Annotated in this window: 176 protein-coding genes, 1 rRNA gene and 4 pseudogenes (1 of these 181 running past the window's edge); 106 read left to right on the top strand and 75 right to left on the bottom strand. The window is 50.8% G+C overall.

The features are described from left to right. From rrf to typA, 10 genes are all read left to right on the top strand, one after another. Window positions 1–107 (top strand): 5S ribosomal RNA (rrf, locus tag EHT87_RS28570); the annotation flags it as partial. Between the two features lie 551 nt (window positions 108–658). Continuing rightward, window positions 659–1,291, top strand: coding sequence for a TetR/AcrR family transcriptional regulator (locus EHT87_RS28565; RefSeq protein ID WP_124910185.1), 633 nt, complete (start codon window positions 659–661; stop codon window positions 1,289–1,291). Further along, window positions 1,266–2,663, top strand: a complete 1,398-nt coding sequence (locus EHT87_RS28560; RefSeq protein ID WP_185716374.1) for a TolC family protein — start codon at window positions 1,266–1,268, stop codon at window positions 2,661–2,663. The genes EHT87_RS28565 and EHT87_RS28560 overlap by 26 nt, the downstream gene beginning before the upstream one ends. Window positions 2,664–2,709: 46 nt before the next feature. Next, window positions 2,710–3,840, top strand: coding sequence for an efflux RND transporter periplasmic adaptor subunit (locus tag EHT87_RS28555; RefSeq protein ID WP_124910184.1), 1,131 nt, complete (start codon window positions 2,710–2,712; stop codon window positions 3,838–3,840). Between the two features lie 58 nt (window positions 3,841–3,898). Next, window positions 3,899–7,324 carry an efflux RND transporter permease subunit gene (locus EHT87_RS28550; RefSeq protein ID WP_124910183.1) on the top strand — a complete coding sequence of 1,142 codons (3,426 nt, stop codon included), beginning with the start codon at window positions 3,899–3,901 and terminating at the stop codon, window positions 7,322–7,324. A gap of 69 nt (window positions 7,325–7,393) precedes the next feature. Further along, window positions 7,394–8,671 carry a metallophosphoesterase gene (locus EHT87_RS28545; RefSeq protein ID WP_124910182.1) on the top strand — a complete coding sequence of 426 codons (1,278 nt, stop codon included), beginning with the start codon at window positions 7,394–7,396 and terminating at the stop codon, window positions 8,669–8,671. Between the two features lie 12 nt (window positions 8,672–8,683). Beyond that, a complete protein-coding gene (locus EHT87_RS28540) occupies window positions 8,684–9,532 on the top strand; it encodes a dienelactone hydrolase family protein (RefSeq protein WP_124910181.1) in 849 nt (282 codons plus the stop codon). A gap of 118 nt (window positions 9,533–9,650) precedes the next feature. Continuing rightward, the gene (locus tag EHT87_RS28535; RefSeq protein ID WP_124910180.1) at window positions 9,651–9,932 is read left to right on the top strand and encodes a hypothetical protein; all 282 of its coding nucleotides are present in this window, start codon (window positions 9,651–9,653) and stop codon (window positions 9,930–9,932) included. A gap of 150 nt (window positions 9,933–10,082) precedes the next feature. Then, window positions 10,083–10,292, top strand: a complete 210-nt coding sequence (locus EHT87_RS28530; protein WP_124910179.1) for a hypothetical protein — start codon at window positions 10,083–10,085, stop codon at window positions 10,290–10,292. 218 nt (window positions 10,293–10,510) lie between these two features. After that, entirely contained in the window at window positions 10,511–12,325 is a 1,815-nt protein-coding gene (gene typA / locus EHT87_RS28525; RefSeq protein ID WP_124910178.1) for a translational GTPase TypA, read from the top strand. A 58-nt stretch (window positions 12,326–12,383) separates the two neighbouring features. Here typA and EHT87_RS28520 read toward each other — a convergent pair whose 3' ends face one another. From EHT87_RS28520 to EHT87_RS28485, 8 genes are all read right to left on the bottom strand, one after another. After that, window positions 12,384–12,599: a helix-hairpin-helix domain-containing protein gene (locus EHT87_RS28520; RefSeq protein ID WP_124910177.1), complete on the bottom strand. Its 216-nt coding sequence runs from the start codon at window positions 12,597–12,599 to the stop codon at window positions 12,384–12,386. 110 nt (window positions 12,600–12,709) lie between these two features. Further along, window positions 12,710–13,684 (bottom strand): hypothetical protein, encoded by a 975-nt coding sequence (locus EHT87_RS28515; protein WP_124910176.1) that lies wholly within the window; start codon window positions 13,682–13,684, stop codon window positions 12,710–12,712. Between the two features lie 17 nt (window positions 13,685–13,701). Further along, window positions 13,702–14,292: a hypothetical protein gene (locus tag EHT87_RS28510; RefSeq protein ID WP_124910175.1), complete on the bottom strand. Its 591-nt coding sequence runs from the start codon at window positions 14,290–14,292 to the stop codon at window positions 13,702–13,704. An 11-nt stretch (window positions 14,293–14,303) separates the two neighbouring features. Next, the gene (locus EHT87_RS28505) at window positions 14,304–15,602 is read right to left on the bottom strand and encodes an LVIVD repeat-containing protein (RefSeq protein WP_124910174.1); all 1,299 of its coding nucleotides are present in this window, start codon (window positions 15,600–15,602) and stop codon (window positions 14,304–14,306) included. Between the two features lie 200 nt (window positions 15,603–15,802). Beyond that, window positions 15,803–16,246 (bottom strand): META domain-containing protein, encoded by a 444-nt coding sequence (locus tag EHT87_RS28500; protein ID WP_124910173.1) that lies wholly within the window; start codon window positions 16,244–16,246, stop codon window positions 15,803–15,805. Next, window positions 16,243–17,487, bottom strand: a complete 1,245-nt coding sequence (locus EHT87_RS28495) for a serpin family protein (protein WP_124910172.1) — start codon at window positions 17,485–17,487, stop codon at window positions 16,243–16,245. Before EHT87_RS28495 ends, EHT87_RS28500 begins: the two co-directional genes overlap by 4 nt. 128 nt (window positions 17,488–17,615) lie before the next feature. Next, window positions 17,616–19,325, bottom strand: a complete 1,710-nt coding sequence (locus EHT87_RS28490) for an anti-sigma factor (RefSeq protein WP_124910171.1) — start codon at window positions 19,323–19,325, stop codon at window positions 17,616–17,618. Further along, on the bottom strand, window positions 19,322–19,867 hold the full coding sequence (locus EHT87_RS28485; protein ID WP_124910170.1) for an RNA polymerase sigma factor: 546 nt from the start codon (window positions 19,865–19,867) through the stop codon (window positions 19,322–19,324). The genes EHT87_RS28490 and EHT87_RS28485 overlap by 4 nt, the downstream gene beginning before the upstream one ends. A 145-nt stretch (window positions 19,868–20,012) precedes the next feature. Here EHT87_RS28485 and EHT87_RS28480 point away from each other — a divergent pair, with 145 nt between their 5' ends. Continuing rightward, window positions 20,013–20,891: a sugar phosphate isomerase/epimerase family protein gene (locus EHT87_RS28480; protein WP_124910169.1), complete on the top strand. Its 879-nt coding sequence runs from the start codon at window positions 20,013–20,015 to the stop codon at window positions 20,889–20,891. A 111-nt stretch (window positions 20,892–21,002) separates the two neighbouring features. Further along, entirely contained in the window at window positions 21,003–23,936 is a 2,934-nt protein-coding gene (locus EHT87_RS28475; protein WP_124910168.1) for a PVC-type heme-binding CxxCH protein, read from the top strand. A gap of 95 nt (window positions 23,937–24,031) precedes the next feature. Here the strand turns inward: EHT87_RS28475 and EHT87_RS28470 are convergent, their stop codons facing one another. Beyond that, window positions 24,032–25,387: a UDP-N-acetylmuramate--L-alanine ligase gene (locus EHT87_RS28470; RefSeq protein WP_124910167.1), complete on the bottom strand. Its 1,356-nt coding sequence runs from the start codon at window positions 25,385–25,387 to the stop codon at window positions 24,032–24,034. Between the two features lie 330 nt (window positions 25,388–25,717). On the opposite strand from EHT87_RS28470, the gene EHT87_RS28465 reads away from it, so the two are divergent. Beyond that, the gene (locus EHT87_RS28465) at window positions 25,718–27,208 is read left to right on the top strand and encodes a type III PLP-dependent enzyme domain-containing protein (RefSeq protein WP_124910166.1); all 1,491 of its coding nucleotides are present in this window, start codon (window positions 25,718–25,720) and stop codon (window positions 27,206–27,208) included. 200 nt (window positions 27,209–27,408) lie between these two features. Here the strand turns inward: EHT87_RS28465 and EHT87_RS28460 are convergent, their stop codons facing one another. Next, window positions 27,409–27,930, bottom strand: a complete 522-nt coding sequence (locus EHT87_RS28460) for a D-glycero-alpha-D-manno-heptose-1,7-bisphosphate 7-phosphatase (protein ID WP_124910165.1) — start codon at window positions 27,928–27,930, stop codon at window positions 27,409–27,411. A gap of 187 nt (window positions 27,931–28,117) precedes the next feature. Here EHT87_RS28460 and EHT87_RS28455 point away from each other — a divergent pair, with 187 nt between their 5' ends. Beyond that, window positions 28,118–29,203, top strand: coding sequence for an OmpA family protein (locus EHT87_RS28455; RefSeq protein ID WP_185716373.1), 1,086 nt, complete (start codon window positions 28,118–28,120; stop codon window positions 29,201–29,203). A gap of 81 nt (window positions 29,204–29,284) precedes the next feature. On the opposite strand, the gene EHT87_RS28450 is transcribed toward EHT87_RS28455, so the two are convergent. Beyond that, window positions 29,285–31,951, bottom strand: coding sequence for a valine--tRNA ligase (locus EHT87_RS28450; protein WP_124910163.1), 2,667 nt, complete (start codon window positions 31,949–31,951; stop codon window positions 29,285–29,287). A gap of 202 nt (window positions 31,952–32,153) precedes the next feature. Between EHT87_RS28450 and EHT87_RS28445 the strand changes: the two genes are divergently transcribed. The 11 genes from EHT87_RS28445 (at window position 32,154) to EHT87_RS28390 (ending at window position 40,865) form a co-directional block, all read left to right on the top strand. After that, on the top strand, window positions 32,154–33,080 hold the full coding sequence (locus EHT87_RS28445) for a DUF72 domain-containing protein (protein WP_124910162.1): 927 nt from the start codon (window positions 32,154–32,156) through the stop codon (window positions 33,078–33,080). Window positions 33,081–33,249: 169 nt separating this feature from the next. Then, complete coding sequence (hisH, locus tag EHT87_RS28440) at window positions 33,250–33,849, top strand: imidazole glycerol phosphate synthase subunit HisH (RefSeq protein WP_124910161.1); 600 nt, start codon at window positions 33,250–33,252, stop codon at window positions 33,847–33,849. A 70-nt stretch (window positions 33,850–33,919) separates the two neighbouring features. Then, window positions 33,920–34,639, top strand: a complete 720-nt coding sequence (gene hisA, locus EHT87_RS28435; RefSeq protein WP_124910160.1) for a 1-(5-phosphoribosyl)-5-[(5-phosphoribosylamino)methylideneamino]imidazole-4-carboxamide isomerase — start codon at window positions 33,920–33,922, stop codon at window positions 34,637–34,639. 42 nt (window positions 34,640–34,681) lie between these two features. Continuing rightward, window positions 34,682–35,443: an imidazole glycerol phosphate synthase subunit HisF gene (gene hisF / locus EHT87_RS28430; protein ID WP_124910159.1), complete on the top strand. Its 762-nt coding sequence runs from the start codon at window positions 34,682–34,684 to the stop codon at window positions 35,441–35,443. Between the two features lie 3 nt (window positions 35,444–35,446). Continuing rightward, window positions 35,447–35,749, top strand: a complete 303-nt coding sequence (locus EHT87_RS28425; protein ID WP_124910158.1) for a DUF6922 domain-containing protein — start codon at window positions 35,447–35,449, stop codon at window positions 35,747–35,749. Then, complete coding sequence (locus EHT87_RS28420; protein WP_124910157.1) at window positions 35,704–36,318, top strand: nucleotidyl transferase AbiEii/AbiGii toxin family protein; 615 nt, start codon at window positions 35,704–35,706, stop codon at window positions 36,316–36,318. The genes EHT87_RS28425 and EHT87_RS28420 overlap by 46 nt, the downstream gene beginning before the upstream one ends. Window positions 36,319–36,325: 7 nt before the next feature. Next, on the top strand, window positions 36,326–36,925 hold the full coding sequence (gene hisIE / locus EHT87_RS28415) for a bifunctional phosphoribosyl-AMP cyclohydrolase/phosphoribosyl-ATP diphosphatase HisIE (protein ID WP_124910156.1): 600 nt from the start codon (window positions 36,326–36,328) through the stop codon (window positions 36,923–36,925). A gap of 97 nt (window positions 36,926–37,022) precedes the next feature. Then, window positions 37,023–37,358 carry a phage holin family protein gene (locus EHT87_RS28410; protein WP_124910155.1) on the top strand — a complete coding sequence of 112 codons (336 nt, stop codon included), beginning with the start codon at window positions 37,023–37,025 and terminating at the stop codon, window positions 37,356–37,358. Window positions 37,359–37,481: 123 nt separating this feature from the next. Further along, entirely contained in the window at window positions 37,482–38,261 is a 780-nt protein-coding gene (locus EHT87_RS28405) for a hypothetical protein (RefSeq protein ID WP_124910154.1), read from the top strand. 57 nt (window positions 38,262–38,318) lie between these two features. After that, entirely contained in the window at window positions 38,319–38,873 is a 555-nt protein-coding gene (locus EHT87_RS28400) for an LOG family protein (protein ID WP_124910153.1), read from the top strand. Window positions 38,874–39,338: 465 nt separating this feature from the next. Beyond that, entirely contained in the window at window positions 39,339–40,865 is a 1,527-nt protein-coding gene (locus EHT87_RS28390) for an OmpA family protein (RefSeq protein WP_229321434.1), read from the top strand. A gap of 102 nt (window positions 40,866–40,967) precedes the next feature. On the opposite strand, the gene EHT87_RS28385 is transcribed toward EHT87_RS28390, so the two are convergent. After that, a complete protein-coding gene (locus EHT87_RS28385; RefSeq protein WP_124910150.1) occupies window positions 40,968–41,579 on the bottom strand; it encodes a DinB family protein in 612 nt (203 codons plus the stop codon). A 210-nt stretch (window positions 41,580–41,789) separates the two neighbouring features. Next, a complete protein-coding gene (locus EHT87_RS28380; RefSeq protein WP_124910149.1) occupies window positions 41,790–42,536 on the bottom strand; it encodes a hypothetical protein in 747 nt (248 codons plus the stop codon). A gap of 303 nt (window positions 42,537–42,839) precedes the next feature. Here EHT87_RS28380 and EHT87_RS28375 point away from each other — a divergent pair, with 303 nt between their 5' ends. Together EHT87_RS28375 and EHT87_RS28370 are read left to right on the top strand one after the other, a co-directional pair. Further along, window positions 42,840–44,267 carry a serine hydrolase gene (locus EHT87_RS28375; protein ID WP_124910148.1) on the top strand — a complete coding sequence of 476 codons (1,428 nt, stop codon included), beginning with the start codon at window positions 42,840–42,842 and terminating at the stop codon, window positions 44,265–44,267. Next, window positions 44,264–45,103: a Rossmann-fold NAD(P)-binding domain-containing protein gene (locus EHT87_RS28370; protein ID WP_124910147.1), complete on the top strand. Its 840-nt coding sequence runs from the start codon at window positions 44,264–44,266 to the stop codon at window positions 45,101–45,103. The genes EHT87_RS28375 and EHT87_RS28370 overlap by 4 nt, the downstream gene beginning before the upstream one ends. A 31-nt stretch (window positions 45,104–45,134) precedes the next feature. On the opposite strand, the gene EHT87_RS28365 is transcribed toward EHT87_RS28370, so the two are convergent. Then, complete coding sequence (locus tag EHT87_RS28365) at window positions 45,135–47,477, bottom strand: TonB-dependent receptor (protein ID WP_229321423.1); 2,343 nt, start codon at window positions 47,475–47,477, stop codon at window positions 45,135–45,137. Window positions 47,478–47,870: 393 nt separating this feature from the next. Between EHT87_RS28365 and EHT87_RS28360 the strand changes: the two genes are divergently transcribed. From EHT87_RS28360 to EHT87_RS28350, 3 genes are all read left to right on the top strand, one after another. Next, a complete protein-coding gene (locus tag EHT87_RS28360; RefSeq protein ID WP_114407740.1) occupies window positions 47,871–48,383 on the top strand; it encodes an RNA polymerase sigma factor in 513 nt (170 codons plus the stop codon). A gap of 298 nt (window positions 48,384–48,681) precedes the next feature. Continuing rightward, a complete protein-coding gene (crtID, locus tag EHT87_RS28355; RefSeq protein WP_124910146.1) occupies window positions 48,682–50,154 on the top strand; it encodes a bifunctional phytoene desaturase/3,4-desaturase in 1,473 nt (490 codons plus the stop codon). Window positions 50,155–50,231: 77 nt separating this feature from the next. Then, entirely contained in the window at window positions 50,232–51,068 is an 837-nt protein-coding gene (locus tag EHT87_RS28350) for a phytoene/squalene synthase family protein (RefSeq protein WP_124910145.1), read from the top strand. Window positions 51,069–51,116: 48 nt separating this feature from the next. On the opposite strand, the gene EHT87_RS28345 is transcribed toward EHT87_RS28350, so the two are convergent. Further along, on the bottom strand, window positions 51,117–51,539 hold the full coding sequence (locus tag EHT87_RS28345; RefSeq protein WP_124910144.1) for a hypothetical protein: 423 nt from the start codon (window positions 51,537–51,539) through the stop codon (window positions 51,117–51,119). Between the two features lie 378 nt (window positions 51,540–51,917). Between EHT87_RS28345 and gatB the strand changes: the two genes are divergently transcribed. The 3 genes from gatB (at window position 51,918) to proC (ending at window position 55,499) form a co-directional block, all read left to right on the top strand. Further along, window positions 51,918–53,417 (top strand): Asp-tRNA(Asn)/Glu-tRNA(Gln) amidotransferase subunit GatB, encoded by a 1,500-nt coding sequence (gatB, locus tag EHT87_RS28340; protein ID WP_124910143.1) that lies wholly within the window; start codon window positions 51,918–51,920, stop codon window positions 53,415–53,417. 12 nt (window positions 53,418–53,429) lie between these two features. Next, window positions 53,430–54,578, top strand: a complete 1,149-nt coding sequence (locus EHT87_RS28335; RefSeq protein WP_124910142.1) for a TlpA disulfide reductase family protein — start codon at window positions 53,430–53,432, stop codon at window positions 54,576–54,578. Window positions 54,579–54,695: 117 nt separating this feature from the next. Further along, on the top strand, window positions 54,696–55,499 hold the full coding sequence (gene proC, locus EHT87_RS28330; protein WP_124910141.1) for a pyrroline-5-carboxylate reductase: 804 nt from the start codon (window positions 54,696–54,698) through the stop codon (window positions 55,497–55,499). Window positions 55,500–55,511: 12 nt separating this feature from the next. Here proC and purB read toward each other — a convergent pair whose 3' ends face one another. Next, window positions 55,512–56,852: an adenylosuccinate lyase gene (purB, locus tag EHT87_RS28325; protein ID WP_124910140.1), complete on the bottom strand. Its 1,341-nt coding sequence runs from the start codon at window positions 56,850–56,852 to the stop codon at window positions 55,512–55,514. Between the two features lie 151 nt (window positions 56,853–57,003). On the opposite strand from purB, the gene EHT87_RS28320 reads away from it, so the two are divergent. After that, window positions 57,004–57,729 (top strand): MIP/aquaporin family protein, encoded by a 726-nt coding sequence (locus tag EHT87_RS28320; protein WP_124910139.1) that lies wholly within the window; start codon window positions 57,004–57,006, stop codon window positions 57,727–57,729. A 121-nt stretch (window positions 57,730–57,850) separates the two neighbouring features. Here EHT87_RS28320 and bioA read toward each other — a convergent pair whose 3' ends face one another. From bioA to EHT87_RS28295, 5 genes are all read right to left on the bottom strand, one after another. Further along, the gene (bioA, locus tag EHT87_RS28315; RefSeq protein WP_124910214.1) at window positions 57,851–59,188 is read right to left on the bottom strand and encodes an adenosylmethionine--8-amino-7-oxononanoate transaminase; all 1,338 of its coding nucleotides are present in this window, start codon (window positions 59,186–59,188) and stop codon (window positions 57,851–57,853) included. Beyond that, a complete protein-coding gene (bioD, locus tag EHT87_RS28310) occupies window positions 59,169–59,819 on the bottom strand; it encodes a dethiobiotin synthase (protein WP_124910138.1) in 651 nt (216 codons plus the stop codon). The genes bioA and bioD overlap by 20 nt, the downstream gene beginning before the upstream one ends. Window positions 59,820–59,905: 86 nt before the next feature. Further along, the gene (locus tag EHT87_RS28305) at window positions 59,906–61,051 is read right to left on the bottom strand and encodes an aminotransferase class I/II-fold pyridoxal phosphate-dependent enzyme (RefSeq protein WP_124910137.1); all 1,146 of its coding nucleotides are present in this window, start codon (window positions 61,049–61,051) and stop codon (window positions 59,906–59,908) included. Window positions 61,052–61,295: 244 nt separating this feature from the next. Continuing rightward, window positions 61,296–62,051, bottom strand: a complete 756-nt coding sequence (locus EHT87_RS28300) for a glucosamine-6-phosphate deaminase (protein ID WP_124910136.1) — start codon at window positions 62,049–62,051, stop codon at window positions 61,296–61,298. Between the two features lie 55 nt (window positions 62,052–62,106). Continuing rightward, window positions 62,107–63,504, bottom strand: a complete 1,398-nt coding sequence (locus EHT87_RS28295) for a Gfo/Idh/MocA family protein (protein WP_124910135.1) — start codon at window positions 63,502–63,504, stop codon at window positions 62,107–62,109. Between the two features lie 111 nt (window positions 63,505–63,615). Here EHT87_RS28295 and EHT87_RS28290 point away from each other — a divergent pair, with 111 nt between their 5' ends. Further along, on the top strand, window positions 63,616–64,629 hold the full coding sequence (locus tag EHT87_RS28290) for a LacI family DNA-binding transcriptional regulator (RefSeq protein WP_124910134.1): 1,014 nt from the start codon (window positions 63,616–63,618) through the stop codon (window positions 64,627–64,629). Window positions 64,630–64,637: 8 nt separating this feature from the next. On the opposite strand, the gene EHT87_RS28285 is transcribed toward EHT87_RS28290, so the two are convergent. Both EHT87_RS28285 and murQ read right to left on the bottom strand, forming a co-directional pair. After that, window positions 64,638–65,657, bottom strand: coding sequence for a quinone oxidoreductase family protein (locus EHT87_RS28285; RefSeq protein WP_124910133.1), 1,020 nt, complete (start codon window positions 65,655–65,657; stop codon window positions 64,638–64,640). Further along, on the bottom strand, window positions 65,654–66,466 hold the full coding sequence (gene murQ / locus EHT87_RS28280) for an N-acetylmuramic acid 6-phosphate etherase (RefSeq protein ID WP_124910132.1): 813 nt from the start codon (window positions 66,464–66,466) through the stop codon (window positions 65,654–65,656). The genes EHT87_RS28285 and murQ overlap by 4 nt, the downstream gene beginning before the upstream one ends. A 166-nt stretch (window positions 66,467–66,632) precedes the next feature. Between murQ and ilvD the strand changes: the two genes are divergently transcribed. The 15 genes and pseudogenes from ilvD to EHT87_RS28205 all read left to right on the top strand — a co-directional run bounded on the left by ilvD (window position 66,633) and on the right by EHT87_RS28205 (window position 84,576). Next, window positions 66,633–68,339, top strand: coding sequence for a dihydroxy-acid dehydratase (ilvD, locus tag EHT87_RS28275; protein WP_124910131.1), 1,707 nt, complete (start codon window positions 66,633–66,635; stop codon window positions 68,337–68,339). Window positions 68,340–68,398: 59 nt separating this feature from the next. Next, entirely contained in the window at window positions 68,399–70,159 is a 1,761-nt protein-coding gene (gene ilvB, locus EHT87_RS28270; protein WP_124910130.1) for a biosynthetic-type acetolactate synthase large subunit, read from the top strand. A 109-nt stretch (window positions 70,160–70,268) separates the two neighbouring features. Next, window positions 70,269–70,802: an acetolactate synthase small subunit gene (gene ilvN / locus EHT87_RS28265; RefSeq protein ID WP_114407724.1), complete on the top strand. Its 534-nt coding sequence runs from the start codon at window positions 70,269–70,271 to the stop codon at window positions 70,800–70,802. Between the two features lie 122 nt (window positions 70,803–70,924). After that, a complete protein-coding gene (gene ilvC / locus EHT87_RS28260) occupies window positions 70,925–71,968 on the top strand; it encodes a ketol-acid reductoisomerase (protein ID WP_124910129.1) in 1,044 nt (347 codons plus the stop codon). A gap of 135 nt (window positions 71,969–72,103) precedes the next feature. Next, complete coding sequence (ilvA, locus tag EHT87_RS28255; protein WP_124910128.1) at window positions 72,104–73,372, top strand: threonine ammonia-lyase IlvA; 1,269 nt, start codon at window positions 72,104–72,106, stop codon at window positions 73,370–73,372. 12 nt (window positions 73,373–73,384) lie between these two features. Beyond that, the gene (locus EHT87_RS28250) at window positions 73,385–73,612 is read left to right on the top strand and encodes a nucleotidyltransferase family protein (RefSeq protein ID WP_124910127.1); all 228 of its coding nucleotides are present in this window, start codon (window positions 73,385–73,387) and stop codon (window positions 73,610–73,612) included. After that, window positions 73,561–73,740, top strand: coding sequence for a HepT-like ribonuclease domain-containing protein (locus EHT87_RS31900; RefSeq protein ID WP_124910126.1), 180 nt, complete (start codon window positions 73,561–73,563; stop codon window positions 73,738–73,740). The genes EHT87_RS28250 and EHT87_RS31900 overlap by 52 nt, the downstream gene beginning before the upstream one ends. Further along, window positions 73,737–75,140 carry a 3-isopropylmalate dehydratase large subunit gene (gene leuC / locus EHT87_RS28240; RefSeq protein ID WP_124910125.1) on the top strand — a complete coding sequence of 468 codons (1,404 nt, stop codon included), beginning with the start codon at window positions 73,737–73,739 and terminating at the stop codon, window positions 75,138–75,140. The genes EHT87_RS31900 and leuC overlap by 4 nt, the downstream gene beginning before the upstream one ends. A 4-nt stretch (window positions 75,141–75,144) precedes the next feature. After that, on the top strand, window positions 75,145–75,423 hold the full coding sequence (locus tag EHT87_RS28235) for a nucleotidyltransferase family protein (protein ID WP_185716370.1): 279 nt from the start codon (window positions 75,145–75,147) through the stop codon (window positions 75,421–75,423). A gap of 67 nt (window positions 75,424–75,490) precedes the next feature. After that, window positions 75,491–75,769 (top strand): annotated as a pseudogene (locus EHT87_RS31895) (HepT-like ribonuclease domain-containing protein); the annotation flags it as partial. After that, a complete protein-coding gene (gene leuD / locus EHT87_RS28225; protein WP_124910122.1) occupies window positions 75,747–76,346 on the top strand; it encodes a 3-isopropylmalate dehydratase small subunit in 600 nt (199 codons plus the stop codon). The pseudogene EHT87_RS31895 and the gene leuD, both read left to right, overlap by 23 nt. 91 nt (window positions 76,347–76,437) lie before the next feature. Beyond that, window positions 76,438–77,508: a 3-isopropylmalate dehydrogenase gene (gene leuB, locus EHT87_RS28220; RefSeq protein ID WP_124910121.1), complete on the top strand. Its 1,071-nt coding sequence runs from the start codon at window positions 76,438–76,440 to the stop codon at window positions 77,506–77,508. Window positions 77,509–77,548: 40 nt separating this feature from the next. Next, the gene (locus tag EHT87_RS28215) at window positions 77,549–78,688 is read left to right on the top strand and encodes a 2-isopropylmalate synthase (protein WP_124910120.1); all 1,140 of its coding nucleotides are present in this window, start codon (window positions 77,549–77,551) and stop codon (window positions 78,686–78,688) included. 163 nt (window positions 78,689–78,851) lie between these two features. Continuing rightward, a complete protein-coding gene (gene prmA, locus EHT87_RS28210) occupies window positions 78,852–79,694 on the top strand; it encodes a 50S ribosomal protein L11 methyltransferase (RefSeq protein WP_124910119.1) in 843 nt (280 codons plus the stop codon). An 88-nt stretch (window positions 79,695–79,782) separates the two neighbouring features. Then, on the top strand, window positions 79,783–84,576 hold the full coding sequence (locus EHT87_RS28205; RefSeq protein ID WP_124910118.1) for a hypothetical protein: 4,794 nt from the start codon (window positions 79,783–79,785) through the stop codon (window positions 84,574–84,576). Here the strand turns inward: EHT87_RS28205 and upp are convergent, their stop codons facing one another. After that, window positions 84,577–85,221: a uracil phosphoribosyltransferase gene (upp, locus tag EHT87_RS28200; RefSeq protein WP_124910117.1), complete on the bottom strand. Its 645-nt coding sequence runs from the start codon at window positions 85,219–85,221 to the stop codon at window positions 84,577–84,579. A 127-nt stretch (window positions 85,222–85,348) separates the two neighbouring features. Between upp and EHT87_RS28195 the strand changes: the two genes are divergently transcribed. The 3 genes from EHT87_RS28195 to EHT87_RS28185 all read left to right on the top strand — a co-directional run bounded on the left by EHT87_RS28195 (window position 85,349) and on the right by EHT87_RS28185 (window position 90,729). Beyond that, window positions 85,349–87,142, top strand: a complete 1,794-nt coding sequence (locus tag EHT87_RS28195) for a hypothetical protein (RefSeq protein ID WP_124910116.1) — start codon at window positions 85,349–85,351, stop codon at window positions 87,140–87,142. Between the two features lie 80 nt (window positions 87,143–87,222). Next, window positions 87,223–87,801 (top strand): D-sedoheptulose 7-phosphate isomerase, encoded by a 579-nt coding sequence (lpcA, locus tag EHT87_RS28190; protein ID WP_124910115.1) that lies wholly within the window; start codon window positions 87,223–87,225, stop codon window positions 87,799–87,801. Window positions 87,802–87,873: 72 nt separating this feature from the next. Beyond that, entirely contained in the window at window positions 87,874–90,729 is a 2,856-nt protein-coding gene (locus EHT87_RS28185; RefSeq protein WP_124910114.1) for an AsmA family protein, read from the top strand. A gap of 9 nt (window positions 90,730–90,738) precedes the next feature. Here EHT87_RS28185 and EHT87_RS28180 read toward each other — a convergent pair whose 3' ends face one another. Continuing rightward, window positions 90,739–91,797, bottom strand: coding sequence for a class I SAM-dependent methyltransferase (locus EHT87_RS28180; protein WP_124910113.1), 1,059 nt, complete (start codon window positions 91,795–91,797; stop codon window positions 90,739–90,741). A gap of 201 nt (window positions 91,798–91,998) precedes the next feature. Between EHT87_RS28180 and EHT87_RS28175 the strand changes: the two genes are divergently transcribed. Both EHT87_RS28175 and EHT87_RS28170 read left to right on the top strand, forming a co-directional pair. Next, window positions 91,999–92,511 (top strand): cupin domain-containing protein, encoded by a 513-nt coding sequence (locus tag EHT87_RS28175; protein ID WP_221622085.1) that lies wholly within the window; start codon window positions 91,999–92,001, stop codon window positions 92,509–92,511. 9 nt (window positions 92,512–92,520) lie between these two features. Continuing rightward, window positions 92,521–93,024, top strand: coding sequence for a cupin domain-containing protein (locus tag EHT87_RS28170; protein WP_124910111.1), 504 nt, complete (start codon window positions 92,521–92,523; stop codon window positions 93,022–93,024). Here the strand turns inward: EHT87_RS28170 and EHT87_RS28165 are convergent, their stop codons facing one another. The 3 genes from EHT87_RS28165 to EHT87_RS28155 form a co-directional block, all read right to left on the bottom strand. Next, complete coding sequence (locus EHT87_RS28165; protein ID WP_229321419.1) at window positions 93,025–94,086, bottom strand: hypothetical protein; 1,062 nt, start codon at window positions 94,084–94,086, stop codon at window positions 93,025–93,027. Further along, window positions 94,061–94,642, bottom strand: coding sequence for a hypothetical protein (locus tag EHT87_RS28160; protein ID WP_124910110.1), 582 nt, complete (start codon window positions 94,640–94,642; stop codon window positions 94,061–94,063). Before EHT87_RS28160 ends, EHT87_RS28165 begins: the two co-directional genes overlap by 26 nt. Window positions 94,643–94,733: 91 nt before the next feature. Continuing rightward, complete coding sequence (locus EHT87_RS28155) at window positions 94,734–95,306, bottom strand: RNA polymerase sigma factor (RefSeq protein WP_124910109.1); 573 nt, start codon at window positions 95,304–95,306, stop codon at window positions 94,734–94,736. Between the two features lie 213 nt (window positions 95,307–95,519). Here EHT87_RS28155 and EHT87_RS28150 point away from each other — a divergent pair, with 213 nt between their 5' ends. Genes EHT87_RS28150 through EHT87_RS28140 form a run of 3 tightly spaced genes read left to right on the top strand, consistent with a single transcriptional unit; the run spans window position 95,520 to window position 97,614 of the window. Next, complete coding sequence (locus tag EHT87_RS28150) at window positions 95,520–96,062, top strand: RNA polymerase sigma factor (RefSeq protein ID WP_124910108.1); 543 nt, start codon at window positions 95,520–95,522, stop codon at window positions 96,060–96,062. Next, a complete protein-coding gene (locus EHT87_RS28145) occupies window positions 96,059–96,778 on the top strand; it encodes a hypothetical protein (protein WP_124910107.1) in 720 nt (239 codons plus the stop codon). The genes EHT87_RS28150 and EHT87_RS28145 overlap by 4 nt, the downstream gene beginning before the upstream one ends. An 8-nt stretch (window positions 96,779–96,786) precedes the next feature. Next, window positions 96,787–97,614 carry a hypothetical protein gene (locus EHT87_RS28140; protein ID WP_124910106.1) on the top strand — a complete coding sequence of 276 codons (828 nt, stop codon included), beginning with the start codon at window positions 96,787–96,789 and terminating at the stop codon, window positions 97,612–97,614. Between the two features lie 28 nt (window positions 97,615–97,642). Here EHT87_RS28140 and EHT87_RS28135 read toward each other — a convergent pair whose 3' ends face one another. Together EHT87_RS28135 and rocD are read right to left on the bottom strand one after the other, a co-directional pair. Continuing rightward, window positions 97,643–99,118 carry an alpha/beta hydrolase gene (locus EHT87_RS28135; protein ID WP_185716369.1) on the bottom strand — a complete coding sequence of 492 codons (1,476 nt, stop codon included), beginning with the start codon at window positions 99,116–99,118 and terminating at the stop codon, window positions 97,643–97,645. A 99-nt stretch (window positions 99,119–99,217) separates the two neighbouring features. Further along, window positions 99,218–100,471, bottom strand: coding sequence for an ornithine--oxo-acid transaminase (gene rocD / locus EHT87_RS28130; RefSeq protein ID WP_124910104.1), 1,254 nt, complete (start codon window positions 100,469–100,471; stop codon window positions 99,218–99,220). A gap of 115 nt (window positions 100,472–100,586) precedes the next feature. Here rocD and EHT87_RS31465 point away from each other — a divergent pair, with 115 nt between their 5' ends. Next, entirely contained in the window at window positions 100,587–100,757 is a 171-nt protein-coding gene (locus EHT87_RS31465; RefSeq protein WP_185716368.1) for a C1orf53 family protein, read from the top strand. A gap of 145 nt (window positions 100,758–100,902) precedes the next feature. Continuing rightward, window positions 100,903–101,142, top strand: coding sequence for a 50S ribosomal protein L28 (rpmB, locus tag EHT87_RS28125; protein WP_124910103.1), 240 nt, complete (start codon window positions 100,903–100,905; stop codon window positions 101,140–101,142). A gap of 144 nt (window positions 101,143–101,286) precedes the next feature. Here rpmB and EHT87_RS28120 read toward each other — a convergent pair whose 3' ends face one another. Further along, window positions 101,287–102,540, bottom strand: a complete 1,254-nt coding sequence (locus EHT87_RS28120; RefSeq protein ID WP_124910102.1) for an aspartyl protease family protein — start codon at window positions 102,538–102,540, stop codon at window positions 101,287–101,289. 232 nt (window positions 102,541–102,772) lie between these two features. Here EHT87_RS28120 and tpiA point away from each other — a divergent pair, with 232 nt between their 5' ends. Further along, window positions 102,773–103,537, top strand: coding sequence for a triose-phosphate isomerase (tpiA, locus tag EHT87_RS28115; protein ID WP_124910101.1), 765 nt, complete (start codon window positions 102,773–102,775; stop codon window positions 103,535–103,537). Between the two features lie 76 nt (window positions 103,538–103,613). Here tpiA and EHT87_RS28110 read toward each other — a convergent pair whose 3' ends face one another. Beyond that, window positions 103,614–105,017 (bottom strand): DUF5723 family protein, encoded by a 1,404-nt coding sequence (locus EHT87_RS28110; protein ID WP_124910100.1) that lies wholly within the window; start codon window positions 105,015–105,017, stop codon window positions 103,614–103,616. 4 nt (window positions 105,018–105,021) lie between these two features. Continuing rightward, window positions 105,022–106,941, bottom strand: coding sequence for a RecQ family ATP-dependent DNA helicase (locus EHT87_RS28105; protein ID WP_124910099.1), 1,920 nt, complete (start codon window positions 106,939–106,941; stop codon window positions 105,022–105,024). A 164-nt stretch (window positions 106,942–107,105) separates the two neighbouring features. On the opposite strand from EHT87_RS28105, the gene msrB reads away from it, so the two are divergent. The 6 genes from msrB to EHT87_RS28075 all read left to right on the top strand — a co-directional run bounded on the left by msrB (window position 107,106) and on the right by EHT87_RS28075 (window position 112,892). Continuing rightward, window positions 107,106–107,501, top strand: a complete 396-nt coding sequence (msrB, locus tag EHT87_RS28100; protein ID WP_124910098.1) for a peptide-methionine (R)-S-oxide reductase MsrB — start codon at window positions 107,106–107,108, stop codon at window positions 107,499–107,501. 243 nt (window positions 107,502–107,744) lie between these two features. Next, window positions 107,745–109,025 carry a D-alanyl-D-alanine carboxypeptidase/D-alanyl-D-alanine-endopeptidase gene (locus EHT87_RS28095; RefSeq protein WP_124910097.1) on the top strand — a complete coding sequence of 427 codons (1,281 nt, stop codon included), beginning with the start codon at window positions 107,745–107,747 and terminating at the stop codon, window positions 109,023–109,025. A gap of 138 nt (window positions 109,026–109,163) precedes the next feature. After that, window positions 109,164–109,637, top strand: a complete 474-nt coding sequence (locus tag EHT87_RS28090) for a hypothetical protein (RefSeq protein ID WP_124910096.1) — start codon at window positions 109,164–109,166, stop codon at window positions 109,635–109,637. Window positions 109,638–109,981: 344 nt separating this feature from the next. Next, the gene (locus EHT87_RS28085; RefSeq protein WP_124910095.1) at window positions 109,982–111,727 is read left to right on the top strand and encodes a GMC oxidoreductase; all 1,746 of its coding nucleotides are present in this window, start codon (window positions 109,982–109,984) and stop codon (window positions 111,725–111,727) included. 60 nt (window positions 111,728–111,787) lie between these two features. After that, on the top strand, window positions 111,788–112,237 hold the full coding sequence (locus tag EHT87_RS28080) for a four helix bundle protein (protein WP_124910094.1): 450 nt from the start codon (window positions 111,788–111,790) through the stop codon (window positions 112,235–112,237). 28 nt (window positions 112,238–112,265) lie between these two features. Next, complete coding sequence (locus tag EHT87_RS28075; protein WP_124910093.1) at window positions 112,266–112,892, top strand: gluconate 2-dehydrogenase subunit 3 family protein; 627 nt, start codon at window positions 112,266–112,268, stop codon at window positions 112,890–112,892. Window positions 112,893–112,993: 101 nt separating this feature from the next. Here EHT87_RS28075 and EHT87_RS28070 read toward each other — a convergent pair whose 3' ends face one another. The 5 genes from EHT87_RS28070 to EHT87_RS28050 form a co-directional block, all read right to left on the bottom strand. Further along, on the bottom strand, window positions 112,994–113,455 hold the full coding sequence (locus EHT87_RS28070) for a DUF2846 domain-containing protein (RefSeq protein ID WP_124910092.1): 462 nt from the start codon (window positions 113,453–113,455) through the stop codon (window positions 112,994–112,996). A gap of 139 nt (window positions 113,456–113,594) precedes the next feature. Continuing rightward, window positions 113,595–114,701: a type I restriction endonuclease gene (locus EHT87_RS28065; RefSeq protein WP_124910091.1), complete on the bottom strand. Its 1,107-nt coding sequence runs from the start codon at window positions 114,699–114,701 to the stop codon at window positions 113,595–113,597. Window positions 114,702–114,854: 153 nt separating this feature from the next. Beyond that, on the bottom strand, window positions 114,855–115,244 hold the full coding sequence (locus tag EHT87_RS28060) for a hypothetical protein (protein ID WP_124910090.1): 390 nt from the start codon (window positions 115,242–115,244) through the stop codon (window positions 114,855–114,857). A gap of 126 nt (window positions 115,245–115,370) precedes the next feature. Further along, window positions 115,371–115,820 carry a DinB family protein gene (locus tag EHT87_RS28055; RefSeq protein ID WP_124910089.1) on the bottom strand — a complete coding sequence of 150 codons (450 nt, stop codon included), beginning with the start codon at window positions 115,818–115,820 and terminating at the stop codon, window positions 115,371–115,373. 177 nt (window positions 115,821–115,997) lie between these two features. Next, complete coding sequence (locus EHT87_RS28050; RefSeq protein ID WP_124910088.1) at window positions 115,998–117,329, bottom strand: APC family permease; 1,332 nt, start codon at window positions 117,327–117,329, stop codon at window positions 115,998–116,000. Between the two features lie 59 nt (window positions 117,330–117,388). On the opposite strand from EHT87_RS28050, the gene crcB reads away from it, so the two are divergent. Further along, window positions 117,389–117,763 (top strand): fluoride efflux transporter CrcB, encoded by a 375-nt coding sequence (gene crcB, locus EHT87_RS28045; protein ID WP_229321417.1) that lies wholly within the window; start codon window positions 117,389–117,391, stop codon window positions 117,761–117,763. 94 nt (window positions 117,764–117,857) lie between these two features. Then, on the top strand, window positions 117,858–119,330 hold the full coding sequence (locus EHT87_RS28040) for a M14 family metallopeptidase (RefSeq protein WP_229321415.1): 1,473 nt from the start codon (window positions 117,858–117,860) through the stop codon (window positions 119,328–119,330). A 25-nt stretch (window positions 119,331–119,355) separates the two neighbouring features. Here the strand turns inward: EHT87_RS28040 and EHT87_RS28035 are convergent, their stop codons facing one another. The 7 genes from EHT87_RS28035 to EHT87_RS28005 form a co-directional block, all read right to left on the bottom strand. Beyond that, window positions 119,356–120,495, bottom strand: a complete 1,140-nt coding sequence (locus EHT87_RS28035; protein WP_124910087.1) for an FAD-dependent oxidoreductase — start codon at window positions 120,493–120,495, stop codon at window positions 119,356–119,358. Window positions 120,496–120,526: 31 nt separating this feature from the next. Beyond that, a complete protein-coding gene (locus EHT87_RS28030) occupies window positions 120,527–121,279 on the bottom strand; it encodes a helix-turn-helix domain-containing protein (protein WP_124910086.1) in 753 nt (250 codons plus the stop codon). A gap of 50 nt (window positions 121,280–121,329) precedes the next feature. Further along, a complete protein-coding gene (locus EHT87_RS28025) occupies window positions 121,330–121,764 on the bottom strand; it encodes a nuclear transport factor 2 family protein (protein WP_124910085.1) in 435 nt (144 codons plus the stop codon). A 109-nt stretch (window positions 121,765–121,873) separates the two neighbouring features. Continuing rightward, window positions 121,874–122,254, bottom strand: coding sequence for a hypothetical protein (locus EHT87_RS28020; RefSeq protein WP_221622084.1), 381 nt, complete (start codon window positions 122,252–122,254; stop codon window positions 121,874–121,876). A 24-nt stretch (window positions 122,255–122,278) separates the two neighbouring features. Further along, window positions 122,279–123,148, bottom strand: coding sequence for an AraC family transcriptional regulator (locus EHT87_RS28015; RefSeq protein WP_124910083.1), 870 nt, complete (start codon window positions 123,146–123,148; stop codon window positions 122,279–122,281). Window positions 123,149–123,160: 12 nt separating this feature from the next. After that, entirely contained in the window at window positions 123,161–123,856 is a 696-nt protein-coding gene (locus EHT87_RS28010; protein WP_124910082.1) for an SIP domain-containing protein, read from the bottom strand. A 167-nt stretch (window positions 123,857–124,023) separates the two neighbouring features. Next, a complete protein-coding gene (locus tag EHT87_RS28005; protein WP_124910081.1) occupies window positions 124,024–124,845 on the bottom strand; it encodes an alpha/beta fold hydrolase in 822 nt (273 codons plus the stop codon). A 354-nt stretch (window positions 124,846–125,199) separates the two neighbouring features. Between EHT87_RS28005 and EHT87_RS28000 the strand changes: the two genes are divergently transcribed. Both EHT87_RS28000 and EHT87_RS27995 read left to right on the top strand, forming a co-directional pair. Then, window positions 125,200–125,541, top strand: coding sequence for a hypothetical protein (locus EHT87_RS28000; RefSeq protein WP_124910080.1), 342 nt, complete (start codon window positions 125,200–125,202; stop codon window positions 125,539–125,541). A 10-nt stretch (window positions 125,542–125,551) separates the two neighbouring features. Beyond that, window positions 125,552–125,758, top strand: a complete 207-nt coding sequence (locus EHT87_RS27995) for a helix-turn-helix transcriptional regulator (RefSeq protein ID WP_124910079.1) — start codon at window positions 125,552–125,554, stop codon at window positions 125,756–125,758. A gap of 52 nt (window positions 125,759–125,810) precedes the next feature. Here EHT87_RS27995 and EHT87_RS31460 read toward each other — a convergent pair whose 3' ends face one another. The 14 genes from EHT87_RS31460 to EHT87_RS27935 all read right to left on the bottom strand — a co-directional run bounded on the left by EHT87_RS31460 (window position 125,811) and on the right by EHT87_RS27935 (window position 134,415). Continuing rightward, window positions 125,811–125,948, bottom strand: a complete 138-nt coding sequence (locus tag EHT87_RS31460; RefSeq protein WP_185716367.1) for a hypothetical protein — start codon at window positions 125,946–125,948, stop codon at window positions 125,811–125,813. A gap of 50 nt (window positions 125,949–125,998) precedes the next feature. Next, complete coding sequence (locus EHT87_RS27990; RefSeq protein WP_124910078.1) at window positions 125,999–126,415, bottom strand: PH domain-containing protein; 417 nt, start codon at window positions 126,413–126,415, stop codon at window positions 125,999–126,001. Then, window positions 126,415–126,774, bottom strand: coding sequence for a TfoX/Sxy family protein (locus tag EHT87_RS27985; protein ID WP_124910077.1), 360 nt, complete (start codon window positions 126,772–126,774; stop codon window positions 126,415–126,417). Before EHT87_RS27985 ends, EHT87_RS27990 begins: the two co-directional genes overlap by 1 nt. Window positions 126,775–126,834: 60 nt before the next feature. Next, entirely contained in the window at window positions 126,835–127,131 is a 297-nt protein-coding gene (locus EHT87_RS31680; protein ID WP_229321413.1) for a helix-turn-helix domain-containing protein, read from the bottom strand. 99 nt (window positions 127,132–127,230) lie between these two features. Continuing rightward, a complete protein-coding gene (locus EHT87_RS31675) occupies window positions 127,231–127,635 on the bottom strand; it encodes a hypothetical protein (protein ID WP_374756045.1) in 405 nt (134 codons plus the stop codon). Between the two features lie 18 nt (window positions 127,636–127,653). Further along, window positions 127,654–128,616 carry an SDR family oxidoreductase gene (locus EHT87_RS27975; protein ID WP_124910076.1) on the bottom strand — a complete coding sequence of 321 codons (963 nt, stop codon included), beginning with the start codon at window positions 128,614–128,616 and terminating at the stop codon, window positions 127,654–127,656. Window positions 128,617–129,097: 481 nt separating this feature from the next. Then, complete coding sequence (locus EHT87_RS27970) at window positions 129,098–129,487, bottom strand: VOC family protein (protein ID WP_124910075.1); 390 nt, start codon at window positions 129,485–129,487, stop codon at window positions 129,098–129,100. Window positions 129,488–129,779: 292 nt separating this feature from the next. Continuing rightward, the gene (locus tag EHT87_RS27965) at window positions 129,780–130,676 is read right to left on the bottom strand and encodes an NmrA family NAD(P)-binding protein (protein ID WP_124910074.1); all 897 of its coding nucleotides are present in this window, start codon (window positions 130,674–130,676) and stop codon (window positions 129,780–129,782) included. 29 nt (window positions 130,677–130,705) lie between these two features. Beyond that, on the bottom strand, window positions 130,706–131,644 hold the full coding sequence (locus EHT87_RS27960; protein ID WP_124910073.1) for an alpha/beta fold hydrolase: 939 nt from the start codon (window positions 131,642–131,644) through the stop codon (window positions 130,706–130,708). A 73-nt stretch (window positions 131,645–131,717) separates the two neighbouring features. Next, a complete protein-coding gene (locus EHT87_RS27955) occupies window positions 131,718–132,281 on the bottom strand; it encodes a Crp/Fnr family transcriptional regulator (protein WP_124910072.1) in 564 nt (187 codons plus the stop codon). A gap of 42 nt (window positions 132,282–132,323) precedes the next feature. Further along, window positions 132,324–132,785 (bottom strand): SRPBCC family protein, encoded by a 462-nt coding sequence (locus tag EHT87_RS27950; RefSeq protein ID WP_124910071.1) that lies wholly within the window; start codon window positions 132,783–132,785, stop codon window positions 132,324–132,326. Between the two features lie 40 nt (window positions 132,786–132,825). Then, window positions 132,826–133,191, bottom strand: coding sequence for a DUF2200 domain-containing protein (locus EHT87_RS27945; protein WP_124910070.1), 366 nt, complete (start codon window positions 133,189–133,191; stop codon window positions 132,826–132,828). 37 nt (window positions 133,192–133,228) lie between these two features. Then, on the bottom strand, window positions 133,229–133,822 hold the full coding sequence (locus EHT87_RS27940; protein WP_124910069.1) for a dihydrofolate reductase family protein: 594 nt from the start codon (window positions 133,820–133,822) through the stop codon (window positions 133,229–133,231). 173 nt (window positions 133,823–133,995) lie between these two features. Next, entirely contained in the window at window positions 133,996–134,415 is a 420-nt protein-coding gene (locus EHT87_RS27935; RefSeq protein WP_124910068.1) for a DUF1801 domain-containing protein, read from the bottom strand. A gap of 322 nt (window positions 134,416–134,737) precedes the next feature. Here EHT87_RS27935 and EHT87_RS27930 point away from each other — a divergent pair, with 322 nt between their 5' ends. The 9 genes and pseudogenes from EHT87_RS27930 (at window position 134,738) to EHT87_RS27900 (ending at window position 145,942) form a co-directional block, all read left to right on the top strand. Further along, window positions 134,738–136,630 (top strand): heparinase II/III domain-containing protein, encoded by a 1,893-nt coding sequence (locus EHT87_RS27930; RefSeq protein ID WP_124910067.1) that lies wholly within the window; start codon window positions 134,738–134,740, stop codon window positions 136,628–136,630. Between the two features lie 383 nt (window positions 136,631–137,013). Continuing rightward, window positions 137,014–138,723, top strand: coding sequence for a hypothetical protein (locus tag EHT87_RS27925; protein ID WP_124910066.1), 1,710 nt, complete (start codon window positions 137,014–137,016; stop codon window positions 138,721–138,723). Window positions 138,724–138,781: 58 nt separating this feature from the next. Then, window positions 138,782–138,961: pseudogene (locus tag EHT87_RS31940) on the top strand (IS982 family transposase); the annotation flags it as partial. Between the two features lie 125 nt (window positions 138,962–139,086). Continuing rightward, window positions 139,087–139,209 (top strand): annotated as a pseudogene (locus tag EHT87_RS31825) (recombinase family protein); the annotation flags it as partial. Window positions 139,210–139,215: 6 nt separating this feature from the next. Beyond that, complete coding sequence (locus tag EHT87_RS27920; protein WP_310587583.1) at window positions 139,216–139,515, top strand: recombinase family protein; 300 nt, start codon at window positions 139,216–139,218, stop codon at window positions 139,513–139,515. A gap of 20 nt (window positions 139,516–139,535) precedes the next feature. After that, entirely contained in the window at window positions 139,536–140,405 is an 870-nt protein-coding gene (locus EHT87_RS27915; RefSeq protein ID WP_124910065.1) for a M23 family metallopeptidase, read from the top strand. A 422-nt stretch (window positions 140,406–140,827) separates the two neighbouring features. Continuing rightward, window positions 140,828–143,635: a TonB-dependent receptor gene (locus EHT87_RS27910; protein ID WP_124910064.1), complete on the top strand. Its 2,808-nt coding sequence runs from the start codon at window positions 140,828–140,830 to the stop codon at window positions 143,633–143,635. 56 nt (window positions 143,636–143,691) lie between these two features. Beyond that, complete coding sequence (locus EHT87_RS27905; protein WP_124910063.1) at window positions 143,692–145,041, top strand: beta-helix domain-containing protein; 1,350 nt, start codon at window positions 143,692–143,694, stop codon at window positions 145,039–145,041. Between the two features lie 430 nt (window positions 145,042–145,471). Continuing rightward, on the top strand, window positions 145,472–145,942 hold the full coding sequence (locus EHT87_RS27900; protein WP_229321409.1) for an RrF2 family transcriptional regulator: 471 nt from the start codon (window positions 145,472–145,474) through the stop codon (window positions 145,940–145,942). A gap of 179 nt (window positions 145,943–146,121) precedes the next feature. On the opposite strand, the gene EHT87_RS27895 is transcribed toward EHT87_RS27900, so the two are convergent. From EHT87_RS27895 to EHT87_RS27880, 4 genes are all read right to left on the bottom strand, one after another. Next, complete coding sequence (locus EHT87_RS27895; protein WP_124910062.1) at window positions 146,122–147,597, bottom strand: DUF4301 family protein; 1,476 nt, start codon at window positions 147,595–147,597, stop codon at window positions 146,122–146,124. Window positions 147,598–147,793: 196 nt separating this feature from the next. Then, window positions 147,794–148,213 carry an rRNA maturation RNase YbeY gene (gene ybeY, locus EHT87_RS27890; protein ID WP_124910061.1) on the bottom strand — a complete coding sequence of 140 codons (420 nt, stop codon included), beginning with the start codon at window positions 148,211–148,213 and terminating at the stop codon, window positions 147,794–147,796. Between the two features lie 121 nt (window positions 148,214–148,334). Next, window positions 148,335–149,492 (bottom strand): acyltransferase family protein, encoded by a 1,158-nt coding sequence (locus tag EHT87_RS27885; RefSeq protein ID WP_124910060.1) that lies wholly within the window; start codon window positions 149,490–149,492, stop codon window positions 148,335–148,337. A 345-nt stretch (window positions 149,493–149,837) separates the two neighbouring features. Next, window positions 149,838–152,111 carry an ATP-dependent helicase gene (locus tag EHT87_RS27880; protein ID WP_124910059.1) on the bottom strand — a complete coding sequence of 758 codons (2,274 nt, stop codon included), beginning with the start codon at window positions 152,109–152,111 and terminating at the stop codon, window positions 149,838–149,840. A gap of 200 nt (window positions 152,112–152,311) precedes the next feature. Between EHT87_RS27880 and EHT87_RS27875 the strand changes: the two genes are divergently transcribed. The 4 genes from EHT87_RS27875 (at window position 152,312) to EHT87_RS27860 (ending at window position 156,408) form a co-directional block, all read left to right on the top strand. Beyond that, window positions 152,312–154,300, top strand: a complete 1,989-nt coding sequence (locus EHT87_RS27875) for a tetratricopeptide repeat-containing sensor histidine kinase (RefSeq protein WP_124910058.1) — start codon at window positions 152,312–152,314, stop codon at window positions 154,298–154,300. A gap of 10 nt (window positions 154,301–154,310) precedes the next feature. Then, window positions 154,311–154,946: a response regulator transcription factor gene (locus EHT87_RS27870; RefSeq protein WP_124910057.1), complete on the top strand. Its 636-nt coding sequence runs from the start codon at window positions 154,311–154,313 to the stop codon at window positions 154,944–154,946. Between the two features lie 155 nt (window positions 154,947–155,101). Then, a complete protein-coding gene (locus EHT87_RS27865) occupies window positions 155,102–155,965 on the top strand; it encodes a DUF4190 domain-containing protein (protein WP_124910056.1) in 864 nt (287 codons plus the stop codon). A 53-nt stretch (window positions 155,966–156,018) separates the two neighbouring features. After that, window positions 156,019–156,408, top strand: coding sequence for a hypothetical protein (locus EHT87_RS27860; protein ID WP_124910055.1), 390 nt, complete (start codon window positions 156,019–156,021; stop codon window positions 156,406–156,408). Window positions 156,409–157,402: 994 nt separating this feature from the next. On the opposite strand, the gene EHT87_RS27855 is transcribed toward EHT87_RS27860, so the two are convergent. From EHT87_RS27855 to EHT87_RS27845, 3 genes are all read right to left on the bottom strand, one after another. Next, window positions 157,403–158,047 carry a redoxin domain-containing protein gene (locus EHT87_RS27855; RefSeq protein ID WP_124910054.1) on the bottom strand — a complete coding sequence of 215 codons (645 nt, stop codon included), beginning with the start codon at window positions 158,045–158,047 and terminating at the stop codon, window positions 157,403–157,405. A gap of 346 nt (window positions 158,048–158,393) precedes the next feature. Continuing rightward, window positions 158,394–159,668: an MFS transporter gene (locus EHT87_RS27850; protein WP_124910053.1), complete on the bottom strand. Its 1,275-nt coding sequence runs from the start codon at window positions 159,666–159,668 to the stop codon at window positions 158,394–158,396. 125 nt (window positions 159,669–159,793) lie between these two features. Beyond that, complete coding sequence (locus EHT87_RS27845) at window positions 159,794–161,023, bottom strand: peroxiredoxin family protein (RefSeq protein ID WP_124910052.1); 1,230 nt, start codon at window positions 161,021–161,023, stop codon at window positions 159,794–159,796. Window positions 161,024–161,223: 200 nt separating this feature from the next. Here EHT87_RS27845 and rsmH point away from each other — a divergent pair, with 200 nt between their 5' ends. From rsmH to EHT87_RS27775, 13 genes are all read left to right on the top strand, one after another. Continuing rightward, on the top strand, window positions 161,224–162,150 hold the full coding sequence (gene rsmH, locus EHT87_RS27840) for a 16S rRNA (cytosine(1402)-N(4))-methyltransferase RsmH (RefSeq protein ID WP_124910051.1): 927 nt from the start codon (window positions 161,224–161,226) through the stop codon (window positions 162,148–162,150). Between the two features lie 40 nt (window positions 162,151–162,190). Further along, a complete protein-coding gene (locus tag EHT87_RS27835; RefSeq protein ID WP_124910050.1) occupies window positions 162,191–162,592 on the top strand; it encodes an FtsL-like putative cell division protein in 402 nt (133 codons plus the stop codon). Beyond that, window positions 162,589–164,769: a PASTA domain-containing penicillin-binding protein gene (locus EHT87_RS27830; protein ID WP_124910049.1), complete on the top strand. Its 2,181-nt coding sequence runs from the start codon at window positions 162,589–162,591 to the stop codon at window positions 164,767–164,769. Before EHT87_RS27835 ends, EHT87_RS27830 begins: the two co-directional genes overlap by 4 nt. A 31-nt stretch (window positions 164,770–164,800) precedes the next feature. Then, complete coding sequence (locus EHT87_RS27825) at window positions 164,801–166,255, top strand: UDP-N-acetylmuramoyl-L-alanyl-D-glutamate--2,6-diaminopimelate ligase (protein WP_124910048.1); 1,455 nt, start codon at window positions 164,801–164,803, stop codon at window positions 166,253–166,255. A gap of 96 nt (window positions 166,256–166,351) precedes the next feature. Further along, window positions 166,352–167,569 (top strand): phospho-N-acetylmuramoyl-pentapeptide-transferase, encoded by a 1,218-nt coding sequence (gene mraY / locus EHT87_RS27820; RefSeq protein ID WP_124910047.1) that lies wholly within the window; start codon window positions 166,352–166,354, stop codon window positions 167,567–167,569. Window positions 167,570–167,609: 40 nt separating this feature from the next. Beyond that, window positions 167,610–168,038, top strand: a complete 429-nt coding sequence (locus EHT87_RS27815) for a hypothetical protein (RefSeq protein WP_124910046.1) — start codon at window positions 167,610–167,612, stop codon at window positions 168,036–168,038. 126 nt (window positions 168,039–168,164) lie between these two features. Continuing rightward, window positions 168,165–168,614: a 50S ribosomal protein L13 gene (gene rplM, locus EHT87_RS27810; protein ID WP_124910045.1), complete on the top strand. Its 450-nt coding sequence runs from the start codon at window positions 168,165–168,167 to the stop codon at window positions 168,612–168,614. Between the two features lie 87 nt (window positions 168,615–168,701). Continuing rightward, window positions 168,702–169,088 carry a 30S ribosomal protein S9 gene (rpsI, locus tag EHT87_RS27805; RefSeq protein WP_114407663.1) on the top strand — a complete coding sequence of 129 codons (387 nt, stop codon included), beginning with the start codon at window positions 168,702–168,704 and terminating at the stop codon, window positions 169,086–169,088. A gap of 168 nt (window positions 169,089–169,256) precedes the next feature. After that, window positions 169,257–170,099 (top strand): 30S ribosomal protein S2, encoded by an 843-nt coding sequence (gene rpsB / locus EHT87_RS27800; protein ID WP_124910044.1) that lies wholly within the window; start codon window positions 169,257–169,259, stop codon window positions 170,097–170,099. Window positions 170,100–170,264: 165 nt separating this feature from the next. Beyond that, the gene (gene tsf, locus EHT87_RS27795) at window positions 170,265–171,098 is read left to right on the top strand and encodes a translation elongation factor Ts (RefSeq protein ID WP_124910043.1); all 834 of its coding nucleotides are present in this window, start codon (window positions 170,265–170,267) and stop codon (window positions 171,096–171,098) included. A gap of 207 nt (window positions 171,099–171,305) precedes the next feature. Further along, window positions 171,306–171,917 (top strand): RNA polymerase sigma factor, encoded by a 612-nt coding sequence (locus tag EHT87_RS27790; protein ID WP_124910042.1) that lies wholly within the window; start codon window positions 171,306–171,308, stop codon window positions 171,915–171,917. A gap of 223 nt (window positions 171,918–172,140) precedes the next feature. Further along, window positions 172,141–172,968, top strand: coding sequence for a mechanosensitive ion channel family protein (locus EHT87_RS27780; RefSeq protein ID WP_124910040.1), 828 nt, complete (start codon window positions 172,141–172,143; stop codon window positions 172,966–172,968). A gap of 27 nt (window positions 172,969–172,995) precedes the next feature. Beyond that, window positions 172,996–173,895 (top strand): DUF3078 domain-containing protein, encoded by a 900-nt coding sequence (locus EHT87_RS27775; protein ID WP_124910039.1) that lies wholly within the window; start codon window positions 172,996–172,998, stop codon window positions 173,893–173,895. 21 nt (window positions 173,896–173,916) lie between these two features. Here the strand turns inward: EHT87_RS27775 and EHT87_RS27770 are convergent, their stop codons facing one another. Both EHT87_RS27770 and EHT87_RS27765 read right to left on the bottom strand, forming a co-directional pair. Beyond that, window positions 173,917–175,788 (bottom strand): histidine kinase dimerization/phosphoacceptor domain -containing protein, encoded by a 1,872-nt coding sequence (locus tag EHT87_RS27770; protein ID WP_124910038.1) that lies wholly within the window; start codon window positions 175,786–175,788, stop codon window positions 173,917–173,919. Between the two features lie 42 nt (window positions 175,789–175,830). Continuing rightward, on the bottom strand, window positions 175,831–176,613 hold the full coding sequence (locus EHT87_RS27765) for a response regulator (RefSeq protein ID WP_124910037.1): 783 nt from the start codon (window positions 176,611–176,613) through the stop codon (window positions 175,831–175,833). A gap of 209 nt (window positions 176,614–176,822) precedes the next feature. Between EHT87_RS27765 and EHT87_RS27760 the strand changes: the two genes are divergently transcribed. Continuing rightward, window positions 176,823–177,200, top strand: a complete 378-nt coding sequence (locus EHT87_RS27760; RefSeq protein ID WP_124910036.1) for a LytR/AlgR family response regulator transcription factor — start codon at window positions 176,823–176,825, stop codon at window positions 177,198–177,200. Window positions 177,201–177,280: 80 nt separating this feature from the next. Further along, the gene (locus tag EHT87_RS27755) at window positions 177,281–177,637 is read left to right on the top strand and encodes a LytTR family DNA-binding domain-containing protein (protein WP_124910035.1); all 357 of its coding nucleotides are present in this window, start codon (window positions 177,281–177,283) and stop codon (window positions 177,635–177,637) included. Between the two features lie 88 nt (window positions 177,638–177,725). Here the strand turns inward: EHT87_RS27755 and EHT87_RS27750 are convergent, their stop codons facing one another. Beyond that, a complete protein-coding gene (locus EHT87_RS27750) occupies window positions 177,726–178,664 on the bottom strand; it encodes a DUF8428 domain-containing protein (RefSeq protein ID WP_124910034.1) in 939 nt (312 codons plus the stop codon). 284 nt (window positions 178,665–178,948) lie between these two features. Between EHT87_RS27750 and EHT87_RS27745 the strand changes: the two genes are divergently transcribed. Both EHT87_RS27745 and EHT87_RS27740 read left to right on the top strand, forming a co-directional pair. Then, window positions 178,949–179,803 (top strand): Fpg/Nei family DNA glycosylase, encoded by an 855-nt coding sequence (locus tag EHT87_RS27745; protein WP_124910033.1) that lies wholly within the window; start codon window positions 178,949–178,951, stop codon window positions 179,801–179,803. A 116-nt stretch (window positions 179,804–179,919) separates the two neighbouring features. After that, the gene (locus EHT87_RS27740) at window positions 179,920–181,110 is read left to right on the top strand and encodes an acyltransferase family protein (RefSeq protein WP_374756044.1); all 1,191 of its coding nucleotides are present in this window, start codon (window positions 179,920–179,922) and stop codon (window positions 181,108–181,110) included. A gap of 62 nt (window positions 181,111–181,172) precedes the next feature. Here the strand turns inward: EHT87_RS27740 and EHT87_RS27735 are convergent, their stop codons facing one another. Genes EHT87_RS27735 through EHT87_RS27725 form a run of 3 tightly spaced genes read right to left on the bottom strand, consistent with a single transcriptional unit; the run spans window position 181,173 to window position 186,999 of the window. Beyond that, complete coding sequence (locus tag EHT87_RS27735; protein ID WP_124910032.1) at window positions 181,173–181,907, bottom strand: DUF3823 domain-containing protein; 735 nt, start codon at window positions 181,905–181,907, stop codon at window positions 181,173–181,175. Window positions 181,908–181,919: 12 nt separating this feature from the next. After that, window positions 181,920–183,710 carry a RagB/SusD family nutrient uptake outer membrane protein gene (locus tag EHT87_RS27730; protein WP_124910031.1) on the bottom strand — a complete coding sequence of 597 codons (1,791 nt, stop codon included), beginning with the start codon at window positions 183,708–183,710 and terminating at the stop codon, window positions 181,920–181,922. 13 nt (window positions 183,711–183,723) lie between these two features. Beyond that, window positions 183,724–186,999, bottom strand: coding sequence for a SusC/RagA family TonB-linked outer membrane protein (locus EHT87_RS27725; RefSeq protein ID WP_124910030.1), 3,276 nt, complete (start codon window positions 186,997–186,999; stop codon window positions 183,724–183,726). A 290-nt stretch (window positions 187,000–187,289) separates the two neighbouring features. On the opposite strand from EHT87_RS27725, the gene EHT87_RS27720 reads away from it, so the two are divergent. The 4 genes from EHT87_RS27720 (at window position 187,290) to EHT87_RS27705 (ending at window position 196,266) form a co-directional block, all read left to right on the top strand. Then, entirely contained in the window at window positions 187,290–189,896 is a 2,607-nt protein-coding gene (locus EHT87_RS27720) for a Kelch repeat-containing protein (protein WP_124910029.1), read from the top strand. 295 nt (window positions 189,897–190,191) lie between these two features. Further along, on the top strand, window positions 190,192–192,672 hold the full coding sequence (locus tag EHT87_RS27715; RefSeq protein ID WP_124910028.1) for a glycoside hydrolase family 95 protein: 2,481 nt from the start codon (window positions 190,192–190,194) through the stop codon (window positions 192,670–192,672). A gap of 27 nt (window positions 192,673–192,699) precedes the next feature. Further along, window positions 192,700–194,928 carry a DUF7133 domain-containing protein gene (locus EHT87_RS27710; protein ID WP_124910027.1) on the top strand — a complete coding sequence of 743 codons (2,229 nt, stop codon included), beginning with the start codon at window positions 192,700–192,702 and terminating at the stop codon, window positions 194,926–194,928. A gap of 39 nt (window positions 194,929–194,967) precedes the next feature. Then, complete coding sequence (locus EHT87_RS27705; RefSeq protein ID WP_124910026.1) at window positions 194,968–196,266, top strand: glycoside hydrolase family 99 protein; 1,299 nt, start codon at window positions 194,968–194,970, stop codon at window positions 196,264–196,266. A gap of 6 nt (window positions 196,267–196,272) precedes the next feature. On the opposite strand, the gene EHT87_RS27700 is transcribed toward EHT87_RS27705, so the two are convergent. The 3 genes and pseudogenes from EHT87_RS27700 to EHT87_RS27690 form a co-directional block, all read right to left on the bottom strand. Beyond that, window positions 196,273–196,968 carry a class I SAM-dependent methyltransferase gene (locus EHT87_RS27700; protein WP_124910025.1) on the bottom strand — a complete coding sequence of 232 codons (696 nt, stop codon included), beginning with the start codon at window positions 196,966–196,968 and terminating at the stop codon, window positions 196,273–196,275. A gap of 308 nt (window positions 196,969–197,276) precedes the next feature. Continuing rightward, window positions 197,277–197,792 carry a hypothetical protein gene (locus EHT87_RS27695; protein ID WP_124910024.1) on the bottom strand — a complete coding sequence of 172 codons (516 nt, stop codon included), beginning with the start codon at window positions 197,790–197,792 and terminating at the stop codon, window positions 197,277–197,279. Between the two features lie 5 nt (window positions 197,793–197,797). Further along, window positions 197,798–199,054: pseudogene (locus tag EHT87_RS27690) on the bottom strand (TCR/Tet family MFS transporter); the annotation flags it as partial. A 70-nt stretch (window positions 199,055–199,124) separates the two neighbouring features. On the opposite strand from EHT87_RS27690, the gene EHT87_RS27685 reads away from it, so the two are divergent. Then, window positions 199,125–199,457 carry the 5' end (the start) of an aldose 1-epimerase family protein gene (locus tag EHT87_RS27685; RefSeq protein ID WP_124910022.1) on the top strand. It continues 534 nt past the right edge of the window, so only the first 333 of its 867 coding nucleotides appear in the window; it begins with the start codon at window positions 199,125–199,127; its stop codon lies beyond the right edge, outside the window.

Genomic DNA, 199,457 nt, shown 5'->3' with positions numbered 1-199,457 from the left:
TGGCAAGGGTGCGGGGGAACACCTCTTCCCATACCGAACAGAGCCGTTAAGCCCCGTTACGCCGATGGTACTGCCGTCACTGGTGGGAGAGTAGGTTGCCGCCACCACAGATTTAATAAGGGTCCTGCCTTCACAAGAGGCAGGACCTTTTTTTTATGGGACGAGTAGCACAGACAAGCCTTACAAGGTGGCGACCGTCTTAGGATTTACCGGGATGTGTGGTTTTCCTCAACCTGACGAGTGGCCGACTGCTGATTGAGTTTTGGTCTGCGGGTTGATAGTGAATTGGCTTCTATTGATCCGTTGGACTAGAATAGTATAGTAGCTACCATTTTTGTTTTACTACCTTACTGGCTTCCCTGATTAATTTCAACTACCATTTTTAGACGGCTCTTAAGAAGCTAATTTACTGTAGCCGAAGGCCATCTTTAGTTAGTTTCTTATATCTTCTACAGAGAAGCTGAAATTTACCTTTCATCTTCAAAAAATAGATGGTTCATCCCTGAAATCAGCCGCTTCACGCCTTAATAGTTGATAAAAATCTCATTTGAATCAACCTTTGTAGCACATATCCCCACCATATACTTATTGAAAACTCAGGAAACTATGAACTTAAAAATAGTTTCCTGAGTTTATGACTTAAAATAGTCATAAATCATTGGAGCTCAAAGAACGAATTCTTTTAAAAGCTGAAGCTTTATTTTGGAAATTTGGTACACGAAGTATTACAATGGATGATATCTCCCGTGATATCGGTATTTCCAAGAAGACACTCTATCAGCATTTTACCGATAAAGATGACATTGTTTATCAGGTCATGTTGTATCGCCTGGATAAGAATCGGGAAAATGTGAGTTGCAAAATGGCAACTGCTCATAATCCTATCGAAGAAATATTGCTTGCATCAGAGATTATGCGGGAACATTTGGCCGAGATGAATCCGACATTATGGTTCGATGTTCAACGGCATTATCCCAGAGCTTGGGAGGTTTGTACGGAATTTAAGGAGAAATTTGTACTCGAATCAATCCGGGCAAATCTGAAAAAAGGTATTGAGCAGGCGTTGTATAGACCCGAGATTGACGTGGAGATCATGGCGCGATTGCGAGTTGAATTGATACGAATGGCTTTTGATACAGAGGTGTTTCCACGAGGATTAACGGCTATGGTAGAGGTTCAAATCCAGCTACTTCATCATTTTGTTCGCGGTATACTCACTGAAAAAGGATTACTTATCTACAACCAATATGTTAAAGAACACCAGAATGACCCCGCTTCTACGACATTGTAAGCCAATCTATAGTTTAGTATTGACAATTGGTCTGGTTGGCTCGGGGATGGCTCAGGCTCCGCGCGAGTTTTCGTTGAATGACGCTATCAGTTTTGCTACCCAACAGAATATTAACATCAAGAATACGCAATTAGACGCATTGAGTGCCGAAGCGCGTATCAAGGAGCTTAAAGGATTAGCTTTACCACAAGTTAACGTTGGCGGTACGGTTACTTACAATGCTATTATTCAGAAATTTATCTTTCCCGCTGGTGGTTTTGGCGCTCCGGCGGACTCAACCGGTGGTGGCAGTGGTGATAAAGATGCGGTTACTGCCATTCCATTTGGGGTAAAACTTCAGGGGAATGTTTCGGCCAATGTGAATCAGTTGCTGTTCGATGCGTCTTATAAAATTGGTTTGAAGGCCGCTTCGACGTACCGAGAACTGGCGCAGAAAAACATCACCGCATCGAAAATTAACGTAGCGGAACAGGTTGCCAAAGCGTATTACGGCGTCCTGGTCAGCGAGGAGCGTATTAAACTGCTGGATTTGAATGTGTCCCGGGTCGATACACTTTTGCGCGAGACGAGGGCCATGAATGCTCAGGGATTTGTCGAAAAAATCGACGTTGATCGGTTGGAAGTACAATTGAATAATTTGAAAACAGAACGGCAAAATGTTAAAAACCTGGTCGATCTGAGCTATTATTTATTGAAGTTCCAGATGGGATTGCCGATCAATACACCGATTCGCTTGACGGATCGAATTGAGTCCTATGGCCAGAAAGATTTGGATCGGGCAGCGGTTTTGGATTCCGTATTCGATTATAACCAGCGGATTGAGTTTTCGACGTTACAAACGCAGGTGACACTGGCCGACCTGGATCTGCAAAACATTGGGAAACAGTATTATCCGCGATTAACGGCGGCTGCAACCTACGGCCATAACAACGGTCGGAATAATTTTATGGACTTTTGGACGACGCAGTGGTTCAACTCGGCAGCTATTTCGCTCAATCTAAATATTCCGGTTTTTGACGGTTTTCAGAAACGCTACGCGGCACAACAACGAAAAATAACGGTCGACAAAGCCCGGCAAAGCGGAGAGTTACTGAAAAATTCCATTGATCTGCAAATTAGACAGTCTACAGTGATGTTGTCCAACAACTTGCAAACCCTTCAAAATCAGAAACGAAATATGGATCTGGCCCAGGAGATTGTGCGGGTTACGCGAATCAAATACAAAGAAGGAGTTGGTTCTAATATCGAAGTATTAAACGCTGAAACGTCGTTTCGGGAGTCGCAAACCAATTACTTCGCATCCTTGCTCGATTACATGATCACGAAAGTCGATCTGGATAAGGCATTGGGGAAATTATACACCGGTCAATAATCATTCGTCACATTCACGCTGTTCAAAGCATTTATTGATAATCAAAATGAAAACATATTACATAATCGGATTGGCAACCTCCCTACTTTTTGCCTGCTCGTCAGAAAAGAAGTCTGATTTGGCTTCTAAAAAGCAGGAACTCGCCGATTTAAAAACCCAGCAAACCGAATTAACCACTAAAATCAAGACGCTGGAATCGGAAGTGGCCAAACTGGATCCCACTCAGGCCGAGCAGGTTAAGGTGAAAGAAGTGGTGGTTGCACCATTGACAGCATCAACTTTCAAGCATTTTGTGGAGTTGCAGGGCACCATCGATGCCAAGAATAATGTGCAGGTGACTCCTAAATCCGGTGGTGCGATTACGGCGGTTTACGTGAAGGAAGGCGATGCAGTAAAAGCCGGTTCCGTTTTAGCCAAAATCGACGATCAGATTCTGCGCGAATCGGTTGAAGAAGTGCGCAATCAATTGAACTTAGCCAACACGGTTTATGAGAAACAGGCTAGCCTCTGGAAACAGCAGATTGGTACCGAGATTCAGTACCTGCAAGCGAAAAACAACAAGGAAGGATTGGAAAAACGGCTGGCTACACTAAACGTCCAACTTTCACAATCCAATGTGACGTCGCCAATTTCGGGTGTTGTTGATAAAGTCAACGTCAAAACCGGCGAAACGGCCATGCCGGGAATGGGCATTGTTCGGGTGGTGAACCTGTCGCAACTCAAAGTTGCCGCGAAAGTGGCCGATACGTATGCGGGTAGCGTTCGAAAAGGAGATGCCGTGGTCGTACGGTTTCCGGATATCGACAAAGAGCTGACGACACGCATCAGCTTCGTTTCAACAACGGTCGATCCATTGAGCCGGACGTTTACCATCGAAGCTCCCCTGCCGTCGGACAATAACCTGAAACCGAATATGCTGGCACAGATAAAAATTAACGATATCTCGAGAAATAAAGCCATTGTGATCGATCAGAACCTGGTTCAGAATACGGAAAACGGGCAACTGGTTTATGTGGCCGTCTCAGAAGGCAATAAAAAACTGGCCAAAGCCCGTCAGGTAAAAACCGGATTGAGCTACGGTGGAAAAGTCGAAATTATTACCGGACTAAACTCCGGCGACCAGCTTATTACCCAAGGCTATCAGGAGTTAGTTGATGGACAACCGATAAATTTCTAAAAACAGATCGAAATGCGGCCTACAGAAATCCACGTTTCGATCCCATCTAACCAAGGCCATGAAATTTGAACAATACAAAACCCTCGGTTTTACCAACTGGTGCGTAGAAAACCGGACGGCTATTTACATCTTCACGTTCATCATTACGATTGGCGGGTTATTTGTGTATAATAACCTGCCGAAAGAGCAGTTTCCAGACATTAAAGTGCCGCAGATTTATATCAATACCATTTACCTGGGAACGGCACCGGCCGACGTTGAAAACACTATTAACAAGCCGATCGAGAAGCAGTTAAAATCCATTTCGGGCGTTAAAAAAATCAAATCGAATGCGTTGCAGGACGTATCGGTTATTCTGGTAGAGTTCAACCCGGATGTTCAGGTTCCGGAAGCGTTACAACGGGTGCGTGATGCCATCGATAAAGCCAAGCAGGATTTGCCCCAGAAAATGGACGCGGGACCAACGGCGCAGGATGTGAACTTCTCGGAATTTCCGATCATGAACATCAACCTTGCCGGAAACTTTTCGCTCAAACGGCTGAAAGAATACGCGGAGGATTTACAGGATGCCATCGAAGCCATGCCGCAGATCAGCCGGGTGGATATTGTCGGTGCGTTAGAGCGTGAAATCCAGATTAATGTGGATTTGCCACGCATGCAATCGGCCGGTTTGGCATTTTTTGACATTCAGCAGGCCGTTCAGGGCGAAAACATCAACGTATCGGGTGGTGAATTAAATGTTGCGGGCGTACGCCGGACCTTGCGGGTAAAAGGCGAGTTCAGCGAGATGAAGCAACTGGAAAACCTTCAGATCCGGACGGCCACCGGGGCTACTGTTCGTTTGGGCGATGTTGCTCAGGTTCAGGATAGCTTTGAAGAACAACAGGATTTTGCCCGTCTGGATAACAAATCCGTCGTTACGCTGAACGTCATCAAGCGGTCGGGGGCCAACCTGATTGCCGCAGCTGACCAGATTGAGGAAACCATTAAAGAATACAAAGCAAACCGGTATCCGGCTGGCCTCGATATTCGGGTTACAGCCGACCAATCCGAACGCACCCGGGCCGATATTCACGATTTGATCAATACCGTCGTGCTGGGCTTCATCTTCGTGGTATTGGTATTGATGTTTTTCATGGGCGTTCGTGACGCTATTTTCGTTGGGTTGTCCGTACCGCTGTCGGCCCTCGTGGCTTTCGTCTGTATGCCCATCGTCGGACCTGTGGTTGGTACGTTGTTTACGTTGAATACCATCGTTTTATTCGGGTTTTTGCTGGGCCTGGGTCTGGTGGTCGATGATGCCATTGTGGTCATTGAAAACACGCACCGGCTCTTTAATGAGCACAAAGACTGGGATATTAAAAAGGCGGTGAAAGCGGCTGCCGGAGAAGTGTTTATTCCGGTATTTTCCGGAACATTAACCACCATTGCGCCTTTCTTCCCGCTGTTGTTCTGGCCCGGTATCGTCGGGGAATTTATGAAATTCCTGCCGTTGACGCTTATTCTGACCTTGTTTGCATCCTTGTTCGTAGCCTATGTGATGAACCCGGTTTTTGCCGTGACCTTCATGAAACGGCACGATGAGGATAACCATGAAGACAACCAGGGATTTGAAACGATTCGGCGACCTCTGTTAATTCTGGCGGTCCTGGCCGGCCTGGGTTACGTAATTGACCGGGGAATTGGCAACCTGTTTTTGTTTATACTGATTCTCTATGCATTCAACCATTATATCCTGACGCCCCGGATTATCGTGCCGTTTCAGGAAGGGTTACTGCCCCGGTTGAAAAACGGATACCGGAAGTTGATTTCGTGGATTTTAACGGGATGGCGTCCCATTTGGACCATCTTAGCGGTATTCATGCTGCTGGTCGGTACGTTTTTCCTGATGGGTATTTTCCCGCCGAAAGTAATCTTTTTCCCCAGTGGCGAACCCGACTACGTCTATGTCTACAATGTGATGCCCATCGGGACGGATTCGCGCGTAACGGATTCGGTGACGAAAATCATTGAAAAACGGGTGTTCAAGGTTCTGGAAGACAACAAAGCCACGGATATTGTAAACTCCGTAATTGCCAACGTTGGTAAAAATGCCGGTGACCCGTTCAATCCCGATCGCTCGGCAACTCCGCATAAATCGAAAGTAACCGTTGCTTTTGTAAAAGGCGAAGACCGGCATGGGTTGTCGACCCAGGAAATATTGAATAAAGTTCGGACCGCGATGCAGGGAATTCCGGGAACTGAAATTTCAGTTGAACGCGAAAATGCCGGGCCACCAACCGGCAAACCTATTGCCATTGAAATCGCCGGAGAGGAATTTGCTACGTTGCAAAAACTGGAAAAGCAGCTTCGCCAGCGAATTGTGGAGTCGGGTATTAAGGGAATTGACCAGCTGAAGTCCGATTTGATTACCAATAAACCGGAAATTGTGATCAATATTGATCGCGATAAAGCCGAGCGCGAAGGCATTTCGTCGTCGCAAATTGCGTTGGCAGTTCGGACGGCCCTGTTTGGTACCGAAGTGTCGAAATTTCGGGATGCCAAAGACGAATATCCCATTATGGTTCGTCTGAAGCAGGATGATCGCAGTCAGATTGAGCGGCTTTTAAGTCTGAACATTGTCTACCGCGACATGAATTCGGGCGGCCAGCTGCGCCAGGTTCCAATTCAGTCGGTGGCCAATATCAGTTATTCGACCACCTTCAGTCAGATCAACCGGATCAACCAGGAACGGGTTATTACGCTCAGTTCGGATGTAGTAGCGGGGTACAATGCCAACGAAATTGTTCAGCAAATCCAGCAACTCGTAAAAGATACCGAAGTGCCGAATGGCTACACGGTTCGGATGGGTGGTGAACAGGAGCAGCAACAGGAGTCGATGACCTTCCTGGTGTCGGCTTTCGGATTGGCGATGTTGCTGATTTATCTGATTCTGGCCACCCAGTTTAACTCCGCCGTGAAACCGCTGATTATTTTCTTCACCATTATTCTCTCACTCATTGGCGTACTGCTGGGCTTCATGGTAACGGGCAAAACGTTCTCGGTGGTCATGTCCGGCGTCGGGATTATCGCCCTGGCCGGGATTGTGGTGAAGAACGGTATTCTGCTGATCGAGTTTATCGAAGAGTTGCGGGGACGCGGTATTCCACTGCGTCAGGCCATTATCGATGCGGGTGGTATTCGGTTAACGCCGGTATTGCTGACGGCTTCAGCTGCCGTACTTGGTTTGATTCCGCTGGCAGTGGGGCTGACTGTCGACTTCGTCGGTTTGTTTCAGAACCTGGATCCCCACATTGTAATTGGTGGTGATAGTGCGGTTTTCTGGAACATCCTGGCCTGGACAATCATCTACGGACTAACGTTCTCGACGGTATTGACGCTGGTTATCGTGCCCTGTATGTACTGGGTCAACGAGCGGATCAGGGATAAATTTAAAGAAAGAATTGCGAAGAAGGAACGTGAGCCGGAATTGGTCAACGAATAAGAGCATGCTAACTGTAAACCAAAAACCCACAGTGTCTGTTAACGCTGTGGGTTTTCTTTTGATACCATTATGAACCGCATCGTCCTTTTTTTCCTTGTTTCTGCCGTCCTGCTGCTGATTGACTGGTACGTTTTTCAAGCCATTAAAACCGTCACCCGTTCGGCCAGTGAAAACACCCAGCGTATTGTCACGATTATCTATTGGAGTTTTACGGGTGTCACGATTGTCACGTATCTGACGATGCAGTTATTACCACCCGATGCGGTTGGCCGGGTGGCCCGCGGGTTTATCTGGACGGCCATTCTGATTCCGTATTTTTCAAAAATCTTTGCCGTTCTCTTCATTTTCGTGGATGATATCGGCCGTTTTGTGCGTTGGGTCGCTTCCCTGTTTTATAGCCCTGATATTCGGGCCAAAGTGGCCGACACCACGCAATCGACCATTCCTGCCACCGATCTGATTCCTCGTTCCGAGTTTTTGATGAAAACCGCCCTGATTGCAGGTGCTGTTCCTCTGGTTGCCTTCACCTACGGGATTGTTTCCGGAGCCCACGATTACCGCATCCGGCGCATCCGGTTGTCGCTTAAAAACCTGCCATCAAGTTTCGACGGGATGAAAATTGCCCAGCTTTCGGATATTCATTCCGGCAGTTTTTTCAACAAAACGGCGGTGAAAGGGGGCGTTGAAATGCTGCTGCGCGAAAAACCGGACGTGGTCTTTTTTACCGGTGACCTGGTTAATAATACCGCCGATGAGGTTGTGGATTACATGGACATTTTCAACAAGGTCAAAGCACCGATGGGCGTTTATTCAACGCTGGGCAACCACGATTACGGTGATTATGTGAACTGGTCGAGTCCGCAGGCAAAAATTAAAAATCTGGAAACGTTAAAAGCGGCCCATAAACAATTGGGCTGGAATCTGTTGATGGACGAAAACCGGATTTTAGAACAAAATGGCGACAAAATCGCTTTAATAGGTATCCAGAACTGGGGGTCAGGCCGATGGCCCAAATACGGTAATCTGGAGAAAGCCCGTCGGGGGACGGAAGACTACCCCGTTAAGCTGTTACTTTCCCACGATCCCAGCCATTGGGATGCGCAGGTACGACCCCAATTTCCGGATATTGACGTCATGTTTGCGGGACATACCCACGGAATGCAGTTCGGCGTCGAAATTGGAAATGTCCGCTGGAGTCCGGCGCAATATGTTTATAAACAGTGGGCGGGATTGTATCAGGAAGGTCAGCAATATCTCTATGTAAACCGCGGATACGGTTATTTAGGGTATCCGGGGCGGGTTGGAATCTTACCGGAAGTCACCATTTTTGAATTGAAAAAAGCGTAAATCACCTTACTTATGAAAAAAATCGTACTGTTTGTCTGCGGGCTGGTTGCCCCGCTGATTTCGTTTGCTCAGGCGCCATCGTGTTGCGACCAACCTGTAGCGCAGGTATCGAATGACATGGCCTTGCTGGCCAGTAACAAATCGTTTGTAATGTTACACGAAGAACCGCTGCCGTTTACGTACCAAAGCGTGGCTGGCGACATGGTTAAATTCAAAACGCCGGACGGTACAGAAGCCAACGGGTTTCTATTGAAAGCCAAAAACCCGTCCAACAAATGGTTGCTGGTGTATCAGGAATGGTGGGGTTTGAATGATTACATCAAACAGGAAGCCGAGAAGCTCTACAACGATTTGACCGATGTAAACGTCCTGGCGGTTGATATGTATGACGGCAAAGTGGCCACCACCCGCGAAGAAGCCTCAAAACTGGTTCAGGCACCCCGCGAACGGTTGGGAGCCATCATGCAGGGCGCCATTGCATATGCTGGTCCGCAGGCACAGATTGCCAGCGTGGGCTGGTGCTTCGGCGGAGGTATGTCGTTGCAATCGGCCATTTTGGGCGGTAAGCAAACGGTGGGTTGTGTGATGTATTACGGTCAGCCCGAAAAAAACATCGAGCGCCTGAAAACCCTGAATACCGACGTACTGGGCATTTTCGGCGCGAAAGATTCCGGTATTCCACCGGCAACGGTTGCCGAATTTGAGAAAAATATGAAAGAAGCGGGCAAACAAACGACCATCAAAATGTACGATGCGCCACACGCTTTTGCCAATCCGAGCAATCCCGGTTTTAACAAAGAAGCGACGGCCGATGCCTATCAGATCACGCTGGATTACCTGAAGAAACGGCTAAAGGCGTAAGCGCGCGTCTGGACACCGGATCGATAAATGAACAACTTTTTTAGTTTATGCGTTAAACCTATGGATACCAAACAAGTCTAATAGGCAATTTAGTAAGCAACTATAGACGGTTACGATCATGAAAACGCATAATCTGATTTCAATGCTGGTGATTGCGCTGCTGGGTCTTGTCTTGACCAGTTGTGCTCCCACAGTGGGTGTAAGAGCCGATTATGGATACGGTCCCAGTTACGGGTATGGATACAATCCCTACCGGTATGGCTACCGTCGCCCGGTTATCGTAACGCCCCCGCCACGGGTGTATTACAGGTCATATTCCCGGCGCCCTCACTACCGGAATAATTATCGGGCACCACAACACTATAGCTATCGTTCACAACGCAGTCGTGGACCGCGGTAAAAAGAAAAACCGGTACGAAAGTGCCGGTTTTTCTTTTTAGCTTCGCTACCAAGGTGATGGCAACAGCGGGTATAAAAGAGAAAAAAATCCGTTTTTTACGTACTTTTAGTAACTCTGTGCGTTTAACAGGTATACGGAGCCGATAAAGATATGAAAAAGCTAGTAGTGCTGAGTATAACGCTGTGTATGATGCTTCCGCTGGAAGCACCGGTTGAAGCCGCCGTCGTAAAATCAGCGTCGAGTGAACTAAAAAGTGAGTTAGCCTTTAAACGAAAGAAAGCACGCGGGTACCGGAAGAAAAAAGGGTTTATGTGGGGGCTTTTCCGGGGTAAAAATGCCTGTGGTTGTCCAAAACATTAATTCCCACGTATCGTAAATTGTACTTATAGCCGGGGCAACCCGGCTTTTTGTTTTTCAGTAGGTTAATAAATTGTAAAATACTACTATTCAGCTAAAAAATCCGTATCTTTGCACTTTAATTGAAAAGACAAAAGAGAAGAGGCCAAAGATAGTGATTCCCGGATTCTTTCTATAAGTATAATTTATCTTTTGTCTGTTCTGTTTTGTTCTAAAAAAGTATGCAATCGATTCGCAACATAGCTATTATAGCGCACGTTGACCACGGTAAGACTACGTTGGTTGACAAAATTATTCATGCTTCCAAGCTCTTCCGGGACAACCAGGAGTTTGGCGACCTGATATTAGACAACAACGATCTGGAACGGGAGCGGGGCATTACCATTGTCTCTAAAAACGTTTCAGTACGGTATAATGATGTTAAAATCAACATCATCGATACACCGGGTCACTCCGATTTTGGCGGTGAAGTAGAGCGTGTACTGAAAATGGCCGATGGCGTTTGCCTTCTGGTCGATGCGTTTGAAGGCGCCATGCCGCAGACGCGCTTTGTATTGGGAAAAGCCCTGCAATTGGGTTTGAAGCCGATCCTGGTTGTCAATAAAGTTGATAAAGAAAATTGCCGTCCGGAAGAGGTTCACGAAGAAGTGTTCGACCTCATGTTTAACCTCGGTGCTACGGAGGAACAATTGGATTTTCCGACGGTGTACGGTTCATCGAAACAAGGTTGGATGGGTCCGGACTGGAAAACACCAACTGACAACATTACCTACCTGCTGGATACCATCGTTGAGCACATTCAACCCGCTCCGGTTACGGAAGGAACTCCGCAGATGCAGATCACGTCCCTCGATTATTCGGCCTTTGTGGGTCGGATTGCCATCGGTCGGGTGGTGCGCGGAACGCTGAAAGAAGGCGCCAACATGGCCCTGGTGAAAGTCGGCGATGTGATCAAAAAAGTGAAAATTAAAGAACTGCAAACGTTCGAAGGCCTTGGCAAACAAAAGGTAACGGAAGTGCAGTGTGGTGATATTTGTGCCGTAACCGGACTGGAAGATTTCGAGATTGGCGATACACTGACCGATCTGGAAAATCCGGAAGCCATTGAGCGGATTGCCGTGGATGAGCCGACGATGAACATGTTGTTCACGATCAACAACTCACCGTTTTTTGGTAAAGAAGGCAAGTTTGTAACCTCGCGCCACTTGCGGGAGCGTTTATACAAGGAAATTGAAAAGAACCTCGCGTTACGGGTTGAAAATACCGATAGCGAAGACCGTTTCCTGGTCTACGGACGCGGGATTCTCCACTTGTCGGTATTGATCGAAACCATGCGTCGTGAAGGCTACGAATTGCAGGTTGGTCAACCCCGGGTGTTGTTCAAATACGACGATCACGGAAACCGCCTGGAACCGGTAGAAACACTGGTTGTCGACGTGCCGGCCGAAACCGCCGGAAAAGTGATTGAACTGGCCACGCAGCGGAAAGGTGAATTGCTGATCATGGAACCGAAAGGCGACTTGCAGCATTTGGAGTTCGAAATTCCGTCGCGCGGACTCATCGGTTTGCGGTCCAATGTCCTGACGGCTACGTTTGGTGAGGCCGTGATGACCCACCGTTTCAAGAGCTTTGAGCCGTATAAAGGAGCCATTCCCGAGCGGATCAACGGTTCGCTGATCTCGATGACGAGCGGAGCGGCTACGGCGTATTCAATTGATAAATTGCAGGATCGGGGTGTTTTCTTTATCGAACCGGGCGACGAAATCTACGCCGGCCAGGTAATTGGTGAACACAACCGGCAGAACGATATTGTGGTGAACGTACAAACCGCGAAGCAGTTGACGAACATGCGGGCTTCGGGCTCGGATACCAACGTTCGGATTGCTCCGAAAATTACGTTCTCACTGGAAGAGTCGATGGAATACATCCAGAAAGATGAATACCTGGAAGTAACGCCGAAATCGATGCGGATTCGCAAAATTTTCCTGGATGAAAACGAGCGGAAACGGAACCAGAGCAAATTTGAAATGGCCTAAAAAAAGCCCCGGCATAAACCGGGGCTTTTTTATTTAAAGAAGGTTGAAATCAGAAATTTCAGTTTTTGGCACATTGCGCGAATGAAAGGTTCCGGTTCGCCAGGGCGGTTTTCAGGATTTGCAATGCATTTTTTCCAATACCGTGCAGTGCCATACATTCACTTTCACTCAGTTGGGTCAATTGTTCAAGCGTCTTGATTCCGGCATTCGCTAAAGCACGCCGGGCCGGTTTTGCCAGTTGGTCAAAAGGGTGGATTGCGGTTTTCTCTTTCATCTTCGGGTCTGATAACACCCCCAAATTTACACTCCCAAACAGAATGAATGCGGTGTCAATGCGACAGGTTGCGGGCGATTTGCGTCAAACAGCCCGTTTTTGGCGCTTATCTACAGCCGCTTAGTCACTTGCAAACCAATAGCCGAGCCGGTTTCAACGGGAGGGCTATACACATTGACGGACACGGTTTTTGCTCGCTTCGATTTGTTGTAGGCACTCACATTCAAAATACTCAGCAACGTCGTGGCGGCACCGGCACCGATGTTTACCATCGAAAGGGATCGCTTTGCCTTGTTGCTGTAATCACCCCGATTACCGTAATAGTTTGTTGTTTGATCGTACGAAAACCGCTCGAGGTTAACAAGGCCGAGCGTTAGGGTGGCCAGCCCCGTCAGAGCTCCCCAGGTGCCGGTTCGTTTCGGGTTTATTCCGGGCCTATTCATCAATTGCGCCCCGATTAAAGCCACGTTGGTTCCGTTGAGTAAGGCCGACGAAATGGCGTAGGAGTTGGTGATCTTGTATTTATCCGGAATTTGTTGGGGCGTGGGCGGGGAATAAGTCGGCTGGATGAGCTGACATTCTTCCCGGCTAAGTCCGGATTGAGCAATCCAGTCCAGCAGCTTGGGGTCGTTCATCTCAAAAACGGTGGCGTACTGATACCGGGTATTGATTTTTTCGGCCGCTTTACGTCCGGCGGTTTGTTCTACCAGGTAACCGACCGCGCAAATGGTACCGTCTTTATCAATAAAACACGGTTTTCGTTCGTCCACATAGTCATAGTTTTTGGGAAAAGCGCCCCGCTGCCGGTATTCCCGCAACTTATCCAGCAAAAAGCGTCGCTTCTTTTGCTGATCGCTGCTCATCGCCCGGGTAGTGCGGTTTCGCAAGAGCGCTTCTACGTATTCGAGATGCGTACGGATCCGCAACTGATCGTCGGTTGTTGCATCCGGTTTGTACCCAAATTTTTTCACAAAACTTTCGTCCCCGATCAGCGGGTTCACGGTCATCGAAACGTACAGCTGATTGAATCGCAAGCCGGCAATGGCCAGCAAAGTCCCTACCGCAATTGAAATGAGAGGCTTCATACAAGAATAGAATAAATTTAGAAACTCAGTCCCAGACGCAGAGCAACCCGGTTATACACGCGGTTTTCAATTTTGTAGATTTCATTCCAGTTTAATGGCTTATCGGCCTCAGCTTCCTGTCGTTTGTAGCTGAGCGACAGGATAAAGTTGGCATTCTGGGGCCGCCCGATCCGGAAACCAATACCGGGCGCGATTACCCAGCCGCCCCGGGTTTCGTAGCCCGTGGGATCTTCGTTCAGCCAGGCAAAACCGTAGCCCGTATCGAGGCTGGTAAACACCCGTAGATTCTTTTTTCCCGGTTGGGCAAGGTCGTAACGCACACCGGCGCATACGGGCATGAGCAGCGCCGAATTGTACCAATCGACGCCGACCGTTGCTCCTACCGCCAGTTTAGGGCGAAGCTGAACACCGTTGAACGTCTGTGCGGTTACGTTCTGCCGCTTACTGACGTTTTCGGCCATAGCAGTGACGTTGTAACGGACTTGACCGAACAGGACGCCGAATTCGGTCATGTTCGTAAAGACGGGCTTAAAAGGGCTTTTTTGGGCGAAAACCGGAATGGTAAACAGCCAACACAGCCAGACGACTTTGCTAGGGATCGTTTTCATGGAAGAGGTCGTTAGCTGGCTGGATAGGGACGTTGAACGGGAATCTTGCTCAACAATTTCAGTTTCTTTGGATTGCTGTAATCGTATTGATAAAAACCGTCCTGACCGATGAGCAGCAACGATTTGTTGAGCGGAATGACGTCGTAGGCCTGGAAGCCTTCCAGATGCTCCAGCTGATCAATTTTCATGGCATCACTGGCGTCGAAAGTCTTCAAACCGTAAGCGCCCTCGCAAATGAACAGGTTTGGAAAGTCGATTCCCAGGCCGTGCGGATTTTTCATCGGGTAGCTTTTCAGCAAACGGGGACTGTAGAGATTCGAAACGTCGACCACATCCAATTGATTGGTGAAGCCCTGACAGGTGGTGCCGGAACGCAGCGTAACGTAGGCTTTATCTTCATGAACCACCACCGGATCGCAAACGCGGGCGTGGTCGAAGGTCGACATCCGCACCGGGTTTTCAGGATGGCTGTTGTCATAAATGTGCATGCCGGTCTGAGAACCGATAAACAATTTGTCTTTATACGGGAAAATTGTTTCGATTCCCCAACCCAGGCTGACCTTATTTCCTTTCTTCGGATCAGACGGCGTTTTGATGTCAAACAATTGCAAATCGGATTGGCTGACGGTATACAAATACTTGTCGTAAAGCGTAAAGCGGGCCATTGAGCCGCCGGTTCCATTCGTGCTGGGCGCGGGTGAACCGCTCAGGGCGGAGTTAAAATTTTGAACAATCCCACCCCGGCTATCAAAAACCATACAATTGATACAGCCGCCGTTGGTCATGCCGTTTTCACAATCGGTATTGACGGTTTGGGTGACATATTCCACCTTCTGATCATTGATTAGCTCCTGCTGAACGTTCAGGCTCCAGTAGCCGCCGTCGAACTGCCCATTCGGGAAAACATCTTTGACCCGGTTGACCTCGCGGATATTTTGCGGGTCGCTGATGTCGAACGCCACCAGATCCATAAAGCTATCGGCATACAGAATGTTATTGCGAATGGCCATATCACCGTTGCCCGGTATGCGCAGAAACGATACCATTTTGGGCGATGCCGGATTGCGATTATCGATTATGTGAATCCCTTCCTTGATTTCGTTGATCAATAAAAAACCGTCTTTCGTGTAGATTTTGCCGGGGTTGACGAGCGTCCGTGCCTGTTCGGTCTGAACGCCCTGGCGAACCTGGGCCAGCGTAAAGGTTCGGGGCGTGAATTGCCGGAACGTGCGGGTTTCTTTGCATTTGTCGGTGCAGCCGTTCAGGCCCACCAGCAGGATACCGAGGAGAACGTAAAAAAATCGTTTCATAGCAACAGGTTGTTTAGGGTATATACCGACAGACCCTGCTGACTCTGAAACAGTTGGAACTGATTAACAAAAAAATTGCCCGGCAGGCAGAGCCGCCGGGCAATCCGGTTTGCACAATGAATCAGAGGTCAAAATTTTAACTGGAGGAGACCGGCTGGTGTGGATTCTTACCGGCCTCACTCCGTATTTTTCAGGTTGTATTATTTCTCTTTTTCGAAAACCAACACGCCGGCATCAGTTCCTTCGGCCATCAATCGCAACCGGTTTTCAACTACTTCATAGCGTTTTACCGCCTGCAATTTTTTGAAATAAGCCGTCTCAAATTGCATGGCATCCGGCGGACCAGCCATTTTGGTGGCACCGATGGCACTCATCTGGACTTCGTTGGACGCCGATGAGCCCGTCAGCGTACCGAAATACTGATTGACTGACGAACGTCCGGCAATCTTGTAAGCCACCCGGTTGGTTACTTCACTACTCACCGAATCGGGCGTCAGCACCAGCGTCACCTCGAATTGAGAAGTTGGTTCGACGAGTTTATAGGGTCCGGTAATAACCAGCGGTTGAATCGTTGCTTTGCGTTTATCGTTACAGGACGCTGCGATCAGTAAAACCGCTCCAATGAAAGCGAGTACGGTTTTCATGGCAGCGTCGTTTCTGGATTCACAATTTTACCCATGAACAACACGGAACCCGTTCCTTTCTCCGTAATCAGAACTACGAACGGACGGTCACAGAAGAGCGAAGGTCCTGCTGACGTAAGCTCAACACCAATGCTGGTTACGGCCGCGGCTTCAGTGCCTTTCTCATCGACAGCCACGAACGTATTTTGCTTGACAAAACTCACTTTGAGCCCTCCATTCCGGCTAATTCCGGCGAAATCTGCTGCGTCTGAAAAAGCCGTCGGCATCCCCATTTTGCCCAGCACATCATTGAGATTGGCTTCGTATTCCATCGTGAACTTCGGTAAACCTACCGCCACTTTGCTTTCCTGCATGGCTTGCTGCAAATCGGCCCATTCGCTCGCATTCAATGTATTGATCACGGCATCAGCCGAAGAATTGGCGGTTGGTACTAAAACCGTCATCGAATACGTGCCATCGCCATACGGCAGTTCAAAGGCTCCGTAGGCAGGGCGAAAAGCGTGGCGAAGATTCGCCGTCATGGTCATCATCTTCACCGGCTTCTGCGAACCCGAAACCAGCGTAAACGGCAAATCCGTGGTGTTTTTCGTTTCAAATTGATACTTCCAGTCACCTTTGAAATACAAGGCATTGAGCAGAAACAGGACTTGTTCGGGCTTAATTTCTTCAATCACCTTCTTAATCTTCGCATTGGTATTATCGCTGGCCCACTGGTTGATTTTGTTGATAACCGGCGTTGGCTTACTAAAATCTTCGCCCGAAACTTGAGCATTGAACGTTTTTTTGGTCACATCGAGGTACGATGGTTCAACGGAAAATCCGTTGCGATACCACAGGGAATTAGCAAGCTTTGTTGTTACTTTCGGATCAGCGGTGGGTAACCCCTGCATTAAAAACTCATAGGTTTGGTTGGCATCGGCCAGCGAAACACCGTCCAGATGCATCGCCTTTTTCATTTCATCCGCCGTCTGACCACCCGCCCCGTTCAGCAACATACCCAGGGCCACATGCAGACTCAGGGGAGAAATAAAAATATTTTCATCCTTCTTTTGCTGCTCGTTAACTCGCTTCAGGAAGTCGAAAGAAAAATCATTGGTTTTTTGAGCAAATAGGCGCGCTTCCGGAGTCGATTTTAAACCGCCAGTCCCCGGATTTGGTGTACTATCAGTTTGGCAACCGGTTATCGTCAACAGAGAAACCGTTGCCATCAACAGGCTGGAAACAAAAGTCACTCGTTTCATCACAATCAGGTTTGGTTATACCATTCATCGTGAGCGCTCACATTACTATAGACCCGACTGGGAACGAATTGGTTGGAAAGGGATGAAAAAAAAGCGAAGAAATACCGGGATAGTCTGGTAATTACTACTTAAAAGTGATAATTCAACCCAAAACCAACGCCGACGGCCTGCGGATGAACCTGAAGTTGCGCATTCGATTGTGTACCATTTTGCAACGACTGCTGGTAGGAGCCCGTCAGCGAGCCGGACCAGTGGTGAGTCGGATGATAATTGATCCGTAAACCGGCGGTACCAGCCATCGACAGCGGACGGTATACCTGATCGCCCGGATTTACCTCAAGCGCGTCATTGATCGTATTCTTAAGAAACACATTGGCCATTAAACCGCCCAGCACGGAATAACTGATTTTATGATCGGGCAAAATATGGTACCCAATCTGAACCGGAACCTGCAAATACTGAAAGTCGTTGGAAACCAACTGATCGGAGGGCACCACCGCCAGATACGACGAATTTAACAGATTTGATTTGTCGACATACGCCGGAACAAAAGACTGTAAAGGATCCGCGGCCTGTTGAGGCAGTGAAGGGTTACTGCTCCGAATGGCGTTTACGAGCAAATTTTCGGTTTGGTTCGTGAAAACATTGGTCACCGAGGCATTGCCCCGGGCCTGCGATCGGCCATTGAGGTACTGAATCCCGGCTTCTACCGACCAGTGGCGGCTCATCTGAACGCCGGAACTAGCCTGCCAGGCCATCGAAATCTGCGCCTGGTTCTGAAGCGGAGAGACTTCCTGCCGACTGCCCTGCTGCACGGCGTTGTTCGAAATGTAGGCCTGTTTGAGGCTGGAATGGAGGGTTGTCATCGGATTGAACGACATCGGCGTGGCCGTTAAAGCCGCCCAGTATTCTTTCTTGGAACGTCCTTTTTCCTGCGGTTCAATGGCGGCTTCCGGAGCCCGATACCAGATGATCCGGCTGATCGGAGCCGGGTTCTTCGAAGCCGTCAATTTCGTTTTTATGTAAGAAGCTTCGTACGCCAGTCGCGTGTCGGCAACCTGACTCTCCGCTTCGTCGACCAGAGTGCCGGTCACGGGGGTGGCGGTTTTGGCAACGCGTTCGGCGGGTTGGATGGGCGTGATCGGTAGGCCCGTCGAATTGCTGTTTCCAGCCTGATCGGATTTCGGCGAACGATTGATCCGGCGGTTTTGAGCTATTCGAATAGCGTCGGGCTGACGGTCGGCCACCGCCCCTCCCGATGCTTTCCGGGTGGCGAATCGTTCCGATGAAGTGGTTTTACGTTTTCCCGTTAAAACCGACTTGTCTTTAATAAGTTGATCGATGGTACTGGCGGTTTCCGACCGTTCCAGTTCCGGCGCAGCTGGCGCGTCGGATGGATCTTTTCCGGCTGCTGCCCGGTGGCTGGCCGCCAAAGCTTCGTCGGTTTTGCCGACGGTTTCCGACTTTTGATTCCTGTTCAGCGGTGTTGGTAGCGAATTGGCCGGGCCACTGGATGATGACGATGCGCTTTCCTGTTTCGCCAGCTTGTCGGACGTCACCCTGGACGACCGAACGGCTTTTCCCGCTACCGGCCGATTGGTGTCCGTACGCTCGATGTATTGAGTTGCCCACCAACCAATTAAAAGGGTAATAATAGCCGCAGCCACACTGTATACCCAGGGTTTTGCCCGGGGCCAGAGCGGTATTATTGGCTCCGTCTCTTCCTCGTCCAGTCGACGTTCGATTCTGTCCCAAAGCCCATCCGATGGACTTTCGGCAGCATCTTCGAAGATACTTCGCCATTCTTCGTTTATTTTTTCTTCGTTTGAGAGACTCATTTCGGAATTGGACGCTCGTTCTGAATCTTTTGTTGCAGCAGCATGCGGGCACGCGAAAACTGCGATTTGGATGTACCTTCTGAAATATCGAGTAATTCCGCAATTTCCGGGTGCGTATACCCTTCAATGGCGTACAGGTTAAATACGGCCTGGCACCCCGGGGGGAGTTCCTGCACCATCTTCAGTAGTTGCTGGTAGTGCAGACCCGATAGGCTGTCTTCCGTCTGCGGTAGTGCGTTAGGAGCTACATCCTCCAACTCGGCCTGGTTTTGCCACGGCTTTTGTTTGCGAATGTGCTTTAGTGCGGTGTTGATCACAATGCGCTTGAGCCATGCTTCCAACGGGCACTCAAACCGAAAGGTATCAATATGCTGGAAGGCTTTCACGAAGGAATCCTGGAGTACATCTTCGGCATCGTCACGGTTTTTGGTATACCGCTGGCTGACCACAAAGAGCTTCCGGGCGAATAACTCATAAAGTTTTCGCTGAGCAGTTCGGTCCTTATGTCGACAGCCGTCAACTAACGCTCGTTCATCCAACATACTAATTCAACACTATTGACCCTATCGCCAGTCCGACGGTTGGAAAGGATCTAAAATAAATTTCGGGCTAACCCATTGGCAGCGAGTGAATATTACTTTTAGCCTGTACTTTTGAACAAAATCTATTCCCGGACTTCTGACCACTATGAACCGACGCACTGCCCTCTGGCAAACTTTAGGCTTCATCGGGCTAAGCAGCAGTGCTTCCCGAGCCGTATTGAATTCTAAAATTACTTTACAGAATCCAAACGACCAACGGTTCCAAATTGGAGCCTGCGATTGGTCGATCGGTCAATCCAGCAAAATCGAAGCTTTCGACGTCGCCAAAACCATCGGCCTCGACGGCATTCAGGTGAACATGGGTTCCGAAAAAAACGACATGCACCTGCGTCAGAAAGACCTGCAAAAATCCTGGCGCGAAGCCGCCAAACGAACCGGCGTAAAGGTCGGCGGTTTGGCCTTGGGCGAGCTCAACAGCATTCCCTATAAATCCGACCCGCGAGCCGAGCAGTGGGTGCAAGACAGTGTCGATGTCGCCAAAGCGCTTGGTGCCAAAAATGTTCTGCTGGCTTTCTTCAACAAGGGTGATTTGAAAAACGATCCCAAAGGTACCCAAGTAGTGATTGAGCGGTTAAAAGCCGTAGCGCCCAAAGCCGAAAAAGCAGGCATAGTTCTTGCCATCGAATCGTGGTTAAGTGCCGAAGAACACCTGGCTATCATCGATGCCGTCGCGTCGCCCGCCGTGAAAGTTTATTACGATGTTTGTAATTCCACGGTTATGGGATATGACATTTTAAAGGAAATCCGGTGGCTTGGGAAACAAAAACAGATCTGTGAATTCCATTTTAAAGAGAACAGCTTCCTGTTGGGACAGGGAAAAGTGAATTATCCGGAAGTTCGGAAGGCCATGGACGACATTCAATACCGTGGTTGGGTTCACATCGAAGGCGCTGTGCCAGAGGGAAAAAACATGTTGGAAAGTTACACTTATAATAATAAGTTTGTAAGAGGAATTCTGTCGTAGCACAAAGTTGTTACTGTTCCACGGATTTCTCTAATTGGCACTTATTATAATAAGTTATATTGTCGTTAAATGTTGTTTTTCAGGTAATTATTCCACGTGGAACACTTTAAAATGAAAGTAGCTATTCCTGTTAACCCCTGGCTGATAAGTGTGCCAGCCCTGTTAGGAAGCCTATTCTGGGGACTTACTCAACTGCCTCAACCGACCCAATCAATCAACCCCTTTCCGGATGCCACCGAACCCGCCCGGCGGGGAATGATGATCTCCGCTGACTCCAACGTCCTGTATCTGCCCGACGATCTGGAGGCTACGGTGTGGGCCGAAGCTCCCATGTTCTTTAATCCGACGAACATCGATGTCGACGCCCGTGGTCGGATCTGGGTGACGGAAGCCGTCAACTATCGCAACTTCAACAACAAGCCCGACACCCGGCTCGATCACCCCGAAGGGGAGCGGGTTATGATTCTGGAGGATACCAACGGCGACGGCAAGGCTGACCAATCGAAGGTATATGTTCAGGACAAAGATATGGTTTCGCCCTTGGGTATTGCGGTGATCGGCAACAAAACCATCGTCTCGGCCGCTCCCAATCTGATCATTTATACCGACGAAAACGGGGATGATAAGCCCGATAAAAAGGAAGTTTTTCTGACCGGTTTCGGCGGCCTCGACCACGACCATTCCCTGCATGCGCTGGTGGCCGGGCCGGATGGTCGCTGGTATTTCAATACCGGAAATGCCGGGCCGCACATCGTCACGGACAAGGCCGGCTGGACCCTCCGGGCTGGCAGCATCTATACCGGCGGAACACCCTACAACAAGATGAACAAAGGCAACATGGTCAGCGACGATGGACGTGTCTGGGTGGGCGGTTTAACCTTGCGGGTCAACCCGGACGGAACCGGTCTGAAAGTGATGGGTCATAATTTCCGGAACAACTACGAAACCGCCATCGACTCCTACGGCAATATGTGGCAGAATGATAACGACGATCAGGTCGTGGCCTGCCGAACCAGCTGGCTGATGGAAGGCGGCAACATGGGGTACTTTAGCCAGGACGGAACCCGGTATTGGCAGGGCGACCAACGGCCCGGTCAGGACATCCCGACGGCCCACTGGCACCAGGAAGATCCGGGCGTCATTCCGGTGGGTGACATCAGCGGAGCCGGTTCGCCAACGGGTATGGTTTTTTATGAAGGAGATCAACTCGGTGCCAACTACCGGGGAATGCTGCTCAGCGCCGAAGCAGGCCGGAACGTTATTTTTAGCTACAAACCCGAACCGCAGGGCGCGGGTTACCGGATGCCCCGAACCGATCTCATCAGTACGTTCCCGAAAGTTGACGAAAACTACAAATGGAATGATATCACCGACGACATCCGTAAATGGTTTCGCCCGAGCGACGTGGCCGTTGGGACGGATGGCGCCTTGTACATTGCCGACTGGTTCGACCCGGTGGTGGGTGGGCACCAGATGAAAGATAAGAAAGGCTACGGACGCATTTACCGCATTACGCCCAAAGGTAGAAAACTGACCGTGCCGGTGATCAATACCGACAAGACGAAAGGTCAGCTGCTGGCCCTGACCAACCCGGCGATCAACATTCGTCTGCTGGGTTTTGAGAAATTGAAAGCGCAGGGCGATAAAGTCGTAAAACCCGTCTCCAAATTGCTGACCGATGCGAATCCGTATCACCGGGCGCGGGCGGTTTGGCTGCTGGCTCAACTGGGTCCCAAAGGCCAGCAAAAAGTGGAGGAGTTGCTGAAATCGGATCAGGTTGATTTGCGGATTACGGCTTTTCGGGCGTTAAAACAAACCCGGCCCGATGTGGTTGCTCTGGCCCGGAAAGTGATCGATGATCCATCGCCGGCCGTTCGTCGCGAAGTTGCCATTGCCTTGCGCGATGTGCCGTTCGAGCAGTGTAAGGATCTGCTGGTGAAACTGGCGAATGGCTATGATGGAAACGACCGGTTTTACCTCGAAGCCGTCGGCATCGCAGCCGACAAAAAAGAAGAAGCGTTATATGCCGCCTTGAAACCCTCGATTCCGGCCAACCCCGTTCAGTGGGATCAGAAAACCGCCAACCTGATTTGGCGGCTCCATCCGGCCAGTACGGCGGAGTTGATGAAGCAGCGGGCTCTGGATCCAACGCTGACCGCTGATGCCCGCAAACAGGCTATTGTGGCCCTCGGATTCATGAAAGATCCCGCAGCGGCCAAAGCTATGGTGGAGTTAGCCAAACAGAATGACAAAACCATCGCCGATCAGGCCGACTATTGGGCCAACTTCCGCCGGTCGAACGATTGGGCCACCTTGCTGAACTGGGATGAAGTGATGCCGCCGAAACTATCGGAGCCGGAGCAAAAGGCATTGGCCATGCGGCAAAAACTCATGGAAGAATACACTAGCGCCGAAGACAAACTAAAACTGGCGAAGGAGATGGCGGTTAGTCCGGAAGGCGGGAAACTGCTGGTGGGGTTGGCAGCCGAGAAAAAATTGCCTGAAAGTCTGAAACCAGCCATTAGTGAAATTATTTTCACCAACCCCGATCAAAGTGTGCGAACGATGGCGGGTGACTATTTTACGCGGCCCGGCGGGTCGGCCACGTTTTCAATGAAAAAGATCACGGCTTTGTCCGGCAATGAAACCGCCGGGCTGGCGGTCTTTAAAGCGAACTGCACCACCTGTCACCGGCACGGAAAGGAGGGCAAAGACATTGGTCCGGAACTGACGCAGATTCACCAGAAGTTTGACCGCAACGGGTTACTGGATGCCATCCTGAATCCGAGTGCCGGGTTGGCCTTCGGGTATGAACCGTGGCTGGTTACCACCAAAAAAGGACAGACCTACTATGGATTTTTGATCAGCGACGGGCAGGAAGCCATCGTGGTGAAAGATGCCGCCGGGCAGAAACATACGATCCCGACGGCTCAGGTCGCATCCCGCAAACAGTATAGTACGAGCCTGATGCCCGACCCGGCTTCGTTGGGCCTATCGGAACAGCAACTTGCGGATTTAGTGGCGTATTTGCTGAAAGGAAAGTAGCACGTACCCACGGACTTTAGTCCGTGTGATTCTGGCGAAATAGAGAAGTTCTAGTTTATATCAGGATCACACGGACTAAAGTCCGTGGGTACGTACTACAATGTCTCCAAATTCAGTCCGCCGAACGTTCCCGAGCTCATGAGCAGGTAAACCGTGGGTTGACCATTCGCCAGACTTTTTAAATAACGCTCCAATTCCGACGAGTCCGTAAACACCTGCAAATCGGGCCGATCGAAAGCCGCCGAAATAGCTGCCGGGGCAATCGGGTCGAGGTGCTTAAGTTCCAGCGTGTGCGGGCTGTAGAAGATAACGGCCACGTCGGCCTGATCCAGCTTATCCCGGTATTGATTCAAAAACGCCTTGTTCAAACTGCTGAAGGTGTGCAGTTCGACACAGGCCACCAACCGCCGGTCGGGGAACTGCGCTTTTACGGCAGCCGTGGTGGCTTCCACTTTGGAGGGGGCGTGGGCGAAATCCCGGAAAATAACCGTCGAACCAGTGTCCGCTATTTTTTCCAGGCGCTTGCTGGCGCCTTTAAAACTCTGGATGGCTTCATAAAATCTTTCCTCGGTAATGGCCAGGTGATCGCAAACCGCCAGCGCTCCGCTGATGTTTTTCATATTGTGTTCACCAAAAACCAAAACCGGTACGTTGCCGTGTTGCTTCGTCACCAACACGGTTTTGCCGTTTTCGATCCGGTACGGATGCACATCGTAGGGCTGGCGGGTCACATCCTCGCGTTCTTTCAGGGCAATGACATCCAGCATATCGTCCGTATCATCGAAAACGATGGTTCCGGATTTTGACATGGCATCGGCCAGCAGTTCAAACTGGTGAACATATTCCTCATAGGTCGGATACAGATTGACGTGATCCCAGGCAATACCGCTGATGAGGACGATGTGGGGATGGTAATGCAAAAACTTCGGGCGGGGGTCAATCGGCGAGGTTCCATATTCGTCCCCTTCAATGACGATGATGGGCGCATCGTTGGTTAACTTCACCATCGTTTCGAATCCTTCGATCTGGGCACCAACGAGGTAATCAAAGTTGCGGCCATGATACTGCAGGACGTGCAGTATCATGGCCGTGATCGTAGTCTTGCCGTGACTGCCCGCGATGACGATGCGCTGTTTTTGCTGGCTTTGCTGATAAACGAATTCCGGATAGGAGTAAACCGGCACCTTCAATTCCTGCGCTTTTTTCAGTTCCGGATTGTCGGCCCGGGCGTGCATGCCCAGAATAACCGCATCCAGCCCGCTATGAATAGCATCGGGATTCCAGCCGGTTTGGGCGGGTAGCAAACCGTATTTTTCAAGCCGTGATCGGGAAGGTTCGTGAATTTCGTCGTCGGAGCCGGTGATGTGGTGTCCCTGTTGATGCAGCGCAATGGCCAGATTATGCATGACGCTGCCGCCGATGGAAATAAAATGAATAGTCAATGGCTTCATTCGGTCAAATTTGTGGCGCTAAAAATACAAGTTCTTTTGAATTGAAACGAAAAGTTGCCAAACACGCGGACAAAACCGCACGGTACTGACGGAAGCGTTACGACGGCGACGTAAAATTTAACCCGGTTTCCCGAATCAAAAAGTATGTTTTTTCGTTTCCATTACTGCGAGTAGACATCCACTCAGCAGCTTGACAATCAGGCGGCCGGTCTGCGTTACATTTTGTTTCTGTAAACAGATTCCCGCCCCGTTGCAAAGCTGCTCTTTTTATGTCATTTTCGCAGACTTTTTTCAAAACCAACAAAACTCTTTTATGCTTCTGCCGAAAGGATGAAAAGCTACAACGACCTGATCGAACAGACCTTTGAGTTTCCGACCCTGGAGTTCAAAGTTGAGAACAATCATTTGCTGTTCAACAACGTTCCTTTGATGGATATTATCAAGCAGTATGGAACACCACTTAAACTGACCTATTTACCCAAAATTACCGAGCACATTGAACACGCCCGCATGCTGTTCAAGAATGCCATTAAGCGGTATAATTACAAGGGGACGTATACCTACTGCTACTGCACGAAGTCATCGCATTTTCGGTTTGTGCTGGAAGAAGCCTTAAAGAATAAGATCCACTTAGAAACTTCATCGGCTTTTGATATTCCGATCATACGGGAATTGTATAAAGACGGGAAGGTCGACAAGAATACGTTTATTATCTGCAATGGCTACAAACGGCCGTTGTATACCCAATACATCAGTGAACTGCTCAACGACGGTTTCAACGTCGTTCCGGTTCTCGACAACCTCAAGGAAATTGAAGCCTACGAAGATGCGGTTACGGCTGAAACGGTTAATCTGGGCATCCGGATTGCCACCGATGAAGAACCGAACTTCGCCTTTTATACCTCCCGGCTTGGCATTCGCTACAGTGACATCAATGAACTCTACCGCTCGAAAATTCAGAACAGCGGAAAGTTCAAGCTGAAGATGCTGCACTTTTTTATCAATACCGGGATCAAAGACAGCGCCTATTACTGGAGTGAACTCAGCCGGTTTATGTACAAATACTGCGAACTGAGCAAAATCTGTCCGGATCTGGATTCCATCGACATTGGTGGTGGCATGCCGATTCAGACGTCGTTTCAGTTTACGTATGACTACCAGGCGATGGTCGATCAGATCGTGGAAAGCATCCAGTGGATCTGTAACAAGAGCAATGTTCCGGTGCCGCACATCTTCACGGAGTTCGGCAGTTATACGGTAGGAGAGAGTGGCGCCGTTATATACAAAGTAATCGATCAGAAATTGCAGAACGACAAGGAGCTGTGGTATATGATCGACGGTTCGTTCATTACGCAACTGCCGGATTCGTGGGGTTTGGGTCAGAAATACATCATGCTGTCGGTCAATAACTGGGACAATCCGTACCAGAAGGTCAATCTGGGCGGCCTGACCTGCGACTCGCACGATTTTTACAATACCGAGGCCCACAGTGCCGATTTGTACCTGCCCATTTTTGAACGGGATACGGAAGACCAGTACATCGGCTTTTTCCATACGGGTGCGTACCAGGAATCGCTGGGCGGCTACGGCGGTATTCAGCATTGCCTGATTCCGGCTCCGCAACACGTGATCGTCGACCGCGATGGGGAAGGCAATCTGACCACCCGGCTTTTTGCGCCGGAGCAGGAAAGTGACGTAATGCTCACGATTCTGGGCTATAAGCAGACCGCTACGCCCGTGACGCGTGAAATCGAAGCGGCTAAAGCTGCTGAAGAAGCCGAAGAACAGCCGGTTGAAGAATTAGAAAAACAGGAAAGTTAATATAGCACAGTTTTTGCCCTGTCCACAGCAGCCGCGCGGCTGCTGTGGACAGAATAATATAACGAACAATGAAAAAGATCAGCATCATTCTGGGTATGATTGCCCTGGTATCACTCGGTTCATGCGCACGCAGAGCGTGCCCGGCTTATGACAGCCAGTTGCAACCGAAACAACCGGTTTCCACCGTACAGCGGGCGTAATTAGAAGGTTGCGTTTACCACCATTTTTGACGCTTCCAGCAAATTGGGAGCTTGTTGATCGCCAACCGGTCGGTCTGGTAGTTCGGGCGTAATGTGCAAGGTATGAACGCCCACGCGCTTCCCGGCCTGAATGTCCCGTAGTGCGTCGCCAATCATCCACGATTGACTGACGTCGATATTGTATTTGGCAATGGCTTTTTCCAGCATCAGCGAGTCGGGTTTCCGCAGCAGCGACTGTGAATCGAAATCGGGATGGTGAGGGCAATAATAAATGTCGTCGATCAGGTGTCCGCACTGGTCCTGGAGGTATTGATGACATTGCATCACATCGTTCCGCGAATACAAGCCGCGGGCAATGCCGGCCTGATTGGTAACAACAATCAACAGGTAACCGGCGTCTTTCAAGAGTTTTAAGCCTTCGACTACGCCCTGCGGAATTATAAAGTCTTCAATCCGGTAGACATAGTCCGTCCGATCTTCATTCAAAACGCCGTCTCGATCTAGAAAAATGCACTTGCTCATTGTGTGGAAACGTATTATTTGGCGGAAATTATCCCAAATCCTCCAATTATTCTGTATAAATAGTATTTTAATTGAAATAACTAGAAATAAAAAGGTATTTTTTTAGTTTTTGTTAACAAAAACTAAAAAAAAGTGTGTTAAAAGAACCGGTTTTATAGGTTACAACGGGAGACAGGTGATGAACGACATGATGAAACGTTGGTTTTTAATTTTTTGGCTTGCCGGTCTGGGCTGGCAGGGGTCAGCTCTGGCGCAGAAAATGGTCCAGCGCGTTTATGACCCGCCCCAGCGTAACGTCAAAGGCGGTGGGCATGTTTCTAAGGTTGAGTATACGAACCACAAAATGGTTGTGTTTTTTGTGGCCGAAGACCGCGATTATGCGCAGAGAGCTACTATTTATGGACCAGGGCATCCGAATTGCTGGCGGTTGTATGATACCAAAAGCAACCAGGAGTTTGCCTTGTTGTATATAAAAAATATTAAAGCGGATGGAGAACTGGTAGAAAATATTCTGGATGAACCGCGTGGCGTTCGGCTACGGGATGTCAGAACCATTACCTGCGAAGCACATTTTGAGCGTCCCGGCAAAAATGTTCGTTCTGTCGATATGATCGAAGAAGACGTTGAACGATACGAAGGGCGACGGGACCCGACCAACCCGTTTGGTGGCGTGAGCTCGCAGTGGCCCTACAACGTGTATGATCTGCAGGTGGCCCTTTATCGCGACGACCTGCGGAATGCGGCACCGCCAGCTAAAAAAGCACCTGTCAAACCCAAACCAACGACTCCGCCCGTTCAAAAACCGGCACCGAAAACGGCTCCGCCCGTTGCGCAGGATTCGGTCGTTGCCCAGGCTCCCCCGAAAAAGGAAACGCCCAAACCGGCACCCGCCGAAAAAGTAGAAAACTTTGGTTCAAAAGTGGAAGCAGGAAGGACCTATCGCCTGAATAATCTTCTCTTCAAGCAGTCGGCGTATGAAATTGAACCCGAGTCGTATCCGGAACTGGATTCGCTGGTTGCCATCATGACGCGGAATCCGACGATGGAAATTGAACTGGCGGGCCATACCGACAATGTGGGCGATGCGAAACTGAACGTGGCGCTGTCGCAAAAGCGGGTCGATGCGGTCAAAAGTTACTTAATTAACAAAGGTATTGCGTCGTCGCGGATTCAAACTCAGGCGTATGGTGGCAGCAAACCGATTGCCGACAATTCGCGGGAGGAAACCAAACGGCTGAATCGGCGGGTCGAGGTGAAGATTTTGAAGCAATAGGAACACTGATTGAACGGATTTAGCGGATTTTCACGGATAAAAGATCAGTTCTAATCCGCCAAATCCGTTCAATCAGTGTTCCTATTCTTTAATCAAAGCCAGATTTTCCTCCAGCGTCTTAATTTTCGTTTCGGCATCGGCCAGTTTCTGCCGCTCGCGGTCGATGACTTCCGGTTTGGCATTGGCGACGAATTTCTCGTTCGAAAGCTTTTTCAAGACCGACTCCAGAAACCCTTTCGTATAGGCCAGCTCTTTTTCAATAGTCGCCCGTTCCTGCTCCACGTCGATTTCGCCCGCGATGTTGACAAAAAACTCGACGCTTCGGATCATGAACGACAACCCGTCGGCTTTTTCCGAAACGTAGCTGATGTCGGAGACCACCGCCAGTTTGCGGATCAGGCTTTCCAGCGGTTTAAACCGGTTTGTATCGTCCGTTTTGATGGCCAGCGGCAATTCCGTTTTGGGATTGATCTGCTTGCTGTTGCGAACATTCCGAACGGTGGAAATGATGTCGAAGAGCATTTCAAAATCAGCAATCAATGACTTGTCGACGTTTCCGGCTTTGGGATAATCCGAGACGCAAATGCTTGCGCCTTCGTTTCGTTCGCTGATTTCCTGCCAGATTTCCTCCGTAATGAACGGCATGAACGGATGCGCCAGTTTCATCAAACGCTCGAAGAAGTCAATCGTTGCGTCGTAGGTGACTTTGTCAATAGGCCGAACCTGGTCCTGCTGCTCATAACCCGGTTTGATCATTTCGAGGTATTGCGAACAGAAATCGTCCCAGATTAACTTATAAACCGTGTGCAAGGCATCCGACATGCGGTATTTGCTGAAATGATCTTCCAGCTCGGCCAGCGTCTGGTTCAATTTCGATTCAAACCACAAAACCGCTAACGGCGGCTCAACAACGCTCGTATCGTCGCTCACTTTCCAGCCTTTAACCAGCCGAAACGCATTCCAGATTTTGTTGCAGAAATTCCGGCCCTGCTCCACCAGCTTCTCGTCATACAGCAAATCGTTCCCCGCCGGCGAACTGAACAACATACCCGTCCGGACGCCGTCGGCACCAAATTGCTCGATCAGATCCAGCGGGTCGGGTGAGTTGCCGAGTGATTTCGACATTTTGCGGCCCTGCTTATCGCGGACAATTCCCGTTAGGTACACGTTCTTGAACGGCTCGCGACCCTGGTATTCGTACCCGGCAATGATCATGCGGGCGACCCAGAAAAACAGAATTTCGGGTGCCGTTACCAGATCGTTGGTTGGGTAATAATAGTCGACATCGCCCGGAGCCGCTTTCGGATCGTTGGCATCATACGAAGGCATAAAAACCGACATCGGCCAGAGCCACGACGAAAACCAGGTGTCCAGAACGTCCTCATCCTGCGTCAGATCCGTCTCACTCAAGGCGAACAACTGAAATTTATCGCGCGCAACCCGCAACGCATCCCGCTTGGTTTTGGCAACGATGATGGTGCCGTCTTTCATATAAAACGCCGGAATCCGGTGGCCCCACCACAATTGGCGGCTGATGCACCAGTCGTGGACGTTTTCCATCCAGGAACGGTACATGTTCTTGAACTTGGCCGGATGCAGCTGAATGGTGTCGTTCATCACGTTTTCCAAAGCGGGTTTCGACAGATCGCCCATTTTCAAAAACCACTGCAACGACAACTTCGGCTCGATCACGGCATTGGTTCGTTCCGAAAATCCGACATTCGATTTATAATCTTCCGCAACAACCAGATGACCGGTTTCTTCCAGTTGCCTGATGATCGCTTTCCGGGCGGCAAACCGGTCGACGCCGACAAATAGCTGCGCCTTTTCGTTCAGCGTGCCGTCTTCGTTCAGAATATCGATAACCGGCAGGTTGTGTTTCAGGCCCAGCGCGTAGTCATTCGGGTCGTGGGCGGGCGTCACTTTGAGGCAACCCGTACCAAAATCCATCGTCACGTACTCATCCGCAATGATGGGAATTTCCCGGTTGATCAACGGAATCAGGACTTTTTTCCCATGCAAATGGGTATAGCGCTCATCGGCCGGGTTGACGGCAATGGCCACATCGGCCATGATCGTTTCCGGCCGAACGGTCGCAATCGTCACGTACTCTTTTTCGCCCTCCGAACGGCCGTTCTGGATTTCATACCGGATGTAGCACAGTTTCTGCTGCACTTCTTTGGTAATGACTTCCTCGTCCGAAACCGCCGTCCGGCCCTGCGGGTCCCAGTTCACCATCCGGATGCCGCGGTAAATCTGGCCTTTGTTGTATAAATCGACGAACGTATCGATCACGGCATCATAAAGGGCCGGTTCCATCGTAAACCGTGTCCGGTCCCAATCGCAGGAAGCACCGAGCTTGCGGAGCTGTGAGAGAATAATCCCGCCGTATTTGTGGGTCCATTCCCAGGCATAGTCCAAAAACTTCTCCCGTCCAATCTCGCGTTTGTCGATTCCCCGTTCTTTCAGCATGGCCACGACTTTGGCTTCCGTAGCAATCGACGCGTGGTCGGTACCGGGTACCCAGCAAGCGTTTTTGCCTTCCATCCGCGCCTTGCGTACCAATATATCCTGAATCGTATTGTTCAGCATATGGCCCATATGCAACACACCGGTTACGTTTGGGGGCGGAATGACGATCGTATACGGTTCGCGTTCGTCGGGGGTGGAATGAAAAAAGCGGTTATCCAGCCAGTACTGATACCACTTTTCCTCGATGTCTTTCGGGTTATATGTTTTTGAAATCATAATCTGTGTTGCTCTGATAATCTCTGATTTACTCTGCTTAACTCTGCGAAATAACTTTTAAACTGTTACACAGGGCTTATCAGAGAACATCTGAGATAATCAGAGTTTAAATTCGGTACAAAATTAGTCAATTCGGAACGGGCGTAAAAACGAAATACCGGGTTTGGTAGTTTTACGTTCGCACGACCATCTTTTTATACGCATGGACTTTGGAAAACTGCCTTCTGTTGATCAGGTTGACTTCACGCTGCCGCCCGATTCGCCGTTCAACCAGACGGTTTGGGACAAAGCCGAGCCGACGGCTTCTCCGGAAGTGTACATTGGCGGACCGATCTGGTCGAATAAAAACTATGTAGGCCGGATTTATCCGTCGCAAACCAAAGAGCGGGATTTCCTGTATCACTACACGCGGCAGTTTAACACCATCGAACTCAACAGCACGCACTACCACAGTCCGACGCCGGGCATGATTGCGAAATGGAAAACCGAAGCCGCCGACTCGCCCATCCGCCCCCGGTTTGTGTATTGTCCCAAATTCCCGCAAGCCATCAGCCACGACCGGGCGCTGGTGGCCGCCGAATCGCTGACGGATGAGTTTGTCAATGCGGTTTTGAGTCTGGAAGAATTTCTGGGAACCACGTTTTTGCAATTGCCGCCGACGTTTGGGCCGGAAAAATGGCCGGTTCTGGAAACGTACCTGAAACACCTGCCCGACGATCTGGAAGTGGCCGTCGAATTTCGGCATCCCGACTGGTTTGCCAGACCCGCAGTCTGGCAGCGAACGCTCGAACGGCTGCATGCCCTCCACCGCGATGTGGTCATCACGGATGTGGCCGGTCGGCGCGATGTTGTCCACATGAGCCTGACCAGCCCGACGCTGGTGTTGCGGTTTGTGGCCAACGAAGGGCATCCAACCGATTATGAACGGGCCGATGCCTGGGTGGAACGACTCAACAGCTGGTTTGAAAAAGGACTGCGAAAAGCCTATCTGTTCATTCACGGCGGGGGCGAAAACGACACGGCGCCCGAACTCATTCGCTACTGGGTTCGCCAACTCAACGCCGTTTGCGGATTGAATTTGCAGGAACCAAACATCCGGCCGGAGATTGTGCAGGGAAGTTTGTTTTGAATTTATACGCAGTCGGTTTACCTTTGTGCCATGATTTCCGCAAAAACCAGTTGTAGCCATCATTATTCTGTCTGTTAACACGGCAGAACGGATGCGTTTTTGGGGTTGAACAAGAAACAACGAATTCCCGATACCAAACCCGGTTCTGTCCTGAGCCGGGTTTTTTGTTATGAAAACCGTCATCATCAAATACAACGCCGGAAACGTGCAGTCGGTCATGTACGCCCTCGAGCGCATCGGAGCCCCTTACCTGCTGACCGACGATGAGGCCGAAATCCGCTCGGCCGACAAGGTCATCTTCCCCGGCGTGGGCGAGGCCAGTACGGCCATGGCCTATCTGCGGCAGCGCGGTCTGGACAAAGTGATTCCGTCGCTGAAGCAGCCGGTTTTGGGAACCTGCGTGGGCATGCAACTGCTCTGCCGGTATTCCGAAGAGGGCGATACAACGTGCATGGGCGTGTTCGATGTCGATGTCCGGCGGTTTCCGGCAACACCCGGTTTGAAAGTGCCGCATACGGGCTGGAACAACCTGACCACGATGCAGGGACCGCTAACCGAAGGATTGACTGAAAATCCGTACGTCTATTTTGTCCACAGCTATTGCGCCGACGTTTGCCCGGAAACCAGTGCGGTTTGTGACTATGTCCGTCCGTTCAGTGCGATGTTACAAAAAGATAATTTTTTTGCCGCCCAGTTCCACGCCGAGATCAGCGGAAACGTTGGTCAGCGAATTCTGGAGAATTTTTTGAAAATAGATAAGAGAGTATAGACAAGAGAGGAGAGACCGTTGTCTCGCGCTTTTTTGTCTATACTCTCTTATCTCAGCTCTCTTGTCTGTTATGCACATTATACCCGCCATCGACCTCATTGAAGGCAAGGCCGTCCGGCTCACGCAGGGCGATTACAACCAGAAGAAGGAATACAACGCCCGACCGCTCGAAGTGGCGCAGCAATTTGAAGACGCCGGACTGACCCGCCTGCATCTGGTCGATCTGGATGGCGCGAAAGAAAAGCGAGTGGTCAACTGGAAAGTGCTGGAGCTAATTGCTTCCAAAACACGGCTTCACATCGACTTTGGCGGTGGTGTGCAGTCTGACGAGGATTTGCGGATGGTGTTCGAATGTGGCGCCAAACAGGTGACGGGCGGAAGTATTGCCGTTAAAAAACCGGACGTTTTCGAAAAATGGCTGTCGCAGTTTGGCCCGGAAACCATCATTCTGGGGGCCGATGCGAAAAATGAAAAAATTGCCGTCAGCGGTTGGGAAGAAGATACGCAGGTCTGGGTGTATGATTTTGTAGAAAAGTATGTGGAAAAAGGCGTTAACTACATCATCAGCACCGACGTGGCCAAAGACGGTTTGCTCGAAGGCCCCTCGTTCGACTTATACCGCAATTTGCAGGATCGCTTTCCGGAGTTGAACATCATCGCCAGCGGGGGCGTCAGCGGCATGCAGGACCTGGAAGTGCTGGCCGACATGAAGCTATTCGGCGTGATCGTCGGCAAAGCGATTTATGAAGGCCGGGTTACGTTGAAAGAGTTATCGATGTTTTTAAAATAAGTTGTTTCGCGGACGGGGCCGCCCGCGATATAACCCTCAGTTATGCTCACCAAACGCATCATTCCCTGCCTCGACATCAAAGACGGGCGGACGGTCAAAGGAACGAATTTTGTCAACCTGCGCGACGCGGGCGATCCGGTGGAACTGGGCGCCATCTACGCCCGCGAAGGAGCCGACGAACTGGTTTTTCTGGACATTACGGCTACGGTCGATGAACGCAAAACGCTGATCGAACTGGTTCGGAACGTGGCCCATACCGTCAATATCCCGTTTACGGTCGGGGGCGGTATTTCGTCGATCGCCGATGTTTCGGCTTTGCTGAATGCCGGGGCTGACAAGATTTCGATCAATTCGTCGGCGGTTCGCAATCCGGATCTGGTCGATGAACTGGCGCAGGAGTTTGGTAGTCAATGTATTGTAGTAGCGATTGACACCCGGTTTGTCGATGGTGAACACATTGTGCACACCCACGGCGGCCGGCGGCCCACGGAACTGCGAACGATTGTGTGGGCCAAAGAAATCGAAAACCGGGGCGCGGGCGAAATCCTGCTGACGTCGATGGACACCGACGGAACCAAAGCCGGTTTTGCCCTTGAACTAACGGCGCAGATTTCGGGTGCGGCCACTATTCCGGTGATTGCCTCGGGCGGAGCCGGATCGATGGACCATTTTGTGGATGTGTTTACGACCGGGAAAGCCGATGCCGGTTTGGCAGCCAGTATTTTTCACTTTAAAGAAATCGAAATACCGGCTTTGAAACGGTATCTGAGCCACCAGGGAATTCCGATGCGAACGACTCGTTAAGCAATGAAAACGAACCTTAAACCAAATCTCCGCCGAACGCTGTTCTGGGATGTCGATTACGACAAAATTAAATGGAACAAGAATTATCAATTTATTATTGAGCGCGTACTGGAGCGAGGTACATTTGACGAATGGAAGGAAATTAAACGCTATTATGGCATAGAAAAAATCAAGGAAGCGGCTTTGCAGGCGCGATGGTTAGACCAAACTACCTTATCATTTTGTAGTGCCTATTTTAAGACTCCTGTCAACCAGTTCCGATGCTATACACTGCGGTTATCGAACCCGGCACCCTGGGTATTTTAAAATACATCTCGTCTCACGATATATTTGAGTCATTCTGTTTGGTCGGAGGTACGGCATTGGCCTTGCAAATGGGTCATCGACTGTCAATTGATCTTGATTTTTTCTCACCGCAGCCTTTTGACAAGGAATTAGTTAAAACCGAATTGAGTGAGTATGGCGATTGGCTCACTTTCAGCGAAAATAAGATTGGACTTCGTGGCCAACTGAATAACGTAAAGGTTGACTTTGTAACCTACCGTTACCCTTTACTGGAACCGGCAACGTCTGAAGGTGGTATTCGGATGTTTTCAACAAAAGACATTGCCGCCATGAAGTTGTCGGCCATTACAAACCGTGGTGCTAAGAAAGACTTTTACGACATTTACTTTCTGATGCGTCAATATGGTCTTTCTCAGTTACTGGAATGGTATCAGCAAAAATATCAAACTAACAATCTATTTATGGTATTGAAAAGTCTGACGTATTTTGATGATGCTGAACTGACGGAAACACCGGTTCTTTTACAGAAAAAAACAGGCTGGATAACGGTTAAGAAAACGATTCTTGCGGCTGTAACAAATTATGTCTGATTCAAACATGAAAATTGACTTTTTGAAAAATACCGACGGCCTGGTTCCCGCCGTCATTCAGGACGCCGAAACCGGTAAAGTGCTGATGCTGGGCTACATGAATGAAGAAGCGTACGAAAAAACCCAGCGGGAAAATGTCGTGACGTTTTTTAGCCGCAGCAAGCAACGGCTTTGGACCAAGGGCGAGACGTCCAACCATTTCCTGCACGTCAAAGAGATGCTGGTCGATTGCGACGGCGACACGCTGCTCATCAAAGTGCAGCCCGCCGGACCAACCTGCCACACCGGTGCCGATACGTGTTTTGACGAAGTAAATCAAGGCAAAGGGTTATTCCTCAATTACTTACAGCGCATTATTCGGGACCGGAAGGAAAATCCGACGGAAAAGTCCTACACGTCGTCGCTCTTTAAAAAAGGCGTCAACAAAATCGCTCAGAAAGTGGGCGAGGAGGCCGTTGAACTGGTGATTGAAGCCAAAGATGACAACGACGACCTGTTTAAAGGCGAAGCCGCCGACTTGCTGTATCACTATTTAATCCTGTTGGAACAGAAAAATATCGACCTGGACGAAGTCATTGCGGTCCTGCAACAGCGGCATACAAAATAAGACGGCAAAACATTGGTTCAAAGTTTACGGTTTGAAGATTGGAGTTGCTTATTTTTTCATACAACTTTAGACGTCAAACTTTAATCTTAAACGTGCTATGGGTCTTATCATACGTATTCTGATCAGCGCAGTCGCTGTAATTGTTGCCAGTTATATCATTCCGGGTGTCGGGGTCGACGGTTTTGGCACGGCTTTGATCGTTGCCATCGTTCTGGGTTTACTGAACGCCTTTCTGAAACCCATCCTGGTTTTTCTGACCATTCCGATTACGATCATTACGCTGGGGCTTTTTTACCTGGTCATCAATGTATTGATGGTGTATCTGACGGATTACCTGGTCGGCGGTTTTCACGTCAGCGGGTTTATTGCCGCCTTGTTGTTCAGTATCCTGGTATCCGTCGTAACGTGGCTAATCGATTCAATTGTCAGCTAATCGCCATTTTCTTCCTTAAAAAAAGTCAGGCTATCCGGTCTGACTTTTTTATTGCCACGGGGTAGCTCATAACTTTTCTGAAGGAAGCCAGTTGTTAAGATGAATCGTTAGATTTGTAGCCATATGAAAAAACTCCTATCAATACTCCTTGTTATACAGGCCGTTAGTATCCATCACGTACATGCCCAGTGCGACCCGGCCACCCCACAACAAAATGCCGCTTACGAAAAAGTAGTGAAAGAACTACAGAACCAATTCCGAAATAACCCGCCTTCGGGTGACTGGAAGGTGTTCGACGAGCGGAGTTCGCTGGGTAAACTGGAGTTGAGCGATGAGTACGGCAAAATTTTCCGCATCTGTGGAGATCGGTACGACCTGACGTTCCAGCGGGCTTCGGCCGCCAGTCAGCAGAAAGCCCGGGCCGACAGCGCCAAAGCCATCGGTGATACGATTACGCAGCAGCAGCATTCCTTTGTGATGAGCACGGATTCGGTTTACCGGGAATCCGACCCGAACCGCACCAGCAATATGGCCCAGTCGACCGTCGATATCAACGTTGAAATGAATGCCGGAAATTACCGGGTCGAAGAACCCATCAGCAACCGGTTTGCGGCTTCCTACAAAACCATTCCCGTCAAGGGTGCACCGCTGGCACTCCAGATTATGCTGAAACCCAACGATGCCGGCGTGGCCTCCCGGCCCGAAACCGTTGTGTTGCTCGGTAACTGGAAAAATAATCTTCAGAAAAACCCCCGTGGGGATAAGTTGTACCACTATTCTTACAAAAAAGGGGGCACGATGATCGAAAACATGATCGTTACGATCAAAGCTCCGTTCGACGTTGCCAACGAAATTATAAAGAAAATCGACTGGCAAGCACTGAGCAATACGCTGACGAAATAGCCGCAACCGTGTGGAAGGGGCGCATGAAAAACCGGTTCACAATCGTATTTTTGTGGGATGAAAAGCATTGTAGTCTATTGCGGGTCGAGTCCCGGTACCAATCCCCTCTATAAAGAAGTCGCTGAGGAATTAGGCAAAAAATTTGCAGAAAGAGAAATCCGGCTCATTTACGGGGGCGGCAATTTCGGTCTGATGGGCGCCGTTGCTGATGCCGTGTTGACAAACGGAGGTCAGGTAACGGGCGTTATTCCCAACTTTCTGGCTGCGCTGGAAGTGGCTCACGAGACCTTGACCGAACTGCATTTTGTTGAAACGATGCACGAGCGGAAGTTCAAAATGGTGCAGTTTGCCAAAGGCGTTATTGCCCTGCCCGGCGGCTACGGTACGTTCGACGAGCTGTTTGAAATTCTGGCGTGGCGGCAGCTCCGGCTTTACGAAGGTCCGGTTGGTATTCTGAACGTCAACGGTTTTTACGATCTGCTGTTACAGCAACTGGACCGTATGGTGGCCGATGGTTTTTTGAAAGCCGAAAACAGGGAATTACTTATTGTATCAGAAACGATCGACGAGCTGTTAACAGCGATTGAAAAATACTGGGAGCAGGAAATTTAAATGTCGTAATCAGTCGGGTTTGAGAACTGGACAAACAGAAAGAAGGTGAAAACCGCAACAAACAACCAGCCGATTACCAGGCCGTTAACTAGATAGACGAATCCAAATACCAGGCCTGCCAGGCACAGCACAACGTTGATTAGCAGACGAAGCAATTCGCGTTGCGATGACGCGGCCTGAAAAAGCGTGTGCTTTTTTTTTCTTCTTTTAAAAGGGTCCATCTCAGTAATTATAACTAAAGGTATAAACTTGAAAATTATTTTTATAATAACTGGATTTATATTTTCTACTTTATAAATATTCTTAGCAAAAAGTGGGCCGGTTTAGTACTATGGCATTGGGTTTGACTTAGTTTTGGTAAACTAATCCTAGTGACTTCTTCGTTCTTATACATTAACTTCTACACCGTAGCCGATGAAATTTGGAGACCTTACGCTGATTGGGCTTTTGGGAATAAGTACGCCGATGGCCATTGCCCAGCAAAATACTCCGTCAAAAGTTGAAAGCCTGGGAAATCAGATCAATTCTGAATATAACGAAGTGAATCCGGTCATTTCGCCGGATGGACGAACCTTATTTTTTGCCCGGATCAGCCACCCGCAAAATACGCACGGCAACAAGGGCAGCCAGGATATCTGGTATTCGGAAATGGGTCAGGGAAATACCTGGGGACCGGCCCGGCGAATGGCTCCTCCGCTCAATAAAGATGAGTACAATTGCGCATACAGCATCACACCCGACGGAAATACGATGCTGATCAAAGGTGCCTACAACAACGGAAACTACGAAACACGCGGGTTTTCGATCAGTAAACGAACCGCCAATGGCTGGTCGGCTCCGCAAAAATTGAACATTCCCGGCTACGAACGAATCAGCAAAGGTCAATATGACTGCGGGTATCTGTCGGCCGATGGAAAAGTGCTGATCATGGCGTTTAGTGAAAAAAAGAACAGCAAGGAAGACGATATTTACGTCAGTTTCCGGCAGAAAGACGGTTCCTGGAGTAAACCGCTCAACCTCGGCCCGGAAGTCAATACGGACGGAACCGAAACTACGCCGTTTCTGGCCGCCGACGGCGCTACCTTGTATTTTTCCAGCGACCGGCCCGGCGGTTCGGGCAGCAATGATATTTATGTTTGCAAGCGCGTCGACAAAACCTGGAAACATTGGTCGAAACCGGTCAATCTGGGCCCCTCGATCAACACCGACGGCTATGATGCCTATTACTCCGTGGCGGCTTCGGGCGAATATGCCTACATGACGAGTTTCAAAAATACGTTGGGGAAAGGCGATATTGTTCGCATTAAACTGATCGATAAAGCGAATCCGAACGATACGACGGCCCCGCCGGAAACCCGGCCGGATCCGGTGGTATTGATCAGTGGGAAAGTGATCGATCAGAAAACCGGTAAACCCATCGAAGCCCGGGTGATTTACCAGACGTTGCCCGACGGTGCTGAAGCGGGCGAAGCCACCTCCGACCCGGTGACGGGTGAATACAAAATTGTATTGCCCTACGGAAAGCTGTACAGCATGCGGGCCGTTGCGCCCAATTTTATCGCCGAGGGGGGTAATATTGACCTCAAAGAAACCAAAGGCTTTCAGGAAATTAGTGGGAAAGAGCTGAAACTCATTCCGATTGAAGTCGGTCGCGCCGTGCGGCTCAACAATATTTTCTTCGACGTAGGCAAAGCCACCCTGCGTGATGAGTCGTTTCCGGAACTGGATCGCATGGTAACGACCTTCAACGAAAATCCGAAAATGGGGATTGAAGTCGGCGGACATACCGACAATACCGGTGGGAATGAATTAAACCTCAAACTGTCTCAGGATCGCGCGGATGCCGTTCGCGAATACTTCATCAGCAAAGGCATCGAACCCGACCGCGTGGCCAGCAAAGGCTACGGGGAGGCCAAACCGGTGGCCAGCAACGATACGGAAGAGGGACGGCAAACCAACCGGCGCGTCGAGTTCGTGATCAAGAAGAAATAAGCGGTTGTTTCGCGGAGTCGAGCGGAGAAAAGGGGAGGTACGCCGAGATTTTTTACTTTGCTTACCTCTCTTTTTCTCCGCTCGACTCCGCGAAACACCTTCTTAAATTTTGCCGTCTTTAGGATAGCCCGGATGCGCTTTCACCTTCCGGATTTGCCGCAAATGGCGGTCGACGTGGCCCCACTGATAGATGTAAACCTGATGCATGTTGCGGGGTGAATTTCCGGCAGCTGTAAACTCGAAATGGGCCCGCATGTCGGTTTTGGTCGTGTCGGCGAACGCAATTGCCTGGTTGCGAAGGCGTTTGAAAAAAGTCAGATTATCTTTTCCCCGGATAAAACCGGTCGGTTTTGCAATATCCGGCGCTTTATGCGGGCTGTCTTCCATAATAAAAGCATGGTAATAACTGTCCGGTCGGCTGGTCTGATTCAGATCGGGCTGGGGTTTGTTACGGGTTCCAATGCTGATCTCCCGCGCCCAGATGATTTCCCAAAGGGCCAGATGCTCAACAACTTCCGCAATCGACCAGCGTTCGGGTGTTTCGTGAAACTGCCATTGGGCCTCGGTCAGATTTTCGGTTTCGCGGATCAGTTCATCGCGGGTGCGTTTGAGGTTTTCTACGGTATACTTTTGGTCGGCTTCAGTCCAGAGTTTGCTTTGGGAAAAAGCCGGGATAACCGTCAGAAAAAAGAGAATGGTTGCAATTGATTTCATGGCGTGTAGATTTGATTTATGGCATCAAAACTACAGCACGCTGGAAAGGCGGTATTGTAAAAGTGCGACATTTTAAACGCTAACACCTCTTTTGCCTCGCCCGATAATCGGCCCGCTGCAAAGCCTTTTCCGCTTAAGATCGTGCACAAAAAAGCCCGACGAGTCGCCGGGCGGGGCCTTTCTGATTTATCTCTACGGCTATACGGCCGCCTAATCCAAACCCGGACGATGAAAATTCCGCGCTTCCGGAAAGGATTCTTCCATTTGCCGACGAATGCGACCGAGTAAGACCAACATATCCAGCACATCATCGGTTTTTTCGGGGTAATTCTCCAGTAGCGTATGCCAGGCCAGCAACGACTGGTCGACGCTAACCAGCACCAGCTTCGCTTTCCCGTTAAAATAAGCCCGAAGGTTGGCATCGTGGCTCGGACTGCGGTTGATCTGCAGGGCCGATATGACTTTTACCGGAATCAGCGTCCGGTACCATTTGATGATTTCCCAGGCATTTTTTAAGCTATTGAGCAGAACCACCGCTTCTTCCTGCGTTCGCAGGCCCAGATTGGTTTCAAAAACCTGCTGATGGCCAGCTTGTTCGAGCAGATCCTTTTCCTGTTTGAGCCATTCCGCCGTCTGGCGCAGGTAGTCGTCACACAAAGCGGGCAGGGAATTCGTTACTAACCGGTCGGAAGTCAGCGCAAGCGCCTTCGTTTCCTGTTCAATCGCCTGATGTTCGGGCAACAGCCGTTGCTGGCGGGCCTTGTCGACGTAAGATTTGGTCAGTTCAAGCGTCTCCATCAGCCGTTTTACCAGCGTTTCCGCATCCATATTTGGTTGCTTCAATCCGTCGGGGTATTGCACCGCAAAACTCTGACACCGTTTGGTGAACAGGCACCGTTCACACCATGAATCACAATAATTATAAATACCCGGTATTTGCTCCACGTCCTCACGCATGATTTATAGATAGTTACGTTGGTTTTATAAAGTTATAAAGAACGGCGATGTAATCTGTCATGACTTATTTGTTCGTGAATTTAATTTTCCTAAATTAAAAAACAAATAATTCTCATCATGTATAGATTATTATTTTGCCGATCATAGAATTATCAGATAATTGTTCTGTTAGTATTTATAAAATTTACACCAGTGAAATGGCACTTTACCCGTTCGTAGCCGCCCGCCAACGGATTAGTTCGAAACCTTGCACGCGCGTTCTCGTCTGGAAAAGCTATTTTTGACCCATCTAATCCATACTTCATGAAATCCCTTACCTGGCTGTTCCTGTTGGTCGCTCTATCGTCGGTGGCCCAAACCCCCGAAACCGCGCCCCTAGACTCATTGATGGCGCGCTCCAAACAATATTTCAATAACCAGCAACCCGACTCACTCTACGCGCTGATGGGCGAAACCGCGCACGGGCAGATGTCGGCGCTTCAGTTTTCGCAGGTTATCCAGGGCTTGAATGCCCAGTTAGGGCGCTGGCAATCGGCCGAACGCCGAACGGTTAGCGATGGCATTGCCCGTTATAAGGCCACGTTTGAAAAAGGAACGCTTGATTTTTACCTCAGTCGGGATAAAACAGGCAAAATTCATACCTTTCTTTTCAAGCCCTACGAAACCGCTGTCGCGGACAAAACGGCACCGGTATTGACCAGCAATTTGCTCCGGACCGGTGTGGATAAACAGGTCGATGCGGTGGCGCGGGCGTACATTAAAAAACAGAATACCGTTGGGTTAAGTATTGGCATTCTGCGCAACGATAGCCTGTATACATACGGGTATGGGGAAACGGCCAAAGGCAACGGACGGATTCCGGACGCTACTACTTTGTTTGAAATTGGCTCAATCAGCAAAACCTTCACCGCCACCTTGCTGGCTGATGCCGTTCAGCGCGGCCTGGTCAAGCTGGATGACCCTGTCAATCTCTATTTGCCCGACTCGATTCCTGCCTTGCAGAAAGACGGTATTCCGGTTACGCTCAAAACCTTGTCCAATCATACGTCCGGTTTGCCCCGGCTGCCGGCCAATTTGTTTATAACCGCAACGGACATGACCAATCCGTATAAACATTATGATCGGAAACTGCTCTATACGTACCTCAAAACCGCTACCTTGTCGCGTCAGCCGGGCAAGGAATACGAATACTCCAATCTGGCGGTCGGCTTGCTCGGAACCATTCTGGAAACGGTCAACAAAAAATCGTATGAAGAGTTGATTAAGGAACGGATTGCCAAACCGCTGGGAATGGCCCACACGGTGGTTACGCTGACGGAGAGCGACAAAAAAATGTTCGCGCAAGGCTACGATGCCAACACAAAACCAACGTCTTCGTGGGAATTTCAGTCGCTGGTGGGCGCGGGTGGAATCCGCTCTTCCGTCACTGATCTGGTGCGGTATGTAAAGGCGGAGCTGGGAAAAGGACCCAAAAAGCTGATCGACGCTATGAAGCAAACCCAGCAAATGACGTTTGAAAATGGCGCTACCACCATCGGGCTGGGCTGGCACTGGTCAGCGAAAAATCCCCGTCCGTGGTTCGGGCATCAGGGCGGTACTGGCGGCTTTGTAACTTACGTTGCGTTCAACCCATCGCGCCAAACGGCGGTTATCTTGTTGACCAACAGCCAAACCTCCATTGAAGAACTGACCACCGGATTTCTCAAACTTGCAGAAGAGAACACAAAATGAGCATCAAAACCATTAGTATTTTAGGGTGTGGCTGGCTGGGATTTCCGTTGGCAGAGAAACTTCTTGACGAAGGCCATGTGGTGAAAGGCAGCACAACCTCCAAAGAAAAACTTCCCGGTTTCTGGAAAAGAGGTATAAAGCCGTACGAATTGCGCTTTAGCCCCGAACCGGAAGGCGACGATTTAGCCGATTTTCTGGATACGGACGTGCTCATTATCGATATTCCGCCCAAAGCCGGCAAGCTGGGCGACCGTTTTCATCCCCAACAAATTCAGGCGGTGGTCGATGCGGTGCGAAAAAACCGTGTGCCGATACCCTACACGATTTATATAAGCTCAACATCGATTTATCCCGATTTAAACCGTGAAGTTGTTGAGGAAGATGTCGTAACGCCCGATCAATCGGCGGCTCCGGCTTTTATCGAAGCCGAACAAACCAGTCTGGCCCTGGGAAATGCGACGGTTTTGCGTTTCGGTGGTCTGCTGGGATATAACCGGATTCCGGGACAGTATGTGGCTGGTAAAAAGGAGCTGACTACGGGGTCCGTTCCGGTCAATTACATCCACCGCGACGATGGTATCGGCGTCATTCGGGCTTTTGTGGCCAATCCGCAGCCGGGGCAAACCTTCAACGTGGTGGCACCCGAACACCCAACCCGGGAAGCCGTTTACCGGAAAAACTGCGACGATTTCGGTTATGAAACGCCGACGTTTGCGGAACCGCCAGAACCGGCGGCTTTTAAAATCATAAGTCCGGCCAAATTGATAAAAACGATTGGGTATTCGTTTCAATATGCCGACCCATTGGCGTTTTATTACGCACCGCAAGGTGGATAATGAAGAGGTTGTCAGGCGATTCAAACCGATGCTAAAACTTCCATTTCAGCCGCACCGACAGGTTTCGGCCCGGATCATCGGCATAGTATCGAAACCGGTTGAGGTAATCGCGATAAACGGTATTGAACAGATTCGTTACCGTGAAACCGATATCAACCTGCTGGCTGGCGGAAACCGGCAGTGCAAAACCGGCCGTCAGATTCCAGAGCGAATAGGCGGGGGGCGGGGGTAGAAAATCGCTGTGGGCCGATTGCGGCCCGGAAGGAACGCGGTTTTGGCGGGCTACCCACAGGTTTCCGACGCCCGCAAAAACATCCCGTAATCGGCCCGATCTCCCGAAATCATAGCGCAGGCCATTTTCCCAGCGGTTGGGCGGGGTCATTACAATCGGCTGATCAAGAATCAGATCCTGCACGTAGAGTAGCGACAATTTGGAAGTTCCGCTCAATTTTGGCACCAAAACCGCCTGGATACTGGCGTCTAAACCCGCATAAAGCGCGTCGGTTTGTGTGTATTTAAAAGAAGGAAAAGCACCGCGAATCGTCAAAACCGGTTCGGCCTGCGGTTTTAGATAGATATAATTCCGGATCGTATTGTAGAAAAAACCGAATTCGGCCTGCATTTTCTTACCGGTATAATCTGTACTCAGATTGAGATTATAAGCCATTTCGGGCTGTAGTGTGCGGTCGCCGAGTTCGTAAGCCGCTGCGCCGTGGTGAACACCGTCGCTGAACAGTTCGCTCACGTTGGGCGCGCGCCAGGACGTTCCGGCGTTGAAGCGCGACAGCCACTTGTCGGAAATGGAATAGGTAGCGCCCACCGTGCCCGAAAAATTCCGGAAAATGAAAAGCGGTTTTTCCAACATCTTGTTCGCATACCGGAAAACCTGCATGGACCGGTAATCATACCGCAACCCGGCTTCGTATTCCCAGCGGTTAACTTTTAATTTTTCAATCCAGAAAAGCCCGGCGTTATAGGTCCGGAAGTTGGGGATCAGGGGTCGGCCATTCATGAGATTGAATTGGTACAAACCGCTGATACCCAGGCTTCCGGTCAATTTGTTGGCGATGGGTTTGTGCTCAAACACGAGGTCGTCGGTATAGGTTGTCAGCCGAAACCGGAGTTCGGGACGGTTGAGGGCGGCCAGTGAATCGTTTTTTGGGCGATGCAGATCATATTCCATCCGATCGTCGAATTGTCTGGCCAGGGTCAGGCTCAATTCTCCACCCGAAGCCGGTTTCCAGGCGGTCCGCCATTTTAATAAATCGTGCGTCAGTTGTTGATAAGGGCGTTGAATGGCGTAACTAAAACCGGATTTTATGAAAGGCTCGCCGTTTTCCAGCACGGCTTGCAGGTCGGTCAGACTCCCGATGTGGGAACCGGAGAAGATGCCAATTTTGGTGGAAAAGCGGCTGTAATACAGTTCGGAACGAAACCGGGTTGTCCGGTAGCCCATGGACGCCGAGAAATTCTGCTCGGCACTACCGGTGTTGTCCAGAAAGTAATTGGGCGTTCGAACGTTGCCGCCCCGCTTGAGCGTTCCCTGAAGTCGCCAGCCGAATCCTTTTCCAAAACCGCCTTCGGTTTGCAGCGAAGCGACACCCTGGCGCCCGTTGGTAAAACCGACCAGATTCAGTTCGCCGTGCACCGTTTTAGCCGTCGGCAGGGGCGCTGGTTCAACCAGAATTACTCCGCCAATCGCATCAGAACCATACCGAACCCCGGCGGCACCTTTAATGACGGTAATACGATTGGCCACAAAAGGATCAATTTCCGGTGCGTGTTCCGAACCCCACTGCTGGCCTTCCTGCCGGATGCCGTTGTTGAGAATCAGGACGCGGTTGCTGTGCATCCCGTGAATCACCGGTTTAACAATCGACGAGCCGGTTTGCAGCGTGGTTACGCCCGAAACGGTGCGCAATGCATCGCCCAATGATTGACCACGAGTCTGGTCAAGGGATTTGCCTTCCAGTTGCGAAACCGTCTGACTGCTCAAGGCCGCAGACCGCTGAGCGGTTACAGTAACGTCCTGAAGGTGAATGTCATCTTCCGTAAGCAGCACATTTTGTTCAGAAGTATGCACCAGAATCACGGGCTGAGCGATTTCCCGATACCCTACTATCCGACTAACCAGCGTGTATTGACCCTGGCACAACTGGTCGATCCGATAATGCCCGGTGTTATCCGTAACGGTGCCTTTCTGTAATTCCTTAATAAAAACGGCTGCGCCGGGAATGGGTTGACGGCTTTCCCGGTCAAGTACAACGCCCTTGATGAAGCAATCACAATGATCCTGTGCGAAAGTGGGGAGTAAAATGCACACCAGTCCCAAGGTCAGTATGCCGATGCTATAGATAGCGTAGTTTGCCTTCACATTCAATTAGTTACGTACTTTTTGTAAACAACAAAATTATATTATTTGCAACTAGGTTGCAACATTGTTGGGCTCTAATTTACCTACATTAGACTGACAGACAGCCAACATAAAATGAACAAAAGCCTTGTTTCTCTACTTTGTTTAACTATTTTTGGGAAAGATTAAACAAAGTGTGGTGTGCGATTCCACACACTGTGGTAGAATTTCCACAACTCGTTCTTTGACATCGTTTGGCATAGTGGTCCCGTTCGCTCGATTGATTAATTATAAACGGCTGTATTTCATTAAATTAAGGCGTTTTGGTAACATCGAATACAGAAATCTACAGGTTTGGTTGCATTCTTGTCTAATGGATATCAGACTTGGTTCAACAAAAACGACTTATAGATCATGACAGCACTTGAATTTACCTACAACATCGGCAAAGTTTCAAAGTCGCTGAAGCCATTTGCTCTGCGTTTAACGAAAGATGTTGAAGATGCAAATGACTTACTGCAGGACACTTTATTGAAGGCTTTTACGAACCGCGATAAATATACTGATGGTACGAACCTGAAAGCATGGTTGTATACCATTATGAAAAATACCTTTATTACGAATTACCAGAGAATGGTGCGGAAAAATACGTTCATCGATACGACGGACAATCTGCACTACATCAATTCGATGGAAAGCAGCACCGACAATACCGCTTATTCATCCTTTGCACAGGATGACATCAACCGGGCCGTAAATGCGCTGGATGATACCTATCGGACACCGTTTATGATGCACTTCCGGGGTTTTAAATACCACGAAATTGCTGCCCGTCTGGATATTCCCATTGGAACTGTTAAAAACCGCATCCACATCGCTCGTAAAGAGTTAAAAGATAAATTGAAAGTATACGCTTATCAGGCGTAAGCTAGAGTAAAAAGGATAGGCAGGAGAGAAAAGGCCATACAGAAGTTAGTAAAAGTCTTTGTTCTCTTGTCTACTTCCTTGATTCTCAAAATACATTTGATTGAGTAGTTTTTGGTTAAAAAAGAGGAAGGTTCCGAAAAGTTAGATGGTTTCCGTCTAACTTTTTTGGTTACGGCACAAGACGGATTTTTCAATCCGTCTTTTTTGTGTTTATTACCCGGCACTCTAACGTGACTTTCAGCATCCGGATTTTTAAAGAGCTACCTTCAGGGAGTTAGGAGCTGCTAAATTTTTACACATGTCTAAACGTGTCATTGTGATAGGAGCCGGCTTTGCCGGTTTGTCGGCCGCAACCAGTCTGGCCGACAAAGGGTTTGAAGTAACCATTCTGGAAAAAAACAGTCAGGCGGGTGGTCGTGCGCGTCTATTTCAGGAAGAAGGTTTTACATTCGATATGGGGCCCAGCTGGTATTGGATGCCCGACGTTTTTGAAACCTACTTCGGTCGTTTTGGAAAAAAACCGTCCGATTATTACAATCTCGTGCGGCTCGATCCGTCGTATGCAGTCATTTTTGGTGCTGACGATGCGGTTAACCTTCCCGCCGGAATTGAAAACCTGCAGGCGGTTTTTGAAGAAATGGAGCCGGGAGCCAGCCGTCGGTTACTCGATTTTCTGGAGCAGGCGGCTTATAAATACGATGTTGGCATTAACAATTTCGTCTGGAAACCAAGTCGGCGGGTGTCCGAATTCATGAGTTTGAAACTGCTCAAAGACGTGGTGCAACTGGATGTGTTTCAGTCTTTTTCCAGTCATGTCCGTAAGTATTTTTCAAACGAGCGGATTTTGCAGTTGATGGAGTTCCCGATTTTATTTCTCGGAGCAACGCCCGCCAACACGCCTGCGATGTACAGTTTGATGAACTATGCCGAAATTACGATGGGCACCTGGTATCCAATGGGCGGTATGCACGAAATCGTGAAAGCGATGGTGGCACTGGCGGAGGAGAAAGGAGTGAAGATTTTATTAAACCATCCGGTCAAACAAATTGATGTAACAAATGGTAATGCCAACAAAGTCGAAACCTACCAGGGGACTTTCGAGGCCGATGTGGTGGTGGCCGGGGCTGATTACCAGCATGTCGACAGCAAATTGCTGGCTCCCGAATACCGCAATTACGGCGAGTCATACTGGAACAGCCGGGTTTTAGCACCGTCGTCGTTGCTGTTTTACCTGGGAGTTGATAAGCGGGTGCCGCGTCTGCAGCATCATAACCTGTTTTTCGACGAAGATTTTGGGCAACATGCGCGTGAGATTTACGAAAAACCGCAGTGGCCTACGCGCCCGTTGTTTTATGTGTCGGCACCGTCGAAAACCGATCCGAGTGTAGCTCCGGCGGGCATGGAAAATCTGTTTATCCTGATTCCGGTAGCGCCGGATTTGAATGACCCGGAAGAAACGCGCGAGCGGTATTACAACATCGTGATGGATCGGCTGGAAGCCTATGTGGGTGAGGGCATTCGGGAGCATGTAATTTTTAAACGAAGTTACGCCCACAGCAATTTTATCGCCGATTACAATGCCTTCCGGGGCAACGCCTACGGGCTGGCCAACACGCTCCGGCAGACTGCGATTCTGAAGCCGGGCCTGAAGAACAAAAGGGTAAACAACTTGTTTTACACGGGCCAATTAACAGTGCCCGGCCCCGGCGTTCCACCCTCGTTGATTTCTGGACTCGTGGTAGCGGATGAAGTAACCAAGGAGTTTGGATAAGTGACTTGTCTTTAAATTTAACACTAATAGCTGTTCCTGCGTCTGTCTGAAGACGGTTCAGCCCAGCAACGACCCCTATGATCGAGTTATTCAATCGAACTGCGTTAGAGTGCAGCAAGCTGGTTACCGAGTATTACAGTACTTCCTTTACACTGGGTATCAAAACGTTAAGCCGCAAGTTTCACTTTCCGATTTATGCCGTTTACGGTTTTGTCCGGTATGCCGACGAGATTGTAGACACGTTTTACAACCATGATCAGAAGTATTTACTGGAAAAATTCAAGCGGGATACCTACGAAGCCATTGAGAGCGGTATTAGCCTGAACCCGATTTTACACTCATTTCAGGGGGTCGTCAAGGAATACGGTATTGAACGGAAAATGATCGATTCATTCCTGAAAAGCATGGAAATGGACCTGTATTGCAATCAATACAACGACAACAGCTATCAGGACTATATTTATGGCTCCGCAGAAGTAGTGGGATTGATGTGTCTGCGAGTCTTTTGCGAAGGCGATAAAGCTATGTATGAACGGTTGGAAGAGCCCGCCAGGAAACTGGGATCGGCCTTTCAGAAAGTGAATTTTTTGCGTGATCTCAAGAGTGATTACGTGGATCGGGGCCGCATTTATTTCCCCGGTGTCGATTTCAATGCCTTTACCAAAGACGCCAAGCGGCTTATCGAAGAAGACATTCAGCGCGATTTTGATGAAGCCTATATGGGCATTCTAAATCTTCCGCGCGGGGCCCGAATGGGCGTTTATCTGGCCTATACGTACTACCAAACCCTGTTTAACAAAATCAAACAGGTGCCGGCATCGCGGATTCAGGAGGAGCGGGTGCGGGTTCCGGATATGAAAAAGATCGCTTTGCTGGCGCAGACCTACGTGCGATTTCGGTGGAGCGGGCAATAAAAACGGCCCGATGCAGTACATCCGGCCGTTCTTGACGAATACTCAATTTTAATTCCGGGCCAGAATAACCCGCTTCGATTTCGTCTTGATATCAAATAATTGGGTTACCCGCTCATCGCCCGAGCGAACTTCAAACCCATACGTTCCATCCTGCAAAGTTGAAAGGTCAAACGTCGTAATTCGCAACGCATGATGCGAATAGGTCCTGGCATATAAAATTTGACGGTCTTTGGTGAGAATAAAAACACTGACCGCATCATGGAGCAGCAAAAACGGCCTGGTGACTTCAAGGCGAAACTTCAACGTACTCACTTCCCGAAATGATAATTCCAGCGCCGGGTTCTCTTTCGCCGTTTCGCGGATGGCTTCCGGTGTTTGAGCCCGCGCCGAATACCGGGTTAATCCGCCCGCAACGGCCAGCATCAGCAGGGCCCGTTTCAGATTCTGCGAATTGTAAATTTTCCTTTTCATGGTTGTATTAAGTTTTGATAAATGGACAGAATGCAATTTTTTAATTGGCAAATCTTCGTTGATTCACCTATAAAATATCGTTAATAAATTTATAACTTATTTGTATACAATGCGTTGCCGTACAGTAACGATCTCAAAAGTTGTTTTTATAATCACTGTTTGTATAAAAATCAGTCAATAAAAAGCGGTTTTTTACAAGTAGTCCCCTGAATAGTGAAATGAGATTTTAACCGTATCTTTGCGGTTTCTGGTTTATAGTTTACGGTTTTCAGTTTACGGTGGCTGACGCACGCTTACTAAGAATGCGTCAGCCACCATAAACCGTAAATGGAAAACTGTAAACGGGACTAGTATCTCAATCTTACTAAGGTTTAGCCTATGGTTTCAGAAACGGCCGAAAAGACGGTATCTGCCGGGGTACTGGCAAAATATGAGCTGGTAATTGGTCTGGAAGTTCACTGCCAGCTCCTGACGGCAACGAAAATCTTTGCCGCCGATTCCAACCACTTCGGCAGCGAACCCAATACCAACATTAGTGTCATCACGCTGGGGCATCCGGGTACGTTACCCAAACTCAACCGGAAAGCCGTCGAACTGGCGGTCAGAATGGGTCTGGCCTGTCGATCCGCGATTACGCAATACAACATTTTTGCCCGTAAAAATTATTTCTATCCCGATCTGCCGAAAGGATACCAGTTATCGCAGGATAAAACGCCGATTTGCGTCGGTGGTGAAGTGCCGGTGAAATTCAAAGATGCCAACGGACAAGTCGTCGAAAAAGCGGTTTTGCTGCATCACATTCACCTGGAGGAAGACGCCGGAAAATCGATTCACGACGGCGACTGGCACACCGTTCTGGATTATAACCGCGCCGGAACGCCCCTGATCGAGATGGTGACCGACCCGGTTATTCGCAGTGCCGAAGAAGCGGCCGCGTATCTGACCGAAGTCCGGCGGCTGGTGCGGTATCTCGACATTTGCGACGGCAACATGGAAGAAGGCTCGCTGCGCTGCGATGTCAACGTTTCGGTGCGCTTGTGGGGCGAAGAGGAATTTGGGACCAAAGTCGAAATCAAAAACATGAACTCGATCCGCAACGTCCAGCGGGCCATCGAATCGGAGCAACGGCGGCAGGTCGAGGCCATCGAAACCGGCGGAACCATCGTTCAGGAAACCCGCATGTTCGACGCCCATACCGGACTGACGCACGGCATGCGGATGAAGGAAACCATGAACGACTACCGGTATTTTCCGGACCCGGATCTGAGTCCGGTGGTGGTGTCGGACGAATGGCTGGCCGAGATCCGCGCCAACATGCCCGCCCTTCCGAAAGAGCGATATGAAAAACTCCTCAATCACTACGGTTTACCGGAATACGATGCGGCTTTGCTAGCCGATGTGAAAGAACTGGCGGATTATTTTGAAGCCGTTGGTCAATTGACGACCCATTATAAAGCGGTTTCCAACTGGATTATGGGGCCGGTGAAAGCCCAGCTGTCCGAAAAATCGCTGCGTGATGGTCAGTTTCCACTTTCGGTCGAAAAATTAGCGGAATTAATCAGCTTAGTGGATTCGGGCAAAGTGAGCTTCTCGACGGCCAGCCAGCGGATTTTTCCGGTGTTGATCGAACAGCCGGAAAAGTCACCGGAACAGGTGGCGCAGGAACAGAATTTACTGCAAAACAGCAATACCGATACGTTGCAGACGTTGGTAGATGAGGTGCTGGCGGCCTGGCCCGACAAAGTCAAAGAATATAAAAAGGGTAAGAAAGGGTTACTGGGCCTGTTTGTGGGTGAAGTAATGAAAAAATCGAAAGGCAGCGCCGACCCGAAACTGACCAATGAATTGCTTCAAAAATCATTGTCTTCTCCGTTATAACGTACAGGTAAGATGAAAAAAAATCGGATTGGATTTGTCGTTTTAGTGGGTTTAGCCTTGCCCCTGGCGGCTTTTGCTCAGAATGCCGGAAAAGAATTTACGGTAACAGGCACGGTGCAACATGCAAAGCCGGGCAGTAAAGCCTATTTGGAGACGAACGAGAAGGTTTCCAAACGACTCGATTCGACCCAGATCGACGCCAATGGAAGTTTTGCGCTGAAAGGCAACGAAATAAACGGCGGGAGTTTTTACAAACTCAACCTTGCCAATGAGCAGTTTGCGAGTTTGCTGGTAGAAGGAGGTGAAAATCTGGCCGTTACGGCGGATCTGAACGATAAAAACAAGCTTCGGATAAAAGGCTCCGTGAACATGGAGTATTATCCGAAAATTGTGGCAATCGATGCCATGATGCAGAAAAAAAGCAAAGAGTGGCAAAAACAAGCCGCCGAAGCTGCCCAGAAAAATGACCTTAAAAAAGGTGAAGCCATTGATCGGGAAGTGATGGCCACCAACAAGCAGGTCATCGACACGATCAAGGCGATGATTCCGCAGATGGGCACCTCGAGTGTGGCGATGATTGCGCTCAAATACCTGGATCCAAAAGAGCATTTTCCCTTGTATGAATCGCTGGCAGAGCAAATGCAGAAAGCCAAGTTGACCGGCAAACAGGCCCAGGCCTTCATCAACTTTGTGACGATGGCCAAGAGCGAAATGGCGGCTCAGGCTACACAGGTCGCGGTGGTCGAGGGGGCGCTGGCACCGGATGTGACGCTGGAAGATGCAAAGGGTCAGGTGATTAGCCTGTCTTCATTGCGTGGCAAATACGTCCTGATCGACTTCTGGGCGTCGTGGTGCAAACCGTGTCGGGAAGAAAACCCGAATGTGGTACGGATGTATAATAAGTACAAGGAAAAGGGGTTTGAAGTATTCAGTATTTCACTCGATGACAACAAGAATGCCTGGCTGAAAGCCATCGAAAACGACGGTATGATCTGGACGAACGTATTGGGCAAGAAAAACGGGAGTTCCGCCGTTGCCCAGCAATATTCGATTCAGGTAATTCCAACCACGTTTTTGCTGGATAAAGATGGAAAAATCATTGCCCGAAACCTCCGCGGCCCGGCTTTGGAGCAAAAACTGGAATCCATTCTGGATAAATAATTGACGGTTTTCGGTTTACAGTTTACGGTGGCTGACGCGTTATCCTTCATGCGCCAGCTAGAGCGCGTCAGCCACCGTAAACCGTAAACTGAAAACCGAAAACTCACCACCTCTTTTATGAAAATTGCGATCGTCGGTTGCGGCAATATGGGCATGGCCTTTGCCAAGTCTTTTTTGCAGTATGATTTGGTAAAAAAAGAAGATTTACTGCTCGTTGAAAAAAGTGCAGAACGTTCCGAAGCCTTAAAAGCCGAAAAAACCGGCGTCGTAGTCGACACCATCAGTGCCCGGATTTCGGAAGTGGATTTAATTATTTTGTCGGTTAAACCGCAGGATTTCAATAGTTTGCAGGAAGACCTGCGGGAAGCCATTCAACCGCAACAGGTTGTTTTATCGATCATGGCAGGCATTCCGATTGCAATCATTCAGGAAAAGCTGAACCACCGGCTGGTGATCCGCGCCATGCCCAACACGCCCGCTATGCTGGGGATGGGAATCACCGGTTTTACGGCCGCAAAAGAAATAGATCTGGGCAATCTGCGCAAAGTCGAAAACCTGATCAATGCCACAGGTCGATCCATTTTTTTGGAAGACGAAGCTCTGCTGGACGCCGTTACAGCCCTCAGTGGCAGCGGCCCGGCGTATTTTTACTACCTCGTGAAAGCCATGATTGAAGCCGGAAAACAAATGGGCTTCGATGATTCCGTCGCTTCGTTGCTGGTAAAACAAACGATGCTCGGTGCTTTCCATCTGATCAATACCGCCGATAAATCCCTGGACGAACTGATCAAAGCCGTTGCGTCCAAAGGTGGCACGACGGAAGCCGCGCTGAAACGGTTTGAAGAAGGCGGTTTGTCGGATACACTGATTGCGGGAATTAAAGCCGCCCAGGTTCGGGCCACGGAGCTGAGCAAATCCTGACCGCTGACGAGGTTAAATTCCCGTATACGTATACGGCGTAATGGCTCGTAATTCCGCCTTTACCGAATCTGAAACGTTCAATCCGTCGATAAACCGCGCCATGGTGTCGGCGGTAATTTTCTCATTCGTCCGGGTCAAATCCTTCAGGGCTTCATACGGTTTTGGATAGCCTTCGCGCCGAAGAATGGTTTGAATGCCTTCGGCTACCACGGCCCAGTTCTCTTCCAGGTCGGCGTGAATGGCGGCTTCGTTCAGTTGCAGTTTTCCCAGGCCTTTTAACAATGATTTCAACGCAATCAGCGAATGGGCAAACGGAACGCCCAGGTTGCGCAAAACCGTTGAATCGGTCAGATCGCGTTGCAGTCGTGAAATGGGCAATTTTGCCGACAGGTGCTCAAATACCGCATTGGCAATGCCCAGGTTGCCCTCCGAATTTTCAAAATCGATCGGATTCACCTTGTGTGGCATCGCCGACGACCCCACTTCGCCCGCCTTAATCTGCTGCTTGAAGTAATTCATCGAAATGTAGGCCCACATATCGCGGTTCAGATCGATCAGAATCGTATTCAGCCGTTTGAAGGCATCGAGCGTAGCCGCCAGCATGTCGTAATGCTCGATTTGTGTCGTATTCTGGCTCCGTTCCAGACCCAGTTTTTCCACAAAATCGTCGCCAAAGCTTTTCCAGTCGATGTCCGGGTAGGCCACACAATGCGCGTTGAAATTACCGGTTGCGCCCCCAAATTTGGCGGATACCGGAATGGACGAAAGCATAAAAAGCTGTTTTTCAATCCGTTCACAAAAAACCAGGAGTTCCTTGCCCAGACGCGTCGGAGAGGCTGGCTGGCCGTGGGTGCGGGCCAGCATCGGGATGGCTTTCCACTGCTCCGCCAACTCCTGCAACTTCATGAAAACTTCCCGGTATTGGGGCTCAATTTCGGTCTCCAACGCGTCGCTCAACAGCAAGGGCGTAGCGGTATTGTTGATATCCTGCGATGTAAGACCAAAGTGAATAAATTCCAGGTGGTCGGCGATGTTCAGATCCGCCAGTTTTTCCTTGATGAAATACTCCACCGCTTTGACGTCGTGGTTGGTTTCGCGCTCAATTTCTTTGATCCGCAGCGCATCCGCTTCCGAAAAATTCTCGTACAACGCCCGCAATTTTGGAAAAACCTGATGGTCGATGTCTTTCAACTGGGGCAGCGGTAGTTCGCAGAGCTCGATAAAGTATTCGATCTCAATCCGGATGCGGTAACGAATGAGTCCCCATTCCGAAAAATAAGGGGCCAGCGATTCAATTTGACGGCGGTAACGGCCATCAATGGGCGATACGGCGGTAAGCGCGGAAAGTTTCATAAGCTAAAAGAAACCGCAAAGTTAACCGAACCGTCCGAAACCACTCTTCAGAATAATTAAAATTCCTGTATATTGGCGGCTTTATGACAGAACGAATATTTTATTGACTTAATACGATTAGTCGCCTTACTCCTAAACCTTCCCTTTTTCTATGCAACTCTCTCCCTTTCTCGGCGAACTGGTTGGAACAATGGTATTGATTCTTTTGGGCGATGGCGTCGTCGCAAACGTCGTGTTGAAGCAGACCAAGGGCGAAGCATCCGGCTGGATTGTCATTACAACCGGCTGGGCCTTTGCCGTTACGATGGGCGTGTTCGTTGCCAAAGCGTTCGGCAGTATCGACGGCCACCTGAATCCGGCGGTAAGCGTAGCTTTTGCCGTGGCCACTGGCGATTACAGCAATCTGGCGACTTACATTCCGGCTCAGCTCATCGGTGCTTTCCTGGGAGCGGTGCTGGTTTGGCTGCATTATTTACCCCATTGGGCCGCTACGCCCGATCCGGGGGCCAAGCTGGCGGTTTTTTCCACGGGTCCGGCCATTCGCAATTCGGTCGGCAATGTCATCAGTGAAGCCATTGGCACGCTGGCCCTGATCGTCGGGATTGCCGGGATTTCGGCCAAGGCCCTCGGAACAATTGCCATTGGGTTGGGGCCGTATTTAGTCGGTGTACTGGTCTGGAGCATTGGTCTTTCGTTGGGTGGCACCACCGGCTATGCCATCAATCCCGCCCGCGATTTGGGTCCCCGGATCGCCCATGCGATCCTGCCGATTCCGGGAAAGGGCTCGTCGGATTGGGGCTATGCCTGGGTGCCCATCGTTGGCCCCCTAGTCGGTGCCATTCTGGGCGGTTTGCTGATCCGGTGGTACGCGCTGTAACCTGATTGCGATTGGAAAGCTAGCCGTTTTTACCCCGTAGGGGCTTGCGGGTTTTCGGGCTAGCTTTGCTAGGAACAGGTGGCCCCGCCGGGGCCGAATTGGCAGTCGGGAACGTAGTCTTTTACCGGTTGATGTGTTGCAGCAAGCGCTCAATGGCCGCATAAACCGTATCCAACTCTTCATCGGTGATGCAATACGGCGGTAGAATGTACAGGACATTCCCCAGCGGCCGCATCAACACGCCCTGGTCGAGCAGAAACTGGTAGGCGGTATCGCGAATGGTGTTGAAATACGAGCTGGTTTGGCTGTCCGCATCCAGATCAAATGCCAGAATGGTGCCTTGTTGGCGGACGTTTTTCACACCCGGTTTTTGGGTGAGGTGTTCCGCAAAAACCGCATGCCGCCGACTGATTCGCTGAATGGATTCCTGTGTTTTATCAGAAAGCAGCAGGTCGAGGCTGGCGAGGGCCGCCGTACAGGCCAGTGGATTGGCTGTAAACGAGTGGCCGTGGAAAAGCGTTTTGTGCTTGTCTTCGGATTTAAAAGCGTCATAAATCTTTTTGGTACAAGCCGTTACGCCCAGCGCCATTGTTCCGCCGGTCAGTCCTTTCGACAAGCTCATCAGGTCGGGTTGTTCGCTGAGGTGATGCGAGGCAAACAATTTTCCCGTTCGGCCAAAACCGGTCATCACTTCATCGGCAATAATCAGGGCGCCGTGGCTGCGGGCCATGCCGATGAGCTGATTCAGAATTTCCGGTTTATACATAACCATGCCACCGGCTCCCTGAATGAGCGGTTCGAAGATAAAAGCCGCTACATCGTCGCTCAGCAACGACTGCAATTGGTTGACCGCTTCCTGCTCGCGTCCCGGAACGGGCGTCGGAATATACTCGACATCGAACAAAAACGGCACGAACGGGCTCGTAAAGGCGCTTCGTCCGCTGACGGCCATCGCGCCGAATGTGTCGCCGTGGTAAGCGTCTTCGAGCGCAATGACTTTCCGGCGCGGTTGTCCGGTATTGTGCCAGTACTGAAACGCCATTTTAAGTGCCACTTCCACCGCCGTCGAACCGTTGTCCGAATAGAAAATCTTGTTCTGGTTAGTGGGTAAAACAGGCAACAGCCGCTCGGCCAGTTCGATGGCCGGTTTGTGGGTAAAACCGGCAAAAATGACGTGTTCGAGCGTTTGGAGTTGTTGGGCTACTTTCTCCGCAATGTACGGATGGCTGTGGCCGTGGGTATTGACCCACCACGACGAAACCGCATCGATGTATGTGGTGCCGTCTTCGGCATACAGCCGCGTTCCCTCGCCCCGAACAATCGGAATCGGCAGCGGAGCAGTTTGCATTTGCGTAAACGGATGCCAGATGACGGCCTGGTCGCGCTCGCCCAGACTCTTTAAACCGGTCAAATCTTCAAGACCTGACCGGTTTCTATTCTCATTCGTGTAGACCTCCATCGTATTCATTCAATTTTTTCTGCAAGTCAATCGCATGCCGACTGACAAACTCGTTGGTCACCTCGGTTCCCCACTCAATTCGTCCCAAGCAATTCAATCCCGTATAGTTCAGGATAAACGCTTCCGTAGCCGGTGTTTCGGGGCCGTTAAAGATAATTCCCCGTATCGGAATAGACCGGCTTTGCAAAGCTTCAACTGACAGCAGCGTATGGTTGATGCTGCCCAGGTAATGTTTGGAAACCAGCAAAACCGGTAGATCCAGTTGTTTCACCAGATCGATCATCAAGTCCTGGTTATTTAGCGGCACCATCAACCCGCCCGCCAGTTCAACGATGAGATGATTGGTCGTTTGGGGTAATGCAAAGGCGTTGAGCGAAATCTCAATACCGTCGATGGCCGCAGCCGCGTGGGGCGATAACGGTTCCCGCAGCCGATAGGTTTCCGGATGAAACCGGCTAACCGGATTCGAAATCAGCCGCCGGACGGTTTCCGTATCCGAATCTTCGAGCGCACCGGATTGCACGGGCTTCCAGTAATCGGCCTGTAAGGCTTCCACGATGATAGCCGACACCACAGTTTTGCCAATTTCGGTGCCGATACCGGCCATGATGAATTGCAACGGTTTACGCATAGTAACAGGTTTTTGGATAGGAACACGGATTTAACGGATGGAACGGATCAAAAACGGATCAAATCTGCGCTAATCCGTCCCATCCGTTAAATCCGTGTTCCATCAATATATTTTAACGTCTGCACCAACAAATCGATTTCCGGTTCCGAATTAAACGCATGCAAACAAATCCGCAGCCGTTCGCGCCCCACCGGCACCGTCGGGCTGACGATGGGCCGGATGTCAAAACCGGCTTTTTGCAGTTGCGTTGCCACAGCCCGGCACGCGTCATTACCCGGCACGATCAAGCCTACAATCGGGCTATCGGCCGAAGTCCATTCCGTTTGCGGCAACTGTTCCTGAATTTGCTGTTGAAAATACGTTCGTAGCGCGTGCAAACGCTCAATAAGTGGTCCGTTCTGCGGCAAAAACCGGTAAACACGCTGGATAGCCAGCAAACTGTGCGGAGGCAGAGCCGTCGAATACACAAAGGAACGGGCAAAATTAATCAGGAAATCGCGCAAAGCCGTCGACCCCACCACCGCTGCCCCGTGAACACCCAGTGCCTTTCCGAAGGTGTGAATCCGTGCAAAAACCCGCTTCTCCAAACCGAGCGCCTGAACCAATCCTGCGCCGTTTGGACCGAAAACGCCCGTTGCGTGGGCTTCATCGACGATTAACGCGGCTTCATACCGTTCGCAGAGGTCAGTCATTTCGGCTAAGGGCGCCAGATCGCCGTCCATCGAATACACCGACTCAACGGCCACGTAAACCGTTCCCGTAGCCCGTTTTAAGCGGTTTTCCAGGTCATCCAGGTCGTTGTGCCGGAATTTAAAGCGATTGGCGACGCTCAGCCGCGAACCGTCGATCATGCTGGCGTGAATCAATTCATCGGTCAGCAGGGTGTCGCCCCGTTGTGGCAAACTGGCCAGCAAGCCGATGTTGGCGTCGTAACCGGAATTAAAAATCAGCGCGGCTTCGGCGTTGTGAAAGACGGCGATTTCGGATTCCAGCTCTTCGGCCAGCGCGGAGTTCCCGGCCAGCAACCGCGAACCGGTGGCACCGTTCAGCAGCGTCGGATGGCTGGCGACGGCCTGGGCAATGGTGTCTCGCAAGACCGACGACCGCGCCAGACCGAGGTAATCGTTGGAGCAAAAATCAACTAAGTTTTCGGGCTTTTTCAAACGCCGGAGTAGCCCGGCTTCCCGGCGCTTTTCCAGCAATTCCAGCACGGCAGTATCCGCTTTTATCACCTTGTTTTCAGATTATTTGCAAAGGTAAGCAGGAAGCCGGTGACGAAAAACTATGTGGACAAATGGGATGAAATCAAGACTTATCCACACAGGAATGTGGATAAGTCGCTCTGTTTTAGCTTTTTTGTAGAAAAAGTGTATAAGGTAAAGTATGATGGCCTGACTATCAGAGACTTATGTTTGAGCGTACAAATGGCGGTTTTTCACCGCAAACTGAGTTTAACAGAGCCCGATCCGGTATGCATCAGCCCGCATTTTGCCCGGTTTCTATGGCCAGTAAACGGGCCGAATCTTCATCCAGATACACGTAACACGCCGGGTGTGATTGCAAAATACTGGCCGGAAAAAGATTGCTGACGGGTTGCTCCAGCGTGTCTTTGACGGCCCGGGCTTTTCGCTCATCCGGCACCGAGCAGATAATATGCCGCGATTTCATGATTTGCCGAACCGACATGCTAATGGCCTGGGTAGGAACGTCTTCCAGCGACGGAAACCAGCCTTCGTTGAATTGCTGGCGTCGGCAGGCGGCATCCAGATTGACGATCAGATACGGTTCTTCCGTTTCGAAATCAGCCGGGGGATCGTTGAACGCCAGATGCCCGTTTTCGCCAATACCGGCCAGGGCGACGTCGATGGGATGCAACCCGATGAGGTTACTCAACTGCCGGATTTCTGCCTGAGGATCAATCTCGCCGTTGATGAGATGAACGGCTTTCAAGGGCGAAACCTGATCCAGAAATCGTTCCTGCAAGTATTTTCGAAAACTGGCGGGGTGCGAAAGTGGCAAACCGATGTACTCATCCAAATGAAACATCACCACCCGGCTCCAGTCGATATCTTCCCGAATAAGCTGCTGTAGCGTGGCAAACTGGCTGGTTCCAGTGGCCAGAATGACGTTGGCCTGGCCCCGGTCGGCAATGGCTTCGCGGATGAGGGCTCCGGCTTTCCGGCCTGACTGCTCGCCCAGTTCCCCGGCGGTTTTTGAAATCTGAATGTTCATAAAAACGATTGAATGCGGTTTTCAGCGTAAAAATTTGAAAAATAGGGTTGGTCAACTAAAGACCTTTGATACCGGTTGTGCCGCCCGTGGTCAGGCTGATGTCGACCGGTTTGTTGGTTTTCCAGGAACCGCCGGTAAAATCCGGCACGTCGATGGAATTGGACCGATGGGCCACCGACCACTCACTGAGCGGACCAATGCTGCTCCAGAGCGCGGCATCATACACATCCTGGTCCAGCGGCAACCCGTTGCGCAGGCAGTCGATCAGCCGCCAGTCCATCAGAAAATCCATGCCACCGTGGCCGCCTACCTGCTTGGCCAGTTCGCCCACGCGTTTGACGATCTCCGGCTGGTATTTCTTTTCGAGTTCCTGATAAGCGGTTTCCGACAACCACTCGTGTCCCGTCGAAATCCGGCCCGGCAGCGGATATTTCTGGGCGGTGGCTTTTGTTCCGCTAACGAGGTGGATCCGGGAATACGGGCGCGGGGAACTGACGTCGTGCTGGAGCATGATCGTCCGGCCTTTTTTGGTCCGAATCGTAGTTGTGTTCATGTTGCCCCGGAACGATTTGCCCTGAAACTGCTTAAAATCAGTGTCCTGCGCGGCCAGTTCGTTGATCTTTTTGCTGATCATAAAATCCTGGCTGGACATGGCCACCAGATAATCCATCTGATCACCCCGGTTGATGTCGAGCACCTGGGCAATGGGCCCCAGACCGTGCGTCGGATACAGGTTGCCGTTGCGCTGGTTTTCCTTCAACCGCCAGAGGTCGTAGCGTTTGTTTTTATCAAAGAAGGAATCGAAAATGTCGTGGATGTAAGCGCCTTCCACATGGACCAGTTCGCCGAAAAAACCCTGGCGGGCCATGTTCAGCGTGAGGAGTTCGAAGAAATCGTAGCAGCAGTTCTCCAGCATCATGCAATGCCGTTTGGTCCGTTCGGATGTTTCCACCAGTTTCCAGCAATCGTCGACGGTGGTGGCAATGGGAATCTCGCAGGCGACGTGTTTGCCTTGTTCCATGGCATACAAAGCCATCGGCGTGTGCAGATTCCAGGGCGTGCAAATGTAAATCAGGTCGATGTCCTTCCGGTCGCAAAGGGTTTTCCAGCTATCGGCTTTTCCGCTGTAATAGGTCGGGCGGTGGGCGGTTTTCTCCAGCGACTTTCGGGCTTCCTCGACGCGCTCCGGCCGAATATCACAAACCGCCTGAACGACTACATTTTCCAGGTGAACAATCCGCTGAAGCGCTCCGGAGCCCCGGTTTCCGATTCCGATGTAACCAATCCGAACCGTATCGATTTTGGGCGCGCCAAAACCGCACATGTTGAAGGCCTGTTTCGGAGGACGAGGAGCCTGGGTGACAGACGGCAAACCGTAGCTGAACGGAGCCGTGGAGAGCCCGGCACCGGCCAGCCCGGTCAGTTTTAAAAAATCCCGGCGTTTCTTGTTCATGGGTATCAGGTTATCAGTGGAATCAGTCAGAAACCGAAGTAATTAGAAATCGCCCGTGGAATCAATTAATTTGCCAAATAAAGTAGCGAGAACGTTACCGAAAAGCAACCGATGCGACGCCACTACATTACGATTAAGGATATTGCCCGGGAATTGGATATTTCGGTTTCGACGGTTTCCCGCGCTTTGCGGGATGCGTACGATGTGAATCCGAAAACGCGGGAAAAAGTCCTGGCGAAAGCGATGGAACTGCATTACAAACCTAATTTCAACGCCATTGGGCTGGTGCAAAGCCAGACGCACCACATCGGCGTGTTGATGCCCGCGATCACCAATTATTATTTTTCGACGGTTTTTACCGGTATCGAGCAGGTCGCCAACGCCCACGGTTACAACCTGATTGTGTTTATTACCAACGATTCGGCCGAACGTGAGCAGGCTATTCTCAACGACCTTTCGCAGAGCAGTCTGGACGGTTTGCTGGTGTCGGTATCGTCCCGGGCCGACTCACAGGCCCATTTTGAAGAATTGATTCGAAACGGAATCCCGGTGGTGTTTTTTGACCGGGTTGCCGATGCGGTTTTGACTTCCAAAGTGATGCAGGACGATTACCACGGCGCTTTCGAAGCCACGCAGCACTTGATCGATCAGGGGTATCGGCGAATTGCGCACCTCGCCGGTCCCGCGGGACTGACATTTACTCAAAAACGCCGGAAAGGATACGAAGATGCGCTGGAAAACAGCGGTCTGTCGGTTCAATCCGACTGGATTATTCACTCTGGTTTTTCGCAGGAATGCGGTTTTGACGATGTGACTCAGTTATGGAAGCTGGCCGAGAAACCGGATGCCTTGTTTGCCGTCAACGACCGGAAAGCGATTGGGGCCATGCTGGCATTAAAAGAGCGGAACATTCGTATTGGAAAAGAAGTGGGCGTTATCGGATTCACCAACGATCCGATGGCGCAGATTATCTCTCCAACGCTGACGACCGTGGCCGAACCCGCTTTTGACATCGGAAAACTCAGTTGTGAATTGTTACTGAAACACATAAGCAGGAAAAACTTCGAAGCGCAGGACGTGATTTTACCGGCCCGACTGATCGTTCGGGAATCGACACGGCGTTGAATCTTTGCTCAGGAAACCTGCAAAACGAGCTTCCCGAACTGTTTTCCGGCTTCCATTTTCCGAAGCGCCTGTTCGGCATTTGCCAACAAAAATACCTCATCCAGAACGGGAACCAGTTGGTTTTCTTCTACAAACCGGGTCATATCGGCGAACTCGGGTTCGGTTCCCATCGTCGTGCCGTAAATGTTCAGTTGTTTGAAGAAGACTTTGGACGGGGCTACATCCATAATATTTCCCGTTGTTCCGCCGTAGAAAACAATGCGGCCACCCGGCGCGGCCACATCGACCAGTTTGGCGAATCCCGGCCCGGCGGCACTGTCGATGATGACGTCGAAATACCCGCCTTTGCCGCCCCCGGTTTTTGCCATCAGCGTTTTGGCCCACTCCGCATCGTGGTAAATAACCCCGCCGGTTGCGCCCAGATCCAGCGCCCGTTGCCGTTTTTCCTCCGAACCGGACGTTACCCAGACTTCAGCGCCGAGGGCCACGGCAAATTGCAGAGCCGTCAGGGCGACTCCTCCGCCAATTCCGGTGATCAAAACCCGCTCCGGTTGATTCGTTTGCAATCGGGCCCGGGTCATCAACGCCCGCCAGGCGGTCAAACCCGCTAACGGGAGGGCGGCAGCCTGTTCGAAGGTCAGATGAGCCGGTTTCCGGTGCAGGTAGCGGGCCTCGATTTTCAGGTACTCGGCGTAGGTGCCGTTGTCGGGCATACCCAGAATTCTGAAATCCGGCCCGTAAAAGTTGGGATTTGGTCCCCAGTTCAGCGCCGGATTGATGATCACTTCCTGCGATGACCAGGCCGGATCGACGCCGTCGCCGGTTTCAATGACAATACCGGCCCCGTCGGATCCGAGAATCGTCGGCAACTGCATTTTGGGATACAAACCGTGCTGAATAAACACATCCCGGTGGTTGATTCCGGCAGCTTTGATTTGCACAATCACCGCACCGGGCCCGGCGGTGGGTGTTTCAACGTCAACGTATTGGGCCGGTTGGTGAAGCGCGGTTTGGACGATGGCTTTCATAGGTCTAATGGTTGATCGGCATTCAAGATCGCATTTCGAACGCTGCCAAATTTTGCCAGCAATTCCTCGGCTTTTTCCCGCGTCACGCCGGTTTCACTCATCACCATATTGGCCGCCCGGATTTTCAGTTTGTGATTGGTGAGCTGCATATCAACCATTTTATTGCCTTTTACGCGGCCCAGTTGAATCATGACCGAGGTCGAGATCATGTTGAGAACCAATTTCTGCGCGGTTCCCGACTTCATGCGCGTGCTTCCCGTCACAAATTCCGGTCCGACCACCACTTCAACCGGGAATTCGGCGGCCTGGGCAACGGCCGATCCAGGATTGCAAACGACGCAACCCGTCAGAATACCGGCTTCGCGGGCCTGCTGCAAACCGCCGATGACGTAGGGTGTCCGGCCCGATGCGGCAATGCCGATGAGCGTGTCGAGATGATCGATGTGATAAGGGGCCAAATCCTTCCACGCCTGCTCGGAATCATCTTCCGCATTTTCGACGGCACTGCGAATGGCGCGGTCACCACCGGCAATCAGGCCAACCACCAGATCCGGCGAAACGCCGTAGGTGGGCGGGCATTCCGAGGCATCGACAATGCCCAGACGACCGCTGGTTCCGGCACCAATGTAGAACAACCGGCCGCCTTCTTTCATCCGTTTTACGACCTCCGTTACGAGTGCTTCAATTTGCGGAATGGCTTTCTCAACCGCCAGCGGAACGGTTTTATCTTCAGCATTGATGTGCGTCAGCAACTCCTGAACAGACATTTGCTCGAGGTGATCGTAGTGGGATGCGTTTTCGGTAATCATTGTATAGTTCTATTTTAAGTCTATCAAAAGTACAATCAATTCTATAGTATCTATGCATAGTGAAAAAAAATGCTAAAAAATCAGACAAAAAACCTTGCGTATTTCATTTCATTTTTTTTCCTTTGGATCGAATTACGCTTTCAGCGAATTTTCGCTAATTGAAATTATGACGACTACAACACCCGACAAAACACAGCTTAACCGGTACAGTGCTACACTGACACAGGAAGTCAGTAACCCAGCGGCTCAGGCCATGCTTTACGGCATCGGTTTGACGGAAGACGACATGAAGAAACCCCAGATCGGAATTGCCAGTGCCGGTTACGACGGCAATCCGTGCAACATCCATTTGAATGGACTGGCGGCTTATGTCAAAAAAGGGGTAAATGAAAGCGGTTTGGTCGGTTTAGTCTTCAATACGATTGGTGTTTCCGACGGCATGACCAACGGAAATGACGGCATGTCCTACTCGCTGCCTTCCCGGGATTTGATTGCCGATTCGATAGAAACGGTCGTTCACGCCCAATGGTATGACGGCGTCATTGCCGTGGTTGGTTGTGATAAAAACATGCCGGGTGCTTTGATGGCCGTTGGTCGGATCAACCGCCCCGCGATTCTGGTATACGGCGGTACGATTCGGTCCGGAAGCTACAAAGGCCAGAAGCTGGACATTGTGTCGGCGTTTGAAGCGTACGGCAAAAAAGTAGCGGGTAACATCAGCGACGAAGATTATAAAGGCGTCATCCAAAATTCGATCCCCGGCGCGGGCGCCTGCGGGGGCATGTATACGGCCAACACCATGGCGTCATCGATGGAAGCGCTGGGCATGAGTTTGCCCAACAGTTCAACGTATCCGGCCACGCACGAAGGCAAGCAGGAAGAATGCCGCCGAATTGGAGCCGCTATGATGAACCTGCTGGAAAAGAACATTACACCCCGCGACATCATGACCAAGCAGGCGTTTGAAAACGCCATGACGGTAGTGATGGCCCTTGGCGGTTCGACCAATGCGGTTTTACACTACATCGCGATTGCCAAATCCGTCGGCGTTTCGCTCACGTTGAAAGATATTCAGGACATCAGTGACCGGACGCCGTATCTGGGTGACCTGAAACCGAGTGGGAAATATTACATGGAAGATGTTTTAGCAATCGGCGGGGTTCCGGCGGTGATGAAATATCTGTATAACGCGGGTTATCTCCACGGTGACTGCCTGACGGTGACGGGAAAAACCATCGCCGAAAATCTGGCCGAAGTCCCCGATCTGAATTTCGAAACCCAGCAGATTATCCGCCCGTTCTCCAATCCGATCAAGAAAACCGGCCACATCCAGATTCTGTACGGCAACCTGGCTACACAGGGTGCGGTTGCTAAAATTACCGGTAAAGAAGGCGAGCGGTTTGAAGGCATCGCCAAAGTGTGTGATCGCGAAGAGCAATTGCTGGAGTTTATTCAGAAAAGAGAGATTGAAGAAGGCCACGTGGTGGTTATTCGTTACGAAGGCCCGAAAGGTGGCCCCGGAATGCCCGAAATGCTGAAACCAACGTCGGCCATCATGGGCCTGGGGCTGGGCGATAAAGTGGCCTTGATTACCGACGGGCGGTTTTCGGGGGGTACGCACGGTTTTGTGGTGGGCCACATCACACCCGAAGCGCAGGACGGCGGCAACATAGCCCTGGTTCATAATGGTGATAAAATCACGATCGACGCCGTCAATAATGTGCTTCACCTGCACGTTTCGGACGAGGAACTGGCTGAACGCCGGGCCAACTGGACCGTTCCGCCGATGGAAGCAGCCGCTTCACACGGTATTTTGCGGAAATATGTGAAATTGGTCAGCTCGGCGAGTGAAGGCTGTGTAACGGACGAATAAGGACGAATGGAAATCAACAAATAGTCGTGCTAACCGACGAAATATAAACAGACAATACGATGAATACGACGGTCATTGAATTAACGGCAGAAAAACCGCAACCGGCTGTTCCATCTGCTAAGTTGCTTAAACCCCTGACGGGTGCCGAAGCGCTCATGCAGGCTTTGGTGGAAGAGGGCGTAGAAACGATTTTTGGCTACCCCGGCGGGGCCATCATGCCGGTCTACGACGCTCTGTACGATTATCAGGACCGCCTGAACCACATTCTGGTGCGCCACGAACAGGGTGCAGCCCATGCCGCCGAAGGATACGCCCGCGTGACGGGCCGGGCCGGGGTTTGTCTGGTAACGTCGGGACCCGGCGCGACGAATCTGGTGACCGGTATTGCTGATGCCCTGATCGATTCGACCCCGATGGTTTGTCTGGTGGGTCAGGTTGCGGTGAAATTGTTAGGAACCGACGCGTTTCAGGAAACCGATGTGATTGGGATTACCATGCCGATTACGAAATGGAATTACCAGATTACGAGTGCCGACGAAATTCCGGAAATTGTTGCCAAAGCCTTTTATTTGGCGCAATCGGGCCGTCCGGGTCCGGTGGTGCTCGATATTACTAAAAATGCGCAGCAGGAGCTGATGACCAAATCTTTCCACTATCAAAAATGTGAGAAAGTGAGCAGCTACCGCCCGCGTCTGGTACCGAAACAGGAGCAGGTTGAAAAAGCCGCCGAACTGATCAACAAGGCCAGAAAACCGTATATCCTCGTTGGACATGGGGTGTTGATTTCCAAAGCCGAGAAAGAACTACTCGCTTTTGTTGAAAAAACCGGTATTCCGGTAGCAACAACGTTACTGGGTCAGTCGGCGCTTTCGGTCGATCATCCATTGTATACCGGCTGGTTGGGCATGCACGGAAATTACGGTTCCAATGTGATGACCAACCAGTGCGATCTGCTGATTGGCATCGGGATGCGATTCGATGATCGCGTAACGGGAAACGCCGACTTGTTTGCCCGTCAGGCCAAAGTGGTTCATATCGAGATTGATCCGGCTGAGATCGATAAAGTGATCAAGGCCGATGCGCCGGTGATTGGCGATGTGAAGGAGGTGCTGAACCGCCTGATGCCGCTGGTGAACGAAAACGATCATACCGCCTGGCGCAACGAGTTTCGGAAGTACGACGATATTGAAGATGAGAAGGTTACGAAGCCGGCCATTGCGCCGACGACCGAAAAAATAAAAATGGCAGAAGCCATTAATCTGCTGTCGAAAAAGACCCGTGGCGAAGCCGTAATGGTGGCCGATGTTGGTCAGCACCAGATGATGACGTCCGCTTACTACGAGTTTAAGAAACCGCACAGTCTGGTTACATCAGGCGGTTTGGGAACGATGGGTTTTGCACTTCCGGCGGCTTTTGGCGCTAAAGTGGGCGATCCAAGCCGCGAGGTAATTGCCATTATCGGGGACGGTTGTTTCCAGATGACACTTCAGGAACTGGGCACGATTGCGCAGAATAAGCTTCCGGTGAAAATCATCATCCTGAATAACAATTATTTAGGGATGGTGCGGCAGTGGCAGCAGTTGTTTTTCGAACGCCGGTATTCGTTTGTCGAATTGCAGAATCCGGATTTCATCACGATTGCCAAAGGATTTGGCATTACGGGCCATACGTGTGCTCAACGGGAAGATTTGTCGGCATCGCTCGACACGCTGCTGGCATCCGAAACGCCGTATTTGCTGGAAATCATTGTTGAACAGGAGGAAAATGTATTTCCGATGGTTCCCGCCGGTACGAGCGTTGCCGATATTCGGCTGGAGTAAGTACCCACGGACCGGCGGGCGCTCCCGTTTAGTCCGTGAATCGTGAAGTGTAAAAAATAAAAAACACAGACTCAACGGGAGCGCCCGCCGGTCCGTGGGTACGAAGAAAATGAACACATACACCATTTGCATATTCACCGAAAACACGATTGGTCTGCTCAACCGGATTACGATCATTTTTACCCGTCGGCGGATTAATATCGAAAGCCTGACGGTTTCGGAAACGGAACGGATGGGCGTTTCGCGCTTTACGATCGTTATCAAGCATGATTCGCGGGAAGCGGTTGAAAAACTGGTTCGCCAGATTCGGAAAATTATCGAAGTAATGGCGGTTTTTGGCTACTTGAACGACGAAATCGTGTCGAACGAAATCGCCCTTTTCAAAATCGCCACACCACTCGGGTCCAAACCACTCGACATCGAGTACATCAACAAAAACTTCAACGCCTGGGTGGTATACTGGCAGCTGGACTACGTCGTCATCGAGAAAACCGGTTCGGAAAAGCAGATTTTTGAGTTTTTCAGTTACATCAAGCCTCACGGTATTCTGGAGTTCGTGCGGTCGGGCCGGGTGGCCGTTGGAAAAACCGAAAAAGGGCTGGTCGAGTATCTGCCTGAATATGAGTGGGAATATTATTTGTAAGAAATGCGATATTTGTGCCCGGATTAATCTAATACGACCTGAAGTCGCAGGAGCAGTATCGGCATTCCACTCATTTCCATACATCAGTAATCAATTTTAATTCAAAATAAACCAGTCAAACAATGGCAAAAATTAACTTCGGCGGAGTTGAAGAAGAAGTCGTGACCCGCGAAGAATTTCCTCTTGAAAAAGCCAGAGAATTCCTCAAAGACGAAGTCATCGCCGTCATCGGTTACGGTGTGCAGGGTCCAGGTCAGTCGCTGAACATGCGCGACAATGGTTTCAATGTCATCGTTGGCCAACGCAAAGGCAAAACCTACGACAAAGCCGTTCGCGATGGATGGGTGCCGGGCGAAACCTTGTTTGAAATTGAAGAAGCCCTCGAAAAAGGGACCATTATCTGTTTCTTGCTGTCGGATGCCGCTCAGATCGAGTTGTGGCCGACCGTTAAAAAATACCTGACTGCCGGAAAAGCCCTGTATTTCTCGCACGGTTTCGGGGTTACCTACAAAGATCAAACCGGTATTGTTCCTCCTGAGGATGTCGATGTATTCCTGGTGGCACCGAAAGGCTCAGGAACGTCGCTGCGCCGGATGTTTGTCGAAGGCAAAGGCTTGAACTCGAGTTTTGCCATTTATCAGGATGCCAGTGGCAAAGCCCGCCAACGGGCCATTGCAATGGGTATCGGCGTGGGTTCCGGTTACCTGTTCGAAACGAATTTTTATAAAGAAGTAACATCGGACCTGACCGGCGAACGCGGTACGCTGATGGGTGCCATTCAGGGAATTTTTGCGGCTCAGTACGACGTATTGCGGGCCAACGGCCACTCACCTTCCGAAGCATTCAACGAAACGGTGGAAGAACTGACGCAGTCGCTGATGCCGCTCGTGGCCGAAAACGGCATGGACTGGATGTATGCCAACTGCTCGACCACCGCGCAACGCGGAGCCCTCGACTGGTGGAAACCATTCCGGGATGCCACCAAGCCGGTTTTTGAACAATTATACAACTCGGTAAAAGCCGGTGAGCAGGCGAATATCTCCATCACCCGTAACTCACAACCGGATTACCGCGAAAAACTGGAAGAAGAACTGAAAGAACTTCGCGAGTCGGAAATGTGGCGGGCCGGAACAGCCGTTCGCAGTTTGCGTCCGGAGCGTAATTAAGTTTGGGGCGGGATTTTCCGCGTGATTGAGGGAGTTTAGGAACCGGGTGCTAAAGTTTTCTGCAATTTGAGTAACTTTAAAGTCCTGATAACGGCTCCTAAACTCCCCAATCCTTAAACTGTAACCTATTTTAACGTGGTAGAAGCGGAGAAAAATATAACCTTTCCGGACGTAGACAACATCTATCTGGCGGCTGAGCGGTTGCGGAGTGTCGTATCCCATACGCCTTTGCAGGAAAATCTGAATCTGTCAGATAAATACGGTGCCACTATTTTTCTGAAACGTGAAGATTTGCAGGTGGTCCGATCCTATAAGATTCGGGGCGCCTACAACAAAATGGCCAGCCTGCCCGCCGAATCCCTGGCGAAGGGCGTGGTTTGTGCCAGTGCCGGCAACCACGCGCAGGGCGTAGCGTATGCGTGTCGAAAAATGGCCGTCAAAGGTATTATTTTCATGCCGACGACCACACCGAATCAAAAAGTAAAACAGGTCAAACTCTTTGGGAAAGAGTTTGTGGAAGTGGTTCTGATCGGCGATACGTTCGACGATGCCTACCATGCCGCCATGGACTACGTCGATACGCACGAGAGCATTTTTGTGCATCCCTTCGACGACTTGCAGGTGATGGAAGGGCAGGGAACCGTTGGTTTGGAGATTTTCAAGGATTCCAACTTCAAAATTGACTACCTGCTGATGGCCGTTGGCGGGGGCGGTTTGGCCGCCGGGGTTTCGACGGTATTTCGGCAACTGAGTCCCAAAACCAAGCTCATTGGCGTGGAACCCTTGGGGGCGCCTTCCATGAAAGCGTCGATGGATGAGGGCCATGTGGTTGCGTTGAACGAAATTGACAAGTTCGTCGACGGAGCCGCCGTTAAACGCGTCGGTGACATGACGTTTGAAATCTGTCGTCAGAATCTCGATCAGGTTATTCTGGTACCGGAAGGGAAAGTTTGTACCACGATTCTGCAACTGTATAACGAAGATGCGATTGTGGCCGAACCCGCCGGAGCTTTGACCATTGCTGCCCTGGATTTTCTGAGGAATGAGATCAAAGGCAAGAACGTCGTTTGTCTGGTTAGCGGAGGCAATAATGACATTACCCGTACGGAAGAAATTAAAGAACGATCACTGCTGTATGAAGGGCTGAAGCATTATTTCATCATCCGGTTTCCGCAGCGGGCGGGTGCCATGCGCGAGTTTCTGAGCGATGTGCTGGGCGAAACCGACGACATTACATTATTTGAATATTCCAAGAAAACCAATCGTGAACGCGGCCCGGCTCTGGTCGGTATCGAATTGAAGCACAAAGCGGATTTTGAGTCGCTGCTGCAACGCATGCGCGAAGCCAAAATCCAGTTTGAATACTTGAATGACAAGCCGGATTTGTTTGAGTTTTTGATTTGAAAACGCTTCAACATGAAAACCGCTGTCCAGTCTAAAGAGCAAGCGATGGAACGCATCGAGTCCCATCAATCGGCTTTAAAACAGTTTGGGGCCGCTCGTTTAGGCTTGTTTGGATCATTTGTCCGTAACCAGCAGAAAGACGATAGCGATATTGACTTCGTTGTTGAGTTTCAGGAAGGCAAAAAGACGTGGTGCGGTACACATACCGTGAATTCGATTGGTCCGGTTTTGCCAAGCTGAGAGATCGACTTATTCATCATTACTGGGGAATTGAGTATGAAATTATCTGGGACGCTATCCGTACTGAAATTCCAGAAAATAAAGTTTGGATAGATTTTATAATCGAGCAAGAAGAAAGTAACGTATGAGTCAGCCCACAACCCTGTTTGATAAAATCTGGGACGCCCACGTCGTCAAGGCGATGGACGATGGCCCGGATGCGGTTTTTATCGATCGCCATTTTATTCACGAAGTGACCAGTCCACAGGCTTTCGATGGGTTGCGGAAGCGCGGCATCGGGGTCTTCAATATTTCGCGGACCACGGCCACGGCGGACCACAACGTGCCGACGAAAGACCAGCATTTGCCGATTAAAGAAGCGCTTTCGCGCCATCAGGTGGAAACCCTGCGGAAAAATTGTACCGATTTTGGTATTGAACTATACGATCTGGGCCACCCGTTTCAGGGAATTGTCCACATTATCGGACCCGAATTAGGACTAACCCTGCCGGGAATGACCATCGTCTGTGGTGACAGCCACACCAGCACGCACGGCGCGTTGGGCAACGTTGCCTTCGGGATCGGAACCAGCGAAGTGGAGCAGGTTCTGGCCACGCAGTGCATTCTGCAATACAAACCCAAACGGATGCGGATCAACATCAACGGCCAATTGGGGAAAGGCGTTACGTCGAAAGACATCATTCTGTACGTCATTGCGCAAATATCCGCCAGTGGCGCCACCGGTTATTTCGTGGAATACGCGGGCGATACGATTCGCAGTTTGTCGATGGAAGCCCGGATGACGATCTGCAACATGAGCATCGAAATGGGTGCGCGCGGAGGACTGATTGCTCCCGACGAAACCACCTTCGAATACATTCGCGGCCGGCGGTTTGCGCCCCAGGGCGAAGCGTTTGACCGGGCTGTTGAACGCTGGCGGGAATTGAAAACCGACGAAGGAGCCGTATTTGATCTTGAACTGAACTACCGGGCTGAGGATATCGGGCCAATGATTACCTACGGAACCAACCCCGGAATGGGCATATCCGTGGATAGTCACGTACCGAATCTGAGCGAAATACCGCAAAGCGAGCTGGCTTCCTACACGAAGTCACTGGCGTATATGGGTCTGGAACCGGGCATGGAGTTGATCGGAAAACCGGTCGATTACGTGTTCATCGGATCTTGCACCAACGCGCGGATTGAAGATTTGCGGACGGTAGCTGAATTTGTAAAAGGCAAGACCAAAGCCGAAGGAGTGGAAGTCTGGATTGTGCCGGGTTCGGTGCAGGTGTCGAATCAGGCCAAAGCCGAGGGGCTGGATCAGGTATTTATCAGCGCCGGTTTTGAACTCCGCGAACCGGGCTGCTCGGCCTGTCTGGGCATGAACGAAGACAAGGTTCCGGCGGGAAAATACTGCATTTCGACCTCCAACCGTAACTTTGAAGGCCGTCAGGGACAGGGTGCGCGGACGTTCCTGGCCAGCCCGATTATGGCGGCAGCTGCGGCCGTGACCGGGAAAGTGACGGATGTGCGAGAATTGGTGTAAAACAATGCAAAGTCAAACGCTTTTTCAAACGATTCAGACGTATCTGCTGGGCAAAAATGTCCGCAAAGCATCCGTCTTTGGATCCTATGCTCGTGGCGAAGAGACCAGCGAAAGTGATGTAGATCTCCTGATTGAAGCTGAGGGAGTAACGTTGTTTGATATTTTGCGATTTGAAGAAGAGTTATCGAACCTGACGAAAAAGGCAATTGATATCGTGGAGTATAAGGCGATTAAACCTTCTATTCGCGATCAGCTATTGGCAAGAAAAGTCGATTTGATATGAATCGGGATGATACGGTTTACTTGCAGGACATTATTGAAAGTATTGATATTATTTTGATTATGTAAAGGAGGTAACCGAAGTCGATTTCAACCAAAGTACATTGATACAGGATGCTGTCTACCGGCGCTTTGAAATTATTGGAGAAGCAACTATTCGTTTATCGGATTCATTAAAGACTAAGTACCCGGAGGTCGAATGGAAACTGATGCGAGCCATGCGAAACAAACTGGCTCATGAATACTTTGGGATATCAGCCTCAACGGTTTACAATACCGTGAAAGCTTATTTGCCTAATCTGTTGGAAAAGCTAATAAAAATTCAGAATGAGCAAAGAAACCATGCATAAACTCGTCTCGACGGCGGCTCCGCTGCCGATTGAGAACATCGATACGGACCAGATCATCCCGGCGCGGTTCCTGAAAGCCACTACGCGTGAAGGATTCGGTGATAACCTGTTCCGGGACTGGCGTTACAATGCCGACAATACGCCCAAAGCCGACTTTGTTCTGAATAATCCGATCTACGCCGGGGCCAAAATCCTCGTTGCGGGTAAGAATTTCGGCATGGGGTCCAGCCGCGAGCACGCGGCCTGGGCCATTCATGATTACGGTTTTAACGTGGTGATCTCCAGCTTTTTCGCTGATATTTTTCGGAATAATTCGCTGAATAATTTCGTATTACCCGCTCAGGTTTCGGATGAATTTCTGGCAGAAATTTTCAAAGCCATCGAAGCTGACCCACAAACGCAGATTACCGTCGATCTGGTGAATCAGGAAATTGTGCTGGAAAACGGTTTGAAAGAATCGTTTGCCATCAACGCGTATAAAAAAGAGTGTTTGATGAACGGCTACGACGACATCGATTACCTGTTGAGTTTAAGTTCAGAAGTTAAAAAATTTGATCTGGCGCATGCTAATTTTTGATTGAGTGATTGCGTGATTGAGTGAATTAAAAAACATGATCTTCGATCTATTCACTCAATCACTAAACCGCTCATTCGCTCATTGAAAACGAATGAAGAAACACATTGTAGTTATCGCCGGTGATGGGATCGGCCAGGAAGTAACCACCGTTGGAAAACAGGTTCTGGATCGGATTGCGGAGAGATTCGGCCACGAATTTACGTATGACGAGGCTCTGATTGGACACGCGGCCATCGAAGCTACGGGCAATCCGCTTCCCGAAGAAACCATTACCAAGTCGAAGCAGTCGGATGCCATTTTGTTTGGCGCAGTTGGTCACCCGAAATACGACAACGATCCGTCGGCGAAAGTGCGGCCCGAACAGGGATTGCTCGGGATTCGGAAAGCCCTGGGATTGTATGCCAACCTGCGGCCCATCAAGTTGTTCGACGAACTGCTACAGGCATCAAGTATTAAACCGGAGTTTCTGCAAGGTGCTGACATTCTGTTCTTTCGGGAACTAACGGGCGATGTGTATTTTGGCGAAAAAGGACGGAGAGACGACGGAAATACCGCTTACGACCTCATGATTTACAGCCGCTACGAAGTGGAACGCATTGCCGTCAAGGCGTTTGATGCGGCCATGACCCGCCGGAAAAAACTCTGCTCGGTCGATAAAGCCAATGTGCTGGAATCGTCCCGGTTGTGGCGCGAAGTGGTGCAGGACGTGGCCAAACGGTATCCGGAAGTTGAAGTGGAACATCAGTTTATCGATACCGCTGCCATGTTGCTCATCAAAGATCCGCGCCGGTTCGACGTGGTCGTAACGGGCAACCTGTTCGGCGATATTCTGACGGACGAAGCCTCGCAGATTGCCGGTTCGATGGGCATGCTGGCGTCGGCTTCCATTGGCGACACCACGGGGCTGTACGAACCAATTCACGGTTCGGCGCACGACATTACGGGCAAAGGCGTTGCCAATCCGCTGGCGTCTGTGTTGTCGGTGGCTTTGATGCTCGAGATTTCGTTCGGCATGAAAGCCGAAGCCGAAGCCGTAGTCGATGCCATCGATCAGGTCTTGAAAGCCGGTTTTCGAACCCGCGACATTGCGAATGCCAACACCCCCGCCGACCTGATTTTAGGTACGGAAGCGATGGGAAAGCAAGTACTTTCCAAACTTTGATTACGCGAGAACACTCTATCCCAATTTACTCTTATTAACCATGAGCCAACGGATTTATATTTTCGACACCACCCTGCGCGACGGCGAGCAAGTGCCGGGTAGCCAATTATCTACCGAAGAAAAAATCGTGGTGGCGAAAGAACTGGAGCGTCTCGGCGTCGATATTATTGAAGCGGGATTTCCGGTTTCGAGCCCCGGCGATTTTCGGTCCATTGTTGAAATCTCGAAAGCGGTTTCTGAGCCGGTCATCTGCGCCCTTTCACGGGCGAAAAAAGAAGACATCGATGCCGCCGGTGAAGCCCTGAAATATGCCAAACGGAAGCGGATTCACACCGGTATTGGTTCGTCGGACATTCACATCCGCAACAAGTTCAACAGCACACGGGATCAGATTGTGGAGCAGGCCATTGCGGCCGTTAAACACGCCCGTACCTACGTGGAAGATGTGGAGTTTTACGCCGAAGACGCGGGTCGGGCCGACCTGGCGTTTCTGGCCCGGCTAACCGAAGCCGTCATTGGCGCGGGTGCCACGGTGGTGAATATTCCGGATACAACCGGTTATTGCCTGCCGGATGAGTATGGCCAGAAAATTAAATACATCTACGAACACGTTTCGAACGTCCATAAAGCGATTATTTCCATCCACTGCCACAACGACCTCGGCCTGGCAACGGCTAACACGCTGGCCGGTATCCAGCAGGGCGCGCGGCAGGTGGAAGTAACGATCAACGGCATTGGCGAACGCGCCGGAAACACCTCGCTGGAGGAAGTCGTGATGGCGTTGCAAGTGCATAAAGAACTGGGTTTTGAGACCAACATCAATGCCAAACGGTTGTTCCCGGTTAGCCAGCTGGTGTCGGAAATGATGAATATGCCGGTGCAGGCCAATAAAGCCATCGTGGGTCGTAATGCCTTTGCTCACTCGTCGGGTATTCATCAGGACGGTTTTCTGAAACACTCGGAAAACTATGAAATCATGAATCCGCACGATGTAGGCGTTCCCGAATCGTCGATCGTGCTGACGGCCCGCAGCGGTCGTCACGCACTGAAACACCGCCTTGAACTGCTGGGTTTCCGGTATGACAAACCGACCCTGGACACCATCTACACCCGTTTTCTCGACATGGCCGATGTTCGCAAAGAGGTGAATGACAAGGATTTGATGGAACTGGTTCGCTGATAATAGAACCCTGTTAGGTTTTGAAAACCTAACAGGGTTGCGGTTTTGCGTCGAAACAGAATAAGGGCGCGATGAATTAAAAAACAAACCTGTCAGGTCTCAAGACCTGACAGGTTTTACAGGGACAGGCAGGAAGCTTGTCCTTTTTTATTTTCTTTACTTTATGAACTACACTGAACTGCAACTAACGCTTCCGGCTGATTATACCGACATTTTCATGGCCGAACTCGGCGCATTAGGTTTTGAATCCTTTGTTGAAACGGACGAAGGGCTGAGTGCCTACATTTCTGAGTCGGATTTTGATGAAACTGCGGTCCAGTCGGTTATCGATAAATACGCCGATCAAACCGCAATAGCCTACCAGATCAATTCGTTAGAAAAAAAGAACTGGAACGAAGAGTGGGAACGGAATTACCAGCCCATCGAAGTTCAGGATCGGATTCGTGTTCGGGCGTCGTTTCACGAACCGGATGCCGGTTTTCAGTACGACATTGTTATCAATCCGAAAATGTCGTTTGGAACCGGTCACCACGAAACGACGGCCATGATGCTCGAACATCAACTGAGCGTCGACGCGGCCGGGAAAACCGTGCTGGATGTTGGTTCCGGAACCGGTATTCTGGCGATTCTGGCCGCTTTGCAGGGTGCCGAACGGGTGGTGGCATTCGACATTGAAGAATGGGCCATCGAAAACGCCCGCGAAAATGCCGAATTGAACGGCTGTTCGCAAATTGAAGTGTTTCAGGGCACGATTCATGAGGTTAACCCGACAGAACGGTTTGACATCGTGCTGGCCAACATCAACCGGAATGTGTTGCTGGACGATATACCGGTTTACGTCCGGCTGATGAAACCGGACAGCACATTACTGGTGAGCGGTTTTTACGAACAGGACGCGCTGGATATTGAGGAAAAAGGATTGGCCGAAGGGCTGATAAAAACCGGGCAGTTGTCCCGGAATAAGTGGGTTTCACTACGATTTATCAAAAGTACCCGCGGACTTTAGCCCGTGTTTTTAGGCTCATCATTATTGGCTTTAAAACCGATAGAACGAGCTAAACACGGACTAAAGTCCGCGGGTACATACGGGAATTATGAGACAGGTATATAGCATTTTATCGGCTTTTCTGCTGCTGGCAACGGTGGCGTCGGCGCAAACCGTCAAGCTGTCGGACAATCCCGAACAGTTTCTGACGGATTTGCAGAAACTAATGAACGCCGGGGGCGCATACACCCAAAAAGCTGAAAAAAATCTTGAAACGCTGTTCACCGAAAACAAGCTGTCGGCTCCGCAGAAAGAGCGCGTGATCGCCTTGAGCCGGAAAATGAATACCAAGCGCTATCAGGCCACTCAGCATTTTGCGCCTTTTTACGAAGCATTGTTCCAACTCATGGTGACCCAGCAGGTGAGTCCGGCCGAAGTGGATAATTACCTGGCGATTGCTGAAAAGTCGTTTGAAAAATACGATCCCAAAAGCTTGACGAAAGTGCTGGAAACCGTCCGGTTGTTTGCCGAAAAGCGGTATTTATACGTCAATAATTTTAATAAACTCTACGTCAACGGCGGTACGTTCACGCTGCGTTTAGCCGATCAAAATGGAACGGCAACGGCTTCTTCCGATACCGTTGCGTCCGTAAAAAAAACGCAAACCCCAAAACCGAGCGATTCCGATGGCTGGGATTTGCCGGTGGATTCAACCGGAAAAGTCATTCCGCTGATGTCGTCGACGGAACGGAAACCGATTCCCAGGCTGGATGGGCCGGTGCTGGAAATCAAGGGAGCGGATCTGGTTGTGACAACGGCGAATGATTCGGTCGCTCTCAGGAAAACCGACGGTGCGTTGCTGTTGAAAGACGGTATCTGGGTCGGAAAAGGCGGCTCGTTTTCGTGGGAGTCGGCGGGACAACCGGAAACGTTTGTGACGCTGGCCGATTATAGTTTTGTGGTCAGTAATCCCAAAATTACGGCCGATGACGTAACGCTGACCTACAAACCACTCGCCAAGCCGATCAAAGGAACGTTTGAGTTTGACAGCAAAAAGCGGCTAGCCCGGCAGGGGCCGACGTATCCCCGGTTTATGTCGTGGTCGAACGATGTGGTGCTGAATAATCTGGGCAATGGCATCACCTACAAAGGCGGTATTGCGCTGGCCGGAACGAAGTTATACGGTTCGGCTGCCAACGGCCAGCCGTCGCTATTGCAAGTGAGTTACAAGGGAAAACCGGCTTTTAAGGCCAGCAGCCGACGGTTTGAGTTTGCCGACTCGTTAATTTCGAGTCCACTGGTTTCGTTTACCGGTTACATCGACGCGGTCGATACGCTGTACCATCCCGGTATTGCCTTCCGATACGACCGCGAAACCGGTATTGCCCGTTTGAGCAAGGCTGAAAAATCCGGCTATTCGGATACTTATTTTAGCGATAGCTACCATAAATTCTACATTCAACCCGAAATCGTGCGCTGGGATTTGCCGCGGCAAAAGGTCGATTTCTACCAGGTTGGGGCCAAAAAAGAAGTGCCGGTGCGGTTTGAGTCGTTCGATTTTTTCTTTCCCGAGCGGTACGCCGGAATGTCCGCCGATTTCGGTTTTCACCCGCTGCAACTAGCTGCCAATTACCTTACGGTCAAGAAAACCCAGACGTTTTTTGCCGACGATCTGGCGGCTTATTCCAGGATCAGTCCGCCCATCATGCGCAACGTCCTGAATCGTATGATGGCCCTGGGTTACATCGATATGGACCCGAAATCGGAAGAAATGCGCCTGAGCCGGAAAGGTGTGCTGTACGTTTTGGCCAACGCCCACAAAAAGGACTATGACAACTTCCTGATTCGCTCGACGTATCCATCCAACGACAGCACGACCAACGCGACGATCAACCTGAACGATAAGTTTCTGACCATTCGGGGCGTCGAGAAATTCAGCATCAGTGATTCGCTGAAAATTACCGCCGTTCCAACGGATAAAACCCTGCGGATCGGAAAAAACCGGGCCTTCACGCTCACGGGGCAACTGAAATCGGGTAACATGCGGTATACGGGCCGTGAGCTGGGTTTCAATTACGACCAGTTTTCGATGAATATGACCAAGATCGACTCGATTACTTTTACCCCACAGGGAAAGAATCAGGAGATTGGCGGTGATATTCAATACGAAAAACCGGGTACGGTTTTCCTGGCCGATAAAGGCAATAAATCGGGTCGACAGAAAGATAAAAAAACGACTCAGCGGCTTCTCATGCCGGAAGGGATGACGGTTTATTTCAATCAGCCCAACCGCGGAAGTCTGGTTTACAACAAAAATGTCTATTTCAAAGTCCCGGCGGTGGACAACGACAGCCTGGGCAAAGGCGACATTGCCTTCGACGGAACCTTCTTTTCCGACGGTATTTTTCCTCCGATCAAAACCACGTTGAAGTCCATGCCCGACAACTCCCTGGGCTTTGAGCATACGGCGCCCGCGGCCGGTTATCCGATCTATGGTGGAAAAGGAAACCTGAAGTTTACCGGTAAACTGGTGATGGATCGCAAAGGGCTACGTGCCGAAGGGGTAATTTCTCACCTGAATGCCTCACTTCCCGCCAAAGATATTCTGATGACACCGGACTCGGTTTTGGCATCGGGTGAGACGGGACAGATTAAAGAAGGATTGGTTGGAAAAGCGTACTTCCCGGCAGTAGACCTTAAAAATTACGCCATGAAGTGGTTTCCCAAAGCCGATAGCATGACCATTTCCACCAAAGCCGATCATTTTAGCTTTTACAATAGTACGACCAATCTGAAGGGTGACTTAGTGGTTCGGTCGAGCGGTTTATTTGGGAAAGGGACCGTAAAACGGTCGGATTCGGAAGCACAATCTGAAAACATCAAGTTTAATAAAGAAGGATTTACGGCAGGAAATGCGCAGTTCCGGGTGGTGGCTGACAAGCAGGGAACCGCAACGAAACCGATGTTGCTGGGTACGAAAGTCGATGTGGATTTCAACCAGGTGAAGGGCGTAGTGACCATTGCCACGAATAATGCGACGGCGACTTCGTTCAGCGATACGCTCATGTCGAGTCTGGAGTTCCCGAATGCGGCCTATAAAACGTCCATCAGCAAAGCCCAGTGGAACATTGCGGCCAAAACCATTACGATGAAAGCCGCCAAAACGTCCACCTTTACCGCAACCGCCGAAGACCAGGAAGGGCTGACGTTCAATGGGGCGTCGGCGGTTTATGATGTGGATAAAGCCACGCTTAACGTCAGTGGGGTGCCGTATGTTACCTCCGCCGACGCCCGGATTTACCCGGAAAAAGGCTTGATTACCATCAAGCGGAATGGCGAAATGCTGCCACTCAAAAACGCCCGGCTGGAACTGGATACCACCAGTTTGTTTCACAAGTTGAAAGGCGGTACGATTCAGATTCAGTCACGGACGCGGTTCTCCGGGGACGCAGTTTACCAGTTTGCCGCGGCCAAAGGCGATACGGCCAACATTAAAATGGGAAGTTTCGAGCTGAAAGAAGCGGCTCCCGTGGCGCTCGCGTCGAATACCCGCAGTGTAGGCCGGAAGGGCAAGAACAGCAACGAACCCGCCAAAACGTATTATACCGTAGCGCGCGCCGATGTCGACGAGCGCGACAATGTGACGCTGGCACCCAAAGTGCAGTTTAAAGGCAGCATTACTATGATGGCACCCGAACAGGATCTGAAGCTGGAAGGGGCCATTAAAATTGCGCTGAAAAAGCGGCCCAAATTGGTGAGTGACTGGATTCCCATGAAGGAAAAGATTGGCGAGACCTTCAGCATCAAAGTGGACCAAACGCTAAAAAATGACGGAAATCAGCCGTTGACGGCCGGTTTGCATTTTCGGGGCGGAGGCAGTGCCGGCCTTTATCCGACGTTTTTATCGACGAAAGAAAACGATAAGGATGATGATCTGTACCGGGCGACGGGCGTGATGACGTACGATGAGAAGGATAAAGTCTTTCGGATTGTGAAGAAAGATGCTGCCGGGCTGGATGACGTCGACGGGGCGTTTACGTTTAACGATGCCACGGGTGTGATGAATTTTCAGGGGCCGGTCAACGTGATGAATACGGGTTCAAGCGGTTCCGCGCCGAACAACTTTGTCTTTGCCGCCGGAACGGGCCGGGCGCACGTCGACAGTTCGACCTTGAAGCTGAATGCGCTGGTGGGTTTTGCCTTGCCGATTCCGCAGCCGGTCAATGCCGCCATTGCCGACAAAATGGTAAAGGCGAATCTGGACGAAAAGAACGACGAACCAGCCGATGATGATCTTGACCGGCTAACCGCCAAACTAGCCGCCATTATCGGACAGAAGGCCACGGATGTCTACCGCACCAAAGCGCAGAATCAGCACGTTTCAATTACGCAGGCTGCCCCCAAATTTGTGGCGTCGCTGGTGCTTTCGGACGTCAATCTGCGCTGGTCGGAAAAATACAATGCGCTCTACAGCGTCGGCCCAATCGGCGTGTCGAACATCGATAATGTCGATATCAATGCCCAGATGGAAGGGTTTGTCGAAATCCGCAAAACCGACGGGGGCGACGAAGCGACGATTTATCTGGAAGCATCGCCGGACAGCTGGTTTTACTGGGATTATAAGTCGGGCGGGGGCGCAACCGCTCAACTGGCGTTGCTAACGTCGGATCAGGAACTGAACGACCGTATCATGGCGGGCGGGAAAAATGGCGGTAAGACTGCCGTATCGATTATCGCTGCGGATGTTTTCGAGAAGACGCAGTTCACGGACCGGTATCTGGATCAGTACAAAACCAAAGAAAAACCCAAGCCACAGCCCAAAACCGCCACATCGAAAGACGCTCCGAAGAAAGTGGTAGAAAAGAAAAAAGAAAAAGCCGACGACAAAAAGGAGGGATTCTGATCAGATTTTGCCGCCAAAAGCCAGATCGCCGGCATCGCCCAGACCGGGAACGATGTAGTAATGGGAATCCAGCCGCTCGTCGATGGCACCCAGCCACAGATGGCATTGCGGCATTTTGTCCTGAACATACCGGATTCCTTCGGGGCTGGCCAGCACGGCGGCAATGTGGGTTTTGGCGGGCGTTCCAAACCGCAGCAGAGCGTGATAAACCTTTTCCAGCGACCGACCGGTCGCCAGCATCGGGTCCATCAAAATAACGGTTTTTCCGCTGAGGTCGGGGCTGGAAATATAATCCATCGCCACTTCAAAATCTTCGCCGACCGGCAGATAACCACGATAGGCGCCGATAAATGCATTTTCGGCCCGATCAAAATAATTCAGAAATCCCTGGTGAAAGGGTAGACTTGCCCGGAGGATGGTGGCCAGAACCGGCGGTTTTTTAATGAGTGGGGTGGGAGATACCCCCAGCGGGGTCTGCACTTTTACAACCTGAAACGACATCGACTTGGATATTTCGTAGGCCATTAGCTCACCCAGCCGCTCCAGATTACGCCGAAAACGCATCTGATCTTTCTGAATGGTTACATCACGGAGTTCGGCAATAAACTGGTCGGCAATGGATGGATGGTCGGCGAAAACAAACATAGGGGCTTTTTCAGCGTAATTTAAAGGGAATGTGTCGGATAATCCAAACCCTTTCCCTAATTTGTGCGTCGAATTAAGATGATGTTTTTATGGCACCGTCCACACGGTGGCTAGTGTGAAGCTCCCTATGAGGACTATTTTTACAATCGGGATAGCTTTTGTTTTGCTGGCGTCGTGGTCGGCCCAGGCTCAAAGTCAAAAGATACCTTTAAATAGTGATTATTACCACCTGATCGATCGGCTGGAGATCAAGCAGGGCCAGTGGGCGAGCGGTTTTCACAGTTCGGTAAAACCGTATACCCGGCAGGCCGCTGTTCAATTAACGGATAGTATATTAGGTGATCCATTTGTTCGATTATCCCCCGTCGACCGCTTTACCATTCGCTATTTGCGTGATGATAGCTGGGAGTGGGTGCCGCCAACCTACCCCGATTCTTTATCCCTTCTGCAATTAAAAACGTCGGAATTACACGCTGGTCAGAAACGGCCGGGCGACAGTCAGCGCGCTTTGGGGACCTTTTACAAGAAGAAAAGTGACCTTTATAGCTACCAAAACGACGATTTCGATGTGCACGTTAGCCCGGTTGTTAATTTCAGTTACGGTGCTGAAACCAATTCCGGAACTGTAGGTGCGTCGTTCAACCCGTATGTTAATTCCCGGGGTCTGGAGATTCGGGGCAGCATTCGCAAACGCTTGAGTTTTTATACTTTTTTGTCTGACAATCAAGCCTTGTTTCCGCGATATATCTGGGAATACGGGGCGCAATATACCACGAATACAAGCGAAGGTTTCGCTCCATTTGAAGGGTTTGTTAAACGGACGTCAGCCCGAAATTCTACGTTTGGCGGGGCTGATTTCCTATCGGCCAGAGGCTACATTACCTTCAATGCATTAAAAATCATCAACATTCAGTTCGGCCACGACCGGAATTTCTTCGGGAATGGGTATCGTTCCCTGTTTTTATCCGACAACAGCTCCCCTTATTTATTTCTCAAAATTACCACCCGGTTTGGTCGTTTTCAATACACCAATCTGCTGGCTGAATTTCAGAACCTCCAGAAGCCGCCGGGGGCTTATGATGAACTGAATCCGCAGAAATACACCGCTATCCATCACCTGAGCGTTAACATTGGCAAGCATATTAACGTGGGTTTATTTGAAGCGGAAGTGTTTAGCCGCAGCCAGTTGGAATTGAATTATTTTAATCCCGTTATTTTCTACCGCTTCATTGAATCCTACCGGGGCAGCGCCGATAATGCCCTCGTCGGCCTTGATTTCAAAGCTAACTTTGCCCAACATTTTCTGGCCTATAGTCAGCTCATGTTCGATGAGTTCAAGATAAGTGAACTACGGGCCAAAAATGGCTCCTGGGTAAATAAATTTGCCGTTCAGGCGGGTCTGAAATACATCGATGCCTTCGGTATTGCCAATCTCGACTTGCAGGGCGAAATGAACCTGGCCCGGCCTTATACGTATTCGCACCGGTCCGGCCAGACCAATTATGTTCATTACAATCAACCGCTGGCCCATCCCCTGGGTGCCAATTTCATCGAAGGGCTGGCCATTGTGCGGTATCAGCCCCGGAATCGCTGGAATCTGATCGGGACGTTTGGACTGATGAGTTACGGGGTCGACCCGCCCAATCGCAATTATGGCGGTAATTTGTTGCAACCTTATGAAACCCGGGTTCAGTGGCCGGGAAAAGCCGACGGAACGGGCCATTTTATTGGTCAGGGCCGTAAAACGCTGGTTACATACGGCGACGTCAGGCTGTCGTTTATGTTAAAGCACAATGTATTTATTGATTTTCAACAGATTCTGCGCAAAAGTGACAGCCAGGCTGAGCGACTCAAATACAACACGTCATCCACTTCGTTTGCCCTGCGCTGGAATTTGCCCTACCGGACTTTAGTTCTTTAAATGTTAATTTGTTATTCGGGTGCCAGCGGTTCGTTTACTAACCGATTGCGTGCTACCCGGTAATTAACAAGTACGTGCTAATGCTTGACCAAACGATCCGTCAGGAACTGACCGAAGCCCGCTCGGTTCTCGATGCTTTTCTGAGCGACCCCAATCAGCTCTCCGCCATTGAACAGGCCGCCCGCCTGATGGCCAATGCCTTGCAAAGTGGGCATAAAATTATTTCCTGCGGCAACGGCGGGTCCCACTGCGATGCCATGCACTTTGCCGAAGAACTCTCCGGCCGTTACCGCGACGACCGCCGGGCGCTGGCGGCTATTTGCATCTCCGACACCAGCCACCTCTCCTGCGTGGGCAACGATTACGGCTATGACTTCGTCTTTTCGCGGTTTATTGAAGGGTTAGGCAACGAAGGCGACGTGTTGCTGGGAATCAGCACGAGCGGTAATTCGGCCAACATCATCCGCGCGGTGGAAGCGGCCCGGCAGCGGGGCCTGAAAGTGGTTTTGCTGACGGGCAAAGACGGCGGAAAACTGGCCGGAACCGCCGACGTTGAAATTCGCGTTCCGCATTTTGGCTATGCCGACCGCATCCAGGAAATCCACATTAAAGTCATCCATCTGTTCATTCTGCTCATCGAAAAGCTGGTGATTGGGTAACTCCGCTGTAGCGATTCTTCAAACTTTTTCGGCTTTTGTTTGTCGTATATAAATAAAAGACAAGCAATTAGCATGAAAAAAATCGGAATCATCATGGCATCGGTACTGGGCGTATTACTCCTGGTTGCCTGGATTGTGCCGATGTTTTTTCGGGATAAAATTGTAACCCGGCTTCAGCAGGAGCTGAATAACCGCGTAAATGCTCAGGTCAATTTTCGGCCCGAAAAAGTCAGCCTGTCGCTGATCCGCCACTTTCCTAATCTGACGCTGCAAACCGATTCGCTCAGCATTGTCAGCCATACGCCGTTCGCGGGCGACACGCTGCTCAGTACCCGCGCCTTTGAGGTAAAAGTCAATTTGCTGAGTGCGCTTTCGGGGGATCAGTTAAAACTGAGTGGTGTTTACCTCGATCAGCCGCGTGTGCTGGTCAAGATTTTGCGCGATGGCCGGGCCAATTACGACATCTACAAAGCCGTTGAAAGCGATGAACCCGAAAAAGCCGATACCAGCCAGAACGCCTTTACGCTCGACATCGACGAATGGGCGATCAAGGACGGGCTGATTCGGTACGAAGATCTGAGTTTGCCCATGAAGGTTCGGCTGGAAGCCGTCAACCATACCGGAAGTGGCAGCTTGTCGGCAGAGGTAGCCGATTTGGTGCTCAACACGAAGGCGGAGCGGATCACGCTCACCTACGACGGTATTGAATACCTGACCGATAAAAAACTCGACGCGGAGATGAAGCTTCGGGCCGAACTCGAAAAATCGGTGTATACGTTTGCCGATAACCGCATTCGTCTGAACGACTTGCCGATTGAGTTGAACGGCTCGATTGCCACGGGATCTTCGGCACCGTCGGACACGTCCATGCGTTTCGATTTGACATACCGTTCGCCCGAAAGCGATTTCAAAAATCTGCTGTCGCTCGTACCCGGTATCTATTCCGAGCGGTTTCGGGACATCGATGCCGACGGAACGGTGCGCTTCGATGGCAACGTGAAGGGCACTTACAATGGCAGTCAAATCCCGGCTTTTCTGCTGAACCTGGTGGTGAACGACGGACGGTTCAAGTACCCGGATCTGGCGTCGGCCGTTGAGCATATTGGGCTGGATCTGACGGTCACTAATTCTACAGATCAGCTGAAAAACACGGTTGTTAACCTGAAAAAACTGGCCGCCGACCTGGGCCGGAATCCCATTCGCGGGCGGGCGTTGGTGAAGGGGTTCTCCCATTCGATGGTCGATGCGGATCTCACCGCCAAACTGAATCTGGAGGAACTGACGCAGTTGTTCCCAATCGATAGCCTGACCTTGCGGGGGCTGGCGGACCTGAATCTGAAAGCCCGGGGTGTATATGACAAAGCCGCCAAAGCGTTCCCGATGGTCGATGCGATGATGCGTTTGCAGAACGGATCGGTGAAATCGATGAAACTTCCGGAGTCCATCGATGCTATCAATGCGCTGGCAAGTCTCACGAATCGGACCGGAAAACTGGCCGATACGCGCCTTGATCTGACCAATCTGCAACTAAAACTGGCCGGAGATCCTTTTCAGGCCAGGGGCTGGGTGCAGAATTTCGATGATTATACTTACGACATGACGGCCAAAGGGCGGTTGAATCTGACGGATTTAACCCGCATTTTTCCGATTGAGGGTACCCGACTGGCCGGTTTGATCGACGCCAATATCGAAACGAAAGGCCGGCTTTCCGACGCCCGCGCCAAGCAGTATGACAAACTCCCTACCCGCGGAACGATGGCCATTACCAACCTGAGCTACCAAGGGGAAAGTTTGCCGCAGGGGCTGACCTTGAATACCGCCCGGCTGAATCTGTCGCCCGGCAAGCTGAACGTTGACCAGGCGCAGGGTTTGCTGGGGACGAGTACGTTTACGGCCGACGGTTTTCTGAGCAACTACATTCCCTTTATCCTGGATGAGAACCAGCCCCTCGAAGGCACGCTCAATGTGCGGGCCAACCGCCTGAACATTAACGAATGGATGAGTGATGAGGCTGAAGCGGGTGCAAAACCGGCTAGTCCGTCCGTAATCGAATTGCCGAAAAATATCCGGTTTACGCTGAATGCCAACGTCGATCAGGCGGTTTATGACAAAATGCCGCTGAATACCATCAAAGGGCAGCTCGAAATGGCCGATGGCGTCCTGAAAATGAAACAGGTAACGTTCAATTCGCTGGGTGGACAGTTTGTAACCAACGGTACCTACGACCCGAAGGACCTGGCCAAACCGCGTTTTGCCTTTGATGTCCGGATTGCCAACGCCGACATTGCACAGGCGAACCGGCATCTGACGCTGGCAAAAGTGGTCTTTCCGCTGGCGCAATACATGATTGGTCGTTTTTCGAGTACGTTTGCCGTCAACGGGCGGCTGGAGCCGGATATGATGCCGGATTTAAACAGTTTAACCGGTAATGCCCTGGTCAAAATTGTGCAGGCTACCTTGAGAAATAACCCGATTGTGGAGCGGATTGTCGAAAAAACGAAGTTGGCCGATTTGCGGAATCCAAATTTCCGGGACATGCTGATGAAGGTAGAAGTGAAAAACGGGTTTGTGTCGATCAAGCCGTTTGACGTAAAGATCAAAGACAATATCGTGACGGTAGCGGGCTCGAACTCGCTGGAAGGCGACCTGAAATACGTTCTGAAACTGGATGTGCCGACCGGAAAAGCCGGAGTTCAGTTTGCCAAAGCTTTTTCATCCATGACGGGGCAATCGCTGGGGAATGTGGAGCGGGCTAAAATTGACTTCGCCCTGAACGGAAGTTATAAAAAACCGCAACTTCAGTTTCTGGCGGGTAGTGCGGTTGATCAAGTGAAAGATGCGGTGGTGAAACGGGCTAAAAATGATTTGAAAGAACAAGGGTTGAAGTTGTTTCAAAAGCTGATGAAGTCGCCCAAAGATTCGACCTAGAAGCCGGAATTACTTTTTAGCCACCACCATCGCCCGACCCGGAATGGAAAGATACGATTTCACTTTCGACAGCTTCAGGCCCGCGTCCGTTTGCCAGGACTGAATCTCGCTGATGGCATAATTCCCGGCGGTGCTGGTTAAGCCATAGAACAAATCCATGCTGTTGCCGACCAGATTTGTTCCGACGCCGTCCGATTTTCCATCCGTTTCGGGCCGGATGAATTCGTTGATGATGTAGACGCCACCGGGTTTCAGCGCCCGGGCTACTTTCCGGGCCACTTCGCGGTTTTGTTCGTTCGAGAAATGGTGCGCCAGACTGGAGAGCAGCACAATGTCGTATTGCGACTCGCCAAAATCATCCGTCAGCGCATTTCCTGCCTGGTGTCGGACGCGGTCGCCCATGCCTGCCCGCGCCAGCAGCGGAGCCGCCTGCTCGATGGCCGGCGGCAAATCAAGAATAATGGCCTGAAGGTCAGGCAATTTCTTGCACAAGGCCACCGAATGTTGCCCGTGTGAGCCGCCGATGTCGAGCATGCGTGTGGCGTTTTTGGGAATTGGCGCTTTCCGGCCAAACTCCTTTGCTTCGGTGCCGGTTGCCGCCAGCATCGCCTGCTGATAATAGGCCCATTGATCGGTGGTCAGGTGGTCGTGATACTGAATGCCCTCGCCGGTTTGCAGGTAATTTCCCAGTTGTTCAAACCAGGGCCAAACCACCCGATTATTGAACAGCATCATGCCAAAAACCGACTCATCATGATCTTTCAGCACCCATCGCTGGCTAATGCGGGTTAACGTATACCGACCATCGCGCTGTTTGAAATAGCCCAGAACCAGCAGTAAACCCATCAGCTCCCGCAACGCTTTTGGGTGTAGTCTGCACTCGGCCGCAATCTCATCCACCGTTTGTTTTCCTTTGTGAACCGCTTCAAAAACCCCTTTGTCGGCGGCTTCGAGCACGGCTTTACCAACGATCGGGAAAATTTGGGCGTGCAGGAGCGGCAACGGTACCATATTGATTTTGAGAGCAATCCATTCGAGCAGGTTTTCGGGCGTAACGGTTAGTCGCATGCGGGTTGATCCGGTTTATTCTTAATAATTTTCGACGTATATTCGTTCTTAGTTAAAACCGGATTTAGCCGGGATAAGGCTGAAATAAGCGGCATTTATTTTTAAGGAATGAGTAAGGTACAGGAATTTATTAACTCCGGAATACTGAATGAATATTGTCTTGGTCTGCTGCGTCCCGAAGAAATTCAGGAGGTAGAGCGTATGGCAGTTTTATATCCCGCTGTCCAACAGGCTATTGATCGAAAGTTCAAGACATTAAAAGGGAGTAGAAATAAAAAACCTGTTCCAACACAAAACCTAAAAAACCGCATTCTCGATACATTAAACCAGCTTGGCGAGCCACCGGCTTTCGATTTAGCGGATCTGCCGCGTATTACCGCCTATTCCGACAGTGAGCAGTGGCAGCGTACCGTTGCGTCAATTCAGCCGACCCGCGAGTTTCGGAATTTATATGTTCATCCGCTGCGGGAAAACGACGGTATTTCGCAATTTATGATTTGGGTGAAAGAAGACGTAAAACCCGAAGATCACCACGATGAACGCGAAAGCTTTTTGATTCTGGAAGGTGAATGCGAATGCCGGATTGGTGGCGAAACCATCCGGCTTTCGGCGGGCGATTACGTCGATATTCCGCTGGATGTGGAACACACGGTTCGGGTGTTGTCGCCGGAGCCGGTGAAAGCGATTGTGCAGCGGGTGAAGTTAACGGCTTAAGCGATTTTTATGAACCTTCCCGCTCAATACTGGATCGATACCTACCACATGCAGGCGCACCCCGAAGGCGGTTATTTTGCCGAAACGTACCGATCGGCCGAAAAAATACCGCATGCGGCACTGCCCGCGCGGTTTTCGGGCGAGCGCAGTTTCAGCACCGGTATTTTCTTTTTGCTGGAAAACCACCATTTTTCGGCGCTACACCGCATTCAGGCCGACGAGATGTGGCACTTTTACGCCGGTGGTCCCCTGAATGTTTACGTCATTCATCCGTCGGGCGAACTCGACATCATTCGGTTGGGGAATAATCCGGCGCAGGGCGAAGTGTTTCAGGCGGTTGTGCCGGCCGGGTGCTGGTTTGGGTCTAAACCCGCGCCGGAAACCGCTTATTCGCTGGTGGGTTGCACGGTGGCACCGGGATTTGATTTTGCCGATTTTGAATTGGCAAACTGTTCGGATTTAGTAAACGCCCATCCGCACCACCGGGATGTGATCGAGCTGCTCACTCATTAATTATTGAAATTTCACCTCGCCAAATGTCGAAACAATTCGCACTTTGGTGGCAGTGCCTTTTCCCACTTTCCCGCTATACTGTTTCGTCAGTTTAGGGCTCCGGTCTTTGTCGTCGTCGCCGGGTTGGGCGGTCATCATAATCCGGCCATCGTTCGGGTATTTGAAACCGCCGTAGCTGACCGTTACATCGAAATTGTAATCGTTGGTGTTAGCCATTGGCAAAACAACCGATGAATAACTGGCCTGAATATCAATGTTATCGACGGATTTGTTCAATTGGTCAATCTTGAAACCGCCCGAAAAATCCAGTTTGAGGTTACACGATTGCTTAATAGTACCAATTTTGGCACCCGAGTACCCGATTTTGCCGTCCAGCCGACTTACTTCGCCAATCCAGAGCCCGCCAAACTGATTATTCAGACTGATGTTGTTCGCTTTTTCCAGCTGAAGTTTTGAATATTGAATGTTCAGTTTACCGTTTCCCATTTCCTGAATATCGGCTTTTCCGAAGCGGACGTCCACATCGACCTGGTTGCCATTCAATTCGGTGGTCGAAAAATTTCCGTGTTGCTGGTTGATGGTTAAGGGCGCGCTAAAGGTCGGAATGGTGGTGTTGCCGAAGGAATTTTTGACATACAAGGCATTGGTTTTCGGCATAGAAACCTGATAATCGATCTGGACGAAATTCTTCTCACCGTCTTTATTCCGGGTCATAATCCAGTTTCCGCCAAAGCCGCTTTTATCGATAATGGTTTTTAGACTAATCTGGTCGCCACTGCGTTTTTCGCTGATTTCTACCGCATCCAGGTATTTCTGTACCCGATCTTCGGAGCTGGAACTCGCTTTGATCGTAATATCAACCCGGATTTCATCGCGGTTCCACACCTCAATATTAACGTTACCAAACTGATTTTCAATCATTAAATGGTCTTTGGACGTCACGTCGTAGACCTTCACAATCGTCTTTTTTCGTTCGCCCAGAATGTCGTTGTCGGCGATAACCAGGCCGACCGACAGGAAACCGACGAACAGAAGATTAAACAGGAAGCTTATTCGTTTCATTGTTTTGTTGCTTAATACGTTGGATGATCATCAATTGCTGATTGAGCAAATCGATCTGCATTTTCAGGTTTTGAACCATAGCCTGAATCATCATTTCCTGGTTGGGGGTTTTCGGCAATTCCTGTTTTAAACCCTGGTAGGTTTTTTCCAGCCGCTCAAAATCAGCCGCAAATTGCTGGTAGAGAGCCGGGTTGTTTTCTGCGACGGTTTTCAATTCGCCCCGTTTGTCTTCAATCAAACGGCTGTATTGCTGTACGGTTCGGGCGTAGGTTGGACTAAAAGCCACCATATCGGGTTGCTCCGTAACCCCGTATTGATGATTGAAATACCAGAAACCGCCCAGCCCCACAATCAGTGCGATGGACGCGGCAATCTGCCACACCATCCGGCGGGAGGTGTTCAGGGTAAATCCCTGCCATAGCGGACGTTGCCACAACGGACGTTCTTTGTGCCCGAGTCCTTTCTCCAAATCTTTCCACAAATCCGCTCTGGGCTCAAATACATCGAAATCTTCCCGGTTGTCCCGGACAAATCGTTCTAACTTGTCTTTCATCATAACTCAATGAGTGAATGAGTGAAAGAGTGAAAGAGTGAATAGTCTCAATTAGGTTCTTATTCAATCATTTTCTCTTTCCATCATCCAGCTTTTATTTCAACATTTCCAAAAGCCGCTTCTTGGCCCGCATGTACTGCGTTCGGGACGTGGTTTCGCTAATGCCCAACACGGCTCCGATTTCCTCATGATCATAGCCTTCGAACAAATACAGCGATAAAACCACCCGATACCCTTCCGGCAAATCCTGCATGACCCGGCGCACCCGGTCTACTTCCAGTTGAACACCTTCTTCGTCGAATGGTTCGGTGTCGGCCACATCCAGACCATCATCTTCCCCCAGACGCTGCGAGTCGAGATCGACCCATTGCAGACCGGCGCGGCTTTTCCGACTCCGCAGGTGATTAATAGCCCGATTGACGACGATCTGTTTCAGCCACGCTCCAAACGTTGATTGATTCCGGAACGAATGGAGGTTACTGAACGCATCCAGAAAGGCTTCCTGCAACACATCCTCAGCCTCGGCTACGTGGTTAAGGATACGCATACAGACGTTAAACATGGCTTTTGAATACTGCTTATACAATTCGTATTGAGCACGTCTTTCACCTTGTTTACACCTTTCTACGAGTTCGACATGTCGGTCTATATACAACTTTGTTTCCAAGCGGCCTGAGGAATCGGATGCGGCTGATTTTCTTCTCAATGACACGGCGCGTTACGTCAACGTTGCACAAAGTATTATTTTTTTTCTGTGACTTGTACTAAAAAGGGCCCCACGCCGTTCTGAAAAATTTCATATGAAGTAAAAAGTTTTTAATAGGCAGGCAACCTGACCAATCCATACCGCATTCTATCCACAAATCACATACCGAAACCCGTGACGCTTGAAGCCATTTTTTACGCCTGCCAACACGAAAACCGACAGGGTCAGAAGGCTTTATATGAGCGGTATGCCTCCGGAATGTACCGGTTGTGTGTCCGGTATCTGCGCGACCCGGCCGAAGCGGAGGATGTGGTGATGGAAGCATTTATGAATGTCTTTAACGGTATCGGGAAGCTGACGTTTCAGAACGAACGCGCCTTCGAAGCCTGGCTGAAACGGATTTTTATCAACCAGTCGCTGATGCATTTGCGGCAGCGAAAACTGTTCTGGATGACGCTCGATCCGGAGTCGCTGGAAATCAGCCATCCGGGTCAGGCCGACGATGAGCTGTCGGCCCGGGAATTGCTCGAGCGGTTGTTCGAATTACCCGATGGCTACCGGACGGTTTTTAATCTGTACGTTATCGAAGGGTATTCGCATCAGGAAATTGGAACCATGCTGGGCATTAGCGAAAGCACATCCAAATCACAGTTGCACAAAGCCCGCAAAGCGTTGCAGGAATTGTTAAAAAAAAGTGAAAACGGGGCAAAACCATGAGTGAAAACGAACTTGATGAGCTATACCGCGACGGTCTGCAACGGCTTTCCGACACCGATCTGCCCTGGGACAAAACGCCAACCTGGGAACGGCTCGACCAGGCGCTGGAGCACCGGAAACGTCTTCGGGGTATCGGGATCTGGTGGCAAATGGCCGCCGGTTTTTTCCTGGTAATCGGGATTGGCTGGCTGGTTTTCCGGACTACCAATCAGGCAGATCCGCATCCGAAAACGGCTTTTGGCCGAAAATTGCCGGCACCGATTTCGGTGAAAACTAACGCAAGGAAGGAAGAAGAAGCCAACGTAATGACCCGTCAAGTACCGAAAGTGCTCAAACCGCTGATTAAAAAACCGTATCATCAGTACGCTCGTGAGAAAAACCGGCGTTCTGATGCACAAAAGCCGGTTTTTGCGGAGGCAGTGGAAACGAATCCGATTCCAGAAAATCAAAAAGCGGATCGGCTTGTCGGATCGGTAAACGAGTTGCCGCTACGTTCGATACCGGTCACCGAATTTGCCCCGATTAGTCGGGTTATTAAAACCGTCGAAACAGATAAAACCATGACGGAACCGGCGGAAGACGGAATCCTGCCCCGAAAAAAACGCTTCCGGTTACCCATTGCCCTGGTTCCCAATCTGATCAGACCAGCGTCCTTATCAACACGACCCGTTTATTCATACGAAAAAGCCCCTGTTCAACTTCAGATTTCCTTATAACCACTGCTATGAAAACCAGACATTTCCTTTTGGCATTGGCCTTTGGTCTTTGCACGCAACTCTACGCCCAAACGCCGGCTATCCGCTCCGATACGGTTTTGATTCGCGACTTCAAAGAACTGAAAGTCGGTCCCAAAGTGTACGCCATCGGACCTAATTTGAGCAGCCTGACCGAGACCGAAAGGCAAAAGCTGTATGCGTATGTTCGGGAGAGCAATCGCCGGGATTACCTGACCAGTGGCCGTAACCCTCTGGCCTACAACTGGGAGCGCGGTTTGCAGGGGAACCTGGTTTTTTTTCGGGTCAACAACCTCGATTCATTACGGCGAATTAATTTTAACTATCCCATGCCGTTGACGGAATTTGTCGCCACCAACCGAACCTATAAAGTAGCCGCGCAACTGGCTTTTGAGTTTGGTGCGGGTCTGGTTCGAAATACGATTGCACCGACGGTGGACGCCAGTATCCGGTTTGGTTTTCGCAACAAGATGAACAATAACGTCGAGCGTCGGCTCTGGCTGGGCTACACCCCGTATTACTTCTTCGAAAAAGCCGACAAAGGCTTCACGATGAATGCCAACGGGTTTGCCTACGTTGCTTTTGGCGAAAATGTGCGGGAGGGCATCGGCACCCGGCCGGAAACCACCTCGTTCGGCCCGAGCAATTTCAAAGTAGGCGTGGGGTATCTGGTTCACCGCAAGGGCGATATTTTTACCGGTACAACCATGAAGCTGCTGATCTCCAGCGTGATCCATGAGCGCATGACGATTCAGCCGGAGATTATTTTTACCAATAATTTCAAACAGATTTTTCCGGGACTGACCATCCGGTTTTAAAGAAAAACCGCCGGAAACTAAACACGTGCTACGGAACTAAAACCGGGATCGAGCCGGTCGTTTGGCAGCCGTTCAGGGTGGCGATAAATTGGTACGTAAAACTCCCCGAGGGCAGCGATTGGGTAATGGTGACTTGATCCAGACCCGTTCCTGCATTGGGTAAGGGATTTCCGCCCGGCGTTCGACTCCAGTTGATGGCTGTTCCGGCTGGTGTCGTTTTGGCTACGACGGTCGATGTGTTGCAGTTACAACCCGTCAGTGACACGGAACCCGGCAGGAGGGTAAGCAGGGGTTTGGGGTTAACGGTAACCGCCACAACGGCGGTGCCGGAGCATTTCCCGGCGTCGCTGACAATGACGGTATAACTTCCACTGGCGGCCGTTGTCGCATTCGCAAGGGTTGGATTAGCCACTGTGCTGGTAAAATTGTTGGGCCCACTCCAACTGTAAACCGGGCTGGTTCCGCAGGTGACGGACGCGCTCAACGCGACGGTACTGCCTTCGCAAACGGTTTGACTGCTACTTGGTGAAATGTTTACGCAATTTGTGGTTGCGCAAGCAACATTTTGTTTTAGAAATAAACTTCCCTGCTGGTCCAACTGTGAAAGGACGGTAGCATTGGCATAAATGTCATTATGGCCTCCGCCCGCAACGGTATACAATTGATTGGGTACACCGACCGCAGTAGCCTGCGTGGCCAGAACGGAACTTCCGTCAACGGCTGTGATATTGATGACGAATGGAATCTGGGACGGTGATGTTAAAAAACCGCTGCCATAGGGAACGACAGCGTCCTGATCACCGTGAACCATAAACAAAGGCGGATCGCAGGCATCGATGTAATTTTTGGAGTTAATCGCTCCCGACAGGCTCCAGACGCCCTGAACCTCCGACGAATACGCGGTGGCAGAGTTGGCCGGATCGTCGGTGTTGCCGTTGATACCGCCGTTGGCCGCAAAAACCGGGGCCAGGTTGGCCGGTATTTCAGCGGCATCCACATAGCCCGCGTGCAAAGCCGTTATGGCCCCCGCCGAATAACCGCCAATGATGATGTAATTGGGCTCGATGCCGTAGGTATTGATCGTCGACGCATCTTTGCGGAAAAAGCGAACGGCGGCTTTCATATCCGAAACGGCTTTGACCACCTCATCCATGAAAACCAGTTCGTTCAGGTAGTTGAGCAAAAAGCCGTCGTATAACCGGTAATCGATCGTGGCGACAACGTAGCCTTTCTGGGCAAATTTGCGGGCGTAGCTATCCATATCCGTGCGTTGCCCACCCAAAAAAGAGCCACCGAAAGCCAGGATGACCAGCGGACGCCGGACCGATGCGTCGCCGACGGGTTGATAAATATCTGTCAACAGATTTTTGGTAACTCCGCCAACGGTTGTATTCTGCCCGTATTTCACGCCGGTTGTGACCGTTACTGACGAAAAAATAGCCGTAGAATACCGTTGAGCGTCGCAATCAGGAAGCTGCGCATAAGCGCCGGTTGCCAAACACATGACAGTACATAGAACTAGCAGACGGTGATACAGGTGGCTCATGGCGCTGACTTTAAATGAGTATGAATTAGGCAATTCAGTCAACGTTGAGCAACAGCATTATCGGCTAAACTCGAGAATGGTCTTTTCAATCAGGTCGCACGCTTCGTGCATTTGTTCTTCCGTAATGATCAGTGGCGGAGCAAACCGGATTTTGTCGCCGTGGGTTGGTTTACACAGCAAGCCCCGGTCTTTCAGCCGCAGGCAAATTTCCCAGGACGTTTTTTCGCCATAGTTCGGATGTTCACCAATGACAATGGCGTTCAGCAATCCTTTTCCGCGCACCAGCTTCACCATGTCGGTTTTATGAATCAGCGCATTCATGCGACTGCGGAATACGTCACCCATCACGGCGGCATTCCCGGCGAGGTTCTCATCCTCAACCACCCGAAGTGCTTCCATCGTCACGGCGCAGGCCAGCGGGTTTCCGCCGTAGGTTGAACCGTGTTCGCCCGGTTTGATGGTCAGCATCACCTCGTCATTGGCCAATACGGCCGAAACCGGCATCGTACCACCGGAGAGCGCTTTTCCCAGCACGAGCAAGTCCGGTTTTACGTCTTCATGGTCACAGGCCAGCCGTTTTCCGGTTCTTCCAATACCGGTTTGTACTTCGTCGGCAATGAACAGCACGTTGTATTTTGTGCACAGCGCCCGTACCCCTTTCAGGTAACCGTCATCCGGCACAACAACGCCCGCTTCGCCCTGAATTGGCTCCACCATAAATCCGGCGATGTTCGGATCTTTCTGAAAAATAGTCTCCAGGGCGTTCAGGTCGTTGTACGGAATCAGCAGATAGCCCGGTAACAGCGGACCATAATCATTCGTACTTTCCGGATCGGTAGACGATGAAATGGCCGCTAGCGTCCGCCCCCAGAAATTGCCGGTGGCATAAACCGTCTTCGCCTGATTCTGCGCAATGCCTTTGACTTTATAGGCCCATTTCCGGGTGAGTTTGAGCGCTGTTTCGCCCGCTTCAGCACCCGAATTCATCATTAAGACTTTATCATAGCCAAAATAGTCACACAGAAATTTTTCGCAAACGCCCAACTGGTCGGTCAGGAAAGCGCGTGAAGTCAGCGTCAGGCGTTGGGCTTGCTCAATAAAGGCATTGATGATGCGAGGATGACAATGCCCCTGACTGACGGCACTATAAGCAGATAGAAAATCGAAGTACTTACGCCCTTCCACATCCCAGAGAAAAATACCTTCACCGCGATTGAGCACCACCGGAACCGGTTTGTAATTATGAGCGCCGTATTTCCATTCTAAATCGATGGCTTGCTGCGTTGCTGTGCGGGGAGAGAGCGTTTCCATACGTACAAAGTTCAAGGAGAGTGGGTTAATTAAAGGCTAATGCGTAATTTTCGGGCGATGCCCAGTGGTGGTAAATTACTTCAAAAATACAATTCCTTGCTCAGTCAGACAAACAATGCTGCCAACGAACCTCAAAAAGCCCAAAATTGCGGGCCTCGACGATGAAGATTACTATTACAACGAACAGGGATACATCGTCTTTACAAAAGAATACCATTTGAAGCGGGGCTACTGTTGTAAAAATGGCTGTAAACACTGCCCCTACCAAAAAGAGTTAAAAAGTTAAGAATTAAGAGTGAAAAGTTGGCTGACGCGTGCTTGAATGCGTCAGCCAACTTTTCACTCTTAATTCTTAACTTTTAACTCCTTACGGTTGTATTTGAATAAATTATTTACCAATTTTGCAGGCTCATTCAGAAACAGGTATTGTCATGGCACGAGTTTGTCAAATTACAGGAAAGCGGACGCGGGTTGGTAATAACGTATCACACGCTAATAATAGAACCAAACGCAAGTTTTATCCCAACTTGCAGAAGAAACGCTTCTTCCTTGAGTCGCAGGGAGCATGGGTTACTTTGAGGGTTGCTACTTCAGCCATGCGGACGATCAATAAGAAAGGCCTTGAAGCCGTATTGAAAGACGCACACAGCCGGGGAACGCTGTCTGTTTAATGAATTACGGTATTTAACACGTTACCAGGCGGTTTTCCTGCGGGATTAAATTGCTCTTTTAGGTAAAAACGCAACCTGCAGGTAACGGAATGTAGAAGAGTCAATCTCTACATTCCGTTACTTGCAGGTTGCGTTTTTAATTTTTTAAATCATTCGCTTCAGCGCGAATTGGGCAAAAATGATATTACCGTTTCGTCGAACGAGAATAGTGATTTCTTTTCCTTCGCCTTTTTGCAGCATCTTGTAGATTTCGCTCACGTTCAGATCGCCAGCTGGCAGATTGTTGATAAACAGCACCTCATCGCCATCTTTTAAGCCAGAGCGGCTGGCGGGTGAGTCGTCGATCACTTTTTCAATGTAATAATTCCGGAAATTATCACCCCGTGCTTTCAGTTCGAGGCCACTCATGTCGTGTTCAAAGGACTGCTTCAGGATGCGTTTGATGGGTTTCAGAACCATGTATTTATCCTGATAATTGAACGTCACCTTGAACCGGCGCAGAATTTCACAGCCTAAATTTCCATTGCGCTCTGCGGCATATTCTGCGATTTTTAAGCCGAACGACGTACTGTCCGGAAAAGATGCCACGACATTGGCCATTTCAAAATTACCCAGTCGAATTTTTTCGATCCGACCCAGATTCCCGTTGATTACCCCACTTAAACCGCGTCCCAATTGGGCTCTTATCACCCTATCTGGCAAGTGAATATCATCACCATTGCTGCGGTTGATCAGTAGAGCGTGGCCCGCGCCGGTGTCAATCACCACCCGGATCGGCAAGGTTTTGCCGCCTTCGAGCAGTGCCATCACGTCCGTATACGGCTTCGTATCCTGAATCGCAATAGGATACCGTGAACCGTGCGACCGGCGATACCGGTAATTTTTGGGACTGTTCAGGACAAGTTCCTTCCGCTGAAAATCGATGGTTACAACAAAATTATTGAAAACTTCATAGCCAAAAATCCCGTGAATCGGAACCCCGACGTATTCTGATAGTTTGAGAATGTCATCATCGAGAACAACAATATTCTGGTGAGTGGCCTTCATCTGGCCCATCATCAGCATGTTGTCAATGGCTACCGATGCCATCAACTGACCGCCTTCCCCGGCTCCGGTTAGTTTTACTTTTCGGGTGAACCGCAACGGTTGCCGACGTACGGCGGCCGGATCGGTAATAATTACCGAACTGACGCCCGTATCAAGTATAAAATGGAGGGTGTCTGAATTGTTGATTTTGACCGGAACAATAATCAGATTGGAGTGGAGCTGGAATGGAATTCGGGTTTGTTTCCGGTTATTGGTGATAAAATAACCGTATCGTTCGCTCTGCTCGTCATTGCCCGCCGAAGCTCCCTGCCAGCAAAGCAATATTCCGAAGAAAACAACAAACAGCTTCATGGCCTTAATTGTGAATACGTAGGAAAGGTACAACTATTTTGTCTAATAACACAATTTCTGTTCAATCGTTACCGAACAATTTTTATACTTTTTATTTGAATGGCAAATGCTGCTGAAAAACCGCTAATTTCGTCCTGCGAGTGGCTGAACAAGAAACGATCGAATTAAGTTTGGATGCTGATCATTTCCTGTATTCCATTCGTAATCAGGGCTTAAAACCATACAATAACCAATGCGTAAGAAAATTGTTGCCGGTAACTGGAAAATGAACAAGACGCTTGATGAGGCTGTCGCGCTAGTGTCTGAAGTGGTCAATATGATTAGCGATGAGGTAACGGGCGATGTAGACGTCGTGTTGTGCCCGCCATCTATTTACCTAACCACACTCAAGCCTTATCTGGAAGGCCAGACGCGGGTAGCACTGGGCGCACAAAACTGTCATGAAAAGGCTTCCGGTGCTTATACGGGCGAGGTTTCGGCTCCGATGTTGAAGTCAATCGGCGTTCCTTATGTCATTCTGGGCCATAGCGAACGGCGGCAGTATTTCGGTGAAACCAATGCCCAACTGGCTGAAAAAGTTACTAGTGCACTCGCCAACGGCCTGACACCGATCTTCTGTTGTGGCGAATCGCTGGAGCAGCGCCAAACTGAAGTTCACCTTGATTTTGTTCGTACGCAGCTGACCGAAAGTCTGTTTCACCTTTCGCCGGAGCAATTTGCCAACATTGTCATCGCCTACGAACCCATCTGGGCCATCGGTACGGGCTTAACCGCAACCTCCGAGCAGGCGCAGGAAATGCACCATATTCTGCGTCAGCACCTGGCCAGCCACTACGGTCAGGAAGTGGCCGACAATACTTCAATCCTCTACGGCGGTAGCGCCAACGAGAAGAATGCCGCCGAGATTTTTGCCCGCCCCGACGTCGATGGTGGTCTCATTGGCGGTGCCTCCCTCAAATCCCGGGAATTCACCAACGTCGTAAAAGCAAGACAGTAAGGGGGAGGAGTTAAGAATTAAAAGTAGGCGGACGCAAGCTAAAAACGTGCGTCCGCCTACTTTTAACTCTTAATTTTTAATTCTTTTGTCGCCATTTCCAGACGGAGAGGCCAATCCAGGCGAGGGAACTGCGGTTGTCGCCTTTTTTGCTGAAAAGCCGTCCCATATCGCTGAAACCGAGGGTGATGGGCCCCAGACGGGTCGACATTCCGACGGCAACCCGGTTGTCGGGACCAAGGATGGAAATTGGCAAACCAAATTCGACATCTTCATCTTCGAAGCGGGGCGTAATAATCAGCATATTGGGCATCTGAACCCGCGCGGCAGAAGACAGATTGTTCATCAACAACCCATTGACATAAAAGGACGGCACCAGGCGCATATCCGCTTCCAGGTGGAGCATACGCGGCAAGGCCACTTTGCCGGGACTGTATTTTTGCGGGCTGTTATCAGATTTAACCGTCAGGTAATCCGTGGGGGCATCGCCAAATTTCTCCAGTTCTTCCTGCTGAAAAGTCAACTGGCCACTACCGGTCACAACCTGACCCGTCGGATACTTGATACTGCCGCCGTTCATTAAAGCCGCCGATAAGCGAAGCCAGTAGGCCGGACGCGGATCTTTCATGGGCGTATCCGAATTATACCCTCTTCCGGTGGTTCGACGACCGATTTCGTAGGTTGCGCCCAAATCATAACCCCAACCACTGCCGTAGGCACTGGAAAAGACCGAAGAAAGCCCGAAGTCTTTGCGGGGCGTCGTCTGGCCCAAGCGGTAATTCAAATTTGTAATGGCCAGCGTTTTATCGACATCGCCGTTGGTTTGGCGAATCGCGTAATTGCCCCGGGCGTCCAGGTAAGTCATTTGAGCCCCCACAATTCGCCGTACCGTGGCTCCCACATTCAACCGGTGCCAATGCCCGTCGAAAACCTGCAAACCGTATGTCAGGCCAATCTCACCGTAGCTGTTATGCGCCAGATTGAAGTCAAAACTGCCCGACGAAGGCTGTAAGTTTTTGTAAAAAAGCCGGTTACGATATGCTTCGGTCAAATTTTCGGGCAGCGATGAACCATAGAGATAACTTTTCAGCCGGGTGTGTAAGGCGAGGGTCTGGTTCCCGTCGACATTAAGTAAAACCGATGGCCCCAGAATTTCGGAATAAGAAGTGGTTCGTGGCGCATCGGTAATGGAACCCAGTGTTCGGAGTGGCAGGCTAAGGCCCTGACTGTAAGGAAGCTGTATGGATTGAAAAAAGCCTTTTGCAATGTATTTGGTGTATAAGGAATTGACGGAAGAGGTGCCGGTGAAGGCAATCACTTGAAATTTATACCGCGAACCGGCAATGGAGGAAGGATTCTGGAGCATTCGGTGAATGCCGCCGTAATTGCTGCTGACCAAACCCGGCTGGTATTGTGCCCAAACCGTAGGGCAATTCAAACCGACCAGAACGCTCAGGAATAGACGCGAAACGGATTTCTTCATAAAGTTATCGTTGATTCATTGTGTTCATCGTGTGCAGATTACCGGCGGAATCGATCCGCAATTGCTCGTCGGCCAGCATTTGCCGGATTACGCCGGCCAATTGTTCGGTATTCAGATTCAGACGGTCGGCCAGCAGGCGGGGAGCAAGACCCTGCCCGTCGGTTGCGTCGAGGTATTGAAAAATTCGTTGCCGGAGCTGGGCCGTATCCAGCGAGTTTTGATGCTGGCTTAAACAATGGTCGCAAATACCGCAGGCTTCACCGGGTTCTTCGCCAAAATACGCCTGCAGCAGCCGGGTCCGGCACTGCACCGGATTTTGAACGTAGTCGACCATTGCCCGCACTTTTGCCAAATCCCGCTGTTTCCGCTGCTCCAGTTCCAGCACATTGATGGGCAAATTCCGGGCGTCGAAACGCGGGGTCAGAAACGTCAGCTGCGGTTTGTCTTTTTGCTTTTCGTACACCAGAATCGACCGCTGCGACAGTTGTTCCAGGAAAGAAAGAACCTCGTTCTCCGGCATCCGGGTGGTTTTGGCAATCGAACTTTCCGAAATGCTGACGAAGTTGGTAAACAACTCACCGCCGTAAATTCGCAGCAACAGTTTCAGAAATGAATCATAATGCGGATTCATAACCTGAAACTCGTACAACGCCCGGTTGTCTACCGCAATCATTACTTTCGACGGGCTGAAATACGCTTCACTCAGTTCGATAAACCCTTCCAGTTGCAACTGTTTCAAGGCGTAATGCGTATCCGTTACCGGTAATTGAAACGACTGACAGAACGCCGTCAGATCGAAATCAATATCCGAAAATTCACCTCCGCCGATGGCCAGGTTGGCATAATTGGCCAGCGCCTGATACACCCTTTTGAGCATCTCGACCGGCTGGTATTGCTGGATCATTCGCTGTTCAATATCAGCCAGATCCTTCGGATTGTACAATAAAACCGCATAGGCCTTCTTCTCATCCCGCCCCGCCCGCCCGGCTTCCTGATAATAGGCTTCCAGGCTGTCGGGCACATCCAGGTGAACAACCGTCCGCACGTCGGGTTTGTCAATTCCCATCCCGAAGGCATTGGTGGCCACGATCACCCGCACCCGATTATGAACCCAGGCATCCTGTTTATCAGACCGTTGCCGGGCCGTCAAACCGGCGTGGTAATAATCGGCGCGAATACCCTGGTGGTGCAGCCACTCGGCCACGTCCTGCGTTTGTCGTCGGCTGCGTACGTAAACAATCGCCGAACCCGGCACACCCTGCAAGATTTTCAGCAGCCGGGCTTCTTTGTTTTCCTCGTAAAACGCGGAATAAGACAAATTCTTGCGGGCGAAGGTTTGCCGGAACACTTGCGGATGCCGCATTTGCAGCTTTCCGACAATGTCGGCCTGCACTTCGGGCGTAGCTGAAGCCGTCAGTGCCACCACCGAGACACCCGGCAAAAGCTCCCGAAAAGCCGCAATCTGAAGGTAAGGAGGCCGAAAATCGTATCCCCAGGCCGAAATGCAGTGCGCTTCGTCGACGGCCAGGAAATTAATTTTCATCTGCTTGACCCGTTCGATCAGAATTTCGGTTTGGAGTCGTTCGGGCGAGACATACAGAAACCGGACGTTGCCATAGATGCAGTTGTCGAGTGCCCGGTCGATTTCCCGCCAGTGCATCCCCGAATAAATCGCCACCGCCGAAATCCCGCGCTTACGCAACTGCTCGACCTGGTCTTTCATGAGGGCAATCAAAGGCGTAACGACGAGGCAAACGCCGTCGGTTGCCAGAGCCGGTAGCTGAAAACAAAGGGATTTTCCTCCGCCGGTTGGCAGCAAGACGAGCGTATCGCGCCGGTCGAGCACGGAGCGGATAATATCCTCCTGCAAAGGCCGGAACGACTCGTACCCCCAGAATTGTTTAAGAATTTGGTGGATGGTCATAACCGGCTGTAAAGATAAATCAATCCGAAATTAGTTTAGTAACCATGGGAATACGGCTTTTATCCGAATGCTGGACAGACCCGGGATTGAGCAGCTCAAAAATACAACGGTTCAACGTTGAAAGCTGTTGCGGTAATGACAAAATCCGTTAAAATTTATACTTCATGATCACAAAAGTCATCAAAACCGACCAGGAATGGCGTCAGTTGCTAACGCCGGAACAATACCGGGTTACGCGTCAAAAAGGGACCGAACGGGCTTTCACGGGCGAGTATTGCGAAAGCCACGACCCGGGCATTTACCAGTGCGTTTGCTGCGGCACCGATCTGTTTGAATCCAAACAAAAGTTCGATTCCGGAACGGGCTGGCCCAGTTTTACCGATCCAATCGATCCGGCATTGATTCATCTCGAAAACGATTATAGCTTCGGGATGACGCGCGTCGAAGTTGAATGTGCAGTTTGCGATGCGCACCTCGGCCACGTTTTCAACGACGGACCTCCGCCGTCGGGGCAGCGGTATTGTCTGAATTCGGTAGCGTTGAAGCTGAAACCCGCGTGATTTTTTTGGAAAACCGCCGGTTTTTAGTAGTCCGGGCAGTTTTTGACCCCGGAGGGGTTGCCTGTGAATAGAGAAAATGCGCTAAAGATTAAAAGCTCCGGCGGAGCGTCCTAAGCAATTCAAGGGCGCTCCGCCGGAGCTTTTGGTTACCTTATAAAATCCTTTCTATTAACATTTAGCCCCTCCGGGGCCATAATTCGGCCAGGTTCGCTATACTAAATCCAAAAAACCGTATTTTGGGGTATGAGAAGCCTTTTATATCCCCTTTGTGCTTTCCTGGTTCTGACGGGATGTGCCACCTACCGCCCAATTCTGCGCCAACTTCGTCAGAATCCCCAATTAACCGACCATTTTACCGGGTTTGCCTTGTATGATTGGAAACAGCAAAAACTGGTCGTGCAACACAATGCCAGCCAGTATTTTACACCCGCATCCAACACCAAGCTCGTCAGTTTCTACGCCGGACTGGTCACCCTGGGGGATTCCATACCGGCTTTGCGGTATAGCCTGCGCGCCGATTCGCTGATTTTCTGGGGAACCGGCGATCCGTTGTTGTTAAATCAGAATCTGCCCGACACGACGGTTTTGCGGTTTTTGCGAAACCGCCCCGAACGGCTGGTTTTTTCACCGGCCAATTACAGCGGACCGCGTTTTGGCCCCGGCTGGTCGTGGGATGATTTTAACGATGATTATTCGACGGAACTCGCCCCGCTGCCGCTCTACGGTAATTTTGTCCGCTTCCTCTCGCCCGATCGCGTGGCGCGTCTGGACGTCGAACCGCGTTTTTTCCGGGATAGCGTATCGGCGGTTTCGGTGCGGAAATTTTCGAGGGATGTCCAGCGCGACGAGGTTCGCAACCACTTCGATCGTCCCGCTGCCGTGCGCCCGTTTCACCAGGATATTCCCTTTCGCTGGTCTCCAGCACTGGCTGCCCGGTTACTGGCCGACACGCTGCACCGCGAGGTGTCTGTTGCCAACCTTCGCTTCGATCGTTCGGCCAAAACGCTCTATAGTCAACCCGCCGATTCGCTCTATAAACGAATGCTGCATGTGAGTGATAACATGTTGGCCGAACACCTGATGCTCCTATGCTCGTCGGTTCAGGACACGCTCAACAGTTCGCTGGGCATTGAAACCGTGCTGAAAAAGCACCTGGCGGACTTGCCCGACAAACCCAACTGGGTCGACGGGTCGGGCTTGTCGCGGTATAATCTGTTCACACCGCGTTCGTTGGTCAGTTTGCTCGGGAAAATTTACAAAATCGTACCGCAGGAACGGCTGTTTCGACTGCTGGCGGTTGGCGGGTCAACGGGAAGTATCCAGCGGTTATACACCACCGACCGGCCGTTTGTGTATGCCAAATCCGGCTCGATGACCGGGGTTTATAACCTGAGCGGTTATTTAATTACGAAAAAAGGCAAGTTGATGCTGTTCAGTATGATGCACAATAATTTCGCCGGATCGGTGGCCGACCTGCGGAATCGGACGGCGGCTTTTCTAACGGAAATTTACCAGCGGTATTGAATAAAGGTCCAGTTGTTGCTAAATTCCTGATTATCAAAACCCTAAAATTTCTCGAAAAAAACGGAAGTTTTCCGTTGAAAACCAGGGTTATACCGCTAATTTTGATGCTGTAAAGTGCCCCGCCGAATCACACATATCATGCAGGAAGAATTAAATCTTGATCAGTTGCGCCAGAAAATTACGACCGTATCCGGGGCAGAACTGATCAGATTACAAGCGTTTTTGGAAAGTGAGATCCAACGCCGAAAACAGATTCTCAGCCAGATTCCTGCCATTACGCTGGAGCAAATACCGCTGCGGGTGCAGACCCGAATGACGTTCTACTCCATTGTTCGGCGCCGGAAAATCTGCAACCTGGCCGAAGTGGGCCGAATTACCCTCATCGAGACGCTGGCTCTGCTGAAACCGGCCGATTTGCAAAGCTTCAAAAGTTTAAATCAACGCGCCTACAGCGAAGTGATGAATGAGCTTGCCAAACTGAAAATCCCGTACGAATCCATTGCCCTCTGGGATCTGAAAATGATTGATGAGAATCCGGTTCTTTCAATTCCTCAGCGGGCCGGTGGCCTCACCGAACCCGTTTCCAGCGTTGGACATATCCCTAAAGTTTAAGAAGGCATTTGAATGAAGGCCGGAGGCCTGTCCTGTTACTAGTCAAAAAAGGCATTTCATAGCCGGTAGCTCCGGAGGAGCGTTCTGATCGTGTTTTTAGAACGCTCCTCCGGAGCTACCGGCTATGAAATGCCTTTTGGGGCTAGTAACAGAACGCCCTTCCAGGGCCGGAAGTTAACGGAAACGACTGGTACGTTAGGACCAGGCAAAAAGGCGTTTAGACACGAAGGCGTAAGGCAATCGGGCCGCATCAGTAGTTGGTGCGGCCCGATTGCTTTTTAGGTATAGTTTTCTGATTATGCGGTATTTAGGCCGTAGCCCGGCTAGTTCCTAAACCTACTTAAATGGATCTTTTTCAAATCAAAAAAGCCCCGACGGTTTATGACGCCATCGTCGTTGGATCGGGTGCCGGGGGCGGCATGGCGGCATACATGCTGACCAAAGCCGGGGCCAAAGTGTTGCTCCTCGAAGCCGGTGGTTATTTCGACCCGGCCGATCCGAAGTACATGACGCAGCTTAAATGGCCGTATGAATCGCCCCGGCGCGGGGCCAGCACCACGCGGTCGGGCGGTGACTTCGATGCGGCCTGGGGTGGTTGGGAAATCGAGGGCGAACCGTACACGTCGAAACCCGGTGCCGATTTTTTCTGGTTCCGATCCCGGATGCTGGGAGGGCGCACCAACCACTGGGGCCGGATTTCGATGCGCTTCGGTCCCGACGATTTCCGGCGTGGCTCCCTCTCGGGCGTTGGCGACGACTGGCCCATCGGCTACGAAGACATGAAGCCGTTCTACGACCGGGTCGATAAACTGATCGGCGTATTTGGTTCGGTCGAAAACCTGCACAACGAGCCGGACGGCCATTTTCTGCCACCGCCCAAACCGCGGCTGCACGAGCTTATGCTCAAAAAAGCGGCTACCGGTATTGGCATTCCGGTGATTCCGTCGCGCTTATCGATTCTGACCCAGCCCATCAACAAGGAACGCGGGCAGTGTTTTTACTGCCGCCAGTGCAACCGGGGCTGCTCGGCCTACGCCGATTTTTCGTCGTCGTCGGTGCTGTGTATTCCGGCCATGAAAACCGGTAATCTGACGCTGCAAAACAACGCGATGGTGCGTGAAGTGCTGACCGATGCCAAAACCGGTCTGGCCACGGGCGTTTCCTACGTCGATACGATTAGTATGCAGGAAATGTCGGTGTACGGAAAAACGATTATTCTCGGGGCCAGCACCTGCGAATCGGCGCGGCTGCTGCTGAACTCCAAATCGTCGCGCTTTCCGAATGGACTCGCCAATTCGAGTGGCGTGGTCGGGAAGTACCTGAACGATTCGACGGGGGCGTCGCGGTCCGGATTCGTACCCGCGCTGATGGATCGCAAGCGGTATAATGAAGACGGCGTGGGCGGGATGCACGTCTTTACGCCCTGGTGGCTCGACAACAAAAAACTGGATTTCCCGCGCGGCTACCACATCGAATACGGGGGCGGCATGGGAATGCCGGGCTACGGTTTTGGGGGCGGTATTGAAGCACTGAACGGAAAAATTCCCGGTCGTGATGGGAAAATGAAGCCTGCGGGTGGTTACGGAGCCGGTTTGAAAGATGACATGCGCCGGTTTTATGGTGCCTACGTCAGCATGTCGGGCCGGGGTGAACCGATTCCGCTGGAGAGCAATTACTGCGAAATTGACCCGAATGCGGTCGATAAATACGGGATTCCGACGCTGCGGTTTCACTACAAATGGTCGGACGCCGAAATCAAGCAGGCGAAGCACATGCAGGATACCTTCGAGCAGATCATCGAAGCGATGGGCGGGATGCCGATGGGCAACAAACCGGGTAAAGAGCAGAACTACGGCTTGGCCGCTCCCGGCCGGATTATCCACGAAGTCGGTACGGTGCGGATGGGCAACGACCCCGCCAAGTCGGCGCTGAACAAGTTTCAGCAGGCCCACGACGTCAAAAATCTGTTCGTGGTCGATGCGGCTCCGTTCGTTACGCAGGGCGACAAAAACGTTACCTGGACCATCCTGGCCGCATCCATGCGCACGTCGGAATATTTGATCGATCAGGTAAAACGGAAGAATATTTAATTGGTATACGGTTTTCAGTTTTCGGTATACGGTTTTTCGGAGTGCTGTACTATTCACTAAATGGCTAAGATCAATCGATTTGAGGATTTAGAAGTCTGGAAGTTAGCTCGAAAGCTATCGCATGATGTGTTCAGGCTTACTCAGGAAGGCAGCTTTTCGAAAGATTTTGAATTGAAGAATCAGATTAATCGAGCGAGTGGTTCGATTATGGATAACATTGCCGAAGGCTTTGGTCGTGGAAATCGAGCGGAATTTATTTTGTTCCTTGGCTATTCGACCGGTTCCAGTACAGAAGTAAAATCACAATTGTATCGGGCTTTGGATCGAAAACATATTAGTCAGGAGCAATTCGATTTGTTTTATTCAACTACAGACCGCACCGGCAAAATGCTATTTGGTTTAATCCAGGCACTTAAGAAGTCACCCGTACGCGGTTTAAAATATAAAGCTGCAGAAGACGAAGTGTCTTATGACCTCAGAGAGGATGCTGATTTTAACACCGAACACTGAAAACCGACTACCGTAAACCTTTTAAAACATGAAACGCAGAGATACTCTTAAAGCCCTATCCCTGACATCGTTGGGCCTGGCGGTTAACCCCGTGGAGGCTGCAGTTCCCGAACCCAAACCCGCCGTTAAACTGTTGCCCGGGCGTCAGAAGTTCGAAGCCGAACGCGACCTGAAACTGCTCGCGGCAGAGCCGTTTTTTACCCCGGCGGAGTTGCAAACCGTTACCCTTTTGAGCGACATCATCATTCCGGCCGATGCCAAATCGGGGAGTGCGTCGCAGGCCGGTGTCCCGGCGTTTATCGAGTTCATGATGCGCGATCAGCCCCGGAACCAGACGCCGATGCGCGGTGGACTGCGCTGGCTGAATGCAAAATGCGTCAGCCGCTACGGGAATCCGTTTGCCAAATGCACCAAAGAGCAGCAAATCGACATGGTCGAGCAGATTGCGTATCCCGGCAAAAAAGTCCCGTCGGACATGACGCAGGGCGTCGCGTTCTTCACCTACCTGCGCAACTTCGTTCTGGGCGGTTTTTACACCAGCAAGATGGGCATCGAAGATCTGGGGTACGTGGGCAACACGCCCAACCAATGGGATGGCGTTCCGGAGGATGTTCTGAAACAGTACGGGTTGAGTTACGAAGAGCCGAAAAAATAAAGTATAGGAACGCTGATGAAACGGATTGGACGGATTGACACAGATTAAAAATCCGTTTTGATCCGTCCAATCCGTTTCATCAGTGTTCCCATCGGCATAGCCTATTCCGCAGAACTCAGCAAAGTCGGTTCGGTTTTCGACTTTTTGATCTCGTTTAGTTTGCTGGGATTGGGCACCACTTCCGTCAACGGTAATACGGCCTGAAGGGGAAATAATTTTGTTTTCAAGTCCGCTTGCAGGTAATAGGTTTTGCCGGCTTCAAGCGTCAACTCCAGGCGGGGACGCTTTTTAGGAACCAGCGTCAACCCGGCCAGTTTGGTGGTGAACGTAACGGGACCGATTGGCAACGATACCTGGCAATGGCGTTTGTTGCCAATTTTGCACAAGAGTTTGCCATTGGCGTATACCCCATATTTGCGGGCACTCGACATCAGTGCGCTGCTGCGGTAGACATAAACCGTGGCTGATTCTGAAGGAGTTGCCTCCGGATTCGATTGCGCAAATCCGTTGGTTAAACTCATTCCCAAAACCGCCAAAGCTGCTAGTAAAGTCCTGGTCTTCATACCGGTAAAGAGTTGGTTTGGGAAATGAACAAACAGGAAGCGGTTTTGTATAAATGGAGTCGGATAAATGAGTAAAAGGGCCTGAAGTACTACTTAACGTGAGACATTAAGCATATATTTTATACATACTACTCCACAATTATCCATTCCCGACTTTACTCCCTTCTGCTTTATTATCCATCAGCGCCAGTGACTTTTGTAAGTGTTCGGTGAAGTTATAAACATCATTCAGCGACTGAATTTCATGCTTAATTTCTTTCCTTGCTTCATCCAGAAAAGCAATATACTTCTTCTGACCGTTCATATACAGACGGCAAAGCGGTTTCCGATTGTTATCATCCAGTAGGATTGCAAAGTAAGTCTGAGCATCCCGGTGGTAGATGCGCTCTCCGTTAATAGTCGACCGGAGAATGGCCCGTACTATATAGAAGGCTTCCAGTTCTTCGGCGGTAGTAACGATGTTTGGATCTTTCTTCACTTCGGCGGCCACATCAACCGCTGATGCGACCACCACTGCCGACGCATCCTGTTGCTCTTCTTTGGTAAGGGCAGATTTTAGGCGGTCGGTGATCTGGTCGGTCACAATTTGCTGAAATCCTTTTTTTATTAAAGCCTTGAAGTAATCAAACCACTTGGCGTTAATCTGGCCCTGGTATACCTGTTTGGCCAGATACCGCACCAAGGCATCCGATGGATCAGACATTTCCTGAACAATGAGTGGCTTGAGCTCGCCCATGTATTTTAGCTCACTGGCCGTTGAAAGGATTGAATCGACATCGAAATACGACTTATGGAATTTCTTCAATTCTTCAAAGTGGACCTCCTTCATTTCCGTTAGATTGATTTCGAGAAATGGCTTCTGGTCCATCTTGTTTGGCTCCATCAGATCGGTATAAAACCGGTAAATTACGCCATTGGTCAGTATTCCAAACCTCGCTTTTGTTACGTGAAAATACCGGAGTAATTGGTTGTCGTGAAGGGTTAAACTCTGGTTATGGTGCTTGCATTCAATGAGGATAATTGGCTGGCCGTTTTTCAGAATGGCGTAATCAACCTTCTCACCTTTCTTGGTGCCGATGTCACTGATAAATTCGGGTGACACTTCATGCGGGTCAAAGACATCGTAACCTAACGTGTTGAGAAATGGGAGGATAAGAGCCGTTTTAGTTGCTTCCTCGGTCTGAATAGAGTCTTTGAGCCGGACGATACGGTCGCCCAATTGTTTGATCTGGTCTTTGAAGTCCATCAGGTAAAGTGGTTTTAGGATGTACAAACGTAAGACGTTATCAGACAAAAGCAAGTGAGTGATAAAAGTATTTGCGGGATTAAGTAAAAATACCAGGCCTCCGCCCTCAGTTTCAAGTTGAGGGCGGAGGCCTGGTCAGATGAACCCCAAAATCTATTTGTCAGTCAAAAACGCTCTCAGATCATCCCCCAATTTCTTAAACCGGGCGTAGGCTTTACTGGAGTTTCGTCTTTTATCGAATTTGATCAGCAGTTTACCGGGAGATGATTTGATGTAAAAAACCGTCTTGTCGTTCAGCGTCATCGTGGCATCAAGCTCGGCATTTTTAAAGGAAGCATCTCCGCGTTGTCTCAAATGGTCGTCGAGGTAGCTCTGAACCTTTCCGGTTTTAGCCGGATCGTAGGTCGCGGAGAATTCGTAAAACACGTCCGAGTCTTTGACGCTCACCGAAGTACGATCAAATTGGGGCTCGTTTCGAACGGTTGTAAAACTCACCAGGCTCACCCATAAACTGAATGCCAGAATAAAATACGATGCTTTCATTTTCGTGTTAATTAAGTTGAAATCCCTTGTCTACTTTGTATTGCAAGGTACATGGCTATACCATATAATTTTGCGAAATTTTACGTATGGTTGGAGAACCGGATAAAAGGAAATCCGAAAAACCGCTTATGATTTGGTATCCAGCAACCGGCGGTGGTAATTGATTTGCCCCAGATGATAGGCCAAGTGAGTCGTTAAATGAATGAGGAAGTATTCGGTCGTCGTTTTTTCTTCAAATACCAGCATCGGATAGTCTTCGGCAAGCTGTTCTTCGTTCACTCGATCGAGCGAACTCAAAACGATCGCCAGCGTCTCGTCAACTTGCCGGAGTAACTCACTCCGCGGGACATTCCGGCGCGAAAACTCAAGGTCGCGGTGGCGGATGTAGCCGGTATTGCCCAAAACCGCCCCGATATACGTATTCAGATTCCCCACGAGATGCAGGCACAGATTGCCCGCCGTGTTGGGGATTTCCTTGTCAAGAATCCATAGTTTCTCCTCGTTCTGATAAAGTTCGATTTCACGCCTTAAGCGTTTCAGGTCGCGGGCGAACAGGGCTTTTAGGGTTTGCAGCATAAAAAGCAGTCATTGAATCGGTAGACCGAAAACCACAGCCCAGCGTTTTAGCGGTTGGTTTATGAGGGAAACCGAGAGTAAAAAAACCGTTGAAACGGTTCCTGTTGCTATTATTCTCTCTCCGTATTCCCCGGATTAAAATCCGGGGCTATAGTATGTAATCGTTCCTATTGGAAATCAAGACCGGTTCAGCCGCTTCACCAACAAAAACAGCGGATAACTCAGCACAATGAATCCGACGGCATAGGCGCTGCTGTACAAGTCGCTGTAAATGACGCCCACCAGAAAAGCCAGCGACGCGACCAGCATCAGCCAGGTCGTAACCGGATAGCCCCAGGCCCGGACCGGGCGCGGTAATTCGGGGGCGGTTTTTCGCAGCCGAATTAGCGACGCAAAAGCCGCTGCGTAACACAGCACGAAAAAGAACGAGGCCACATCCGACAGTTTGCTGTAGGTGCCGGTGACAATCATCAGGATCGACATGGCGACGGTCAGAAACATGGCGGGGGCGGGGGTTCCGCCGGTATTGACGCGGGTGAAAAGCTTGGCAAACAGGCCGTCGCGGCTGATGGCGAACAAAACCCGCGGGTTGAACATGATCTGGGCGTTGATAATTCCCATAATCGAAATCATCAGCAGGAGGGTCACCACTTTCGCGCTGGCGGGCCCGAAAAGCACCTGCACGGCGTCGGCCGCCGGGAGTTTGGATTTCGCCAGTTGTTCGATGGGCAGCACATGAAACAGCGCCAGATTGACCAGCAAGTAAATTCCGATAATCAGCAAAACGCCGATCATCATCGAACGCGGCAGGTTTTTGTTGGGATTGATGTCTTCTTCGGTAAAATAAGCCGCCGTGTGCCAGCCGTCGTACGTATAAAAAACCGACTGCAAAGCCGCCAGAATACCCACTAGCAGCGAACCTTCGATGGGAATGGAGTTGTCGCCGGAAAATTGCAGCGGTTCGTCGGGGGTGTAGGCAAAACAAATGACCACAAAGGCCAGTAAACCAAGGGCTTTGATGAAACTCATGACTTCCTGCGCCCGGCTGGCGAGTCGGACGCCGATGAGGTGAAAAGCCGTAAAAGCCAGCAGAATCCCAATCGCCATGACCTTGATGTAGGCTGACAAACCCGGAACCAGCAGCGCAATATATTCGCCCATCACTGCCGCCCCGAAGGCCATGGCCGCAATACTGCCGAGCCAGCTACTGATCCCGATCAGAAACCCGACGTAATCGCCAAACGCCCGGCGCGCGAAGACGTACCACGCCCCGGCTTTCGGAATCATGGTACCCAGTTCGATCACCTGCAGCGAGCCAATCAGCGCGTAAACACCCACCAGCGCCCAGACCAGCAGGGCGAGCGACGGTTGCCCCAATTCCTGTGCAATGGTGCCCGGTCGGCGGAGAATACCGGTGCCGATGGTGCCACCAATGGTGACGGCAACACCGAAGCCGACGCCTAAAAGGCGAAGGAGTTGGGAAGGACGGTTCGTTTCGGGGGGTGTCATTCTACAATAATAGGCTTTTTCGCCAAAAACCGCCTATTTTACAGCTTGATTTGGCAGAAATGATGACGAATCCGTTTTGGCTGGTTTTTTTGGGAGGTGGTTTGGGCAGCATGACCCGCTACGCAGTCAGTCGCTACCTGCAGCCGGTATTTAAAACAGCCTACCCGGCTTCCACGCTGATTGTCAATCTGGTAGCGAGCCTGATTCTGGGCTTTCTGGTCGGCTGGCTAACGGCCCGGGTTTCCGGTCGGGAAACGTACCGGCTGTTGCTCGGTGTGGGTTTTTGTGGCGGTTTAAGCACGTTTTCGACCTTCAGTACGGATACCTTATTCTTGATGCAAACCGGTCGCTGGTGGGCTGCGGCATCGAATGTGGTGCTGAACGTGGTGTTGTGTCTGCTGGCGTCGATGGCGGGTTTGTACCTCGGGCGCTAATTTACCCCCAACCCCTAAAGGGGCTTCGGACGATGCTTTTTAAAGCCCCTTTAAGGGTTGGGGTAAAATTTAGAAAGATAACTCACTTCATACCATGCTGAAATCTTCTTCATCCTTTGCCATCTTTGCCTTTATTTTGTTTCTGATGACTACCGCATACGCTCAGGATTTGACCTTCTCAAAGCAATTATTCGATACGCACGACACCTACCGTGATAGCGCCCTGACGCACCGGCGGTTTAAACACGCCGATCTGCTGCCGTTGATCGACCGGCTGAAAACCGACAGCCGGTTTGAAATCACGAAAGTGGGGGAGTCGGTGGAGAAACGGCCAATTCAGATGATCAAAATCGGGACGGGGCCGCGTAAAGTGCTGCTGTGGTCGCAGATGCACGGTGACGAACCGTCGGCGACGATGGCGATTTTCGACATTTTCAATTTCCTCCGGGCCGATGGTGCTTTTGACGATTTCAAAAAGCAGGTACTGGCCGAAACGACGCTGTATTTTGTGCCGATGCTGAACCCCGATGGCGCGGAGCGGTATCAGCGCCGGAACGCTCTGGACATCGACCTGAACCGGGATGCCCTGCGGCTGCAATCGCCGGAATCCGTGATTCTGAAAGGATTACAACAGTCGCTGAAACCGCTGGTTGGGTTTAATCTCCACGACCAGAGCACCCGTTACAGCGTCGGCCATTCGCCCAAACAGGCTACCATTTCGTTTCTGGCCACGGCCTACGACGAAGCGCGGAACATCAATCCGGTGCGCGAACGCTCGATGCAGCTGATTGTGGGCATGAACCGGGTGTTGCAGCAATTTATTCCCGGCGGTGTCGGGCGGTATTCCGACGAGTTTGAACCCCGGGCGTTTGGCGATAACATCCAGAAGTGGGGAACGACGCTGATTCTGATCGAGTCGGGCGGATATCCAAATGATCCCGAAAAGCAATTCATCCGCAAACTGAATTACGTTGCTATTCTGACGGCTTTACAGGCCATTGCGACGGATTCCTACAAAGCCGAGTCCCGTTCGGAATACAACACGATCCCGGAAAACGAGCGGTATTTGTTCGATGTGCTGATCCGAAACGCGCAGCTAATGCGGGGCGGAAAACCGGTGACGGTCGATATTGGGATCAATCGCAACGAGGTCAATGTCGGCAATGCGGCCACCTTTGGCTACCGCAGTTCCATCGACGACTTCGGTGATCTGTCCACCTTTTTCGGCATCGAAGAAATCGACGCGACGGGTTTGACGGTTTCGCCGGGCCAAATTCACCCCGATACGCTGCGGTCTATGGCCGATCTGAAAAAATATAAACTCGATTCGCTGGTGCAGCAGGGCATCACGACCTTCCGGCTGGCAACACCGTCGCGGGCCACCACCCACTTGTCGCCGGTTCACCTGCTTCAGCCCACGACCACGGCTGTTCGGCCCATCCAGACCGGCCGGATTCCGACTTTCGTTTTGCGCCGGGGCAATCAGTTGCGGTATGTATTTGTGAACGGTTTCTGGGTAGATATCAGCAGCGGTTTGAATAAGCTGGGAACCGGGGTTGTGGAGTGATTTGCTGATTTTCTCCATTCGTCAGTTAGGCAAACAGGGCGAGCATATCGGCAAGGGCGTTGGGAGAATGCAGGGAAGCGGTTTGCTCCAGGGTTAGTTTGCCCACCTCCGCGAACCGGGCGCGCATCTGTTTTTCATACGCTGCGATGGCGGTTTGCAGGTCAGGAAAGGCGGTATTGGTCAGGCAAGCGCTTAATTCCAACGCATCCAGCATCGCCATATTGACGCCCGCGCCCGCATAGGGCGGCATCAGGTGTGCGGCATCGCCTAGCATCGTCAGGTTAGGCAACGCATCCCAATGCTGATCCAGGGGCATGCAATATTGCGGACGAACGATAAAAGGAACTTCAGCCTTTTCAATCAGTTCGAGCCAGATGTGGTCCCAGTCCGCAAACGCCTGCTGAAACCAGGTAAGCACCTGAGCCTTGTCGGTGAAGTCGATTCCGGCGTTTCGAAACCAGAATTCATCCGTTTTACAGCCGGTATAAAAAACCAGGCTTCCGTCACCTTTCGAGCTGACAATCAACGTTTTCTCATTACCCAGCGCAAATATTTTTCCACCGTTTAACAGCTTGTGAATGGTTGGGGTGGCGGTTTCAGAAGCCAGGACCGCTCCTTCAACAATGGTGATGCCCGAATAAAAGGGGGTGATGGGCGTTATGAGGGGACGTATTCTGGAGTTGGCCCCATCGGCGGCAATTACCAGATCTGCGAGCGCCGACGAGCCATTTTGAAATTCGAGTTTCCAGCCTGTACCCATCGGTGCCAGCGTTACTAACTGGCTGTTCCACACCACGGTATCGGGTTGCAGCGAGTCCAGCAGGATTTTCCGTAGCGGACCGCGGTCGATCTCCGGCCGGAACAGCTCATTGTCTTTATTGACGTCTTCGTCGAGAAGAATGGTTGCATTTTTATCGACAATCCGCATTTTGTCGGCTCCGGGACGGAAATTGGCTTTGAAGGCGTCCATCAAACCGGCTTGCCGGAGCGCTTCCAAACCGGCATCCTCGTGCAGATCGAGGGTTGCGCCCTGCACCCGGGCCTCTTTACTGAAATCCCGTTCGTATACGGTTACAGACGCCCCGGTTTGTTGGAGAAGCCGGGCCAGTGTCAGACCGCCGGGACCTCCGCCCACGATCGCGATCGTTTTGTCTTGAATAAGCATGGTTGAAAAAGTAGTTTGTGATGGGACAAAACTACTTTTTCGGCAAGGTTGAAAATTGTATAAATCGGTCGTCTTTGTTTTTGGTGAGCTCTTTGGGGGTAACGCCGGAGTATTTTTTTACGTCTTTGATGAAATGGGCCTGGTCGGCAAAATTTAGTTCAGGAAACAACTTGCCCTCTTTAATCTGGTCGAATGAAGCCCGGTAGCGCAGAATGTTACAATACGCTTTGAGGGAAATGCCAAACCACTGGTTAAAATAGCGATTGATCTGGCGGCTGCTCCACTGAACCGCTTCGGAGAGTTGCTGGACGGGCAGGGAGCCTTGTGAAGAATAGATCAGGTCAAACAGGTTGCGCTTCCGTTCATCGATCGGGTCTTTTCGCAAGCTCATTATTTTAGCGATCACTTTACTGCAAAACCGCTCGAAATCCATGAGGTCATCGGCGGTAATGCCCCAGAAGTTGGCCGGTAAATAGTCAATTTTATCCAATACGAGGGGCGTCTCAAGGAGGTATTCAACGGCGAGTAATTTAAAACTGACCGCACAGATGACCGCTTCAGGCGCCAGCGCGCTTTGGGAAGGTTCACTCCCCAACCCGGACAGCGTAACGTGGAACGGTTCGGTCGCTGAAAGGGAAAAGAAAATGTCAAACCGGCCATCCGGTAAAACCACTACCTCTTTTTCGTCCTGGGTTTGATTGGCAAGCATCCAGAAGCTTTCCACCAGATCGGCGAGTGCCGGCGTGGGCTTAACGAGCGTATACGCAAGGTCGGTTTCGGGCATTTTGCGGGATAGTAACCAGTTTATAGGGCTGATCGCAAGGTGAAAAATCGTTACGTCAGATCACGATTGCCGGTCGTAAACTTTACGTTGTACCTGAATTGATCGATTCGCCAGCCGGCTTCTTTTTGAGTCAGGTGAAGGTCATACGTCCCGACAAATTCCCGCGTGGGGCCGTTTACTGCCGATTTCTTGTAGTGCGTGGCCGTAGCGTAGGCAAAAACCGTTGCGCTTTTTCCCTGAATGTCAACCAGATAATTGCCCGCCAGGTGATTGACGGAATCGATGCCAGCAAAACCGGCTTTCCACATCTCGCAGATGGCTGTTGCGGTCATGTCCATTTTCGCCCCGCCCAGCGAAGACATATCAAACAAGACGGTTTCGGTAAACACCTCATTCTGAAGTTTGTCCCAGGCCTGGGAGTCGGTATACACAAATAACTTGTTGATTACTTCAACAAGTAAATCGCGGGTTGAAAAAGTTTCCATCGGTAGTGCGACATAATTGGTTCGTCCCGGATTCGGCCCATCCGTCTCCGCCAATTTAACCCGCCGGAAGAGCGAACAGTTTATCCTTTTCAGCTTAATTTTTGTCGGGCTACTTCCCCACTTTGTCGACCGGTCTAAACCGCAACGCACTCCAGGTGTTGTCGATGGCAATGGCGGTGACGGTCGTGATGCCAAATTCTTCGCCGGTTACCCGAAGGGTGTCCCGGTTGATGTCGGTTTTGATCTTTGAGGTGCCTTTCGGATAGGCAAACCACAAAACACTGTCGGATTCAATCGCATCCAAACCGGTTTTAAGGAAATCGAGGTACTCCGTGTTGTTCGTGACGAAAACCAGTGTGTTGGTGCTTTTGGCGGTTTTGTCAAAGCTGGTTTTAAAACCGAGCTGTTCAAACGCGGCCTTTAGGGCTGGCGGTGCATTCAGAACAACGCCGGTGCCCTTAAACTTGAATTTTTTGATGAGATCCTGCATGAGCTGTGTTTGCAAAGTAGAAGGTCACGATGATTGACTGGTTTTTCTAAAATTTGCCGGTGATGCGCCTACTGTCTTGCCAAACAGCCGGATAAAGTATTTGTAATCTTCATACCCCAGTTGAAAAGCAATTTCCTTCACGCTTTTACCGGTGTAAAATAAGAGTCGCTGGGCTTCCCGAAAAATTTCGTGCTGGATAAAATACGTAGCGGGGAATCCGGTTACGGATTTGACCGTATCGTTCAGATAACTAACGGTTATATTCATTTTTGAAGCGTAATCGGCCGGTTTTTTGAGCTGCAGAAAATGGTCCTTCACCAACTGGCTAAACGTTTTCGCAATCTCAACCCGACGTAACGAATAGGCCTGAATGCGTTCATCTTCCTGCGATTGATAAAGCGTTACGGTTTTGTAAAAAAAGGCATTGATCAACGTATGGATGAGCTGAGACTGAAATTGCGTCGGTTTTTTCTCCTCAACGGCTGCGTAAATCAATTGAAAAAGGGTGGTAAACCACTCTTTTTCGGAAAAATCTAAAGACAGTAAGGCGGCTTTTGCGAAGGATTGTTCAATCACCAGACGGGCATTCTGGTCGATAAACCGGGCATCGAAAGCGAGTCCCCACCCCGTCACCTTGTTGGCATAACCGAGCTGATGAACTTGTCCGGGGCAGGATACCAGGAGAGACGAAGGCGGAATTTCCAAATTCTGGAAATCAATCGTAAAATTCAGGTGCCCGGTTTCGATAAAAAAGCAGCAGTAATGGTCGTGGCGGTGTGGGAACGCAATTTCTGCCGATCGGTAGTCCAGCAGGGCAGGATCTGATAGTGAGAAAATTCCTACGCCGTACCTGCTTTCCTCCAATTGCAGGAGCTGGATCGTTTCTTTCGCCATTCTCTATTTTTATTATGACCAAAATCCGTACGAATAGATTTTTGCCTGCACGTCTGGTATCGCTTTCAATTTTCTCCGCAGGCTGGTCACCATTGGTATATTTCCCGCAATATAAATAGAAGTGTAATTCCTTAACTCTTTTGATCGATACCATTGCTCCAGCGCATCAAGGCTAACGCCATGCGGTTTTGGGATGAAGTCAAATTCGGGATTATTTTCTGTGAGTGGTGGCGGTATCTGGTACTGATCCTGCAAAAAAACCGCGACATCCATCGGGTAGGTTCGCCGGTCGGTTAATTGCTTCAAGGCTAAAAAATGCCCCAGAGCACTGCCGTCTCCCAGACACAACAGTTTGCCTTCCTGAGCGGGCAATTGGGCCGCGTGGGCCGCGCCAAACAGGATTTCGTCACCCGGTTTCAGTTGCTGAATCCATCGACTGCCGGCTCCCTGATGCCCGGCTTCGATGTACATCGTACACACTTTTTTGTCGGCATTCCACAAGGCCGGGGTATAATCCCGGAATTCAAGCTCACCGACCTTGCATTTCAACCGTTTGATGGTATTCCATTTTTCCAGCGGAATCGTGGGAACATGCACATCGACTTCGTACAGCGTGGCCGGCTGCCAGGCACGAACGGCCAGCACGCGTGACGGCGTTAGCATCTTTTCGAATAAACCCGCTACTGCTTTTTTCAGGATATTTGCCATTTGATTCGATTTCTTTTGGCAAAGGTATCGAAGCGGCAGAGGGCATTTGTCCTATAAATGGCGGGAATAGGTGGACAAATGGCTGGTGTTTTCTGCGGTCGATGTCCTGACCGACCCATGTGCAGGTTTAAAAAGTGGCCGGCGAAGACGCCGGCCAGAAGAGGATATTACGAATTAATAAACGCTAATAAATCGGCATTGATGGTGGCCGCTTCGGTCGTCGGCATGCCGTGCGGAAAACCGGGGTAGGAGATCAGCTTTCCATTCTTCAGTAATTTGACGGACCGGGCACCCGTTAGAGCAAAGGGAACGATCTGGTCATCTTCGCCGTGCAACACCAGCACCGGCAAATCGACACTTTTCAGGTCTTCGGTAAAATCGGTTTCCGAGAACGCCTTGATGCAATCACAATGCGCTTTGATGGAACCCATCATACCCTGCCGCCACCAGTTGTCCCGAATTCCCTGCGAAACCTTGGCGCCTTCCCGGTTGTAGCCATAAAAAGGAATCGTAAAATCCTGAAAGTATTGGGGTCGCTGGGTGGCCGTTCCGACCCGGATTTCATCGAATACCGACAGCGGAATACCGTCCGGATTCGTTTCGGATTGCACCATAACGGGCGCAACGGCACTGATCAATACCGCCTTTGCAACGCGGCCCTGCCCGTATTTCGCCACATACCGAATCACTTCACCGCCACCGGTCGAGTGACCGATGTGGATCGCATCTTTCAAGTCCAGAAACTCCGTCAGCTCCGCTACATCGGCTGCGTAGGTTTCCATGTCGTGTCCGATGTCGGTGTGCGACGATCGGCCGTGTCCCCGGCGATCGTGGGCAATGACCCGAAAACCCTGATTCAGAAAAAAGATCATCTGGCCATCCCAGTCATCGCCCGACAACGGCCAGCCGTGATGGAATACAATTGGTTGACCGGTGCCCCAGTCTTTGTAATAAATTTCGGTTCCGTCCTTTAGGGTGATCGTCGCCATTTTCTTACGTTTTGGTTAGTGTTGAATAAAGTTTCAGACAAGATACTTTTTCTGATGGTTTTTGCTGCCATAAAATCACTCTTTCTTATCAACACACAGCCGGAATGAGGGTGTCGGACGCGCCTGATACGCCGGAAAAGCATCTTTTCAAGAATGAATAGTCTGAAAGCTGGTGGCAGTTCCTGCTGAATTTTTGCCCGATGACCCTCCTCCCACGGTTTATGGATGAGTCTGAACCTTTCCTCGGCAAACCAAGGCCATCTGCAAACTATTTGGTTAAAAAAAGTACAGTTTACTTATCTTTTAGTCGCTTATAGATTACTTTTGGACAAGTATACTAAACTTTCTAAAGCCATGAATAGACTCGTTAAATACCTTGGCCTTTTGTTGATAGGAATCGGAATTATAACCGATCTGGTTGATCAGTCGGCGGGTTCCGAGATACCGCTGCTCGTTGGGTTGTTTATTTTGTTTATTAGCAGAGAGAAAAGAGAAGATGAACGGGCCATTCTCTTAAAATCTTCTTCAACTTCCATTGCGCTGATTATTGGCTATGGTTTCAAGTTGATCAGTTCGAATTTCTACGCGCATCAGCTGATTTCGTTTCAACTGACCGATATCAACTACTTTCTCATTCTCGTTTTTGCCCTGGCGCTCAGTATCTATTATTTACGATTGTACCTTTCCTGGAAATAACCGGTTGGAAATGAAAAATGCTTTAAAAGTAGAACGGGCAAAGCAGAATATTACGCAGGCAGAACTAGCCGATAAAGTAAGCGTTTCCAGACAAACGATCAATTCCATTGAAATTGGAAAGTTCGTCCCTTCCACTACCCTTGCTTTGAAACTCGCTTCCGTATTCAACACGACCGTTGAGGCTATTTTTATTCTGGAGGAAACAGATTGGACCTAGGGCTTTCCTCATTTTCTATCCTTAAAACTTGACCCCAAAAGGCAGTCCGGGCTCAAACAGGAAATACGTGGGCCATTTGCGTTGCAGCCTTTTTATACGTTCTGAAGATCGCCAGGTACATAATCGCTTTCTTTTCTTCGTCCAACAGCGGCATATACGTTGAAATGAAATCAAAAAGGTCGTTTTCCATAATCCGGTGGCGGGTTTCTTTTTCTGAGTCGGTGAAGAGCAGAATCCGGTCTAGTGATGGCGGTATTTTACCTCAATACTCGGATTCAGGCGGAGCAGGTCATGGATAAAACCCTGCTTGTCTTTGGGCGACAGGATAACGCTGTCATACCGATTATAAACGATTTCGAGTCGGTCTAACGACGTGGCCGGTGAGCTTAATGGGCTCCGGGTTTCCCGGATCTGGCGAATGGAACCAATGGCGATGGTGGACTGGTATAAAAAACCGGATTTTACTTCCAGCTTCCCGTCCTGGATGGTATACGAAGTGGTCAGAAACAGATGAACGATAAATGCAACCACGGCCAGCATTATGAAGATGCCGGGCCAGAGCCGGTTGAGAAGCATCAGGGTACTGACCGAGCCAAGAACCAACGCAAGTGGGATAACCAGCTCAAGCCCTATTTTGGATGGATAAATTTTTGTCATTACGTCATTTTGCTCTTTTTGGCCAGCGGGTTAAAGTCCAGACAAAGCTGGAGCCAGCGGTCCAGTTCTTTCGGGCTTTTGAAGCCGTTTTCCGTTACATAGACATAACCCTTCATGGATTTTCCCGAAAAGTCCATCGGAAGGCAGTCGTTTTGTTCGAGGGCGGTTTCGTACACATCCAGGCCGACGCGGCAGAGGAGCAGGTCTTCGTCGCGTTTCTGGTCGAAATGCGTGGCACAAAACATCTTCTCGTCTACCAGGAAGCACAAGCCGCTGAACATTTTTTTTTCGGTGAAATTAACCCCTTTGTCGACTAAGGTCTGGCGGATTCGGTGAGCGGTTTCTTCGGTATAGGCCATGATCAGATTCGTTTTTTTGGATAGATTCGCGGAGATACCCTTGCTTATGGCAGAACCGCATCACCTGTGTGCTGCTTGATTTCCAGCTACTTCCGTTGGTGTTTTACCAAATTGTTTTTTAACGACAAACGAAAAGTGCGACCAATCTTCAAACCCTACTTCCAGGTAAACATGGCCCGGTTTGATGTGCTGGTTCGCGAGTTGAAAGTGAGCTTCATCCAGCTGCTTCTTTTTGAGCCGGGTGGCTGGCGTGGTGCCGAATAGTTTCTGAAAATCCCGTTTGAAAGACGATAAACTTCGGCCCGTAAGATACGCAAAACGGTCCAGACTGATGTTGAAGCGGAAATTACGGTTCATGAATTCTTCCAGATTCAATTTTTGGGCGTGTTGAAGTTAAAAAAACGCCGGCAAGCTGCGGCTTGGCTTTCAATAAAATCAGCAGCAGTTCTTCCCTTTTTAAGTCAGCAAACGTTTCTTCGTCTGTAAATCTCCGGTGTAACAGGGTTCCAGCGAATGCACAAAGCTCTGTATGAATTTAGTCTCTTCTACGAACAAAAACGAGTTATCGTTGGAAAAAACCGGTACATCGACCGGATGACGCTCCTGAAATTTTTTCAGAAAGGGCTCGTCCAGTATAATGATTATCTTTTCAAAGAGGTCGTTTTCCTTATACTTCGTATACCGGACCAAATGATTTTTCCGGGCGATGCAGAAATCGCCCGGATTCATCGTATACGTATTTCGCCCGTCAAATGCCTTGATTGATCCTTTCAATAAATACAGAAAAAAATGATCTGATATGAATTGCTCAGGGGATATTTCAGGGCCTAAATGGCAGGATTGTAGGTTGTTAACTTTCAATTTTATAGCCTAAAAATATTAATTCTTTTGCAAGCTATCAGCACTTGCCAATAAGGCCGCTTCTTTGCTGCGCGGGTGCCAGCCCAATACGGTTCTGGCTTTTTGGTTGGCGATTTGGATGTAAAATTCTGCGGGCGTCGGTTGCATGTCGGCGATGTGTTCAGCCCATTGAGGCCGCTCTTTTTTAAATAGTTCGGCTACATCATAAAAGCTCATGACGCCATCGGAAGCCGCAATAAACCGCTCTCCGCCGGCGTCAGGATGCGTCATGGCCGTGATGTGTATAGCGGCCACATCCCGCACATCGACAACGCCCATGGTAAAATCCGGACTTTCCCGGATGGTGCCATTCAGGATTCCGGAAACCGCCATATCCAGCGAGGCCGAGGTGATTCCACCCAAAACCGGCCCGAAAATTCCGACCGGATTGATCACCGTCAGTTCCATATCACCGCCTTCGGTTCTGATATACTCCCAGGCCGCTTTTTCGGCCACGGTTTTCGACTTGATATACGGCGGAATCGGTGCGGTGGCATCCGTCCAGTCTTCTTCGGTAAAAATACGGTTTTTTCGATTGGCACTGTAGCCAACAGCCGCAAACGAAGAGGTCAGGACAACCCGTTTTACGCCCGCTTTTCTGGCGGCTTTCAGCACCCGCAGAGCACCATCGCGGGCCGGAATAAGAAGGTCATTTTCTTCTTTGGGATCCTGGGCCGGAAACGGTGACGCGACGTGCAGCACAAAGTCCGCACCCGCCACGGCCTCATTCCAGCCGGTGTCGCTGGTTAAATCGGCCTCAAAAAAAGCCAGTGCGCTAAAATCATCGATTCCGGCTTCTTTCAAAGCGGTGATCAGACTGTCTTTTTTCGACAGGGAGCGAAGCGTGGTATTTACTGTATACCCTTTTTGTAAAAGCTGTAGAATGGTATGGATACCCACAAATCCGGTGCCTCCGGTTACTACTACCGTTTGGTTAATCATTTTATTTTTGTCTTTGATGAAAAGCACAAAATTCCTGATTAAAGCAGTAGGCGACTTTGTTGTGACGTCCAATTTTGTTTTGTTGTGAAGGTCAACCGCCGGAGCGAAAAAAAAGGATTGCCTTGTCGTGGCAATCCTTTTTTCGTTGACAGCCGATGGCCGTCGGTGTAGTGGCACCACGCGGGCGCTGCGGCCTTTTAGCGCAGGTTTTCCGCTTTCGAAATCTATTCCTCATAATGCGTACTTCCCAGATACCCGGCGGCATCGGAGTAGGTGGCGTTGGCATCGGTTACGACCTCCTGTGGGTTGTTGATGCTGGTGCAGAATTCGTTGTGGCCATTTTTTTCAACCGGGTCTTTCGTTGCCGCTCTATTTTAGCGGCAACGATGGGTTGAACATTTTCAGAAACTAAACAGCTTTGTAGCCAACCGTACAAGTGGTTCGTTGCTTTTTGCTTCGGGTTGTGGTCAGGTTTTCAGCCTTACAGCGTGTAACCAATTTCCCAGATGTGCCCAAATGGGTCTTTCAGTTTCCCTATTCTCCAGTCGGTTTCGGTAGTCATGGGGCAAATTTCTGTCGCACCCAGCGTTAGGGCTTTCTCAAATAGTTCGTCAGCCTGTTTCGTCTGGAAAATCATTCTAACCGGGCTATTTGAACGTTGGTCGGGGCTTACATTGCCAAATTCTGGTTCTTCGTCGCCTACCCAAAATTCGGCACCCCCAATGGTTATTTTGGAAGTCAATTTGGCATCAGGCCGATCAAACCTTTCTGTCTCGACGGCTCCCCAAGCCGATACATAAAAGTCAACCGCGTTTTTTCCATTGTTGACCGTCAGGAAAGGCGTTACCGTGGCGATCCTGTTTTTCGTCATAATTGGCTCATTTATAAGTTAGTGTTAGCTTTTTAATGAACATCCGGTTTAGCTGGTGCGGATTGCGGTCGAACCACGCGCCCGGTTGTCACGGATGTTCTCTTCCGAACGGTTTGCACTCAGGTTGATGGTAGGACTCTAGCGCGGTGGTTGAAAAACATAAGCCCGGAAGCGAAAGTAATCATTAAAACCGGTTGGCCGAAACCGTTCAGCACCGGAAATTGGGAGGCCACCCGTGGAGACTTCGGGAAGGCCGTAGAGCCTGGCAATTGCCAGGCTCTACGGCCTTTTTTTAGTTGACAAAAGACTTAATATACGCTAAATCGGTTGTCCAGGTCAGGTTTTTATACCGTTCGTTAGCCAGTTGATGGTGTTGCGTCGAAAACATGGAGTACATGTATTGGCTTTGCTGCCATTTGGCATACAACTCATTTTCACCAGCCGGATGGTCGGCTCGTTGCTTTTTGATGTATTGAGCAAAGTCTTCGAGGCTGCCCAGTTGGTGGATTCTGAATTCCTGACCGGTTGCTTCTTTCACATCAGCCCATAAGTCATTGGGGCTGACCTGGAAACTGGCAATCTGTAAATCACGGGGTGCGGTATCTTCCAGAGCCACTTCGGCCGTAAAGGCAGCGGTATCATCCATGGTGGTGAAGTCCAGCTTCCAGTCTGCTTTGTCGCCCCAGTATCCAATGCTCTTGTCTTTTAGGTTTAAAACCGGCGTGTTGTATTTTAGAATGTCCGCAAAAGCACCATTGAAAACAGACGACGCCCGGATGGAAGTGCTGTCCAGGTAGGCTTTAAATTCTCTCCGTAAATCAAAATTGCGGTTTTCGCCCGGCACCAGATCATTGTAATCCGTGCAAAAGTCGGACGGGATAAATCGTGGAACACCGGCTTGCAGGGCACCATCCAGAATTCGCTTTTGTGTAGCCACGATTACATCGCCCAAACCCGCGAGCGCGGAAACCACGCAATGCATACCGGCGCAGGCCTTCGCAATTTCGTCGATGCTGTTTAAATCAACCTCCATAACCTTGACGCCCATTTTTGTCAGGTTTTCGATCTTTTCGGGATCGGTCGAGGCCCGGACGAGGGCACTTACATCGGCCCCTCTTTTTATCAGTTCCCGGCAGATTTTTCTTCCTAAATTCCCGGTGGCACCGGCTACTAAAATTGCTTTTTTCATGTCTTGATTTTTTATGAATGTTCTCTTGTTTAGGCTTCTAGAAAGCTGAAAACCGCGTCAAGCACCTGTTCCGGCTTCTCTTCAAACAGGTAATGCCCGCTCTCCGGAATCCCTATTACGGTTATGTCGGTTGCGACATACGGCAACCCCATTTTCATGTACTGGTAGCTAATGTAACTCCCAATTCCCAATACCGGCATGGCCAGGGGCTGATAGGTTTTTGCATGCTCAATATCCTGCGTAAAGGTTTGATACCAGGCATTAGACGCCCGGATGCTATCGGCTTCGTTGTAAGCAGACGCATACACGTCTCGTTCAAACGAAGTCATATTACGATCATCGATCATCACGTAGTGAAAAAGCCAATCCAGCAGGTACTGAAACCGCCCTTCCAGGAGCTTTTCCGGTAGTCCTTTTACCTGATTAAAGCCCATCCACCAGGCATACGGCATCGTGGCATCCATTTTCTCCGTAAACGTGCCGGCGGCTGGCATCAATGGCATTTGCAGCATACCTTCGCTGGGGTGCGAACCATCCAGAACCAGGAGCTTTTCGGTAAATTCGGGAAAATTAAAAGCAAAACTCATGGCCACCATGCCGCCAATGTCGTGGCCCATGAGGTGAACTTTCGTTAATCCGAGATGCCGTACCAGCCCCAGAATATCCGTTGCCATTGTTTTCTTGTCGTAGCCCGAAGCGGGTTTTTCCGAACTACCCATGCCCCTGATGTCAACAATAATCACCCGGTATAGCCGGGCAAGCTGCGTTGCCACCGGATGATACGAATACCAGGTTTGGGGCCAGCCGGGCAAGCAGATCAGCGGCATCCCGCTACCGCCCTCGACGTAATGCAGCCGTACTCCGTTGACGGTTGCATACTGATTGGAAAAGCCCGGAAAGTCTTTTATTAATTCATCATCCGAATAGGGATTCTGAGACACCGGTGTATTGTCTTTCGTTTGAGTCATTGCTTTATTTTTAGCGACTCAAAGGTAGGTGGCTGGTGAAGAGCAAAAACTACCAAGTGGTAGATAATGAAATTTACCGGATGTTTTTCCGGATCCGGCTTAAGGCATTGGGGGTAATGCCCAGAACCGCAGCCAGCTGCTTGATGGGGACTTTTTGTAAAAATTCGGGGTTAGTCATAATTTCCAGATACCGTTCTTCGGCCGACAGCGTCTGAAAATTCAGGATCTGATCGATCATTCGCACCGACATGGCTTCCCAGATTTTCCGGCCGAATTCTTCCCAAACGGGAACGTGGCCGTATAAAAAATCCATGTCCTTTTTGTCGATCACCACCAGTTTTGTGTCTTCAATGGCCTCAATCGTAAACCGGGACGGCTTTTGGGGATGGAGACTTGAAATCTCGGTAAAAAACTCATTTTTAAACGTTACCCACGTTGTATTTTCCTGGTCATTCCGGTCGTAAAAAAACCGGACGCCACCCGACACAATGAAAAAATACTGCCTGGCGATTTGCCCTTTCTTCAGGATCGTTTTCCCTTTGGCAATTTGACTTTCGGTGCACCGGGAAAGAACCAGTTGCAGATCAAAATCATCGATCCAGATAATGGTTTTTATAAAGGTTATAAATTCTTCCATTGTTCGGGTTACGGGTCACTTCATAAACGTCAACTGGCTTATTTACAGGGCCATTTGAGTTAATTCATTTTCAAGTCGGTCAAAGTTTTCTTCGTTTTTGTCAACCGCAAATGGTCTTACTTTCCGGCATTCGTCGGCGGTATTGAAGAGCATCTTAAAAACAAGTTTTGTCTGATCGTCTGATACGTCTTCAAAGGTGGCAACGACCTGGAACAGCGGTTTGGAAAAGCGTTTCCAGGCGATAAGCGACGGTTCGTCGATCGTGGTAAACTCACATTCATTCGCATAGTTTCCTTTATCGGGTCCGTGCATGGTAAAACGCCATTTTCCGCCAACCCGAAAGTCAAACTCATGGAACGTGTTGGTAAAACCGGCTGGTCCCCACCACTTTTTCAGGTGATTGGGGTCAGACCAGGCCCGGAAAAGAAGTTCTCTTTTTACAGGGAAGATTCTTGAACTGACAATCTCGCAGTCGGGGGGCGTTGTCCTGATTTCGGGTGTCATAGGAAGTGCTTTTTTGTTGGAAGTAGCGCTGCCGTTCGTTTTACACAACCCGCAAAATTTTCTCCATCTTACGGCCTTGTGCCAATTCGTCCACCAGCTTGTCTAAATACCGGACTTGTTGCGTTAACGGATTCTCGATTTCTTCCACCCGGTAGCCACAGATGGCGCCCGTAATACGGTGAGCAGCCGGGTTTAGCCTGGCATTTTGAAAGAAGGCTTCAAAAGTCACCTTTTCGGCAATGAGTTCTTGCAGTTTATCTTCGTCAAATCCTGTCAGCCAGGTAATTACGTGGTGCAATTCTTCTTTTGTCCGGCCTTTACGTTCGACTTTGGTGACATAATGCGGATACACCGAAGCGAAAGTTAGTTTTGCGATTCGCTCATCGTGTTCGGGCGTTGCTTTCATACCGTCTGGTTTCGTGTAAACGCAGTTTTTATTTTTCTTAAACGCCAACAGTACCGGTCTTAACGTCCCCGGCTCGCTTGTAATTGGCAATAAATACGCCACTTGACGTAACAACACTCTCTGTTAAGGTAAACGCTGCCGGAATCGGGCCGTTATCGAACAATTTTTTTCCTTCACCAAGCGTCAGGGGGTGAATCTGGAGCCAGAGTTCGTCCACCAAATCATGCTTCAGTAACAACTGAATAAGTTTACTGCTGCCCCAAACTTTCAGGTCAGAACCTTCTGAATTTTTGAGCTTTTCGATGTCGGCCAAACTTTCGAGGAATACCGAGTTTTGCCAATCGGAGGCTGTCAGGGTCGTGGACAGGACGTATTTTGTAACCTCGTTAATTCCGGGCCAAAAGTCGGCGTGCTTTGGCCAGTAGTCGGCCCAGATCTCGAAGGTTTTTCGCCCCAACAGCAGATCGGCCGGTTTCATCAGTTTTTCCATGACCTGACCAAGCACTTCGTCACCATAAGGGGCCGTCCAGCCGCCATAGTTGAAACCGCCGGATGGATCTTCCTCGGGGCTACCCGGTGCCTGCATGACACCATCTAAGGTAATCATGGATAAAACAATTATTTTTCTCATCGTAGGGCTGTTTTAATACGATACAAATTTCGCTAAAATGCACCGTGTTAATGCAGTGTGAATGCGACAAGCTTAGTGGCTGAATACGACAAGTAGAGATCGTGCTGCGAGACGGGGGCCGTTGTCGCTATCGCCTGATTTTTTCATCGGACGGTGTCCGCACCGACCGCAAATTATGGTTCCTGCTCAAGCCCATCGCGTATGGCCGCTTCCAGTATACCGATGTTTATATCGTTTAGCGTTTTGAACTTAATGCAATACCCGCTCACACTCGCCTTGCCGAGTTGTTTTCCATAGGTCTGGGCTAAGTAGTTCTTATCCTTGATACCAAGAATATAGACCGAGATTCCGGTGGTGTTTGCACTCATACCAATTTGATAAAACGCCCGGGTTGTTCCATCGGCATAGGTGATGGTGCGAAACCCATAGCCGACGTTGGGGTTAGAAACCGTTTTGTTTTCACTGTTTTTACCATCCAGAAACCACAACTGACAGGCTGGCATGAGTTGCAGCATGATGCGGTGCAACGCCCGCATGTCGCTGCGTTTGGGTTCAGGCTGGCTACTGATATAGTTTTCGATTTGCTGTTCCATGTTCGTATCAAATGACAAGGTCCTTACTTGGCGTTTTCTACTCTCTTTGGCTCCGGTTCTCCGTTGTCGCTCGCGTGCCGCGAGTAAGGAATAGAGAAATGGCTTCCAGCCCGAAGCGGGCTTATGGCGCACAGTTTACATCAGGGCGAGACGGGCCGGAGGCCCTTTGGATAGGAGTCACTCGCGGCACGCGAGCGACAACGGGGTGCTAATAAAGGACTAAGACAGGCCGTAAGCCAAAAATGCGTGGATAGAGGTGAGTAAATCGAGCCTGAAAAGCGCTTCGTTATTACCTAAACCCTTCTTCTATCGAAAGCCTGCCATGAGAACGCCAGGGATCCTCTTTCTCCTCTGGATTGGAATCTGCCAACTGTCCGCGTATGCACAACCGGATTCCATCCGGCCCGCGGTGATCCTTTCGGAACACCCCAGAATCTTGCTGCGGCAACGTGAGCTACCCGCCCTGCGGATGGCTGTTCAATCCGATTCCAGCCTACGGCTTGTTCATCAACATCTTTTAACCCAGTGTGATAGCCTGCTCCTGACGAAGCGGACCGCCGTGAGTTCCGTGCGGGTGGGGCGGGTACAATACAGCGACGTCCGGGAAGCGCTACGGCGACTTTTTGCCCTGGCCTATGGCTGGCGTTTGACCGGCCGGCAAGCCTATTTTGACCGGGCAAAACATGAATTCTGGATGGCGCTCATTCTATTTAGCTGGCATCGGGAACAGGTAGAACACCTGGCCGAACTTACCACGGCAGCCTCCCTCGCTTACGATTGGCTGTATGTTAATTTAACGCCCCGGGAACGGGAATTTGCCCAGAAAACCATTCTCAAAAAGGGTCTTGAAGCGGCTTTAGCTCCTCGTGACAGCAGCTGGAGTGTTCCCACCGATTATCAAAGACAAGTCATTAACACGGGCTTGGTTTTCGGGGCGTTGGCCATCTACGAGTCTCAACCCGAACTGGCTCGTTCGATCTTAAACCGTTCGATTCGCTCCACCCGGCAATTGGTAGCCCTCTACGAGCCGGACGGCGCTTATCCCTATAGCTATTCGGCCTGGAGCTACGCTACAAGCTTCACAGCGTTATTGATCAGTGCGTTACAAACCGAGTTTAAGACCGACTTTGGCTTGCTGGATCAGCCGGGCTTTTTAAAAACGGCTAACTATGGCCTGCATATGCGGACGCCTTCGGGCAACTGTTTCAATTACGGGGAAACGGCGCTGGAAGCTCCCCTCCAACCCGTCCAATTTTGGCTGGCTCCCCGGGCAGATAATCCGTGGGCCTTGTGGAAGGAGCACAACGAGTTAGTAAGCAAAGGGGCCACTACCTGGCAGAAGGAAGCGCTTCTTCCCGCCCTGGTGATTTGGAGCAGCCAACACCAAAGCAGGCCTGTTCCCAGTCCAACCCCAAGCTCCGTGTGGGTGGGTCGGGGTCAAACACCCCTGGCGCTGCTCCGGAGCTCCTGGAACGATTCAACCGCCCTGTTTATGGGCCTAAAAGCGGGAACTCCCGCCCTGGCCGGGGCTCATATGGATATCGGTTCGTTTGTGGCCGAGGCCCAGGGGGTCCGGTGGGCGATCGATTTAGGACCCCAAAATTCGGATTCCTTACAGCTCGCGGGCGTAGCTGTACAGGAAACAAACCAGAATTCTCCTCGCTGGCTGGTTTATCGAAACTCAACGATGGGGCATAACACCCTGGTGGTGAATTATGGCGCTCAAATGGTGACTGGATTTGCCCCCATCGTGAGTTATTCCAGTCAACCGGCCTTTCGGAACGCCATTACCGATTTGACGTCGTTGTATGCGGGCGATCTGATCCGTGCCTGGCGGGGCGTTGCCCTTGTTGATGGGCGGTCCATGCTCGTGCAGGATGAAGTGGAAACCGGTGCGAAGGAAACGGTGGTCCGGTGGGCTTTTGTAACGGGCGCGCAGGTTGAGCTGATCGATTCGCATCGCGCTATCCTTCACCAATCGGGCCGGAAGCTCCTGGTCGCCCTGGAACCCAGTTCGGGGTTGACGCTGCGCACCTGGTCAACCGGCCCCCGGTATGAGCACGATTCGGCGAATCCGGGCACGATGCAAGTAGGTTTCGAAACCACCATTCCTCCCCAAACGAAACGGTCCTGGAAGGTGGACTTGATTCCGGGAAACGTTCCCCCTGAAACCGTCTCACCAATGATGCCACTGGCTCAATGGCCCCATGAATGATTGTATAAAGCAGTAAGTTATTCATCACCCGGCCCGTACCCTATGACAACAAGCTGGCAGATCGGGAGCTGACCACCTATCCCAAAAGCTTTGGGCATGGAACGGTATCACTTTACGTTCGGGAGAAACACGGATTACCTCTTGAAAAGTCCAGGGTTTAGCGTATCCATACTGGGCGGCACTGCAAATAGCAAGCGTACTTCATGGAACATCGCGGACGAATGGTGGTCACCCCCTGAGTAGAACGATTCAGGAGTTTTGAGTTTTGACCGCAATCTACCAGTAGGAACGCTCCTGAAACGCTTTTTAAAACAAACCACCGCTTTCACGCGGCTAAGCCCAGCCAAAACGAGAAAAGTTGCTCGTTTCTAACAGTGTAAAAAATGAACAGAAGAACCTTTGTCGCCCTTGGCGCAACGACGCTTGGTATTTTTCCCATCCTAAGCTCCACTGGATTTCCCAACCTGGCTCCCACCAAACCCGAGTGGCTGCTTGAGTGGATCAAAATCAACGACCAGCAACTGGCGACCATTTATAAACCCATCAAGATAACGGATCCCGCCAACAGGTTTGTGGGCGGCTACATGAACGATATGGACATGCCAAATCCACAGTCGACGGCCGGGTTTATCATTCGAGCCTGCACCCTCATTGGCTGTCCGGAATCCACTCACTATCAATCGAAAGCGTTACTAAACGAAGTGGAAGCTGCGGCTCGGGCTTTGCTGAAGATGCAGCACGACGATGGCACGATTGATCTTCTGGAAACCAATTTCCATTCAACGCCCGACACGGCTTTCGTGTTAGAAAATATTATTCCGGCCTATACTTTCCTGAAGCAAGCTTCGATGAACGGTTCGGAAACAACGCTCACTTTACTAAAGACGTTTTTGCAAAAGGCGGGCGACGCCTTGAGCGTAGGTGGAATTCATACCCCTAATCACCGGTGGGTCGTATCGGCGGCCCTGACCAGATTAAATGACGTGTTTCCCGACCCCCGCTATACCAACCGCATCGATCAATGGCTCGCCGAACATATTGATTTGGATCCCGACGGGCAATTCAATGAAAAGAGTACCAACACCTATTCGCCCATTGTCAACCGGTCGTTGATCATCCTCGCCCGGGGTCTGAAAAAACCTGAACTGTTTGAGCCAGTTCGCAAAAACCTGATGATGACGCTGTACTACGTTCACCCGAATGGCGAGATCGTGACGGAAGCATCGAACCGGCAGGACAAGGGCACTATTGGCAACATGGCCAGATACTATTACTGCTATCGCTACATGGCCCTGCTCGACAAAAACGGTGAAATGGCGGCTCTCTGTCGGTTAATCGAGAAGACGTGTCCCAAAGAGCAACTGGCGGGCTACCTCAATTATTTTCTGGAAGACCCTACGCTCTGGCGCGAACTCCCCGCCAGCAAACCGCTACCGACCAATTACGCCAAAGCCTTTCCCTTCTCCGGTGTCGTTCGAATCCGGCGCGGAAATTGGGATAGCACCCTCCTGTCGAATAATGCCAGTTGGCTCACCTTTCATAAAGGAAATGCGGTTTTGCAGGGTATGCGGATGGCCACTACGTTCTTCGGAAAAGGGCAGTTTGATTCAACGAAGATCGAACAACAGGGCGACAGCTGGGTTCTGCAAAAATCCCTCGATGGCCCGTATTATCAGCCGTTTTCCCGCGACCAGATTGACCCGAGCGGTGATTGGGACAAAATGCCAAGAGCCAATCGCCGGCAGAGCGAAATCCAAAAACTTGACACGACGGTGAAAATAAAGGAAACCGCGAATGGGTTGCAAATAGCGATCGACATCGTGGGTACAGCCGGGGTTCCGGTAGCGCTTGAACTCATTTTTCGGGCGGGCGGCACGCTGGCTGGGGTAACAAAACACCCCAAGAAAGACAATGCCTACCTGCTGTCGGGCGAATCGGGCTCGTATACGGTTGGTTCCGATGTGATCAAATTCGGGCCGGGGACCGTCGAACACAAAGGGGTTCAGCTACGGGGTGCCCTTCCGGCGATGGATACGCCAACGGTTTATCTAACGGGGTTTACGCCGTTTCACCATACCTTTTTCCTTTCGTGATCGTAAACTCAGCCTGCCTAAATTATCAAAATTTTTCCTGGGGTGTTTAGGGGCTAACTTTTATTACCAACATTGGGTGGAAGCGCACTTGATGGACTACTTCCCCAAGCTCATCAGGTACGCCCGCTTTGTGGCTCGAATGCCGCGACTGGTTCCAGGGTTGTTTGTGTTACTCAAATGGCTGTGTGGTCAAAGCCAGCGTACCGGTTTTTGCATCATCGACAGCAAACCCCTGGCGGCAAAGAGGTCGCCAGTGAAACCGCGCGGTATATGCAGTATGACTATTGGCAGTAAAAGAGAAAAATCAGGTCGCTTTCCGTGCGTAAAACAGAACATCACTATGTCGCTTAGTACCGGGTCAGCACCCACAAGCAGGGACAATCCGGTTTGGGACTCGATGCCCAGAAAACTGGTATTCATGCGTATTGCAGTGAACGGCTGATTGGGGATTTCGTCGAAGTCGAATCCGGTGGCAAGACCAGCCGCAGGGAACTGGCCAACAAACAGGCTACGGAACTGATCCGGCTGTACCAGTTTCAGAAACTGAATCTGAGTGCCATTGCCCGGCAACTCAACGAGAACGGTTTTCGGACCCGGAAAGGGGCCTTCTTCAAGGCGGAGACGGTGAAGCGGTTGGTGGTTCAACAAAAGAACGGTGGAGAAAAAAAGGATAGAAATCGTAGGGTCGCTGATGGCCCGATGGCTTGCCCTTTCCGTTCATTCGCCGACTCGTCCACACTGGATTGTACTGGTATTCAAACAGAGCCGGGCTTCGTTGGGTTATACACTTAACGAGTTAATCCCTGCCCATCATGCATCCAATTCTTGTATCAATCTTTTCCCTTTTTTGGGTAGCCTTGTCTTTGGCCCTTTCACCGGTTCACCAGAAAAATACCCAAACAGCCACCCCGCCAAAATCCGTTCACGTTGGCCAGGGGGAAGTTGCCCGCTGGGCAGGGAATTGCAAGCGCTGTAGTTTTGAGAAACGGGCCTGGCCTGCCGTCAATGGTACCTGTTATTATCCGATTGATATGGAGATGAAGCCCGGCGACTACACCATATCACGCCGGACCACCGGAGGAAAGTTGGAGACCGCCCGCTTGCTGGTGACCGAAAAGCCTTGCCGCCAGGAAGACATTACCAATTTTCCCAAGCAGGAATACATTACCGTTTCCCCGCAGAATCTGGCGCGGGCGGCTCGTGAAGCTGCCGTGCTCCGGCCCCTGATCGCCTACCAGTCGACGGTGCGTCCGGCCGTTTTCGACCTGCCGGTGGGAAAGCCCGCCAGTCCCCTACCCCGGGGTGAAGGAAACTTTGGCGCTTGCCGCACGATCAATGGTCAGGCACGGGACCGGCACACCGGCCAGGATTATCCCATTGCAGCGGGCAAACCCGTCCAAAGTGTGGGCAATGGCCGGGTGTTGCTGGCCACTGATGGGTTTTACAGCGGCAACGCGGTTTATATTGATCATGGGAACGGGTTAATTTCAGAGTATTTTCACCTGAAGAGTTTCACGGTAAAGGCGAACCAGACGGTTCAGAAAGGGCAAAAAATAGGAATAGTTGGGGAAACCGGTCGGGTTACGGGTCCCCACTTGCATTTTGGCGTTCGCTGGTACGGAGCGTGTATCAACCCCGGCTTTTTACTGATCGATCCCGCCGAACTACCGGAAGTGAAATAAAGAAAGCCAGACGACGTTTGACGTTGCCTGGCTCTTGGTACCACTTAATGGGTGGTTATTTTTTCAATCAGGTGCTTTTGACAGTATCCCCACACATCAGCGATTGACACGTGCATAACCAGCCTGAAGCGGGCGTTCCGTTATCGCTCGCGTGTCGCGAGTGATTCCTATCCAAAGGGTTTCCAGCCCGAAGCCGGTTTTTGGCGTAAAGTTTACACCAGGGCGAGGACGGGCCGGAGGCCCTTTGAATAGGAGTCACTCGCGGCACGCGAGCGACAACGGGACAATTGAATAGCAATAGATTAAGTAAGTATTTCATAAGCTCATCCCCCAAAGAAAACACAACCCTCCCATAACCTTCCCGTAACACTGAGGTAATATAGCCGCTCTACCTTTGGGTCGTCAAAAAACGACACCAAACCATGAAATTTCTACTAACCGCAATTGCTCTATTAGTACTCCATTTAGCCGCCCTCGCCCAGAGCGGCTCCCTCAAAGGGACGATTAAGGACGCCAAAAACAACGAAGCCATCATCGGCGCCACCATTCAGATCGTCGGGGCCAACCCGGTTATCGGCTCGGTCACCGACGTGGAAGGGAATTTCGAAATTGCCAAAGTGCCCGCGGGCGTTCACCAACTGCAAATCAGCTCCATTTCCTACGCCACCAAAACCATCGACAACGTGCGGGTGGAAGCCGGGAAAATGACGCTCATCAACTCGGCCCTCGCCGAAGATAACAAAACCCTCGCCGAAGTGATCGTGAAGGGCCAGCGCGGCACCAACACGGAAGTCGCCGTGATCACCGAAATCAAGCAGATCGAGCAGGTGGCCGTCGGGATTTCGGCGCAGCAGATTTCCCGCAGCCAGGACCGCGACGCGTCGCAGGTCATCCGCCGGGTGCCGGGCGTTTCTATCCAGGACGACCGCTTCATCATTGTTCGCGGACTCAACGAACGCTACAATACCGTCATGCTCAACGACGTCATCACACCCTCGACGGAGGTGGATATCAAGGCGTTCTCGTTCGACCTCATTCCGAGTTCGGCCATCGACCGGATGCTGATCTTCAAATCGGGAGCCGCCGAACTGCCGGGCGATTTCGGGGGCGGGATCATCAAAATCTACACCAAAACCATCCCCGACGCCAACAGTTTCTACGCCGGTTTTTCCACGTCCTACCGCGCCAATACCACCTTCCAGAACCACAGTTCGTATGAAGGCGGCAAAACCGACTGGCTTGGTTTCGACGACGGAACGCGCCGGTTGCCGTCCAATTTCCCGTCGCAACGCCGGATCAACGCCTTTGGGGCGTCGTCGGAACCGGTCATCAACAAGTTCAAATCACTGTCGCCGTATTTTGCGCTGAACAACAAGATGGTTTCGCCGGATTTGCGGGCGCAACTGGGCTTCAGCCGCCGGTTTTACATCGGCAGCAAGGAACTGACCAATTTTACGAACATCAACTACACCAACGCCCACACGTTTTCGAACGTGGAGCAATACCGGTATTTTGCCGCCGACCCGACCACCGGCAAAAGCGCCATTCAATATGCCTACAATGATCAGTTGCTGACGGAAAACACGCGGCTGGGCGTGCTGTCCAACTGGGCGCTGATTCTGAATCCGCGAACGAAAATCGAATTCCGGAACCTGTTCAATCAGTTGGGAACGAAAGAAACGACGCTGCGGACGGGTTACAACGATAACAACCTGGAACTGAACAACTATGCCTTCCGCTACGAACAGAAAAGCATTTACACCGGCCAGTTGAACGGTACGCACGAACTGAGCAGCCAGAGCCGGTTGCGCTGGACGGGCGGGTTTGGCTACACCAACCGCCAGGAGCCGGACTACCGCCGGTTTACGTCGAGCCGTCCGCAGGGCAGTGACCAGCCGTTCCGCATCGACGTTCCGCAACAACCCAGCCCGACGTTCCAGAATGCCGCCCGGTTTTATTCGAACCTGAACGAATACGTGACCACGGGCCGCGTCGATTACGAATACAAGAAAGCCGCACCGGCTGATACCGACGACAAACAGATTCTGAAATTACGCGCCGGGGCTTACGCCGAATACAAAGACCGGACGTTTAAAGCCCGGTATTTTGGGATCGTGAATCCGAATAACGTCAGCGCCGAGGTTCTGTCGCAGTCGCCATCGCAGTTTTTCCGGGGCAGCAATCTGTCGTCGACCGGTTTGTATTACAACGAAGGCACGAACACGCAGGATCATTACGACGCCCAGAATATGATGATGTCGGGCTACGTGGGAGCCTACCTTCCGCTGTCGGCCCGGTTTAACGCCACGATCGGTTTCCGGGGCGAATACAACCGCCAGCAATTGCAAAGCGTCGTGAACGGCGTGCAGCCGATCAAGGTCGACAACCCGATTTTTAGCCCGCTGCCGTCGCTCAATGCGTCGTATAACCTGTCGGACAAATCCCTGTTCCGGCTGGCGTATAGCATGTCCGTCAACCGGCCGGAGTTCCGCGAACTGGCGCAGTTTGCCTATTATGACTTCAACTACGACGTGTCGCGCGTCGGAAATCCGAATCTGAAAATTGCCAAAATTCACAACGCCGATGTGCGCTACGAATTTTATCCGGGCGAAGGCGAACTGATTTCGGTGGCCGGTTTCTACAAATACTTTATCAACCCGATCGAAGCCAAAATCAACTACTCGGGCAGCGGGGTTTCCTACACCGTCGACAACGCCAACAACGCCTACAGCATGGGCGTCGAACTGGAAGCGCGCAAATCGCTGCGGGGTGTGAGCGGGTCCGGTTTTCTGGACAACATGACGGTTTTGCTGAATGCGGCTCTGATCAAAAGTTCGGTCATCAACTCGTTTGTCGGACAGGAAAACAACCGGTCGTTGCAGGGGCAGTCGCCGTATCTGGTCAACGCCGGGGTGTATTACACGGACCCGAAACAGGGCTGGCAGGTCAATTTGCTCTACAACGTCATCGGCCGCCGGATTTTTGCGGTGGGTGACCGATCAGTACAACCGACGATTTACGAAATGCCGCGCAACGTGATCGATCTGACGGTCACCAAGAAAATCGGCGATCACATCGAGGTTCGCGCCGGTATTCAGGATTTGCTGAACCAGCCGTTCCGCCTGATTCAGGACTCCAATCTGGACAAGAAAATTACGGCCAGCGATGATGTCTACCAACGTTTCCGACGCGGCTCGTATTCGACGGTGGGAATAACCTACAAATTCTAAGTTTTCAAGCCAATTACCGAGAATACACAACTAATAACTAACCAATTTAAGCAAGTATGAAAAAGTTAACAACCTGGATGCTGGCACTGCTGGTAAGCGTGGTAACGCTGGGCACGATGGTTTCCTGTAGCAAAGATGATGATGACGATGATCTGGGTACGGTCCCGACACCGGGTACGTTGACCGAGGTAAGTGGAAATATTACGGCCAATACAACCTGGTCGGCCAAAAACCAGTATTTGCTGAAAGGGTTTGTGTATGTTCAGCCGGGTATAACCTTAACCATTGAACCGGGTACGGTTATCAAAGGCGATCAGGCGTCGAAAGCGTCCCTGTTTATTCTGCCGGGTGCGAAAATCATTGCCGACGGAACGAAGGCGAAACCCATTATTTTTACGTCCAATCAGGCTGCTGGTCAACGCCATGCGGGTGACTGGGGCGGTTTAGTTCTTTTGGGAAAAGCACCGGCCAACAAAAAAGATTTTAAAATCGAAGGGGAAGAAGTGTCGATCGTACCGGGTGGTGCGACGGGCGACGCGGCTGACAACTCCGGTATTCTGCGGTATGTCCGCATCGAGTTTGCCGGGATTGCTTTCCAGACGGACAAAGAAATCAACGGCCTGACGCTGGCCGGTGTCGGTAGCGGAACGGTGATCGACTACGTGCAGGTTTCCTACAGCGGTGACGATGCATTCGAGTGGTTTGGTGGCACCGTAAATGCCCGGCACTTGGTGGCTTACCGGACATTGGACGACGATTTTGATACGGATTACGGTTTTTCAGGAACGGTTCAGTACGGTATGATTCTGCGCGATCCGGCGGTGGCCGATCAGTGTACGTGTTCGGACTCGAACGGTTTTGAGTCGGACAACGACGGAACCGGCTCGCAGGATGCACCCCAGACCTCGGCCAAATTTGGCAACGTGAGTCTGTTCATGGGTCCTGGCGCGGTGAACAGCAAATACCGCTCGGCGTTCCGGATTCGCCGGAACTCGGCCATCAGCATCTACAACACAGTCGTAGCCGCGGCTTATCCGAAAGGGCTAGAACTGGAAGCGGCTGATGCGCAGAACAACTTCAAAACCGGAAAGAGCGATTATCAGGGAATGTCCGTGGCCAATGCGGTATTGCCGCTGGTGGGTGCCGATACCACGATGATCAAAGCCGCTAGCCGTAAGAACGCGTTTGGTGCGAAAGAAGCGGATTTGAAACTGCCTGCCAACTTCAACGTCCTGACCGGCAAGCCAGGCATTCTGGTGCAAACGGGTTCGCCCCTGCTGACGGGCGGTGCCACGCTGCCATCGGGTCTGGAAGCCACTACGTACGTGGGTGCTTTCGGAACGACTGACTGGACGGAAACCTGGACCAACTTCGATCCGCAGAACACAGACTATACGTTAAAATAATACTCAATTCTTTATATTTGGTGTCGCACGAAAAGGCCGGAGCTTTGCTCTGGCTTTTTTCTTGTTTATGGGGCCGGCTTTTTACGCGGCCTAAAATCTGGTGGCGAACTTGTCTAACGCTTTTGAAGTTATTAACTTGCTGTTTATTAGTAAATACCGGTAGGCATCCAACGGTATGGATGGTGGGCCGAATGCTATCCGTAAACCGAATGATTTCCGGTAGCGCAGCCCGTTTGATCAACCGGCTTTTTTACGCTACGATCGGATAGACCGACGAACCGATTTCTCAGCTACTCCATTACTTTTTAACGCCGTCTGCACGAATCAAGCGGAGATGACGTTTATTTTGCCGTAGATTGTGGGAAAGATGGAAGTACGACTCCGTATAAACTAAACCGACACCTGGAAACGCTCTAATACCCGTAACGCAATGATTTCAAAGAAAGCCAAATATGCCATCAAAGCCTTAAAAGTTCTTACCGAGGAATTTGGTAAGGGCCCGATACTGATTTCTTATATTTCTGCGAAAGAAAATATTCCTAAAAAATTCCTGGAAGCGATTCTGCTCGAACTGCGTAACCACGGCATTCTGCAAAGCCAGAAAGGCAAAGGCGGTGGCTACCTGCTGCGCGTCGATCCGGAGCGGGTCAATCTCGCCCAGGTGTTGCGCGTCATCGACGGACCAATTGCCCCGACACCCTGCGTTTCGCTCAACTTTTACGTCCGCTGCGACGACTGCAACGACGAAGTGACCTGCGCCATTCGCCCCATCATGGAACGCGTCCGGGATGCGAATCTGGCGGTCTACGAACAAACCACGCTATCGGCTTTTGCCCGCCGGGAAGCCGAACATCAGACGGTTGAGGTGAATTTGATTGATACCGAAAGCCCGGCAAATTGATCGGGATTAATGGTTTTACCCCGGATGGGTAGCCTGTTAATAGGAAATAATAGCTGCCAAGCAGCCAAAAAGCTCCGGAGGAGCGCCCTAAGTTAAGGGCGCTCCTCCGGAGCTTTTGAATATTCGCGCACGGCCAATGCTATTAACAGTTAGCCCCTCCGGAGCTGGCATGCAACGACTCAACCCGGCTGGTGCTCTTTCCGCAATAAATCATTCACGGTTTTCACCGGATTGAACGTAATCAGCGGGACTTCAACGAAAACCGTATTCCAGTCGGCCATCGCGCCATTCCACAAACCCGGTAATTCCTGCGCTTTGAGTTCCTTACCATCTTTGGATTTCGCGGTGATAAAACCCGTTTGCGGGTCGCGGTAGGCGGGCAAATTGTACTTTTCACCTTCCCGGTTTTTCAACGCACACACCAGATCGACCGGATTGAAGTGCGTAGCCTGATCGAAAATCTGCTTCTGTTCGGGATTATTCAGATCGATCTGGGCCGATTCCACGATTTGCAGCGAGACCGAACCGTCGGCGTTTTTGGCCCAGAAAGGTCCGCCACCGGGCTCGCCCACGTTCTGCACCATGCCGCAGGCTCGCAGCGGCCGGTCGAGTTTCCGCCGGAAATACTCCACTTTTTCGTCCTGGAGCCAGGTGTCGAAACCGTCGGGGGGCAGAATGCAGAGCGTCACGCGCAGAAATTCATCGAGTTCGGCCAGGTAGCCTTCGCTGATCATATCGTCGCCCAGGATTTCCTGAAACCGGAAAATCTGCTGTTGAATGTCGAGCAGGATCGATCCCAGCACTTTTTTATAGGTAATGGTCGGCTCTTTCAACGCATCCGGCACCACGTTGTCGATGTTTTTGATAAAGACCACGTCGGCGTCGATGTCGTTCAGGTTTTCGATCAGCGCGCCGTGACCGGCCGGGCGGAACAGCAGCGAACCGTCGGCGTTGCGGAACGGCGTATTGTCGGGGTTGACCGAAATCGTATCCGTCGATTTCTTCTGTTCGGAAAATGTAATTTCAAACGTAACGCCCAGCCGGGCTTCGTAATCGGGTTGTACGCGCTCGATCAGATCTTCAAACCGGCTGCGGTGTTCGGGCGAAACCGTGAAGTGAATCCGGACGCGGCCGTTCGAATTGGCGTACGCGGCTCCTTCCACCAGGTGTTCTTCCACGGGCGTACGTGGCCCTTCGGGATACCGGTGAAACAACAGCAGCCCTTTGGGCAGGTTGCCGTAATCGAGCCCTTCTTCGGTGAGTAAAGCCGACAAAACGTGCTGATTCGGTTCGCCCGAAACGCCCTTTAACGCATCGTAAAAGGCGAAATCCGACAACCGGGTGAAAAACTCCTCCACCGATTTATCGGTTTTGCCTTCCAGCGCGGCAAACAGCGACTTGAACATCCGCGTGGCGGCTCCCGATGCCGGAACAAATTTCAGCAACGACAGCGCCGGGGCCTTCTGATCAAAACCCGCCACGATACCGGCCAGGGCCTGTTCATCGACGCGGATCAGGCCGTCGCCCACCGTGGCGGCTTTGATAACGGGTAGAAACGGAAAGTTATCGACAAAATGCTGGATTTGCTCATCAACCTGCTCGAGGGTAGCGCCTTGCGCCAGAATCTGATGCTGATCTATTTCAGTAAATTGCATAGAAAAATTCGGTAAGAGATGCGGTTGTTGTACGGATAGCAAATACGGGAATTTGCCGGTTTCAATCAAGGCGTAGGAAAGTAAAAGATCAGACGGTTCGTAAATGGGTGGATGCATTACTAATTACCAGGCTTCGAGTCTAAGTAGAAAAGTAAACCATGAATTCATGCCGGAGATTATTCCGTCCCGGTTTAATTTACAACCCCCAGCGCGCCAGGCTCTCTTCTTCCTTCTCCCGCATTCGTTTTACTTCTTCATCGGTTTTGTCGCCAAACCCGCAGAGGTGCAGCAGCCCGTGGGCGAGCACCCGGCGCAGTTCCTGCTCTTCCGGGATGGCTAGCTGCCGGGCATTGTCGCGGACGCGGTCGATGCTGACAAAAATGTCGCCTTCGAGCCGGTTTTCTTCCTCCGAATTGTCAAACGTAATGATGTCGGTGTAATAATCGTGTTCCAGGTATTCGCGGTTGACCTGAAGCAGATACTCGTCGGAACAGAAAATATAGTTCAACTCGCCAACGGTAAAGCCTTCTTTTAAAGCCAGAGCGGTGAGCCACTGGCGGGTCGGTATTTTCCGGGAAAGCGTAAATGGAATGTCTTCCGTAAAGAATCGAATCATACCGCAAAGATAACCAACCGACGGGGGATTATGGGAACGCGGATGGAACGGATCAGACGGATTTTAACGGATTATCTGTGTAAATCGGTTTAATCCGTTAAATCTGTGTTCCCATCCAAGTCTATATTTTGACGAAAATTTTGTGTCGGTAGAGGATATACAGAAACGTCCAGACCAGCGCGAGTGCTCCCAGGGCGTTCAACGATTCATGATAGGGTTCGGGCGCATGCCGGTAAAATCCTTCAAACAACAATCGGGACGTGTGGTTAAAATCGATGAATCGGTACGCCAGATAGACCGCAATGGAGTTGACACCGATGACTTTGAAGAAAAAAGACCATTTCCGGTAGCCCAGCACGTCGATGATGCCGTAAAAAAGCGCCACGAATAACAGGCCCATCCCGGCCGTAACCAGAATGAACGGGCTGGTCCACAAATGCTTGTTGAGCGGAAAATGCAGGCTCCAGAGTAATCCGATTCCAATGCTGTACAGGCCGGGTGCCACCAGATAGGTGAGTTTGGTCCGGTCGGAGCGATCCGATTGCAGCAATTCCCCGGCCACGGTTCCCAATACGGCCAGACAGAGCGCCGGGAACTGGGTCAGCAAGGCCAGTTCGTCGTAGGTTTTCTGAAGCAGCCGGCCCGGCATAAACGTCCGGTCGAACCAGCCCACCAGATTGCCTTCAAACGAAAGATCACCGCTGCCGAAGCCCGGAACCGGGATCAGAAACAGGGCGGCATAGTAGGCCAGCAGAATACCAGCCACCCAATAGAGCCGCTGTTTCCAGGAGAAGTTCAGGAACAAAACCGTGGCCACCAGGGTCGCCAGACCGATGCGACCCAACACCGTCCCGTATCGGATGTGGGCCGGATCGAACAGATCCAGCGGAATATTTTTATCGAGGATGCCCAGCAGATAAAGAATGACAAACCGGCGGAAGACCTTCCGGTATAACACGGATTTTTCCACTCCCTTTTCTACGCCAGCCTGCAGCGAAAAAGACAGCGAAACGCCGGAAAGAAACAGAAAAAGCGGAAAGATAAAATCGTAAAACGTGAAACCGTGCCAAGCCGGATGCGTCAGCTGATCGCCCAGCCAGTCGACCCATCCTAAACCGGTTTTTCCATGAAGCCGTTCGATAAAAGCACCTCCGCCCGCAATCAGCAGCATATCGAACCCCCGCAGGGCATCGATGGAGAGCAATCGTTTGGGTTTAACGGAAGAAACCACTTCTTGCGTCTGAAGGGGTACAGAACCGGCGTTGACATCGGTGACCATAGGGCAGGAATCGTTTGATTCAAAAGGAGACAGGCGGTCCGGTATACTGATTCAAAACTACGCAATTGTAAAGAAGATCAGATCTGCTTTACTAATCTGGCCACTAACGGTTTATGAATAAGAATTGAGCCCCGGAGGGGCGAACTGTCAATAGTCAACGTTAAACGATTGGCCTAATAAGAGCGGGGCGCCCTGTTTTCAGGACGCCCCGCTGGGGCTTAAAGGTCTTTAGAAGGCTGATTTGGCTAGTAACAGAATAACCCCGCTGGGGTAAATCAGACAAACTTCGTTACTAGGTATATTTTAGTCAATTGTGAACAACTCAACCGCTTGAATCAGAATTGGTTAGACAATCTTCAGTTTGGCGAAACTCAGCAACAGGGTCTTCTCGCCGGCGGTTTCAAACTTGATGACGGCTTTGCGGTCGTTGCCATTCTGATCGATTTTCTGCACCAGGCCGAAGCCGAATTTCAGGTGCTCGACCCGCATGCCTTCCGCCAGTTTCGATGTATCGCTGGGGGCAAAATCAGTCGAAGGAACGTGGGCTACCGTCGGTTGTGGGGCTTGCTGACGGGCGGTTTTCTGGGCCAGACTCCGTACAAAGCTCATCGAGCCACCGGATGGCGTATCCCGGGTTGTTTCCTGACTTTCTTCCCGCTCGGTTTTGCGGCTTTTGGCAATTTTCAGGAAGTTGGGGTCGATTTCCATCAAAAACCGGCTCGGCTCGCAGACTTTCAACCGACCATAATGATACCGGGATTCGGCGTAGGAAACCGTCAGTTTCTTCTCGGCGCGCGTAATGGCCACGTAAAACAACCGCCGTTCTTCCTCCAGATCCGCCCGGCTTTCGAGCATCATCTGCGACGGAAACAGGTCTTCCTCCAGGCCCACAATGTAGACATTCCGGAATTCCAGCCCTTTGGCTCCGTGAATGGTCATGAGCGTCACTTTGTCGTTGTCGCCGTCGTCGTCTTTTTCGTCGGCGCTGGTCAGCAGCGAAACCACCTGCAAAAAGGCGCTCAGGCTCTTGTCGTCGTTGTCCGGATTGTCGACAAATTCCTTGATCGAGTTCAACAACGCCTGCACGTTTTCGTAGCGGGACAGCCCTTCGACGGTTTTGTCGTCGTACAGCTCCTTCAGAATACCGGATGTTTTGGCCACGTGAGCCGCCACATCATAGGCATCTTTCTTGTCGAGCAGCAACTGGTAACTTTTGATCAGATCGGCAAACGATTCAATGGCAATTCCGGCGCGTCCGGCGACGTATTTAGTGACGTTACTGACCACTTCCCAAATCGGCACCTGGTTTTCGGCCGCAACCACCGCAATTTTCGCCACGGTTGTGTCGCCAATGCCGCGTTTGGGCAGGTTGATAATCCGTTTGAAGGCTTCTTCGTCGCTCTGGTTGACCGTAAAACGCAGGTACGCCAGTAAGTCCTTGATTTCTTTCCGCTGGTAAAACGACAAACCGCCGATGATCCGGTATTTGATGTTCAGCCGCCGGAGGGCTTCTTCAAACGCCCGCGACTGCGCGTTGGTGCGGTACAGAATGGCAAAATCGGTGTTGTGCAGACCGTCCTGCATCTTGGCTTCGAACAACGACGTGGCAATCAGCCGGCCCTCTTCGTTGTCGGAAGCGGCTTTAATGACGTCGATCAGCGTGCCTTCTTCGTTGTCGGTAAAAACGCTTTTGCGCAGCTGCGCCCGGTTTCGGGCAATAATCGAGTTGGCCGCGTTGACAATGGTTTTGGTCGAGCGGTAATTCTGCTCCAGTTTAATCGTGCGAACGTCCGGAAAGTCTTTCTCGAAATTCAGAATGTTCTCGATGTTGGCACCCCGGAAGGCGTAAATACTCTGGGCATCGTCGCCAACAACGCAGATGTTCTGATTGACGGCCGATAACTTGCGGGTAATGAGGTACTGCGACACGTTCGTATCCTGAAACTCATCGACCAGTACGTGTTTGAATTTGTGCTGGTATTTGTTCAGAATGTCGAGGTGATCGCGGAAAAGCACGTTCGTGTTGAACAGCAGATCGTCGAAATCCATGGCGTTGGCCTGAAAACAACGCATGGTGTAGGCTTTGTAGATCCGGCCGATTTCGGGCATCCGGGCGGCTGCGTCGTCGGTCTGGATCAGCGGGTTTGCCAGGTAATCGGCCGGACCAACGAGCCGGTTTTTGGCCCCCGAAATGCGGGCAAAAACCACGTTGGCGCGGTATACTTTATCGTCCAGACCGAATTCCTTGATGATGCTCCGCAGCAGGGATTTGGAATCGTCGGTGTCATAAATCGAGAAATTGCTGGTGAAACCCAGCGCCTTGGCTTCGATCCGCAGAATTTTGGCAAACACCGAGTGAAACGTTCCCATCCAGATGTTGCGGGCTTCGGTGCCCACCACGCTCTCGATCCGGTGACGCATCTCACCGGCAGCTTTGTTGGTAAACGTCAGCGCCAGAATCCGGAAGGGATCGACGCCTTTTTCAATCAAATGGGAAATCCGGTACGTCAGAACGCGGGTTTTCCCCGATCCCGCGCCAGCTATAATAATCAGCGGGCCGTCGCCGTGCAACACGGCTTGCCGCTGAGGTTCATTTAAGGTTGAAATATAATCCGTCATCAACAGCCTCCGCTTCAGGTTAATCGTCTTGAAATAACATTCAAAACTACTAAAAAAGTTGCGGATGATTGGAATTCGGTGACGGTAGATCGGGCGGAATCGTCCGGTTTACCTAGTTAGAGGAACACTTTTTTACGACGTTTTGGGTAATTTTGTTCTTTCGCTTTGCGAATCAACGGTTTAGCGTAATCGTGCTGCGTATGCTGGTTAAACGACTCCTGATTTTAGTTTCCTGTCTGCTCTTGCCTGCCGTTCATAGCTCCGCGGAGTCGGTTGTTACCCCCCGGGATACCAGCTACGTAATGACGTTGCTGAAAAATGCGGAAGCCATCGAAATGCAGCAGCCCGAGAAGGCGCTGCGGGATTATCGGAAAGCCTACGCATTTTCCCGCAAAATTGGCTACACAAAAGGCTATTTTGAGAGCATCCGATTGACGACGTATCTCCTCGATATGCTGGGCCGCCACGAGGAATCGGCCAAACTGGCCACGGAAGGACTGCAAAAAGCGTTGCGGGACACGTCGGAAGAATACCGGAGTCTGTGCTATTTTTCGCTGGCGCAATCGGCTAAATGGCAGGGCAAAAACAAGGAAGCCATCCGGTATTTTAAGCTGGCGGCTCCGTTCATGCTGGCGCATAAAAACCGCCGGAAGGCGGCCGTTCTTTACCAGAATCTGGGCCTTATCTATGAAACCGAAAAACTCTACCCGCAGGCCCTGACGTACTTCAACCGCGCCCTAAAGTATGATCGGCTGGCGAACAGTTCACCACAAGACATCGCTCTGGATTATGCGAGTATGGCCGCGGTTTATGTCAAACAAAACCGGCTGCAACCGGGGCTGGCGGCTTTTCAGAAAGCCCGGTCGATGCTCGATACAACCAAAGACCTTCATTTTCTGACAACTTTATACGGCAACATCGCCAATCTGCATAAGGAACAAGCGCATTTTGATTCGTCGCTTTCTTATTACGGAAATGCTTTGCGGCTGAATCGCCGGTTGAATAATCCCCTCCAGGAACTGCATCTGCTGGCCGGACAGGCCGAAACGTACAATGAAATGAAGCAGTATGGCCGGGCAAAATCGTTGCTGGACAAGGCCTACGCGCTGGCCCGGCAGCACCAGGTGGGACTGTCGGAATTTCGGAATATTTACCGTGAATATGCAAATGCCAGCCTGGGCCTGGGCGACTACAAAGGCGCGATTCCCTGGTACGATAAGTACATGCAAACCAAGGATTCGCTCTCGACGCTGGAAGCCAAAGCGCTCCTGGAAGACTATGAAGTGAAACTCCGTCAGGCCGAAGCCGGGCAAAAACTGGCCGAAAAACAGCGCCGGATCGACCGGCTGGAGCAGGACCGTCAACGCCAGAACTTTCGGTTTTTTGTTGCGGCTCTGGTGGGCGTTGTCGTCATCAGCGGGCTGGCATTCGCCTATCTCTACGCCCGCCAGCGCCAGCGGGCTTCCGCCAACGCCCTGCTGGCCGCCGAACGGGCGCAGACCCTGACGGTCGTGCAGTCGGAATTGCAGGGGCAGCAGAAAGAACGACTGCGCATCGCCAAAGAAATGCACGATGACCTGGGCGCTTCGCTGACCGCCATCGGCCTGTTGAGTGAAGTGGTCAAAACCCGGATGGGAACGGCGACGACGCCCGAAGTGGAGAAGATTTCGACGATTTCAGCCGACATGATCACCACCATGAACGAAATTATCTGGTCGTTAAACACCAAGAACGACAGTCTGAACGGGTTGATCGCTTATACCCGGGCCTACGCCAGCGAGTTCATCGACAACACCAGTTTGCTGCTGCGGACGCAGGTCAACGAGTCACCCCAGGAGATTACCATCCGCGGTGCTGATCGCCGAAACGTATTTCTGACCGTGAAGGAAGCGCTTCATAATGTGGTTAAACACGCGCAGGCGACGCAGGTATCGCTCACGATTCGACCCGAAACCGGCCGGTTGCTCATTGAAGTGGACGACAATGGGCGCGGTTTTGTACCCAATGAACGAACCCGGTTGCGGAATGGCCTGGTGAATATGCAGAACCGGATGAGTGAATCGGGCGGCAGTTGCGAAATTGCGTCGTCGCCCGGAGGCACTTCCGTAAAAATCACGTATCCGTATCCGCTCGGATCAACCGTCAAAATACTGCAAACGGAGTATAGCATCGAACCGAAAAAAGGGTAAATATTGCCGGATGAAAACCGCTATCACCGTAGCCATCGTTGAGGACAAGGAGCCGATTCGACAGTCGCTGGCCATTTTGGTCGATGGGGCTGAGGGCTTCAGTTGTCAGGCTACGTTTGAGACTGCCGAAGCGGCACTCGACTATTTGCCCACCCATTGCGTCGATGTCGTGCTGATGGATATTGACCTGCCCGGCATGAACGGCATCGACTGTGTCCGGCATCTGAAAGCCCTCTGTCCGCACATGCAGTTCATGATGTGTACGATGTATGACGAGGACGAAACCGTTTTTGACGCCCTCAAAGCCGGTGCCAACTCCTATATTCTCAAACGCAGCCCGCCCCACAAGCTCCTCGAAGCGATCACCGAACTCCACGAAGGCGGAGCGCCCATGAGCAGCACCATCGCCCGAAAAATTGCCAGTTCGTTCTACGTCAGCCCCGCAGCGCCCAACGAGCTGGACATTCTGACGACCCGCGAGCGCGAAATCCTGGACCGGCTTTCGAAAGGCCACAGCCATAAGGAAGTTGCCAACGAACTGTTTGTCAGCCCGACCACGGTGCGCAAGCACATCTTCAATATCTACCAGAAGCTCCAGGTTCACTCCAAAATTGAAGCCGTTAACAAGTACCTGGGAAGGAAATAAAGCGTGAAAGTGCGAAAGAGTGAAAGAGCGAATGGCCGACGCGATCCTTGTTTCACGCTTCAAAATCATACAAATGCGGTATTGTCGGCCCCGGACCGAGCCGGTAGTTTTGCTCTGGTGATTAACGATAATCACTCCCTAAACGACTACCGGTTATGAAAATGCTCTTTTCTGTCCTTACTGGTATGCGGGCCGTCCTGGTCTGTGAAAACAAAGGATTCCAGTATAGAAGTCTTGTTTTTCTCCTTGTGCTTTCGGCTCTGGGCGGCCTGTCGTCCTGTCACCGGGCTCCTTATGCGTATTATTTGCCAACTCATGAGCGCGCTCCTCAGCGTGTAACGGCCCATGAGCTGCCATCAAAGTCCGCCAGTGATCCTGTGCTTACGGCGTCACTCGATGAAGCGGTTTCTGCCCCGGCGAAATCCGTTTGGGAAGAAACGGCAGCGCCAGCTCTGAAGCCGGTGAGTGCCACGGATGTTTATCGACCTGCCTTTCGGCAGCAGGTAAAACGGAAGCGCTTGGGTCGCTCCGTTCCGCCATCATGCGACCAGATTGTGTTGCGCAATGGCGATGTCATTGAGGCAAAAATCAAAGAAGTGGGCGTCAACGAGATCAAATACAAGAAATGCGACCGGCAGGACGGCCCCGATTACACCATTTCGAAGCGTGATGTGCTCAGCATCAAATATACGAACGGCGATGTCGAACGCTTTAATGCCACCACCAGTTCGTCCAGCAGCAGTTCCAGCCGATCGTCCTATGACAGCCCCACCAACGGCCAGCAAAATGGTCCCCGAACCGATCCGTTTGCCATCGTTGCCATTGCCACGGGCGGACTCGCCATTCTGACGGGGTACGGCGCTTTCCTGCTGGGTGCTGCGGCCATTGTGTTCGGGGCGTTAAGCCTAAGCCGCATCCGCAAAGAACCGGGACGTTTCAAGGGAAAAGGGTTAGCCCTCGGCGGAATGATCGCCGGTATTGTTTCGGCCGGTATCATTCTCCTCTACATCCTGCTGTAGCCGTCGGCTACCCGATTAAACCCTCCATTTTTCTTCACCAGCCCGTTCAACTTATGAAAAACGTGTGGATTGCCTTTCTTTTGGTAGTGCTGGTCAGCTCGTGTTTGCCCGAAAAAATTGGCAAGAAAGATAAGGAGCCGGAATTGGCAGGCGTCTACCAGATTACCAGTTTTGTCAGTAACGGCATCACCTTGATTCCGCAGCCGGGGGTGAGTGGCACGGTGAACGTCGTGAAAAACAGTGATACGCAAATTTCGGTGTCGTTTTCCGTCAATAACAATGGGAAAATATCGAACAACATCAGTCCTTTAACCTTGAGCATCAGCAAGTCGAGTGGGTCAAGCTATGACCTGCTTGATAACGGGGATCGCATCGGTTCAATTGATGGAACCACGTTTTCCCTGTATTTTTCAAACAGTGAGTCGCTGTCGGCCAAAAAGTGATCTTTTCTTTGCACAAAAAATGCCCAGCGAATAAATCGTTGGGCATTTTTTATAGCGACTGCTTACTGAAATATCAAGTCTGGGGAGATTGTTTTGTTAGTTAATTATCTAATTATCAGCAAATAAAAAGCGGATTTAGCGTTTTTAAGGCCAGAGGCCTTTCCTGTTACTAGTGCTGGTCTGGTTGGCCGTATTCGGTAGCTCCGGAGGAGCGGTCTAAAAAAACATTCAGGACGCTCCTCCGGAGCTACCAAACACGGCCAACCAAGCCCGTGACTAGTAACAGACCGCCCCTCCGGGGCTTTTCCACTATCGAAGACAAACGGCTAAGCTGGGCATTTTTATAGCGACCTATAGCGACCTGTTTACTAAAATGCCGCGCCAGGGGAGGCTGGGGTATTAATTGATGGCTTGATTTTAAGCAGACCAGAAGCGAATTCTGCGTTTTTAAGGCCGGAGGCCTTTCCTGTTACTAGTCCCGGGCTGGCTGGCGGTGTTTCGTAGCTCTGGAGGAGCGTCCTGAATGTTTTAGATCGCTCCTCCAGAGCGACAGAACACGGCCAACTACACCAACACTAGTAACAGACCGCCCCTCCGGGGCTTTTCCGGTAACGGAAACAACCAGCTCAGTTGAGCATTTTTATAGAAACCTATAGCAACCTTTTTACTAAAATGCCGCGCTAGGGAGACTAATTTGTTAAGTATTAGTCTGGTTTCAAGCAGGCCAGAAGCGAATTCTGCGGAATTGGCCGATCTAATGGTTCCGTTTAACCAGATCGTTTTAAGCAGGACAAAGCGGTTTTTACAATTTTTAAGGCCGGAGGCCTTTCCTGTTACTAGGTCCCGGCCTAATTTCTAGGGTGGTGTAGCTCCGGAGGAGCGGTCTAAAAAACACGTTCAGGTCGCTCCTCCGGAGCTACACAACAGCAGAACCTGGGCTGGGACTAGTAGCAGGAAAGGCCTCCAGGGCTTTTCGGATCTCTCAAACAACTGCTTAAGCCGCTTTGCGGTTGTAAAAACTCAGCTCAACGGTTTTCTGCCCGTCGATGCGATTCAGCAGCTCTCCAGCGGGGAAGATTTCGGTAAAGTTCCGATCCGCGTAGCTGAATTGAATTTGACGATTGGGCGCCACCACAAACAGCGCCGGAAAAGGGACATCTTCGGTAATACCGGCAATCAGATTCCAAACCGGATCTTCGGTGGAATAAGCGCCAAATTTGGTAGCAATCTGGTTGTCAACGTCCTGTGCAATGGTAAACGGCAAATCGTGTTGCTCAACCAGCGTTTGCAGCGAATCGAGCGAATCCGGCGACAACACCAGCAGCGTACCGCCAGTTGCCTGAACACGGGCGTGAAGGCGGGTTAACTTTTGCAGATAATTTTTGCTGTATCCGTTCCAGCCAGAGCTGTAAAAAGCAACCACCAGTGGCCCGGTTTGCAGCCAGTCGTGCAGCTGAATGGCGCTTGAATAATCGGTTTGCCAGGTAATATACTGCCCGATGGTCCGTTGGCGGTGCAGGCTAAATACCGGTGCTTTTTCGCTGGCTTTCAAGGGAGAGATGGCCGTCAGTTTCCGAAATACCTGGGGAATGGAATACAAGTCGGAATCTTCAAGGATAGAATCAAAAAAGGTTACCATATTGTTAGTAAGTTTATAGACTATATAGATTTTTAAGTCAACTGAAAAATCGACGCGGGCAGACCGGTTTAACCAGTTGGTAATACCGGTTTGCAAGTTGAATGGTTCGTCGAGTCAGGAATGGGTATTGGTTGAAGGGAGAGGGCCGCTAGCGGCACATCATAGGTAGCAGACAACAACAACCGCCAACCCAAAAAACGGATGATGGCATAACCGGTTTAGACCGGCGGGTGGCGATAGGTTGTGCGGTGACAGGCATTAGTATACTATGTCAATAGGATTTGTGCAAATGTAAGCAAGGGCATTCATTCGATCCAAATTTTAGACCGACTTTTTTAGCAAGCGGTTACGTAATTTCGACCGGGTGAGGAATCTCCGACCGGGCAGCATCAGGCTGCTGAAGCTCATCCGGATCGGACTGAACGGCGGTTTCATCGACGGGCCGAAGCTTTCTGGCAATAAAAACACTCGCGAAAATGGCCGCCATTGCCAGATAACCCACCCACGAATAGTGAATCAGCTGCCCGCCCGCGGTTTTGGTGACGAGCAAACCCGCCCCGTAGGTTGCCAGCGCCTGCGCCAGCAGTTGAACCGACGAGTTCATGCTCATAAAACCGCCCCGGTGTTGCGGCATTACTACCGACGAAACCATCGCCTGGGTTGGAATAAACCGCCCGTTGGAAAAAATGAAAAACAGGGCATTTACGGACAGAATATAAGTCAGGCTGGACGGCTGCATGGAAGTCAGCAGAAACATCGGAATCATCGACAACAAGGCAAATACGACGAAAATCGGGTATTTTCCGCGTTTGTCGGCCAGACGGCCCACGATGGGCGCGGTAAAAATAGTGACCAAACCGCCCACGAAATAAATCAGGTATAATTGATCTTCGCCCAAACCGACGTTGGCAACCAGGAACGGCGACAGCAACGGAATAATGCTGAAATGGCCCAGCATAATGGTGGTGGTCAGCCACAAAGCCCGCATCTGGTTCGGATTACGGACAATGGTGGTCAGGACTTCCAGCGGATTAAATTTGGTGCCGGTGCGTTGCAAATGGCCGTCGAGCCGCGGAATAAAGCGGATGATCAGGCCGATGACCACAACGCCCAGTCCGCCGATGGCCAGAAACGGCGCGTGCCAGCTAATTTTTGTGGCCAGATACAAACCGACCGGAACGCCCGCGACAGATGCCACCGAAAAGGCCGTCATAATCACCGACATTGCCTGCGCCCGCCGTTCGTAGGGAACCACATCGGCAACGATGCTGAACACCTGAGCGCCCAGAACGCCCCCGAATAAACCGGCCGTGGTGCGGGCCACAATCAGCAACCCGAACGTGGGCGCTAATCCGCAGGCAATCGTGCCGATCACAAAACCGACGTAGGCCGTCAAAACCACCTTTTTCCGGTCGAAGCGGTCGACGAAAAACGCGGCCAGAAAACCGGAAATACCGGCACTCAAACTATACGCAGATACAATGAAGCTGAATTCCTGCGGATTCAGGCCGAAATGCCGCATCAGGTGCGGGCCCATCGGCATCATAATGATGAAATCGACAATGTGCGTGAAGTTGATGCACGCAAGAACGAAAAGCAGTAATTTTTCCTGGCGGGACATGGTGTGTTCAAGATGTGAGAAGATAGACAAGAGAGAAAAGACATCGAAAACCGGCTCAGTCTCTTGTCTCTACTCTTTTGTCCTTCGTCTCGGGTGTGGATTTGTTGTTTACTCGTTATTTTACTTTACTCAGTTACTAGCTTGTCGATCAGTCGGTTAAAGTCTGCTACGAATTCGTCGTAGTAGTTGCCGGTTCCCGGTCCGGTAAAACCGGTGTGGATCTGGCGGACGGTTCCTTTTTTGTCAATCACGATCAGGGTCGGAAAACCCACCACCTGATTTAGCATCGGCAACGTTTTCGACGCTTCGGATTTGACGTTGGTTCCCGCCAGAACCACGGGATAATCGATCTTGAAGCGATCGATCATGCGCTGGATTTTGGGGGCTGACTCAACCAGATCCGCCGACTTTTCGTAGGCCAGGCCCACGATCTCGACACCCCGGTTTTTGTTCTTTTTGTACCAAGGACTCAGAAAATTGGTTTCGTCCATGCAGTTGGGACACCAGGAACCCAGAATCTGCACCAGCACGACTTTGTTTTTAAACCGCGCGTCCGGCAGCGAAACCGGCTTACCGTTGACATCCGGAAATTTGAAGGCGATGGTTTTATAACCCGGTTTCAAATACGTCAAACTCAGCGCGTCCGGCAGTTTGGCTTTCGGATCGAAGTGTGCGGTCCAGCTTTCATACCCGCTTTCGCCCGACCAGAAGCCGCCTTCCAGCGTATGATCGGGTTTGCGCCGGGCCTTGAACAGATACAAATGCGTGCCGTCGAAGGTGGAAAGCAGCAGACTGTCGCCCACCACATTGCCTTCCAGAAAGCGGTAATCGCCCGTGGTCGTCAAAAAAGTACCGGTCAATTTGCTGCCTTTCTGGTTGAAAATACCAACCGAAACCGTCGAATCCGTTCCGGAACGAAAGGTGGTTGCCCAGGTGCCGGTAACATTTATTTTCGGCGTTTGCGTACCCGGCGTAAACCGGTAGGTCAGGCCGTGTTGGGCGCTAAACGGCAACGTAGTGTAATTTTGCCCGGTTCGTCGGCGACGCCAGAAGCCCCGCAACGTGTTCCCGTCCACTTTGGCCCGGATTTCGGCTTCAAAAATAGCCACGGTCAACCGAACCGAATCCCCTTTGAGCGTCACCTCATCGAACGGAAGCCGCTCGGTTCCGTTGAGCGCGAAGGCCGTGTAGGATGACCCCGTTTGGTTGATTTCCAGACCGAACGGTAATTCTCCGCCCTTGCTCTGCACAACCGCCCGCCAGTGGCCCGGTTTGAGTTTTGAACCCGTTTGGGCTACGCCGGAGACAGAAATCCCGAATAGAGTTGCCAGCAACAACACAACGATTGTTTTCATAGAATAAAATATAGCAGATCCAGCAGGCTTCGGGGTAGAAATAGGGGCGGTTTTGTTAAGTTTGTAACGGATGAAGATTTTGTTTTAGTTCCGAAAAGGTTTTTTGAAACAACCCGTAAATCGGAATTTCTACAAAATGGACCAGAAATCTTCTGCGGATTGCGCGTTCATGCTGGTTTATACGGAGTTTTACGAAAATAATGACAACGACAAATTACCACGAACCGGTATTGCTTCAGGCTTGCGTAGAAGGGTTGAATCTGAAGCCCGGCGGCACCTACGTTGACGTGACGTTTGGGGGTGGAGGCCATTCCCGCGAGATTTTACGGCAGCTACAGCCGGGACCGGATTCGCCGGGTCGACTCATTGTGTTTGATCAGGACCCCGACGCCCGCGCCAATGCTGACGCGATCGACGACCCGCGACTAACGTTTGTGGCCGCCAATTTCCGGCATTTGAAGCGGTATTTGCGGTTGTATAAACTCGATCAGGTTGACGGTATTCTGGCCGATTTGGGCATTTCGTCGCACCAGATCGATACGCCCGAACGCGGTTTTTCCACCCGTTTCGATGCCGATCTCGACATGAGGATGAGCCAGTCGGGTGAGTTGACGGCGCGCAAAGTGATCAATGAATACCCGGAAGACCAGTTGCATAAAATTTTTGGTATGTACGGCGAAGTGACCAACGCCAAAACCCTCGCCAGCGTCATTGCCGCCAACCGGGTGAATCGCCCGCTGGAAACGATCAATGACTTGAAAACCGTCTTGCAGCGGTATGCGCCACGGGGGCGGGAATTCAAGTATTTTGCCCAGGTCTTTCAGGCGCTGCGCATCGAAGTGAACCAGGAACTGGTGACGCTGGAAGAATTTCTGATGCAGGTTCCGGACGTGCTGGCACCGGGCGGGCGGCTGGTGGTGATGGCGTACCATTCGCTGGAAGACCGGCTGGTGAAGAACTTCATAAAATCGGGGAATTTCCGGGGCGACATCGAAAAGGATTTATACGGCAACGAGATCAAGCCACTCCAGTCCATCACGCGCAAACCGATTGAAGCGTCGGCGGAGGAAATTGCCCGAAATCCGCGGGCGAGGAGTGCCAAACTCCGGATTGCGGAAAAACGGTAGGCTTTACAATTAACCGGTACGACACATTTTATTCAACGATATGGCACAGAACACGTACAAAACACCGCCAAAAACACCCATCGTGAAGAAAAAACGGGAAAACCGGCTTTTAACCTATCTGAACAATACCATTGGTTTCGAGCGACTTTTCGGGGAAGACAACGCCTGGCCGATCAAGCATTTCGACCGGATTATGTGGATCTCGTTTCTGCTGATTTTTTACATTGGATTCAACCACAATGCGGAGCGGCTGGTGCGGAATATTCAACGTGTCAAAGCCGTGGTCGATGAAAAGCGGGCGAAATACATGACGCTACAAGCCGACTTTAAAAAAAGCAGTAAACAGTCTGAAATCAGTAAACAAGTGATTGCCACCGGTTTGATGGAACCGGTAACTCCGCCATTAAAAATTGTTGTTAAACCGGAAGGGCCGCAGCCATGAACGTTAAGAAAGCCATTCTCCGCCGGGCGACGGTGGCCTCCGTGGCCATTTGTCTGTTTGCCCTGGCGATTATCGGGCAACTGATTTATGTCCAGTTTTTTCAGAAACTGGACGGGCGCATGTGGAAAGATCGCATTACGCAGTTCCACATCAAAAAAGACACCCTACGGGCTACACGGGGCAATATTTATTCACGCAACGAAGATCCGCTGGCGATTTCACTGCCGTATTATTACGTTGGAATCGATCCCCGCGTGGCCAAAACCGACTCGTTTAACAAGAAAGTGGACTCACTCGCCATTCTGTTGTCGCAAAAATTTGGGGAGCGCTCGCGGGAAGAGTACGCGTACATGATTCGAAAAGCCCGGGAAAACGAGCGGCAGTACCTGTTGCTTAGTCGAAAAAAAATCACGTACCAGGAGCGGATCGCCATGCAGAAATGGCCTTTTTTTCGTCGTGATCGTTCGAAAAGTGGGTTGGGTGGTGGCAAATTCGATCCCGTCTATCAACGCTATCATCCCTACGGACGCATGGCGCTGCGGACGGTCGGTTACCTGAATCCGGAAACCGCCAGAGGATTGGTGGGGCTGGAAACCAGTTTTCAGAAAGAATTGGCGGGAAAAGATGGGGTCGGCCTGGTCGAATCCCTGTCGGGCGGAGTGCGAATGCCGATTGAAGACGGGTCGGACATCAAACCGGAACCCGGAATGGATATTTATACGACCCTCGACGTCAATTTTCAGGACATGGCCGAAACGGCGTTGCTGCACGGGCTGGAAAAATACGAGGCCGAACAGGGATGTCTGATCGTGATGGAAGTGGAAACCGGCGAAATCCGGGCGATGGCGAACCTGACCCTGAAAAACGGCAAGTACGTCGAAAACTTCAACCACGCGCTGGCGGGTGGGGGCGATCCCGGTTCTACCTTTAAGCTGCCAACCTTCGTTGCGTTGCTGGAAGAAAAACTCATTCGGCCCGAACAGATGGTTCATACGGGCGGTGGCGTCGTTACGTACCACGGTCGCCGGATTTCGGATGCCAAACGGAGCGGTCACGGGAGTATAACAGCCGCGCAGGTTTTTGAAAAGTCGTCGAATGTTGGCGTCCACCTGCTGATGAGCAGCAGTAACATGTATAATCATCCGGATACGTATTGCCGGTATATGCGCCGGTTCAAGCTGGACAAACCCAGCGGACTCCGGCTGATTGGTGAAACCATGCCCGTGATTCCCAATCCGCAGTCGCCCGGCTGGAGTAAACTGTCCCTGAATTCGATGGCAATCGGGTATGAACTGAAACTGACGCCCCTGCAGATGCTGACGTTCTACAATGCCATTGCCAACGACGGCAAATGGGTGCAGCCGATGCTGGTGAAACAGGTTCGGCGGGCCAACGAAGTCGTGAAAGACTACGAACCGTATGTGGCTCAGGAACCGATTTGTACCCAGACGACCATCCGGCAGGTGAAAAAAATGCTGGAAGGCGTCGTCGAACGCGGAACGGCCAAGAAAAGCCAGAGCCCCTACTACCGGTTTGCCGGAAAAACCGGTACGGCCCAGAAACTGATCGGCGGCCGCTATCAGGTGGGTAAATATTATACATCGTTCATCGGTTATTTTCCGGCCGAAAAACCGAAATACAGCATTGCCGTCGTGGTCGATTCGCCCCACGGCGCCAACATCGACCTGCTGTATGGCGGAAGCGTATCGGCACCGGTTTTTCGCGAAATTGCCGACCGGATTTACGCCTATGATGTTGAAATGCACCGGCCCGTTGCGATTGCTTCCAAAACGCCCCGTCAGTCGGCCAAAGGCATCAAAGCGGGTTTTGCCGACGACATCAGAACCATCAGTACCGAGTTGAATATGGACGCCAAACCCGACGCTGAAGGCTGGGTGACCACCGAAGCGCAGGGGTCAGGAACGCAGTGGGTTAGCCAGACTGCCCAAAACAAGGTTCCTGATTTACGCGGTATGACGTTGCGCGATGCGTTACACCTGCTCGAAAACCGGGGCTTTCGGGTGCGTTTCGAAGGTTACGGCAAAGTGATCGACCAATCGATTCCGCCGGGGGATCCGCTGCCGAATCCGCGCAAAATTACGCTGACTTTGCGGCAAAGTGCGCGGCCCGATACGCTGATGGTGGCCCTGAACAAAAAAAATCAACCCGGAAAATAGCCGCTGGATCGGCTGTTGTCAATTCGCTAGTATGCAGTTAACCACCCTATTATATAAAGTACCGTTGCAATCGACGTCCGGGAATATGAACGTCGAGGTTGGAAAATTGACGATGGATTCGCGGCAAGCAGCGCCCGGCGGTTTATTTGCCGCCATTCGCGGGACGCAAACCGACGGTCATCGGTTTATCGACCAAGTCGTTGAACAGGGCGTTGCCGTTGTTCTGTGCGAAGAATGGCCCGAAAGCCGGGTCGAACACGTAACCTACGTGCAGGTTCAGGACAGCAGCTACGCGCTGGGACTGATTGCGGCCAACTTTTATGATCATCCTTCCAAAAAGCTAAAACTGGTCGGGGTAACCGGTACCAATGGCAAAACCTCGACGGCGACCTTGCTGTTCCGGCTTTTTCAGCGCATGGGCTACCGGGCGGGCCTGCTCTCGACGGTTCAGAACCAGATTGACGAGACGGTGATTCCGGCCACCCACACGACGCCTGACACCATTGCACTGAATGAATTGCTGGTGCAAATGACCCAGCGCGGGTGTACGCATTGTTTTATGGAGGTGAGCTCGCACGCGCTGGTACAGCAACGGGTGACCGGTTTGCATTTTGCCGGAGGTATTTTTACGAATATCACCCACGATCACCTCGATTTTCACAAGACGTTTGACAATTACATCAAAGCCAAAAAAAGCTTTTTCGATCAATTGCCCGCGTCGGCGTTTGCCCTCACCAACCTGGACGACAAACGCGGGCTGGTGATGCTTCAGAATACCGTAGCCCGCAAAGAGAGCTATTCGCTGCAAACGCTGGGATCGTTCAAAGGCCGGATTTTGTCGGAAGGGTTGTTCGGCATGCAAATGGAGGTCGATGGGCGGGAGGTGTGGTTCAAATTGACGGGACGTTTCAACGCTTATAACCTGCTGGCGGTGTATGGAGCCGCCGTTTTGCTGGGCGAAGATCCCGAAGAGACACTGACGCAACTCTCCGATTTGCCGAGTCCGCCGGGCCGGTTTGAGATGGTAATTTCCGACCGAAAAATAGTCGGTATTGTCGATTATGCCCACACGCCCGATGCTCTGCAAAATGTGCTGGAAACCATTGGCGGTTTGCGGCAAGGCAACGAGCAGGTGATCACGGTGGTCGGATGCGGTGGAAACCGCGATGCGGCCAAGCGGCCCATTATGGCCGAGATTGCCTGTAAATTCAGCGATCGGGTCATTCTGACGTCCGACAATCCGCGCAACGAAGATCCGATGGACATTCTGGAACAGATGCAGGCCGGGGTGCCGCCCCTGTATTTCAAGAGAACCCAGACCCTTGTGGATCGGCGCGAAGCCATTTACCGGGCCGTTGAACTGGCTCAACCCAACGATGTGATTTTAATTGCCGGAAAAGGCCACGAAACATACCAGGAAATTAAAGGAGTCAAGTACGAATTCGACGACCGCAAGATTCTCCGGGAAGCCTTTCAGCAATCATGATCGAATGGCTTAGCTGGCTGAATGGTTTTCATGGGTAAATACCCATTCAACCAGCTACCCATCAAAACCATTTCGCTATTCAACTAGTCAGACTTTATGCTCTATTACCTCTTTACGTACCTCGATCAGCAGTTCAATTTCCCCGGTGCCGGGGTTTTTCAATATTTATCGTTTCGGGCCGGCGCAGCCATTACATTGTCGCTGTTAATTGCCGCCGTGTATGGGCGACAAATCATCGATATGCTCCGAAAGTTACAGATTGGTGAAGAGATCCGGGATTTGGGGCTACAAGGGCAAATGCAGAAACGCGGTACGCCAACGATGGGCGGTTTTATCATTCTGGCGTCGCTGGTTTTTCCGACGCTGCTGTTTGCAAAACTGACCAATGTCTACATCGTTCTTCTGCTGGTTTCGACGATTTGGACGGGCCTGATCGGGTTTATCGATGATTATATCAAAGTATTCAAAAAGAATAAAGAGGGGCTGCAGGGAAAGTTCAAGATCGTGGGGCAGGTAGGGCTGGGGCTGATTGTCGGGTTGACGCTGTACTTTAACGAACACGTCAAAATCCGGGTTTACAAACCGGGTTTGATCAGTACATCGATTGGCCAGGTGGAATACGGTTCGTATCAGGATATCAAATCCATGTCGACAACGGTTCCGTTTCTAAAAAATAACGACTTTAATTATACGTCACTGCTGCCTGATTTCATCCCGGATCAATACACCTGGATTTTGTATGTGGCCATCGTAATCTTTATCGTCACGGCGGTTTCCAACGGCGCCAACATCACCGACGGTATCGATGGGCTGGCGGCCGGCACCTCCGTCATCATCGGCCTGACGCTGGGCGTGTTTGCCTATCTTTCGAATAACAAGCCATTTTCGCAATACCTGAGTATCATGTACATCCCGAATTCGGGCGAGATGGTTATTTTCTGCGCGGCTTTCGTCGGCGCCTGCATCGGTTTTTTGTGGTACAATTCCTACCCGGCGCAGGTATTCATGGGTGATACGGGGAGTTTGATGCTGGGCAGCATCATCGCTGTTCTGGCACTGGCCACCCGGAAAGAGCTGCTGATTCCGATCGTATGCGGTATTTTTCTGGTAGAACTCGTGTCGGTTATTATGCAGGTCAGCTATTTCCGGTATACCAAAAAGAGGTATGGCGAAGGGCGACGCATCTTTTTGATGTCGCCATTGCACCACCATTTCCAGAAAAAAGGGTACCACGAAGCCAAAATTGTCACCCGGTTCTGGATCGTTGCGATTATTCTAGCGGTGATCAGTCTGGTGACTTTGAAGCTCCGCTAACGTCAGAGTAGTATCTTCCACCATCTGACGAAATTGAACCATGACCGAAAGAGAACGCCTTGACCCGCCGGAAGCCCGGGTGGCCGACATTGCCCTCAAACAGGACCGTATGCTGGGCCAGATCGGAATGATCGTAGACCAGGTTTCGCTGCATACCGTGCGGCTGGACGATCTGACCCGACGGGTAACCAGTATCGAAAAGAAAGTGGATTCCCTGGCCAGTGGGCTGGCTACTGTAACGCTCGATGTCAGCGAAATGCGGCAGGAAATGCGCCAGCGTTTCGGCCAGCTCGAGGAAAGACAAAGCCAGCTTGCGGAAAAACAAAATGGTTTTGAGATGGGCTTAAACCGCCTTATGGAAAGACAAAGCAAACTTGAGGAAGGGCAGACCCGGCTCGAAACGCAGCTTGGGAAAATGAATCAAACCCAGGACCTCATTTTAATGCTGCTGAAAGAGCCTCTGAAATAGCTGAAAATTTTATTCAACCTTGTATTTCAGAAATATAGACTCTATATTTGCACTCCCGTTTTTGGACGGGAGTTTTTGTGTATAGCGCAAGTATTTGTCTATCAATCTATAATCTCCTATAAACAAGTGGATACGTTAAGCTACAAGACCATTTCGGCCAACAAAGCAACGGTGCAGAAGGACTGGGTGGTCATTGACGCGGAAAATCAGGTATTAGGTCGGTTGGCAAGCCAGGCGGCAAAAATCATCCGTGGCAAGAACAAAGCCAATTTTACGCCCAATGTCGATTGCGGTGACAATGTTATCATCATCAACGCCGAAAAGATTAAACTGACCGGCAACAAAATGAATGATAAGGTGTATGTCCGTCACACGGGATACCCCGGTGGTCAGCGTTTCCGGACTCCCCGCGAAATGATGTCGAAAAACCCGGCTTTCATTCTGGAGCACGCCATTAAAGGCATGTTGCCAAAGAGTCGTCTGGGTAGCCGGTTATTCACCAACCTGTACGTGTATGCCGGTGACAAACACCCCCACGCGTCGCAGCAACCCAAAGAAGTTAAACTGGAATACTAACAATAGAGATTAGACAGTAGACAAGAGATAAAAGAACACCGTTCAACCTGTCTCTTCGCTCGCGTCTTCCGTCTCACTTCTTAAACAATGGAACGAATCAACGCATTAGGTCGCCGGAAAACAGCCGTGTCGCGCGTATACCTGTCAATAGGTACGGGCAGCATCGTTATCAACGGCAGAGATTACAAAAACTATTTCCCCACGGAAGTTCTGCAAATCGTTCTGAAGCAACCGCTGGCAACCATCAATGCTCCGGAAGGCTACGACGTGAAAGTAAACGTTCGCGGTGGCGGTATTTCCGGTCAGGCTGAAGCAACCCGGATGGGAATTGCCCGTGCGCTGTGTGAGATCAATCCTGAGTTTCGGCCGGCTTTGAAAAAAGAAGGCTTCCTGACTCGTGACTCCCGCATGGTTGAACGGAAAAAATACGGTCGTGCGAAGGCGCGTCGCCGGTTCCAGTTCTCGAAACGTTAATCGTTTTAGTTTAAAGTTTGCGGTTTATAGTTTTTGGTTAAACGGAGCACCCGCCAACCATAAACAAAAAATCATAAACTCTAAACGGGTTCGTCCAGACCGCACTTGCCTGATGCCGACGTGCGGTGCTGCGTATTACTTATTTTATTATTCATTTCTTACTTTAAAATGGCACAAGTAGAGTACAAAGATCTTCTGGATGCAGGTGTGCATTTTGGCCACCTTACCCGGAAATGGGACCCCCGTATGGCACCGTATATCTTCATGGAGAAAAACGGTATCCATATTATTGACCTGAACAAAACGCTGGCGTCGATCGACGAAGCAGCCGCAGCGATGAAAGGCATCGTTCGTTCAGGCCGCAAGGTGATGTTTGTCGCCACCAAGAAACAAGCCCAGGAAATTGTCACGGAAGAAGCGCGCCGGCTGAAAATGCCGTTCGTTACCGACCGTTGGCTGGGTGGTATGCTGACCAACTTTGCCACCATCCGCAAGTCATTGAAGAAGATGCAGGGCATCGAAAAAATGATGAAGGACGAGGCAACGTACAAAAGTCTCGCCAAACGCGAGCGGTTGACGGTATACCGTGAGAAAGAGAAACTGGAGCGGGTATTGGGCGGTATTGCCGACCTGACGCGTTTGCCAGCGGCTTTGTTTATTGTGGATGTAAAGCGCGAGCACATTGCCGTCGCTGAAGCAAAACGCCTGGGTATCCCGGTTTTCGCCATGTGCGATACCAACTCAAACCCGAGCGATGTGGATTATCCAATTCCGGCAAACGACGATGCGTACAAGTCGATCCGTTTGATTACCCTGGCCATTGGAAAAGCCATCGAAGAGGGCCTTCTGGAGCGTAAACAGGATAAAGACGATCAGCGTTTGCAGGAAGAAGAAGAAGCAAAACGGGCTGAAGACGTAAAAACAGCGAAGGCCGAAGGCGAAACGGCTGTTGATGCGGAAGAAGAAATCAGCCCGGTTGTCGCTGAAGAAGCCGAAGAGCAGGAGGATTAAGACTATCTAGGAGCAACCATGTTGCCATGCTAATACGTTCGGATAGCCCGTAGCCTCGCTATGGGCTATTCCGTTTCAGGTTATCAGGTGTAGCATTCAGCCTGCCACCTGAACACTATCAAATAACAGTAACGAACTCGATAACAGACAATTAATAAACAAACAATGGCTATTACCGCACAAGACGTTAACAGACTCCGGCAGGAAACTGGCGCCGGTATGATGGACTGTAAAAAAGCACTTACTGAAGCCGATGGCGATTTTGAAAAAGCAAAAGACATTCTGCGCAAACAGGGTCAGAAAATTGCCAATAAGCGGGCCGATAATACCACTTCTGAAGGCATCGTTCTGACGCACGTAAGTCCGGATGGCAAAACCGGTCGTGTGGTGGGCTTTGCCTGCGAAACCGAGCCGGTATCGAAAGTCGTTGATTTCCAGAACCTGGCGATGGCCCTGATGGACAATGCCGTTGCTGCCAAACCGGCCACTAAAGAAGACTTGCTGGCATTGCCACAGGCCGATGGCCGTTCATTACAGGATCACATCACCGATCTGATTGGTAAACTGGGTGAAAAACTGGATGTAACAGCCTATGAAGTCGTTACAGCGGAGCAAGTAGTGGCGTACAATCACTCCAATGGTAAATTGGGCGTGTTGGTGGGCCTCAACAACGCCGGTACGACGGACGTTGCCGAAGTAGGTAAAGATATTGCCATGCAGATTGCCGCCATGAAACCGGTTGCGATTGACAAAGACGGCGTTGACTCCAGCATCGTTGAGCGTGAAATCGAAATTGGTAAGGATCAGGCGCGTGCGGAAGGAAAACCGGAAGCCATGCTGGAAAAAATTGCGATGGGTAAGCTGCAAAAATTCTACAAAGATAATACGCTGCTGAACCAGGAATTCGTGAAGGACTCATCGGTTACGATCGCCCAATTGCTGGAGAAAACCAGCAAAGGATTAACCATTTCAGCCTTCAAGCGCGTGGCGATTGGTTAAAAATTCGTTACGGTATTTTCTATTTTTTTGTTTGTAAAAAAAGCCCGGCCTATTTGACCGGGCTTTTTCTATGATATATACTGTTTTTTAATTTTATTTGTACATCCAATAAATGTGTGCCGCTTTTTAGTAACAATAAGAGTGCTTTTTCGCACTGAAAAAAAGAGTTCTGTAGTTATTACTTTCATTATTTAAGCGCCTGATAGGATGATCGCATCGTTGGAAGTTAAGCGGATGACAGACGAAGAACTGGTACGTCTGTACGTTGATAATCAAAGTAACCACTACTTTGAACACCTCTACAGCCGGTATAGTGACAAAGTCTACCGAAAATGTCTGATGTTTACCAAAGATCCCGTTAAAGCGGAAGATTTTACGCACGACATATTTCTGCGTTTAATCATGCGCCTGAGCAGTTTTAAGGAGCAGTCCCGGTTTTCGACCTGGCTATTTTCGATCACCTATAATTATTGTACCGATCAGATCCGGACCAACCGGAAGAAAGCGGAAGTGCGGGTTGATGAAGAAATGGACTGGTTGGATGATAGTGAAGATGAAGACCTGATGGAGATGGAAGCCCAGCGGCTAAAATCGGCATTGGGCTATCTGACCATTGAAGAGCAAAGTCTGCTGCTGATGAAATACCAGGATGAAATTAGCATCAAAGAAATTGCCAACGTTCATAACCTGAGCGAAAGTGCCGTAAAGATGCGGCTAAAAAGAGCGAAGGAAAAACTGAAAAAACGGTACCTGGAAACATTGATTTTCATGGCGTTGTTGCTTGCCAAATTTATGGCCTGGACGAAGTTCAATAAATAGACAATGTTGAACCTGTAGCTCAATGGAATCGATTTACAATGTTTTTAAGGAGATAGAGTTACCGGACACCTGCCCCCCTAGCGTAAAGGAAGAATTAATTTCGGAGATCGATCTGATTCGTAATTCGCTTTCCGTTGTGGAGGTTTACGTCGATGATTTATTTAACGTAGCATCAGCGCTGGTTTCCATTATCAAACTGCCCACTAGATCTTAATGACCTGCTATGAATCGAATTCCGGCTTTTGTTGATATCTTAATCAATACATTTACCACCCTCATCACGCAATTTATTGATTTTGTTCCCCGCATTATCGGCGCGGCTTTTATTATTGCGGTAGGGTTTGGGGTGGCAAAAGCCCTATCCATACTGGTTTCAAAAGTGCTGGCGCGGGTGGGATTTAATCGAATTGGGGATCGGCTAACGGAAATCGATTTCATTAAGCGGCTTAAAACCGAGATCAAACTGAGCGAAATCGTCGCCAAAATTCTCTACTACTTCGTATTATTGATTTTTCTGATGGCCGCCACGGAAACGCTCGGCGTTTCGGCCATTACGGAAATGGTCAAATCGTTGGTCGATTTTATTCCGCGACTCATTGCCGCAGCCATCATGTTACAGGTGGGCGTGCTGGTAGCCGATGCGCTGAAAGGTGCCGTCGTAACACTTTGTCAGTCGTTCAATATCGCTTCCGGAAAACTGCTGGGAATGATCGTGTTTTTTTTCTTTCTGATCATTACGCTCATCAGTGCCCTGGGGCAGGCGGGCATCAACACCGAACTGCTGGAATCAAGCTTTAACCTGCTGATTGGGGGCGTTATTTTTGCGTTTGCCATTGGCTACGGGTTTGCATCGCGCGATGTGATGGCCAATATCCTGTCGTCATTCTACAGTAAAAACCGGTTCTACGAAGGGCAAACTATCCGGGTAGGTGAGGCAAAAGGGACCATTATCCGAATCGACAACACCTCATTGACCCTTCAAACCGGCGATACCGTCACCATTATTCCCCTGCAAAGCCTTCAGTCGCACAATGTGGAGGTGTTCAAGTAATTTGTCCGCTATAACCAGATTCATTTTATGAGAAAGTCGGCCTTGGTGCTCCTGCTACTTTGCTGTAGCTCAACTTTCACGATAGCCCAAAAACTGACCAGACTGGATTCAATCAAAGTTGTTCCGCTCGATACGGTTTACTGGAAACGAACGGCCCAATTCGGGATCAATTTAAACCAAGGGTCATTTAGCAGCAACTGGAAGGGTGGGGGCGTCAATTCCATCGCTTTGGGCGCTTTTTTCAACGCAAAGTCGGATTATATGAAGCGTCGCTTCAACTGGACGAGTGAAGTGCAGTTGCAATACGGTATTGTGAAAAACCAGGGGCAGGATTCCCGCAAAAACGTAGACCGAATTTTCCTGGATACGAAGGTGGGGCACCGGATCAGCCCGGTTTGGCTGGCTTTTGGAAACATCAACTTCCTGTCGCAGTTTGCATCAGGCTATCGCTACGAGACGCTGGCGGGCGGCGGTGAGCGGAATGTGTTGATTTCCAGCTTTTTTGCCCCGGCATTCCTGACAGAATCGATGGGGTTGGAATATAAACCGGTGACGTATTTTAATTTGCAATTCGGCCTTGGTACGATCCGGCAGACCTTTGTAACGAATGATTCGATTACCTTCGGCGTGCCAACGCGGTATGGCGTTGCACCGGGGAAAACCGTACGGAACGAATTTGCCTTTCAGCTCATTGCCAACTTCGACCGGAACATCGCGGAAAATCTGAATCTGAAAGCGCGTTACCAGCTTTTTGCGAATTACTCCACCCTGAACGCCATCGATCACCGGCTCGACATCTCGCTGACGGCTAAAGTCAATAAATACGTCAATGTCAATCTGACCGGAATTGTCCTCTATGACAAAGATCAGGACGACGCCATTCAATACAGTCAGGGATTGGCCATCGGCTTTCTGTACTCATTTTAGAAAAACCAACCCCGATTATTGTTAAGCGGCCTCCGATTCGGACATATACAAAGGAGGAATAACCAGACGATGATAGGTGCCGTTCCGGTTGCTAACCTCCAGGTGGCCGCCAGCCTGTTCGCTCAACGACGTAATCAGTCGTTTGCCGAACGACTGATTGGGGCGTTCCCAACGCTGAATATCCAGGCCAACACCATTATCCTGTACTTCAAGCGTGAGCCGGGGCCGGGCCAGATTCGGGTCGTCGGAATAGTCGGCGGCCAGCCGGATACGAAGAAAAGGGCGCTGAACATGCTCGTAGGCATATTTGAAGGCATTGGTCAGGATTTCGTTCAGGATAAGACCCAGTAGAACCGCTAGATCAACATCGAGCTCTTCCTGCTCAATCAGCAATTCTCGCTCAAACAAAGCCTTGTCGAAGCCGTAAGCTAATAGCAGGCTGTCGAAGAGGTCCGTAATATATTCTTTAATATTGATGGTCGACACATTTTCGGTCATGTACAACCGCTGATGGATCAGTGCCATTGCTTCTACCCGCTGCTGGCCGGCCCGAATCGCCCGAATCGCCTGAACGGCGCCCTCGTCTTCCAGCCGTTTGGATTGCAGCCGGAGCAGGCTGGAGACAATCGCCAGATTATTCTTGACGCGGTGATTTAACTCCCGCAGCAGCGTTTTTAACTGCCTGGACTGTTCCGTAATTTTCTGATGGCTCTCCGAGATAATACGGTTGTTCTCCGTGAGTCGGGCGTTGGTCCGCCGGATGGTGCGATATTGCCAGAATAAAACGCCCAAAAGGCCCACCAGCGCAACCAGACCGGCACTCAGCCAGCCCAGCTGCTGCGCTTTCTGGCTATTTTCTTCGTCGAGTTTTCGAATCTGACTTTCTTTTTCCCGCGCCTGATAGCGACTTTCGGCCATTATCAACTGGCGCGATTTTTCAGCATTGAGCACACTATCGCGGTACATGGCTTTTTGGCGAAAATAAGCCAGAGCCTGACGATCCTGCCCCCGCTTTTCGTAGATACGGGTTAAAATGTCAAAAATTTCTTCTCGGAATTTCAGCCGTTCCGGTCCGGTTTCGCTCCATTTCAGGGCTAGTTGAGCGTATTTTTCAGCTTCGTCCGGCCGGTTGAGCAGCAGGAGCGTATTGGGGAGATTGACGTATATATAGCCCTTCAGATAATCGTCTTTGTGGCGTTCTGCATAGATGAGACACTCCCGATACATTTGTTCGGACTGGGCATATTGTCCGGCATTCTTATACTCGATCGCCCGGTTGAAGCGAGCACCAATGGCATCTTCTCCGTTAGCCTGGTAAATGGCAATCGCCTTGGCATTGTAATACAGGGCTTTTTTTGAATCTTTTCGGGTATCTTCCAGATTGGCCAATTCAGAATAACAATCGGCCATTAAAACCGCCCGGTTATGCTGTTTGGCTAGTTTCAGGGCCTGAAGGCAGTAGAATTCATCCTGCTTCAAATCGTTGGCCAGAAAATAAGTCTGGCCAATTCGCAGCAGAATTAAAATTTTTTGATCGAGTGCCGGAGAATCTTTGAGGAAATCGAGTGCTTTCTGAAAATACTTAAGGGCCTGGGCAAAATTGCCCTGATCAATTTCCAGAAGGCCGAACGACTCATAAACTTTACTGATTTTACGCTCATTCTTTATTCGTTCAGCAATGGCAAGCGCTTCCTTAAGAGCGGTTTGTGACTCTCCCACCCGGCCTTTATGGAGCATTTCTTCGGCAAAATCCTGGTATTTTACAATCTGGACGGTATCTGGTGCTTGAACCAGTTGAGCCCTCAGGCTGTCATAAGCGGTAAGGGAAGCGGGCTGGGCATTGGTCGGTTGATTCAACAAAAATCCTGCCCAGAGGAATAAATACCATTTCATGGATAAAATGAATAGCGTCAGGCGCCAGAACCGGTTTTCTGATTACCAGATTTGAAACTGCTGTATAAAGGCTTGTTTATATTGCCGGCCCAGCGGCACAATGTGCTTACCAACCGTTATTTCACGATCCGAGAATCCTTCCACTTTTTTAATGTGTACCGCAAAAGACCGGTGCACGCGGGCCAATTGTATTTCACTTAAGCGGTCCAGCAAGGTACTAAGTGTCAGCCGGATGGCGTATTTTCGGTCGTTGGTAACAATGGTCGTATAGGCACCATCAGCTTCCAGAATCAGAATATCTTCCAGCAGTATTTTAACAAACTGATAATTGTGTTTGATAAAAATAAGATTGTCAATGCGCAGAATCGTTTCCCGGGAAGGCGAATCTTTTTCCAGAATGCCATTTAATTCTACGGCTTCATCCTGGGCGGTCAATTCGAGTTTATGACTGAAATTATGGAGCGCCAGTTCAATCGCGATGCGCAGGTTACTAATGATAATAGGTTTGGTTAAATAAGCCGAAGGCAGGGTTTGTTTAGCGCGTTCCAGCGTATTTTTATCAGACAAAGCGGTCGTATAAATAATCGGTATGGGCCGAACGGCCTGGATTTGTCCGATGGTTTCGATCCCATCCCAGTCGCCCTTAAGCTGAATGTCGCACACCACCAGGTCGACCCGCTGCGTTTTAAATAATTCGAGTGCTTTGCGACCATTGTTGGCAATTCCTACTACATAATACCCTTCTTCTTCAAGTGTGTCTGATAAATCCATGGCCAAAACAGCCTCATCTTCAATTATCAGTATGTGGATTTGCTCTTTCTCCATGCCTTGGCCTCGTCAGAACGGTAAATTACAGATTATTACTGATAGTAGTATGGTAAAGTATTCTTTTCTTCCCTTACCAAAATCAAACGTTCAGGTACCAATACCGGTCGTTAATGACCTTTTAACAACATATTATTTCAAGAAAAGTATATTTACACAATTATTCAATAACTGCCTGTATTTGCACCCTTTACCCAGAAATTCAGAGTATGTTAATTCCTTCGTCATCGTCGTCAGGCTCAGTAACGTCTGATTCTGTTTTACAATTGTATTTTCGCGGTTCCCGGCAGCATGTTTTTCAAAGTTCCGATTTGGTTTGCCTGCAGGGAGATGGTAATTATACCTGGTTACACTGGAGAGATCATCCTTCAATTATCATGCCCAAGACCTTGAAGCAGCTGGCAGGTATACTTCCCGCTGAAAGCTTTGCCCGGGTGCACCGCAATAGCATTGTAAATTGTCAGTATGTTGAGCGGGTAGAACGATTGAAAACCGGTTTGGGAGCCATTCATTTAAAAAATGGGATGGTAGTGCCCATATCCCGACGTCGGTGGGAGCTTATTTATGACTTGTTAAGGAACGCATAACACTGGAATAAACGGACAGTTGAGCCGAAAAAACCAGGTAGAATTAACTCATTTTCTCTGTCAGACTCATACAGTATTCTATGCTTTCAATTAATGACCCTAATTTCGAACAGCAGGTCGATTTATTGAATATATTCTACCTTCGAAGCGAAGGGCAGAAGACCTGGATCATTTATTTTGACAACAACGCCCAACAGTGTGTGTCAATTGCGGGTTCGCTCACGGACTGGGAAAAACATTTGCCCGATTTTTGGCGGATCAACGAAAGTTATCTCATCAATCCATCCATCATCTACCGGTTTTATCCGGCAGAAATGCCCCATTTTCCGCTGCCGCTGATTGAGCTTATTTCCGGGCGCGTACTCGCTGTTAGTCGGCAGCGAACAAAAACCGTTCTGCGGAAATGGAACTATCTGCAGCAGTCTGCCATCTCCTGACACGCAAAATAGTTTGTAACCTATAAAGCATAAAAAAGCGCGATACCGTTGGGTACCGCGCTTTTTTATGGAATTATTTATTGAGATTTTACTTGATGGCAAACGAACCTTCACCGATCCGGAATCCTTCCGAGTAAAATTCAATAGTATATTTACCCGGTTTGTAAGGAACGGTTCCCCGGTTGTAAGTCAACTCAACGTTCTGGTTGTTGTTGGTGAAAGGAACGGTTTGTTTCACCGTGTAAATCTGCTCCTGTCCGTTAACCTGGAAGGTGCCCGAGCCATTCGCCATATCAGACACGACTGCACCGGATGGGTCAAGCACCCGAACATACACTTCTTTTTCTTCCTGCTTCGTCAGCGGGTTTTCAGGCAGCATATAAACAACTTTCAGTTTATCAACGCGTTTTGCTTTCACTTCATCTTCCGTAGCATCCCGTTGCTTGCCTTTCGAATTCAGCGCAAATACCCGAACATTCTGCGCTTTCAAGGCCGCAGCCCGGGTTACTTTCTCCGATAAATCCTTGTTAACCGTGGCAATATTGGATACGGAATCCTGCAAAGACTGCTTTTCAGTTTGCAGCGTCGTGTTCGCATCCGCCAGCGTCTGGTTGTTGGTTGCCAATACCTGATTTTCAGTTTTCAACTGGGCAATCAGTGTATCTTTCTCGACCAGATAAGCTTCGTATTGCTTGATTTTGGCTTCGTACTTGGCAATCGAAATGCGTTGACCTTTCCGAAGAGCCGCTTTGTCGCGTTCCAGATCAGCTTTTACCCGTTCCAGATCGGTAATATCGCCCCCTAATTTTTTTACTTCAGCGATTTTAGCGTCCAGAGCGGTCGAGATCGAATCCAGTCTCGTCCGGGTCGTTGCTAATTCTTCCACGCGGGTGGCAATCGTTGCTTCCTGATTCTTTCCGACTTCTTTCTGTTCGTACAACAGATAACTGGACACACCGGCCAGAATGGTCATGATAACTAAGGCTGCTACGAGCGCTCCGTTGGCTTTTGGCTTATTGTTTTCCATAACTTCTTTGTGCGGTTTGATTTGAATTAGACAGAATTAAACAAAAATACTTGTGTAAAAAACGCTTCATTCAATCAGGTTAAGGTTAAAAAAGACGACTACATTGTAACCATAACGGGAGGTTCTGTTGAGTTAGTGTATCAGGGAATTAAATTTTAGCAAATCGCTAAGTCCTGAATCAGAGTACCTTCGTTATCGGCTGGACTGTTAATTATAACTTCATTAACGCAAAAAAAGTTACATAAATAGAAAAACACCTCTAAAAAGTCCCATTTTTCCTGCGTATGCCCGAATTACCTGAAGTTGAAATTTACCGCCGTTACCTGGAAACTTCTTCGCTGAACCAACCCATCGAATCGGTTGACGTTGAAGACCGCAAACTGTTGACAACCGATTTTACTACGCTTCAGGAAGCTCTCACTGGTCGTTGGTTTACCGGCACCCGGCGGATTGGGAAAAACCTGTTTGTGATGACCAACGGACCCGGCCCAACCGACGAACCGGTTATTCTGCACATGCATTTCGGCATGACGGGCGATCTGGACTATTATCATTCATCAATTGACCGGCCAAAATACGCCCGGATCGTATTCCACTTCCGCAATGGCTTCAATTTAGGCTTTATCTGTCCCCGCAAATTCGAGCGGATTGGCTTAATCACGGACATAGATACCTATTTAAAACGGAAAAAGATTGGGAAAGACGGTTTGGAGATCACCTTTTCCGAGCTAACGGGACAAATCCAGCGTAAAAAAGCCCTGATCAAACCGGTATTGATGGATCAAAGCACGGTGGCTGGATTGGGCAACTGGATCGTCGATGAGGTGCTGTTTCAGGCCCGGGTGCATCCCGAAAAACGGACGGAAAGCCTGACTGACGACGAAATCCGGCGACTCCACGACGCCATCCGGCTGGTGCTGACCACCGCCATTCGCCACGAAGCCCAATACCGCGATTTTCCGGTCGGTTTTCTGATTCACGTTCGGGAGTGGGACAATTCGCCGTATGACGACGTGGAAGCCCATAAGTTCTGCCCCCGCTGCGGAACGCGGATTGAAAAGATCGTAGTCGGCGGCCGGACCACGTATTTCTGTCCGAACGATCAACGCATCCACGAACCGCCGGGCGGCCCCGTTTAGTCCATGAACTCCTGGTTTAGCGTTAAGAATCTAAAATGACGGGAATTTCACGGACTAAAGTTCGTGGGTACTTCAGAAAAAATCCCGTTCTTGCGATTTCCTAATCCTGAACCACCTTGGCTACTGTACTTCCTGAATTTCGTGCCGGTCGACTGATGTCGATGGACGCTTACCGCGGCTTTGTCATGTTTCTGATGGCCGCCGAAATCCTCCATTACGGCCGGATTTCGGAAGCCTTGCCCGATAGTTCGTTCTGGCGTTTTATGGATCATCACCAAAGCCATGTCGAATGGTTTGGCTGTACGCTGCATGATCTGATTCAGCCGTCGTTCTCGTTTCTGGTGGGCGTTGCCCTGCCGTATTCCATTGCCAGCCGACAGGCCAAAGATGAACCGTTTGGCGTCATGTTCGCCCAGACGCTCCGGCGCTCCCTGATTCTGGTTCTGCTCGGTATTTTTCTGCGGTCGGTAGGCCGTGAGCAGACCAATTTCACGTTTGAAGACACCCTGACGCAAATCGGTCTTGGTTATCCGTTTCTTTTTTTGCTGGGCTTTCGTTCCACGCGCACCGTTTGGGTCGCTTTGGCGGCTATTCTGGTGGGCTACTGGCTGGCCTTTGTGCTGTATCCGTTGCCCGGACCCGGTTTTTCCTACGAAGCGGTGGGTGTTCCCGCCGACTGGCCCTACCACAAAACCGGTATTGCGGCTCACTTCAACAAAAACAGCAACCTGGCCTGGGCGTTCGATACCTGGTTTCTGAACCTCTTTCCGCGTGCAAAAACGTTTCTATACAATGGCGGAGGGTACGCAACCCTGAGTTTTATTCCAACCTTGGGAACGATGGTTCTGGGTCTGCAAGCCGGGCGATGGCTGCGGGCCGGTTTGCCCTATCCCGACCTGCTGAAGCGGTTTTTACTGGCCGGTGTCATGGGTCTGGCGACGGGCTGGCTGCTGACCATCACCGGCATCAGTCCTTCTATCAAACGCATCTGGACGCCCGGCTGGGTGTTGTTCAGTGGCGGCTGGTGCTTTTTGCTCATTTCAGCTTTCTACTATATAATAGACGTGCGGCAATGGCGCGGCTGGGCGTTTCCGCTGGTGGTGATTGGCATGAACTCCATTGCCATTTACTGCCTCGTTCACCTCATCGATCATTTTATCATCGACACCTTCAAGACGCACCTCGGCCAAACCGTATTCGACCAGTTCGGCCCATACGAGCCGTTAGCGAGTGGGGGAGCGGCTTTGCTGGTTTTCTGGCTGATTTTGTACTGGATGTATAAAAAGAAGCTCTTTATTCGGGTATAGAACAAAAACACCCCTGAACCAGCAGGCTCAGGGGTGAAAAGTAAAGGGAAGGAATAGAAAACTTAACGCACCCGGGCTTTCACCACCGGACTGTAGTTGTATTTGGCAACCCCTGTCGTCCGAACGCCTACCCGGAAATAATACTCGCCTTTCGGCAAATGCGTATCGGCCCATTTGAATGTGAACGTGCGGGGCGTGCCCACCAGGCTGGCATCCGTTACGCTACCGGCAATATCCTGCCGCCAGAGGTTGATAAAATAGCCGGATGTGTTGGAACTGATGCTTTCATCGACTTTCGCGTAATCGTTGATCATGAAAATGATCTGCGATATTTTGGTCGTCGTGTTGGCGGCCGGTTTCGTGATCGTATACGTAAAGGTGCTATCGGTTACACTTGCCGCAATTCGGTAAAACGGGGTTACCTTGAAATTCAGTTCCTTACGGTCGCCATTGCCGAGATCCACCGTTGCCGAATCTCCGGGCTGGTAGAGGAATGCGCCATCGCGCGGAAGGGCTTTGTAGGTGCCCGCAAAAAACTGCGAAGCGGAAAATTCACCATTGGCTTTTAGCTCAATATCGGTTGTGCCGGGATTTGGATATTTGGCTTTATCCCACTGAATAAACCGGACCGTGCCACCACCCGGCTGCCGAAGTTCCAGCGGCTGACCGTTTTCAGCATCCGTCACTTTTCCGTAAATCCCCGCATCCGGGGCCACAAAATTATCCCAGTTCTTGCAGCCACTGATTGCGGCAACGAACAGAACGGGTAGAAAAAATACGAGTTTGATCGGTTTCATACGTACGGTTTTTTAATAGCCCGGATTTCCATTTCCTAATAAGGAGCCAGCTTTGCTGCGTTCCGACGATGGAATTTGAAAGTAGTAGTCTTTGACCTGATAGGTTTTTCCACCGCCATTCGGCGTCTTTTCGAAGACGTAATCCTTCGCATTGACGTCGTAATAGATGTACAGCCCGTTGGGAATCCAGCCGCTGAATTCGGTGGTCAGCGTCCGCCATCGTCTCAAATCCCAGAATGTCCGGTTTTCGAAGGCCAGCTCCACATTCCGTTCGTTCCGGATTTTGGTTCGGTCGATGGTCGTCAGTTTCGCAATCCCCGCCCGGGTGCGGAGTTGGTTGACCGCATCCAGGGCTTCGGTGGCCGGTTTCCCCAGTTCAAAAGCCGCTTCGGCATAATTCAGCAACACTTCGCCCAGCCGCATGTCGAGCCAGTCGGTTTCGGAGGTCCAGTCGACGCACAAATTGGCGGGCCGGGCGGGATCGAGCCACTTTTTCAGCCAGAAGACACTGGCCCCGTTGTTGGAATTGCCGGTGGCCCGCACCGAATTAGCCGTTGGGTTGGCGACAATCTGTTTCTTGTCGATGTCGAAATACTGATTGAGCGCCGTCCCGTTATACCGTACGCCGTTGAAAATAACGCCCCGCTGCCCCGTAATTTCGGCCCCTTTGAACGAACTTCCGGTCGAGATGACGGAGCCAAAAAAGCGCGGATCTTTGTTTTTGAACACATCCTGCGGGTTTTTGTAGTGGACATAAGCGCCGGGCGTTCCGATGTTCAGCGTTCCGGGGGTGCCATCCATATACTCAAACCGCTCGACCATATCCAGGGGTGGTGTCAGCCGATTGGCGTATCCGATTGGCGAACGAATGGCTTCCGGCAAGGCCATCAGATCCTGCGAATGCGTCCGTCGCGTCGATTCGTAATCCCAGCCTTTGCAGAAAATGGCTTCCGGATTGCCTTGCAGTTCATAAAAAAGCAACTGGAAATTCTGCGCTTTGTCGGTCGGATACTTGTTGAAAAGGCTATACTTTCCACTTTCGATAATGGCTTTTGACGCATCGTAAGCGGCTTGTAGATAAGGCGTTGCTTTGGCCGGATCAATGCCCACCAGCCCATTCAGGTCAACCGTTCCGAACTTGGCAATGGAACCCGCATGTAACATCGACCGGGAAAGCAACGCCAGTGCCACGTACTTATTGGCCCGTCCATACACGCTCGTGGCTGGAAGGTTGGCGGCCGCAAAATCCAGATCTGATTTTACCAGATCCCAAACTTCCGCTTCCTTGCTTCGTGGCAGGTTCAGATCCTGCGTATTGCCATCGACGGCGGTTTGTGGTTCCAGCAAAATCGGCACACCGCCCCAATATTTGACCAGTTCCTGGTAATAATAAGCCCGCACAAATTTGGCTTCGGCGACGTAGGCATTTTTGGTGGCTTCGGGAAGGGTAACCGTCGCGATTTCCTTGATAAACGTGTTGACGTTCCGAATTGCCCGGTACAATTTGCCCCAGTTTTCGTCATTGTTGGAGGCATTGTTGGAATTGGTCGCTTCCCAGGTCCAGTTGGCCGTATAGCCGTCGCCGTTTCCGGGAAATTCGCCAAACCGGCCGTTGCAATAACTGAAATCTTCGATGGGTAAATCCTTGTACAGCGTGGCAAAATAGGCTTCCACGGCTTCCGGACTGCTATAAACCTGTTCGGCCGTCAGCAGGTCGACCGGTTTTTTATCCAGAAAATTATCGTTGCAGGCCGACAGACTCAGCAGGGCCAGCAAGACTACATAGTTTTTAAGATTCTTCATGGGTATCGTGTGATCAAAAAGAAAGTTGCAGGCCCAGGTTCACGTTCATCGTCAGCGGATAGTTGTAGCTGTAAAGCCGGTCATCCGTGTATTCGGGGTCCACAAAATCAAGTCCTTTCGAAAAAGTAAAAAGGTTGTAGCCGTTGCCAAAGACGCGCAATCCTTTGATGTGGGCTTTGCTCAACAGTGTTTTGGGCAGACTATAGCCGATTTCCAGGCTTTTCACCCGCAGGTAAGTCGCATCGAACCGCCAGAATTCGTTGCTCCTGTAATTCTGGCGCTGGCCCGTCGACGGGTATTTGCCCGGAATCCATTCACTGGCCGCATCCACCACATCCGAGCGATGCCAGCGGTCGTTAAACGCGCTGATCGGGTTGGCCGTGGCAAAATAAAACGGTCGGGATAACTGATCCTGATAAGCAACCTGGTACATGGTGGCACCCTGCAACAGCATCGAAACGTCGAAGCCTTTCCAAGAAACCGAGATGTTTGTCCCGAAATAAATGGCCGGTTTGCTCTGCCCGCGCCCGATAACGGTTTCATCAAGATTGGAAATAATTCCGTCGCCGTTCAGGTCGACGTATTTGATATCGCCGGGCAGAATCGTCCGGTTTCCCGCGCCATCTATGATCGGGGCATTCCGGATTTCCTCCAGCGTTTGAAACTGCCCATCGGTTTTGTAGCCCCAGACAATGTCGTTGAACCGACCGGTATTGCGGTTTCGCCAGAAATCGTAATCGCTGTTGGCGGGCGTTTCTTCGCGATACCGGTATTGCGTCCGGGCGTAACTCATGTTGGCCGAAATCGAGTAATTGACCCCCCGAAACTTGTTGCGGTGGCCCAGAACGATCTCAAATCCCTGCGTACGGTCCTGATTCAGATTGACTTGCGGCAGATTGACGCCGTAGGTGGCCGGAATGGTCGAAATCCGGTCGCCCAGCAACCCGTCGCGATCCCGGCGGAATACGTCGGCTTCGAACGTGAGCAGGCTGTTCCAGAGCGAACCTTCCAGGCCAAAATTGGTAGTCGTCGAGGTATACCACGTAATGTTGGGATTGGCCGAGTTTTTGAAACCGAGCCCGCCCACAAACGTCGTTCCAAACTGATAGCCGCTGCTGGGGTACGTATACCCGGTCAGAAACTGGAAAGAAGCGCCCGAAATACCGTCATCACCCAACATACCGTACGAACCGCGTAGTTTCAGATTGGATATAAAGGGCAGATTGTTGCGGATAAAGGCTTCTTCGGAAAGCCGCCAGCCCGCCGAAACATAGGGAAAAAAGCCCCAGCGGCTGTTTTTGGGGAAGCTCGAAGAACCGTCGTACCGAAAACCGGCCTCGACCAGATACTTCCCGGCGTAATCGTAATTGACGCGACCCACGTAGCTCCTGTTGGCGCTCGAACTGTAACCGGAGCCAATGGCATCGGTTTTCCGGCTTCCGGCCGCCAACTGGTCAACCGCATCGATGATAAACTGGGTCGAAGCGTTGTTGCTGTTGTTGACGCGGTCGATCTGTTCATACAGGCCGAGCGCGCCAACGTTGTGCTTTCCGAAGCTGTTCTGGTAATTGAACGACAGCTGAACATCATTCCGTTTTCCCTGCCCGAACGCTTCATTGATGCGGGAAGGGGCAAGGTGCGAATACGGTTTCTGGTAATAGGTCTGCGTAGCCGCGTCGAACAGATACTCATACTGATTGTATTTCTTGGTAAACTGCTTCCGGAAGCTGTAGTTGATGTCGTAAGCATACTGGGCCTTGACGCTCAGCCCTTTCACAAACGGAACTGCGTATGACAACTGAAACGTGGAGGTCAGAAATTTTTCATCATTCCGGTTATATCCGCTGTACGCTTCGGAAAAATCGGCAATCGGATGGCTCAACGCGCTCAGGGGCTGACGCAGATAAGCCGGGTCGTTGTTCGAATACAGCGGTTCGGTCGGGTCCCACTGCCAGGTATTTTTCAGCAAAGCCCAGATCGCCTGGCTCGGTTCATTGCTGATCGAGTTGATCAGCGCAATGTTCGCGCCCAGTGTCAGCCCTTTGGTCAGTTCGGCATCGACATTGAGCCGGAGGTTGTATTTTTTTCCGGTCATAATATCCGAATTGAACAAACCGCCTTCGCCAAAATAGCCGGCAGAGGCAAAATACCGGAGTTTGTCCGTTCCGCCGTTAATCGTCAGATTGTGTTGCTGTTGCGACGCCCGATCGCGCAAAACCGCCTTTAAAAAATCCGTACTGGTGGCTTTCCCGCTTTGAAAATCGGCCAGTTGCGTAGCCGAATACTTGGGGGGCGTCAGCTCGCCCCGGTTGCTGATGTTGTTGTTTACGTGTTGCTCGTTGAACAGGGTAGCGTACTGAAAGGCGTTCGACAATTCGGGGTATTTGGTGATAATCTGCTGCCCGACGTGCGTCGTGTAATTCACCTGAACCTTGCCCTGGCTCCCTTTTTTGGTGGTCACCAGCACCACGCCGTTGGCCGCTTTCACGCCGTAGATAGCCGCCGTGGCATCTTTCAGAATCGAGACACTTTCAATTTCGTTGGGATCGAGCCGGTCAAAACCGGACTTATCGCGCTGAACGCCATCCACAATGATCAGGGGTCCGCCGGTTTGATTGCCGGCGATGTCGTTGGGATCGGTATAACTAAACCCCCGAATGTCGATCTGGGAATCGTATTTACCGGGTTGACTCGACAACTGCACCACCCGAACGCCGGGAGCGCGCCCGGTCAGCGTATTGGTTACGTCGTTGTTCGAGTTGATCACCAGTTCTTTACTGGCCACGGTGGCGATGGCGCCCGTCACGTTCACCTTCCGCTGCGTACCGTAACCGACAACGACCACTTCACCCAGCGCCTGCGCATCCTCTTTCAGGGTAACATCCAGCATACTGCGGTTATCGACAGCCACTTCGTAGGAGAGGTAGCCGACAAACGAAAAAACCAGCGTGGTTTTGTCGTTCGGGACGCTGAGGGAATACAGGCCTTTTTCGTTGGTGGTTGTGCCCCGGGTAGTTCCTTTGATCACGATATTCACCCCCGGCAATACGGCATTCTTTTCATCGGAAACTTTTCCCGTAATCGTGCGCTCCTGTCGTTTGCTGCTCGCCAGCGCGGTTTGCAACCGGAGCGGCCGGGCAACGGAAGCCGTTAGGAAACCGGGTTGGCGGGCCGGGAGCGCCTGAGCCTGCCCATGGCGTGGGGTGGCTACGCCGGTAAGTAAAACTAGCCAGGCGAGCGGTCTGAACGGTAAGGGTCCCTTCTTGAGGATCGATATAAGTTTTTGCATAAACCCTGAAATTTTTGGATTAAACAGGGTACGAAGAACGGGGGCCGGGCTTAAAAAAATCTTAATAAATGCTTAATTAGCAGGCCTTCGGTCTATGTTTTATCACTATTATTATCGTTTTTTTCTAATTTATCCGCCAGCAGCGAAACGCGGCAATGGTTTTGACAGGACCTGATTATTGGATAACTTAGGGGCATTGAGGCATCAGTCGTCTCTAAAAAATAAGCCGTACAAGGAAAGACGATGCTCAGAAAGTCAAGAAGTACCGACTGACGGGCTGGACAATCAGAATGATGGAAGGCTTTACCCAATCACTATCCCGCTTTTTACTGCGTTTATCTGGTTATACCCTGGCCGCACTTTTGCTGGCTACCGCTTCGCTGAGTGCCCAATCGTATGGGTTGCGCTTTGTGGGTCATGAAGAAATACAGGACAACCGGACTTCACTGGATTTGACCCCCGAAAAACCGCTGTGTTTCAACGGCAACGTCGAGTTGTCGTTTGATGTGTCGCTGGCGGCCAGTTATAAAACCTACTTTGGCTACATTTTCCGGATTATTCAGGACGACAAACAAAACCTCGATCTGCTCTACGACCAGAAGTCGCTGAACTTCAAAATCGTCATTGGCGAGCGGTTTTCCCAATCCGTTATCAAGCTCGACTCGGCGCATTTATTCAACCATTGGAATCGGTTTAAACTCCAGATGGACCTGAAAAGCCAGGCGTTGCGCGTTTACGTCAACAACAAACTAGTCGTCACCGATAAACTCGCGTTTAAAGAATCCGGTTGTTTTAAGCTGTTTTTTGGCGGCAATGAATTCCGGGAGTTCAAATCGAAGGATTTGCCGCCCATGGATATCAGGGACATCCGTTTGTCTGAAAATGACGAACAGATTCACCACTGGCCTTTGAATGAAGTCAAAGGAACGACGACAAAGGATGCGGTTTCGGGCCAGGTGGCTGCCGTCAAAAATCCGGTCTGGGTTAAAGCCCTGCACAATGAGTGGCAATTGGCCGATCAGTTTACCTTGAAGGGCCGGGCCAACGCGACCTTCGATCCGTCGTCCGAAACCGTGTACGTCGTTGCGTCCGGCGCACTCTATCACTACGCAGTCCGGAACCGGCAGGGCAACGTTCAATTTCATAAAAACCCGCCGGAGAGCTTTTTTCTGGGCAGTCAGGCGATTTATAATCCCTATACCGCCCGGCTTTATAATTATTACGTAGATCAGAAAGCGGTTTCGGGGTATGATCCGGTTTCCCGCACCTGGACGACCGAATCGATTACGCCCAATCCCATCAAGGTAACGGAGTACTGGCACGCCAATCAGTTCATCGCCCGGTCCGATTCATGCTTGTACATTCTGGGCGGCTACGGGCAGTTGACGTATAAAAACAGCATCCACCGGTATCGGTTTTCGACCCACAAATGGGATACGATCCCGACCACCAGCGACGCTTACACGCCCCGGTATTTAGCGGCTTTGGGTACCACACCGGGCGCCGATACGGCCTATCTAATGGGCGGTTATGGCAGTTTGACCGGCGAGCAAATGCTCAATCCGAAAAATAATTATGACTTTTTGCAGTATCTGGTCAAGGAAAACACGTTCCGGAAAATTTATGAATTAGAGGTTCCGAAAACCGATTTTGCGTTTGCCAATTCGCTGGTAATCGATCCTAAGTCGAAGGTGTATTACGGACTCATTTTTCCGAATCAGCAATTTAAATCACAACTCCAGCTGATTCGGGGCTCTTTATCGGAGCCGATTTATGAACGGGTCGGTCACTCGATTCCGTATCAATTCCACGATATTCACTCGTATTCGGATCTGTATTATTGTCCGGTTAGCCAGAAGCTGGTGGCCGTTACGCTGTACCGAAATGAGCCGAATAACACCACGGATGTAAAGATTTATTCGATTGCGTTTCCGCCAAATAAGCTGGCTGTTCAGACGGCGTCGACAAAACCGGCAGCGGGTTTCTATTGGCCGTGGCTGCTGGCGGGCGTTGCGGCCGGAGCGGGCTTGCTTGTTTTTCTGTATTTCCGTAATATTCGCCGGTTCAAAGCACAAGAGGTTGCGAATCAACACCTGGCTAAACCCAGTGAGCCGGAGCCACTGCCACTCGTGGGGAAACTTTCGGCCAATCAGGCTTTAGGAACTGACCCCACGCCCCCTACGAGACTCTTCTTTTTTGGTAATTTTCAGGTATTCGATCAGGATGGAAACGACATCACCAAAGCGTTTACGCCCCTGCTGAAAGAGCTTTTCCTGCTGCTGGCCCTCAACAGCATCGGTAAGCAGCGTGGGGTTCCGTCCGAAAAACTGAACGAACTCCTCTGGCCCGATAAATCCGGTCGGGATGCGAGTAATAACCGTTCCGTCAACATTGCCAAACTGAGGAATATTCTCGACAAGGTCGGTTTTTGTTCACTTTCCAAAGAATCCGGTTACTGGAAAATAGAATTTGATTTCAATCAGCTTTACGTCGATTACGAACGCTACCTGGCCATTATCAATGACAAAACCGCCCTGACCAAGCGGACGATTTTTGAGCTCGGTGAAATCACCAAACGCGGTTCTTTTTTGCTGAATACCGAATACTACTGGCTGGACGATTTTAAGGCGGATATTTCGAATAAGATTATCAACACGTTTCTGCAATACGCTGATAAACTGACTATTAGCGATGATCCGGAGTTCCTGATCCAGATTACCAACTTCATTTTTTATTACGATCCCGTCAATGAAGAAGCCATTATTCTGAAGTGCAAAGCCTTGTCGTTGATGGGAAAACACACCCTGGCAAAGAACACGTTCGAGAAATTTGTCCGGGATTACAAAGCCATCTATGGCGAAGAATACGAGCAGTCGTTTTCGGCCATTATCGACTAATTTTTGCGGATTGCGAACGGTTTACCAAATTTTCCGGCCGTTCCGCCTGGTTTCCGGCGCAATTAAGGGTTTATTAAGATTTTTTTAAGTCCCGAAGATGTACTTTACATCGTGTTCTGGTCAATCAGGGCGGAATTACGCAAAGTAGCTACGTTCAAATCCGTAGCCAGCGCCTGGATAGACGTCGGGAGTACTTGTCATTTTTGTCTGGGAAGAACCGGTATGAAATTTACCGTTAAGTCTTTGATCGGTAACGATTCGGCTTCCTCATTCTTTACGATTGTTGCTTTACTCAATGAAAAAAGTACTGGTAATCGGTATTGCGTTGTTGTTCCAGTTCGCTGCACGGGCGCAACCACCGGCCTCGTTGAAACTTTGGTATAACCAACCCGCCGGCAAAACCTGGACGGATGCGTTGCCCGTCGGCAATGGACGGCTGGGCGCGATGGTCTACGGAAATCCGCAGCAGGAAGTCATTAAGCTCAACGAGTCGTCGGTCTGGTCGGGTGGCCCCAACCGCAACGACAATCCCGACGCGCTGGCGGCTTTGCCCACCATCCGGAAGCTGATTTTTGAAGGCAAACACGCCGAAGCTCAGAAACTGGCGGCCGAAAAAATTGAGTCCAAAAAGGCGCAGGGCATGATGTTCCAGCCCGTGGGAAACCTGAATCTGGCGTTTGCCGGTCACGATTCGTTCACTGAGTATTACCGGGAGCTGGATCTGGAGCGGGCCATCACCACCACGATGTATACCGTCGGTGGCGTGCGCTACACTCGGCAGGTAATCGCTTCGGTTCCCGATCAGGTCGTTGCCATTCGCCTGACGGCCAGCCAGCCCGGCAAACTCACGTTCACGGCTTTTTTGACCAGCCCGCAAAAGACGGAGCGCAAAACCGAGGGCCCTGATAAACTGGTATTAACGGGCATCACCAGCGACCACGAAGGCGTTAAAGGGCAGGTAAAATTCAATGCCCACGTTAAAATTTTGCCGGAAGGCGGGCAAGTGAATCCTACGGATACATCGGTTGTCGTAAGTGGCGCCAATGCGGTCACGCTGTTTGTGTCGATCGGGACGAATTTCGTGGATTATAAAACGCTGACTGCCAACCCGCAAGCCAAAGCCGACCAACCCCTGAACCGCGCCATTACCCGGTCTTTCGATGCGGTTTTGAAAGATCACGTGGCCGCTTACCAGGCTTATTTCAATCGCGTAAAACTGGATCTGGGCACGACCGAAGCCGCCAAGTTGCCCACCGATGAACGCATCCGGCAGTTTGCCGCGGGCAACGATCCGCACCTGGTGTCGCTGTATTTCCAGTTCGGGCGGTATCTGCTGATTTCCTGCTCGCAGCCGGGCCGGTCCGCCGGTGCGGTACCGGGCCAACCGGCTACGCTGCAAGGCATCTGGAATCAGCAAATGAGCCCGCCCTGGGACAGCAAATACACGATCAATATCAATACCGAAATGAATTACTGGCCCGCGGAGGTCACCAACCTGACCGAATTGCACGAGCCGCTGATTCAGATGGTGAAAGATCTTTCGCAAACCGGTCAGCAAACCGCCAAAGAAATGTACGGCGCGGGTGGCTGGGTGGCGCACCATAATACCGATTTGTGGCGCATCACCGGAACGGTCGATCCGATTTTCTACGCCATGTGGCCGATGAGTGGCGCGTGGCTCAGCCAGCATGCCTGGGAAAAATACCGGTATTCCGGCGACAAAACCTACCTGAAATCCGTGTACCCAGCCATCAAGGGAGCCGCTCAATTCTTTGTCGATTTTCTGATCGAAGAACCGACGCATCATTGGCTGGTGGTTAGCCCGAGCATGTCGCCCGAAAACGCGCCGACCAGCCGCCCGAATGTCACGATTGGTGCCGGGCATACGATGGACAATCAACTGGTTTTCGATATTCTGACGGCGGCCATGCGGTCGGCGGAAGCACTCAATACCGATGCCGAATTTGTTAAAGTCCTGAAAGAAAAACGGGCGCGACTGGCACCCATGCAGATTGGTCAGTTCGGCCAGTTGCAGGAATGGCTGGAGGACCTGGACAACCCGGAGGACAAACACCGGCATATTTCGCACCTGTACGGCTTGTATCCGTCGCACCAGTTGTCGGCGTATCGCACGCCCGAACTGTTCAGCGCGGCCCGGACGTCGCTCGAACACCGGGGCGATGTTTCAACGGGCTGGTCGATGGGCTGGAAAGTGAACTGGTGGGCGCGGCTTCTGGACGGAAACCGGGCCTATAAACTCATCACCGATCAGTTGTCACCGGTCAATGCACCCGGTAAAAAAGGCGGTGGCGGGACCTATACCAACCTTTTCGACGCCCATCCGCCGTTCCAGATCGACGGTAATTTTGGCTGTACGGCGGGTGTGGCCGAGATGTTGCTGCAAAGTCACGACGGAACCCTTCATTTGTTACCCGCGCTGCCCGACGTCTGGAAGTCGGGAAAAATCAGCGGGTTGCGGGCGCGGGGCGGTTTTGAACTGGTGGCGATGGAATGGAAAGAGGGGAAAGTGGCCAAGGTGACGATCAAGTCGAATCTGGGCGGAAATTGCCGGATTCGGGTGCCAAATGCCTTGAAATCAAGCGGATTGGCACTGAAAACCGCTCAAGGCACAAATTCCAATTCGTTTTACCAGCCGGAAGAAACCGCAAAACCGCTCATTTCAAGCCGAGCCGCTGTCAATCCTTTGCCGCTGAAGGAAACGCTCGTTTACGATCTGCCGACGCAAAAAGGGAAAACCTACACCCTAACGTTATAGCCACCACGCAATTCGCATTCTGAACCCATGAAAAAATCAATCTGGATGAGCGGTATTCTGGCCGCTTCCCTGCTGGCGGTAACGTGTCAGGTGTCCCGGCAAAATTCCCGGAGCACGACGCAAACCCCGGCAAATCAAACCGTTGAAACGGTTCCGGCATTTACCGCCAACCCATCACCGGCTCATCTAACGCCCGAACAAAGCCTGAAATCGTTTCGGTTGCCCAAAGGCTATCACCTCGAACTGGTTGCCAGCGAGCCGATGATTCACGAGCCGGTGGCTGTAGCCTGGGATGGCAATGCCAAAATGTACGTGGTGGAAATGGATACCTACATGCAGGATGTGGACGGTTCTCACGAGCACGATCCGATCAGTCGGGTGATGCTGCTGGAAGACACCAACAACGACGGGAAAATGGACAAAAGCTCCGTTTTTATCGACAAGCTCCTGTTGCCCAGAATGTTGCTGTGCGTCGGTCACGAGCTGCTGGTCAATGAAACCGACACCTACGATATTTATAGTTACAAGGATACCAACGGCGACGGCGTGGCTGATCAGAAAAAACCGGTTTTTAATCCGGGGAAAAAAGCCCCCGGTAACCTGGAACACCAGCGCAGCGGTCTGGACTGGAATCTGGACAACTGGATTTACGTGACCGTCGATCCGGTCCGGTTTCGGTATACCAACGGAATGCTGAAAGCCGACTCGATTCCCAGCGGTTCCGGTGGTCAGTGGGGGTTGACACACGACAATTACGGGCGACTTTTTTTCTCGTCGGCGGGCGGTGAAGTACCGGCTTTGGGGTTTCAGATCAATCCGATTTACGGCCGACTGGAATTCCGGGACCAGTACAGTGAAGAGTTCAATGCCGTCTGGCCGATCATCAAAACACCGGATATTCAGGGCGGGGTGCAGCGCATCCGGACGACGGATACGACGCTGAACCACTTTACGGCCAGTTGCGGCCAGGTTATTTTTCGGGGCGATCGGTTGCCGTCGGATTTGTCGGGCGATTTGCTGATCAGCGAACCGGTCGGGCGGCTGATCCGCCGGGCAAAAGTCAGCAACAAAGCCGGCAAAACGACGCTGGAAAATGCCTACCAGAAAGAAGAATTCATTGCCTCGACGGATATGAATTTCCGGGCCGTCAACATGTATACCGGGCCGGATGGCTGCCTGTACATCGTCGATATGAATCGGGGCATCATTCAGGAAGGCAACTGGACAAAACCGGACAGTTACCTGCGGCCCCAGATTACCCGGCTGGGATTGGACAAAAACATTCAGCACGGCCGGATTTACCGGTTAGTACACGACGGAATTAAGCCGGGGCCCAAGCCGCAGATGCTGGATGAACCGAGCAGCAAACTGGTCACGTATCTGGATCATGCCAACGGCTGGTGGCGCGATAATGCGCAGAAAGAGTTGATTGTGCGCAGCGATCCATCCGTGGTTCCGATTCTGAAAGTCATCGCAACCGGTCAGAAACCGGCCTCCGCTTTGGGTCGGCTTCATGCCTTGTGGACGCTCGAAGGATTGAACGCAATCGACAAAACCGTCATTCTGAAAGCGTTAACGGATGAGGATGCGCAGGTAAGAAAAGCCGGGATTCTGCTGAGTGAGCCGCAATTGAAGCAGAACGATGAGTCGCTGCTGGCGCGCCTGGGCGACTTGAAAACCGATCCGAGTTTCGATGTTCGCACGCAACTGGTTCTTTCCCTGTCGTATAGTTCGTTGCCAAAAGCCAAAGCTCTGGCGCAGGAAGTTATTGCCCTGTCGCCCGACAATGAAATGGTGGCCCGCGCGCAGAAAAGTCTGGACAAAAACGAGGATGTCAAGAAGTTCGGGCGGAAGCTGGGCAGTCTGGACGAAACCGACCGGAAGCTGGTGCTGACCGGGTCCACGATTTACAAGTCGCTGTGCACGACCTGTCACGGTTCGGATGGCAAAGGGCTGGAAAGCAAAGCCGCTCCTCCGCTGCTGGGTTCGCAGCGCGTTCGCAACCGCAACAAAGAGATTGCCATCCGGATTCTGCTCCACGGTCTTTCCGGCCCGATCGACGGGCAAACCTACCCGGATGTGATGCCCGCGATGGGCGCCAATGACGATGAGTGGCTGGCGTCCGTGTTGAGTTACATCCGGTACGAATTCGGGAACAACCAGAATCCCGGCGTGCGCCCTGCCGATGTGAAAGCCGTTCGGGAACAAACCGCCGGACGCGAGAAACCCTGGACATTACCTGAACTGGGGAAATAGCCGAACAACCTCACTGCCATTCATACAAAATTTCCAGCCATGAAAAACCTTACTTTTCTGGGGGTCACGTTGTTGTCCCTTACCGTACTGATTTTGCCCGGTTTTAACGGTAAAAAACAAGATCCCGAAGTCAAATACGACGAAACCGGCTGTCTCTACACCAGCTACAAAGGGCTGGTGATGGCCGGCTATCAGGGCTGGTTTGCGGCCCAGGGCGACGCGTCCGACCGGGGCTGGCATCACTATCAGAAACGCGGCAAGTTTGAGCCGGGCTACACGTCGATTGACTTCTGGCCCGATGTAAAAGACTATCCGACGACTTACAAAACGGCTTTTCAGTACGCCAATGGGGAGAATGCCGCGGTGTATAGTCCCTATGACGAAAGCAGCGTCGATCTGCATTTCAAATGGATGAAAGACTACGGCATCGACGGCGTGTTTATGCAGCGGTTTTTATCCGAAATCAAGTCGGAAAAAGGGAAACGGCATTTCAACAAAGTGCTGGCTAACGCGCTGAAATCGGCGAAAAAGCACCAGCGGGCGCTGTGCATCATGTACGATCTGAGCGGTTCGACTTCGGCGGATATGGATATTTTGGTGAACGACTGGAATGAGTTGCAGCAACTTTTTGCGCTGTTCAACAACCGGGAAAATCCGACGTATCTGCGGCACAACGGCAAACCGCTACTGGCCATCTGGGGCGTTGGGTTTAACGATAACCGGCGGTATACGGTCGCTGATATTCAGGGGCTGGTGGAAAAAGTGAAAGGTCCCACGAAAAAAACGGCGGTTTTGCTGGGTGTGCCGTATTACTGGCGAACGATGACGAAGGACACCGAACCGTCTGAATTGCTGCATCCGCTGATCAAAAGTGCCGACATCATCATGCCGTGGGCGGTGGGGCGCTACAATCCGACGACGTACGCGACGGTTTCGGGAAATACGCTGGCGGGCGACGTTGCGTGGTGTAAAGCCAACAAAGTGGAATATGTACCGCTGGTTTTTCCGGGATTCAGCTGGGGAAATCTGAAAAACAGTCCGACTGTCTACAACCAGATTCCGCGTCTGAAAGGTGATTTTCTGTGGAGTCAGGTAGTGGGCGCGAAGCAGGCCGGCGCGCAAAGTTTATACGTTGCCATGTTCGACGAAGTGGACGAAGGAACGGCGATTTTTAAAACCAGAAAAGAAGGCGAATTACCGCTGAATGGCGACGGCAAATTTGTCGGCATCGAAGCCGATCTGGATTCCGATTATTACCTGTGGCTGACGGGTCAGGCCACCAGCTGGTTTCACGGAAAAAAGGGGTATACCGCCCAGAAACCGGTCCGGAAAAAGTAGGACAGCCTAGTAAGAAAATTCGTAGAAACTGCGGTTGGCCGCTTCAATCAGCGACGCATACGACGCATCGTACAGTTTCCGCATCAGAAAACCGTGTTCCCGCAAATAATCGAGGTTAAACTTCCGGATCATGCGGTGGTGCGGTACTTCCGGGCTTTCGACGTGCTTAATGACGTAATTCGGAAAATACCCGTAAATCTCTTCGGGTGCGATGCTGAATGGCGCCGTGTTCATTTCCGGCGCATATTCCAGCGTGTTCAGAAAATACTCCGTACCCGGAGCGGTCAGTTCTTCCATTTTTTGCAGGTATCCCACCCGCAGGGGAAGCGGTAACGCTGCCAACGAAGCCCGGTCGTAAACGAGGTCAATCTCACCGACTTCATCAGGCGTTAGTGCGAACAGATCTTTGCAAAATAGGGTCAGATTGCCCGCGATATACCGCTCCCCAACTTTTTCATACGCAAGCTGGTTTTCCGCAAAGAACTGCAGGATTGTGTTCTCAACCCGTTCCACACCCACGACGCGCTCCGCAAATTGACTGAAATACACCAGGTCGAGCGACCGGCCGCAGAGCGGCACAAAAATCGATTTTTCCATCAACGCAAACGGCGTCAGGTGTTTCAGTACATACGGGTGAACGTTCTGGCGGTGGAAGCGCGTATCCGAATCTTCCCGCGATTCTGCCCAGACTTGCTTTTCCATTAGTACGTGTTGTTGTTCTTGTTGTTCAAAGAGTAGTTGTTGTTGTGTCTTTCGACGCTACAAAGGTGGCGGATCGAATCGCGTTTTGGTAGAGGAAATTTACGGTTTCTTAAAAACAGGTACTTTTACGTACTAGCAGAGATCATCACAGCAAGCCTGAATTGATTTAAATAATCGCCGGAATGAATGTTTATCAGCCCACTGCTTTACCCACAACTGAAGCAGTGGGCTGATAAGCCAAAATTCGGCGGTTAGTTAGTTTAAGTCAATAAAGGCTTGCTTACGTAAATCTGGAAAAATGAGCGAATTCAGGGCGCGACTTCCAGCTTCAAAATCCGGTTATCGACCGTACCATTGGTAATAACGGGTTCGTCGTAGTAATGCACCCGCACCTGCATGCCATCGCGAATGGGAATCCGGATTGAATCATTATTTTGAAAACCGGCCGCACTGCCTCCACCCCGGATGTAATACCCAAACTTTACGTTATTGACCATAAAGCTTTCATAATGGTAGTTCTGCCACTTGTTACTGGCATCTTTATCGCGCCAGATTTTCTCCCAATAGTTGGTTACAAGGCCCTCCACTTTCAGGCAATCGTCGGATTCCAGCTTCTTTTTGAGCCGGGTATAATCCCAATAGGGCAGGACAAACGTCACGGCGACCATGACGCAGGTTACGGTCAGAAGGATTTTGCGGTGTTTCCAGGAACGAAAAAAAAGAAAAACAACCAGGGTGGCGGTAGCGAATCCGGCGGAAATGTAGGCAAACAACCACTCTTCGTAGCCGCGGGCAGCGATGTCATAAACAGTACGGTAGGGCATGGGTATTAAAGGCTGGAAGTCGATTCTTCCGTTTTGGGTACCAGAATTTGGTCAGATCCCAAGGCCTTTGCCACTAAAAAGACGCTGATCAGCGTCAACACCGCGCCCATTAGAAAGGGCGCTCCCGGAAAATACACCGGCGCTTCGGGTTTGGTAAAATACGCAAATAAATGGGTCATTAACAAAGGGCCCACAATGGACGTCATGCTCGCCAGACTCGTCAGAGCACCCTGTAACTCGCCCTGTTCGTTGGCGGGTACCTGGGTAGAAATGAGCCCCTGAACGGCCGGACCCGCCAGACCACCCAGCGCATATGGAACCATGAAGGCAAACATCATCCAGCCCTGGCTGGCGAACGCAAAGAGCGTAAAACCGATGACGGAGAAAGTAAGCCCGGTAAAAACCGCCTTGCGCTGACCCAGTTTCGGAATGGCTACCCGAATTAAACCGCCCTGAACCAGGGCCACCGTCAGTCCGATAAAACCGAGGGAGTAGCCCACCCAGGCTTCGTTCCAGTGGAATTTTTCGATGACATAATACGTCCAGGTCGATTGGGGCGCCTGACCGGCAATGTAGATCAACACCATCGTGCCTACCAGGCTGAGGATGGCCGGGTAGCGCTTCAAGCGGGCCAGTGAGCCAATGGGATTGGCCCGTTTCCAGTCGAATTCCCGGCGGTTTTCCGGCGACAACGATTCCGGGAGGATAAAATAACCGTACAGGAAGTTCAGCAGCGACAGGCCGGCGGCAATCATAAAGGGAACGCGGCTCCCATATTGACTGAAAATACCGCCGATGACGGGACCAACAATGAAGCCCAAACCAAAAGCCGCTCCGACCAGGCCGAAGTTTTGCGACCGTTTTTCCGGTGGACTAACGTCGGCAATGTAAGCGGCTGCGGTGGTGAAACTGGCTCCGCAAACGCCGGCAATAAACCGGGCGAGAAACAGCCAGGCAATGGTGGGCGCAAAGGCACAGAACACGTAATCGAGGCCGAGACCAAAAAGCGAAATCAACAACACGGGCCGCCGACCGAAACGGTCGCTCAAACCGCCCAGAATCGGTGAAAACACGAATTGCATGATGGCGTAGGCGAACGTGAGCCAGCCGCCATATTGCGAGGCTTCGCTTAAATCACCGCCGGTAAGGTCTTCGATTAATCGGGGTACAATCGGGGCAATAACCCCAATACCCGTGCAGTCGATCAGAATGGTAATGAAGATGAACGTCAGCGCCCGGTTACTTTGTTGAGCCATGCGGTAAAATTTTGTCCAAAGTTACGGCTTTCTGCCCATTTTTGTCAGGAAGTTGCAGAAACCATTCATTCCAATCATGACAACCCTCGAAAACGACTTTCTTCAAGTCCGTATCCGCCCCAAAGGTGCCGAACTGACTTCTATTTATAATAAACACACCGGTATTGAACACCTCTGGCAGGCCGACCCGGCGGTGTGGGCCTGGCACGCACCGAATTTATTTCCGGTGGTGGGCGGCTGTCTCAACAACGAGATTATCGTCGATGGAAAACCGTATCCCATGGAGCGGCACGGGTTTACGCGCCAGTCCGAATTTACGGTGGTGGAAGCCACGCCGACAAAAGTCTGTTTCTCGCTGCAAGCCAACGAAAAAACGCGGGCGGTTTATCCCTATGAATTTGAGTTCCAG

Origin of the sequence: Larkinella knui (assembly GCF_003858645.1) — a bacterium.
Taxonomy (GTDB): domain Bacteria; phylum Bacteroidota; class Bacteroidia; order Cytophagales; family Spirosomataceae; genus Larkinella; species Larkinella knui.
Note: the sequence above shows the minus strand (reverse complement) of the source record. Positions and strands in the feature narration are given on the sequence as shown.

Coding starts and splice junctions, on each gene's coding strand:
- EHT87_RS28560 (WP_185716374.1), top strand. CDS start 1,266: ATGACCCCGCTTCTACGACATTGTAAGCCAATCTATAGTTTAGTATTG.
- EHT87_RS28555 (WP_124910184.1), top strand. CDS start 2,710: ATGAAAACATATTACATAATCGGATTGGCAACCTCCCTACTTTTTGCC.
- EHT87_RS28550 (WP_124910183.1), top strand. CDS start 3,899: ATGAAATTTGAACAATACAAAACCCTCGGTTTTACCAACTGGTGCGTA.
- EHT87_RS28545 (WP_124910182.1), top strand. CDS start 7,394: ATGAACCGCATCGTCCTTTTTTTCCTTGTTTCTGCCGTCCTGCTGCTG.
- EHT87_RS28540 (WP_124910181.1), top strand. CDS start 8,684: ATGAAAAAAATCGTACTGTTTGTCTGCGGGCTGGTTGCCCCGCTGATT.
- EHT87_RS28535 (WP_124910180.1), top strand. CDS start 9,651: ATGAAAACGCATAATCTGATTTCAATGCTGGTGATTGCGCTGCTGGGT.
- EHT87_RS28530 (WP_124910179.1), top strand. CDS start 10,083: ATGAAAAAGCTAGTAGTGCTGAGTATAACGCTGTGTATGATGCTTCCG.
- typA (WP_124910178.1), top strand. CDS start 10,511: ATGCAATCGATTCGCAACATAGCTATTATAGCGCACGTTGACCACGGT.
- EHT87_RS28520 (WP_124910177.1), bottom strand. CDS start 12,599: ATGAAAGAGAAAACCGCAATCCACCCTTTTGACCAACTGGCAAAACCG.
- EHT87_RS28515 (WP_124910176.1), bottom strand. CDS start 13,684: ATGAAGCCTCTCATTTCAATTGCGGTAGGGACTTTGCTGGCCATTGCC.
- EHT87_RS28510 (WP_124910175.1), bottom strand. CDS start 14,292: ATGAAAACGATCCCTAGCAAAGTCGTCTGGCTGTGTTGGCTGTTTACC.
- EHT87_RS28505 (WP_124910174.1), bottom strand. CDS start 15,602: ATGAAACGATTTTTTTACGTTCTCCTCGGTATCCTGCTGGTGGGCCTG.
- EHT87_RS28500 (WP_124910173.1), bottom strand. CDS start 16,246: ATGAAAACCGTACTCGCTTTCATTGGAGCGGTTTTACTGATCGCAGCG.
- EHT87_RS28495 (WP_124910172.1), bottom strand. CDS start 17,487: ATGAAACGAGTGACTTTTGTTTCCAGCCTGTTGATGGCAACGGTTTCT.
- EHT87_RS28490 (WP_124910171.1), bottom strand. CDS start 19,325: ATGAGTCTCTCAAACGAAGAAAAAATAAACGAAGAATGGCGAAGTATC.
- EHT87_RS28485 (WP_124910170.1), bottom strand. CDS start 19,867: ATGTTGGATGAACGAGCGTTAGTTGACGGCTGTCGACATAAGGACCGA.
- EHT87_RS28480 (WP_124910169.1), top strand. CDS start 20,013: ATGAACCGACGCACTGCCCTCTGGCAAACTTTAGGCTTCATCGGGCTA.
- EHT87_RS28475 (WP_124910168.1), top strand. CDS start 21,003: ATGAAAGTAGCTATTCCTGTTAACCCCTGGCTGATAAGTGTGCCAGCC.
- EHT87_RS28470 (WP_124910167.1), bottom strand. CDS start 25,387: ATGAAGCCATTGACTATTCATTTTATTTCCATCGGCGGCAGCGTCATG.
- EHT87_RS28465 (WP_124910166.1), top strand. CDS start 25,718: ATGAAAAGCTACAACGACCTGATCGAACAGACCTTTGAGTTTCCGACC.
- EHT87_RS28460 (WP_124910165.1), bottom strand. CDS start 27,930: ATGAGCAAGTGCATTTTTCTAGATCGAGACGGCGTTTTGAATGAAGAT.
- EHT87_RS28455 (WP_185716373.1), top strand. CDS start 28,118: ATGATGAAACGTTGGTTTTTAATTTTTTGGCTTGCCGGTCTGGGCTGG.
- EHT87_RS28450 (WP_124910163.1), bottom strand. CDS start 31,951: ATGATTTCAAAAACATATAACCCGAAAGACATCGAGGAAAAGTGGTAT.
- EHT87_RS28445 (WP_124910162.1), top strand. CDS start 32,154: ATGGACTTTGGAAAACTGCCTTCTGTTGATCAGGTTGACTTCACGCTG.
- hisH (WP_124910161.1), top strand. CDS start 33,250: ATGAAAACCGTCATCATCAAATACAACGCCGGAAACGTGCAGTCGGTC.
- hisA (WP_124910160.1), top strand. CDS start 33,920: ATGCACATTATACCCGCCATCGACCTCATTGAAGGCAAGGCCGTCCGG.
- hisF (WP_124910159.1), top strand. CDS start 34,682: ATGCTCACCAAACGCATCATTCCCTGCCTCGACATCAAAGACGGGCGG.
- EHT87_RS28425 (WP_124910158.1), top strand. CDS start 35,447: ATGAAAACGAACCTTAAACCAAATCTCCGCCGAACGCTGTTCTGGGAT.
- EHT87_RS28420 (WP_124910157.1), top strand. CDS start 35,704: ATGCTATACACTGCGGTTATCGAACCCGGCACCCTGGGTATTTTAAAA.
- hisIE (WP_124910156.1), top strand. CDS start 36,326: ATGAAAATTGACTTTTTGAAAAATACCGACGGCCTGGTTCCCGCCGTC.
- EHT87_RS28410 (WP_124910155.1), top strand. CDS start 37,023: ATGGGTCTTATCATACGTATTCTGATCAGCGCAGTCGCTGTAATTGTT.
- EHT87_RS28405 (WP_124910154.1), top strand. CDS start 37,482: ATGAAAAAACTCCTATCAATACTCCTTGTTATACAGGCCGTTAGTATC.
- EHT87_RS28400 (WP_124910153.1), top strand. CDS start 38,319: ATGAAAAGCATTGTAGTCTATTGCGGGTCGAGTCCCGGTACCAATCCC.
- EHT87_RS28390 (WP_229321434.1), top strand. CDS start 39,339: ATGGCCATTGCCCAGCAAAATACTCCGTCAAAAGTTGAAAGCCTGGGA.
- EHT87_RS28385 (WP_124910150.1), bottom strand. CDS start 41,579: ATGAAATCAATTGCAACCATTCTCTTTTTTCTGACGGTTATCCCGGCT.
- EHT87_RS28380 (WP_124910149.1), bottom strand. CDS start 42,536: ATGCGTGAGGACGTGGAGCAAATACCGGGTATTTATAATTATTGTGAT.
- EHT87_RS28375 (WP_124910148.1), top strand. CDS start 42,840: ATGAAATCCCTTACCTGGCTGTTCCTGTTGGTCGCTCTATCGTCGGTG.
- EHT87_RS28370 (WP_124910147.1), top strand. CDS start 44,264: ATGAGCATCAAAACCATTAGTATTTTAGGGTGTGGCTGGCTGGGATTT.
- EHT87_RS28360 (WP_114407740.1), top strand. CDS start 47,871: ATGACAGCACTTGAATTTACCTACAACATCGGCAAAGTTTCAAAGTCG.
- crtID (WP_124910146.1), top strand. CDS start 48,682: ATGTCTAAACGTGTCATTGTGATAGGAGCCGGCTTTGCCGGTTTGTCG.
- EHT87_RS28350 (WP_124910145.1), top strand. CDS start 50,232: ATGATCGAGTTATTCAATCGAACTGCGTTAGAGTGCAGCAAGCTGGTT.
- EHT87_RS28345 (WP_124910144.1), bottom strand. CDS start 51,539: ATGAAAAGGAAAATTTACAATTCGCAGAATCTGAAACGGGCCCTGCTG.
- gatB (WP_124910143.1), top strand. CDS start 51,918: ATGGTTTCAGAAACGGCCGAAAAGACGGTATCTGCCGGGGTACTGGCA.
- EHT87_RS28335 (WP_124910142.1), top strand. CDS start 53,430: ATGAAAAAAAATCGGATTGGATTTGTCGTTTTAGTGGGTTTAGCCTTG.
- proC (WP_124910141.1), top strand. CDS start 54,696: ATGAAAATTGCGATCGTCGGTTGCGGCAATATGGGCATGGCCTTTGCC.
- purB (WP_124910140.1), bottom strand. CDS start 56,852: ATGAAACTTTCCGCGCTTACCGCCGTATCGCCCATTGATGGCCGTTAC.
- EHT87_RS28320 (WP_124910139.1), top strand. CDS start 57,004: ATGCAACTCTCTCCCTTTCTCGGCGAACTGGTTGGAACAATGGTATTG.
- bioA (WP_124910214.1), bottom strand. CDS start 59,188: ATGGAGGTCTACACGAATGAGAATAGAAACCGGTCAGGTCTTGAAGAT.
- bioD (WP_124910138.1), bottom strand. CDS start 59,819: ATGCGTAAACCGTTGCAATTCATCATGGCCGGTATCGGCACCGAAATT.
- EHT87_RS28300 (WP_124910136.1), bottom strand. CDS start 62,051: ATGAACATTCAGATTTCAAAAACCGCCGGGGAACTGGGCGAGCAGTCA.
- EHT87_RS28295 (WP_124910135.1), bottom strand. CDS start 63,504: ATGAACAAGAAACGCCGGGATTTTTTAAAACTGACCGGGCTGGCCGGT.
- EHT87_RS28290 (WP_124910134.1), top strand. CDS start 63,616: ATGCGACGCCACTACATTACGATTAAGGATATTGCCCGGGAATTGGAT.
- EHT87_RS28285 (WP_124910133.1), bottom strand. CDS start 65,657: ATGAAAGCCATCGTCCAAACCGCGCTTCACCAACCGGCCCAATACGTT.
- murQ (WP_124910132.1), bottom strand. CDS start 66,466: ATGATTACCGAAAACGCATCCCACTACGATCACCTCGAGCAAATGTCT.
- ilvD (WP_124910131.1), top strand. CDS start 66,633: ATGACGACTACAACACCCGACAAAACACAGCTTAACCGGTACAGTGCT.
- ilvB (WP_124910130.1), top strand. CDS start 68,399: ATGAATACGACGGTCATTGAATTAACGGCAGAAAAACCGCAACCGGCT.
- ilvN (WP_114407724.1), top strand. CDS start 70,269: ATGAACACATACACCATTTGCATATTCACCGAAAACACGATTGGTCTG.
- ilvC (WP_124910129.1), top strand. CDS start 70,925: ATGGCAAAAATTAACTTCGGCGGAGTTGAAGAAGAAGTCGTGACCCGC.
- EHT87_RS28250 (WP_124910127.1), top strand. CDS start 73,385: ATGAAAACCGCTGTCCAGTCTAAAGAGCAAGCGATGGAACGCATCGAG.
- leuC (WP_124910125.1), top strand. CDS start 73,737: ATGAGTCAGCCCACAACCCTGTTTGATAAAATCTGGGACGCCCACGTC.
- EHT87_RS28235 (WP_185716370.1), top strand. CDS start 75,145: ATGCAAAGTCAAACGCTTTTTCAAACGATTCAGACGTATCTGCTGGGC.
- leuD (WP_124910122.1), top strand. CDS start 75,747: ATGAGCAAAGAAACCATGCATAAACTCGTCTCGACGGCGGCTCCGCTG.
- leuB (WP_124910121.1), top strand. CDS start 76,438: ATGAAGAAACACATTGTAGTTATCGCCGGTGATGGGATCGGCCAGGAA.
- EHT87_RS28215 (WP_124910120.1), top strand. CDS start 77,549: ATGAGCCAACGGATTTATATTTTCGACACCACCCTGCGCGACGGCGAG.
- prmA (WP_124910119.1), top strand. CDS start 78,852: ATGAACTACACTGAACTGCAACTAACGCTTCCGGCTGATTATACCGAC.
- EHT87_RS28205 (WP_124910118.1), top strand. CDS start 79,783: ATGAGACAGGTATATAGCATTTTATCGGCTTTTCTGCTGCTGGCAACG.
- upp (WP_124910117.1), bottom strand. CDS start 85,221: ATGTTTGTTTTCGCCGACCATCCATCCATTGCCGACCAGTTTATTGCC.
- EHT87_RS28195 (WP_124910116.1), top strand. CDS start 85,349: ATGAGGACTATTTTTACAATCGGGATAGCTTTTGTTTTGCTGGCGTCG.
- lpcA (WP_124910115.1), top strand. CDS start 87,223: ATGCTTGACCAAACGATCCGTCAGGAACTGACCGAAGCCCGCTCGGTT.
- EHT87_RS28185 (WP_124910114.1), top strand. CDS start 87,874: ATGAAAAAAATCGGAATCATCATGGCATCGGTACTGGGCGTATTACTC.
- EHT87_RS28180 (WP_124910113.1), bottom strand. CDS start 91,797: ATGCGACTAACCGTTACGCCCGAAAACCTGCTCGAATGGATTGCTCTC.
- EHT87_RS28175 (WP_221622085.1), top strand. CDS start 91,999: ATGGCAGTTTTATATCCCGCTGTCCAACAGGCTATTGATCGAAAGTTC.
- EHT87_RS28170 (WP_124910111.1), top strand. CDS start 92,521: ATGAACCTTCCCGCTCAATACTGGATCGATACCTACCACATGCAGGCG.
- EHT87_RS28165 (WP_229321419.1), bottom strand. CDS start 94,086: ATGAAACGAATAAGCTTCCTGTTTAATCTTCTGTTCGTCGGTTTCCTG.
- EHT87_RS28160 (WP_124910110.1), bottom strand. CDS start 94,642: ATGATGAAAGACAAGTTAGAACGATTTGTCCGGGACAACCGGGAAGAT.
- EHT87_RS28145 (WP_124910107.1), top strand. CDS start 96,059: ATGAGTGAAAACGAACTTGATGAGCTATACCGCGACGGTCTGCAACGG.
- EHT87_RS28140 (WP_124910106.1), top strand. CDS start 96,787: ATGAAAACCAGACATTTCCTTTTGGCATTGGCCTTTGGTCTTTGCACG.
- EHT87_RS28135 (WP_185716369.1), bottom strand. CDS start 99,118: ATGTGTTTGGCAACCGGCGCTTATGCGCAGCTTCCTGATTGCGACGCT.
- rocD (WP_124910104.1), bottom strand. CDS start 100,471: ATGGAAACGCTCTCTCCCCGCACAGCAACGCAGCAAGCCATCGATTTA.
- EHT87_RS31465 (WP_185716368.1), top strand. CDS start 100,587: ATGCTGCCAACGAACCTCAAAAAGCCCAAAATTGCGGGCCTCGACGAT.
- rpmB (WP_124910103.1), top strand. CDS start 100,903: ATGGCACGAGTTTGTCAAATTACAGGAAAGCGGACGCGGGTTGGTAAT.
- EHT87_RS28120 (WP_124910102.1), bottom strand. CDS start 102,540: ATGAAGCTGTTTGTTGTTTTCTTCGGAATATTGCTTTGCTGGCAGGGA.
- tpiA (WP_124910101.1), top strand. CDS start 102,773: ATGCGTAAGAAAATTGTTGCCGGTAACTGGAAAATGAACAAGACGCTT.
- EHT87_RS28110 (WP_124910100.1), bottom strand. CDS start 105,017: ATGAAGAAATCCGTTTCGCGTCTATTCCTGAGCGTTCTGGTCGGTTTG.
- EHT87_RS28105 (WP_124910099.1), bottom strand. CDS start 106,941: ATGACCATCCACCAAATTCTTAAACAATTCTGGGGGTACGAGTCGTTC.
- msrB (WP_124910098.1), top strand. CDS start 107,106: ATGATCACAAAAGTCATCAAAACCGACCAGGAATGGCGTCAGTTGCTA.
- EHT87_RS28095 (WP_124910097.1), top strand. CDS start 107,745: ATGAGAAGCCTTTTATATCCCCTTTGTGCTTTCCTGGTTCTGACGGGA.
- EHT87_RS28090 (WP_124910096.1), top strand. CDS start 109,164: ATGCAGGAAGAATTAAATCTTGATCAGTTGCGCCAGAAAATTACGACC.
- EHT87_RS28085 (WP_124910095.1), top strand. CDS start 109,982: ATGGATCTTTTTCAAATCAAAAAAGCCCCGACGGTTTATGACGCCATC.
- EHT87_RS28080 (WP_124910094.1), top strand. CDS start 111,788: ATGGCTAAGATCAATCGATTTGAGGATTTAGAAGTCTGGAAGTTAGCT.
- EHT87_RS28075 (WP_124910093.1), top strand. CDS start 112,266: ATGAAACGCAGAGATACTCTTAAAGCCCTATCCCTGACATCGTTGGGC.
- EHT87_RS28070 (WP_124910092.1), bottom strand. CDS start 113,455: ATGAAGACCAGGACTTTACTAGCAGCTTTGGCGGTTTTGGGAATGAGT.
- EHT87_RS28065 (WP_124910091.1), bottom strand. CDS start 114,701: ATGGACTTCAAAGACCAGATCAAACAATTGGGCGACCGTATCGTCCGG.
- EHT87_RS28060 (WP_124910090.1), bottom strand. CDS start 115,244: ATGAAAGCATCGTATTTTATTCTGGCATTCAGTTTATGGGTGAGCCTG.
- EHT87_RS28055 (WP_124910089.1), bottom strand. CDS start 115,820: ATGCTGCAAACCCTAAAAGCCCTGTTCGCCCGCGACCTGAAACGCTTA.
- EHT87_RS28050 (WP_124910088.1), bottom strand. CDS start 117,329: ATGACACCCCCCGAAACGAACCGTCCTTCCCAACTCCTTCGCCTTTTA.
- crcB (WP_229321417.1), top strand. CDS start 117,389: ATGATGACGAATCCGTTTTGGCTGGTTTTTTTGGGAGGTGGTTTGGGC.
- EHT87_RS28040 (WP_229321415.1), top strand. CDS start 117,858: ATGCTGAAATCTTCTTCATCCTTTGCCATCTTTGCCTTTATTTTGTTT.
- EHT87_RS28035 (WP_124910087.1), bottom strand. CDS start 120,495: ATGCTTATTCAAGACAAAACGATCGCGATCGTGGGCGGAGGTCCCGGC.
- EHT87_RS28030 (WP_124910086.1), bottom strand. CDS start 121,279: ATGCCCGAAACCGACCTTGCGTATACGCTCGTTAAGCCCACGCCGGCA.
- EHT87_RS28025 (WP_124910085.1), bottom strand. CDS start 121,764: ATGGAAACTTTTTCAACCCGCGATTTACTTGTTGAAGTAATCAACAAG.
- EHT87_RS28020 (WP_221622084.1), bottom strand. CDS start 122,254: ATGCAGGATCTCATCAAAAAATTCAAGTTTAAGGGCACCGGCGTTGTT.
- EHT87_RS28015 (WP_124910083.1), bottom strand. CDS start 123,148: ATGGCGAAAGAAACGATCCAGCTCCTGCAATTGGAGGAAAGCAGGTAC.
- EHT87_RS28010 (WP_124910082.1), bottom strand. CDS start 123,856: ATGGCAAATATCCTGAAAAAAGCAGTAGCGGGTTTATTCGAAAAGATG.
- EHT87_RS28005 (WP_124910081.1), bottom strand. CDS start 124,845: ATGGCGACGATCACCCTAAAGGACGGAACCGAAATTTATTACAAAGAC.
- EHT87_RS28000 (WP_124910080.1), top strand. CDS start 125,200: ATGAATAGACTCGTTAAATACCTTGGCCTTTTGTTGATAGGAATCGGA.
- EHT87_RS27995 (WP_124910079.1), top strand. CDS start 125,552: ATGAAAAATGCTTTAAAAGTAGAACGGGCAAAGCAGAATATTACGCAG.
- EHT87_RS31460 (WP_185716367.1), bottom strand. CDS start 125,948: ATGGAAAACGACCTTTTTGATTTCATTTCAACGTATATGCCGCTGTTG.
- EHT87_RS27990 (WP_124910078.1), bottom strand. CDS start 126,415: ATGACAAAAATTTATCCATCCAAAATAGGGCTTGAGCTGGTTATCCCA.
- EHT87_RS27985 (WP_124910077.1), bottom strand. CDS start 126,774: ATGGCCTATACCGAAGAAACCGCTCACCGAATCCGCCAGACCTTAGTC.
- EHT87_RS31680 (WP_229321413.1), bottom strand. CDS start 127,131: ATGAACCGTAATTTCCGCTTCAACATCAGTCTGGACCGTTTTGCGTAT.
- EHT87_RS27975 (WP_124910076.1), bottom strand. CDS start 128,616: ATGATTAACCAAACGGTAGTAGTAACCGGAGGCACCGGATTTGTGGGT.
- EHT87_RS27970 (WP_124910075.1), bottom strand. CDS start 129,487: ATGACGAAAAACAGGATCGCCACGGTAACGCCTTTCCTGACGGTCAAC.
- EHT87_RS27965 (WP_124910074.1), bottom strand. CDS start 130,676: ATGAAAAAAGCAATTTTAGTAGCCGGTGCCACCGGGAATTTAGGAAGA.
- EHT87_RS27960 (WP_124910073.1), bottom strand. CDS start 131,644: ATGACTCAAACGAAAGACAATACACCGGTGTCTCAGAATCCCTATTCG.
- EHT87_RS27955 (WP_124910072.1), bottom strand. CDS start 132,281: ATGGAAGAATTTATAACCTTTATAAAAACCATTATCTGGATCGATGAT.
- EHT87_RS27950 (WP_124910071.1), bottom strand. CDS start 132,785: ATGACACCCGAAATCAGGACAACGCCCCCCGACTGCGAGATTGTCAGT.
- EHT87_RS27945 (WP_124910070.1), bottom strand. CDS start 133,191: ATGAAAGCAACGCCCGAACACGATGAGCGAATCGCAAAACTAACTTTC.
- EHT87_RS27940 (WP_124910069.1), bottom strand. CDS start 133,822: ATGAGAAAAATAATTGTTTTATCCATGATTACCTTAGATGGTGTCATG.
- EHT87_RS27935 (WP_124910068.1), bottom strand. CDS start 134,415: ATGGAACAGCAAATCGAAAACTATATCAGTAGCCAGCCTGAACCCAAA.
- EHT87_RS27930 (WP_124910067.1), top strand. CDS start 134,738: ATGAGAACGCCAGGGATCCTCTTTCTCCTCTGGATTGGAATCTGCCAA.
- EHT87_RS27925 (WP_124910066.1), top strand. CDS start 137,014: ATGAACAGAAGAACCTTTGTCGCCCTTGGCGCAACGACGCTTGGTATT.
- EHT87_RS27915 (WP_124910065.1), top strand. CDS start 139,536: ATGCATCCAATTCTTGTATCAATCTTTTCCCTTTTTTGGGTAGCCTTG.
- EHT87_RS27910 (WP_124910064.1), top strand. CDS start 140,828: ATGAAATTTCTACTAACCGCAATTGCTCTATTAGTACTCCATTTAGCC.
- EHT87_RS27905 (WP_124910063.1), top strand. CDS start 143,692: ATGAAAAAGTTAACAACCTGGATGCTGGCACTGCTGGTAAGCGTGGTA.
- EHT87_RS27900 (WP_229321409.1), top strand. CDS start 145,472: ATGATTTCAAAGAAAGCCAAATATGCCATCAAAGCCTTAAAAGTTCTT.
- EHT87_RS27895 (WP_124910062.1), bottom strand. CDS start 147,597: ATGCAATTTACTGAAATAGATCAGCATCAGATTCTGGCGCAAGGCGCT.
- ybeY (WP_124910061.1), bottom strand. CDS start 148,213: ATGATTCGATTCTTTACGGAAGACATTCCATTTACGCTTTCCCGGAAA.
- EHT87_RS27885 (WP_124910060.1), bottom strand. CDS start 149,492: ATGGTCACCGATGTCAACGCCGGTTCTGTACCCCTTCAGACGCAAGAA.
- EHT87_RS27880 (WP_124910059.1), bottom strand. CDS start 152,111: ATGACGGATTATATTTCAACCTTAAATGAACCTCAGCGGCAAGCCGTG.
- EHT87_RS27875 (WP_124910058.1), top strand. CDS start 152,312: ATGCTGGTTAAACGACTCCTGATTTTAGTTTCCTGTCTGCTCTTGCCT.
- EHT87_RS27870 (WP_124910057.1), top strand. CDS start 154,311: ATGAAAACCGCTATCACCGTAGCCATCGTTGAGGACAAGGAGCCGATT.
- EHT87_RS27865 (WP_124910056.1), top strand. CDS start 155,102: ATGAAAATGCTCTTTTCTGTCCTTACTGGTATGCGGGCCGTCCTGGTC.
- EHT87_RS27860 (WP_124910055.1), top strand. CDS start 156,019: ATGAAAAACGTGTGGATTGCCTTTCTTTTGGTAGTGCTGGTCAGCTCG.
- EHT87_RS27855 (WP_124910054.1), bottom strand. CDS start 158,047: ATGGTAACCTTTTTTGATTCTATCCTTGAAGATTCCGACTTGTATTCC.
- EHT87_RS27850 (WP_124910053.1), bottom strand. CDS start 159,668: ATGTCCCGCCAGGAAAAATTACTGCTTTTCGTTCTTGCGTGCATCAAC.
- EHT87_RS27845 (WP_124910052.1), bottom strand. CDS start 161,023: ATGAAAACAATCGTTGTGTTGTTGCTGGCAACTCTATTCGGGATTTCT.
- rsmH (WP_124910051.1), top strand. CDS start 161,224: ATGACAACGACAAATTACCACGAACCGGTATTGCTTCAGGCTTGCGTA.
- EHT87_RS27835 (WP_124910050.1), top strand. CDS start 162,191: ATGGCACAGAACACGTACAAAACACCGCCAAAAACACCCATCGTGAAG.
- EHT87_RS27830 (WP_124910049.1), top strand. CDS start 162,589: ATGAACGTTAAGAAAGCCATTCTCCGCCGGGCGACGGTGGCCTCCGTG.
- EHT87_RS27825 (WP_124910048.1), top strand. CDS start 164,801: ATGCAGTTAACCACCCTATTATATAAAGTACCGTTGCAATCGACGTCC.
- mraY (WP_124910047.1), top strand. CDS start 166,352: ATGCTCTATTACCTCTTTACGTACCTCGATCAGCAGTTCAATTTCCCC.
- EHT87_RS27815 (WP_124910046.1), top strand. CDS start 167,610: ATGACCGAAAGAGAACGCCTTGACCCGCCGGAAGCCCGGGTGGCCGAC.
- rpsI (WP_114407663.1), top strand. CDS start 168,702: ATGGAACGAATCAACGCATTAGGTCGCCGGAAAACAGCCGTGTCGCGC.
- rpsB (WP_124910044.1), top strand. CDS start 169,257: ATGGCACAAGTAGAGTACAAAGATCTTCTGGATGCAGGTGTGCATTTT.
- tsf (WP_124910043.1), top strand. CDS start 170,265: ATGGCTATTACCGCACAAGACGTTAACAGACTCCGGCAGGAAACTGGC.
- EHT87_RS27790 (WP_124910042.1), top strand. CDS start 171,306: ATGATCGCATCGTTGGAAGTTAAGCGGATGACAGACGAAGAACTGGTA.
- EHT87_RS27780 (WP_124910040.1), top strand. CDS start 172,141: ATGAATCGAATTCCGGCTTTTGTTGATATCTTAATCAATACATTTACC.
- EHT87_RS27775 (WP_124910039.1), top strand. CDS start 172,996: ATGAGAAAGTCGGCCTTGGTGCTCCTGCTACTTTGCTGTAGCTCAACT.
- EHT87_RS27770 (WP_124910038.1), bottom strand. CDS start 175,788: ATGAAATGGTATTTATTCCTCTGGGCAGGATTTTTGTTGAATCAACCG.
- EHT87_RS27765 (WP_124910037.1), bottom strand. CDS start 176,613: ATGGAGAAAGAGCAAATCCACATACTGATAATTGAAGATGAGGCTGTT.
- EHT87_RS27760 (WP_124910036.1), top strand. CDS start 176,823: ATGTTAATTCCTTCGTCATCGTCGTCAGGCTCAGTAACGTCTGATTCT.
- EHT87_RS27755 (WP_124910035.1), top strand. CDS start 177,281: ATGCTTTCAATTAATGACCCTAATTTCGAACAGCAGGTCGATTTATTG.
- EHT87_RS27750 (WP_124910034.1), bottom strand. CDS start 178,664: ATGGAAAACAATAAGCCAAAAGCCAACGGAGCGCTCGTAGCAGCCTTA.
- EHT87_RS27745 (WP_124910033.1), top strand. CDS start 178,949: ATGCCCGAATTACCTGAAGTTGAAATTTACCGCCGTTACCTGGAAACT.
- EHT87_RS27735 (WP_124910032.1), bottom strand. CDS start 181,907: ATGAAACCGATCAAACTCGTATTTTTTCTACCCGTTCTGTTCGTTGCC.
- EHT87_RS27730 (WP_124910031.1), bottom strand. CDS start 183,710: ATGAAGAATCTTAAAAACTATGTAGTCTTGCTGGCCCTGCTGAGTCTG.
- EHT87_RS27725 (WP_124910030.1), bottom strand. CDS start 186,999: ATGCAAAAACTTATATCGATCCTCAAGAAGGGACCCTTACCGTTCAGA.
- EHT87_RS27720 (WP_124910029.1), top strand. CDS start 187,290: ATGATGGAAGGCTTTACCCAATCACTATCCCGCTTTTTACTGCGTTTA.
- EHT87_RS27715 (WP_124910028.1), top strand. CDS start 190,192: ATGAAAAAAGTACTGGTAATCGGTATTGCGTTGTTGTTCCAGTTCGCT.
- EHT87_RS27710 (WP_124910027.1), top strand. CDS start 192,700: ATGAAAAAATCAATCTGGATGAGCGGTATTCTGGCCGCTTCCCTGCTG.
- EHT87_RS27705 (WP_124910026.1), top strand. CDS start 194,968: ATGAAAAACCTTACTTTTCTGGGGGTCACGTTGTTGTCCCTTACCGTA.
- EHT87_RS27700 (WP_124910025.1), bottom strand. CDS start 196,968: ATGGAAAAGCAAGTCTGGGCAGAATCGCGGGAAGATTCGGATACGCGC.
- EHT87_RS27695 (WP_124910024.1), bottom strand. CDS start 197,792: ATGCCCTACCGTACTGTTTATGACATCGCTGCCCGCGGCTACGAAGAG.